At 59.4% G+C, this 171,869-nt stretch carries 153 protein-coding genes, 2 tRNA genes and 4 pseudogenes (1 of these 159 running past the window's edge); 82 read left to right on the top strand and 77 right to left on the bottom strand.

Annotation, left to right across the window (positions count from 1 at the left end; all coding sequences use genetic code 11):
• Positions 1 to 365 carry the final stretch of an ATP-binding protein gene (locus tag AC1D19_RS15965; RefSeq protein WP_414876977.1) on the top strand. 949 nt of this gene lie to the left of the window's left edge, so 365 of the gene's 1,314 nt are visible here — the last part of the coding sequence; its start codon lies off the left edge, out of view; its stop codon occupies positions 363 to 365.
• Between the two features lie 103 nt (positions 366 to 468).
• On the opposite strand, the gene rimK is transcribed toward AC1D19_RS15965, so the two are convergent.
• Entirely contained in the window at positions 469 to 1,374 is a 906-nt protein-coding gene (gene rimK / locus AC1D19_RS15970; RefSeq protein WP_007972871.1) for a 30S ribosomal protein S6--L-glutamate ligase, read from the bottom strand.
• Positions 1,371 to 1,850 carry a retropepsin-like aspartic endopeptidase RimB gene (rimB, locus tag AC1D19_RS15975; RefSeq protein ID WP_477753119.1) on the bottom strand — a complete coding sequence of 160 codons (480 nt, stop codon included), beginning with the start codon at positions 1,848 to 1,850 and terminating at the stop codon, positions 1,371 to 1,373. Before rimB ends, rimK begins: the two co-directional genes overlap by 4 nt.
• Before the next feature lie 216 nt (positions 1,851 to 2,066).
• Here rimB and AC1D19_RS15980 point away from each other — a divergent pair, with 216 nt between their 5' ends.
• From AC1D19_RS15980 to AC1D19_RS15990, 3 genes are all read left to right on the top strand, one after another.
• A complete protein-coding gene (locus AC1D19_RS15980; RefSeq protein WP_108216131.1) occupies positions 2,067 to 2,471 on the top strand; it encodes an RNA-binding S4 domain-containing protein in 405 nt (134 codons plus the stop codon).
• Between the two features lie 228 nt (positions 2,472 to 2,699).
• A complete protein-coding gene (hslO, locus tag AC1D19_RS15985) occupies positions 2,700 to 3,602 on the top strand; it encodes an Hsp33 family molecular chaperone HslO (protein ID WP_477763767.1) in 903 nt (300 codons plus the stop codon).
• 180 nt (positions 3,603 to 3,782) lie between these two features.
• A complete protein-coding gene (locus AC1D19_RS15990; RefSeq protein ID WP_056726915.1) occupies positions 3,783 to 5,324 on the top strand; it encodes a phosphoenolpyruvate carboxykinase in 1,542 nt (513 codons plus the stop codon).
• Positions 5,325 to 5,423: 99 nt separating this feature from the next.
• Here the strand turns inward: AC1D19_RS15990 and AC1D19_RS15995 are convergent, their stop codons facing one another.
• The 7 genes and pseudogenes from AC1D19_RS15995 to AC1D19_RS16025 all read right to left on the bottom strand — a co-directional run bounded on the left by AC1D19_RS15995 (position 5,424) and on the right by AC1D19_RS16025 (position 13,357).
• Complete coding sequence (locus tag AC1D19_RS15995) at positions 5,424 to 5,777, bottom strand: DUF1493 family protein (protein WP_477763768.1); 354 nt, start codon at positions 5,775 to 5,777, stop codon at positions 5,424 to 5,426.
• Positions 5,774 to 5,914 (bottom strand): annotated as a pseudogene (locus AC1D19_RS16000) (type II toxin-antitoxin system HipA family toxin); the annotation flags it as partial. The gene AC1D19_RS15995 and the pseudogene AC1D19_RS16000, both read right to left, overlap by 4 nt.
• Before the next feature lie 137 nt (positions 5,915 to 6,051).
• The gene (locus AC1D19_RS16005) at positions 6,052 to 7,338 is read right to left on the bottom strand and encodes an OprD family porin (RefSeq protein WP_477763769.1); all 1,287 of its coding nucleotides are present in this window, start codon (positions 7,336 to 7,338) and stop codon (positions 6,052 to 6,054) included.
• Positions 7,339 to 7,599: 261 nt separating this feature from the next.
• Positions 7,600 to 8,271: a DsbA family protein gene (locus AC1D19_RS16010; RefSeq protein WP_477763770.1), complete on the bottom strand. Its 672-nt coding sequence runs from the start codon at positions 8,269 to 8,271 to the stop codon at positions 7,600 to 7,602.
• 336 nt (positions 8,272 to 8,607) lie between these two features.
• Positions 8,608 to 8,820 (bottom strand): hypothetical protein, encoded by a 213-nt coding sequence (locus tag AC1D19_RS16015; protein WP_477753836.1) that lies wholly within the window; start codon positions 8,818 to 8,820, stop codon positions 8,608 to 8,610.
• 242 nt (positions 8,821 to 9,062) lie between these two features.
• Positions 9,063 to 10,169 carry an agmatine deiminase gene (aguA, locus tag AC1D19_RS16020; RefSeq protein ID WP_477763771.1) on the bottom strand — a complete coding sequence of 369 codons (1,107 nt, stop codon included), beginning with the start codon at positions 10,167 to 10,169 and terminating at the stop codon, positions 9,063 to 9,065.
• A gap of 275 nt (positions 10,170 to 10,444) precedes the next feature.
• Complete coding sequence (locus AC1D19_RS16025) at positions 10,445 to 13,357, bottom strand: aminotransferase (RefSeq protein ID WP_477763772.1); 2,913 nt, start codon at positions 13,355 to 13,357, stop codon at positions 10,445 to 10,447.
• 175 nt (positions 13,358 to 13,532) lie between these two features.
• On the opposite strand from AC1D19_RS16025, the gene rfbC reads away from it, so the two are divergent.
• The 4 genes from rfbC (at position 13,533) to AC1D19_RS16045 (ending at position 17,868) form a co-directional block, all read left to right on the top strand.
• Positions 13,533 to 14,078 carry a dTDP-4-dehydrorhamnose 3,5-epimerase gene (rfbC, locus tag AC1D19_RS16030; RefSeq protein ID WP_320401895.1) on the top strand — a complete coding sequence of 182 codons (546 nt, stop codon included), beginning with the start codon at positions 13,533 to 13,535 and terminating at the stop codon, positions 14,076 to 14,078.
• A 93-nt stretch (positions 14,079 to 14,171) separates the two neighbouring features.
• Entirely contained in the window at positions 14,172 to 15,980 is a 1,809-nt protein-coding gene (locus tag AC1D19_RS16035) for a sensor histidine kinase (protein WP_477763773.1), read from the top strand.
• Positions 15,977 to 17,371, top strand: a complete 1,395-nt coding sequence (locus AC1D19_RS16040) for a sigma-54-dependent transcriptional regulator (RefSeq protein ID WP_477759702.1) — start codon at positions 15,977 to 15,979, stop codon at positions 17,369 to 17,371. Before AC1D19_RS16035 ends, AC1D19_RS16040 begins: the two co-directional genes overlap by 4 nt.
• 41 nt (positions 17,372 to 17,412) lie before the next feature.
• Positions 17,413 to 17,868, top strand: a complete 456-nt coding sequence (locus AC1D19_RS16045; RefSeq protein WP_477753842.1) for a YiiD C-terminal domain-containing protein — start codon at positions 17,413 to 17,415, stop codon at positions 17,866 to 17,868.
• 101 nt (positions 17,869 to 17,969) lie between these two features.
• Here the strand turns inward: AC1D19_RS16045 and cysQ are convergent, their stop codons facing one another.
• Both cysQ and nudE read right to left on the bottom strand, forming a co-directional pair.
• Positions 17,970 to 18,797 (bottom strand): 3'(2'),5'-bisphosphate nucleotidase CysQ, encoded by an 828-nt coding sequence (gene cysQ / locus AC1D19_RS16050; RefSeq protein ID WP_477763774.1) that lies wholly within the window; start codon positions 18,795 to 18,797, stop codon positions 17,970 to 17,972.
• Positions 18,794 to 19,360: an ADP compounds hydrolase NudE gene (gene nudE / locus AC1D19_RS16055; protein WP_477753844.1), complete on the bottom strand. Its 567-nt coding sequence runs from the start codon at positions 19,358 to 19,360 to the stop codon at positions 18,794 to 18,796. Before nudE ends, cysQ begins: the two co-directional genes overlap by 4 nt.
• 88 nt (positions 19,361 to 19,448) lie before the next feature.
• On the opposite strand from nudE, the gene yrfG reads away from it, so the two are divergent.
• The gene (gene yrfG / locus AC1D19_RS16060) at positions 19,449 to 20,111 is read left to right on the top strand and encodes a GMP/IMP nucleotidase (RefSeq protein WP_150755608.1); all 663 of its coding nucleotides are present in this window, start codon (positions 19,449 to 19,451) and stop codon (positions 20,109 to 20,111) included.
• Positions 20,112 to 20,154: 43 nt separating this feature from the next.
• Here yrfG and lysM read toward each other — a convergent pair whose 3' ends face one another.
• Entirely contained in the window at positions 20,155 to 20,595 is a 441-nt protein-coding gene (gene lysM, locus AC1D19_RS16065) for a peptidoglycan-binding protein LysM (protein WP_046040810.1), read from the bottom strand.
• A gap of 128 nt (positions 20,596 to 20,723) precedes the next feature.
• On the opposite strand from lysM, the gene AC1D19_RS16070 reads away from it, so the two are divergent.
• From AC1D19_RS16070 to AC1D19_RS16085, 4 genes are all read left to right on the top strand, one after another.
• Positions 20,724 to 21,611, top strand: coding sequence for a LysR family transcriptional regulator (locus tag AC1D19_RS16070; RefSeq protein WP_414876990.1), 888 nt, complete (start codon positions 20,724 to 20,726; stop codon positions 21,609 to 21,611).
• Positions 21,612 to 21,703: 92 nt separating this feature from the next.
• Positions 21,704 to 22,543: a formate dehydrogenase accessory sulfurtransferase FdhD gene (gene fdhD / locus AC1D19_RS16075; protein WP_218429609.1), complete on the top strand. Its 840-nt coding sequence runs from the start codon at positions 21,704 to 21,706 to the stop codon at positions 22,541 to 22,543.
• Positions 22,540 to 24,888, top strand: a complete 2,349-nt coding sequence (locus AC1D19_RS16080) for an FdhF/YdeP family oxidoreductase (RefSeq protein ID WP_477763775.1) — start codon at positions 22,540 to 22,542, stop codon at positions 24,886 to 24,888. Before fdhD ends, AC1D19_RS16080 begins: the two co-directional genes overlap by 4 nt.
• Before the next feature lie 305 nt (positions 24,889 to 25,193).
• Positions 25,194 to 25,682, top strand: coding sequence for a glycine zipper domain-containing protein (locus AC1D19_RS16085; protein ID WP_108216151.1), 489 nt, complete (start codon positions 25,194 to 25,196; stop codon positions 25,680 to 25,682).
• Positions 25,683 to 25,749: 67 nt separating this feature from the next.
• Here AC1D19_RS16085 and AC1D19_RS16090 read toward each other — a convergent pair whose 3' ends face one another.
• From AC1D19_RS16090 to AC1D19_RS16100, 3 genes are all read right to left on the bottom strand, one after another.
• Entirely contained in the window at positions 25,750 to 26,184 is a 435-nt protein-coding gene (locus tag AC1D19_RS16090) for an acyl-CoA thioesterase (protein WP_477763776.1), read from the bottom strand.
• A 79-nt stretch (positions 26,185 to 26,263) separates the two neighbouring features.
• The gene (locus AC1D19_RS16095; protein WP_477763777.1) at positions 26,264 to 27,490 is read right to left on the bottom strand and encodes a 3-hydroxyacyl-CoA dehydrogenase; all 1,227 of its coding nucleotides are present in this window, start codon (positions 27,488 to 27,490) and stop codon (positions 26,264 to 26,266) included.
• Between the two features lie 230 nt (positions 27,491 to 27,720).
• On the bottom strand, positions 27,721 to 29,655 hold the full coding sequence (locus AC1D19_RS16100; protein WP_477763778.1) for a RecQ family ATP-dependent DNA helicase: 1,935 nt from the start codon (positions 29,653 to 29,655) through the stop codon (positions 27,721 to 27,723).
• A 269-nt stretch (positions 29,656 to 29,924) separates the two neighbouring features.
• Between AC1D19_RS16100 and AC1D19_RS16105 the strand changes: the two genes are divergently transcribed.
• The 8 genes from AC1D19_RS16105 (at position 29,925) to AC1D19_RS16140 (ending at position 37,157) form a co-directional block, all read left to right on the top strand.
• Positions 29,925 to 30,989 carry a S8 family peptidase gene (locus AC1D19_RS16105; protein ID WP_477763833.1) on the top strand — a complete coding sequence of 355 codons (1,065 nt, stop codon included), beginning with the start codon at positions 29,925 to 29,927 and terminating at the stop codon, positions 30,987 to 30,989.
• A gap of 252 nt (positions 30,990 to 31,241) precedes the next feature.
• Positions 31,242 to 31,532 carry a hypothetical protein gene (locus tag AC1D19_RS16110; protein ID WP_477763779.1) on the top strand — a complete coding sequence of 97 codons (291 nt, stop codon included), beginning with the start codon at positions 31,242 to 31,244 and terminating at the stop codon, positions 31,530 to 31,532.
• Positions 31,533 to 31,775: 243 nt separating this feature from the next.
• Complete coding sequence (locus AC1D19_RS16115) at positions 31,776 to 31,997, top strand: tautomerase family protein (RefSeq protein WP_007972813.1); 222 nt, start codon at positions 31,776 to 31,778, stop codon at positions 31,995 to 31,997.
• Entirely contained in the window at positions 31,994 to 32,650 is a 657-nt protein-coding gene (locus tag AC1D19_RS16120; protein WP_477763780.1) for a DsbA family oxidoreductase, read from the top strand. Before AC1D19_RS16115 ends, AC1D19_RS16120 begins: the two co-directional genes overlap by 4 nt.
• Before the next feature lie 43 nt (positions 32,651 to 32,693).
• Positions 32,694 to 33,404, top strand: a complete 711-nt coding sequence (locus tag AC1D19_RS16125) for an SDR family NAD(P)-dependent oxidoreductase (protein ID WP_477763781.1) — start codon at positions 32,694 to 32,696, stop codon at positions 33,402 to 33,404.
• 387 nt (positions 33,405 to 33,791) lie between these two features.
• Positions 33,792 to 34,790, top strand: coding sequence for an ABC-three component system protein (locus tag AC1D19_RS16130; RefSeq protein ID WP_177009287.1), 999 nt, complete (start codon positions 33,792 to 33,794; stop codon positions 34,788 to 34,790).
• Positions 34,778 to 35,287, top strand: a complete 510-nt coding sequence (locus AC1D19_RS16135; RefSeq protein ID WP_177009286.1) for an ABC-three component system middle component 2 — start codon at positions 34,778 to 34,780, stop codon at positions 35,285 to 35,287. Before AC1D19_RS16130 ends, AC1D19_RS16135 begins: the two co-directional genes overlap by 13 nt.
• Positions 35,277 to 37,157, top strand: coding sequence for a hypothetical protein (locus tag AC1D19_RS16140; protein ID WP_477763782.1), 1,881 nt, complete (start codon positions 35,277 to 35,279; stop codon positions 37,155 to 37,157). Before AC1D19_RS16135 ends, AC1D19_RS16140 begins: the two co-directional genes overlap by 11 nt.
• A 92-nt stretch (positions 37,158 to 37,249) precedes the next feature.
• On the opposite strand, the gene AC1D19_RS16145 is transcribed toward AC1D19_RS16140, so the two are convergent.
• From AC1D19_RS16145 to AC1D19_RS16200, 12 genes are all read right to left on the bottom strand, one after another.
• On the bottom strand, positions 37,250 to 37,990 hold the full coding sequence (locus AC1D19_RS16145; protein ID WP_150776905.1) for a hypothetical protein: 741 nt from the start codon (positions 37,988 to 37,990) through the stop codon (positions 37,250 to 37,252).
• On the bottom strand, positions 37,991 to 39,082 hold the full coding sequence (locus tag AC1D19_RS16150) for an ATP-binding protein (RefSeq protein WP_191626729.1): 1,092 nt from the start codon (positions 39,080 to 39,082) through the stop codon (positions 37,991 to 37,993). It abuts the gene before it with no gap.
• A gap of 441 nt (positions 39,083 to 39,523) precedes the next feature.
• Positions 39,524 to 40,501 carry an integrase domain-containing protein gene (locus AC1D19_RS16155; RefSeq protein ID WP_150776907.1) on the bottom strand — a complete coding sequence of 326 codons (978 nt, stop codon included), beginning with the start codon at positions 40,499 to 40,501 and terminating at the stop codon, positions 39,524 to 39,526.
• An 894-nt stretch (positions 40,502 to 41,395) separates the two neighbouring features.
• Positions 41,396 to 41,725 carry a hypothetical protein gene (locus AC1D19_RS16160; RefSeq protein ID WP_072434748.1) on the bottom strand — a complete coding sequence of 110 codons (330 nt, stop codon included), beginning with the start codon at positions 41,723 to 41,725 and terminating at the stop codon, positions 41,396 to 41,398.
• A gap of 1 nt (position 41,726) precedes the next feature.
• Positions 41,727 to 43,061 carry a tyrosine-type recombinase/integrase gene (locus AC1D19_RS16165; RefSeq protein ID WP_477763783.1) on the bottom strand — a complete coding sequence of 445 codons (1,335 nt, stop codon included), beginning with the start codon at positions 43,059 to 43,061 and terminating at the stop codon, positions 41,727 to 41,729.
• A 172-nt stretch (positions 43,062 to 43,233) separates the two neighbouring features.
• A tRNA-Thr gene (locus AC1D19_RS16170) sits at positions 43,234 to 43,309 on the bottom strand.
• Positions 43,310 to 43,387: 78 nt separating this feature from the next.
• Positions 43,388 to 44,212, bottom strand: a complete 825-nt coding sequence (locus AC1D19_RS16175) for an FkbM family methyltransferase (RefSeq protein WP_477763784.1) — start codon at positions 44,210 to 44,212, stop codon at positions 43,388 to 43,390.
• A gap of 344 nt (positions 44,213 to 44,556) precedes the next feature.
• Entirely contained in the window at positions 44,557 to 45,786 is a 1,230-nt protein-coding gene (locus AC1D19_RS16180; protein ID WP_477763785.1) for a methyltransferase, read from the bottom strand.
• On the bottom strand, positions 45,767 to 46,456 hold the full coding sequence (locus tag AC1D19_RS16185) for an ABC transporter permease (RefSeq protein ID WP_477763786.1): 690 nt from the start codon (positions 46,454 to 46,456) through the stop codon (positions 45,767 to 45,769). The genes AC1D19_RS16180 and AC1D19_RS16185 overlap by 20 nt, the downstream gene beginning before the upstream one ends.
• Entirely contained in the window at positions 46,453 to 47,148 is a 696-nt protein-coding gene (locus AC1D19_RS16190; RefSeq protein ID WP_008046524.1) for an ABC transporter permease, read from the bottom strand. The genes AC1D19_RS16185 and AC1D19_RS16190 overlap by 4 nt, the downstream gene beginning before the upstream one ends.
• Before the next feature lie 71 nt (positions 47,149 to 47,219).
• A complete protein-coding gene (locus AC1D19_RS16195; RefSeq protein ID WP_477763787.1) occupies positions 47,220 to 47,966 on the bottom strand; it encodes an ABC transporter substrate-binding protein in 747 nt (248 codons plus the stop codon).
• 13 nt (positions 47,967 to 47,979) lie between these two features.
• Positions 47,980 to 48,753, bottom strand: a complete 774-nt coding sequence (locus AC1D19_RS16200) for an ABC transporter ATP-binding protein (protein WP_007972784.1) — start codon at positions 48,751 to 48,753, stop codon at positions 47,980 to 47,982.
• Between the two features lie 564 nt (positions 48,754 to 49,317).
• Here AC1D19_RS16200 and gabP point away from each other — a divergent pair.
• The gene (gene gabP, locus AC1D19_RS16205; RefSeq protein WP_477752658.1) at positions 49,318 to 50,709 is read left to right on the top strand and encodes a GABA permease; all 1,392 of its coding nucleotides are present in this window, start codon (positions 49,318 to 49,320) and stop codon (positions 50,707 to 50,709) included.
• Positions 50,710 to 50,786: 77 nt separating this feature from the next.
• Here gabP and vapC read toward each other — a convergent pair whose 3' ends face one another.
• The 6 genes from vapC to AC1D19_RS16235 all read right to left on the bottom strand — a co-directional run bounded on the left by vapC (position 50,787) and on the right by AC1D19_RS16235 (position 54,606).
• The gene (gene vapC, locus AC1D19_RS16210; protein ID WP_477763788.1) at positions 50,787 to 51,194 is read right to left on the bottom strand and encodes a type II toxin-antitoxin system tRNA(fMet)-specific endonuclease VapC; all 408 of its coding nucleotides are present in this window, start codon (positions 51,192 to 51,194) and stop codon (positions 50,787 to 50,789) included.
• On the bottom strand, positions 51,194 to 51,424 hold the full coding sequence (gene vapB, locus AC1D19_RS16215; RefSeq protein WP_223544571.1) for a type II toxin-antitoxin system VapB family antitoxin: 231 nt from the start codon (positions 51,422 to 51,424) through the stop codon (positions 51,194 to 51,196). Before vapB ends, vapC begins: the two co-directional genes overlap by 1 nt.
• Positions 51,425 to 51,592: 168 nt before the next feature.
• Positions 51,593 to 52,045: a hypothetical protein gene (locus AC1D19_RS16220; protein ID WP_477763789.1), complete on the bottom strand. Its 453-nt coding sequence runs from the start codon at positions 52,043 to 52,045 to the stop codon at positions 51,593 to 51,595.
• A 6-nt stretch (positions 52,046 to 52,051) separates the two neighbouring features.
• Positions 52,052 to 52,468 carry a hypothetical protein gene (locus AC1D19_RS16225; protein WP_477752655.1) on the bottom strand — a complete coding sequence of 139 codons (417 nt, stop codon included), beginning with the start codon at positions 52,466 to 52,468 and terminating at the stop codon, positions 52,052 to 52,054.
• A 36-nt stretch (positions 52,469 to 52,504) separates the two neighbouring features.
• Positions 52,505 to 53,479: an alpha/beta hydrolase family protein gene (locus tag AC1D19_RS16230; protein ID WP_477763790.1), complete on the bottom strand. Its 975-nt coding sequence runs from the start codon at positions 53,477 to 53,479 to the stop codon at positions 52,505 to 52,507.
• A 68-nt stretch (positions 53,480 to 53,547) separates the two neighbouring features.
• Positions 53,548 to 54,606, bottom strand: a complete 1,059-nt coding sequence (locus tag AC1D19_RS16235) for a PDDEXK nuclease domain-containing protein (protein WP_477763791.1) — start codon at positions 54,604 to 54,606, stop codon at positions 53,548 to 53,550.
• Between the two features lie 253 nt (positions 54,607 to 54,859).
• On the opposite strand from AC1D19_RS16235, the gene AC1D19_RS16240 reads away from it, so the two are divergent.
• Positions 54,860 to 55,309, top strand: a complete 450-nt coding sequence (locus AC1D19_RS16240; RefSeq protein WP_477763792.1) for a carboxypeptidase regulatory-like domain-containing protein — start codon at positions 54,860 to 54,862, stop codon at positions 55,307 to 55,309.
• Between the two features lie 29 nt (positions 55,310 to 55,338).
• On the opposite strand, the gene AC1D19_RS16245 is transcribed toward AC1D19_RS16240, so the two are convergent.
• The 6 genes from AC1D19_RS16245 to panM all read right to left on the bottom strand — a co-directional run bounded on the left by AC1D19_RS16245 (position 55,339) and on the right by panM (position 60,786).
• Positions 55,339 to 56,145 (bottom strand): TSUP family transporter, encoded by an 807-nt coding sequence (locus AC1D19_RS16245; protein WP_477763793.1) that lies wholly within the window; start codon positions 56,143 to 56,145, stop codon positions 55,339 to 55,341.
• Positions 56,146 to 56,559: 414 nt separating this feature from the next.
• Positions 56,560 to 56,635: transfer RNA gene (locus AC1D19_RS16250), tRNA-Phe, on the bottom strand.
• A 103-nt stretch (positions 56,636 to 56,738) separates the two neighbouring features.
• Positions 56,739 to 57,011, bottom strand: coding sequence for an oxidative damage protection protein (locus AC1D19_RS16255; protein WP_007989188.1), 273 nt, complete (start codon positions 57,009 to 57,011; stop codon positions 56,739 to 56,741).
• Positions 57,008 to 58,075, bottom strand: a complete 1,068-nt coding sequence (gene mutY / locus AC1D19_RS16260) for an A/G-specific adenine glycosylase (RefSeq protein ID WP_477763794.1) — start codon at positions 58,073 to 58,075, stop codon at positions 57,008 to 57,010. Before mutY ends, AC1D19_RS16255 begins: the two co-directional genes overlap by 4 nt.
• Positions 58,072 to 60,303, bottom strand: coding sequence for an AsmA family protein (locus AC1D19_RS16265; protein ID WP_477763795.1), 2,232 nt, complete (start codon positions 60,301 to 60,303; stop codon positions 58,072 to 58,074). The genes mutY and AC1D19_RS16265 overlap by 4 nt, the downstream gene beginning before the upstream one ends.
• A gap of 78 nt (positions 60,304 to 60,381) precedes the next feature.
• Positions 60,382 to 60,786, bottom strand: a complete 405-nt coding sequence (panM, locus tag AC1D19_RS16270) for an aspartate 1-decarboxylase autocleavage activator PanM (protein ID WP_008002903.1) — start codon at positions 60,784 to 60,786, stop codon at positions 60,382 to 60,384.
• 232 nt (positions 60,787 to 61,018) lie between these two features.
• On the opposite strand from panM, the gene AC1D19_RS16275 reads away from it, so the two are divergent.
• From AC1D19_RS16275 to AC1D19_RS16305, 7 genes are all read left to right on the top strand, one after another.
• Positions 61,019 to 62,683, top strand: coding sequence for an OFA family MFS transporter (locus AC1D19_RS16275; protein ID WP_477752645.1), 1,665 nt, complete (start codon positions 61,019 to 61,021; stop codon positions 62,681 to 62,683).
• Between the two features lie 248 nt (positions 62,684 to 62,931).
• Positions 62,932 to 63,525, top strand: a complete 594-nt coding sequence (gene hisB / locus AC1D19_RS16280) for an imidazoleglycerol-phosphate dehydratase HisB (RefSeq protein ID WP_003218037.1) — start codon at positions 62,932 to 62,934, stop codon at positions 63,523 to 63,525.
• Positions 63,525 to 64,163: an imidazole glycerol phosphate synthase subunit HisH gene (gene hisH / locus AC1D19_RS16285; protein WP_057712412.1), complete on the top strand. Its 639-nt coding sequence runs from the start codon at positions 63,525 to 63,527 to the stop codon at positions 64,161 to 64,163. Before hisB ends, hisH begins: the two co-directional genes overlap by 1 nt.
• Positions 64,164 to 64,421, top strand: a complete 258-nt coding sequence (locus AC1D19_RS16290) for a DUF2164 domain-containing protein (protein WP_093227621.1) — start codon at positions 64,164 to 64,166, stop codon at positions 64,419 to 64,421.
• A 42-nt stretch (positions 64,422 to 64,463) separates the two neighbouring features.
• A complete protein-coding gene (gene hisA, locus AC1D19_RS16295) occupies positions 64,464 to 65,201 on the top strand; it encodes a 1-(5-phosphoribosyl)-5-[(5-phosphoribosylamino)methylideneamino]imidazole-4-carboxamide isomerase (RefSeq protein WP_020795736.1) in 738 nt (245 codons plus the stop codon).
• A gap of 10 nt (positions 65,202 to 65,211) precedes the next feature.
• Complete coding sequence (gene hisF / locus AC1D19_RS16300) at positions 65,212 to 65,982, top strand: imidazole glycerol phosphate synthase subunit HisF (RefSeq protein WP_110659523.1); 771 nt, start codon at positions 65,212 to 65,214, stop codon at positions 65,980 to 65,982.
• A gap of 72 nt (positions 65,983 to 66,054) precedes the next feature.
• On the top strand, positions 66,055 to 66,810 hold the full coding sequence (locus AC1D19_RS16305; RefSeq protein WP_477763796.1) for a substrate-binding periplasmic protein: 756 nt from the start codon (positions 66,055 to 66,057) through the stop codon (positions 66,808 to 66,810).
• Positions 66,811 to 66,927: 117 nt separating this feature from the next.
• On the opposite strand, the gene AC1D19_RS16310 is transcribed toward AC1D19_RS16305, so the two are convergent.
• The 4 genes from AC1D19_RS16310 to gpmI form a co-directional block, all read right to left on the bottom strand.
• Positions 66,928 to 67,704, bottom strand: coding sequence for a divergent polysaccharide deacetylase family protein (locus AC1D19_RS16310; RefSeq protein WP_477763797.1), 777 nt, complete (start codon positions 67,702 to 67,704; stop codon positions 66,928 to 66,930).
• Position 67,705: 1 nt separating this feature from the next.
• The gene (locus tag AC1D19_RS16315) at positions 67,706 to 69,025 is read right to left on the bottom strand and encodes a S41 family peptidase (RefSeq protein ID WP_477752642.1); all 1,320 of its coding nucleotides are present in this window, start codon (positions 69,023 to 69,025) and stop codon (positions 67,706 to 67,708) included.
• 298 nt (positions 69,026 to 69,323) lie between these two features.
• Positions 69,324 to 70,619 carry a murein hydrolase activator EnvC family protein gene (locus AC1D19_RS16320; RefSeq protein ID WP_477752641.1) on the bottom strand — a complete coding sequence of 432 codons (1,296 nt, stop codon included), beginning with the start codon at positions 70,617 to 70,619 and terminating at the stop codon, positions 69,324 to 69,326.
• 241 nt (positions 70,620 to 70,860) lie between these two features.
• Positions 70,861 to 72,390 (bottom strand): 2,3-bisphosphoglycerate-independent phosphoglycerate mutase, encoded by a 1,530-nt coding sequence (gene gpmI, locus AC1D19_RS16325; protein WP_477763798.1) that lies wholly within the window; start codon positions 72,388 to 72,390, stop codon positions 70,861 to 70,863.
• A gap of 152 nt (positions 72,391 to 72,542) precedes the next feature.
• Here gpmI and AC1D19_RS16330 point away from each other — a divergent pair, with 152 nt between their 5' ends.
• The 3 genes from AC1D19_RS16330 to secB are packed head-to-tail and all read left to right on the top strand — an operon-like array spanning position 72,543 to position 73,754.
• Positions 72,543 to 72,956 (top strand): rhodanese-like domain-containing protein, encoded by a 414-nt coding sequence (locus AC1D19_RS16330; RefSeq protein ID WP_007989216.1) that lies wholly within the window; start codon positions 72,543 to 72,545, stop codon positions 72,954 to 72,956.
• 1 nt (position 72,957) lies between these two features.
• The gene (gene grxC, locus AC1D19_RS16335; RefSeq protein WP_008047737.1) at positions 72,958 to 73,212 is read left to right on the top strand and encodes a glutaredoxin 3; all 255 of its coding nucleotides are present in this window, start codon (positions 72,958 to 72,960) and stop codon (positions 73,210 to 73,212) included.
• A 56-nt stretch (positions 73,213 to 73,268) separates the two neighbouring features.
• Positions 73,269 to 73,754, top strand: a complete 486-nt coding sequence (gene secB, locus AC1D19_RS16340; protein ID WP_477763799.1) for a protein-export chaperone SecB — start codon at positions 73,269 to 73,271, stop codon at positions 73,752 to 73,754.
• Positions 73,755 to 73,889: 135 nt separating this feature from the next.
• Here secB and trmL read toward each other — a convergent pair whose 3' ends face one another.
• The gene (gene trmL, locus AC1D19_RS16345) at positions 73,890 to 74,345 is read right to left on the bottom strand and encodes a tRNA (uridine(34)/cytosine(34)/5-carboxymethylaminomethyluridine(34)-2'-O)-methyltransferase TrmL (RefSeq protein WP_090452600.1); all 456 of its coding nucleotides are present in this window, start codon (positions 74,343 to 74,345) and stop codon (positions 73,890 to 73,892) included.
• Here trmL and AC1D19_RS16350 point away from each other — a divergent pair.
• Positions 74,344 to 74,784, top strand: coding sequence for a hypothetical protein (locus AC1D19_RS16350; RefSeq protein WP_477752637.1), 441 nt, complete (start codon positions 74,344 to 74,346; stop codon positions 74,782 to 74,784). The two genes, trmL and AC1D19_RS16350, sit on opposite strands and share 2 nt — an antisense overlap.
• A 552-nt stretch (positions 74,785 to 75,336) precedes the next feature.
• Here AC1D19_RS16350 and ntrC read toward each other — a convergent pair.
• Both ntrC and glnL read right to left on the bottom strand, forming a co-directional pair.
• Complete coding sequence (gene ntrC, locus AC1D19_RS16355; RefSeq protein WP_056852210.1) at positions 75,337 to 76,773, bottom strand: nitrogen regulation protein NR(I); 1,437 nt, start codon at positions 76,771 to 76,773, stop codon at positions 75,337 to 75,339.
• On the bottom strand, positions 76,770 to 77,855 hold the full coding sequence (gene glnL / locus AC1D19_RS16360) for a nitrogen regulation protein NR(II) (RefSeq protein ID WP_057712404.1): 1,086 nt from the start codon (positions 77,853 to 77,855) through the stop codon (positions 76,770 to 76,772). Before glnL ends, ntrC begins: the two co-directional genes overlap by 4 nt.
• Positions 77,856 to 77,878: 23 nt before the next feature.
• Here glnL and AC1D19_RS16365 point away from each other — a divergent pair, with 23 nt between their 5' ends.
• The gene (locus tag AC1D19_RS16365; RefSeq protein WP_477752636.1) at positions 77,879 to 78,037 is read left to right on the top strand and encodes a hypothetical protein; all 159 of its coding nucleotides are present in this window, start codon (positions 77,879 to 77,881) and stop codon (positions 78,035 to 78,037) included.
• Positions 78,038 to 78,085: 48 nt separating this feature from the next.
• Here the strand turns inward: AC1D19_RS16365 and AC1D19_RS16370 are convergent, their stop codons facing one another.
• The 3 genes from AC1D19_RS16370 to glnA all read right to left on the bottom strand — a co-directional run bounded on the left by AC1D19_RS16370 (position 78,086) and on the right by glnA (position 80,923).
• Positions 78,086 to 78,706, bottom strand: a complete 621-nt coding sequence (locus AC1D19_RS16370; RefSeq protein WP_477763800.1) for a DUF4124 domain-containing protein — start codon at positions 78,704 to 78,706, stop codon at positions 78,086 to 78,088.
• Complete coding sequence (locus AC1D19_RS16375) at positions 78,703 to 79,218, bottom strand: DUF4124 domain-containing protein (protein WP_477763801.1); 516 nt, start codon at positions 79,216 to 79,218, stop codon at positions 78,703 to 78,705. Before AC1D19_RS16375 ends, AC1D19_RS16370 begins: the two co-directional genes overlap by 4 nt.
• Before the next feature lie 298 nt (positions 79,219 to 79,516).
• On the bottom strand, positions 79,517 to 80,923 hold the full coding sequence (gene glnA / locus AC1D19_RS16380) for a type I glutamate--ammonia ligase (RefSeq protein ID WP_008002929.1): 1,407 nt from the start codon (positions 80,921 to 80,923) through the stop codon (positions 79,517 to 79,519).
• 328 nt (positions 80,924 to 81,251) lie between these two features.
• Between glnA and thiI the strand changes: the two genes are divergently transcribed.
• Together thiI and typA are read left to right on the top strand one after the other, a co-directional pair.
• A complete protein-coding gene (thiI, locus tag AC1D19_RS16385) occupies positions 81,252 to 82,706 on the top strand; it encodes a tRNA uracil 4-sulfurtransferase ThiI (RefSeq protein ID WP_477752634.1) in 1,455 nt (484 codons plus the stop codon).
• Positions 82,707 to 82,845: 139 nt separating this feature from the next.
• Positions 82,846 to 84,666, top strand: coding sequence for a translational GTPase TypA (typA, locus tag AC1D19_RS16390; RefSeq protein WP_477752633.1), 1,821 nt, complete (start codon positions 82,846 to 82,848; stop codon positions 84,664 to 84,666).
• Between the two features lie 159 nt (positions 84,667 to 84,825).
• Here the strand turns inward: typA and AC1D19_RS16395 are convergent, their stop codons facing one another.
• Positions 84,826 to 85,266: a YkgJ family cysteine cluster protein gene (locus tag AC1D19_RS16395; RefSeq protein WP_477763802.1), complete on the bottom strand. Its 441-nt coding sequence runs from the start codon at positions 85,264 to 85,266 to the stop codon at positions 84,826 to 84,828.
• 254 nt (positions 85,267 to 85,520) lie between these two features.
• Between AC1D19_RS16395 and AC1D19_RS16400 the strand changes: the two genes are divergently transcribed.
• From AC1D19_RS16400 to AC1D19_RS16420, 5 genes are all read left to right on the top strand, one after another.
• Complete coding sequence (locus AC1D19_RS16400; protein ID WP_477763803.1) at positions 85,521 to 87,971, top strand: glycogen/starch/alpha-glucan phosphorylase; 2,451 nt, start codon at positions 85,521 to 85,523, stop codon at positions 87,969 to 87,971.
• Positions 87,972 to 88,142: 171 nt separating this feature from the next.
• Complete coding sequence (locus tag AC1D19_RS16405; protein ID WP_477763804.1) at positions 88,143 to 91,334, top strand: DUF2339 domain-containing protein; 3,192 nt, start codon at positions 88,143 to 88,145, stop codon at positions 91,332 to 91,334.
• A complete protein-coding gene (locus tag AC1D19_RS16410; RefSeq protein ID WP_477763805.1) occupies positions 91,331 to 92,704 on the top strand; it encodes a DUF3999 domain-containing protein in 1,374 nt (457 codons plus the stop codon). The genes AC1D19_RS16405 and AC1D19_RS16410 overlap by 4 nt, the downstream gene beginning before the upstream one ends.
• Positions 92,705 to 92,978: 274 nt before the next feature.
• Positions 92,979 to 93,989, top strand: a complete 1,011-nt coding sequence (locus tag AC1D19_RS16415; RefSeq protein WP_015093094.1) for a class 1 fructose-bisphosphatase — start codon at positions 92,979 to 92,981, stop codon at positions 93,987 to 93,989.
• Positions 93,990 to 93,992: 3 nt separating this feature from the next.
• Positions 93,993 to 94,595, top strand: a complete 603-nt coding sequence (locus tag AC1D19_RS16420; RefSeq protein ID WP_477763806.1) for a DUF924 family protein — start codon at positions 93,993 to 93,995, stop codon at positions 94,593 to 94,595.
• A gap of 116 nt (positions 94,596 to 94,711) precedes the next feature.
• On the opposite strand, the gene AC1D19_RS16425 is transcribed toward AC1D19_RS16420, so the two are convergent.
• Positions 94,712 to 95,476 carry a methyl-accepting chemotaxis protein gene (locus AC1D19_RS16425; protein ID WP_477763834.1) on the bottom strand — a complete coding sequence of 255 codons (765 nt, stop codon included), beginning with the start codon at positions 95,474 to 95,476 and terminating at the stop codon, positions 94,712 to 94,714.
• Between the two features lie 93 nt (positions 95,477 to 95,569).
• Positions 95,570 to 96,604 (bottom strand): annotated as a pseudogene (locus AC1D19_RS16430) (HAMP domain-containing protein); the annotation flags it as partial.
• A gap of 282 nt (positions 96,605 to 96,886) precedes the next feature.
• Between AC1D19_RS16430 and AC1D19_RS16435 the strand changes: the two are divergent.
• Positions 96,887 to 97,141 (top strand): hypothetical protein, encoded by a 255-nt coding sequence (locus AC1D19_RS16435; RefSeq protein WP_007975531.1) that lies wholly within the window; start codon positions 96,887 to 96,889, stop codon positions 97,139 to 97,141.
• A 30-nt stretch (positions 97,142 to 97,171) separates the two neighbouring features.
• The gene (locus tag AC1D19_RS16440; protein ID WP_477752627.1) at positions 97,172 to 97,741 is read left to right on the top strand and encodes a lipocalin family protein; all 570 of its coding nucleotides are present in this window, start codon (positions 97,172 to 97,174) and stop codon (positions 97,739 to 97,741) included.
• 106 nt (positions 97,742 to 97,847) lie between these two features.
• Here the strand turns inward: AC1D19_RS16440 and AC1D19_RS16445 are convergent, their stop codons facing one another.
• Entirely contained in the window at positions 97,848 to 99,212 is a 1,365-nt protein-coding gene (locus tag AC1D19_RS16445; protein WP_477763807.1) for a formimidoylglutamate deiminase, read from the bottom strand.
• Between the two features lie 146 nt (positions 99,213 to 99,358).
• On the opposite strand from AC1D19_RS16445, the gene hutC reads away from it, so the two are divergent.
• The 18 genes from hutC (at position 99,359) to mdoH (ending at position 122,513) form a co-directional block, all read left to right on the top strand.
• Entirely contained in the window at positions 99,359 to 100,069 is a 711-nt protein-coding gene (gene hutC, locus AC1D19_RS16450) for a histidine utilization repressor (RefSeq protein ID WP_173677901.1), read from the top strand.
• A gap of 10 nt (positions 100,070 to 100,079) precedes the next feature.
• Positions 100,080 to 100,649 (top strand): HutD/Ves family protein, encoded by a 570-nt coding sequence (locus AC1D19_RS16455; protein WP_477763808.1) that lies wholly within the window; start codon positions 100,080 to 100,082, stop codon positions 100,647 to 100,649.
• Between the two features lie 444 nt (positions 100,650 to 101,093).
• The gene (gene hutU, locus AC1D19_RS16460) at positions 101,094 to 102,776 is read left to right on the top strand and encodes a urocanate hydratase (protein WP_223457541.1); all 1,683 of its coding nucleotides are present in this window, start codon (positions 101,094 to 101,096) and stop codon (positions 102,774 to 102,776) included.
• A 176-nt stretch (positions 102,777 to 102,952) separates the two neighbouring features.
• Positions 102,953 to 104,425, top strand: coding sequence for a purine-cytosine permease family protein (locus AC1D19_RS16465; protein ID WP_477752624.1), 1,473 nt, complete (start codon positions 102,953 to 102,955; stop codon positions 104,423 to 104,425).
• 69 nt (positions 104,426 to 104,494) lie between these two features.
• Positions 104,495 to 105,463, top strand: a complete 969-nt coding sequence (locus AC1D19_RS16470; protein ID WP_477752623.1) for an ABC transporter substrate-binding protein — start codon at positions 104,495 to 104,497, stop codon at positions 105,461 to 105,463.
• A 70-nt stretch (positions 105,464 to 105,533) separates the two neighbouring features.
• Positions 105,534 to 106,385, top strand: coding sequence for an ABC transporter permease (locus AC1D19_RS16475; RefSeq protein WP_046039591.1), 852 nt, complete (start codon positions 105,534 to 105,536; stop codon positions 106,383 to 106,385).
• Positions 106,382 to 107,212 carry a quaternary amine ABC transporter ATP-binding protein gene (locus AC1D19_RS16480; protein ID WP_007975542.1) on the top strand — a complete coding sequence of 277 codons (831 nt, stop codon included), beginning with the start codon at positions 106,382 to 106,384 and terminating at the stop codon, positions 107,210 to 107,212. Before AC1D19_RS16475 ends, AC1D19_RS16480 begins: the two co-directional genes overlap by 4 nt.
• Positions 107,213 to 107,353: 141 nt before the next feature.
• On the top strand, positions 107,354 to 108,877 hold the full coding sequence (gene hutH / locus AC1D19_RS16485; RefSeq protein WP_477763809.1) for a histidine ammonia-lyase: 1,524 nt from the start codon (positions 107,354 to 107,356) through the stop codon (positions 108,875 to 108,877).
• A gap of 118 nt (positions 108,878 to 108,995) precedes the next feature.
• Entirely contained in the window at positions 108,996 to 110,528 is a 1,533-nt protein-coding gene (hutH, locus tag AC1D19_RS16490) for a histidine ammonia-lyase (protein WP_477752202.1), read from the top strand.
• Between the two features lie 109 nt (positions 110,529 to 110,637).
• A complete protein-coding gene (locus tag AC1D19_RS16495) occupies positions 110,638 to 112,047 on the top strand; it encodes an amino acid permease (RefSeq protein ID WP_477752201.1) in 1,410 nt (469 codons plus the stop codon).
• Between the two features lie 17 nt (positions 112,048 to 112,064).
• Positions 112,065 to 113,270, top strand: a complete 1,206-nt coding sequence (gene hutI, locus AC1D19_RS16500) for an imidazolonepropionase (RefSeq protein WP_477752200.1) — start codon at positions 112,065 to 112,067, stop codon at positions 113,268 to 113,270.
• 10 nt (positions 113,271 to 113,280) lie between these two features.
• Positions 113,281 to 114,084, top strand: a complete 804-nt coding sequence (hutG, locus tag AC1D19_RS16505; protein WP_477763810.1) for an N-formylglutamate deformylase — start codon at positions 113,281 to 113,283, stop codon at positions 114,082 to 114,084.
• A gap of 211 nt (positions 114,085 to 114,295) precedes the next feature.
• On the top strand, positions 114,296 to 115,252 hold the full coding sequence (locus AC1D19_RS16510) for a choline ABC transporter substrate-binding protein (protein WP_477763811.1): 957 nt from the start codon (positions 114,296 to 114,298) through the stop codon (positions 115,250 to 115,252).
• A gap of 146 nt (positions 115,253 to 115,398) precedes the next feature.
• On the top strand, positions 115,399 to 116,304 hold the full coding sequence (locus tag AC1D19_RS16515; protein ID WP_477763812.1) for an alpha/beta hydrolase: 906 nt from the start codon (positions 115,399 to 115,401) through the stop codon (positions 116,302 to 116,304).
• 104 nt (positions 116,305 to 116,408) lie between these two features.
• Positions 116,409 to 117,380 carry a prolyl aminopeptidase gene (pip, locus tag AC1D19_RS16520; RefSeq protein WP_477752196.1) on the top strand — a complete coding sequence of 324 codons (972 nt, stop codon included), beginning with the start codon at positions 116,409 to 116,411 and terminating at the stop codon, positions 117,378 to 117,380.
• On the top strand, positions 117,377 to 117,814 hold the full coding sequence (dtd, locus tag AC1D19_RS16525) for a D-aminoacyl-tRNA deacylase (protein ID WP_477752195.1): 438 nt from the start codon (positions 117,377 to 117,379) through the stop codon (positions 117,812 to 117,814). The genes pip and dtd overlap by 4 nt, the downstream gene beginning before the upstream one ends.
• Before the next feature lie 321 nt (positions 117,815 to 118,135).
• Positions 118,136 to 119,950: a glucan biosynthesis protein gene (locus AC1D19_RS16530; protein ID WP_477763813.1), complete on the top strand. Its 1,815-nt coding sequence runs from the start codon at positions 118,136 to 118,138 to the stop codon at positions 119,948 to 119,950.
• The gene (gene mdoH / locus AC1D19_RS16535; RefSeq protein ID WP_477752193.1) at positions 119,943 to 122,513 is read left to right on the top strand and encodes a glucans biosynthesis glucosyltransferase MdoH; all 2,571 of its coding nucleotides are present in this window, start codon (positions 119,943 to 119,945) and stop codon (positions 122,511 to 122,513) included. The genes AC1D19_RS16530 and mdoH overlap by 8 nt, the downstream gene beginning before the upstream one ends.
• A 160-nt stretch (positions 122,514 to 122,673) precedes the next feature.
• Here mdoH and AC1D19_RS16540 read toward each other — a convergent pair whose 3' ends face one another.
• The 11 genes and pseudogenes from AC1D19_RS16540 to ubiE all read right to left on the bottom strand — a co-directional run bounded on the left by AC1D19_RS16540 (position 122,674) and on the right by ubiE (position 130,771).
• Positions 122,674 to 123,546: a methyl-accepting chemotaxis protein gene (locus AC1D19_RS16540; RefSeq protein ID WP_477763835.1), complete on the bottom strand. Its 873-nt coding sequence runs from the start codon at positions 123,544 to 123,546 to the stop codon at positions 122,674 to 122,676.
• Positions 123,529 to 124,590 (bottom strand): annotated as a pseudogene (locus tag AC1D19_RS16545) (methyl-accepting chemotaxis protein); the annotation flags it as partial. The gene AC1D19_RS16540 and the pseudogene AC1D19_RS16545, both read right to left, overlap by 18 nt.
• Positions 124,591 to 124,712: 122 nt before the next feature.
• On the bottom strand, positions 124,713 to 125,420 hold the full coding sequence (locus tag AC1D19_RS16550) for a 16S rRNA (uracil(1498)-N(3))-methyltransferase (protein WP_477763814.1): 708 nt from the start codon (positions 125,418 to 125,420) through the stop codon (positions 124,713 to 124,715).
• Positions 125,417 to 126,211: a twin-arginine translocase subunit TatC gene (gene tatC, locus AC1D19_RS16555; RefSeq protein WP_477759706.1), complete on the bottom strand. Its 795-nt coding sequence runs from the start codon at positions 126,209 to 126,211 to the stop codon at positions 125,417 to 125,419. The genes AC1D19_RS16550 and tatC overlap by 4 nt, the downstream gene beginning before the upstream one ends.
• A complete protein-coding gene (tatB, locus tag AC1D19_RS16560) occupies positions 126,208 to 126,660 on the bottom strand; it encodes a Sec-independent protein translocase protein TatB (RefSeq protein ID WP_477763815.1) in 453 nt (150 codons plus the stop codon). Before tatB ends, tatC begins: the two co-directional genes overlap by 4 nt.
• Positions 126,661 to 126,670: 10 nt before the next feature.
• A complete protein-coding gene (locus AC1D19_RS16565) occupies positions 126,671 to 126,943 on the bottom strand; it encodes a twin-arginine translocase TatA/TatE family subunit (protein ID WP_108216223.1) in 273 nt (90 codons plus the stop codon).
• A gap of 25 nt (positions 126,944 to 126,968) precedes the next feature.
• The gene (locus tag AC1D19_RS16570) at positions 126,969 to 127,301 is read right to left on the bottom strand and encodes a phosphoribosyl-ATP diphosphatase (RefSeq protein WP_008047820.1); all 333 of its coding nucleotides are present in this window, start codon (positions 127,299 to 127,301) and stop codon (positions 126,969 to 126,971) included.
• Positions 127,294 to 127,695 (bottom strand): phosphoribosyl-AMP cyclohydrolase, encoded by a 402-nt coding sequence (gene hisI / locus AC1D19_RS16575; RefSeq protein WP_477752189.1) that lies wholly within the window; start codon positions 127,693 to 127,695, stop codon positions 127,294 to 127,296. The genes AC1D19_RS16570 and hisI overlap by 8 nt, the downstream gene beginning before the upstream one ends.
• Positions 127,696 to 127,776: 81 nt before the next feature.
• Positions 127,777 to 129,381 carry a ubiquinone biosynthesis regulatory protein kinase UbiB gene (gene ubiB / locus AC1D19_RS16580; protein WP_477752188.1) on the bottom strand — a complete coding sequence of 535 codons (1,605 nt, stop codon included), beginning with the start codon at positions 129,379 to 129,381 and terminating at the stop codon, positions 127,777 to 127,779.
• Positions 129,378 to 130,001, bottom strand: a complete 624-nt coding sequence (locus AC1D19_RS16585) for a ubiquinone biosynthesis accessory factor UbiJ (protein WP_477763816.1) — start codon at positions 129,999 to 130,001, stop codon at positions 129,378 to 129,380. The genes ubiB and AC1D19_RS16585 overlap by 4 nt, the downstream gene beginning before the upstream one ends.
• Entirely contained in the window at positions 130,001 to 130,771 is a 771-nt protein-coding gene (gene ubiE / locus AC1D19_RS16590) for a bifunctional demethylmenaquinone methyltransferase/2-methoxy-6-polyprenyl-1,4-benzoquinol methylase UbiE (RefSeq protein ID WP_007989286.1), read from the bottom strand. Before ubiE ends, AC1D19_RS16585 begins: the two co-directional genes overlap by 1 nt.
• 155 nt (positions 130,772 to 130,926) lie before the next feature.
• On the opposite strand from ubiE, the gene AC1D19_RS16595 reads away from it, so the two are divergent.
• The 3 genes from AC1D19_RS16595 to AC1D19_RS16605 all read left to right on the top strand — a co-directional run bounded on the left by AC1D19_RS16595 (position 130,927) and on the right by AC1D19_RS16605 (position 132,709).
• Positions 130,927 to 131,202, top strand: a complete 276-nt coding sequence (locus tag AC1D19_RS16595; RefSeq protein WP_015093124.1) for a polyhydroxyalkanoic acid system family protein — start codon at positions 130,927 to 130,929, stop codon at positions 131,200 to 131,202.
• 252 nt (positions 131,203 to 131,454) lie between these two features.
• Entirely contained in the window at positions 131,455 to 131,877 is a 423-nt protein-coding gene (locus tag AC1D19_RS16600) for a phasin family protein (RefSeq protein WP_477752186.1), read from the top strand.
• 10 nt (positions 131,878 to 131,887) lie between these two features.
• A complete protein-coding gene (locus AC1D19_RS16605) occupies positions 131,888 to 132,709 on the top strand; it encodes a phasin family protein (protein WP_477763817.1) in 822 nt (273 codons plus the stop codon).
• A 91-nt stretch (positions 132,710 to 132,800) separates the two neighbouring features.
• Here AC1D19_RS16605 and AC1D19_RS16610 read toward each other — a convergent pair whose 3' ends face one another.
• From AC1D19_RS16610 to AC1D19_RS16655, 10 genes are all read right to left on the bottom strand, one after another.
• Positions 132,801 to 133,418 carry a TetR/AcrR family transcriptional regulator gene (locus AC1D19_RS16610; protein ID WP_477763818.1) on the bottom strand — a complete coding sequence of 206 codons (618 nt, stop codon included), beginning with the start codon at positions 133,416 to 133,418 and terminating at the stop codon, positions 132,801 to 132,803.
• A 59-nt stretch (positions 133,419 to 133,477) separates the two neighbouring features.
• The gene (gene phaC / locus AC1D19_RS16615; RefSeq protein ID WP_477763819.1) at positions 133,478 to 135,160 is read right to left on the bottom strand and encodes a class II poly(R)-hydroxyalkanoic acid synthase; all 1,683 of its coding nucleotides are present in this window, start codon (positions 135,158 to 135,160) and stop codon (positions 133,478 to 133,480) included.
• A 115-nt stretch (positions 135,161 to 135,275) separates the two neighbouring features.
• On the bottom strand, positions 135,276 to 136,130 hold the full coding sequence (phaZ, locus tag AC1D19_RS16620; RefSeq protein WP_347910147.1) for a poly(3-hydroxyalkanoate) depolymerase: 855 nt from the start codon (positions 136,128 to 136,130) through the stop codon (positions 135,276 to 135,278).
• Positions 136,131 to 136,268: 138 nt separating this feature from the next.
• Complete coding sequence (gene phaC, locus AC1D19_RS16625; protein WP_477763820.1) at positions 136,269 to 137,948, bottom strand: class II poly(R)-hydroxyalkanoic acid synthase; 1,680 nt, start codon at positions 137,946 to 137,948, stop codon at positions 136,269 to 136,271.
• Positions 137,949 to 138,207: 259 nt separating this feature from the next.
• Complete coding sequence (locus tag AC1D19_RS16630) at positions 138,208 to 138,585, bottom strand: gamma-butyrobetaine hydroxylase family protein (protein ID WP_477752181.1); 378 nt, start codon at positions 138,583 to 138,585, stop codon at positions 138,208 to 138,210.
• A 143-nt stretch (positions 138,586 to 138,728) separates the two neighbouring features.
• On the bottom strand, positions 138,729 to 140,066 hold the full coding sequence (gene hslU, locus AC1D19_RS16635; protein ID WP_477763821.1) for an HslU--HslV peptidase ATPase subunit: 1,338 nt from the start codon (positions 140,064 to 140,066) through the stop codon (positions 138,729 to 138,731).
• Between the two features lie 55 nt (positions 140,067 to 140,121).
• Entirely contained in the window at positions 140,122 to 140,652 is a 531-nt protein-coding gene (gene hslV / locus AC1D19_RS16640; protein ID WP_046031180.1) for an ATP-dependent protease subunit HslV, read from the bottom strand.
• Between the two features lie 232 nt (positions 140,653 to 140,884).
• Positions 140,885 to 141,598 (bottom strand): SPOR domain-containing protein, encoded by a 714-nt coding sequence (locus tag AC1D19_RS16645; protein WP_218429685.1) that lies wholly within the window; start codon positions 141,596 to 141,598, stop codon positions 140,885 to 140,887.
• A 1-nt stretch (position 141,599) separates the two neighbouring features.
• Positions 141,600 to 143,336: an arginine--tRNA ligase gene (argS, locus tag AC1D19_RS16650; protein ID WP_477763822.1), complete on the bottom strand. Its 1,737-nt coding sequence runs from the start codon at positions 143,334 to 143,336 to the stop codon at positions 141,600 to 141,602.
• Between the two features lie 209 nt (positions 143,337 to 143,545).
• Positions 143,546 to 145,765, bottom strand: a complete 2,220-nt coding sequence (locus tag AC1D19_RS16655) for a primosomal protein N' (RefSeq protein WP_477752178.1) — start codon at positions 145,763 to 145,765, stop codon at positions 143,546 to 143,548.
• A 287-nt stretch (positions 145,766 to 146,052) separates the two neighbouring features.
• On the opposite strand from AC1D19_RS16655, the gene rpmE reads away from it, so the two are divergent.
• From rpmE to AC1D19_RS16670, 3 genes are all read left to right on the top strand, one after another.
• Entirely contained in the window at positions 146,053 to 146,271 is a 219-nt protein-coding gene (rpmE, locus tag AC1D19_RS16660; RefSeq protein ID WP_007975586.1) for a 50S ribosomal protein L31, read from the top strand.
• Positions 146,272 to 146,306: 35 nt separating this feature from the next.
• On the top strand, positions 146,307 to 147,095 hold the full coding sequence (locus AC1D19_RS16665) for a thermonuclease family protein (RefSeq protein ID WP_477763823.1): 789 nt from the start codon (positions 146,307 to 146,309) through the stop codon (positions 147,093 to 147,095).
• A gap of 182 nt (positions 147,096 to 147,277) precedes the next feature.
• Entirely contained in the window at positions 147,278 to 148,546 is a 1,269-nt protein-coding gene (locus tag AC1D19_RS16670) for a malic enzyme-like NAD(P)-binding protein (protein WP_053153375.1), read from the top strand.
• Positions 148,547 to 148,784: 238 nt separating this feature from the next.
• Here the strand turns inward: AC1D19_RS16670 and AC1D19_RS16675 are convergent, their stop codons facing one another.
• On the bottom strand, positions 148,785 to 151,226 hold the full coding sequence (locus AC1D19_RS16675) for a penicillin-binding protein 1A (protein WP_477763836.1): 2,442 nt from the start codon (positions 151,224 to 151,226) through the stop codon (positions 148,785 to 148,787).
• 216 nt (positions 151,227 to 151,442) lie between these two features.
• Here AC1D19_RS16675 and AC1D19_RS16680 point away from each other — a divergent pair, with 216 nt between their 5' ends.
• From AC1D19_RS16680 to hemE, 11 genes are all read left to right on the top strand, one after another.
• A complete protein-coding gene (locus tag AC1D19_RS16680) occupies positions 151,443 to 152,507 on the top strand; it encodes a pilus assembly protein PilM (protein WP_477752176.1) in 1,065 nt (354 codons plus the stop codon).
• Positions 152,507 to 153,073 (top strand): PilN domain-containing protein, encoded by a 567-nt coding sequence (locus AC1D19_RS16685; protein ID WP_477752175.1) that lies wholly within the window; start codon positions 152,507 to 152,509, stop codon positions 153,071 to 153,073. Before AC1D19_RS16680 ends, AC1D19_RS16685 begins: the two co-directional genes overlap by 1 nt.
• Positions 153,070 to 153,693 carry a type IV pilus inner membrane component PilO gene (locus AC1D19_RS16690; RefSeq protein ID WP_477763824.1) on the top strand — a complete coding sequence of 208 codons (624 nt, stop codon included), beginning with the start codon at positions 153,070 to 153,072 and terminating at the stop codon, positions 153,691 to 153,693. Before AC1D19_RS16685 ends, AC1D19_RS16690 begins: the two co-directional genes overlap by 4 nt.
• Positions 153,690 to 154,217 carry a pilus assembly protein PilP gene (locus tag AC1D19_RS16695; RefSeq protein ID WP_477752173.1) on the top strand — a complete coding sequence of 176 codons (528 nt, stop codon included), beginning with the start codon at positions 153,690 to 153,692 and terminating at the stop codon, positions 154,215 to 154,217. The genes AC1D19_RS16690 and AC1D19_RS16695 overlap by 4 nt, the downstream gene beginning before the upstream one ends.
• Positions 154,218 to 154,230: 13 nt before the next feature.
• Positions 154,231 to 156,303: a type IV pilus secretin PilQ gene (locus AC1D19_RS16700; RefSeq protein ID WP_477763825.1), complete on the top strand. Its 2,073-nt coding sequence runs from the start codon at positions 154,231 to 154,233 to the stop codon at positions 156,301 to 156,303.
• A 4-nt stretch (positions 156,304 to 156,307) separates the two neighbouring features.
• On the top strand, positions 156,308 to 156,826 hold the full coding sequence (gene aroK, locus AC1D19_RS16705; protein ID WP_015093141.1) for a shikimate kinase AroK: 519 nt from the start codon (positions 156,308 to 156,310) through the stop codon (positions 156,824 to 156,826).
• Positions 156,827 to 156,976: 150 nt separating this feature from the next.
• Positions 156,977 to 158,077, top strand: a complete 1,101-nt coding sequence (gene aroB / locus AC1D19_RS16710; RefSeq protein WP_007975598.1) for a 3-dehydroquinate synthase — start codon at positions 156,977 to 156,979, stop codon at positions 158,075 to 158,077.
• A 10-nt stretch (positions 158,078 to 158,087) separates the two neighbouring features.
• Positions 158,088 to 159,680 carry an AAA family ATPase gene (locus AC1D19_RS16715; protein WP_477763826.1) on the top strand — a complete coding sequence of 531 codons (1,593 nt, stop codon included), beginning with the start codon at positions 158,088 to 158,090 and terminating at the stop codon, positions 159,678 to 159,680.
• A 351-nt stretch (positions 159,681 to 160,031) separates the two neighbouring features.
• Positions 160,032 to 164,477 carry a glutamate synthase large subunit gene (gene gltB / locus AC1D19_RS16720; protein ID WP_477763827.1) on the top strand — a complete coding sequence of 1,482 codons (4,446 nt, stop codon included), beginning with the start codon at positions 160,032 to 160,034 and terminating at the stop codon, positions 164,475 to 164,477.
• Between the two features lie 32 nt (positions 164,478 to 164,509).
• The gene (locus AC1D19_RS16725) at positions 164,510 to 165,928 is read left to right on the top strand and encodes an FAD-dependent oxidoreductase (protein ID WP_477752169.1); all 1,419 of its coding nucleotides are present in this window, start codon (positions 164,510 to 164,512) and stop codon (positions 165,926 to 165,928) included.
• A gap of 253 nt (positions 165,929 to 166,181) precedes the next feature.
• Complete coding sequence (gene hemE / locus AC1D19_RS16730; protein ID WP_477763828.1) at positions 166,182 to 167,249, top strand: uroporphyrinogen decarboxylase; 1,068 nt, start codon at positions 166,182 to 166,184, stop codon at positions 167,247 to 167,249.
• A gap of 61 nt (positions 167,250 to 167,310) precedes the next feature.
• Here the strand turns inward: hemE and AC1D19_RS16735 are convergent, their stop codons facing one another.
• The gene (locus AC1D19_RS16735; RefSeq protein ID WP_477763829.1) at positions 167,311 to 168,585 is read right to left on the bottom strand and encodes an MFS transporter; all 1,275 of its coding nucleotides are present in this window, start codon (positions 168,583 to 168,585) and stop codon (positions 167,311 to 167,313) included.
• 119 nt (positions 168,586 to 168,704) lie between these two features.
• On the opposite strand from AC1D19_RS16735, the gene AC1D19_RS16740 reads away from it, so the two are divergent.
• The 3 genes from AC1D19_RS16740 (at position 168,705) to AC1D19_RS16750 (ending at position 170,666) form a co-directional block, all read left to right on the top strand.
• The gene (locus AC1D19_RS16740; protein WP_477763830.1) at positions 168,705 to 169,607 is read left to right on the top strand and encodes a LysR family transcriptional regulator; all 903 of its coding nucleotides are present in this window, start codon (positions 168,705 to 168,707) and stop codon (positions 169,605 to 169,607) included.
• A gap of 137 nt (positions 169,608 to 169,744) precedes the next feature.
• Positions 169,745 to 170,032: an addiction module antidote protein gene (locus tag AC1D19_RS16745; protein ID WP_477763831.1), complete on the top strand. Its 288-nt coding sequence runs from the start codon at positions 169,745 to 169,747 to the stop codon at positions 170,030 to 170,032.
• 190 nt (positions 170,033 to 170,222) lie between these two features.
• Positions 170,223 to 170,666 (top strand): DUF2846 domain-containing protein, encoded by a 444-nt coding sequence (locus AC1D19_RS16750; protein ID WP_429489064.1) that lies wholly within the window; start codon positions 170,223 to 170,225, stop codon positions 170,664 to 170,666.
• 306 nt (positions 170,667 to 170,972) lie between these two features.
• On the opposite strand, the pseudogene AC1D19_RS16755 reads toward AC1D19_RS16750, so the two are convergent.
• Positions 170,973 to 171,791 (bottom strand): annotated as a pseudogene (locus AC1D19_RS16755) (IS110 family RNA-guided transposase); the annotation flags it as partial.
• Positions 171,792 to 171,869: the final 78 nt, after the last annotated feature.

Here is a 171,869-nt window from a genome sequence, read left to right on the forward strand (position 1 = left end):
CGCTGCGTCGGGTATCGATGAAGCGGCTGCTGAACAACCTGATCGGTAATGCTCTGCATCACGCCGGCAGCGGGGTGGAAGTGGCGGCATATGTGTCCGGGGATACCAGTGCGCCGTATGTGGTCCTGAGTGTCATGGACCGTGGCGCGGGGATCGATCCGTCAGAGCTGGAGGCGATTTTCAACCCGTTCACCCGCGGCGATCGTGCCCGCGGCGGCAAGGGCACCGGGTTGGGATTGGCAATCGTGAAGCGGATCGCTTCGATGCATGGCGGGAATGTCGAACTACGCAATCGCTCGGGTGGTGGGCTGGAAGCGCGGGTGCGGTTGCCGTTGGGGTTGATGTTGCCGCGGGATGCGGTTTAACGGCTGAAAAGATCGCAGCCTCGCTTCGCTCGACAGCTCCTACAGAAAAATGCGATCCCCCGTAGGAGCTGTCGAGCGAAGCGAGGCTGCGATCTTTTCAGGCTCAACCCTTACCTTTGGTCCGCGTCATATTCGGCCCACCATTCTTCTCCAGATGCTCAATGATGATCCCCGCCACATTCTTCCCGGTGGTGGTCTCGATCCCTTCAAGCCCCGGCGACGAGTTCACTTCCATCACCAGCGGCCCGTGATTGGAGCGCAGGATATCCACTCCCGCCACCGCCAGCCCCATGACCTTCGCCGCACGCAACGCTGTCATGCGCTCTTCGGGTGTGATCTTGATCAGGCTCGCGCTGCCACCGCGATGCAGGTTGGAGCGAAACTCGCCGGGTTTGGCCTGGCGCTTCATCGCCGCAATCACCTTGTCACCGACGACGAAGCAGCGAATATCCGCCCCGCCAGCCTCCTTGATGTACTCCTGAACCATGATGTTCTGCTTGAGGCCCATGAATGCCTCGATCACCGATTCTGCGGCCGTGGCGGTTTCGCACAGCACCACGCCGATGCCCTGGGTACCTTCCAGCACCTTGATCACCAACGGCGCGCCGTTGACCATTTCGATCAGGTCGGGAATGTCATCGGGGGAGTGGGCAAAGCCGGTCACCGGCAAACCGATCCCGCGACGAGACAGCAATTGCAGCGAACGCAGCTTGTCCCGCGAACGGGCAATGGCCACCGATTCGTTGAGTGGAAATACCCCCATCATTTCGAACTGGCGCAGCACTGCGCAGCCATAAAAGGTCACGGACGCACCGATCCGTGGAATCACCGCATCGAAACCCTCCAGCGGTTTGCCGCGGTAGTGGATCTGCGGCTTGTGGCTGGCGATGTTCATGTAGGCGCGCAAGGTGTCGACCACCACCATTTCATGGCCACGCTCGGTACCGGCTTCGACCAGACGACGGGTGGAATACAGACGCGGGTTCCGCGACAGCACAGCGATCTTCATGCAACACCTGTGGAGGAGGTAGATACCGGGAACACCGGCTTGTCTTGTACATACTTGATGCCCGGATTGACCACCAACTGGCCGTGGATCAGGGCTTTTGAGCCGAGCAGCAGGCGATAGCGCATGGACTTGCGGCAGGCGAGCGTGAACTCGACCCGCCAGACCCGATCACCAAGGGCCAGTGTGGTGCTGATCACGTATCGCACCTGCGCGTGACCGTTTGAGCTTTTAATGGTTTTCCTTGTCACCAGCGGTGCTTCGCAGCGACGGTGACGCAACTGCACCACCGTGCCCAGGTGTGCCGTGAAACGCACCCACTGCTCGCCGTCGCGCTCGAACGGCTCGATTTCGGTGGCGTGGAGGCTTGAGGTGCTGGCGCCGGTATCGATTTTTGCCCGAAGGCCGGCGACTCCCAAATCAGGGAGCGCCACCCACTCGCGCAGACCGATAACGGTCAAATGGTCAAATGTCTTCAATATTGCTCAACCGGTAGAAGCCGCGGTGGCCGCAGGCGACCGAATTCGCGGTATTCACGCAGAATAATGATTAAAAGGCGACAGATATCTACGGCCCGGATTTCCTGCCCCGCAAGGAGGTTATGGAATGTCAGCATTGTAGTCCGGGACGGAGTAATTCTTGGTACGACAGAAACGGTAGTACAGTTCACCAATATTTCAGAATGAGGAAATTCCATGGCACAAAAAAACGAAGAGGACGACAAAGTCCGCCTCGATAAATGGTTGTGGGCTGCGCGTTTTTACAAAACCCGGGCCTTGGCCAAAGCGGCGATTGAAAGCGGCAAGGTGCATTGCCGGGGTGAGCGCTGCAAGCCCGGCAAGGAGCCACGTATCGGCGATGAATTCGTGATTCGTACCGGTTTCGACGAGCGCACGGTGGTGGTCCAGGCGCTGTCGATCGTTCGCCGTGGCGCGCCGGAAGCGCAGATGCTGTACGCCGAAACCGAAGCCAGCATCGCCAAGCGCGAAAACGCCGCCGCCGAGCGTAAAGCAGGCGCTCTGGGCGTGAGCACCGATGGCAAACCGAGCAAGAAACAGCGGCGGGATCTGTTCAAGTTTCGTGGCAGCAGCAACGAATGATTGACCGGGTCCGTCGATCACTCATACAGGCAAAGACTTGTAATTGTGCTTGCGCGTAGCCATATGGGGTAATTCGCCTACCCTGCATGAGCCATTGGCAGTGCCATTCGTCGTAAAGCGCACGCAGTCGCCGGCCTGTAAGCCATAACCAGACAGCAAGACGCTATGGCCAAGGCGTAACCTCGAATTCTGTAATCACTTTTGTCACCACTTCAGATACCCAGACTTATGACCGACCTATCGGATAACGACTTCACCCAACGCTTCATCTTCGATGACAGCGACACCCGTGGCGAGCTGGTCTCTTTGGAGCTCAGCTACGCCGAAGTCCTGGCCAAACACGCCTACCCGCAGCCGGTCGCGCAACTGCTCGGCGAGCTGATGGCGGCTGCAGCGTTGCTGGTCGGCGCGTTGAAGTTCGATGGCTTGCTGATCCTGCAGGCCCGCTCCGAAGGTCCGATCCCGCTGCTGATGATCGAGTGCTCCAGCGAGCGCGATATTCGTGGCCTGGCCCGTTACGAAGCGGACCGCATTGCCCCCGACGCTACCCTGGCCGACTTGATGCCGGATGGCTCGCTGACATTGACCGTCGACCCGAAACAGGGCCAACGCTACCAGGGCGTCGTCGATCTGGATGGCGAAACGTTGTCCGACTGCTTTACCAACTACTTCGTCATGTCGCAGCAGATTGGCACGCGTATCAAGCTCTGCGCCGATGGCCGCCGCGCCCGTGGCCTGTTGCTGCAGCAACTGCCCGCCGACCGCCTTAAAGACGAAGAGGAACGCGCTGCCAGCTGGCAGCACCTCACCGCATTGGCCACCACTCTGACCGCCGATGAACTGCTGGGCCTGGACAACGAAACCGTGCTCCATCGTCTCTACCACGAAGAGCAGGTGCGTCTGTTCGATGTGCAGAAGTTGCGCTTCCGCTGCAGCTGCTCCCGCGAACGTTCAGCCAATGCGCTGGTCAGTCTGGGTATGGAAGACGCGCAGCAATTGGTGGTCGAACACGGTGGCAACATCGAAATCGATTGCCAGTTCTGCAACCAGCGCTACCTGTTCGATGCCGCCGACGTGACTCAATTGTTCGCCGGTGCGGGTATCGAGACGCCGTCAGATACCCGTCACTAAAACGATTCAGCGCAGGTAAATTCACTGGCTGCCGCCGGATTAATGCCGTTACGACAGGAGGGGCCTACTCTTTTTGGGCTTTTCTGGCATAATCCGGCCCACTTTTTTCGCGGTAGTAGTGCACGACTTTCTACTACAAAAACGTTTGGAGCACTCGGCCACTGGCCGACGGGGAACCTCATGACGCAAGCCAACAATGCCGTGTACACCGATCTGAGTGTTGATGATCTGGTTAAAGAAGCCCTCAACCGCGGTGAAGGCGAGCTTGCCGATACCGGCGCACTGGTTGTTCGTACCGGTCACCGTACCGGCCGTTCGCCAGTCGATCGTTTCATCGTTGAAGAGCCAAGCACCCAGGCCGCCATCGCCTGGGGCCCGATCAACCGCAAGTTCCCGGCCGACAAGTTCGACGCCCTGTGGGCTCGCGTTGAGGCATTCAATAACGCGCAAGAGCATTTCGTTTCCCACGTGCATGTAGGTGCGGCTTCCGAGCACTATCTGGCCGTGAAGATGACCACCCAGACTGCCTGGCAGAACCTGTTCGGCCGTTGCCTGTTCATCAACCCGGCTCAGTACAACCCGGCGGGTCGTGACGAGTGGCAGGTCCTCAACGTTGCCAACTTCGAGTGCGTGCCAGAGCGTGACGGCACCAACTCCGACGGCTGTGTGATCCTCAACTTCGCACAGAAGAAAGTGCTGATCGCCGGCATGCGTTACGCCGGTGAAATGAAGAAAGCCATGTTCTCGGTGCAGAACTTCCTGCTGCCGGCTGCCGACGTACTGCCAATGCACTGCGCCGCCAACATCGGCGAAGAGGGCGACGTGACCCTGTTCTTCGGTCTGTCCGGCACTGGTAAAACCACCCTGTCCGCCGACGAAAGCCGTTACCTGATCGGTGACGACGAGCACGGCTGGGGCGAAGGCGTTGTGTTCAACATCGAAGGCGGTTGCTATGCCAAGTGCATCGACCTGTCCGAGAAGAACGAGCCGGTTATCTGGAAAGCCATCAAGCACGGCGCGGTATTGGAAAACGTCGTCATCGATGACGCCAAGCACGCCGACTACGCCGATGTCAGCCTGACCCAGAACAGCCGTGCCGCCTACCCGCTGGAGCACGTTGCCAAGCGTTCCGAGAAGAACCTCGGTGGCGAGCCGAACGCTGTGATCTTCCTGACCTGCGACCTGACCGGCGTGCTGCCGCCAGTGTCGATCCTCAACGAAGAACAAGCGGCTTACCACTTCCTGTCCGGTTACACCGCACTGGTCGGTTCGACCGAAATGGGTTCGGGCAGCGGCATCAAGTCGACCTTCTCCACCTGCTTCGGCGCACCGTTCTTCCCGCGTCCGGCCGGTGAATACGCTGAGCTGCTGATCAAGCGCATCCGCGGCTTCGGCTCCAAGGTCTACCTGGTCAACACCGGCTGGACCGGCGGTGGCTACGGCGTCGGCAAGCGCTTCAACATCCCGACCACCCGCGCCGTGATCGCAGCGATCCAGAGCGGCGCGCTGATCGGTACCGAGACCGAGCACCTGGACACCATCAACCTCGACGTGCCAGTGGCCGTACCGGGCGTTGAGACTGGCCTGCTGAACCCACGCAACACCTGGGCCGACAAAGCCGCCTACGACGAAGCCGCCAAAGCATTGGCCGGCCTGTTCATCGAGAACTTCAAGAAGTTCGAAGTGAGCGACGCGATCAAGGCTGCTGGTCCTAAGTTGTAAGTGTTGGATTGAGCTAACGAAGAAGCCGCCCCTCGGGGCGGCTTTTTTTTTGTGCGCAAAATTCAGTTTTTCGCGGGCAAGTCAGAATGCGTCGGGCCGTTACAGGCCCTCGAGCTCATCCGTGTCCCAGCGTTGGGCCTTGATGGCCCGGTAGAGCATGCCGATGGTCAAAGGCACCTTCTCGCCGCGACCCTTGGATTTTCGCTTTAGATTCACGTCAAAGCCGTCGGGCTGGAAATAGCGATAGCTGTCGAAATCTACGAAATCGATGGCGAAGTGGTCTTCCAGGGTTTCGATCAAATGCCGGGCGTCTGCACCGTTGCAGCCCAGGTCGAAGTTGATCGAGGTGGCGAGGCTGATGGTTTTGCGCTCGGGGAAGCCGAGTTCTTCATGCAGCAGTTGCATGAGTTGCTGCATCAAGTGGTCGTCGGGGAGGTTGGGGGCGAGGTTCATTGCGTAGGCTCCGCTAATCGAAATGCAGGCGCCATATTATCCTGCTCACGTTTCGATAGCCCCAAAGCCCCCGCTAGTGTTGGCCATTGGCTGACAACTTCTTTGAAGCTGTCGATGATGTTTTCTGCATCCGCACGACCGAAAACGAGAAAAGCCCTGCAAGCGCAAACCTGCAGGGCTTCTCGGTTAGGCTGAGCATCACATTAAGCCCCCGAACCAGTCGGGGCTTCTTCATTCTCAGCCTTGCATCAGGCCTCGACACCACAACCGATCATCAAAAGATATTGATCGGGTAATCCACGAACACACGCACTTCGTTGCCGCTGACGTTGTACTCGCTCGATTTCTGCGACACGCGCAGGACCGAGCTGCGCAGTTTCACGCTGAGGTCTTTGGCCGGGCCGCTTTGGACGACGTATTTGATCTGGTTGAAGATCTCGCGCTCGGTGCCGCCTTCGCTGGTGGAAGTGGTGATGTTGTCGCCGCGCACGTAGGCCACGTTGTAGCTCAGGCCCGGTGCACCGAAGGTGCTGAAGTCCAGGCCGTAGCCCACCTGCCAGCTGCGTTCGTCTTCGGCATTGAAGTCGGACCAGTAGGAGTTCGCCAGGTAGATGGTGTTGCCACCGTCGCCGACGCGACCCTGGTCTTTCTGGTAGCCGCCGTAGGCGTAGCCCAGGTTGCTGTCGCCGGTGCTGCGCTGATGCGCGAGGGTGAACGAGTGCGGGCCGGTGATGAAGGTGGCCGCCAGGCTCCAGATCTTGTTGTCGTCGCCGGTGATAGCGTTTTCGCGAACGTAGGAATCTTCCAGCTTGGTGCGGTAGCCGTTGAAGTCCAGGGTCAGGGACTGATCCTTGTCGATCGGGAACACGTAGTTGGCGCTCACGTATTGTTTCTTCAGCACGTCTTCGACGTCGGAAGCGTACAGCGCGGCCTTGAATTGCTCGGTGAACTGGTAGCTACCGCCCAATACGTTGATCGACTTCAAGCCACCGCTGTCACGGCCTTCAGCGCTTTTGCGCGATTCGGCGGTGAAGCGACCGGCGTCCAGTTGCAGGCTTTTGATCTCTTTGGAGGTGATCAAGGTGCCGGAGTAGCTTTCCGGCAGCAGGCGTGAGTTGTCGTAGTTCAGCACCGGCAGGGCCGGCATCTGGTCGCCGTAGGTCAGGGTGGTGCTGGACAGGCGGAACTTGATCGCTGCGCCGCCCTTGGACAGGTCGTTAGCCGGCTGGCCGCTGTCGCCCTTTTTGAAGAAGTCGATGCCTTGCGCGCCGCTACGGTCTTCGCTGCGTTCCAGGTTCAGTGCGTACAGCCCGAAAGCGTCCACACCCACACCCACGGTGCCTTGGGTGAAGCCGGACGAGAACGTGCCGATAGCCGCCTGGCCCCACTCGGATTTATCCGGGTTGCCGTCTTTGAAGTCACGGTTCATGTAGGCGTTGCGCAGCAGCACTTTGAGGCTGCTGTCTTCAACAAAACCCTTGGATTCGGCCTGGTCGTTCGCCATGGCCTGTGTCGCACTCAACATCCCCAGAGCGATCAGGCTGATTCGCTTGTTCAACATCGTGTTCTTTTCCTTATTTCCGGTTGATACGCGCTGTGTCGAACTCCCGAAACGGCGCTATCGCGCTCTTTTTTCATGACGAAAACAAAAAGGCCCGCCCACGATTTCTCGCGGCGGGCCTTTTTATAATTTTTGATCGTGGCGGTCGGCCACAGGCGTTGGGCCGAATCGTAGCTGCGCCCTCAACGATGTGTCAATTTCATGAATCTTCTAAAAACAGGTGAAAACCGTCTAAGAAATGCCTTTATGCGGCAGGAATATTCAATCACTGCAGCCATCGAGGCCACAGGCTGCTATGGAAATGGATGATCCCTGATCGGGTAGCGACTGACTCAACCACTGCGCAAATGCCTGGGGTTTGCCCAGCCATGGCCCGATATCGATCAGGGTGAATTGGTCATTGTGCTCAAGCGCCAGGGTCGGAAAGCCCTGCCCGCCGACCTTGGCCAAAAGAGCCCGGCTGTTCCTGATATGGCCTTCGGTGTCAGCCGCCCTGAAGGTTTTTTCGAAGGCTTCGCGGTCCAGCCCCATGCCGTGGGCAAGTTCAAACAGTACCGACTCATCGGCGATGCGACGCCCCTCCACGTAGTGAGCACTTTGCAAACGCCCCAACAACTCCAGCCCGCGACCTCCCATTTGCTCGGCCGCCAGCACCGCAGCGATGGGTGGAGCCGAGTCGAACACAGCGCTGTGATCACGCAGCAAACCTTCGAAATAGGCTTCACCGAACGGCTGCCCGCTGTATTCGGCGATACGCCGGTCATGGGGTATGACGTAACTGCGCAGTTGTGGCGAAACCTTTTGCCGATTGGCCCCCGTCATCATGCCGCCGCCGTGGGCAATCACGGGCAGCACAGCCTGGGCGGCCTGCACCAGCGGTTTGGCGCCGTAGCACCAACCGCACAACGGGTCGTAGATGTAGTGGAGGATCATGGCAAGGCTCCGGCAAAAATCGATGCCGGCAGATTAGTCCTGAGTTCATGACTGAAAAACACCGGAACGGCTTTCAGTCTGTTTCAGGAATCGGTCGAATGCTCCCGCAGGAACGAGCTGGGCGCCGCGTAGCCTGGGGGACCGTGACCTGAACACCGCAAAACTTGTAGGAGCTGGCTTGCCAGCGAAGAGGTTTGCACATTCAACATTGATGGTGAATGACAGATGGCCTTCGCTGGCAAGCCAGCTCCTACAGTCGTTCATGCAAAACACGCACAAAAAAAAGCGCTGCCATCCCGGCAGCGCTTTTTCTTGTTCAATCCGTTGTTGTTCTTCTTATCCTTCCATTACATCCCACAACGCATCCAGTTCCGCCTCGCTGAATAAACCAGCAGGGTAACGCTCGATCATCGTCCGGCGCGGATCAGCTTCACTGATCTGACGCATTCCATTGGACTTGAACCAGTGCGCCAGAATCTGGAGCGATTCGCTGTTTACTGCCAGGGGATGCAACGCCTTTTCGCCCATAACATTCACTTCGGCGTTCATTTCAGCGCTCTCTCCCGGTTTGTGAGCGGCTAACTTATCCAAGGTTTATGACAGAACATCGAAGTCCTCCCCACCCCGAGTACAACAGCAGGGATACAAGAGCTGTGCCAAGGTTTCTGAAGTGTGGCCAAGCGGATACAAAAAAGCCCGCAGGCCTGTAGGGCCGCGTGCTCCGTGCAACGCTGGTGGCTAATCGACAGCCTGAGGGAATTCGCAATCAACTCAAGCTGTTACGACCTCACTCACTCCTTGTGCGGTGCGGGTTGTTGCTGGGTAAGGCAGTGAATATTCCCGCCCCCCAGTAACAGTTCGCGACCAGGCACCATCACCACTTCATGCTGTGGGAACAGGTTCTGCAAGATTTCCTTTGCCGGGCCATCCTGCGGGTCGTCAAAGCTCGGCGCGATGATGCCGCCGTTGACGATCAGGAAGTTCACGTAGGAACCGGCCAGACGAACCGTCGGGTTACGCTCCTGAGTACCGTCCACTGGATCGACACCGGCGCACTCTTCTTCAGTCGCAAACAGCGGACCCGGGATCGGCATTTTGTGCACCGTGAACGGGCGACCCTTGGCGTCGGTGCTGCTTTGCAGCACTTTCATCGCCGCCTGGCAGCGCGGGTAGTTAGGGTCCTGTGGATCATCGGTCCAGGCCAACAGCACTTCACCCGGACGCACGTAGCAGCAGAAGTTATCCACATGGCCGTCGGTTTCGTCGTTGAACAAGCCATCCGGTAGCCAGATGATTTTATCCACAGCCAGGTTCGCACTCAGGACCGCTTCGATTTCCGCGCGATTCATGTGCGGGTTGCGATTGCGGTTGAGCAGGCATTCTTCGGTGGTGATCAGCGTGCCTTCACCGTCGACGTGAATCGAGCCGCCTTCCAGCACGAAGCCTTCGGTGCGGTAACGCGGGCTGCGCTCGATCTCGAGGATCTTGCCGCCGACCTGCGAGTCGCGGTTCCACGGCGAATACAGGCCGCCGTCGAAGCCGCCCCAGGCGTTGAAGTCCCAGTTCACGCCACGGACTTCGCCACTGTTATTGATGACGAAGGTCGGACCGGAGTCTCGGACCCAGGCGTCGTCGCTGGACATTTCCACCACACGAATATTCGGTACGTCCAGACGGGCACGGGCGTTTTCGTACTGGCCGGCGGAAACCGCCACGGTCACCGGTTCGAAACGGGCGATGGCCTTGGCCACTGCCACATGCGCGGATTGTGCCGGTTTGCCGCCCAGTCGCCAGTTGTCCGGGCGCTCGGGCCAGATCATCCAGGTCTGGGTTTGGGGTGCCCATTCGGCTGGCATGTAGAAGCCGTCGGCGCGAGGGGTGCTGTTCAACGTGGTCATGGCTCAGGACTCCGGAGTGGCATTGATGCCTGACAGAAATGGAAGCGCATTGGTACACGCCGTGGACTGCGCTACTTTATATCCGATAAATATCGGCTTTTAAAGCAACTTACATCCATAGTTACAAAAACAATCGATAAAAAGCCGATATCAATCGAACTACCACAGCAGTGCCCTGTAGGAGTGAGCCTGCTCGCGATTAGGCCATATCAGTCACCATTTTTTTGACCGGAAGACCGCTATCGCGAGCAGGCTCGCTCCTACAGGGGATGTGTTTACAGGCCTTCTTCGAGCACCTTCGACAGCATGTCCACGAAGAAATCCACGCTCTGGCGCGAAGTGACCATCGGCGGCTTGATCTTGAGGATGTTCAGGTAATCGCCGGTCGGCTGCATGAAGATCCCCAGTTCACGCAAGCGATCGCACAGCGCGGTGGTTTCTTCGGTGGCCGGCTCCAGGGTTTCGCGATTGCGGATCAACTCGACGCCCAGGTAGAAACCGGAACCGTGCACCGCGCCCACTAACGGATGAATATCGATCAACGCTTCGAGGCGCTTCTTGAAGTGCCCGCCGACGACCTGGGCGTTTTCCCAGAGTTTTTCCTCTTCCATTACATCCAGCACCGCCATGCCGACCTGGCAACTGACCGGGCTGCCGCCAGCAGAGGAGAAGAAGTAACCCTCGGCCTCCAGCGCTTCGGCGATTTCCCGACGGGTGATGACCGCGCCCAGTGGCTGACCGTTGCCCATGCCCTTGGCCATGGTGATGATATCCGGCACCACGCCCTGTTCTTCAAAGCCCCAGAAGAAATCGCCCATGCGCCCGTAGCCCACCTGCACTTCGTCGGCGATGCACACGCCGCCCCGCGCCCGGACCATGGCATAGACTTGTTTCAAATAGTCCGGTGGCAGCGAGATGCCGCCGGCATTGCCATACACCGGCTCGCAAATGAAACCGGCCAATTGGCGATTCTGCTCGGCGATTTTCGCCAGGTTGTGTTCGACGCTACGCACATAATCCGGCGCGCTGTCGGGGCCACGGAATTCACCGCGATAGGTGTTTGGCGCGGTCACCGGGTGCACCCAGTCCGGGCGACTGCTCAAGGCCTTGGGGTTGTCGGCGATCGAGGTCGACACCGAGTCGGCCCCCACCGTCCAGCCGTGATAAGCCTCCAGCACGCTGAGCATGTCGCGGCCGCCGCTGTAGGCCCACGCCAGTCGAATCGCCAGGTCGTTGGCCTCGCTACCGCTGTTGACCAGGAACACGCGGTCCATGCCGTCAGGGGACAGCTTCAGCAAACGTTCGGAGAACTCGGCCACGGCCGCGTAGTTGAAGCGCGAGTTGGTGTTGAGCAACGACCACTGGCGACTGGCAACCGCCGCCATGCGCGGGTGACCGTGGCCCAATACCGCAACGTTGTTGAGCATGTCGAGGTAGGAACGACCCTGCATGTCAATCAAATGGTTGCGCCAGCCGCGCTCGATGCGCGGCGGGTCGACGTAATAATGTTTTTGCGTACGGGCGAAACTGGCGTCGCGCCGGGCCAGCAACGTCGCTCCGTCGAGCTCAGCTTCGGCGTCACACGCCAGCCCCAGCAACGCTGCCGGTGATGGACACAACGCTTGCCAGGCTGCCGCGCGCGAAGGCGTACAGAACAACGGCGCATTGATCGACGCGCCACGGCACAACTGCACGATCAATGGCCCGCTGACCGAGCCCAGTACCTGGCCTTTGACCAGTGCTGCGCCGCTGTGCAGCGACGGCGTGACGCCCCAAAGCCGCACACTCAATTGCGGGCCGTCCAGTTGCAGCACGCCCGCCGATGGGTGATGCACTACCCCGGCAAACGGCGCTTCGACCGCCGTGCCCTGAGGCACACGCAACTCGACGTGCAACGGGCAAGTGTCCGGTTCAGCGGCGCTGTCCGGGCGGGTGTGGGACAAGCGGTATTGTCCGTAGCGACTGGCCGCCAGGCCATGCGCCGTAGCGGCTTCATCCAGCAGGCGCTGATCGACACGCTCCTGCTCCCAGTTCCCGGCCTCGAAATGCGGGCTGAGCACACCCAGGTCGATCAGCGCGAACTCACGCCCCACCAGGCTTGGCAACAGCGGCGCGAAGCCTTCGCTGCCGATGGTGGGCAGGTTCTGGCCGACGGCGGTGAGGATCGCCGCTTCCATCAACGCCAATGGTACCGACGTGGCCACACGGAAGATTTCCCATTCATGGACCAGGTTATCGCGGCTGTAGGCATTGCCCGGATCGATGCTGACCTGCTGTTCGCCGCTGAGCACCAACACCGCCGCGCGGGCGACGATCAGCGGCCACAGCGCCAGCAATTCTTCGTGTTGCAACGGATTGACCGCGTGATAGGCCTGTACCGCCGGCAAAATGCAGAACGGATCGCCCTCGCCATGATGCAGCAGCGCGGCGCAGGTCACCGACAGATCGGTAATGCGCCAGGTGCGCACCAGGTCACCGAAATCGATCACGCCCTGCAGCTGCCAATGGCGCTGCGCATCGCGCTGCCACACCACGTTATCGTCGGTGATATCCATGTGAATGGCCTGCACCGGCAGCTTGTCTTGCAGTGGCTGCAAATGCCGCTCGGCTTGCCCGGACGCTTCGACGATCAGTTTGCGCTGGGCCTCATCCTTGATCACCGGCAGCAAATGCGCGATCAGGGCGTGAGCATGGCGGGCGTCCCATTGCAGGGTTCGCACCAGCCCCGGATGGTCGAAATCCGCCAGGGCCAGGTCCATTTCACCGCACAGGCGACCGAAGCCGGACACCACCGTCGGGTTGAAATGGCCGAGGCTCGTCAGCGGCTGGCCTTCGATGTAATCGAGCAGGCGAACGTGGACCGCCTGGCCACCCATGTCCAGAGACAGAAGTTCTGCACCGTTTTTCGCCGGGATAACACGCGGCACATGCACATCGGGGTGCTCCCCCAAGTGCCCGAGCCCGGCGTGCTGTGCTTGAAGCTCAATTACCGAATAGTCGCCACGGCAGATTTTCAGGACGAAACGTCCCTGCTCGCTGTCGACGCGGTAGTTCAGGTCTTGCTGGCTGCCAAGGGCCTGCAACCTGCCGCTGAACCCGTAATGTTCTTCCAGCAGCGCTCGCGCTTGATCCGCAGACACCTGCGGGCTGGGCAAACTGGCGCGATGAATCAACGTGGCGAGCGGCATACAACGACCCCTGAAATTTTATTAGGCGCCTATATCGCCACTGGTTCGGGCGATACGCAACCCCCCGGAAGCGGCATGGGGCATTTGTGGGAGCGGGCTTTGTTCTGGTACTCGCCTCGGTCGGCGCTTTGCGCAAGAATGGCGGCCATTCAACACACACTGCTGGAGAGCCACCATGAATGTAGTGACCACTGATCTGCCCGGTGTTCTGATCCTCGAACCCAAGGTCTTTGGCGACGAACGTGGTTTCTTCTACGAGAGTTTCAACGCCCGGGCCTTCAAAGAGGCCACCGGACTGGACACTGAATTCGTTCAAGACAATCACTCCCGTTCGCAGAAGGGCGTGCTGCGCGGTCTGCATTACCAACTGGAAAATACCCAGGGAAAACTGGTTCGCGTCACGGTCGGTGAAGTGCTGGACGTCGCCGTAGACATCCGTCGCAGCTCACCGCACTTCGGCAAATGGGTCGCAGTGCGACTGTCTTCCGACAACCATCGTCAGCTCTGGGTCCCGGAAGGTTTCGCCCACGGGTTCGTCGTATTGAGCGAGTTTGCCGAGTTCCTTTACAAAACCACCGATTACTACACGCCCTCCGCCGAGCGCAGCATTCGCTGGGACGACCCGGACCTGGCCATCGACTGGCAACTGCAAGGCACGCCGCAGTTGTCGGCGAAAGATCAGGCCGGGGTATTTTTCAAGGACGCTGACGTCTTTGCCTGAAAGGCCGGCTGAAGCTCGCCTATCAAGATGCACCTGACCCAAGGCGGGTAAGCCTAGGCATAATGCGCCTGTACCCACAGGCGCATGCTGCTCATGAAACCGACTCTCCCTCCCAGACCCCGTTGGCGCAGCCTGGCCCTGCTGGCACTGTGCCTGGCGCCGTTGCTGTGGCCGCTGGAACATCTCGCCGAGCGTTACTACCGTAGCGAGCTGGCCAGTCAGAATCGTCAGACCCTCGATCTCTACGTCGCCAACCTGCTGGGTACCCTGCATCGCTATGAAGTGTTGCCACAGATCCTCGGCGACCTGCCGGCCTTGCGCGCCGTGCTCGGTGCGCCGGACGATGGCGTCACCCAAGGCAACGCCAACCACCTGCTGAAAAATATTGCCACCCAGACCGGCGCCGAAGTCATGTACCTGATGGACGCCAATGGCAAGACCCTGGCCGCCTCCAACTGGGACAAGCACGACAGTTTCGTCGGGCGCAATTTTTCCTTCCGTCCGTATTTCAGCGAAGCCATGGCCGGGCGGCTCGGGCGCTTTTTCGGCCTGGGCACCACCTCCGCCAAGCGCGGTTACTTCTTCGCCGCTGGCGTGCGTGATGGCGATAAAATCGTCGGCGTGCTGGTGGTCAAGGTCGACCTCGACCACACCGAAAGCCTCTGGGGCAAAACCCCGGAACAACTGCTGCTGACCGACCACAATGGCGTGGTCATTCTCACCTCGCGACCGGAGTGGCGATTCCGCTCGACCCGCCCGTTGAACGAGGAAGAAAGCAAGGCCATCACCGCGATTCAACCCTATCCAACCCGCGAGCCAAAACCGCTGAAATTCAATCCCAATGCCTGGCTGACCCAGACCCAACAGATCGCCGAAACCGGCTGGGACGTCAGCATCCTCGCCCCGCGCACCTTGATCGACCGTCCGGTGCGCACGGTGGTGGCCATCGGTGGTGCAACCTTGCTGGTGGTGATGTTGCTGCTCGGCCTGATGATGCAGCGCCGCCGCCATTACCTCGAACGCATCGCTTTCGAAGCCAAGGCCCGGCACGAGCTGGAAGGTCGGGTCGCCGAGCGCACCAGCGATCTCGAAGGCCTGAACCGGCGCCTGAAACAGGAAGTGCTGGAGCGCGAACAAGCCCAGCAGGAGCTGGTACGCGCCCAGGATGATCTGGTACAGGCCGGCAAATTGTCGGCACTGGGCACCATGTCGGCGAGCATCAGCCACGAACTCAATCAGCCGCTGGCAGCGATTCGCAGCTACGCGGAAAACGCCGAGGTGCTGCTCGATCACCAGCGCACCGACGATGCCCGCGGCAATCTCAAGCTGATCAGCGAATTGACCGGTCGCATGGCCTCGATCATCGCCCACTTGCGCGCCTTTGCCCGGCGCGACCGGCATGCCCCGGAAAGCGTCGCCCTGCAACCGGCGCTGGACGATGCCCTGGCCTTGTTGGCCAAGCGTCGACGCAGCATGGAAGTCGAGCTGATCCGTGACTTGCCGGCCGCCACCCTGTGGGTTGAGGCCGGGGAAACCCGCCTGCGCCAGGTACTCGGCAATCTGCTGGCCAACGCCCTGGATGCCCTGACGGAAAAAGGCCCGCCACGTAAACTCTGGCTAAGTGCCCAATCCACGGCCGATGGCGTCAACCTGTACATTCGCGACAACGGCCCCGGCTTTTGCATGGAAGCCCTTGGGCGCGCCAGCGAGCCGTTCTACACCACCAAGACCCGAACCCAGGGCCTCGGTTTGGGGCTGGCGATTTGCGAAACCCTGATGCGCGCCTTCGGCGGTGAACTGTCGTTCGCCAATCACAAGGAGGGCGGCGCCCTGATTACCCTGAAGCTGCGCGCAGGCGCACCGGGCGTGAGCCTGCAACCGTCCGAGGACCGAAGTGCATGACCATCGACAACCGCATTCAGGTCGTGTTGATCGACGACGATCCCCACTTGCGCCAGGCCCTGAGCCAAACGCTGGATCTGGCGGGCCTGAAAATCCTGCCGCTGGCCGAAGCCAAGGGCCTGGCCGCGCAACTGGAGCGCGACTGGCCGGGTGTGGTGGTCAGTGATATCCGCATGCCCGGCATGGACGGTCTCGAACTGCTGACCGAACTGCATGCCCAGGACCCTGAGCTACCGGTGCTGCTGATCACCGGCCACGGCGATGTGCCGCTGGCCGTGCAGGCCATGCGCGCCGGGGCCTATGACTTTCTGGAAAAGCCCTTCGCCAGCGACGCCCTGCTCGACAGTGTGCGCCGGGCGTTAGCCCTGCGTCGGCTGGTGCTGGACAACCGCAGCCTGCGGTTGGCCTTGAGCGACCGCAATGAGCTGAGCGCCCGCCTGGTTGGCCACTCACCTTCGATGCTGCGCCTGCGCGAGCAGATCGGTGCCCTGGCGGCGACCAAGGCCGATGTACTGATCCTCGGCGAAACCGGCGCTGGCAAAGAAGTCGTGGCCCGGGCGCTGCACGATTTATCAAGCCGTCGCAACGGTCCGTTCGTGGCGATCAACGCCGGTGCCCTGGCCGAATCAGTGGTCGAAAGCGAGCTGTTCGGCCACGAGCCCGGTGCCTTCACTGGTGCGCAGAAACGTCGCATCGGCAAGTTCGAGTTCGCCAATGGCGGCACGTTGTTCCTCGATGAAATCGAAAGCATGAGCCTGGATGTGCAGGTCAAATTGCTGCGCTTGCTGCAAGAACGGGTAGTCGAACGCCTGGGCGGCAATCAACTGATCCCGCTGGACATCCGCATCATCGCCGCCACCAAGGAAGACCTGCGCCAGGCGGCGGATCAAGGACGTTTCCGTGCCGACTTGTATTACCGCCTGAATGTCGCACCATTGCGGATTCCACCATTGCGCGAACGGGGCGAAGATGCGCTGATGCTGTTTCAGCATTTCGCCGATGAAGCCAGTGCCCGCCACGGCTTGCCACCCCATGAACTGCAACCGGGACAACGTGCCTTGCTGCTGCGCCACACCTGGCCCGGCAACGTGCGCGAGCTGCAAAATGCGGCCGAGCGTTTTGCCCTCGGGTTGGAACTGGCCCTCGACAACAACACGCCGCAAGGCGGCGCTGGCAACAGGGTCGAAGCCGTCAGCGGCGGTTTGAGCGAGCAAGTGGAGAACTTCGAAAAAACCCTCATTGCCGCCGAACTGGCACGCTCGCACAGCTCCGTGCGCAGCGTCGCCGAAGCCCTCGGCATTCCGCGCAAGACCCTGCATGACAAACTGCGCAAGCACGGTCTGAGTTTCGCCGACAGTGGTGCCTCGGCCCACCCTGACGACCTCGACTGAGCTACCGTCCAATCATCCACTTCAAGCAAGAGGCCCCCTGAATGAGCCGCGACAGTCGACAACTGGAATCAGTCCTCCATCACGACATTCCCCTCACCCGGGACATGGGCCTCAAAGTGCTCGACTGGCATGACCAGCAACTGCGCCTGCACTTGCCACTGGAAGCCAACGTCAACCACAAGAGCACCATGTTCGGCGGCAGCCTGTATTGCGGCGCGGTCCTGGCCGGTTGGGGCTGGCTGCATCTGCGCCTCAAGGAAGAAGGCATTACCGACGGGCACATCGTGATTCAGGAAGGGCAGATCAGCTATCCGCTGCCAGTGACGGGCGATGCCAACGCCATTTGCCAGGCACCGGATCCGGTGATCTGGAAGAAATTCCTGACCACGTTCCAGCGATATAGCCGAGCGCGGTTGACGCTGCATACGCGGGTCGTCAATGAAGGCCATGATGAGGATGCGGTGAGGTTTGTCGGGCAGTACGTGCTGCACCGTTAAGCGCCACTACCTCTGTAGGAGCCGGCTTGCTGGCGAATGATGCAATGCGGTGTGCCTGACACACCGCTTCGCTGCGATGCGGCGACCCGACAAGCCAGCTCCTACAGGGTAGCGAGCGCCAGCAGCTTCTCCCGCCAGGCCGCCTTCGCCGGCAAAGCCAGAAAGAATGCGTTCAACAGCGACTCCCGCGCCGGATAGCTGAACGGCTCACCGCTCAACTCCAGCACCTCACCACCCGCGCCCTCCAGCACGCCTTGCGCTGCCGCCGTGTCCCACTGCGAAGTCGGTGCCAGACGTGGATAGCAATCCGCCGCCCCTTCGGCCAGCAGGCAAAACTTCAGCGAACTGCCGATATTGGCCAGTTGCAGCTCGCCAAGGATCGCGCTCAACCCCGCCAGCAAATGCTCCTGCTCCGGGCTCGAATGACGACGGCTGGCCACCACGGTGAACGACTCGCCTGGCGCTAATGCATCACGCACCTTGATCGCCACCGGCGTGCCACCTTTATCGCCGCGCCAGGCACCGAGGCCGGCGCCACCGACATAGAAACGACCGTTGGTCGGCATCGACACCACGCCGAACACCACTCGACCGTTTTCGATCAGGGCGATGTTGACGGTGAACTCTTCGCTGCCGCTGATGAACTCCTTGGTGCCATCCAGTGGATCAACCAGCCACCAGCGCTGCCATCCGGCCCGCACGCTTTGGGGGATGTTGGCGTCCTCTTCGGAGAGCACCGGGATGCTCGGATCGAGCGCCGTCAGCCCGGCCAGAATCAGGTGGTGTGCGGCCAGGTCAGCAGCGGTCACCGGCGAATCATCAGCCTTCGCCGTGACGGCCGTGCCCGTGCGCCAGAACGGCAGGATCGCCTCACCGGCCTGCAAGGCCAGCTCGATGACAGGTGCCATCAACGGATGCGGGAAGTTCATGGCTGGAACGCTCCGCGTTGAGTCAACAGGTCTCGGGCCAGGTACAGCGCCGCCAAGGCACGGCCTTCAGTAAAGTGGGGGTTTTGCGCCAGCGCCGAGAGTTCACGCAGATTGATCTTGTCCACCCGCATCGGCTCGGGCTCGTCGCCTTCCAGACGCTCTTCGTAGAGGTCGGTGGCCAGCACCACCTGAATCTTCTGGCTCATGTAACCGGGGGACAGCGACAGCTCGGTCAGGTGCTCCAGTTGCCGCGCGCCGAAACCAGCCTCTTCCTTGAGTTCGCGCTCGGCTGCTGCCAACACGTCTTCGCCCGGCTCGATCAAACCCTTGGGCAATGACATTTCATATTCATCCGTGCCGCCGCAATACTCCTCGACCAGTACCGCATGCTCGGCATCGAGCATCGCCACGATCATCACCGCGCCGTACCCGGCACCCTTGCCGACCAGGCGTTCATAGGTGCGCTCCACGCCGTTGGAAAAGCGCAACTTCAGCTCTTCCACGCAGAACAATCGACTGGTGGCGACAATTTCGCGGGCGAGTATGGTGGGTTTCTGGCGCATGCAAAGCTCCTTGGCGTGAACGCGCTACTATAACGCGGCTTTCCCGATTGTTTACGCCAGAAATCTTTCTACTGCCCGAGACGTTGCCATGCCTTCATTACCCTGGTCCGACATCGATACCGTTCTGCTGGACATGGACGGCACGCTGCTGGACCTGCATTTCGACAACCACTTCTGGATGGAGCACCTGCCCCAGCGTTACGCCGAACTGCACGGGGTCAGCCGGGCCATGGCCGAGATGGAATTGCAGCCGTTATTCGAACGCAATGCCGGCCAGTTGCAGTGGTACTGCCTGGACTTCTGGAGTGCCGAACTGAAGCTGTCGGTGCGCGACCTGAAACTGGAAACCGCGCACCTGATCGCCCTGCGCCCGGATGCCGACACCTTTCTGGCGGCGATCAAACGGGCCGGCAAGCGCGTGGTGCTGATCACCAATGCCCATCGGGATGCGCTGTCGTTGAAGCTGGAAAAAATCGAGCTGGCGCCGTACTTCGAGCGCTTGATCAGCTCCCATGACTACGGCTTCCCCAAGGAAAACCCGCAGTTCTGGGATGCGTTGCAAGCCGATATCGATTTCGATCCGGCGCGCAGCCTGTTCATCGACGACACCTTGCCGATCCTGCGCAGTGCACGGGACTTTGGCGTGGCGCATTTGCTGGCTGTGCGTGAACCGGATAGCCGCAAGGGGCCGAAGGATACGGCGGAGTTTGCAGCGGTCGGGGATTATCGGGATTTGATTGCGGGGCTTTGATTGACCGTAGGAGCTGCCTGCGGCAGCTCCTACAGGCCTCGCATTACTCGGGAATCCGCAACGACTGTCCCGGATAGATCTTGTCCGGGTGCGACAACATCGGCTTATTGGCTTCGAAAATCTTGTTGTACTTGTTGGCATCGCCGTACACGCGCTTGGAAATCGCGCTGAGGGTGTCGCCCTTCACCACCGTGACAAACACCGCGGCAGCAACAACAGGCCCGGTCACAGTAATCTGATCATCCACGCTGCCAACCCCGGCGATATTGCCCACTGCCAGCAGGATCTTTTCCTTCTCTTCCTGACTCGCCACTTCACCGGTCACCGTGACCTTGTCGCCATCGACCGTCGCCTGCACATTCGGGTTGCCCAGGCCGACCTTGCTGATGTGTTCCTTCAACTGCTCACTGGCGTTGGCGTTGCCTGGCGTCAGCAAATCCAGCAGTTTTTCGCCTGCTTCCTTCACAAAGCTCAAAAGACTCATGGTGCACTCTCCTTGGGTTTGGGGTTCCAGACGCCAAAGCCTAGACCACGACCATCACTTGCGAATCCAGCCCGACCAATGACCCCGCTTGCGATAGAATCGGCCTCTTCCCGCGCCCAGGAGCGAAGATGGACATCAAGCAGCTGAAATTCCTCATCGCGCTCGACGAAACCCGCCATTTCGGCCAGGCCGCCGCGCGCTGCCACATTACTCAACCGACACTATCGATGCGCCTGCGCAGCCTCGAAGAAGAACTCGACCTGCCGCTGGTCAATCGTGGTCAGCGCTTCGAAGGTTTTACGGCACCGGGCGAACGAGTGCTGGCCTGGGCGCGCACGGTGCTGGCGGCGTACGACGGCTTGTATGCCGAGGCGGCCGCCTGTCGCGGCAATCTGGTCGGCACCTTGCGTCTGGGCGTGGTGCCGCTGTCGAGCTTCGATCCGCTGCCGCTGCTTCAACGCCTGCACGGGGAGCATCCGAACCTGCGCTTCGAGCTTTCGGCGCTGAGTTCGGAGCAAATACTCGAACAACTGGCGAACAATCGCCTGGACCTCGGTGTTTCCTACCTGGAGCGCCTGGACACCGAACATTTCGACTCCCTGGCCTTCAGCGAAACCCGCATGGGTCTGCTCTACGACCAACGCTTTTTCAGCTTTGGCGAGGCGCCGCTGAGCTGGGAATCATTGATCGAACTGCCACTGGGCATGCTCTCCAGCGGCATGCACTTTCGCCAATCCATCGACCACAACTTCCACAGCCGCGGCCTCACCCCGCAGCCGCTGTTGCAAACGGATGCCGTGCATCAACTTTTACAAACTGTGCACGGCGGCTTGTGCTGCGCCGTGATGCCGTTGGACGGAGGTCTGGAAGAGCTGACCGATCATCTGCGCCTGCAACCGATCGAAAACGCCCAGACCGTGGGCCGGCTGGGGCTGATCATGCGTCGCAGCGCGCCACGCTCGGCCTTGGCGGAGGCCTGTTTCGCGATTTATCGACAATCGTTGCCCAGTGCTTGATCGACAGTATCTATCGGCACATCAGTACTAACGATTAGACGTGACAAGTTGTCACGCCTAGTCTTAAAGCTGATCAAACCGTCGGTGATGCCATGAATACCAAGCGCCCAGCCTGCGCGGCGCCTGCCCTCGAAACGCCCGCGCCCGCCGCCAGCCAGACGTACAGTTACAGCAACCTTGAAGACACGGAATCGACCAGCACCGCGCTGGCCGAGGAAGTCGCGCTGGCGATTGCCTACAACGGCATCAGCCAGGCCGTCATGCTGGTGACACCCACGGACCTCGAAGACTTCATTGTCGGTTTCAGCCTGGGCAGCGGCATCATCGAGGACGCCACTGATATTTATGACCTGCAACTGACCGGCTCTGGCTCGGCGCAATACGCGCAAGTGACCATCGCCAACCGCGCCTTCTGGAACCTCAAGCAGCAGCGTCGGCAACTGGCCGGCACCAGCGGTTGCGGGCTGTGCGGTGTGGAAGCAGTGGAGCAGGCACTCCCCGAGCTTCAGGTGTTGCCTGGCGCACCCTTGCCGCCTGCCGAATGGCTCGACGGCCTGCGCCAGCGCATCGGCGCGTTCCAGCCCCTTGGCCAGCACAGTGGTGCGGTACATGCCGCGGTGTTCATGAATGATCAGGGCGAGTTGCTGCTGGGTCGCGAAGACATCGGTCGGCACAACGCCCTCGACAAACTGATCGGCGGATTGATCCGTCAAAAGATCCCGACCGCTGGCGGGCTGGCGATTGTCACCAGCCGCTGCAGCCTCGAATTGATCCAGAAAGTCTTGCGCGCCGGCATCCAGACCCTGGTCAGCCTGTCGTCGCCCACGGGCCTTGCCGTGCAATGGGCCCGTCGCCACAACCTCAACCTCATCCATCTGCCACAGAAGAATGCACCGCGGGTCTACAGCCCAACGTTGGAGAAACAAGCGTGAGTCAACACCGTCAAGCCGACCAGACACCTGTCCCTCGCTACAAGCCCTACAAAGGCCCGGCCGGTGGTTGGGGCGCACTGATCAGCGTCGCACAGGCCTGGCTGAGCAGCGACAACGCGCTGAAAAACCTGCGCATGATGCTCAAGACCAACAAGAACGGCGGCTTCGACTGCCCTGGTTGCGCCTGGGGTGATTCTAAAGAAGGCGGCATGGTGATGTTCTGCGAGAACGGCGCCAAGGCGGTGAACTGGGAAGCGACCAAACGCCGGGTCGACGCCAGATTCTTCGCCAAACACAGCGTCACGTCCTTGCTGGAGCAAAGCGACTACTGGCTCGAATATCAGGGCCGCCTGACCGAGCCGATGAGCTACGACGCCGAAACCGACCGCTACAAGCCGATCAGCTGGGACGACGCGTTCGCGCTGATCGCCAAACACCTGAACGGCTTGTCGAGCCCGGATCAGGCAGAGTTCTACACCTCGGGTCGGGCCAGCAACGAAGCGGCTTTTCTCTATCAGCTGTTCGTGCGCGCCTATGGCACCAACAACTTCCCTGATTGCTCGAACATGTGTCACGAGGCCAGCGGTGTCGCGATGTCGCAAAGCGTCGGTGTCGGCAAAGGCACTGTGACCTTCGACGACTTCGAACACGCCGACGCGATTTTCGTCTGGGGCCAGAACCCCGGTACCAACCACCCGCGGATGCTCGAGCCGTTGCGCGAAGCGGTGAAGCGCGGCGCTCAGGTGGTGTGCATCAACCCGCTCAAGGAGCGTGGCCTGGAACGTTTCCAGCACCCGCAGCACGCGATCGAAATGCTCACCAACGGCGACAAGCCAACCAATACCGCATTCTTCCGTCCGGCCCTGGGCGGCGACATGGCGATCATGCGCGGCATGGCGAAATTTCTCTTGCTGTGGGAACGCGACGCACAGAAAACCGGCGCGCCGGCAGTGTTCGACCACGACTTCCTCAATGAACACAGCGCCAATGTGCTGGAGTACCTGGCGACCATCGACGAAACGCCGTGGGAGCAGATCGTCGAGCAGTCGGGCCTGACGCTGATAGAGATCGAACAAGCGGCGCGCATGTACGCCAAGGGCAAGAACGTCATCATGTGCTGGGCCATGGGCATCACCCAGCACCGGCATTCGGTGGCGACCATCCAGGAAATCGCCAACCTGATGCTGCTGCGCGGCAACGTCGGCCGGCCCGGTGCCGGTCTATGTCCGGTGCGTGGTCACAGCAACGTGCAGGGCGACCGCACCATGGGCATCAACGAGTGTCCGCCAGTGGCGTTCCTCGATGCCTTGGAGCGTCGCTTCCAGTTCAAGGTGCCGCGCCACAACGGCCACAACGTGGTCGAGGCGATTCATGCGATGGCTGACGGCCGGGCGAAAGTCTTTATCGGTCTGGGCGGCAACTTCGCCCAAGCCACGCCGGACAGCCCACGCACGTTCCAGGCCCTGCAGAACTGCGACCTGACCGTGCAGATCAGCACCAAGCTCAACCGCAGCCATTTGACCCACGGCAAGGACGCGCTGATCCTGCCGTGCCTGGGCCGCACCGACATCGATATCCAGACCGAAGGCCCGCAAGCGGTGACTGTCGAAGATTCGTTCAGCATGGTCCACGCCTCCAATGGTCAACTGCAGCCGCTGTCGAACCAGATGCGTTCGGAACCGGCGATCCTGGCCGGCATCGCCGCCGCGACCCTGGGCAGCCACCCGGTGGACTGGAATTGGCTGGTGGCCGATTACCGTCGCATCCGTGACCTGATTGCCGAGACCATTCCAGGCTTCAAGGACTTCAACGAGAAGGTCAGGAGTCCGGGCGGTTTCTACCTGGGCAACAGTGCCGGTGCGCGCAAGTGGAACACTGCGTCGGGCCGGGCCAATTTCAAGCCAAACATCCTGCCCGAGGATCTGGTGCACGAACGCACCCGCGCCACCGGGGTGCTGCCGGATCTGATCATGCAATCGATGCGTTCCCACGATCAGTACAACACCACGATCTATGGTCTCAACGACCGTTATCGCGGCGTGAAGGGACAGCGCGATGTGTTGTTCGTCAACGAAGCCGACATCATCCGCCTGGGCTTCAAGCCGGGGCAGAAGGCGGACATCGTTTCGCTTTGGGACGATGGTGTTGAACGTCGGGTGAAAGGCTTCACGCTGCTGGCGTTTGATATCCCGGCCGGGCAAGCGGCGGCCTACTATCCGGAAGTGAACCCGTTGGTGCCGCTGGAAAGCATCGGCGATGGCAGCCATACGCCAACATCGAAGTTTGTGGCGATCCGGTTGGAAGCGGCGAGTGAGACCGGACTGATCATGGCCAGGTCTGCGTAGCGCAGTATCAAAAGATCGCAGCCTGCGGCAGCTCCTACACCGATCTCTGTAGGAGCTGCCGCAGGCTGCGATCTTTTTGACTTTAATGACCCACTCAAAAACATTTCAAGCGCCCACAAAAAAGGCCGTTTCCTCACGAAAACGGCCTTTGCGAAGTAGTAAAAGACCGGCAAAAAAACGTAAAGTTCCGCCCGAAAAACAGTAACTTGCAATATTGTATACAGGTCGTGTTATTCGTCGGATTTCGATTGTCACGCCAATTCCAGAGCCTCAGGATCGCGCCGTCATCCCCTTGAGGTTCCTCCATGAAGTTCTCCTCGATTCTCTTGTTGTCCCTTGGCCTGGTCAGCGGTATCGCGTCTGCTGGCGGCACCACCGAAGCCGGTGTAGGCGGCGCATTGGGCGGGGTTCTAGGCTCGGTCGTCGGTCAGTCGTTAGGCGGCAGTACAGGTTCCACCATCGGCGCAGCCCTGGGTGGCGCGGGTGGTAGCGCCGTCGGCGCAAACAAACACAGCCGTGGCGAAGCAGCCCTTGGCGGTGCGTTAGGCGCGGCAGGCGGTAACGTGGTCGGCCGCAGCATGGGCGGCACGACCGGCAGTCTGATCGGCGCCGCAGCAGGCGGCGGTGCCGGTGGCGCGCTGGGTAACCACATGGGCAAAGATTACGATGATGAAGACGGCGGTCATCGTTCGTATCGCGACCATGACGATCGTCGCTACTACCGTGACGACCATCCGGGCCGCGGCCATGCCTATGGCCATCGCAAGCACCACCACAGGTATTACCGCGACTAAGGCCTCGAGCGCCTCGCTGGTGAGTACATCAAAAATCGCAGCCCCAAGGGCTGCGATTTTTTTTGCCTTACTGAACCACCAGACACTCCAGCGCGCCGCGCAACCCTGCAGGAATCGCTACGGGTTGATTTGACACCCGATCGACAAACACATGTACGAAGCGCCCCGCCGCACAGGCTTCATCTTCCCCTTGCTTGAACACGGCCAGTTCGTATTGCACCGAACTGTTGCCCAGCTTGCCCACCCGCAGACCGATCTCGATGCGGTCCGGGAAGGCAATGGAAGCAAAGTAATCACAGGCCGAGCTCACCACGAACCCCACCACCTCACCGCCATGGATATCCAGGCCGCCGACTTCGATCAGGTAAGTGTTCACCGCCGTATCGAAGAAGCTGTAATAGGTAACGTTGTTGACGTGACCGTAGGCGTCATTGTCGTGCCAGCGGGTGGTGATGGGTTGGAAGTGCGGGTAGTCGGTGCGTTGGATTGCCGGGTTGGACATCAGTGTCAGTTCCTGGAGTGGGTTCTGCAGTCTAAGGTGAAACCGCGTCGCGATCATTCGCGAGCAGGCGCCACATGAATCACTTGTCTGCAAAGCCCTTGCCAGCCGCCGCCAGCTCACCAATCACCCGCGCCGGTTGCCAGTGATCGCCCTGACGCGTCTCAAGGTCCATCAAGCGCCGATGAATGTCCGCCAGCCCCTGCTGATCCGCCCAGGCCATCGGCCCGCCCTTGTCCGCCGGGAATCCGTAACCATTGAGGTAGACCAGATCGATGTCGTGAGCCGACCTGGCAATGCCCTCCTGAAGGATCTTCGCGCCTTCATTGACCAGTGCCAGCAAGCAGCGCTCGAGAATTTCTTCCGGGCTGATCTCGCGGCGCTGGAACCCCAACGCCTCACTGACTTGAAGCACCAGTGCGTCGACCTGCGGATCGTGTTCGGCCTGGCGACTGCCCGGCTCGTAGTGGTAATAGCCATTGCCACTCTTCTGGCCAAAGCGCTCCATTTCGCACAGTCGGTTATCCACCTGAACCTCTGGAGCGTCCTGCCCGACACCGGACAGTTGCCGGGCGCGCCACTGCAGGTCGACACCCACCACGTCGAACATGCGGAACGGCCCCATGGCGAAACCGAACCCTTGCAGCGCTGCGTCCACCTGGTAGGGATAAGCGCCTTCCAGCAGCATTTTTCGCGCTTCGAGCACGTAGGTATTGAGCATGCGGTTGCCAATGAAGCCGTCGCAATTGCCCGCCACCACACTGACCTTGCCCATGCGCTGGCCGAGCGCCAGTGCCGCGTCGAGAACTGCCGGTGCAGTCTGCGCGCCACGGACGATTTCCAGCAGCTTCATGATGTGCGCCGGACTGAAGAAGTGCAGGCCCAGGACCTGCTGCGGGCGACCCGTAATCGCAGCAATGGCGTCGATGTCCAGCGCCGAAGTATTGCTCGCCAGAATCGCTTCAGGTTTGAGCAGGCCATCGAGCTCGCGGAAGATTTTCTGTTTGAGCTCAAGATTTTCGTACACCGCTTCGATGACCAGGTCGACATCGCGGATGGCCGTATAACCCTCTGCCGCCGTAACGCGCGCCACACGGGCATCGGCTTCGCTCTGGTCAATGCGGCCCTGGCGCACGTTGTGGGCATAGGTGTCCGCCACGGTGACCAGCGCCTGCTCCAGCATCTGCGGGTTATTGTCGAGCCACTGCACGGCCACTCCGGCGTTGGCCAGGCACATGACAATGCCACGGCCCATGGTGCCCGCGCCGATGACGGCGGCGCGCTGAATATTCAACGGTGTCTGGCTCATGTTTTGTTCTCTTGTTGGCGATCCGAAGACAGTCATCACCATAGTCAGCCACTGGTTTTTTTTGAAATTTATTCCTGTGATGAGCAACATTCAGCGGATGGATGTAGCCCCGAAGACACCACAGATCCCTGTGGGAGCGAGCCTGCTCGCGATAGCGGTGTGTCAGTCGCCATCACTGTTGAATGTGCCGGCCTCATCGCGAACAGGCTCGCTCCTACACTGACCGTGTTTCAACCAGGCAGATGTTGCTCGGCCCACTCCCGCACCCCGGCATACGGATAATCTTCCAGCGCCGCAAACCCCGAAATCGTCCTTGCCTTGAGCTTGGTGAACAACGGCACACTGATCCCGCACAGAAACCGTGTCACGCGTTCAGCCGAGGGCACGTTGCCCGTGTGCTGCTCGTGCCTGTGGATAAAATCGCCACACAGCGTTTCGAAATTTTTATCCACAAGCGCCGGCAACTCCGGTGGTGCCGGTAGCCGCGCCACCTGTCCATGACACACCGAACAGTGTCCACATTGCTGCGGTGCATTGTGGTCACCGAAATACTCGGCCAGGCGATAACCCAGGCATCGGTCGGTAGCGAACAGATCCAGCATCGCGTGAATCCGCGCGACTTCGGTGTGCTCATGCCGAGTGAAATAGCCGTGCAGCTCCTCGCTCAACGCGACGTTGTCGAACCCGCTTTGCAGCACGCTGTAGACCTCGGTCATCTGCTTGCTTTCGAGCTCCACCCAGCCCTTCTCCTGGAAGTAATCCAGCGCCTTGACCACCCGACTGCGCTCGGCCTGGTGCTGCTCGTACAACGCTTCGAAATTCACCGTGGCCCAGGTCCGGGCGCGGCTGGAAGTCTGGATGATCGCAGCGACAAAATCCCTGCGCTCGCCTTCGAAACGCGCCAATAGCGCCTCGGGCTCCAGCAAATACTTGAAACGGTACTCGGCGTAGTACGCATAGCGCGGGGCGATCAACCCGCGCAACTCGAGTTGCACCAGCAAGGTCTTGAGCGGCAACTGGCGAATATTGCTCTGATCGGCCAACGGTCCCAGCAGAAACTCCCACTGGCCTTCGGGTGCTGCGGCATGCATCTCGTCAAGCACGCAACGGATGCCATCCAGCTCGGGCGTGTCGCCGTAAACGAAATTCTCCAGCACGTTGAGGCTGTCGCGGTTGGCCAACACCAGGCAGTCCGACGGCTGCCCGTCACGCCCGGCGCGGCCGATTTCCTGGCTGTAGTTTTCGATGGATTTTGGCAGGTCGAAATGCACCACGTTGCGGATGTCACTCTTGTCGATGCCCATGCCAAAGGCGATGGTGGCGACGATGCAATTGGACTGCCCGCCCATGAAGCGACGCTGGATCGCTTCCCGTTGCTCATGGGGCAACCCGGCGTGATAAGCCTCGGCCTGAATGCCATTGCGGTTCAGGTGTTCGGCGATGTGCTCGGCGGTTTTTTGCAAGGTGACATAGACGATGCCCGGCTGGTCCGGACGCTGGCTCATCCATTCGACCAGGCGCCTGCGCTTGTCCGCTCCGCGAACAGGCTCCACCAGCAAATTCAGGTTCGAGCGATAGAAACCGGTGGTCACTACATCCTCGGCGGCGATGGCGAATTTCGCCTGCATGTCGACGATCACCTTAGGCGTCGCCGTTGCGGTCAGCAGCAGCACCTGCGAGATGTTGAACTGGCGTTGATAGTCGGGAAGCTTGAGGTAGTCCGGGCGAAAGTTATGACCCCATTCGGAAATGCAATGCGCCTCGTCCACCACCAGTAGCGAGATCGGCACCTGCTGCAGAAAGTGCCGAAAACGTTCGTTTTTCAGGCGCTCCACGGAGATCATCAAAATCTTCAGCTCGCCGGATTTAGCCCGAGCCATGACGTCGCTGGCGTCGTCGCGGCTCTGGGCCGAATCGATACTGCCCGCCGAAATGCCGTGGCGTTGCAGGAACGCCAGTTGATCCTGCATCAACGCCAGCAACGGCGAGACCACTAGCGTCAGGTGCGGCAGCAACAGCGCCGACAATTGGTAGCACAGGGATTTGCCGGAGCCGGTGGGGAAAATCGCCGCCGCCGAGCGCCCGGCCAGCACGGCACTGACGGCCGCCTCCTGACCGGGTCGAAATTGTGGATAACCGAAAACCTGTTCCAGGGTGTTGTGCATAAGCTGTCACTCCGTTGACCACTGCAGAGCCAAAAGACTAGTCGGCGATCGCAGCGAATCGAGAAAAGGTCGGGGCATAAACGATACGGGATGATACAGCGCTCAACGCACCCTGGTGACGCCACAGATTGAAACACACAGAGCACTTTGCCACCTGACGCCCCGTCTCCCCCCACAGGTATGGTTCACCCCCCACACCCGTAACGCTGCGCGAAGTCTTCATGACAACAGGAGGCCTGATGTGCGTGGCCCCTGCCGAAGGACCGACAATGTTTCAACGAACTGTTTTTCCATTTGCTCTGTTGCTGCCAGTGCCGCTGCTGCTCAGTGGATGTCTGACCACGCCCGAAAAGCCCGCAATCAAACCGGGCACATTCGAAACAGCCGAGTATCACGCTCAAAAGGGGTTGGCGGTCATCCAGGCATCACGCCTGTACGCACGTGGCGGCACCGGCCAAGGCGTACCAGTCGCGTTGATTGACTCAGGCCTGAACGCCGAACTGCCAGAATTTCAAGGCAGGGTCCGCGACCCCGGTTTTGACTATGTCGAGAATCGTCCCGGCACCCATGATCGCGTTGGCCACGGCACTCAAATGGCCGGCATTCTGGCCGCCAACAAAGACGACCAGGGTATGCACGGCGTTGCGTTCAACGCTCAACTGATCCCCTACCGTTTCGGTGACGACAACGAACCCTTCTTCTTCGACAGTGAAATTTCCCGCTCCTGGCAAGCCGGGTTCGATCTCGGTGTGCGCATCTTCAACAACTCGTGGGCCAATGCCATTCCAGCAACGGAAATCACCGAAGCACGTTACAAACAGATCATGCCCGAGTCGCTGACGAGCGCGCGAAAACTGGTTCAGCAAGGCGCGGTATTTGTGTTTCCAACCGGTAATGAACTCAAACGAGAGCCTCTTGCAGAGCCGGGTTTGCCCCTTGCCATCCCTGAGTTGGAAAAGGGCTGGATCGCCGTCGTTGCATTGAAAAACGATGGCAGTGCCATCAATGGCAAATCTAACTATTGTGGTGTCGCAGCGGCCTGGTGCATCGCCGTTCCTGGTGGGGACTCAGGCGCAGACCAGGGATTGCTGACCACTGGCAAGGACGGCAAATACGTCCAGACTGCCGGTACATCTCCCGCCGCCGCATTGGTCAGTGGCGCGTTGGCAGCAGTCCAGAGCCTGTACCCCGAAATGAGTGCACAGCAAGTGCGCAACCACTTGCTTGAAACCGCAAACCGGACCGGTCTCTACGCCAACAGTGAAGCCTACGGCCGAGGATTGCTCGACCTTGATGCGGCGTCGCGACGTCCTCCCGCACCGGCAGTCGATTGAGTCCGGCCCATCGAGCACCCTACATATCTTTCTGCGCAGCGTTGTAGGAATCATCTCCTGTAGAAGCATTCTTCGATAAAACCCGGGGGGCGCGTAGGAGCATTCCTCCCCAGGCAGTAAACGCCCTACAGAACCTGTCCATTGCGGCTGTCTTGCTCTGCTTCGCCACACTCTGCATAGTTTTAGCGCGGCTGAAAATACTGTGGCGGCCTGCCGGAGTGACCTCCGATCTCTTACAGGACTGAGACATCAATGCCCTCGCTAAAGACATCTACTGAACGCTATCAGTCGCTTAAATCCAGCTACAGCGAAACCCCGGTGCTGGTCATCGATACCGAGGCCGACCCCGTCGAGATCCTCGACGCCGCCCGACAGCGCATCCGCGCCGCCAGCGACCTGCTCGAAACCCTTTATTGCACGTGTTTCAATCATGCCGAAGCGAGCGACATCCCCAAGATTATCAGCGCCCTGTACCTGTTGACCCAGGATGGTAACGACATGCTCGACATCGCCCGGCAACGCTTGCCGAAACTCAGCGGCTGAAGCTCCACCACAATCCCTTGTTGGCGCATCATTCGCACCGCGGACATTCATGTCCTCGCAGTGCATTGCCATGGCGGCTGTGTGCGGGACGCCTTCGGGCGAGCCGGGCGTTCTACAGCACTAATTACACCACGTAACGAATGAAGTTCCCGCCCCCACCTTTATCCCCTCCCGCCAACCCCCTACATTCACCTCCAACGCCTCTCCCATCATCCCGACGGGAAGGTCACTGGAGTTTCCCTCATGCCTTTCGTAACCGTACGCATCACCCGCGATGGCGTTACCACTGAGCAGAAAGCTCAGGTGATTGCCGAAATCACTGAAACACTGGAACGCGTCCTCAACAAACGCCCTGACCTGACCCACATCGTGATCGAGGAAGTCGACACCGATAACTGGGGTTACGCCGGCATCACCACCACCCAGTACCGCAAGCAACTGGCCGAGGCGGAGGGGAAGTCGTGACGTCCTCCGTCACCATCGATTTCATTTCCGATGTGGTGTGCCCCTGGTGCGCATTGGGGGCGACGGCGCTGGAGCAGGCGATCGAGAACGTGGCCGGGGAAGTCTCGGTCGAGCTGACCTACAAGCCGTTCGAGCTGAACCCGAATATGCCGGCCGAAGGTGAGCAAGCGGTCGAGCACTTGATGCGTAAGTACGGGAGAACCGCCGACGACATCGCCGCCGGTAAGGCCATGCAAATCGCACGCGGCGAGGCCATCGGCTTCAAGTTCGATCTGGAGAAGCGCACGCACTTCTACAACACCTTCGATGCGCACCGTTTGTTGCTGTGGGCGTTGCAGGAAGGCCGGCAAGTCGAGTTGAAGAAGGTGCTGCTACGGGGTTATTTCAGCGAAGGCCAGAACCCGAGTGATCACCAGGCGCTGGTGCGTCTGGCGACTGAAGCGGGGCTGGATGGGGCAAGTGCACAAGAGGTGCTGGCGTCCGGCGCGTTCGCCGATGAGGTGCGAGAGCTTGAAGCGTACTACCGGCAGCACGGCATCAATTCGGTCCCGGCCATGGTGCTGAACGGTCGACACCTGGTGTCCGGTTCGCAATCGGTCGAGTACTACGAACAGATGTTGCGACAAATGGCGAACACCCAGGCTGAAGCCTGATTGCAGATTTCTACCCCACTTTTAATTGTCAGAGGTATTCATCATGAGCAGTTCGAAAAAAGTCATCGTTATCACCGGCGCGTCCCAAGGTCTCGGCGACGGTATGGTCAAAGCCTTCCGTGAACTCGGTTACCGTATCGTCGCCACATCGCGCTCGATCAAGCCGTCCACCGATCCGGACATTCACACAGTGGCCGGTGACATCGGCGAGCCGGAAACCGCCCAACGCGTCATCCGTGAAGCGATTTCCCGTTTCGGTCGCATCGACACCCTGGTCAACAACGCCGGGATCTTCATCGCCAAGCCGTTCACCGCGTACACCGCGGAGGACTACGCCAATGTGTTGTCGGTGAACGTCAATGGCTTCTTCTACATCACCCAACTCGCCATCGCCGAGATGGAAAAGCAAGGCAGCGGCCACGTCGTCAACATCACCACCAGCCTGGTGGACCACGCCATCGACGGCGTGCCATCGGTGCTGGCATCGCTGACCAAGGGCGGCCTCAACGCGGCAACCAAATCCCTGGCCATCGAATACGCCAAGCGCGGGATTCGGGTAAACGCAGTCAGCCCGGGCATCATCAAGACCCCGATGCACGGCGAAGATACCCACGCAGCACTGGGCAATCTGCACCCGGTCGGGCACATGGGCGAGATCGATGATATTGCACAAGCAGTGGTGTATCTGGACGGCGCCAAGTTCGTTACCGGCGAAATCCTGCACGTGGACGGTGGTCAGAGCGCGGGACACTGAAAGCGCTTTTTTAAAGCTCGGAAACAACAAAGCCTCTGCATTTCTGCAGGGGCTTTGTTTTGTATGGTGCGGCACCAGGAGTCGAACTATTTATTTTGTCTAATTAAATCAAACAGATAAAAAATTTTGCATAACACATTATCCCTAATTCTACCCTTAAGGTTGATTAGAGTCTGGCAGACGCTGAGTGGGGGCGAAAATTACGAGTGTCAGAAATTTCTTTCACCCTCCCAATGAGTAAGGAGCGTTGGAACAAATACTTCGGCCGTAGTATCATTTTGCCTTTGTTGGCTAAAATTTGAACAATGCGCTGTATACATGGCCTCGACTGGTGAAATGTTGAGGGGGTATATATGGATTCGACAGTCTGGAAGTTGGGTGTGAGAAATGGAGAATTATACTCGTGCTGTACTCACATTGGATGATACAGAGTTAGAGCTCTTTGTAAGAGACTGGGTTTCAAATAAGTTGGAAACTTATGTGGAAGTATGTCGGTTTTCAGGAGCAAAGGACCTTGGCAGGGATGTTGTAGGGTTTTTGACACCTGAGAAGCATGAAGGAGCCTGGGAAAACTATCAATGCAAGCAGTATGGGAAGCGCCTTCCAACGGATACTGCAATTTGCGAACTTGGAAAAATTTTATATTACTCATGGCAGGGAGACTTCACCCCGCCAACGAAGTATTTCTTCGTGGCCCCCAAAGGCTTGAACAGAAACTTAGAAACATTGATATTTAATCCTAGCAAATTGAAGTCCAAGCTGATTGATGAATGGGATAAATTCTGTCGGTATAAGATAATTGAGAATGGAGATATTCCGCTGACGGATGATTTGCTGGATGTTTTGGAGAGGTTCAATTACTCGAATGTTACGCGTATAGCACTAGAGGATATGCTTTCAGATCCGGCAGCAAAAAAAGTTCTTTATAAATATTTTGGCGCTGATCCTGGGAGTTCACCTAAAGGAATTGTGCCAATAGCTATTTTAGAGTCTGAATCTGAGTATATAAAGCAGCTTGTCGGCGCATACGCTGAGAAGGAATGTGTGGTTTTCAATAATCATGAAGATTTAGAGCTTTATCCTCAGTATCAAAAAAACCTAACGCTACAGCGAGAACGGTTTTTCGATGCGGACGCATTTAAGCGTTACTATCGAGATAATACCGACCCCACTGTTATTGATAGTTTTGAAGAGGACGTTTTTCACGGTGTCGTAGATGTTTTTGAGTCACCACATAAGAGTGGAATGGAAAAAATCCAATCTGTGATGACTCAGGCGGCTGCGACCCAAACTTCAGGGGCCACTGCAAAATACGCGAGAGTGCCAGTGAAGCAAGGTATTTGCCACCACTTCGTAAATGATGGGAAATTCAAATGGATAAGTTGAATGACTCCGGCGCACGTTCTCTATTTAATAGCCCGATTGAAACAGGGGTTAGATCATTAGTTATTTTGAATGCAACCTACCCATCTGCTCATGATATAAATGAGTTGGTTTGGTTTGATCACTTGGTTGTCCATAGTGCTGATGTAGGCGGCCCTCCGAGTATCCATCCTAAACTTCCGCAACGGAGCGGGGAAATCCTAGTGCGTCGGGAACTCGTTCAAAATGGTTTGAATTTAATGCAGAAGTTTGGACTGATCGCAGTCGTTCCATCGACTAGCGGGATATGTTACCAAGCTACAGAGAGTGCTTATCCGCTGGTGCAGTTACTGTCCTCGGAATATTCAAAAAATCTTAAAGATAGGGCGCAATGGCTTGCTGATACGGTGGCGAACTTATCTAAGGTTGACTTAAGAGATATAATAAATTCAAAGATAGGTAATTGGGCAGTTGAGTTTCAGAGCGACCTTTTCATGGAGTTAGATGACAATGGACTATAAAGGAATAATAATCAAAAGTCTGGAATTTGTCGGTGTTCAAGTTGTGCCAGTGAGGCTTAGTTTTGGAGCAGGCCTGAATCTCGTCTACGGAGCTTCCAACACAGGAAAGTCGTTTGCGTTAAAAGCAATAGATTTCATGCTTGGAGGAGGGGATAGCTTACCTGATCTTCCGGAGAGAAGTGATTACGATACAATCTTGATGGGAATAGAGTTACGTGGTGTAGGAAAGTACACAATACTACGTTCGTTATCAGGTGGTGCTTATAAGTTTTTCGACGGACTGCATGATTTTTCGCAGCTTCCGGAAACCTGTAAAGTTCTCCAACCTACTCAGAGAAGTAGAAATAAGGAGAGCCTTCCTGGTTTTCTTTTGGAGTATCTGGAGCTTTCCGGTAAACAGCTGGCAAAAAACCAATCTGGAGAAAAGGAGAACTTGAGTTTTCGAGAGCTTATGCCATATGTCCTAGTGGACGAAACGAGCATTCAAGCTGAGCGATCACCTGTGGAGACTGATCTTGGACCGGTAACAAGGCCGAAGGAGCGTAGCGTCTTTAGAGCATTATTAACCGGTGCTGATGATAAATCAATTATCCCTGTCCTTGATTCGACACGATTCAATGCGTCGAGGTCGACGAAAATTGAAGTAATACAAAGTCTGCTGAAAGATATTGAGTCGCGGCTAGATGCTGATTATCCAGATGTTTCTGACTTATATGCTCAGAAAGACAGGCTTGATGCTAGTTTAGACAAAATCAAGCTTCAGATGCAATCGTATAGGTCACTATCAACAGAGTTGCTTTCAGAAAAAAGAACTCTGTCGCAAACATTATCTCAGTCTTCAGAGCGGGCAGAGGATATCCGCCTGCACCTGCAGAGATTTTATCAGCTGAACAGTATTTATGATTCAGATATAGCTAGGCTGACTTCTATTGAAGAAGCCAGTTTTCTGTTGACGCTAGAGGAAGTAGAGTGTTCTGTTTGTGGTGCTCCTCCCGAAGCGCAAAGTATGAAGACCCAATTGCAGCAAGTGAAAAATGAACAGCAATCGGCATTGATAGAAATTCAGAAAATAAAAACATTGCAATCTGAACTCGAGTCGACTATCGGGGCTCTTCGTGTTGAGTTGTATAGGATAGAAGAAGGTATCCCTACAGTTGAAGAACGAATTATAGAAATAGAGAGAATTCTAGCCGTCCAATTACCTGAGATGGGCGAGCATCAATTGTCACTTAATGAAATCCTCACTAAAAAAGACCAAGTTATGAGAGGGGTTTCATTGTTAGATCAGAAGAGTAGTTACCTTCTAAAAATAAAGGAGTTTGAAGCACTTAAAGCGCCTACTAAAGCGGATCGTCCCAATCTTTCGGTTCCTGGTGATGTCGTTCATGAGTTTTGTAAGGTTATCTCCCTAGTGTTGAAAGAGTGGGGTTTTCCTGGCGAGCACTTGGTTAGCTTCGATAAAGATAAATACGAAATAATAATTGATGGCAAATTGCGAGTGGATAACGGAAAGGGGGTTCGTGCAATCACGCATGCCGCTTTCAAGGTTGCGCTTTTACTGTATTGCAGGGAGCATAATCTTCCACACCCAGGATTTGTGATTCTGGATTCGCCGTTGTTAACCTATCGGGATCCTCTGAAGAACCCAAGTCGTGGAGAGTTAAGTGATGACGAGATTAAACTGGCTAAGACATCTGTAAAGGCAAATTTCTTCGAGCATCTTTCTAGAATAAGCGATTTGGGCCAATTTATAATTTTGGAAAATATTGATCCTCCATATGGTATAGAGGATATTGCTAAAGTAGAAGTTTTCTATGGTAGTTCAGGTGGCGGTCGTTATGGGCTATTTCCTATGCTGCCTCAGACATAAGTTGTACAGTTCTTGTTTTTTATCGTAATGATCTCGGCTGACTACTGGTAAAATTAGTTGCCAGCCGAGTATTTTTATAATGTGTTTTGGTGTTAGGTTTTTAACATAAAATCAGCCAGTCGTTGAGTAAAGCCCTTTGATGTCTCTTCAGTAATTGGTGCGCTACTATTTGAAGGTTCGCTAATCAATATTTCGATATTTCCAATTTCATCGCGCAACTCGCTAATTTTGCTTTGTAATTCGATGTAGTGCGAATTTATTTTTTCGGTTACTAAAGTTTCTGCGTGACGTCTAAATATGTAAAATATGACCAATATCGAAATTATTGTTACTAGAAGAAGTATTATTTCTTTTATATTGTCTTGTTTGGAGTGATCTTCCAGTTCGATGGGGCCCTTCCCTTTGTTATCGATATACTGGATTCTGTAAGAGATAGGAAGTTTGGAGTACATCGTAAATTTTATTTTTGCGTCCTTCGATAGCCTATCTAAGAAGATTTTTATATCGTTTCCGTTCGTTTCTGACTTACTGATTTCTTCATCGCTCGTGACCTCATATTTAGGAGGGGTAGAGTCAAATGAAATTACCAGTTTCATTTTTTCCGAGGCGCTAATGCCGCGGTTGGAAATGGTGATGACTCCTATGTAGCCTTCTTGACCGGTTAGTGAGTTTAAGTTGCTGGAATCTTTGGTTGCGAAAATTTTAGCATCACTATAAAGATTTGATACGCTTTCGCTTAAAGCAAGTCCAAAAAAACCGACGATGAAACTTAGTACCGAGATAACTAACGTGAACTTTTCTCCTAGTGACATCCTGGATGTGATTGAAGGCATTTAAAAGCCCTCCTTGTTTAGATCAATAACTACGTCTGACAGGGAGATATTTTCATTGTATGTGAATTCTATATATTGTAGTTCTGGAGTTCGTGATATTGCCTCGGCAATCGTAGGTCGTATTGTATGGTTAAGGCTTGGAAAAATCCCCGAGCTGGTGTGGTCATTAATTAGAAACATCGGATGGTTATAGGTTTTCTGGTTGTCGCCTGATACGTGTGCAATGGCTAGACTGAGTATTAATTTTGATATGCGTTCCATTCCATGCGAACTTTTTCTTTCTATGATTAATTGTTCTATTGTTGAGAAATCTTGATCGTTGATATCCGCCAAACTCATAAGATTTAAGTAGGAGTGCTCAAATTCAGAAAGTTTTTTAGTTAGTTGGCTGTTTGATTTTGTTTTAAATTCTTCGAGTTTCATGGTGACGTTGAATAAGAGGTCTTCTTTGCTTCTGTGCTCTTCGAAGAAGTTTTGTTTTGTATTTCCAATTATTAATTCAAGGTCGCTTGTGTTTTGGTTTTTGCTGTCTTCAATTAGTTTTTTTGTAAATGCATTTACTGCATTTTCTATCTGTCTGTTTTTTAGAACTTCACTGCCAAGTGTGGTGATGTCTTTTTCTACACTTGCGAGCATTGAAATATTAAATCCACAAATTAAGCGGACGGCATCCCAGTTGGCTTTTCTGTTAATCTGGAAAGCCTCGGGCAGGAAGCAAAAGTCTAATATTTTCAACGATGACTCTAAGGCGCTTTCGTATAGAAAGTTTGGCTCTAAGATCGCATTGAAAAAATTATTTAGCTCTGTGGAAAGTGCCCTGTATCGTTCAACTTTATCATTAGTTGAGATGGTTAATGCCGGGCTATCATTCTCCCGGGAGAAGGTCATGGCTTGATTTTTGACGCTTATTGAGATCTCAACTTGATTGATGTTTTTGTGTTTCAGCTCTTTGGTTAAGCCAAGGACATATCTCATGCAGTTGAATATCGTGGTTTTTCCTGTGTTGCTATTTCCTATTATGTAGTTCGCACCTTCTTTAAATAATATCTCAATGTTATCGATTCTGATTTTTGTGAATTTTATTGGGTTCACCAAGCTCTTCCTTTTTCGAGGTTTGCGATAGTTTTGTAGGTGAGTACTGGTTGTGCCTGGAGTCCGCTCTGCTTATCTCTAATTGGTTCTCGTTGTTTGGTTTGTGCTAACGATTCACGTGTTGAATATTTCTAATGTGGAGCTCTGCATTGACCGTAGGTGGAGATAGTTCTGTTAAAAAGCACCAGTTTTTTCCAAGTCGTTTCGCTATCAGGTTTATTGTTAACTTATACCTATATCGTGTTACCTCCGCTTTGTTTTTTTTGTGGTGCTCAATAAACCACAACAAATGTTTTCGCTTCCAGTTCCATGGGTTGTCAAGATGCCAGCGCTTCGAGATTGCTTCATGGATAAGCTTTGCCTGACGTACATGGCGCTGGCGAGTCGCATTCGATCCGGTAAGCACCCCGGTTAGGAAAATTTCGATGTTGAATGATTTGCTCATACTTGGCCACCGATGTAAGCCGATACCACGTCGATGCGTCCGTGTCCAAGTTCGTAGCTGATTTGTGCTCGAGCCTCTTGATCGACCTGTCGGTTGAACTGGTAGCACCTGCCTCCGGAGATCGGTGCCCGGTGATGTGTGATTTGTTTATAGCGATCGCACGCATAGGCTGCCCGTAACTCGTGGAAGCCTTTGAGGCATTGCTGATGGAGGATGTCTCTTGCGGGGCGGACGACTTGCTGTTGGAAGTCGAGATAGCTTTCGGTTGGCGCAAGCAGGTTGCGGCTATCATTGGGTGAAACCAAGTCTGCGAACCTGATCGCATCTCGGATATGCTCGTCCATCATGATCCAGCGAGGTGCTGTTGCACCGCAGCGGCCACCTTTGGTGCCGTCCTGGATGTTGATCTTGCCGTATTGTTCGGCTTCACGTTTTAAGCGCGGAAGGTCGGCCAAAATGGCCTCGCGCAAGCGCATCCCAGTGGCTCGTGCCAGGTGCACAATCGCTGCGGCGCGTGGATGCTGCTCGCAAAGCGCGTTGAAGATCCGCATTACTTGTTCGCGTTCTTGGCCTTGCGGGGCTGTTGTACGGACCGTAGTGCGCTGCATTCCCAGCGCCTTGCTCGGGCTCGGCACTTTCACATACCGATCACCGCGAAGTGCCGCCATCGTTCGGTTCACGCTGGACAGTCGGTTTTGCGCGGTGGCGATGGCGAGCTCGCCTTGTTCAACTCGGTGACGCAGATGTATCGCGTAGTTCAGCAAGGTCTGCCGATCAATTTTTCGCGCATCGTTAAACCCAGGACCATCCTCCGAGCGACACCAGCGTACAAACGCCTGCCAGCGATCACTGTGCGCTTTGACCGTGCCGTAATGGCCGCCGCCAAAAAGATCACGCAATGCTTGTGTCCCGGCATAGCTCAACTGCCGGCCATATCCAAAATTTCGCCCATCCCGTCTGCCTACCAATGCCATGATCAAACTCCTCTCGAAGCCAAAATCTTTGAAACCTTCCCCACGTCATCCCGCCAAGAATGTTGAGTGTTATCAGGGATCAAGGCCCCTGCGACCTGTGAGGGTTGTCCACTAACGCGGGACTGGCGGCTCTTTACGACCGGGAGCTTGGGCATCTCATGATCTGGCCTCCTGAACACCGTTATCGGTGGGCGGGTGGAGGCTGCGCTGGCTGACGAGGCCGGCGCCGCGAGATCCTGAGTCGGGTGAAGGCAGTGAAGCGATGACCGGGGCATGCCTGACTGTCAGTCAGGTGCAGTCCATTCCCTGGGCTGCAGCACCATCACCTGCATCGCTGTTGCTGGTGACTTCGGTGTTTGTCACGCCGATTGTCACGAGGGGAAATGCCGCAATGCCTTGTACGAGTTGGGCTGCAGCAGCGGTAGGAGCGCCCGTCTCTTTCCGGAAGAAAGAGACGGGCGCAGGTTGGCGCAAGAAAATGGCCAAGCGAATAGGTTGCTGCAGGGCAGCTATGAAAGAGTATGAGTTGCCGCAGTGGGCACACTGATAAAAGTAGGCATCCATCACATCGCTGTGACCGTGCGAGCCGCCGGACGCTAATCGCACTTTGGGAGAACCACCACGGTGTGGCGTAGCCTTAAAGGTTCTGGCTACCTGGGTTGCTGTCGACGACAGCGCTTTGCCCGATCTTTTCTACGCCTGTGGATAATTCGGGTCAAGACTCCAATTTTCGGGAGTTCTGCGGCTGTGGATGAAATTATCCACCGGTGGAAATCAGTGGTTTTCCACAGACAGTTGTGTGGGCTTTAGATTTTTAAGTGAGGTCCATCCAAGCAGGGCGGCTTTGCAGCCCTGTTTGGATGGACCCGCGTGGCAGAGCAGATTGCGAGAGTCTTACGGATGTACGCTTACTTTACTGCGGCACTTTAAAAGCCAAAGCAGTGTTAGCACCGTCGGCCAAAACAACGTGTTGAGAACGTCGTGAGCGCTTGCCTGCCAGCGCCAGTATCCGAAGCTTCCAATATCGTCTCGCCGATCTACCCACTCGCCAGCACACGCAATGATGAAAACAACCAGCCAGCCAAGGTATGGCCTGAATCGTCGGGTGCCGACGATCAACGTTAAATAGATCGCCATGCCCAAATAAATATGCAGCGCGTCTTTTGACAGTCCGGTTGCCGACACAATGGCGAGCTTGATGCTTTGTGCGGTTGAGATATCCATATCAACTCCTCCTCTCTGCGCCAATGCCAGGCTTCGCCTTTATCCGAGTAACGTTATCTCCAATCTGGTTGGCGAATTCGTGTGGAGTGACATGCTCCTGCCGGTTGGCCTCCAGATACCGACTCCACCAGTTCATGATCAGCCTGCGCTCCTCGATGAACTCTGCCTTATGGATGTAAGCGGCGCGGACGTTGTTGCGCTCCTTGTGGCTCATCTGCCGTTCAATGGCTGTCTCCGACCACAATCCTGACTCGATCAGTGCGCTGCAGGCCATCGAACGAAATCCATGCCCGCAGATATCGGTTTTGGTGTCGTATCCCATCGTCCGAAGCGCGTTGTTCACGGTATTTTCGGACATGGGCTTCCAAGGTTTGGCATCCCCTGCGAAGACCAATGCGAATTTGCCTGTGAGTGCATGGATTTTTTCGAGTAGCGCCACTGCTTGCGGCGATAAGGGTACTAAATGGATATCCCCTGCCATCTTCGTACCCCTTGTGGAAAAGGGTACTCCCTCCAACGCGGGTCGAGTGTCCGGTATCTCCCAGGTGCCGCGCTTGAGGTCGAACTCGCTCCAGCGTGCGAAACGCAGCTCGCTGGATCGTACAAACACATGCAGCGACAGCATCACCGTCAGACGGGTAAGTGCCCGGCCTTTATAGGTGTCGATCCGCTCCTGCAGTTCCGGCAGTCGCGATAAGGGTAGAGCGGGGCGATGTACCACCCGCGGGGCTTTGATCGAGCCTTCGAGATCGTAGGCAGGGTTTACGGTGATAAGCCGGAGGCGTTTTGCCTCGCGCATGATGCTCTGCAGGTAGTTTTGTACCCTTAAAGCGACGTCTATCGTTCCGCGCTTCTTGATCGCTTCCAAGGGCTGCATGAGGTCATGGGTGTCGAGGTCGACAATGGCGCGGGCGCCGATCAGCGGGAACACGTGGGTTTTGAGGCGGCTCATCACTGTCTTGGAGTGGCCTGGTGCCCACTTGGCCGACATTTCCGTGTGCCAGTCCAGCGCAACGCTTTCAAAGGTTCTGCCTTTGATTACGGCTTCCGCCTTGGCTTGGTGCTTGGTCTCTATAGGATCAACGCCATCCGCCAGCATTCGCTTAACTTCCAAGCGCTTGCGGCGCGCATCGGCGAGGCCAATGACGGGGTAGTTGCCGAACGAGGTCAGTCCTTCGCGTCCGTCAGGTTTGACGTAACGGAGCCGCCAGCCTTTGCGGCCATTGGGTTGGACTAGGAGGTAGAGGCCATCGCCGTCGAAAAGCTTGTAGGCGCGGTCTGTAGGTTTTGCCAAGCGGCAAGCTGCGTCGGAGAGCGGAGCTGTGGTGCGCGACATAAGGGTACTCCCTTTTATCGAAGTGACCTGTATCCCAAACTCTACCCTTAAAACGGTTGGAATCCACCAGTTTCTGACGGAAACCGATGGAACGCTAAAACGAAAAAACCCGCCAAGAGGCGGGTTTTTCGGGGGTTCCAGAGATTTTGAAAGCCTTCTCTGGAACCTTGTATGGTGCCGGCACCAGGAATCGAACCCGGGACCTACTGATTACAAGTCAGTTGCTCTACCATCTGAGCTATACCGGCGTGTCAGGGCGACGATTATAGCGATTGGTTGGCTTCTGTAAACCCCTGAATTCTGACTATTTTTGTTCGGGCTTCAGGTCAGGCGCGCAGCAGGGTTTTCTTGAGTTTCTGAATGGCTTGCCAGGTTCGACTGTTTTGCATTGCGCGCAGCTGTGCTTCGGCCTGTTCGGCGCGTTGCAGGGCAGCGGCGAGCTGGTGTTCGGTGTCGCCGATGGGGTGGCTGAAGTTGTGGCCTTTGCAGAACTGGAATTCGTCCAGGTTGCACGGCGGGATGTCGAAGGCGGGTTTGAGGTTCAGGTGTTCTTCGGCGAGGTAGTAGGTGTTGATGCCGTCGAACAGGATGGATTGGTAGCCGGCGTCAATGACGAGGTTTTCCCAGGTCTGGTCGCGGGCCCAAGGGGTTTCGATGAGGATCACCCATGGTCGCCATTGGGTGAAGTCCATGCCACGCAGGACGGTTTCTTCGTGGCCTTCGACATCGATTTTGAGGAAGTGAATGGCGCGTCCCCGGGCGTGTTCTTCGCAGATGGAGGTCAGGGTGCGGGATTTGATCGTTTGGCTGCGCACGTCCATGCCGGCGTCTTTGTGCATTTTGGCCATGGCCGGGTCGAGGGTCGAGAGGCCGGTGCCGGCGATGCCGTAGAAGGTCAGGTCGTCAGCACTTTCCCCGGCCGCGCATTGCAGGTTGGTGTCTTTGGGACGTTGCTGGCACAGGGCTTCGTAGTAGTTGGGCATCGGTTCGACGTTGATGCCGGTCCAGCCGTTGTCGTAGAACGCCTTGGTGACCGAATCATGGGTGGGATGGTTTGCCCCGACGTCGATGTAGAAGCCGTTCTCGACGGTTTTGAGGGCGCGCCACAGGCGTATGTCTTCGAAATTCTGTGCGTAAGAAATGAAAGTCACTGGCGCATCCTGTCGGAAGAATGTTCTTGTTCGTGGCCGCGCATGCTGGCGCCCTGGCGTTTGTGTATATCAAGAGAAGTGCAGCGGTGCAATTTCCCCTGTCTGCGATCCGGGATTAGGCATTTATGTCGTTTTGATTAAATGCTTATGCACAATGCCATCGGCAGCGCACTGGGTTTAAGTCGAATTTGTGGATCCGTTCTCATTTGTCCGCAAATGCCTGTTTTTTCGATTTTTTATCCGAGTGTAGAAAAAATGAACAATATGGTTTTAGCCCTGAAACTGGCATGAATATTGGATCCACGATAATTCCATCAACAGAGTTATCCACAGGTCGAATGTGTTTAAGCGCGTTCGGCCAGGAGCAGGAAATTACGCGGCGTGAGCGGGGTTTCGCAGAAGGTGCCGATGCGGACGCTGTAGCCCTGTTCGGCGAGGAAAAGTGCCCGGTCAAGGACCAGCCAAAGTTCCAGTGGACGTCGGAAAAGTCCGCGTAGTAGTTCAAGGTTGCGCACTTCGGCCAGGCGCTGCCAACCGGCGGCTTCGAGGGCTGGCCAATCTTGCGGGACGATTGTGGATAACTCTTTGAGTGCGGCCAGGTGATGGCAGTAATCGGCGAAGGGTTTGTCCAGCCAGGCGCTGGGCAGGGAAGGGGTTGGCAGGTACTCGTCCATGCTGCGCAGTTGCCGTTGCAGCAAGTCGAAGCCCAGACGCCGGGCCATGGAGGTGTCGCGTTGACGTCGCACGCGGGCACCGGCGGTAACGGTTTCGCTCATGGGCAATGCGAGGTCGTCGAGGGAAAGCTGTAAGCCGGAGCCTTTGGCGGCTGAGGAAATCGGCGAGTATTGGGCAAGACCGATCCGGTTGTAGCAGCACGGCGCAATGGCGATTTGTTTGCAGCCTGTTGCGCTGGCGAGTTGAATCAGTCGCACATGCAAATCACCGCAGGCATGAAGCGCGACGGGCGTGTGATACGCACTCAGTAAAGCAGCTGCATCTGCCGCGAGCACATCCTGTTCGATATGCAGTGCGTGCAGGTGATGACGTTGGCTGAGTGCCTGGCCGCTGGTGACCAGTGCCGGGTCGTATTCCAGGCATGTCAGTTGTTGCCCCGCTTGCAGCAGGCGGCGCCCCAGATGTCCCTTGCCCGAGCACCAGTCCAGCCAATGCTGCGGTGCCTCGGAAAACTGTAATCGACTGGCGAAGGCTTCGATCTGTTGCCATTTGCGCCCCGGCACATCGACGTTCAACCGATGGCCGGCCGCTTCAAGCGCGCGTGCGGGCAATTCATCCACGGCACTCAAGGCAACGGACATCGTTGCCAAGCAAGCAAAGGGTTCCGGTGCATTCAGGAGGGCAGGTTGGTTGTGAGCGTTTTCCGCGTCTTCCAGCGTTCGCTCGCGTAGCCATGCGGCTAACTCCGGGTAGGACGCTTCCCAGGGAAGTTGCCGATGAGTGAACGGCCGAGGTTTCCACAGTGCCTGATGCTCTGTCAGAAAAGCATCCAGCGCGGTGAAACGGGCGAGCAGGGCCTCGCCCGTCAACACGCCGGTATCAGCGCCCTTGGCAGGCATCGACGCGCAACCAACGCTCCAGCAGCTTGAAGCCGCGTACCAGCACATACGCCATCACCAGGTAGAACATGCCCGCGGCGAAGAAGATCTCCACCGGCAGGTAGGTCCGGGCAATGATGGTGCGGGCCATGCCAGTCAGTTCCAGCAAGGTCACGGTGCTGGCCAGGGCGCTGGCCTTGAGCATCAGGATCACTTCGTTGCTGTAGGCCGGCAAGCCGATGCGCGCGGCGCGCGGCAGGATGATATAGAGCAGCGCTTTGGGTTTGGACATGCCCAGTGCCCGTGCAGCTTCGATCTCGCCCGGTGGAATCGCCTGGATGGCGCCGCGCAGGATCTCGGCGATGTAGGCCGCTGTGTGCAGGGTCATGGTCGTCGTGGCGCACCAGAACGGATCGCGCAGGTACGGCCACATCGAGCTGTTTCGAATCGCGTCGAACTGCGCCAGGCCGTAGTAGACCAGGAACAGCTGAACCAGCAACGGCGTACCACGGAAAAAGAAGATGTAGCCGTAGGGAAATGCCCGCACCCACCACAGGCGCGACGAACGGGCGATGCCCAGTGGAATGGCCAGTAGCAAACCGGCGATCACGGCGATGGCCACCAGTTCCAGGGTCAGGGTCGCGCCCTGGGCCAGTCTCGGCAGCCACTTGATGATGACTTCCCAGTTCATTGGGTGCTCCTCGCGAAGCCGCGAGCGGCGCGTTTTTCCAGGAAGTGCATGCCGGTCATCGCCAGCACCGTCAGGCCCAGGTACATGAACGCGGCCACCATAAAGAAGGTGAACGGCTGTTTGGAGACGGTCACGCCGATTTGCGCATGACGCATGATTTCTTCCAGGCCGATCACCGACACCAGCGCGGTGTCTTTCATCAGGATCATGAACAGGTTGCCCAGGCCGGGCAGGGCGATGCGCCACATCTGCGGCATGATCAACTTGGTGAAGATGCGCCACTTCGACAGGCCCAGGGCCACGCCGGCTTCACGATGGCCTTTGGGGATGGCGAGGATCGCGCCGCGAAACACTTCCGTGGCGTAGGCGCCGAAGCACAGGCCCAGTGCAATCACGCCGGCGGCGAAAGCGTTGAGTTCGAGGTCGGGGTTGCCGAAGAACTCGCCCAGGGCACGCATCAGGTTGACCGTGCCGAAGTAGATCAACAGCACCCAGAGCAATTCAGGGATGCCGCGAACCAGAGTCGAATAAGTGCCGCCAAGCCATTGCAGCGGCTTGTACGGGGAAGTCTTGGCCAAGGCGCCGAGCAGACCGAGCACTAGCCCCAGGCACAGGGCCGAGAGTGCCAGTTTCACAGTCATCAGCGCGCCAGCGGCGAGCGCCGGGCCGAATCCGTAGAGGTCGATAATCATGGATTTCTTTTCAAGTCGCGGCAGGCAGGCCGAGAACCGGCGCCATCAGGCGCCGGTCAGGCAGGTCAGTATCAATAGATGCTGAACGGGAAGTACTTGTCGTTGATCTTCTTGTAGGTGCCGTCAGCGACGATTTCTTTCAGCGCGGTGTTCAGCTTCTCGCGGATCGGGTCCTTCTTGCGCACGGCAATACCGATCTTGTCGCTTTCTTCCACTGGATCGCCCTTGAACTCATAGCTACGGCCAGCGTCGCTTTTCAGCCATTCGTAGTTGACGTACTTGTCGGCCAGGATGCCGTCCAGGCGGCCGGAAGTCAGGTCGAGATAGGCGTTTTCCTGGGTGTCGTAGAGTTTGACTTCAACGCCCGGCATGTTGTCTTCCATGAAGGTGCCTGCCAGGGTCGAACGCTGGGCGCCGATCACCTTGCCTTTCAAGGAGTCCTTGTCAGTTTTGAAGTCGATGTCTTTCTTGGCGATGAACTGCAGCTTGTTGGAGTAGTACGGGTCGGTGAAGTCCACCGCTTGCTTGCGCTCGTTGGTGATCGACATCGAGGAGATCAGGAAGTCGAACTTCTTGGCGTTCAGGGCCGGGATGATGCCGTCCCAGTCGGAGGTCACGACGGTGCATTCGACTTTCATCTTGGCGCACAGGGCGTCGCCGATCTCTTTGTCGAAGCCGACGACATTGCCACTGGCATCTTTATTGTTGAACGGCGGGTAAGCCGCTTCGATGCCCATCTTCAGGGATTCGGCCATGGCACCGGCGCTGAACGCCAGGGTGACGGCGGCAGCCAGGAAGACCTTTTTGTAGTTCTGCATGTGGGTAGCTCCGTTAGCGGTTGCTGGACATGAATTGTTTGCAGCGCGCCGAAAGCGGGTTTTCAAACACCTGCTGTGGCGATCCTTGCTCTTCTACCAGGCCCTGGTGGAGGAACACCACTTCACTGGAGACCTGACGTGCGAAGCCCATTTCGTGGGTCACGAGCAGCATGGTGCGGCCTTCTTCGGCCAGCGCGCGGATGACATTAAGTACTTCCTGGACCATTTCCGGGTCAAGCGCCGAGGTGGGTTCGTCGAACAGGATGACCTTGGGCTGCATGGCCAGGGTGCGGGCGATGGCCGCCCGTTGTTGCTGGCCACCGGACAGTTGCGCGGGATAGGCATGGCGCTTGTCGGCGATGCCAACCTTGGCCAGCAGGGCTTCGGCCACTTCGATGGCTTCGGCCTTGCTCTGGCCGAGCACGCGGCGCGGGGCTTCGATGATGTTGTCGAGCACGCTCATGTGCGGCCACAGGTTAAAGTTTTGAAACACAAAACCGATTTCGCTGCGCAGGCGGTTGATCTGCTTGCCGTCGGCGGCCACCAGTTCGCCGTTCTTCGCGGCCTTGAGCTTGAGTTCTTCGCCGGCGACCAGGATCTGGCCCTGGTGCGGGTTTTCCAGCAGGTTGATGCACCGCAGGAACGTGGACTTGCCAGAGCCGGAGGAACCCAGGATCGAGATCACATCGCCGTCGCGGGCGGTCAGCGAGATGCCTTTGAGCACCTCCAGCGAACCGTAGCGTTTGTGCAAGTTGCGGATTTCAAGCGCGGGCGTGGCCTCAGCCATGTGCGTTCCTCATATATGTTGCGCTCCTGCTGTTGGCGGCCTTCCTGGCGAGGCGGCCAACCTAGCATAGCGTTTCAATGGCAGCCAACAGCGCTACGGACGGTAAACGGCTGGCGTGTGGCAGGTTGTCGCATCGGTGCAGCAGACTGTCGCCCCATCAACAACCGAACAGCCGTTTGAACCTTGCCTGTCGATAAAAAGCGCGGCGGCTGCCGCAAAAAAAGGCGCGATGTTGCCAGCTTTGACAGGGTGTTGGAAGCGCTATCCGGCCAAATGCACCTCTTGTGCACTTTTAATGTGCGCGGAGCCATTTTCAGGTGTGTTTCCGGTGCGCTGATTCGCCCCACAAAGTGGGTGGCAGGGTAACGCTCTGGCGAAGTGCCATTAAATTCAATGGGTTGCGATGACTGTCCGGTCGAGGCGAGATCGCCGGGTTAGAGGGTTTTGAAATATTTTGGCGCAATTATTGCGTGCAGAATCCAGAACGCCCTGTTGGCTTCTTTTTACGAGAAGGATCGCCGAACGGGATGCACGCATTCGCTTCTCCTTACAAAGGTAGTTTTAATGAGCAGTACCCAAAGCTCTAATGGCCTCGAACAGGGGCTCAAACCGCGCCACGTGACCATGCTGTCGATTGCCGGGGTTATCGGCGCCGGCTTGTTCGTTGGCTCGGGTCACGCCATCGCCGCTGCAGGTCCGGCTGTTCTGTTGGCTTACGCCGCCGCCGGCATGTTGGTGGTGCTGGTGATGCGCATGCTCGGCGAAATGGCCGTTGCCTCGCCGGACACCGGTTCGTTTTCGACTTACGCCGACCGCGCGATCGGTCATTGGGCCGGTTTCACCATCGGCTGGTTGTACTGGTGGTTCTGGGTGCTGGTGATTCCACTGGAAGCCAACGCCGCCGCGACCATCCTGCATGCCTGGTTCCCTGGTGTGGACATCTGGGCCTTCGCCCTGGTCATCACGATGCTGTTGACCGTGACCAACCTCTTCAGCGTAAAAAACTACGGTGAATTCGAGTTCTGGTTTGCCCTGATCAAAGTGTTGGCCATCATCGGTTTCATTGTTCTGGGCCTCATGGCGATCTTCGGCTTCCTGCCGGGCAGCCAGGTCAGCGGCGTTTCCCATCTGTTCGACACCCAGGGCTTCCTGCCAAACGGCATGGGCGCGGTGTTGGGTGCCATCCTGACCACCATGTTCTCCTTCATGGGCACCGAGATCGTGACCATCGCGGCCGCGGAGTCGAAGAACCCTGGCAAGCAAATCTCCAAGGCCACCAACTCGGTGATCTGGCGGATCGGCTTGTTCTACCTCGTGTCGATCTTCATCGTCGTGGCCCTGGTGCCATGGAACGACCCGGTACTGGCCAGCCTCGGTTCCTACCAGACTGTGCTTGAACGCATGGGCATCCCGAATGCCAAGATAATCGTCGACATTGTGGTGTTGGTCGCCGTGACCAGCTGCCTGAACTCGGCGCTCTACACTTCGTCGCGGATGTTGTTCTCCCTGGGCAAGCGCGGCGATGCGCCGGCCATGTCCACCCGCACCAACAAAAGTGGTACGCCTTACTGGGCGGTGATGCTGTCCACTGGTGCCGCGTTCCTGGCAACTTTCGCCAACTACGTGGCCCCGGCGGCGGTGTTCGAATTCCTGCTGGCCAGCTCCGGCGCTATTGCTCTGCTGGTGTACCTGGTGATTGCGATCTCGCAACTGCGCATGCGCAAACAGCGTGTGGCTCGCGGTGAGAAAATCGTCTTCAGCATGTGGCTGTTCCCGGGCCTGACCTACGCGGTGATCGTGTTCATCGTCGCGGCCCTGACCATCATGCTGTTCCAGGAAGCCCATCGTGTGGAAATTCTCGCGACCGGCTTGCTCAGTGCTCTGGTGGTAGCGGCCGGCTTGCTGGTGGCTCGCCGCCGCAACCTGGAAAAACGCGGCGCGGTGGTGCTGAACTGATCCATACCGCGTAATGCAAAACGGCCGCTGTCAGTGATGACGAGCGGCCGTTTTTGTTTCTGTCGATTGTTCTGTGTTCAGTCGACATGAACCCAGTCTTCTACGCGTAACCCTGGAACGCGCTCGAACTCCCGCAGGTTGTTGGTGACCACGATTAACCCGCGTGAGCGTGCGTGCCCGGCAATCATCTGGTCGTACGGGCCTATGGGTGTGCCGGCCTTTGCCAGTTCGGATCGAATCATTCCGGTGTGCGCTGCTGCTTCGTTGTCGAAGGGCAGGACTTCAAGTCGGGCGGCGAAGCCCTCGATGACCGCCAGGTTTTTTTCGGGCGCTGCTGATTTTTCCGCGCCGTAGATCAGTTCCATCAGCGCGACCGCACTGATGCACAGTTGGCCGTGATGACGGTTGAACGCCTCCCGTACCACCTGTGGTTTGTTCTTGATGGTGAAGATGCAGATGTTGGTATCGAGCATGTACTTGATCATCAGAACGACTCACGCTCCTGCTCGGCGGGTTGCTCGCGATCGGTCATGAAGTCTGCCGTGATGCTTTCGCCATCGAACCAACTGTCCCAGGTTTCACCGGCGGGAGTGATGATTCGGCTTCGACCTACGGCGACGACGTCGACTCGTTTCACGTCGCTTGGCATGGCTACAGCTTTCGGCAGGCGAACGGCCTGGCTTCGATTGCTCATGAAAAGGGTTGTCTGTTCCATTTGGACCTCCTGCGCTTTTGCTGGCGCGATGTGTCCAAAGGATAGGTTTTGCGCTGGATATGTCAATGGGATATACGCGGTGCCTGACGGAAGGAAAGCACTCGATTCAGAGCTAAAAAGGCCGCTGTCAGTGATGACGAGCGGCCGTTTTTGTTTGAGTCGTAACCCTTACTCGGCTTTTTCTTCCGGTACTTCCAGCGACTCGCGGTAGACATCCAGTGCAGCGCTGAAATCGGCGATGAACTGCGGCTCGCTCAGCCATGCCTGGGCGGCGTCGCGGTCCATGCCGTCGGCCCACATGCGGTAGTCGATCAGCATGTCGGCGGCCAGGTGGGTGGCGGCCATGCCTTCGTCATCGGCGTTTTCCATGTCCAGCAGTTCTGGATGGTCGATGATGATAAAGGCGAGGTTCGTCAGCAGCACCGAGAGCATTTCGCTGCGGTTGACGGTTTCCGCGTCGCGCATTTTGCTGAACATCGCCAGGGTGTATTCCGGGATCGGTTCGGCGAGGTGGCCAAGGTCATCGTCCAGCGCGGCGGGTTTGCGGCCGTGGATATTGATCTGCTTGGCTTTGGCTTTTGCACGCTTGGCGCGTTTCTGTTGCTTGTTCAGGGAGGCCATGGGAACTCAGTTCGGTTTCTGTTGGGTTTGCGCGGCAATGGCGTCGGACGCCGCCACGTAGTCAGCCTGGAAGGCCGGTGATTCGATCCACGCCAGGGCGCTGGCTTCGTCGGTTTCGGTCGACCATTGGCGATATTCGATCAGAGCAGCGAGGATGAAGTCTGTCGCTGTTTCCTCACCTTCCTGCTCCAGTACCAGTGCGATAAGCGGATGTTCCAGAAAGGCCGCGCACATGGCCTGCTGGCTGATCTTTTGTGCGTCGATCATCTCCTTGAACATGTCGGTCAGGTCCACCGATTCGAAGTCGATGCGATCATCGTTCGGGTCCAGTTCCACCGGCGCGGCAGCCCGCTGGGTGCGGTTCTGCTTGGCCTTGGCCTTGGCGCGGGAGGCGCGTTTTTGCTGCTTGTTGGCGGAGGCCATGGGCGTCGTTCCGTATTCGTTGAAAGGGCAATTGACTTAGCTGCGCGGTACTCGCCGCCCGGGGGTATCGGGGGCCAGTTCGCCGTTTTGCAGCCAGGCCAATGCAATGGGCCATAGTGTGGCTTGGTATGCGCTGCGAAAAAAGGCGAAATGTCCGACTTCTTCTTCGCCGATGTCTTCGGGATGGATGCGCAGGTGAGAGTTTGTGCTGCCGGTGAAGTAGCCGAGCAGGCGATCGATGGCCGGGATCGTGCCGTAAGGGTCGTCACTTATGCTGATGGCCAGGGTTTGCGCGGTGACACCGGCAAAGGGCAGCTGCCCGGCGGTTTTGCTGATTGTGCGGGCGCTGGAGCGTTTCTCGAAACGGGCAGTGGAGAAGCTCCAGTCACGGACCACGCCGGCGGGTGTGTCTTCCATCCATCCGAGGCGTTTGCCCGGAAAGTAGCCGTAGATCATCGTTACCAGTGGCATCAGCACATGCCACTTGGCGAACATGCGCCAGCGATGGGCAGGTGCATAGTCGCGCCAGTAAGCGAATTGCGCACCGACCGTCACCAGGCGCCGGATCAGGTGCCCGGACGCCCCCAGCCCCGCTGCACAGCCGCCAAAGCTGTGGCCGACCACATCGATAGGCTGCCTTGGGAACTCACGCTGTGCGCGCTCGAGCATCGCCTCGAAATCCAGCGCTCCCCAATCGCTCCACGAGGCTTGAAGCCCCTTGAGCGATGCCGGCCGCGACTCGCCGATGCCGCGGTAGTCATAGGTGATGACATCGAAGCCGTGGGCGAACAGGTAGTCGGCAAAACGCGAGTAGTGGCGACAACGGACCGAGGTGGCGGCATTGATGATCACGACCGGACGAGCGGCGTCCCGAGAGGGGTGTCGCCAGGTGAAGCCACCGAGGATGAAACCGTCCGAGGCGGTTTCCTTGAATGGTTTGCCGGGCGTGGTAATCGGCAGCGGCAACTCGATTTGAGTGGGGGCCGGTGGAGGCGTGTCCTGCAAATTCATCGGCATCAGTCCTTTGCGGGTAGCTGCCAACGATAGTCTTGATGCCGTTGATGAACAATCCGTTCGCCTCAACGCGGTTGTTGATCGAGCAGTCGTTCTTCAAGTGCCGCCCATTGCCGATCCAGTTCGTTACGCAGTTCCTCTTCACTCGGCAGGACAAGCTTGTACTTGCTGGCGAGCAGTTGCTCGTTGCCTTCCAGCACTGAGTAACGCACCACGGATTCATCCTTTTGCGCGCAGAGAATGATGCCGACGGTGGGACTGTCTTGCGCGCCACGTTTGAGGTCGTCGTACATGCTCAAGTACATGTCCATCTGCCCCAGATCCTGATGGGTCAGTTCACCGCGCTTGATATCGAAGATGACGAAGCACTTGAGCAAGTAGTTGTAGAACACAAGATCGATGTAGAAGTCTTTGCTGTCGGTACTGATGCGTTGCTGGCGGGCAATGAATGCGAAGCCCTTTCCCGGTTCCAGCAAGAAGCCCTGCAATTGTTCGATCAGCGCTTGTTCGATCTCGCTTTCCTGAAGCTTGCCGGCATTGGGTAAACCAAGAAACTCCAGTACCACCGGATCACGGATGAAATCCCGAGGGCTGGCCTTCATGTTCTGAATGTGGGTGGCGGCCTCCTGCTTGAGACTGCCGCGATCGCGGCTCGCCAGCAGGCGTTCGTAGTACAGCGTATTGATCTGGCGCTCCAGCGCTCGGCTTGACCAGTTTTGGGTGACTGATTCGTTCATGTACCAGAGGCGCGCGCTGTCGTTGTCGACCCGAAGCAAGCGGCGGTAGTGGGTCCAGCTCAATTCGTGACGCAGTGCGTCACGAATTGGAAAGGCTTGATAGAACAGACGCATATACCGAAGGTTGGAAGCGTCAAATCCCTTTCCGAATTCCGCAGTTAGCACTTTGGCCAAGGTCGACAGTAACTCTTTGCCATATCTCGCACGCCGAGCCCCTTCCTGCTCGAACTCGACAATATGTCGCCCGATCTGCCAACAGGTTTGCACTTGAACGGTATCGACCGCCCGAAGCGCCTTCTGACGTGCCTGATGGATCAATTTGCCAAGGCTGCCAAGCAGTGATGCGAGATGTGGGTCGTGAGTGTCGTTGGGTGTGAGGGCCGTCATGAAGTCTTCCGCAGCAGGTTGAACAGCGAAAGAGAATGACAAGTGAGCACCCTTCGAAGATGCCGGGAGTTGCTGAAACACAGGCAGGAAATGCCGGGTTCGCTGGCAGGACGTGTCGGAGGGCAGGTGAGGGCTGCGGAACAAATGGCGTAGTACGTTTCGTACTCAGGCCAAATCAATCTGAACCCCTCCCTCCGGTTGGAAATCCAATGGATGTAAAGATTGGGTTCTGCAGAGCCCGGGAGTCGTCATCATGAAATACCTCCATACACTCCTGTTGCCCCTCACCGCTGTAGGCGTACTGATGTTTCCAGCGATGTCACTTGCCGCCAGCCTTGAGCCCATCGACAGCTCGGGGGTGCAGGTGCAAAGCCATGAGCAAAACGGCATCGCCTACCTGTCCGGTGGTATCGGCGAGGATGAGTCCAAGGCCATCCAGCAGACCACCGGCTATAACCTGCACATGACGTTCTCTGTTGGGACGGAAAATAAATACATTCCTGACGTGAAGGTAGTTATTCAGAAAGCCCCGGGGCAGACCGTGCTGACGCTCAATGACGCCGGTCCGCTGGTTTACGTGAATCTGCCTGCCGGTAAATACACGGTCATTGCGACGCGCAACGGCGAAACACGGCAGGACGTTGTCGATGTTGGCAGTGGTGCAGCCCGTAACCTGGTTTTCCACTGGAATGATGCGAGTTAACGAGAGCTCTAAACCCTGGGTCCTGCGACTCAGGGTTTTTCGTTATTAACACCCGCGTACGCTTGGATGAGTGCAACGCGTAAAGGGTTGGTTTCTACGCTCAGCAGCTTGATGGCCAAGGCGCAGCAGACCACGATCAACATGGGTTTGATCAACCGTGGTCCGACCCGGACAGCGGCCCGTGCACCCAATTGAGCGCCGACGAAGGCTGCCAAAGCCATGGCAATGGCTACCGGCCAGATAATCACACCTTTGGTGATAAAGACCGACAGAGAGCCGAGATTGCATGAGGCGTTGGCAAGTTTGGTAAAGCTCATGGCCCGCATCATGCCCAAGCCGCAGAGCAGTACGAATCCGACGATAAAGAAAGAGCCCACACCAGGGCCAAATATACCGTCGTAGAAGCCAAGAATCGGCGCAACGCTAAACGAAAAAAGCAGAATGCCGATTCTCTTGCGTCGATCTTCATTGGCCAGCTTTGGAGAGAGCGCAAAATAGATGGCTACCAGGATCAGCATGATAGGTACGCAAACTTCCAGATAGCGCTTATCAATAGAGCTGACCAGCAAGGCACCACTGGCGCCGCCAATAAATCCGCAGATAACCAGGAAACGGCCTTCGCGCCACTCGATCATTCCTTTGCGAGCAAAGGTTACAGTTGCCGAAACAGTTGCCGAAGCGGCCTGGAACTTGTTCGTGGCAATCGCACTGATGGGGTCCATCCCAGCCAGAAAAAGTGCAGGCAATGTTATCAGCCCGCCCCCACCTGCAATGGCATCAAAAAAACCGGCGCAGAACGCCACGAGCGCCAATAGGCTAATTACATCCCAAGACATCCCAATCCCTCTTTTACAATTATTGGCAAGTCATCCGTGTGACTGGCCACTCAACAGTCAGGGCGTGTGGCAAACGTCAGCCCTGCAGCCTCAACGGGTCTTCTGAAATAACGATAGGAGACGAAAATTTCGACAGGCCAAAAATGCCCATTCTGTGCAAACCGACGATCAGCGTATGTCATCCAATTCCGTTAAAGCATACGGAACGCTCCGACAAACCAAGAGACTGCCAGGAAGGGCCGATTTCCAATGTCTGAAATTTTTTGTGGACTCAGCCCCGGCAGCCATTACGGGCACTTGCTGGCGTGGCGAGAGGAGGTGGGAATTGTCGCTTCGATGGTGACTGGAGCAGTGCTTCGTCAAATCGCAGGCATAAAAAAACCCTTAATCTTGCGATTCAGGGTTTTCGGTATTTGGTGCCCAGAGACGGAATCGAACCGCCGACACGGGGATTTTCAATCCCCTGCTCTACCGACTGAGCTATCTGGGCAACGGGGCGCATTAAACGGGTTTTTCAGGGGGTCGTCAAGCAAGTTTTCAAAAAAAATTTAATTATTACCGTCGCTTACGTTCCGACCCCCGATAACTCGGGGTTATTCCGACGGCGGCACGTAGCCTTCGGCCTTGGCGTAATCCTCGCCGGAGAAGTACTTGTCCATCTCGCCCTGAAGATATTTGCGGTCTTCGGCGTTCATCATGTTCAGGCGTTTTTCGTTGATCAGCAGGGTCTGGTGTTTCTGCCAGTCGGCCCAGGCCTTTTGCGAGACGTGGTCAAAAATGTCCTGGCCTTTGGCGCCCGGGAACGGAGCGCGTTCCAGGCCTGGCAATTCTTCTTTGTACTTGCGGCACATGATGGTGCGGGTCATGACGACTCTCCTGCGTTCAATACGGCGGCCGCGCGTTCGAGCAAGGTTTTGACCGGGGCGGCAAGGCCCAGGCGCGGCGGGGTGGCGAGGTTATACCAGAGCCAGTCAGCCTCGGCCACGTGATGGCCGGACTCCTGGACCTGAACCAGCCAGGGTTCGATGGATAACTGAAAATGGCTGAAGGTGTGCACCAGGCTCGGCAATGCCTGTTGGGTGCCCAGTTCCAGCGAGTGCTGCGATGCCAGATGCGGCAGGTCGTCGAGGCCGTCGAGTTCCGGCAGGCTCCACAGACCGCCCCACAGGCCCGTGGACGGGCGACGGTAAAGCAGGATCGCGCCCTCGCCGTTGGCGAGCATCGGCATCAATGTGCGTTTCTGCGGGATGGCTTTGCGCGGCTTGGGGATCGGGTAGCGGGTTTCCAGGCCGAGCATGTGCGCCTCACAGCCCTTTTCCAGCGGGCACAGCAGGCAGCTCGGTTTGCTGCGGGTGCAGAGCGTGGCGCCCAGGTCCATCATCGCCTGGGTGTAGGCGTTGACGCGGGTCTGCGGTGTAAAGCGCTCAGCGTTGGCCCAGAGCTGTTTGGCGACCTTCGGCTCGCCGGGGTAGCCCTCTTGTGCGGTAAATCGCGCCAGCACCCGTTTGACGTTGCCGTCGAGGATCGGCGCGCGCAGGCCCATGCTGATGCTGGCAATGGCGCCAGCGGTGGACAGGCCGATCCCCGGCAGATCAGTGAGTTTTTCCACGTCCCGGGGAAATTCGCCGCCGTACTGCTCGACGACGATTTTCGCGGTCTTCTGCAAATTGCGCGCGCGGGTGTAGTAACCCAGGCCCGTCCACAGGTGCAGCACTTCGTCTTCCGGTGCCGCCGCCAGGGCTTCGACCGTTGGCAACGAGGCCATGAAACGGTCGAAGTAGTTCAGCACGGTGCTGACCTGGGTCTGCTGCAACATGATTTCCGAGACCCATACCCGATACGGGTTGATGTCCTGCTGCCAGGGAAAATCGTGACGGCCGTGGCGGTCGAACCAGTCCAGCACCGCCGTTGAAAACTGCTCGGCTCTCATCGCTTGAACAGCTCCTTGAGCGCGTCTTTGAGTTTCGGGTTGACCTTGTCGCCCCATTTCTCGTCGATTTTTTCGCTGATCCTGTCGCCAGCCAGTTTGGCCGCGACCTGGCTCATGCGGTCGTTATCCAAACGGCAAGCCTTGGCGCCCAGCTCCAGCGGGCCGCGGCAGCGCAGTGGCCACTCGATGCCGACAAACTTGTCGCCGACCTGACAGGCCGGGTCCGGCATGGCGCTGGTATCGCCTTCGACGATGATGCCGACGCGGTAGTCCATGCCCAGCACTCGCAGATCGATGTCACCGTCACCGTTGACGGTCATGCCCGGGATGCGCACTTTCAGGTCGGGGTTGCTGGCCACGCCGTTACGCAAGGTCAGGTTGCCCTTGAGCTCCTGGAACGGTGTGTCCTTGCCCCGCGGCTCGCCGCTGAGGGATTTGCGGTTGAGCGTGGCAATGCCTTTGCACAGCTGTTGCTCAAGGTTGGCGTTGAGCAGCACGCCATTGTTGATGACGAAACTGGCGTTGCCGTTGAGGGTTTCGATCAACGCTTTCTGGCTGTTGCCGCTGCCGGTCAGGCTGCTGTTGAGCGTGACCAGGCCTTTGACCGGCGGGTTCTTGCCCTGGCTTTCGAGGATTTTTTCTGCCGGTACCCGGCTGATTTTCGTCTGCAGGTTCAGCGCCGGCACTGGCTGGCGTACATCGAGCGTGCCGGTGGTTTCGAAGTTGCCCTCGTACAGGTCGCCGCGCAGGTTGGCCAGTGTCAGCAGGCCGCCCTGGCCGGTGGCCTTGAGCGCAGCGTTATTGATCGGCAGTTTTTGCAGGGTCAACTGGCCGAAGGTCAGGTCGGCGTCCACATCGAGCTTGCTCAAGCGTTCCACGGGCAACAGGCGTTCGTTGCTCCACGCGTCCTTGGTCGGCGCGGGTGGCAATGGAGTGCTGCCCGCGCCGGCCATGGCATTGGCTTCGGTGCTGGCGACTTCGGCTTGACGCACTTGTGTCGCGCTATTGGCCTCGGCGGATTTCGGTGGCAGGTAACGGTCGACGTTGAAGGTGTCGGCCTTGAGTGCTGCGCGCAACGATTGCTTGGCGAAGTCTTCGACGGCGATACGGCCGCTGAAGGTGCTGTCGTCGACTTTCAGGTTGAGGTCGTCGAGCGCCAGGCTGGTCGGTGTCGCTGCCAATCGGCTGACCAGCTCGACTTTGCTCAGGCTGCCTTCGGCCATGGCCGGGAGCTTCTGGCCGATACTGTCGACGAATTTCGCCAGGTCGAACTGGGCAATCGAGATGCCGCCGCTGACTTGTGGGGTCTTGTCGAGGTCGTTGACCTTCAGTTCACCCAGTGCCCGCAGTTGGTTGGCGGAGATCTTGATACCAGTCCATTCGGCAACGTTGGCGGCCTTGTCCAGCACCAGCTGGCCCTGGGCGGAGAACGTCATGGTCTTGCCCTGCAATGGGTCGCCGGTCACTTCACCGGACAACTTCATGTCTTCGAGTTGATAGCGCTGCAGTGCGCGTGCGATGCGCACCTCACCATTGAGCTCGGTACGCACACGCAATGCCGGCTGGTTGGCTGACAGGAAAGCCGTGAGCTTGAGCGGAATGTTGACGGAGTCGTGAACCGCACCGGTGCTCAACTGAATGCTTTCGGCGCTGAAGCTCTTGCCGGTTCGTTCGTCGGTGTATTCAACCCGTGCGTTGTTCACGGTCAGGCTGTCGATGTCCAGGCGAATCGGTTGCGGCGGTTTTTCCGCCGCGACGCTGGCTTCGGGCGCAGGTTCGCCAGCGGCCGGCGGGGTGCTGGTCGCGTCGGTATTGGCCGGTGCCGGCAGCTTGCCGACGTCTTGCCAATTGCCGTGACCGTCCTTGTCGCGGTTCAGGCGCAGGTTCAGGCCCTCGACGCGCACGTCGCTCATCTGCACTTCACGGCGCAGCAGCGGCAGTACGCGCACCGACAGTCCGAGCATCTGCAAGTCGGCAAACGGCTCGGCAGGCTTGATCAGGGTCGCCACACTGGCGTCGTGCAGCTCCAGGCCCAGCCACGGGAACAGGCTCCAGCCGATATCGCCATTGAGCGTCAGCTCGATGTGGGCCTTGTCGCGGGCAATCTGGCGAATCTCGTCTTTGTAGTCGTTGGGATCGAAGAGGTGGGTCAGGGCAAAGCCCAGCGCCACAATGATCAGCAACAGCCCCAGAAGTACCAGACCCAGGATTTTGCCGAACGCTTTCATGGGCGAGTCCTTGTAATTAGTCGAATTCAAAATTTAGCCGAGGAGTATAGCGCCCCCGAACAGACGACCGGTCAGTGATCACGCCGGCAATACATCCAGCGGCAGTTTCAGCTTGGCGGCCAGTGCCTGTGCCTCCAGATGCCCGGCAGGCGCGAGCAAGCGCAGGGTCATGCCCGATTGCGCGGCCATTTTCTGGGCTTCGGCGACCAGTCGCTCGGCAACACCACGGCGACGGGTAATTTTTCGCACACATATTTGGGACAAGTGCCAGGCGTCTTGGTGCCTTTGCAGGCGGGCCGCGCCCAGCAGGCGATCGTTGAAGCGTCCGGCGATCAGTGTGCCGTCGCGCAAACAGTCTTCGATCAACTGCGCGGCCCCTGAAAAAGGGGCGAACAGCCAGTCCGGGGCGTCGCAGTAGATCTTCTGCAGATCCTGCCGATCCTGGGCAGTGGCTTGGTTTAGCGGCTCGACAATGATCGGCATGGTGATTCCTGTGAGGTCATGAAACGATGGAGATCAGATGACGTACAAAAGGTGATGTCAGTTTGGATTTTCTGTCACTTGCAGATGGTAACCTTTGCCCGTTCGTCCGTCCTTCTGCGACCTGTTGTCGCACAACAAGGTGCTCCACCAAAAAAAACGGTCATGCCTGCGTGCATCAAGGCCGGGAGTGAACCGTGGCTGGCGAACCCTACTGATAATTGGGGGATACACAATGACCACGAGCATCACGGCGGACGGCTTCAGCGCCGACCAGCCTGCGTTCCTGTCCAAGGAACGGATCATCGCCAAGCCCGGTTTCAACCGTTGGCTGGTGCCACCGGCCGCGTTGGCCATCCACCTTTGCATCGGCATGGCCTACGGCTTTTCGGTGTTCTGGTTGCCGCTGTCCAAGGCGCTGGGCATCACCGCTCCAGTGGCCTGCGCACCCGACATGAGTTTTATCGCACAAGTCTTTTCGTCCCAGTGTGACTGGCCGATCTCGATGCTCGGCTGGATCTACACCCTGTTCTTCATCTTCCTGGGATGCTCGGCCGCCATCTGGGGTGGCTGGCTGGAACACGCCGGACCGCGCAAGGCCGGTGTCGTATCGGCACTGTGCTGGTGTGGCGGCCTGCTGATTTCGGCGCTGGGGGTATACACCCACCAGATCTGGCTGATGTGGATCGGCTCCGGGGTCATTGGCGGTATCGGCCTGGGCCTGGGCTACATTTCGCCGGTGTCGACCCTGATCAAATGGTTCCCGGACAAGCGCGGCATGGCGACCGGCATGGCGATCATGGGCTTCGGCGGCGGCGCAATGGTCGGTGCTCCACTGGCAGCGGCGTTGATGGGGCATTTCGCTTCGCCAACCAGCGTCGGCGTGTGGCAGAGCTTCCTGGTGATGGCCGCGATCTACTTCGTGTTCATGATCGGTGGCGCATTGTCCTACCGCGTCCCACCAACCGGCTGGAAGCCTGAAGGCTGGACTGCCCCGGCGAAAAAAGCCTCGAACGCAATGATCACTCATCGTCATGTTCACGTGAATGTGGCCTGGAAGACGCCGCAGTTCCGTCTGGTGTGGTTGGTGCTGTGCCTGAACGTATCGGCCGGTATCGGCATCCTCGGCATGGCATCGCCGCTGTTGCAGGAAGTGTTCGGTGGCAAGTTGCTGGGCAATGACCTGGCATTCGGTCAACTCGATGCTTCACAACTGGCTTCGATTGCCGCCATTGCTGCCGGTTTCACCGGTTTGCTGAGTCTGTTCAACATCGGCGGGCGTTTCTTCTGGGCTTCGTTCTCGGATTACCTGGGCCGCAAAAACACCTACTTCGTGTTCTTTGCCCTGGGTTTTGCCCTGTACGCACTGATTCCGAACCTCGGCCACCTGGGCAACGTCGCGCTGTTCGTGGCCGCGTTCTGCATCATCCTGTCGATGTATGGCGGTGGTTTCGCGACGGTTCCGGCGTATCTGGCGGACCTGTTCGGTACGCAAATGGTCGGTGCGATCCACGGTCGCCTGTTGACCGCATGGGCGGCGGCGGGCGTGTTGGGTCCGGTGCTGGTGAACTACCTGCGTGAGTATCAGCTGAGCATCGGCGTCGAGCGCGCCGCCGCTTACGACATCACCCTGTACATCCTCGCCGGCCTGCTGGTGCTGGGTTTCCTGTGCAACCTGCTGGTGCGTCCGGTGGCGGACAAGTACTTCATGACCGACGCCGAACTGGCCGCCGAACAGGCGCTGGGCCATGACAAAGGTGCCGACAGCAGCACCGTGCTGGAGTGGAAAGCCGCGCCGGGCACCAAGCCGCTGGCGGTTGCGGCGTGGCTGGTGGTGGGCATTCCGTTGGCGTGGGGTGTTTGGGTGACCTTGCAGAAGACGGCAGTGCTGTTCCATTAAGAGCTTCTGTGCCTGACAGGGGTTGTGTCAGGCACATTTTGTTTCAATGCGAAAAGATCGCAGCCTTCGGCAGCTCCTACACCGACCGTAGGAGCTGCCGAAGGCTGCGATCTTTTGCTTGTGCGGACATGTACATCCTGACGACGCGGCGTTCACTCCGTCAGGGATATCACCTCGCGTGTTTCTGTTTGGCGCCCGCACGCCTATAATGGCTGCCTTTTTCGCCCAATGATTTTGCGGAGCTGGTGATGGCCGAACGTAAGGCGTCTGTCGAGCGCGACACTCTGGAAACCCAGATCAAAGCCTCGATCAACCTCGATGGCACCGGAAAGGCCCGATTCGATATCGGTGTTCCTTTTCTTGAGCACATGCTGGACCAGATCGCCCGTCACGGGCTGATCGACCTGGATATTGTCAGCAAGGGCGACCTGCATATCGATGACCACCATACGGTGGAAGACGTCGGTATCACCCTCGGCCAGGCGTTTGCCAAAGCCATCGGCGACAAAAAAGGCATCCGTCGCTACGGCCACGCCTACGTGCCGCTCGATGAAGCGCTGTCGCGCGTGGTGATCGACTTCTCCGGCCGTCCAGGCCTGCAGATGCATGTTCCGTACACCCGCGCCACCGTCGGTGGCTTCGACGTTGACCTGTTCCAGGAATTCTTCCAGGGCTTCGTCAACCATGCTTTGGTCAGCCTGCACATCGACAACCTGCGTGGCACCAACACCCACCACCAGATCGAAACCGTGTTCAAGGCTTTCGGCCGCGCCCTGCGCATGGCCGTCGAGCTCGATGACCGCATGGCCGGGCAAATGCCATCGACCAAGGGCGTCCTGTAATGCAGACAGTCGCGGTTATCGATTACGGCATGGGCAACCTGCACTCGGTGGCCAAGGCCCTCGAGCACGTCGGTGCCGGCAAGGTGCTGATCACCAGCGATGCGAACGTGATTCGCGAAGCCGACCGGGTGGTTTTCCCCGGCGTTGGCGCGATTCGCGACTGCATGGCGGAGATCCGTCGCCTCGGCTTCGATTCGCTGGTACGTGAAGTCAGCCAGGACCGTCCGTTCCTCGGCATCTGCGTGGGCATGCAAGCCTTGCTCGACACCAGCGAAGAGAACGACGGCGTCGACTGCATCGGCCTGTTTCCGGGGGCGGTGAAGTTCTTCGGCAAAGACCTGCATGAAGACGGCGAACACCTGAAAGTCCCGCACATGGGCTGGAACGAAGTGAAGCAGAAGGTCAGTCACCCGCTGTGGCACGACATTCCGGACCTGGCGCGGTTCTACTTCGTGCATAGCTACTACATCGCTGCCGCCAACGCGCGGCAGGTGGTGGGAGGCGGTCACTACGGTGTCGATTTCGCCGCAGCGCTGGCCGAAGGTTCGCGTTTCGCCGTGCAGTTCCACCCGGAGAAAAGCCATACCCATGGCCTGCAGTTGCTGCAGAACTTCGCTGCGTGGGACGGTCGCTGGTAAATGGCAATCAAGAAAAAGCCGCCGATTCTAACCCTCACTCCCGAGCAGGAGAGCGAGGCCAATCGCAAAATCAAGCGTTTCATGGAAGACCGCTTCGAACTCGACCTCGGCTCGTTCGAGGCGGCTGAGATTCTTGAGCTGTTTACCCGTGAAATTGCTCCGCATTATTACAACAGGGCGATTTTCGATGTGCAGGCGCACCTCAAAGAGAGGTTCGAAAGCATCGAAAGCGACCTGTGGGCGCTCGAGAAAAACTGATTTCCGAGCCAAGCTGAACATTCAAATTTGAAGGTTTGCCAGATGCTGATTATTCCCGCTATCGATCTTAAAGACGGTGCCTGTGTTCGTCTGCGCCAGGGCCGCATGGAAGATTCCACGGTGTTCTCCGATGACCCGGTGAGCATGGCTGCCAAGTGGGTGGAGGGCGGTTGCCGCCGTCTGCATCTGGTCGACCTGAACGGCGCGTTCGAAGGCCAGCCGGTCAACGGCGAAGTGGTGACGGCCATTGCCAGGCGCTACCCGAACCTGCCGATCCAGATTGGCGGCGGTATCCGTTCCCTGGAAACCATCGAGCACTACGTGAAAGCCGGCGTGAGCTACGTGATCATCGGCACCAAGGCCGTGAAAGATCCGGCCTTCGTTGCAGAAGCCTGCCGCGCGTTCCCGGGCAAGGTGATCGTCGGCCTGGACGCCAAGGACGGTTTCGTTGCTACCGACGGTTGGGCTGAAATCAGCACCATCCAGGTGATCGACCTGGCCAAGCAGTTCGAAGCCGACGGCGTGTCCGCCATCGTTTATACCGACATTGCCAAAGACGGCATGATGCAGGGCTGCAACGTACCGTTTACCGCCGCACTGGCTGCCGCAACAAAGATCCCGGTGATCGCTTCGGGCGGCATCCACAACCTGGGTGACATCAAGACCCTGCTCGACGCCAAAGCGCCAGGCATCATCGGCGCCATTACCGGCCGTGCGATCTACGAAGGCACCCTCGATGTCGCTGAAGCGCAAGCTTTCTGCGATTCGTACAAAGGCTGAGGAAACGACCATGGCCCTGGCCAAACGCATCATCCCTTGCCTGGACGTGGACAACGGCCGGGTGGTCAAGGGTGTGAAGTTCGAAAACATCCGCGACGCCGGTGACCCGGTGGAAATTGCTCGTCGCTACGACGAGCAGGGCGCCGACGAGATTACCTTTCTCGACATCACCGCCAGCGTCGACGGCCGCGACACCACGCTGCACACCGTCGAACGCATGGCCAGCCAGGTGTTCATCCCACTGACCGTGGGCGGTGGCGTGCGTACCGTGCAGGACATCCGCAACCTGCTCAATGCTGGCGCAGACAAGGTTTCGATCAACACCGCCGCGGTATTCAACCCGGAATTCGTTGGCGAAGCCGCACAGCATTTCGGTTCGCAATGCATAGTGGTAGCCATCGATGCGAAGAAGGTTTCCGCTCCGGGCGAAACTCCGCGCTGGGAAATCTTCACCCATGGCGGTCGCAAGCCAACCGGTCTCGACGCCGTTGAGTGGGCGAAGAAAATGGAAGGCCTGGGTGCCGGTGAGATCCTTCTGACCAGCATGGACCAGGACGGCATGAAAAACGGCTTCGACCTGGGCGTCACCCGCGCCATCAGCGATGCGCTGGGCATTCCGGTGATTGCCTCCGGCGGTGTAGGCAACCTGCAGCACCTGGCCGACGGCATTATCGAAGGCCACGCCAGTGCGGTACTGGCGGCAAGTATTTTCCACTTCGGCGAATACACCGTGCAGGAAGCCAAGGCCTATATGGCCCATCGCGGAATAGTGATGCGCTAAACATACAGGCTAGTGGACATCATGGCGGGCCCAAGGCACTCTTGGGTACGCCATGGATTTCGGTAGCCAGACATGCTTAAACGCTTTCTACTCGTTCTCGCCAGCGCTTCTCTGTTGCTCATTAACGGGGCACATGCTGCAGACCATTCCGATACCGACCTGGTGTTGCTGACGGAAAACTTCCCGCCATACAACATGGCGAAGAACGGCAAGAACTTCGCTCAGGACGAGAACATCAATGGCATCGCCACCGATATCGTCCGCGAGATCTTCAAGCGCGCCGACATTACCTACAGCCTGACGCTACGTTTCCCTTGGGAGCGAATCTACAAACTCACCCTGGAAAAACCCGGTTACGGCGTATTCGTCATGGCGCGGTTACCGGATCGCGAGAAGCTGTTCAAATGGGTCGGTCCGATTGGCCCGGACGACTGGATCATGCTGGCCAAGGCTGACAGCAAGATCACCCTCGAAACCTTGAATGACGCGCGCAAGTACAAGATCGGCGCCTACAAGGGCGACGCCATTGCCGAGACCCTGGCCAAGCAAGGCCTCAACCCGATCGTTGTGCTGCGTGATCAGGACAACGCGAAAAAACTGGTCAACGGCCAGATTGACCTGTGGGCCACCGGTGACCCGGCCGGACGCTATCTGGCGCGCCAGGAAGGGGTTAACGGGTTGAAAACCGTACTGCGTTTCAACAGTGCCGAACTGTACCTGGCACTGAACAAGAATGTGCCGGACGAGACGGTGGCCAAGCTCCAGGCGGCGCTGGACCAGATGCGCAAGGAAGGTCGGGTGGATGAGATCATGGCGCAGTATCTCTAACTGCACACCCCCCTGTAGGAGCTGGCTTGCCAGCGATGGCGGCCGCAAAGGCAATGCAGTATTCAAGACCGCTTCGCCGGCAAGCCGGCTCCTACAGTGATTTGGTCAGTTACAGACTTAGCGGTACACCCCATCCTTGCCATGCGCCGCCGTCGCCCGATTGCCGCGCACACTGATCATCTGCCGGATATCAATCCACTCGATCCCCTGAGCCTTGAGCTTGGGTAATTCGCGTTCCAGCACCGCCAGGGTCTGCGGATACGGATGCCCGATCATCACCGCCGAACCTTGCTTGCGTGCCAGGCTGATAGCCGTCTGTAGCTGAGTGAAGATCACTGCTTCAGTGCGCTCATCGTCCAGAAACACATCCCGCGAAACACTCGCCAGACCGATCTTCTGCGCTTGGGCAGCGGCCACGGTCTGGGCGCTGGTGCGGCTGTCGACGAAGAATTTATGCCGGCGTTGCAAATCGGCCATCAACCACGCCATGGCCGCTGGTTGTGCGGTCATGCGGCTGCCCATGTGGTTGTTGATGCCGCTGGTGTACGGGACCATTTTGAACGCGGCGTTCAGGCGTTTTTCCAGCTCCTCGACGGGCAGCTCGGGATGCCAGGCGAACGGTCCGGTGGCCGGATCCATAGGCATGTGCAGAATGACGATCTTGCCGGCGCGATGGGCTTCGCGGGCGAATTCGGTGGCGTGGGGTGTGTCGGGCATGATTGCCGTGGTCACCGGGCCGGGCAGGGCCAGCACGCGGCGATCCCGGGGCAGGTTCTGCCCCAGGTCATCGATGATCAGACTCAGGTAGGCTTTGTGGGGTGTCGATCCGGCGGGTTCTGCGTTAGCAACACCCGCCAGACAACACAACAGCCCGATCAGCAACCGCAGAAGCATCTCAACGGCCGGATGTGATGCTCAGCCCTTTGAGCAGGCTCAGGGCCTGGGCCAACTGATAGTCGTCGTCCTGCGGCATCGGCTTGCCTTTGCCGCTGGAACCGGTCGGTTTGTCGGCGCCGCCGTTGCCATTGCCCAGGTGGCCCTGCAAGTCGGCTTCCTTGAAGTAGTCGCCGTCTTGCTCGCTGGTGATCTTGGCCTTGCGCACTTCGATGTCCGGGACGATGCCCTGGGCCTGGATGGAGCGGCCGTTCGGTGTGTAATACAACGCCGTGGTGATCTTCAATGCGCGCTCGTTGTTGAGCGGCAGAACCGTCTGTACCGAGCCCTTGCCGAAACTGGTGGTGCCCATCAGCACGGCGCGTTTCTGGTCCTGCAGGGCGCCGGCGACAATTTCCGAAGCCGAAGCGCTGCCGCCGTTGATCAGCACGACCATTGGCACGGCTTCGCTTTCGTCCTTGCCGGTGGCAGAGAAGCGCAGCTCGGAGTTGGCAATACGGCCCTTGGTGTAAACGATCAGGCCCTTGGTGATGAAGTGGTCGACCACTTCGACCGCCGCCTGCAACACCCCGCCCGGGTTGTTGCGCAGGTCGAGAATGATGCCCTTGAGTTTCTTGCCGTTGTCCTTGCGCAGCTTGGCCAGGGCCTTGGAAACCTCTTCGCCGGTCTTGACCTGGAACTGGGTGATGCGGATATAGCCGTAGCCCGATTCCAGCAACTGGCTCTTCACGCTCTTCACCTGAATGACGGCGCGGGTCAGGGTCACGTCGAACGGTGTGCCGCCGTCGCGTACCAGGGTCAGGGTGATTTTCTGGCCGATCTTGCCGCGCATCTTGTCCACGGCTTCGGTCATGCTCTGGCCACGGGTTGGCTGACCGTTGATCTTGACGATGAAGTCACCGGCCTGGATGCCGGCCTTGGAGGCCGGGGTGTCATCGATGGGCGAAACCACCTTGATGAAGCCGTCTTCGGCGCCGACTTCGATACCCAGGCCACCGAATTCCCCGCTGGTGCTTTCCTGCAACTCGGCGAAATCTTCAGGGCCGAGGTAGGCCGAATGCGGATCGAGATTGCTGAGCATGCCCTTGATGGCGTTTTCCAGCAGGGTCTTGTCGTCCACCGGTTCGACATAAGCGGCTTTGATCCGGTCCATCACCTCGGCAAAGGTGCGCAATTCATCCAGCGGCAGTGGCGCCTTGGTGGTCGCAGCAGTGCCCGCAGGCGCAACCGCCGGGGCTGGTTGAGCGGCAAACGCCAGAGGCGCGCCGATCACCAGGGCGATCGTCAGGGCCAGCGAGGTAAGGCGGGACAAATGCAGCATGTCGAACGAACTCCTAATAGGTCGTGGTGACGTTTAATAGCGGATCGCGTTGGAGCTGTGAGCGTGCGATGCAAGGCGTGAGACGCAGGTAAGGGTTGTTTCCTTGCCAAGTCTCACAACGCAGCAGCGCGCGCTCACAGCTCCAACCCGGAGGGCCGTTCCCCGGAAGGCGCAATACGTCGTTATTCGTCGTTCATTTGAAGCAACCAAACCTCACTCCTCATGCCTAGTCTTGCGCCTTCCGGGGAGCGGCGCGAACCGCTATTAAACGTCACCACGACCTACGGTAACTCAACGCCTATCCTTGCGCGTGGCACCATTGCGCTGGGTCACTCGGGTGACCCAGCTGACGAATTGCGAAATACAGCGCTGGTGTGTCCTGCCCGCCACTGTTACCGACAGTGGAAATAGGCTCACCGGCTTTTACAACGTCACCCGCAGACTTGAGCAGCGTCTGGTTGTGACCGTACAGACTCAAATAACCATTGCCGTGGTCGAGAATCACCAGCAACCCGGCGCCACGCAACCAGTCGGCGAACACCACGCGACCACCGTGCACGGCATGTACCGCGCTGCCGGCAGACGCGCCGATCATCACGCCGTCCCACTTGGTCCGGGCATCGTCGCCACGGCTTTCACCGAAACGCGCCAGCAGTCGACCATCGACAGGCCAGGGAAGTTTGCCGCGGGTTGATGCAAACGGGCCGCCAAAGGTCTCGCCGGAACTGGAAACCAGTGCGCCTGGTGTCGATCTGACCGGTTTGCGTGGGGCGTCGTCGCTGGCATCCGCCTGCGCCTGGGCCTCACGTAAACGCTTTTTTTCGGCTTCCTGCTGGGCAATCAGCGCTTTTTGCCGCGCTTCTTCTGCCTCACGGGCCTGGCGGGCAAGAGTTTCTTCAATGGTTTTAAGGACTTTAGACAGGTCTGCCTGATCCTGCTCGCGAGCCGCCAGTTTCTGATCGCGAGCCTTTACGTCGTCATTGAGTTTGGCCAGGACTTGCTGGCGCTCCTGGCGAACTTTCTCGAGTTCGCCACGCCGGGTGTCGAGGCTACTTTGCTGCACCAGCAATTGCGCCTGCTGCATGGTGATATCTTTCTCGACATTGGACAGTTGGCGCAGGGTTTCGTTGAAATTCTTCAGCTGCTCCAGGCGAGCCTGGCTCAGGTAGTCGTAATAGGTAAGGGTGCGGGCGAATCTTTCCGGATTCTGCTGGTTGAGCAGCAGCTTGAGGTATTCCTGGCGACCGTTCTGATAGGCGGCCCGGGCCTGAATGGCGATCAGTCGTTGCTGTTCAATGCGCGCGCTCTGGAGTTTTTTTTTCTCTGCATCGAGGCGCTGTAGCTCGGCTTCGCTTTTCTTCAGCTCTTTTTGCAGGGCTTCGACCTGCTTCTCGAGCTTGCCCATTTCGGTTTCGGTGCCCTTGAGCTCTTTCTGCACACCGGACTTCTCTTCCTGCAGCTTGCCCAGCAGTTTCTTCAACTCGGCAATGTCCTGACGCGTGGCGTCCAACTGTTGTTGGGTGTCTGCGCGCTCGTCAGCAAAGGCCGGTTGGAGCAGGCAAGTCAGAGCTAGGGCTATCAGGACGCGAAGCATAGGGGCGGGCGGCACCAGGGAAAGGGACGGCCTAGTATGCCCGCCATGGGCGGCAAAAAAAATGCCCATTTCTGACTGTGTGATGACTGGATCGAAGTTACCTCTGAAAACACCCCAAAACCACTGTGGGAGCGAGCCTGCTCGCGATGGCGTCCTGACATTCAACGGGTTGGTTGGCTGTCAGATTGCTATCGCGAGCAGGCTCGCTCCCACAGGGTATTGGGGTGTTTGAGCGGTCGGATTACACCAGAATCGAAGTCCCGGTCATTTCCACCGGTTGCTCAAGGCCCAGCAACTTCAGCATGGTCGGCGCCACGTCCGCCAGCACACCGCCTTCGCGGACCTTCAGGTCGCGCTTGCCGACATAGATGAATGGCACCGGCTCGGTGGTGTGCGCAGTGTGCGCCTGGCCAGTGGTCTCATCGGACATTTGCTCGACGTTACCGTGGTCAGCCGTGATCAGCGCTTCGCCACCGACCTTTTCAAGGGCGTCGACGATGCGACCCACGCACAGGTCCAGGCATTCAACGGCTTTGACCGCAGCTTCGAACACGCCGCTGTGGCCGACCATGTCGCCGTTGGCGTAGTTGACCACGATCACGTCGTAACGCTGGTTTTCGATGGCGTCGACGATGCGGTCGGTGACTTCCGGTGCGCTCATTTCCGGTTGCAAGTCATAGGTGGCGACTTTCGGCGACGGAATCAGGATGCGTTCTTCGCCCGGGAACGGTTCTTCGCGGCCGCCGGAGAAAAAGAAGGTCACGTGGGCATATTTTTCGGTTTCGGCGATGCGCAGCTGGGTCTTGCCGTTTTTCGCCAGGTAGTCGCCCAGCACGTTTTCCAGGCTGCCGGCAGCAAAAGCCGACGGCGCAGGAATACTGGCGGCGTATTGGGTCAGCATGACGAAACCGGCCAGTTTCGGCTGGCGGGCACGCTCGAACTCACAGAAGTTGTCTTCGACGAACACGCGGGTCAGTTCGCGGGCGCGGTCGGCGCGGAAGTTCATGAACACCACGGCATCGCCGTCTTCGACTTTCACCGGCTCGCCGATGGAGGTGGCTTTGACGAATTCGTCGCTCTCGCCACGCTCGTAGGCTGCTTGCAGGCCTTCCTGAGCGGTGGCGGCGTTGAATTCGCCCTGGCCATCGACAATCAGGTTGTAGGCCTGGGACACGCGGTCCCAACGGTTGTCGCGGTCCATGGCGTAGTAGCGGCCAATCAGGCTGGCGATCCGGCCTTTGCCCAGGGCCTGGAAAGTCGCGTCGAGCAGTTCGATCGACGACTGCGCGCTTTTTGGCGGAGTATCTCGGCCGTCGAGGAAGGCGTGCAGGTAGATGTTTTGCGCACCGCGCTTGAAGGCCAGTTCGGCCATGGCGATCAGGTGATCCTGGTGGCTATGCACGCCGCCATCGGACAGCAGGCCCATGAAGTGCACGGCTTTGCCGGCGGCGACGGCTTTGTCCACGGCCGCGCAGATGGTCGGATTCTCGAAGAACTCGCCGTCGCGGATCGATTTGGTGACGCGCGTGAAGTCCTGATACACCACGCGACCGGCGCCGAGGTTCATGTGGCCGACTTCGGAGTTGCCCATCTGGCCATCCGGCAGGCCGACGTCCATGCCGCTGCCCGAGATCAGGCCGTTCGGCACGGTGGCCCACAGGCGGTCCAGTACGGGCTTCTTCGCGGCGAAGATGGCGTTGGATTCAGGGCTCTCACTGTGACCGAAGCCGTCGAGAATGATCAGGACCAAAGGTTTAGGCGTGGTAGTCATGGAATCCACTCGTGGCTGAGGTAAAAGGGGTAATGGAAAAGGGAGTGGCAGTTTAAAGCGAAGTTCCGGCCACGTCACCGCCGGACGGGGTTTGGCCCACCATAGTGGCTGTGTATACTGGCCGACATTTTAACGCCCTGGAACCTCCTTCGATGGTTGCTCACCTGATTGAATTCGCCACTAACCACTACATTCTCGTCGGTATCTTTGTCGTATTGCTGGCGTTGCTGATTGCCTATCAAATGCAGGGCGGCGGCCGTAGCCTGAGCACCGGCGAACTGACCGGCCTGGTCAACAAGGACGCCGGCGTTGTGGTCGATATTCGTCCGAGCAAGGATTTCGCCGCCGGTCACATTGTCGGTGCGGTGAACATTCCCCAGGACAAACTGGCCGCCCGCGTTGGCGAACTGGAAAAGCACAAGGCCAAGACCATCATCCTGGTCGACGCCATGGGCCAGACCGCCGGCACCCACGCCCGCGAACTGATGAAATCCGGCTTCACCGCCGCCAAGCTGTCCGGCGGTATCTCCAGCTGGAAAGCCGACAATCTGCCGCTGGTGAAGTGATATGAGTAGCGTCGTCGTCTATTCCAGCGATTACTGCCCTTACTGCTCGCGAGCCAAGTACCTGCTCGAGAACAAAGGTGTGGCCTTCGAAGAGATCAAGGTCGATGGCAAGCCGCAGGTGCGCGCTGCGATGGCCCAGAAGGCCGGGCGTACGTCCGTGCCGCAAATCTGGATCGGCAGCACCCACGTGGGCGGTTGTGATGATTTGTTCGCCCTGGAGCGTGCCGGCAAGCTCGATGCGCTGCTCAGGGCCTGACGGTAATACCCCAAACAAGCAAACCTAAAAGAACCCTGGATCAAGAAGGATCTGCGATGACTGACCAACAGAACACTGCTGCGACCGAAGAAGAAACTGCACCGCAATTCTCCTTGCAGCGCATTTATGTGCGTGACCTGTCCTTCGAAGCTCCGAAAAGCCCGGCGATCTTCCGCCAGCAGTGGGAGCCGAGCGTCGGTCTGGATCTGAACACCCGTCAGAAGACGCTGGAAGCCGACTTCCACGAAGTCGTGCTGACCCTGTCGGTTACCGTGAAAAACGGTGACGAAGTGGCGTTCATCGCTGAAGTGCAACAGGCCGGGATCTTCCTGATCAAGAACCTGGATGACGCTTCGATGAGCCACACCCTGGGTGCGTTCTGCCCGAACATCCTGTTCCCGTACGCTCGTGAAACCCTGGACAGCCTGGTGACCCGCGGTTCGTTCCCGGCACTGATGCTGGCTCCGGTGAACTTCGATGCGCTGTACGCGCAAGAGCTGCAACGCATGCAGGCTGCTGGCGAGACTCCGACCGTTCAATAAAGAAGCTTCGTTTGGCCCATGAAAAAAGCGCCTTTGACGGCGCTTTTTTCATGGGGTAAACGAAACCGTTGCACGGCGATCCGAAATCCCCCTGTAGGAGCTGCCGAAGGCTCGGTCCTACATTGGGTCATGGTGTTATTTGAAGTCGTTCTGACGCCAGGCTTCGTACACGGCCACCGCCACGGTATTGGACAGGTTCAGGCTGCGGCAGCCCTCGCGCATCGGCAGGCGCAGGCGTTGCTCGCCGGGCAGGGCGTCCAGCACCTCGGCGGGCAAGCCCCGGCTTTCCGGACCGAACAGGAACGCATCGCCCGGGGCGAAGCTGGCGTCGTGGAACGGCCGCGAACCCTTGGTGGTGAAAGCGAACAGTCGTGGATGGCCGAGGCTTTCCAGGCAGCTGGCAAGGTCGGCATGGCGTTGCAGGGTGGCATACTCGTGGTAATCGAGGCCGGCCCGGCGCAGGCGCTTGTCGTCCATCTCGAAGCCCAGCGGTTCGATCAAATGCAGGTGGCAGCCACTGTTGGCGCACAGCCTGATAACGTTGCCGGTATTCGGCGGAATTTCTGGTTGGAAAAGGATGACGTGAAACATGCACGGCTCCGAAGGTAAAGATGACGCGCATTCTACGCCGCCAGAAGGCGTGCGTTCGAAACTATTCCTGCGGGTGATGGGCTCGCTGGCGATTGTCGGGGTGATGGTCGGGATGATGATCGGTCGGCTGACCACGCCAGACCCCAGCCAGTTGCAGCAGGTTGAGGTGACGAGCGATGGGCTGGTGGTGTGGTTCAACAACGAACCCAAGACCCACGGCGAGATGGTTGAGGGCAGTGTCGCGCTGCTGTTTGGCGCCGAGGGCAAGGCGCAGAAAGGCCAGCTCAAGCTCGGCGGCAAGGACGTGAACTGGCGGGTACGTTTGAGCGATGGGGGGGTGTTGCTGACACTGGTGGCGGCCCGGCCCCTGCAGGGCGAGTGGGCCGGTAGCGAGGTCGATGACCGCTGGCGGCTGGAGATCCATCTCCGGGAGCAATAAAAGAGGGAATCCCCGGCCTGCCTGTACCAAGGTTCCCGAAACGGGAGGCTCGTCGCGAGTGCGGTTTGAGCCTGGTGTAAAGAAGGAACCCCTGACCTGCCTGTATCAAGGGCCCCAAAACGGCTGGGCTCGTCGCGGATGCGGTGTGAGCCCGGTGTAAAGAGGGGAATCCCCGGCCTGCCTGTACCAAGGTCCCCGAAACCGGGTAGGTGAACTGATTCACTTGAAAGGGTTGTTGCAGGGGGCGTGCCAGGTTTTAACACTTCGGAACAAAAAATTGCTTTGGTGGGCTGAAAGCCCCGGAATTCGGGCCCTTCGTATTTTTTCGAAAGGGGCTCGATTGCGAAAGCAGGCGGGGATTCGAAGCTGACTTTGTGCGCGATTGCGGTTCACAGTGCATTGCGGCGGTGCATGGGACGTGGTTATCGGGCAAAAAAAGATCGCAGCCTTCGGCAGCTCCTACAGGGTCTTGCGTACGCCTGTAGGAGCTGCCGAAGGTTCGGGCCGCGTTCGGACGATCTTTTCGCTTGCGACTAAACTCGAAAGCCAGACTTAGCCCTCATCCCCCTCATCATCATCCCCGCCATCCACCTTCATCCCCAATTCCTTGATCTTGCGGGTCAGGGTGTTGCGCCCCCAGCCCAGCAACACGGCGGCATCGCGGCGGCGGCCGGCGGTGTGCTTGAGGGCGGTCTCGATCATGATCCGCTCGAAGGCCGGCACGGCGCTGTCGAGCAGGCTCGACTGACCACGGGCCAGCGCCTGGTCAGCCCACTGGCGCAGGGCCTGCTCCCAGTTGGTCACGGGCGCCGAATCCTGTGGCAGGCTCAGCAGCTCCGGTGGCAGGTCGCCGATGTGCACTTCGCGACCGGAAGCCATCACCGTGATCCAGCGGCAGGTGTTCTCCAGCTGCCGCACGTTGCCGGGCCACGGCAGGTTCTTCAGGTATTCCTCGGTTTCGCTTTTCAGCAGCTTTGGCTCGACGGCCAGCTCCTGGGCTGCGCGGCTGAGGAAGTGCTTGGCCAGGGTCGGGATGTCTTCGCGACGGTCCGACAGGCGCGGGATGTGGATGCGGATCACGTTGAGGCGATGGAACAAGTCCTCACGGAATTTTCCGGCATGCACCAGGGTTTCCAGATTCTGGTGAGTCGCAGCGATGATGCGCACATCGACCTTCACCGGCACATGACCGCCGACGCGGTAAAACTCGCCATCAGCCAGTACGCGAAGCAAGCGGGTCTGGGTGTCAGCCGGCATGTCGCCGATTTCATCGAGGAACAGCGTGCCGCCGTCAGCCTGTTCGAAGCGCCCGCGCCGCAGGTTGGCCGCGCCGGTGAACGCGCCTTTCTCGTGGCCGAACAGTTCGGATTCCATGAGGTCTTTGGGGATCGCCGCCATGTTCAGCGCGATGAACGGCGACGCTGCCCGCGGGCTGTGACGGTGCAGGGCGTGGGCCACCAGCTCTTTACCGGTACCCGATTCGCCGTTGATCAGTACGGTGATGTTGGAGTGGCTCAAGCGCCCGATGGCGCGAAATACTTCCTGCATCGCCGGCGCTTCGCCGATGATTTCCGGGGTGCGGGTCAGGGTCGGGGCGACTTCCAGGCCTTGTTGTTCCTGGGCGTGCTGGTTGGCGCGTTTGACCAGGGAAACAGCTTCGTCGACGTCGAACGGCTTGGGCAGGTACTCGAAGGCGCCGCCCTGATAGGACGCGACAGCGCTGTCCAGATCGGAGTGAGCGGTCATGATGATCACTGGCAGCCGTGGATGCTGCTCGCGAATCCGCGCCAGAAGGTCCAGGCCGCTGGCGCCGGGCATGCGGATGTCGGAAATGATCACGTCCGGCTGCTGGCGCGCCAGGCGGCTCATCACACCATCGGCGCTGTCGAAGCTTTGCGTGGTCATGCCTTCCTGCTGCAGGGCTTTTTCCAGGACCCAACGGATAGAACGGTCGTCATCGACGATCCACACGGTTTCACTACGGCTCATGTCGATGTGGCTCCTTGTTCCAGTGGCAGAAAGATCGAGAAAGTGGTGTGGCCGGGGTGGCTGTCACATTCGATCAGGCCTTGGTGCTGGCTGATGATGTTCTGGGTAATGGCCAGGCCCAGCCCGGTACCGTCCGGACGACCGCTGACCATGGGAAAAAAGATGGTTTCCTGCAGTTCCGCAGGAATGCCCGGGCCGTTGTCGATGATCTCGATCTTGGTCACCAGGCGATGACGTACATGGCCGATGGTGAACTGGCGCATGGCGCGTGTGCGCAGGCTGATGCGACCCAGGCGCAGTTCGTTCTGGCTGCTGATGGCCTGCATGGCATTGCGCACGATGTTCAGCACGGCCTGAATCATTTGCTCGCGGTCGATCAGGACGTCGGGGATGCTTGGATCGTAATCGCGCACCAAGGTGATGCAGCCCTGGCTTTCGGCCTCCACCAGATGGCAGACACGCTCAAGTACTTCATGGACGTTGCACATGGCCAGCGATGGAAGCTTGTTGGAGCCGAGCATGCGGTCCACCAGGTTACGCAGGCGGTCGGCTTCTTCGATGATGACGTTGGTGTAGTCGCGCAGGCTTTCTTCCGGCAGCTCCCGGGCGAGCAATTGTGCCGCGCCGCGAATCCCGCCCAAGGGGTTCTTGATTTCATGGGCAAGGCCGCGCACCAGCATCTTGCTGGTTTCCTGTTTCGATAGCTGTGCTTCTTCCTTGGTGATCCGCAGCAGGCGGTCACGAGGGTGGACTTCGAGCAGCAGCATCGTGTCGCCGTTGCTCAGAATCGGTGTTACCGCGTAGTCGACGGTCAGGGTCTGGCCGGTGAGGGCGGTGAGCATGGCTTCGCGCTTGGTGAACGGGTGAGCTTGTTCGACGGCCTGGCGCAACGAGTTCAGCGCCTCGGTCGATTCGGTAAACAACTCACTGATGAACTGCCCATGGCTGCGTTGACCGCTGATGGCCAGCAGCATCTCCGCCGCCGGGTTCATGTACTCGAGGCGCAGTTCGGCGTCGAGCAGGATGGTGGCAGTGGTGAGGTTGTCGAGTAGCAAACGGTGGAGTGCGTCGCTAATGGTCATCGGGACCTCTTTTAGGGCAGAGCATGCGCAAGAAAAAAGCGCTGGTACGGGCAAAATGCAAAAACCAAACCAAGGCTCCGAAAAGAAGCGTTCAGCGCCTGAAACGGGCGTTTGACGCTCGTTTGCGTGGCGCTTTGCCAGCTTTGGCGGGTACTTTCGAACCAAAATGGGTTGGGATGTGAGTACGGTGCAAGCAATTGCACCAATATAGTGCGCAAACCTGAACGAAGTTAGAACAGTCGCAAGAATGGATTTTTTTCTTCGGCGGGTTTGTTGTTGAGCTGGCATTCCGGCCGCTGGCCGTAGTCTTCGAGAGTGCAGGGTTTGATCTTGCGCTTCTGGGCGAGAGACGTGCGCTGCATGTGGAAAGGTTGGTTGGCGGTGCGTTCGACGATGCGCCCCTGTTCGTCGAGGATTTCCACCGACAGGGTATGGCTGCCGCGATCGATGTTGCTCAATGGGAACACCGGGCTCAGGCCGGGTTCGGCGGTGGGCTGGCCGTCGAGCAGCAACCGGTAGCTGTGACCGGGTTGCAGGGCGGGTTCGTTGGTGGCGCTGACGATGACTTCGCCGGTATTGCTGCGGATGGTTGCATCGGGTTCCGGGATCAGGATGCGCAGCACCTCATAGTGGAGCAGCGCTTGTACTTCGGGACTGCTCTGGGCAAGCAACGGCGCTGCACTGTTGGGGTTGGCCGCTATTCGATTGCTCATTGTCAGCGGTACACGCTTGGCGTTGCCGGATTTGGGCTGGTCGGTGAAAACCCGATTGCCCTGGGCGTCGACATACATGAAGACCTCTGCCGAGGCGGGCAGGGCGATCAGGCAGGTGATCAGTAGCCACGCCTTCAAGGCTTGTGCACCCGCTGTACAGTGAATGTCTCCGCAGTGCTCTGCTGCACAACGTTTTCCCCGTCGATCACTTGTACGGCGAGACGGTGTTCGCCGCGATCGATGTTCACCAGTTGCAGGATCGGCACATTGCCTGGCTGGCCGTAGGGCTGATCGTCCAGCAGTAGCTGCAACAGGTGGGGGGCTTGCAGGCGCGGCTTGATCAGTACCGTTATGGTGAACGTGCCGTTGTTGGCACGCAGGGCTTCGGTGGTGGGCAGGCCGGTCAGCTCCAGTACTTCATAGGTCTTGTGGGGCGGTTCATTGCGAGCGGCTTCAGCAGCAGGTGCGGCCTCGCCGGGAGGCTGGCGCTCGACGCTGTTGAGGGGCGGCAAGTCGACCGGATGGGCGCTGACGCCGTCAGGCGGTTGATTGCTGTACGCGGTGGCGCCGTTGGCGTCCGTGTACTTGTAGATCTGCGCCGTGGCGGGCAGAACGATCAGCAGCAGGATGAAGAGAAAACCGCGACCCATGGAATTGACCGGAAACGAAAGCATTGGGTTGCAGCATAGGCCAGGCGTAGCGTTTGTCCCAAGCCGTTAACATTTTGGCGTGAATCACCGAGATCTCCTGAGCGCAGAAAACCCCTTGTGGGAGTGGGCTTGCTCGCGAAAGTGGTCTGTCTGATAAGCAGATGTTGAGTGTGCTGATGTCTTCGCGGGCAAACCCGCTCCCACAGGGTTGTTCATCGGCTGGCAAATCGTGGGCAATAAAAAGGCCTCCACGAAGGAGGCCTCTTTTTGTCACGCCGCTTGCGCAGGCGCTACCGGATCAGCAGCTGTAGTACAGCTCGTATTCCAGTGGGTGTACGAAGGTACGTACCTTGATTTCTTCTTCGCTTTTCAGGGCGATGTAAGCGTCGATGAAGTCGTCGCTGAAAACGCCGCCTTTGGTCAGGAACGCACGACCTTTGTCCAGCTCTTCCAGGGCTTCTTTCAGGCTGCCGCAAACTTGTGGGATCTCTTTGGCCTCTTCAGGCGGCAGGTCGTACAGGTTTTTGTCAGCGGCATCGCCAGGGTGGATTTTGTTCTGGATGCCGTCCAGGCCAGCCATCAACAGTGCGGCGAAGCACAGGTACGGGTTGGCAGCCGGATCCGGGAAGCGTGCTTCGATACGGCGGGCTTTCGGGCTCGACACGTAAGGAATACGGATCGAAGCGGAGCGGTTGCGAGCCGAGTAGGCCAGCATCACTGGAGCTTCGAAGCCTGGAACCAGACGCTTGTAGGAGTTGGTCGCCGGGTTGGTGAAGCCGTTCAGGGCCTTACCGTGCTTGATGATGCCGCCGATGAAGTACAGAGCGGTATCGGACAGACCGGCATAGCCTTCGCCTGCGAAGGTGTTCTTGCCATCTTTCCAGATGGACATGTGTACGTGCATACCCGAGCCGTTGTCGCCGTACAGCGGCTTAGGCATGAAGGTAGCGGTACGGCCGTAGGCATCGGCTACGTTGTGCACGACATACTTCAGGGTTTGGGTTTCGTCGGCTTTCTTCACCAGGGTGTTGAACTTGACGCCGATTTCGTTCTGGCCGGCAGTCGCCACTTCGTGGTGGTGAACTTCGACGGTCAGGCCCATTTCTTCCAGTGCGTTGCACATGGAGGTACGGATTTCGTGGTCGTGGTCGAACGGTGGAACCGGGAAGTAGCCGCCTTTGACGCCTGGACGGTGGCCTTTGTTGCCGCCTTCGATGTCCTGGTCGGACATCCACGAACCTTGTTCAGAGTAGATCTTGAACATGGAGCCGGAAATGTCGGACTTGAACTTGACCTGGTCGAAGATGAAGAACTCTGGCTCTGGACCGGCGTACACAGTGTCACCGATAGCGGTGGCTTTCAGGTGCTCTTCGGCGCGCTTGGCGATCGCACGTGGGTCGCGATCGTAGCCTTGCATGCTCGAAGGCTCGATGATGTCGCAGACCAGGATCAGGGTCGGTTCTTCGGTGAACGGATCCAGAACAGCGGTGGAGTCGTCCGGCATCAGAATCATGTCGGAGGCTTCGATGCCTTTCCAGCCAGCGATGGAGGAACCGTCGAACATTTTGCCGACTTCGAAGAAGTCGTCATCCAGCGCATCGCGAGCCGGCATGGTCACGTGGTGCTGAGTGCCTTTGGTGTCCGTGAAGCGCAGATCAATCCACTTGACGTCATGATCTTTGATGAGTTGAACCGACTTCGACATAGTGTCCTCCGGGTGGCTTCGGGCTAGTAATGGATGCCCTTAAATGTGGGTGATGCCGGCGCGAATACTCTGCCAAGGCAACCTGCCTCACAAGGGAGCAAATTGCATGCCAGTGCCCCAGCATGGGTTTTTTGCCCCAATTTCACGCCTGTCAGGCGGAAAAGTACCTTAAAGCGGAAAATCCCGCCCTACAATGTGGCGCTCATTTCAATAAATGACCTGTTTTGGTGCGCACGAAACCTTCTGCACATTAACTGGTTAAACCTTGAGCAATTTCCGCTATAATCCGCGCCCCCCTTTTTCGGCAGGCCCTGCGCGCGCTGTTTCCATGAAATTAATCGTAAAAGTCTTCCCCGAGATCACCATCAAGAGTCGACCTGTCCGGACGAAATTTATCCGCCAGTTGGCCAAAAACATCCGCGCCGTGCTCCGCGATCTGGACCCGGCCGTGGTGGTGAGCGGCGTGTGGGACAATCTCGAGCTGGAAACCCGCGTCACCGACCCGAAAGCCTTGAAAGAGATGGGTGAGCGCCTGACCTGCATGCCGGGCATCGCGCACTTTCTGCAGATCGACGAGTACCCGCTGGGCGACTTCGACGACATCACCGAAAAGTGCAAACACCACTACGGCGATGCGCTGGCCGGGAAGATTTTCTCGGTGCGCTGCAAGCGTGCGGGCAAGCACACGTTCAGCTCGATGGACGTCGAAAAATACGTCGGCAGCAAGCTGCGTCGCGAGTGCGGCGCCGCCGGGATCGACTTGAAAGCGCCGGAAATCGAAGTCCGCATCGAAGTTCGCGACCAACGGTTGTTCGTGATCCACAGCCAGCACAACGGCATCGGCGGATATCCGCTGGGCGCCCTGGAGCAGACGCTGGTGCTGATGTCCGGCGGCTTCGATTCCACCGTGGCGGCCTACCAGATCATGCGCCGTGGCCTGATGGCGCACTTCTGCTTCTTCAATCTGGGCGGACGTGCCCACGAACTGGGCGTCATGGAAGTCGCGCATTTCATCTGGAAGAAGTACGGCAGCTCCCAACGCGTGCTATTTGTCAGTGTGCCGTTCGAGGAAGTGCTGGGCGAAATTCTCGGCAAAGTCGATAACAGTCATATGGGCGTAGTATTGAAGCGTATGATGTTGCGCGCTTCCTCCCAAATTGCCGATCGACTGCACATCGAGGCGCTGGTAACCGGTGAGGCGATCTCCCAGGTGTCGAGCCAGACGTTGCCAAACCTGTCAGTGATCGACTGCGTGACCGACAAGCTGGTGTTGCGTCCGCTGATCGCCAGCCACAAGCAGGACATTATCGACACGGCAATCGAAATCGGTACCGCCGATTTCGCCCGGCACATGCCGGAGTACTGCGGCGTCATCTCGGTCAATCCGAAGACAGCAGCCAAGCGCTATCGCGTCGAGCATGAAGAGAAAGAATTCGATATGGCGGTACTCGAGCGTGCGCTCGAAAACGCCAAGCTGGTGCCGATCGATCGCGTGATCGATGAACTGGGCCAGGACTTGCAGATTGAAGAAGTCAGCGAAGCGCTGGCCGGTCAGATCGTCATCGACATCCGTCACCCGGATGCCGCTGAAGACGACCCGCTGGACCTCGCTGGCATCGAGGTACAAACGATGCCGTTTTATGCAGTGAACGCTCGTTTCAAGGAACTGGACCCTACTCGCCAGTACCTGCTGTATTGCGACAAAGGCGTGATGAGTCGCCTGCATGCTCACCATTTGCTCAGTGAGGGGCATGCCAATGTGCGCGTTTATCGACCGAGCTAAGTGCCCGGGGCTGTTTGCCTGTGGCCTGCGTCACCGGCCCCCCGATGCCACCGTCAAGCTGTAACGGCTTTCACGGACGCTACTGTTAATCGCTGCCAAGACTTGTCAGCACACCGAATCCTCTGATCGAGATACACAAGTGATCGAAAATCTACGCAACATCGCCATCATTGCCCACGTTGACCATGGTAAGACCACCCTGGTAGACAAACTCCTGCGTCAATCCGGCACCCTGGAGCGCAACGAGCTCAACGACGAGCGCGTGATGGACTCCAACGACCAGGAAAAAGAGCGCGGTATTACCATTCTGGCGAAAAACACCGCCATCAACTGGAACGGCTACCACATCAACATCGTGGACACCCCGGGCCACGCCGACTTCGGCGGTGAAGTTGAACGTGTAATGTCGATGGTCGACTCCGTTCTGCTGCTGGTTGACGCTCAAGACGGCCCTATGCCGCAAACCCGTTTCGTGACCAAGAAGGCTTTCGAAGCCGGCCTGCGTCCAATCGTGTGCATCAACAAGGTTGACCGTCCAGGCGCGCGTCCGGACTGGGTTCTGGACCAGATCTTCGACCTGTTCGACAACCTGGGTGCCACCGAAGAACAGCTGGACTTCAAAGTCGTCTACGCCTCGGCCCTGAACGGTATTGCCGGTCTGGAACACACCGACATGGCTGAAGACATGACCCCGCTGTACCAGTCGATCGTCGACAACGTACCAGCACCGAAGGTTGACCGTGATGGTCCGTTCCAGATGCAAATCTCGGCACTGGACTACAACAGCTTCCTGGGTGTTATCGGCGTTGGCCGTATCGCTCGTGGTAGCGTCAAGCCGAACACCCCGGTTGTGGCTATCGGCGCCGACGGCAAGAAGCGCAACGGTCGTATCCTGAAGCTGATGGGTCACCACGGCCTGCACCGTATCGACGTTGAAGAAGCTTTCGCCGGCGACATCGTGTGCGTGAGCGGTATGGACTCGCTGTTCATCTCCGACACCCTGTGCCAGCCGGACAATGTCGAGGCGATGAAGCCTCTGACCGTTGACGAGCCAACCGTTTCCATGACCTTCCAGGTAAACGACTCGCCTTTCTGCGGTAAAGAAGGCAAGTTCGTGACTTCCCGTAACATCAAGGAACGTCTGGACAAAGAGTTGCTGTACAACGTTGCACTGCGCGTTGAAGAAGGCGACTCGGCCGACAAGTTCAAGGTTTCCGGTCGTGGTGAGCTGCACCTTTCGGTACTGATCGAAACCATGCGTCGCGAAGGCTTCGAAATGGGCGTTGGTCGTCCTGAAGTGATCATCCGTCAGGTTGACGGCGTGAAGCAGGAACCGTTCGAAAACGTAACCATCGACACCCCTGAGGAATCCCAGGGCAAGGTTATGGAAGAGATGGGCCTGCGTAAGGGCGACCTGACCAACATGGTGCCGGATGGCAAAGGCCGTGTGCGTCTGGAATACAACATCCCTGCTCGTGGTCTGATCGGTTTCCGTAACCAGTTCCTGACCCTGACCAACGGTGCTGGCATCCTGACCTCGATCTTCGATCGCTACGACACCATGAAGTCCGGCGACATGTCCGGCCGTCAGAACGGTGTTCTGGTATCGGTAGAAACCGGCAAGGCTCTGACCTACTCCCTGGAAACTCTCCAGGCGCGTGGCAAGCTGTTTGTTGAACACGGTCAAGAGATCTACAACGGTCAGATCGTTGGTCTGAACAGCCGTGACAACGACATGGGCGTCAACCCAACCAAAGGCAAGAAGCTCGACAACATGCGTGCTTCGGGTAAAGACGAAACCATCGCTCTGGTTCCACCTGTTCGCTTCACCCTGGAACAGGCTCTGGAATTCATCCAGGACGACGAGCTGTGTGAAGTGACTCCTAAGTCCATCCGTCTTCGCAAGAAGATCCTGGACGAAGGCGAGCGTACCCGCGCTGCCAAGAAAGCCAAGGCATAAGATTTAGCCTTGCTTAACGAAAACGCCCCCGGTCGAAATGCCGGGGGCGTTTTTGTTTGTCTGAAGCCATAAAAAAGATCGCAGCCTTCGGCAGCTCCTACAAAAGCACTGTCGTGCGCATTTCTGTAGGAGCTGCCGAAGGCTGCGATCTTTTCGGGCTTAAAACTTTTCTAAAGTCCGGCGGCTGCTGCTCTCGCGCTCCACTTCCTTGGGCTTGTACGCGCAATACCCCGGCCGCGGGCCGATTTTCGGGTGGTTGCGGCAGGTATCCGGGCGCTTTTCATAAATAGTGCACAGACGGCTCTTACGATCCAGGTACAGGCAATCGTTGTTGCTCATGCGCTGGAGGGTAAAGATTCCTGACTTCTGGTTGAAACGCTCGACCAACCCTTCCTTTTGCAGGCGTTTGGCGATGTTCTTCGGCGGATCGCCCAGCTCGAACTCATCAACCACGCCGATGCGGATCAGGTCCTTGATCTTGACCTCGACGGGCAGGGTGCAGCAGCTGGACATGCACGAGCCGCACATCGGGGCAGAGTACTTGGCCCAGGTATCGAGGCGGTCGATCTCTGCGGCAGCGATCAGGTTCGGCTTCATCATCGTTTGTTACCAGCGTGTGCATCAGGGCGCGCGATCATACCGGGACTGGTGGATTTTTGAACAACCTTTCGCCAGATTTTTTCACTGCCGGCCAATAAGCCGCTAATCCGGCACGGCCCCTGCATTGAATCAGGTATACGACAATGTATTGCCGACCCGATTCGCACTTACAGGAAAAACTGCCGAACCAGAGCCTCTACCGCCTGTCAGACCGTCTAGGCTCAGACAACCCAAGCTCGCTCGAGGTCCTATCGATGACTCAAGAACCACTTGTTCGCGAAGCAGAGGTGGCCGCATTTCGCGACGCCGTCTTGACCAAACTCACTTATGCAGTGGGTAAAGACCCGGATCACGCCTTCGACCATGACTGGTTCGAAGCCATTGCCCTGGCCGCGCGGGACCACATGGTCGAGCACTGGATGGACCATACGCGGCAGATCTACCGCAAAGGTCAGAAGCGCGTTTATTACCTCTCCCTGGAATTTCTCATCGGTCGGCTGCTGTTCGACAGCCTGAGCAACCTCGGCCTGCTCGACGTGGCCCGCGAAGCCCTGACCGAACTCGGTGTCGATCTTGAGCGCATCCGCTTGCTGGAGCCCGATGCGGCCTTGGGCAACGGCGGCCTCGGGCGTCTGGCGGCGTGTTTCCTGGAAAGCATGTCGACCCTCGGTATCGCCGGTCATGGCTACGGCATCCGCTATGAGCACGGGTTGTTCCGCCAGGCGATTGTCGATGGCTGGCAGCAAGAGCAGACCGAACACTGGCTGGATTTCGGCAACCCCTGGGAATTCGAGCGGCCTGAAGTGGTTTATCCGATCGGCTTTGGCGGCAGCGTCGAAACCGTGACCGATGACAGCGGCAAGTCCAGGCAAGTCTGGCACCCGGCGGAAACCGTACGGGCTATTGCCTACGACACGCCGGTGGTCGGCTGGCGCGGGGCGAGCGTCAACACCCTGCGCCTGTGGCGCGCCCGGGCCATGGAAGATCTGCACCTGGAGCGTTTCAACGCCGGCGATCACCTGGGCGCCGTGGCCGAAGTAGCCCGGGCCGAGAGTATCTCCCGCGTGCTCTATCCAGCGGACAGTACCGAAGCCGGCCAGGAACTGCGCTTGCGTCAGGAATACTTCTTTGTCGCCGCGTCCCTGCAGGATTTGCTGCGCCGCCATCGCAACATGCACACCTCGGTACTGACCCTGGGCGATCACGCGGCGATCCAGCTCAATGACACTCACCCCTCGATTGCCGTCGCCGAACTGATGCGCCAGTTGGTGGACGTCTACGACGTGGCGTGGGATGCGGCGTGGCAAGTGACGGTCGACACGCTTTCCTACACCAACCACACCCTGCTGCCCGAAGCGCTGGAAACCTGGTCAGTGGGTTTGATGGAGCGCATGCTGCCACGGCACATGCAGATCATTTACCTGATCAACGCCCAGCACATCGACTCCCTGCGGGCCAAAGGCATCCACGACTTCGACGTGTTGCGCGCGGTATCGCTGATCGAAGAAGACAACGGACGCCGGGTGCGCATGGGCAACCTGGCGTTTCTCGGTTCCCACAGCATCAACGGTGTGTCCGGGTTGCACACGCAACTGATGCGCCAAACGGTGTTCTCCGAACTGCACAAGCTCTACCCGGAGCGGATCAACAACAAAACCAACGGCATCACCTTCCGCCGCTGGCTGTATCAGGCCAACCCCGAGCTGACCTCGATGCTGGTCGATGCCCTCGGGCCGCAAGTGCTGGACAACCCGGAAGAGCGTTTGCTCGCCCTCGAACCGTTCGCCGAGAAAAATGCATTCCGCAAGGCATTTGCCGAGCAACGCCTGCACAGCAAGAAAGCCCTGGCGTACCTGATTCATGAGCGGCTGGGCGTCGCGGTCAACCCGGCAGCGATGTTCGACGTGCAGGTCAAGCGAATCCACGAATACAAACGCCAGTTGCTCAACCTGATGCACACCGTGGCGTTGTACCAGGCGATTCGCGCGGAACCTGAAATCGACTGGGTGCCACGGGTGAAAATCTTTGCCGGCAAGGCCGCCGCGAGTTATCACCAGGCCAAACTGATCATCAAACTGACCAACGACATCGCCCGGGTGGTGAACAACGACCCGACCGTGCGCGGCTTGCTCAAAGTGGTGTTCCTGCCCAACTACAACGTCAGCCTGGCGGAGAGCATCATTCCGGCGGCGGATTTGTCCGAGCAGATCTCCACCGCCGGTTTCGAAGCGTCAGGCACCAGCAACATGAAATTCGGCCTGAACGGCGCGCTGACCATCGGCACCCTGGACGGCGCCAACGTGGAAATGAGCGAGCGCATCGGCACCGAGCACATGTTCATCTTTGGTCTCAGCGCACAGCAGGTCGAGGCGCGCAAACAGAACCATGAGTTCAATGCGGCACCGGATATCGCCGCCTCCCATCGTCTGAACGATGTGCTGCAAGCGATTCGCGGCGGCGTGTTCTCGCCGGATGATCCGTCCCGTTACACCGGCCTGATCGACTCGTTGGTAGATTTCGATCGCTTCCTGGTCTGCGCCGATTTCGACTCGTACTGGAATGCACAGATGCGCGTCGAAGCCCATTGGCACGATTCGAACCAGTGGTGGCGTTCGGCGGTGTTGAACACGGCGCGGATGGGCTGGTTCTCGTCGGACCGGACCATTCGCGAGTACGCCACGGAGATCTGGAAGGCGCTGGAGTAAGTCTTCAGGCAGGTGGATATACTGGCGCGCCGGAAAAGATCGCAGCCTTTGGCAGCTCCTACAGGATCGCGTAGTACCGTGATTATGTAGGAGCTGCCGAAGGCTGCGATCTTTATGGATACGGCTGAGCTAATCTTTCCGGATTGGCCAATGCGCTTAGGGATATCGACCATGCAATGGATTTTCATGCTGATCGGGCTGGTGCTCGGCTGGATACTCGACGAGTCATTCAGTGATGCACTGCTGGGCGCGTTACTCGGATTGGGTGTCGGCCAGGCCGTTCGCATGGCTCGCATGGACGCTCGGGCAGCCGAGCAGCAGCGCTTGCTGGAACAGGCACAGGTTGCGCTGCAAGCGGTCGAGCAACGGCTGGCAGTGCTTGAAGCATCAGGCGTCGAGGCGCCGGAAACCCTTGAACCGCTGGTATCGCCTGAAGCCCTCCTTGATGAAACACCTGCCGTAGCCCCGGAATTGATCTGGGAGCTGCCGCCCGAGCTCGAGCAAATCCCCGCAGCGGCCAGCGAAGTCGCCGATGCCTGGAAGCCCGAGTCGACCGCTCGCGATGCACAATCGACTATCCCCCCGTATGGCCCGAACCTCATCGACCGCGCCATCAGTCGCGCCCGCGCCTGGCTGTTCGGCGGCAATACAGTCTTGCGGGTCGGCGTGGTGTTGCTGTTCCTCGGCCTGGCCTTTCTGCTGCGCTATGCCACTGAAGGCGTGGTGGTGCCGGTTGAGTTGCGCTACGCCGGTGTGGCGGCCGCAGCCTTGGGGTTGCTCGGATTGGGTTGGTGGTTACGAGCGCGCAACAACAGTTACGCATTGATCCTGCAAGGCACCGGGATCGCCGTGTTGTACCTGACAGTGTTTGCCGCGATGCGCCTGCATCCGTTGCTCGATCCCTCGGCGGCGTTTGGCCTGCTGGTGGCGGTGACGATCTGTTCGGCGATTCTCGCCATTACCCAGGACTCCCTGGGGCTGGCCGCCGCTGCCGCACTGGGTGGCTTCGCCGCGCCCATCCTGGCCTCCACCGGCGCCGGCAGCCACGTCGCGCTGTTCAGTTATTTTTCCCTGCTCAACGCCGGCATCCTCGCCATCGCCTGGTTCAAGGCCTGGCGGCTGTTGAATGTCATCGGATTCACCGGCACCTTCGGCATCGGTTTCGCCTGGGGCCTGCGCTCCTACTCGCCGGAGTTGCTGTGGAGCACCGAGCCGTTCCTGATTGTGTTTTTCCTGATGTACCTGGCCATTGGTCTGTTGTACGCCCGGCGCAAGTTGATGGCGATGAGCGATGCACCGGCAGAGGGCAATCGCGAAGCGCTGCTGCAGTGGTCGGCGCGCAAGGGTGACTACGTCGACGGCACACTGCTGTTTGGCCCGCCGCTGGTGGGTTTCGGCTTGCAGTTCGCACTGGTGCAGCATCTGGAATTCGCTGCGGCGTTCAGTGCCTTGACGCTGGGCATGATTTACATGGGACTCGCCCGTTGGCTGATGGCCGGGCGCACGCTGTTGCTGGGGGAAACCTGCCTGGCCTTGGGGGTGATCTTCGCCAGTCTGGCGATTCCACTGGGGCTTGATGCGCGCTGGACGACGGCGGCGTGGGCGGTGGAAGGCGCGGGGATCTTCTGGCTCGGTCTGCGTCAGCAAAGGCCCCTGGCCCGGGCCTTTGCCTTGCTCCTGCAACTGGGGTCGGCGCTGGCGTTTCTCAGCGAGTTGCACAGCAGCGAGAGCAGCCTGCTCGGCGGTGTGCCATTAGGCGCGCTGTTGTTGGGTGTCGCGTTGTTGTTCAGCTTCTACCAGTTACGCAAAGCCTTGCCGGAGCAGATCAGGCCCTGGGAGCTGATAGGCCTGCCAGTCCTGGCTTGCCTCGGGCTGGCGTTTCTCTATTTGCTGGCACCGCTGTTTTTCTTCAGTCACGGCACGGTGATCAGTTGGGCCTTGGCCGGGGGGCTGACGTTGTTGGTTGGCTTGCGCCTGCCATCGCGCACGTTCGTGTTCACCGCGCTCTCTGTGCAACTGTTGGGTGGCGCGCTGTTCCTGGTAACAGGACCGCAGTTCAGTGACGGTCTGCGACCCCTGGCCCATGGCGGGTTCTGGGCGCCGCTGGTGCTGGGGCTGGCCGCGATGTTCGGGGCCTGGCGTTTGCAGATGAGTCGTGTGCGTGGAGCGTTGAAAGGGTTGAGTCTGTTGCGGTTGTCCCAGGCGTTGCTGGTGTGGGGCGCAGGTTGGTGGGCGTTGGCCTGGGTCATCGAGGTGCTGCATTTCGCGTCGTTGCCGATGCAGGCGACTTTTTTGTTGAGCATGGCTGCCGTGAGTGTCGCGCTGTGGACAGCGTTGGCGCTGCGCCTGAGTTGGCCGTCACTGGGCGTGCTCTGCACAGTGTTGATTCCCGCGGCGGCGCTGGTGCTGCTGGCGGCCTGGCACTCGCGTTATCACCCGGCGGCCAACGCCGGCTGGCTGGCGTGGGCCGCCGTGTTCGTCGTGCATTTCATGTCCCTGCGGCGTCTGGCGCCCATGCTGCCGGCGCGCGTGCTGAGTGTCGCCCATGTGCTCGGCTGCTGGCTGTTGATGGGGGTGCTGGCTCTGGAGCTGCGTTACGCTTTGCTGGTGTTGTCCGAGCAATACAACGCCTGGCGCTGGTTGGGCTGGGCGATTCTGCCGAGTCTGTATCTGGTGCTGATGGCGGCACCTCGCGCGTGGCCTTGGCCGGTGTCGACATATTCGAGGGAATACCGTGTATACGCCGCCGCGCCGCTGGCGTTACTGATGCTCGGCTGGTTCTGGCTGGCGAATGTCGCCAGTGACGGCAACGCTGAACCTCTGCCCTACGTGCCATTGATCAACCCGCTGGAGCTCGGCCTGTTGTTCGCGCTGTTCGGCGTCTATGCCTGGTCCCGCAGTGCCATGACACAACTGGCGGTCCGCGAGGATTACGTCGCCATCGCCACGCAAGGGGTCGCAGGTGCCTCGCTGTTCATGTTCTTTACTGCATTGGTAATGCGTACGGCGCACCATTGGAGCGGGGTGCCGTTCGAGCTGGATCTGTTGCTGGCGTCGATGCGTGTACAAGCCGGCCTGTCCATCGTCTGGACCCTGATGGCCCTGAGCTTGATGATCGGCGGCCATTTGCGTCGCCGCCGCGAAGTCTGGCTGATCGGCGCCGCCTTGATCGGCGTGGTCGTGGCCAAGCTGTTCTTTGTCGAATTGAGCAATCGTGGCGGGCTGGCGCGGATCGTGTCGTTTATTGGAGTCGGCGTCTTGCTGCTGGTGGTGGGCTATTTCGCCCCGCTGCCGCCCAAGCGCGCCGACGCTGTGCCGGATACCGGGAAACCGCTCGCGGAATCCGAAGGAGTGTCATCTTGAGTCAGAAGCTGAACCTGGGTTGGCTGGCCGCTGTTGCCATGGGCGTGGTGTTGTCGGCGGTTGCCCAGGAAAAACCGGCGGACTTCACCACCCAAGTGCCTTTGTCGGTGACGGGCGAAGGCCCCTGGTATCGCCTTGAACTGCCCCTGAGCGTGCAACTGAATGCACGGCAGGCCGACCTGAGCGATGTGCGGGTGTTCAACGCCGTCGGTGATGTTCAGGCCTATGCCCTGGTCCGGGAGTCGGCGCAGAGCAGTGAAACGCGCACCTTGACCGAGGTGAAATGGTTTGCGTTGTACAACTCGGTGGACGCCGCTGAAACCGCGCCGAGCGTACGGGTGCAATCGAGCGCCAACGGCACCTTGGTCGAGGTGCAGCCCTCAAGTCAGCTGGAGGCGGGTGAGGAGGAGTTGCGCGGCTGGTTGCTCGACGCTTCCGCGATCAAGGCGCCGTTGCGGCAATTGATTCTCGACTGGACCAGCGAGCGCGACGGCTTCGAGCGTTTCACCCTCGAAGCCAGCGACGATTTACAGCATTGGCAGTTCTGGGGCGAAGGGCAGGTGGCGCGCCTGACCTTTGCCGACGAGCGGGTCGAGCAGCATGAAATCGGCCTGCCGGGCCAGTCGGCGCGCTACTTGCGGTTGCTGTGGATCACTCCGCATTCGGCACCGACGCTGACTTCGGCGCAACTGCAAAGCGCCAGTACCCGCAGCCTGCCGCTGCCGTTGGTCTGGTCCCAGGCGTTGACCGGCAGCAGCACGAAGGCGGGTGAGTACACCTGGCAGTTGCCGATGGGGCTGAATGTCGAGCGAGTGCAGGTCGAGCTGAGCCAGCCCAACAGCCTGGCGCCGGTGAGTCTGGTCGGTCGGCGCGACAGCAGCCTGCCATGGCAGTCGTTGGGCAGCGGTTTGCTCTATCGCCTGACCCAGAACGGTCAGGATGTGGTGCAAAACGAATTGCCGTTGTCAGGGCAAATCGTCCAGCAATTGAAACTGACCGTGGACGAACGCGGCGGCGGCCTGGGTAATCAGGCGCCGACGCTGAAGTTTGCCGTGCGCGCCACGCAACTGGTGTTCCTGGCGCGCGGGCCGGGGCCTTATACGCTGGTTGTGGGGAATACGACGGCGAAGGCGGCGAACTTGCCGCTGTCGATGCTGATTCCGGATTACGGCCCGGCGAAGCTCGCGACCTTGGGCCGGGCCATGGTGGATGTCGGGGCGGTGGTCTCGAATGCATCGACTGAGAAAACGCTGGCTACGACGGACACCCAGTGGAAGAAGTTCGGCTTGTGGGCAGTGTTGTTGCTCAGTGTCTTGTTCCTGGCGGCGATGGCGTTCAGTTTGCTGCGCAAGCCTACTGCCAAATCCTGACAGTGGGTGCTGCGCACCCAATCGCGAGCAGGCTCGCTCCCACATTTTGAACGCGTACCCCTGTAGGAGCGAGCCTGCTCGCGAAAGCGTTCGCCCAGTCACTGAAAATGCCGAAATGACTGCAGTTCTCAGGCCCACACCCAGCCCATTTCCAACTACGCTCATCCCCGCACATGAACTCTCTTCAGCCGATCACGTCTGATAGGAGGAAATGCACCCCGACTCGCGCTAAACTGCGCGGGTTTTTAGCCCCCCCATTCCTCCGGAGCCTTCCATGTCCCGCGTTACCTTGAGTCGCTATTTGATTGAGCAGACCCGCAGCAACAACACTCCTGCCGATCTGCGCTTCCTGATCGAAGTGGTGGCGCGTGCCTGCAAGGAGATCAACCACGCCGTGTCCAAAGGCGCCCTGGGTGGCGTTTTGGGCAGCATGGGCACTGAAAACGTCCAGGGCGAAGTGCAGAAGAAGCTCGACGTGATCTCCAACGAAATCCTGCTCGAAGCCAACGAATGGGGCGGTCACCTGGCCGGTATGGCGTCCGAAGAAATGGACAACGCCTACCAGATCCCGGGCAAATACCCGAAAGGTGCGTACCTGCTGGTATTCGACCCGCTGGACGGTTCGTCGAACATCGACATCAACGCGCCGGTCGGAACCATCTTCTCGGTACTGCGTTGCCCGAACGAATACCTGAGCCAGAACGAACCTTTGAACGAAAAGGCCTTCCTGCAGCCAGGTACCCAGCAAGTGGCCGCCGGTTATGCGATCTATGGTCCACAGACCATGCTGATCCTGACCTTGGGCGATGGCGTGAAAGGTTTCACCCTGGACCGTGAAATGGGCAGCTTCGTACTGACCCACGAAAACATCACCATTCCTGAAGCCACCCAGGAATTTGCCATCAACGCGTCCAACCAGCGTCACTGGGAAGCACCGGTACAGCGCTACGTCGGCGAATTGCTGGCCGGCGATGAAGGCCCGCTGAAAAAGAACTACAACATGCGCTGGGTCGCTGCGATGGTGGCCGACGTGCACCGCATCCTGACCCGCGGCGGTCTGTTCATGTACCCACGCGACAGCCGCGAGCCTTCCAAGCCAGGCAAACTGCGCCTGATGTACGAAGCCAACCCGATGTCGTTCCTGGTGGAACAAGCGGGCGGTGCGTCCACCGACGGCCACCAGCGCATCCTCGACATCCAGCCGGAAGGCCTGCACCAGCGGGTTGCGGTGTTCCTCGGTTCGAAAGAAGAAGTTGCCCGCGTCACGGCTTACCACAAGGAATAAACCATGACTGCGCCTTGGCAGCCGTTGCTTTATTGGTGGTTCGGGAGTTCCGAGTCAGCGAGGAAAGTGGCGGCGCAGAAGGGCAAATTGTGGTTCGGCAAGCGCGACAGCCAGGACCTCGAAGCGCGCGAGCGTTTCGGGGACTGGACCGAGCAGGCACTGGCCGGCGGATTGACCGAGTGGATGCAACATCCCGAAGGTTGGCTGGCCCTGGTGCTGTTGCTCGATCAGATCCCGCGAATGATCTTTCGCGATATTCCCAAAGCCTTTGCAGGCGATCTCCGGGCGCAGAAGCTGGTAGCCCAAGGCATTGCCGCGGATTACGACCGGCAGTTGCAGCCGATTCAGCGGGTGTTCATCTACCTGGTGTTCGAGCATAGCGAAGACCTCGCGGTGCAGAACGAAGGCGTCTCGCGCTACATCGAACTGGTGGCGCAGCAACCGGAAATCGATCGGGCGCTGTTCAGCGATTACCTGGACTATGCCGAGCGGCATCAGAAAGTGATTGCGCAGTTTGGGCGCTTTCCGCATCGCAATGCGGTGTTGGGAAGGGAGTCTACGGCTGAGGAGTTGGCGTTTCTCTCCAAGCCGGGCTCTCGGTTTTAGTTTTTTGTTGTTGCTGATGCCGTCATCGCGAGCAGGCTCGCTCCTACAGGGATCTTCAGTGCGACAAAGATTCCTGTAGGAGCGAGCCTGCTCGCGATGGGGCCTTCAGTACCGCCTCAGATCCTGAAGCTACCAACTAGCTGCTTCAACCGCGCCGCCTGCTGCTCAAGATCAGCACACGCACGCAAGGTCGACTGCAGGTTCTCCACACCTTCCTGGTTCAGCATGTTGATCTCTGTGATGTCGACGTTGATCGACTCCACCACGGCCGTCTGTTCTTCAGTGGCAGTGGCGACCGACTGATTCATGCCATCGATCTCACCGATGCGCTGGGTCACGCTGCCCAGGCGTTCGCCCGCCTGGTTGGCGATGCCGACGCTGCTTTCGCTCTGGCGCTGGCTGTCAGTCATGATGCCCACCGCTGCCCGGGCGCCGACCTGCAGTTCTTCGATCATCGTCTGCACTTGCTGCGCCGAGTCCTGGGTGCGGTGAGCGAGGTTGCGCACCTCATCGGCCACCACGGCAAAACCGCGACCGGCCTCGCCAGCGCGGGCCGCTTCAATGGCGGCGTTGAGCGCCAGCAAGTTGGTTTGCTGGGAGATGCTGGTAATCACTTCCAGGATCTGCCCGATGTTGACCGTATTGCTATTGAGGGTTTCGATGTTGCCGCACGAATCGCTGATCTTGGCCGACAGCTGCTGCATCGCCGCGATGGTTTTATCCACCACCTGTTGGCCGTCTTCGGCCAGGCTGCGGGCATCGCTGGAATGTTGCGAGGCGAGGGCGGCGTTCTGGGCGATCTCCTGGGCGGCGGCACCGAGCTGGTTGATCGCCGCAGCGACGCTGCTGGTGCGCGAGGCTTGCTGGTCGGAGTTGTACATCGACGAGTTCGAGGCGGCGACTACACGCAACGCCACTTCGTTGACCTGGCCGGTGGCCGAGGACACTTCGATGATCGAGGTGTGAATGCGCTCGACGAAGCGGTTGAACGACAGCCCCAGCGCGCCGAATTCGTCATGGCCGTGAATGGTCAGGCGTTTGGTCAGGTCACCTTCGCCTTCGGCGATGTCGTGCATGGCGCGGCCCATGGTCAGCAGCGGCTGCATCAGCAGGCTGATCAGCATGCCCAGCAGCGCAATGATGATCACTATAGCAATCACCATGGCGATGATTGCCGAGGTGCGGAATTCGCTGAGCATCGAGAACGCCGTTTCCTGATCGAGCACCAGTGCCACGTACCAGTTCGCCGATGGCACGCCGTTGACGTGGGTGAAGGAGATGAACTGGCGCTTGCCGTCGATCTCGACTTCTTTCATGCCCGGGCTGACTTTGGGTGTGTCGCTCGGATAGGCCTCGGTCAGGTTCTTGAGCACCAGCTTGCTGTCCGGGTGAATCAGGATCTTGCCGTCGGCACCGACGATGAACGCATGACCGTGACCGCCGAAGTTCAGCGAATTGATGATCGCGCTGACGCTGGACAGGTCGATGTCGGCGCCTGCGACGCCGATCATCTGGCCCTGGTGCTGCACCGGGGTGGCCACGGTGATCACCAGTTTGCCAGAAGACGCGGCAATGTACGGTTCGGTGACGATGGTCTGTTGTGCGCTATTGGCCGCCTTGTACCAGCCGCGGGCGCGAGGGTCGTAGTCCGCCGCACGGTTGCCCGCCGGGACCGAGAACATCACGCCGTCGGCACCACCGAAGTAGCTCAGCTGGAAGTTGCCGGTGTAGGCGGGCAGGTCGATGATTCGTTTCAGGCCAGCGGGAGCATTGCCGTCGGCGTTGATCTGTTGGGCCATCGACTGCAGCAATTGCATGCGGCTTTCCAGCCAGGTCTGGATGTTGCTGGTGGTCAGGCTGCCGAGTTCCTGCATCGAGGCTTCGGTGCTGTTGCGCAAGGTTTGGCGCTGGCGATAGTCGTTGAACAGGATGAAACAAGCGAATGCGACGGCCACCACGAGGGCGGCAGCCAGCAATATCTTGTGGCTGAACTTCATGTTTCTGGTCATGGATGAGCTACCGCAGAGGGGCTGTTCTACAAAATGGGGGAGCAAATGCCACCGACGTGGCTTTGCGTTGCATTTATGTCGACTGAACGGCGCCAAAGATTAGGCGAATTCTCTGAAAAACGACGAAATGCTCGATGAATAAGGAAAGTGGCTGATTTTCGGCAAAAGGTAGACGAGTGGCCCGATAAATAGCCTGCCGGGCACGGAACCTCGCAGGGGTTTTCTCTTCTAAGCTTCAGCTTGGCAGCCATGCCAATCCCCTACGCCCCCCGGAGTTTCACCATGTCGCTGCGTTCCATCGCCCTGCTTTCGTTTTGCGTGTTGCTGGCTGCCTGCAGCAAAGTCAATCAGGAAAACTACTCTAAGCTCTCGGCCGGCATGGCCAAGGCCGATGTGGAGACCCTGTTGGGCAAACCTGCCGATTGTTCAGGTGCGCTCGGCATGTCCAGTTGCACCTGGGGCGACAAGAACAGCTTTATCAGCGTGCAGTTCGCCGGTGACAAAGTGCTGATGTTTTCCGGCCAAGGCCTGAAGTAAACCGGGGCGTTTGCCCGCGGGAGAAAAATAATGAAGCGGTTATTGATCATCCTTTTTGCCGGTCTGTTGTTGGCTGGCTGTGCCACGTCTGGCCCGGACCCATTGGCCCCCAAGACTGTCAAAAGTGTCAATCTCAAGCGCTACCAGGGCACCTGGTACGAGTTGGCGCGCATGCCGATGTACTTCCAGCGCGACTGCGCGCAATCCGAAGCCCATTACACGCTCAAGCCTGACGGTAACGTGGCGGTGTTGAACCGCTGCCTGACGGCGCAGTGGCAATGGGAAGAGGTCAATGGCACGGCTTATCCACAGGTGCCCGGCAAGGGCGACAAGCTGTGGATCGAGTTCGATACCTGGTTCTCCAGGCTGATCCCGGGTACGGCGAAGGGCGAATACTGGGTGCTGTACGTCAGCGATGACTACAAGACCGCCATTGTCGGGGATCCGAGCCGGAAGTATTTGTGGCTGTTGTCGCGCACGCCGACCGTGAATGGTGTGGTGCGTGAGGAACTGCTGAGCAAGGCGCGTCAGCAGGGTTACGACACAACGCGGCTGATCTGGCGTGCGTCGGAACAGCAGATGGCCGAGACGTCCAACTAACAACGCATGACCCTGTAGGAGCGAGCTTGCTCGCGATGGAGTATCAGACACAACGATGTCGACTGACACACCATCGCGAGCAAGCTCGCTCCTACAGGGTTTTGTGTCAGCCTAAAAGTTCGCGCAGGACTTGAGTGAAGGCGCGGCTGCTTTCTTCCTCGTCAGCATGCCGCCCGTCACGCACCACCCACTGGCCGTTCACCAGCACATCCCGCACCTGGCGATCACCGCCGGCAAACAACCAGCGGTTGAGAATCCCGTCGCCGCTGGCCGTTGCCAAATACGGATCGTTGCCATCGAGCACCAGCCAGTCGGCGCGTTTGCCGACTTCCAGCGCGCCAATCGGCTGGCCTAGCGCCTGAGCACCGCCATCCAGCGCCGCATCGAACAACGTGCGGCCAACCATTGGCTGATCCGCGCCATACAAACGATTACGCCGCTGGTCGCGCAGACGCTGGCCGTATTCCAGCCAGCGCAATTCTTCCACCACGCTCAATGACACATGGCTGTCGGAACCAATACCCATGCGGCCGCCCTGGGCGAGGAAATCCACCGCCGGGAAAATCCCGTCGCCCAGGTTGGCTTCGGTGGTCAGGCACAGGCCGGCGATGGCGCGACTCTTGGCCATCGACGTGACTTCTTCCGGGTTGGCGTGGGTCGCGTGGACCAGGCACCAGCGCTGATCGACGTCGACGTTTTCGTACAGCCATTGCAGCGGACGACGACCGCTCCAGGTCAGGCAGTCATCGACTTCCTTCTGCTGCTCGGCGATGTGGATGTGCACCGGGCATTGCTTGTCACTGGCTGCCAGCACTTCGCTGATCTGCTGCGGCGTGACAGCGCGCAGCGAGTGGAAACACAGGCCCAGGGCTTGCGCCGGTTGCTGCGCCAGCACCGGTTGCAGGCGCGATTGCAGCTTGAGGTAGTTTTCGGTGCTGTTGATGAAGCGGCGCTGGCCTTCGTTCGGGGTCTGGCCGCCGAAACCGGAGTGGCTGTAGAGCACCGGCAGCAGGGTCAGGCCGATACCGGCGGAACCCGCGGCCTGGCTGATACGCAGGGCCAGTTCGGCCGGGTCGGCATAAGGTTGGCCGCTAATGTCATGGTGTACGTAATGAAATTCCGCCACCGATGTGTAACCGGCCTTGAGCATTTCGATGTACAGCTGACGAGCGATGACGCCGAGTTGTTCCGGGCTGATTTTTCCGACGAGGCGATACATCAGGTCGCGCCAGGTCCAGAAACTGTCGTTCGGATTGCCCGCCACTTCCGCCAGCCCGGCCATGGCCCGCTGGAAGGCGTGGGAGTGCAGGTTCGGCATGCCAGGCAGCAGCGGACCGCTTAACCGTTCGGCGCCATCTGCGTTGGAATCGGCCTGGATATGGGTCAATACGCCGTCGGCGCTGACCTCAAGACGTACATTGTTGGCCCATCCACTAGGCAGCAGCGCGCGTTCGGCAAAGAAGGCGGACATGGTTCAGCACCCCATCGTGTGTTATTTGTATATACATATACAGACGTTTGCCTGCCCGGTAAACTCCGGCAAGCTAGCGACATCAATCAAATGACCAAGGATTAACCGTGCCGACTCCGCCTCCAGTCTCTCCGTTGGCCGCGAACATGGGCGACAGTCCGGCGCCCTTGTACGCCCGCGTCAAACAAATGATCACCCAGCAAATCGACAGTGGAAACTGGCCGCCGCACTACCGCGTTCCGTCGGAAAGCGAACTGGTCAGCCAGTTGGGCTTCAGCCGCATGACCATCAACCGCGCCCTGCGCGAGATGACCGCCGATGGCCTGCTGGTGCGCATGCAAGGCGTCGGCACATTCGTCGCCGAGCCGAAAAGCCAGTCCGCGCTGTTTGAAGTGCACAACATTGCCGATGAAATTGCCTCTCGCGGTCATCGCCACACCTGCAAGGTCATCACCCTTGAAGAAGAGGCCGCCGGCTCCGAGCGCGCCCTGGCCCTGGACATGCGCGAAGGGCAGAAGGTGTTCCACTCGCTGATCGTGCATTTCGAAAACGATATTCCGGTGCAAATCGAAGACCGTTTCGTCAATGCGCTGGTGGCGCCGGACTACCTCAAGCAGGACTTCACCCTGCAAACGCCCTACGCCTACCTGAACCAGGTCGCGCCGCTGACCGAAGGCGAGCACGTGGTCGAGGCGATCCTGGCCGAGTCGTCCGAATGCAAATTGCTACAGATTGAAAAGGGCGAGCCTTGCCTGCTGATTCGCCGCCGCACCTGGTCCGGTCGTCAGCCAGTGACCGCCGCTCGCTTGATCCACCCCGGTTCCCGTCATCGTCTGGAAGGTCGGTTTCATAAATAGAGAGCCATAAATGAGCAGTCTGAAAGTTTTACGTGCGCTCGATTACCCGCGCATGCCGTGGAAAAACGGCGGCGGCAGCACCGAAGAAATCACCCGCGATGCCGGCACTGGCCTGGATGGGTTTGGCTGGCGCCTGTCGATTGCCGACATTGGCGAGTCGGGTGGGTTTTCCACCTTCGCCGGTTACGAGCGAGTGATCACCGTTTTGCAGGGCGATGGTATGAGCCTGACGGTGGATGGCCAGGACACGCGGCCACTGTTACCGCTGGACCCGTTTGCCTTCAGTGGTGAAAGCAAGGTTTCCTGCACGTTGCTCGGCAGTCCGATTCGCGATTTCAACCTGATTTACGCGCCGCAGCGTTACGGTGCGCGGTTGCAGTGGTTGAGTGGCGAGCAGCGGTTCTTCAGTTCGGCGCGCACGGTGTTGGTGTTCAGCATCGGCGAAGCACTGGAAGTGGTGGTCGGTAACAACGCTTCGCAACTTGGCCGGCATGATTGCCTGCAACTGGACGGTAACACTGGCCTGCTGGAAATCTCCGTTAATAGCCCATGCTGTGTGATTGAGCTGACCGCACGCTGATTCTGAATTTTCAAAAGATCGCAGCCTTCGGCAGCTCCTACATGGGATGCTTTGCACCCTGTAGGAGCTGCCGAAGGCTGCGATCTTTTGCTTTTCAGCGTTCCCGAAAGCGCACCATGTTGTTACCGAACGCCCCAGCGTGGCGCAAAACCACGCTCAAGTAACAAAACCCCCTCGCCACAAAAATCCTCCCGAAAATATTTCATCTTCGCCAGAACCCTTGTTCCAGGCGCTCTCCAGCCGTTTCAGATTTTTTCTTGAATGCTCATCCGGCAAGTTGGCCGCTTGATTGCATATGCTTGTATGTACAAGTAAAGACGTATGCGTATGAGTCACGAGGACTCAACCATCGTCCACTGATTCGCCGGTGTGCACTGATATGCCCATTGGCTTGCTCGCCCACTGCCTGGGTTGGTTTGGATTGATTGCTGAGGAGTCTTTTTCGTGACTGACATTAAACCTACTAAGTTTCGTGACGTTGAAATCCGTGCCGCACGTGGTAACAAGCTGACCGCCAAGAGCTGGCTGACCGAAGCGCCGCTGCGCATGCTGATGAACAACCTCGACCCGGAAGTCGCCGAGAACCCTAAAGAACTGGTGGTTTACGGTGGTATCGGTCGCGCTGCACGTAACTGGGAATGCTACGACAAGATCGTCGAAAGCCTGACCAACCTGAACGACGACGAGACCCTGCTGGTGCAATCCGGCAAGCCGGTCGGCGTGTTCAAGACCCACAGCAATGCCCCGCGCGTACTGATCGCCAACTCCAACCTGGTTCCACACTGGGCGAGCTGGGAACACTTCAACGAACTCGACGCCAAAGGCCTGGCCATGTACGGCCAGATGACTGCCGGCAGCTGGATCTACATCGGCAGCCAGGGCATCGTCCAGGGCACCTACGAAACCTTCGTTGAAGCCGGTCGCCAACACTATAACGATGACCTGAAAGGTCGTTGGGTCCTGACCGCAGGCCTCGGTGGCATGGGTGGCGCTCAGCCTCTGGCCGCGACCCTGGCTGGCGCTTGCTCGCTGAACATCGAATGTCAGCAGGTCAGCATCGATTTCCGTCTGAAAAGCCGCTATGTCGACGAGCAAGCAACCGATCTCGACGACGCGCTGGCCCGCATCGCCAAATACACCGCCGAAGGCAAAGCGATTTCCATTGCCCTGCTGGGTAACGCGGCAGAAATTCTCCCGGAACTGGTCAAGCGCGGCGTGCGCCCGGACATGGTTACCGACCAGACCAGCGCCCACGATCCGCTCAACGGCTACCTGCCGGCCGGCTGGACCTGGGACCAGTACCGCGCTCGCGCCAAGACTGAACCTGCCGCTGTGATCAAGGCCGCCAAGCAATCGATGGCCGTGCACGTCAAAGCGATGTTGGACTTCCAGAAAATGGGCGTACCGACTTTCGACTACGGCAACAACATCCGTCAGATGGCGCAAGAAGAAGGCGTGGAAAACGCATTCGACTTCCCGGGCTTCGTACCAGCCTACATCCGTCCGCTGTTCTGCCGTGGCATCGGCCCGTTCCGTTGGGCTGCACTGTCGGGCAACGCTGAAGACATCTACAAGACCGACGCCAAGGTCAAAGAGCTGATCCCGGACGACGCCCACCTGCACAACTGGCTGGACATGGCCCGTGAGCGCATCAGCTTCCAGGGTCTGCCGGCACGTATCTGCTGGGTTGGCCTGGGCCTGCGCGCCAAGCTGGGTCTGGCGTTCAACGAAATGGTCCGTAGCGGCGAGTTGTCCGCGCCGATCGTGATCGGTCGCGACCACCTGGACTCCGGTTCGGTATCGAGCCCGAACCGCGAAACCGAGTCCATGCAGGACGGTTCCGACGCCGTGTCCGACTGGCCACTGCTCAACGCCCTGCTCAATACCGCGAGCGGCGCGACCTGGGTTTCCCTGCACCACGGCGGCGGCGTCGGCATGGGCTTCTCTCAGCACTCGGGCATGGTGATTGTCTGCGACGGTACTGACGAAGCGGCCGAGCGTATCGCTCGCGTGCTGCACAACGACCCGGCCACCGGTGTCATGCGTCACGCCGATGCCGGTTACCAGATCGCCATCGACTGCGCCAAGGAACAAGGGCTGAACTTGCCGATGATTACCGGCAAATAAAGAAAGCGGGCCTTGGCCCAATGCAAACCTGTAGGAGCTGCCGAAGGCTGCGATCTTTTGGCGTCGTTACTGACGCCGAAGATCAAAAGATCGCAGCTTCGTTTCACTCGACAGCTCCTACACAGCTCCTACACAGATACAACCAACACCGACCAACAATCCACAGAGGTTGAACCATGGCTGTTAACAGCGATCGTGCAGGCAACAAACCGTTGATCGAGAAGCGCTCGATCGACTACATCCCGGAAGCGGAAAGACACGGTCGTCTGTTGAGCCAGTTCACCCTGTGGATGGGTGCCAACCTGCAAATCACCGCGATTGTCACCGGGGCCCTGGCCGTGGTGCTGGGCGGCGATGTGTTCTGGTCGTTGATCGGTCTGTTGATCGGTCAACTACTGGGTGGCGGCGTGATGGCGCTGCATGCCGCGCAAGGGCCCAAGCTCGGCCTGCCGCAGATGATCTCCAGCCGGGTGCAGTTCGGCGTGTACGGCGCGGCGATCCCAATCGTGCTGGTCTGCTTGATGTACCTGGGCTTCACCGCAACGGGAACCGTGTTATCCGGGCAGGCGCTGGGCCAATTGTTTGGCGTCAGCGACACCGTCGGTATCCTCCTTTTCGCCAGTGTCATCGTGCTGGTCACAGTGCTCGGTTATCGGGTGATCCATTGGATCGGCCGTGTTGCCAGTGTCATTGGCGTGATTGCCTTTGTTTATCTGTTCAGCTGTCTGATGAGCCAGGTTGACGTTGGCGCACTGTTGCAAATCCGCCACTTCAGCTGGAGCAGTTTTTTGCTCGCGGTGTCGCTCGCGGCGTCCTGGCAGATCGCCTTCGGCCCTTATGTGGCTGACTATTCTCGCTACCTGCCGAGCAAGATTTCCTCGGTGAAAACTTTTTTTGCCGCAGGCGCAGGTTCGGTTATTGGTGCACAGGTGGCGATGGTCCTCGGCGTGTTCGCTGCCGCTTCGGCCAACGGGCAATACGCCGGCCACGAAGTGGCCTACATCGTTGGTCTTGGCGGTACCGGTGCCACCGCTGCGCTGCTGTACTTCAGCATCGCCTTTGGCAAGGTCACCATCTCCACGCTGAACTCCTACGGCAGTTTCATGTGCATTGCGACCATCATCAGCGGTTTCCGGGGTGACCTGAAGGTAACGCGCTTGCAACGTCTGGTCTTCGTGCTGGTCATCGTCGGTGCTGCGACCCTGATGGCGTTGCTCGGTCAGCACTCGTTCCTCGGTGCGTTCAAGTCCTTCATCCTGTTCTTGCTGGCGTTCTTCACGCCCTGGAGCGCGATCAACCTGGTGGACTACTACTGCATCACCCGCGAGCGCTATGACGTGCCGGCGCTGGCCGACCCGAACGGTCGCTACGGCCGCTGGAACCCACTCGGGATCAGCGTCTATGTCTTCGGTGTGCTGGTGCAACTGCCGTTCATTTCCACCAAGTTCTATACCGGTCCGCTGGTGGCGGCCCTGGGTGATGTGGATATTTCCTGGATCATCGGTCTGGTGCTTCCCGCAGCCCTGTATTACCTGTGCGCAAAAAAATGGCACGGCACAGTGCCCGATCAATTGATCCTGCCGGTCGAGCAGGACAGCGTTGTACAACCTAAAAAAAGCGGGGCCGGTCGCGCTGCGGCGCAGGCCTGATTGGACGTGGACAGGGCTGGATGCCTCTTGACTGCCGTAAGCCAACTCATGATTAGGAGCGTCACAACAATGAAATCGAACAAGACCCTGCTGACCACATTGCTTTCCATGGGCCTGCTGGCCAGCGCCGGCGCCACTCAGGCGGCGGGTTGGTGCGAGTCGGGCAAACCGGTGAAGTTCGCCGGCCTGAACTGGGAAAGCGCCATGCTGCTGACCGACGTGTTGCAAGTCGTGCTGGAGAAAGGCTACGACTGCAAGACCGACAGCCTGCCAGGCAACTCCATCACCATGGAAAACGCCCTGAGCAGCAACGACATTCAAGTGTTCGCCGAAGAGTGGGTCGGCCGCAGCGAAGTCTGGAACAAGGCCGAGAAGGCCGGCAAAGTCGTCGGTGTCGGCGCGCCAGTGGTGGGTGCCGTCGAAGGCTGGTACGTGCCGCGCTACGTGATCGAAGGCGACGCCAAGCGCAAGCTGGAAGCCAAGGCGCCGGACCTGAAAAACATTGCCGACCTGGGCAAGTACTCGGCGATTTTCAAGGATGCCGAAGAGCCATCCAAGGGTCGTTTCTATAACTGCCCGGCCGGTTGGACCTGTGAGCTGGACAACAGCGAAATGCTGAAGAGCTACGGCCTGGAAAGCACCTACACCAACTTCCGCCCAGGCACCGGCCCGGCGCTGGATGCCGCTGTGCTGTCGAGCTACAAGCGTGGCGAGCCGATCCTGTTCTACTACTGGTCGCCAACCCCGCTGATGGGCCAGATCGACGCGGTGAAACTCGAAGAGAAACCAGGCGTGAACAAGACCGTGGATATCAAGGTCGGCCTGTCCAAGACTTTCCACGACGAAGCGCCTGAATTGGTGGCCGTGCTGGAAAAGGTCAACGTGCCAATCGACCTGCTGAACCAGAACCTGGGGCGCATGACCAAAGAGCGGATCGAATCACCAAAACTGGCCAAGATCTTCCTGAAGGAACATCCTGAAGTCTGGCACGCATGGGTGAGCGAAGACGCAGCCAAGAAAATCGACGCGGCCTTGTAGGTTGGGCTTCTCCGACTGTCGGCGACGGCAGTCGGATGCTTGATCGCAACCCCTTGATTGAGAGTCTCTTATGTTTCCCGAAAGCTTTACCTTTTCCATCGCCGACTGGGTCAACGGTTGGGTCGATTCGCTGGTCACCAACTACGGTGACGTGTTCCGGCACATCTCCGACACCCTGTTGTGGGCCATCGTCAATCTCGAAGGCCTGCTGCGCGCTGCACCCTGGTGGCTGATGCTGGCGATCGTGGCTGGTGTGGCCTGGCACGCGACCCGCAAGGTCGTGACCACTGCCGTCATCGTTGGTTTGCTGTTCCTGGTGGGGGCGGTTGGCCTCTGGGACAAGCTGATGCAGACCCTGGCACTGATGATGGTGGCGACGATCATTTCGGTGTTGATCGGCATTCCGCTGGGCATTCTCTCGGCGCGCAGCAACCGCCTGCGTTCGATACTGATGCCATTGCTGGACATCATGCAGACCATGCCGAGCTTCGTGTACCTGATTCCGGTGCTGATGCTGTTCGGCCTGGGCAAGGTCCCGGCGATTTTCGCTACCGTGATCTACGCCGCGCCGCCGCTGATCCGCCTGACCGATCTGGGCATTCGCCAGGTCGACGGCGAAGTGATGGAAGCGATCAACGCCTTCGGTGCCAACCGCTGGCAGCAACTGTTCGGCGTGCAACTGCCGCTGGCCCTGCCGAGCATCATGGCCGGGATCAACCAGACCACCATGATGGCCCTGTCGATGGTGGTGATCGCCTCGATGATCGGTGCCCGTGGTCTGGGTGAAGATGTGCTGGTGGGGATTCAGACCCTCAACGTCGGACGTGGCCTTGAAGCCGGTCTGGCGATCGTGATTCTGGCTGTGGTGATCGACCGCATTACACAGGCGTACGGTCGCGCACGGCATGAGGTGAGCAAATGAACAACGCAACCGTGAGCAAGATCGAAGTCAAAAACGTCTTCAAGATTTTCGGCAACCGTGCCAAGGACGCGCTGGCCATGGTCGGCCAGGGCAAGACCAAGGATCAGGTGCTGGCCGAAACCGGCTGCGTGGTGGGTGTGAACGACCTGTCGCTGAGCATCGGCAGCGGCGAGATCTTCGTGATCATGGGCCTGTCGGGTTCCGGCAAGTCGACCCTGGTCCGCCACTTCAATCGCCTGATCGACCCGACCAGCGGCGCGATCCTGGTGGACGGCGTGGACATCCTGCAATACGACATGGAAGCCCTGCGCGAATTTCGTCGGCGCAAGATCAGCATGGTGTTCCAGAGCTTCGGTCTGTTGCCGCACAAGAGCGTGCTGGACAACGTCGCCTACGGCCTGAAAATCCGCGGCGAAAGCAAAGCCATGTGCGCCGAGCGTGCGCTGCACTGGATCAACACCGTGGGCCTCAAGGGCTACGAAAACAAATATCCGCACCAGCTCTCCGGCGGTATGCGTCAGCGTGTGGGCCTGGCCCGCGCCCTGGCGGCGGACACCGACATCATTCTGATGGACGAAGCCTTCAGCGCCCTCGACCCGCTGATCCGCGCGGAGATGCAGGACCAGTTGCTGGAACTGCAAAAGACCCTGCACAAGACCATCGTCTTTATCACCCACGACCTCGACGAGGCCGTGCGCATCGGCAACCGAATCGCGATCCTCAAGGATGGCCGCCTGATCCAGGTCGGCACGCCGAGAGAGATCCTGCACTCGCCTGCGGATGAATATGTCGACCGCTTTGTACAGCGTCGGGCGGCGGTGGTTTAAAAGAATTGTGGTGGCTGGGCCGGCCCCTTCGCGGGCAAGCCCGCTCCTACAAGGTGCGCGTAACCCCTGTAGGAGCTGGCTTGCCAGCGAAGGGGCCGGTAAAGCTGCATCAATATTCAGGTTGTAAGCACGAGGTTGAAGATGTCCCAGGCTGAAAAAATCGTTATCACCCAAGCGCAGGTAACTTGGCAGGACGTGGTCGCCGTGGCCCGCGATGGCGCACAGCTTGAGCTGTCGGCGCCGATCTGGGCGCGCATCGAAAACGCGCAGGCCATCGTCCAGCGCATCGTCACCAGCGGCGAACGTGCTTATGGCATCAACACCGGCCTGGGCGCGCTGTGCAATGTCTCGCTGCAGGACGAACAACTCAGCCAGTTGTCGCGTAACACCTTGCTCAGCCACGCTTGCGGCGTGGGTGCAGCGCTGAGCAACGAGCAGACCCGCTCGATCATGTGCGCCGCCGTCGTCAACTACAGCCACGGCAAATCCGGCCTGCACCGTCAGGTCGTCGAAGCGCTGCTGGCACTGCTCAACCGTGGCATCACCCCGCAAGTGCCGTCCCAGGGTTCCGTGGGCTACCTGACCCACATGGCCCACATCGGCATCGCGCTGCTGGGCGTCGGCAATGTCAGCTATCGCGGTCAGATCGTTTCCGCGCAGCAAGCACTGGCCGAAGAAGGCCTGCAACCGGTCAAGCTCGGTGCCAAGGACGGTTTGTGCCTGGTCAACGGCACACCGTGCATGACTGGCCTGAGCTGCCTGGCCATTGCCGATGCTACGCGCCTGCTGGAATGGGCCGACGTGATCGGCGCCATGAGCTTCGAAGCCCAACGCGGGCAAATCGACGCTTTCGACGCCGAGATCATCGCGCTCAAGCCGCACCCGGGTATGCAACAGGTCGGAATCAACCTGCGCGCACTGCTCGACGGCAGCGAAGTGATTGCCCAGAGCAAAGGCATTCGTACGCAAGATGCCCTGAGCATCCGCTCGATTCCGCAGGTGCACGGCGCCGCACGCGATCAACTGGTGCATGCGACCAAACAGATCGAAACCGAACTCAACGGCGCCACCGACAACCCGCTGGTGCTGGGCACCGCAGACAAATACCGCGTGGTGTCTCAGGCCAACCCCCATGGCCAGTCCGTGGCAATGGCGGCGGACCTGCTGGCGATTGCCATGGCGGAAATCGGCTCCATCGCCGAGCGTCGCCTGGACCGTTTGATCAACCCGCACGTCAGCGGCCTGCCGGCCTTTCTGGTGGCCAACCCGGGTGTGAACTCCGGGATGATGATCGTGCAATACGTCGCCGCTTCGCTGTGCGCGGAAAACCGTCAACTGGCGCAACCGGCAGTGTTGGATAACTACGTGACGTCGGGCCTGCAGGAAGATCACCTGAGCCTGGGCACCAACGCCGCGCTGAAGCTGCATCGTGCGCTGGAAAACTGCACGCAAATCCTTGCCATCGAGTATTTGCTGGCCGCCCAGGCGTTCGAATTCCTCAAGGAACAACGCTTCGGCGCAGGCACCGATGCGGCCTGGCGCCTGCTGCGTGAACGTGTTCCGGCCTACGATCAGGATCGTTGGTTGGCACCGGACATTGCCGCCGCTGCCAGCGTTTTGAAAGACCCTGTTTTGCTGCAAAAAGTCTTACCGAATTTGAACTGATTTCCCTACAAAACCAGCGTGCCAAGGCGCCACCCCCTCAAAAAGGGGGAAGCGACGGACAACGGACATCTCCGGAGCGTCTGGTTAGTTAATAGCTAACTCTCAAAAGGAGCACAAAATGACTTCTCTAAACCTGATTCCCGGTCAACTGAGCCTGGCCCAACTGCGTGATGTTTATCAGCAGCCGGTAAAAATCACCCTCGACAACAGCGCCTCGGCCCAGATCGAAGCCAGTGTTGCCTGCGTGGAGCAGATCCTCGCCGAGAATCGCACCGCCTACGGCATCAACACCGGTTTCGGCCTGCTGGCGTCGACCCGTATCGCCAGCGAAGACCTGGAAAACCTGCAGCGCTCGCTGGTGCTGTCCCACGCCGCCGGTGTCGGTCAGCCGATCAGCGACGCCCTGGTGCGTTTGATCATGGTGCTCAAGGTCAACAGCCTGAGCCGTGGCTTCTCCGGCATCCGTCGTGTGGTGATCGATGCGCTGATCGCCCTGATCAACGCTGAGGTTTACCCGCATATTCCATTGAAAGGTTCGGTCGGTGCCTCCGGTGACCTGGCGCCTTTGGCGCACATGTCGCTGGTGCTGCTGGGTGAAGGCAAGGCGCGCTACAAAGGCGAGTGGATGGAAGCCACCGAAGCGCTGAAAGTCGCCGGTCTGACTCCGCTGACCCTGGCCGCCAAAGAAGGTTTGGCGCTGCTCAACGGCACTCAAGTCTCCACCGCTTTTGCCCTGCGTGGCCTGTTCGAAGGTGAAGACCTGTTCGCCGGTGCCTTGGCGCTGGGCGGCCTGACCGTTGAAGCGGTGCTGGGTTCGCGCTCGCCGTTCGACGCACGCATCCACGCTGCCCGTGGCCAGAAAGGCCAGATCGACGCCGCGTCCGCTTACCGTGATCTGCTGGGCGAGCGTAGCGAAGTCTCCGACTCCCACGAAAACTGCGAAAAGGTCCAGGATCCATACTCCCTGCGTTGCCAGCCACAAGTCATGGGCGCCTGCCTGACCCAGTTCCGTCAGGCCGCCGAAGTGCTGGCCATCGAAGCCAACGCCGTATCGGACAACCCGTTGGTGTTCGCCGCTGAAGGTGACGTGATATCCGGTGGTAACTTCCACGCCGAGCCGGTGGCCATGGCCGCTGACAACATGGCATTGGCCATCGCTGAAATCGGCTCCCTGAGCGAACGCCGTATCTCGCTGATGATGGACAAGCACATGTCGCAATTGCCGCCGTTCCTGGTGGCCAACGGTGGCGTGAACTCCGGCTTCATGATCGCCCAGGTGACCGCAGCGGCACTGGCCAGCGAGAACAAGGCGTTGTCCCATCCGCATTCGGTGGACAGCCTGCCGACTTCCGCCAACCAGGAAGACCACGTATCGATGGCTCCGGCGGCTGGCAAGCGTCTGTGGGAAATGGCCGAGAACACCCGCGGGATTCTCGCCGTAGAATGGCTGGCGGCGGCTCAGGGTCTGGACCTGCGCAATGGTCTGAAGACCTCGCCAAAACTGGAAAAGGCCCGTGCCATTCTGCGTAACGAAGTGCCGTTCTATGAGAAGGACCGTTTCTTTGCGCCGGATATCAACGCCGCAACCGAGCTGTTGGCCTCGCGTTGCCTGAACGAACTGGTGACGACGAAGCTTTTGCCGAGCCTTTAAGGACCCCTCGCTGGCAAGCCAGCTCCTACAGGGGGGTCGCATGAACCTGTAGGAGCCGGCTTGCCGGCGATTCGATTTTGCGTCGAATAACAATAATTAGGGACGAGAAATGCAACAGCCAGAAAAAGGTTTGAAACGCGGGCTCTCTGCCCGACATATTCGCTTCATGGCACTGGGGTCGGCGATCGGCACCGGGCTGTTTTACGGTTCTGCCTCGGCCATTCAAATGGCCGGGCCTGCGGTATTGCTCGCGTACCTGATCGGTGGCGCGGCGGTGTTCATGGTCATGCGCGCCCTCGGTGAGATGGCGGTGCACAACCCGGTGGCCGGTTCCTTTGGCCAATACGCCAGTACCTATCTTGGGCCGATGGCGGGCTTCATCCTCGGTTGGACCTACGCATTCGAAATGGTCATCGTCGGCATGGCCGATGTCACCGCGTTCGGTATTTACATGGGCTTCTGGTTTCCGGAAGTCGCGCGCTGGATCTGGGTGCTGGGCATCGTCTCGGTGGTCGGCGGCTTGAACCTGTGCAACGTCAAAGTCTTCGGTGAAATGGAGTTCTGGCTGTCGCTGCTCAAGGTCGCGGCCATTGTCGCGATGATCCTGGGTGGCTTCGGCATCATGCTGTTCGGCATCAGCACGGCCCCCGGCGCCCAAGCGACAGATATCAGCAACCTCTGGAGCCATGGCGGTTTCATGCCCAATGGCGTGGGTGGCCTGATCGCCTCGTTCGCGGTGGTGATGTTCGCGTTCGGCGGGATTGAAATCATCGGTGTGACGGCTGGTGAAGCCAAAGACCCGCAGCATGTGCTGCCTCGGGCGATCAATGCCGTGCCGTTGCGCATCCTGCTGTTCTACGTGCTGACCATGTTCGTGCTGATGTCGATCTTTCCATGGCAGCAGATCGGCAGCCAGGGCAGTCCTTTCGTGCAGATTTTCGACAATCTGGGCATCAGCTCGGCGGCGACCATCCTCAATATCGTGGTGATCTCGGCGGCGATCTCGGCCATCAACAGCGATATCTTCGGCGCAGGCCGGATGATGTACGGCCTGGCTCAGCAGGGCCACGCACCCAAGGGCTTCGCGCGTTTGTCACGCAACGGTGTGCCATGGATGACCGTAGTGGTGATGAGCGCCGCGCTGCTGCTGGGCGTGTTGCTGAACTACCTGATTCCGGAAAACGTGTTTCTGCTGATAGCCTCCATCGCGACCTTTGCCACGGTGTGGGTCTGGTTGATGATTTTGTTCACCCAAGTGGCCATGCGTCGTTCCATGAGCAGTGAACAGGTCGCACAGTTGAAGTTCCCGGTACCGTTCTGGCCCTATGCGCCGATGGCGGCGATTGCCTTCATGCTGTTTATCTTCGGCGTGCTGGGCTATTTCCCGGACACCCAGGCGGCTCTGATCGTCGGCGTGGTATGGATTGTATTGCTGGTGCTTGCCTACCTGACCTGGGTGAAGCCTGCGGCGGGGCAGGCGGCACTGGTAGAGCAGGAACCTTCTTTTTCTCATCGATAACCTAACGGAGGCCACGGATGAAAACTCTCTGGCAACACTGCCACGTCGCAACCATGGCGCAAGGCGTCTACTCGATCATCGAGGACGCGGCCATCGTGACGTCAGGTGCGCTCATTGAGTGGGTCGGCCAGCGCGCTGACCTGCCGGCGGGCGAGTACTCGGTGGTCAACGATTTGCAAGGGGCCTGGGTCACACCGGGCCTGATTGACTGCCATACCCATACGGTGTTCGGCGGTAACCGCAGCGGCGAATTCGAGCAGCGTCTGCAAGGCGTCAGCTACGCGGAAATCGCCGCCAGCGGTGGCGGCATCGCCAGCACCGTGCGCGCTACCCGCGCCGCCAGCGAAGATGAACTGTTCGCCAGCGCCGCCAAACGCCTGAAAAGCCTGATGCGCGATGGCGTCACCAGCATCGAAATCAAGTCCGGCTACGGCCTGGACCTGGCCAACGAGCGCAAGATGCTGCGTGTGGCCCGTCGCCTCGGTGCCGAACTGCCGGTCAGCGTGCGCAGCACCTGTCTGGCGGCTCACGCCTTGCCGCCGGAATACGCCGATCGCGCCGACGACTACATCGATCACATCTGCGCCGATATGCTCCCGGCCTTGGCCGCCGAAGGGCTGGTCGACGCGGTGGATGCCTTCTGTGAATACCTGGCGTTCTCGCCTGCGCAGGTGGAGCGTGTATTCATCACCGCCCAGGAACTGGGCTTGCCAGTGAAGCTGCATGCCGAGCAATTGTCGTCGCTGCACGGCTCGAGCCTGGCGGCGCGTTATCACGCGTTGTCCGCCGATCACCTGGAGTTCATGACCGAGGATGACGCCATTGCCATGGCCAAGTCCGGCACGGTTGCGGTGCTGTTGCCCGGCGCCTATTACTTCCTGCGCGAAACCCAATTGCCGCCGATGGATGCCTTGCGCAAGCACGGCGTGAAAATCGCCATCGCCAGCGACCTCAATCCGGGCACCTCGCCGGCACTGTCGTTGCGCCTGATGCTGAACATGGCTTGCACCTGTTTCCGCATGACCCCGGAAGAAGCCTTGGCGGGCGCGACGATTCACGCCGCCACCGCGCTGGGCATGGCTGAAACCCATGGTTCGCTGGAAGCCGGCAAGGTCGCGGATTTCGTCGCCTGGCAAATTGATCGTCCGGCCGACCTCTGTTACTGGCTGGGCGGCGATCTGGAAAAACGCGTCGTGCGCCACGGCGTCGAATCAAGTCTGTAGGAGATCTGTTGTGGATAAGGTTCTGAACTTCAAACAAGGCCGCGTGCCGCTGCTGATCAGCATGCCCCACGCCGGTGTGCGCCTGACTCCGGCAGTCGAGGCCGGGTTGATCCCGCAGGCGAAAAGCCTGCCGGACACCGACTGGCATATCCCGCAGCTGTACGATTTCGCCGCTGAACTGGGCGCCAGTACCCTGGCCGCCGAGTATTCGCGGTTTGTCATTGACCTTAACCGGCCGTCCGACGACAAACCCTTGTACGTGGGCGCGACCACCGGTTTGTATCCGGCCACGCTGTTCGACGGCGTGCCATTGTTCCGCGAAGGGCTGGAGCCTTCGAAACAAGAGCGGGCAACCTATCTTGAGCAAATCTGGACGCCGTATCACAGCACCTTGCAGCAGGAACTGGCGCGATTGAAGGCCGAGTTCGGCTATGCACTGCTGTTCGATGCGCACTCGATCCGCTCGATCATCCCGCACCTGTTCGACGGCAAACTGCCGGACTTCAACCTTGGTACCTTCAATGGCGCCAGTTGCGATCCACAGCTTGCGGCCCAACTGGAAGCGATTTGCGCACGTCACGAAAACTACACCCACGTGCTGAACGGACGCTTCAAGGGTGGCCACATCACCCGCCATTACGGCAACCCGGTCGAGAACATCCACGCCGTGCAGCTGGAGCTGGGGCAGTGCACGTACATGGAAGAGTTCGAGCCGTTCCGTTATCGCCCGGACCTGGCGGAGCCGACGCGGGAGGTGCTCAAGGAGTTGCTGCAAGGGTTGCTGGCCTGGGGGCAGCAGCACTACAAGGGTTGAGAATCAAAAGATCGCAGCCTTCGGCAGCTCCTACATTGTTTTGCGAACACCTGTAGGAGCTGCCGAAGGCTGCGATCTTTTTTTGTCGCCACCGTGCAAAACACGGTCGCCACAGGTCGCTTCTACCGCTCGTCTGCTGCGTAATGTTCTGGCCACGGTGCACAAAGACACCGCCCCGACAATAATCCGCTGCCGCACGAGAATGCTCTCTATGACAAGCCCCAAAGGTCTGTTCACCCGCTGTCTCTCAATCTTCTGCGGCACTGCTCTGTTGAGCGCCGGCGCCATGGCCGCGGACGACGCTTCCTGTAAAACCGTGCGCATGGGCGTGGTCAACTGGACCGACGTGATCGCCACCAGTGGCATGGCCGATGTGCTGCTCAACGGTCTCGGCTACGAAAGCAAGCAAACCAGCGCCGTGCAGCAAATCATCTTCGCCGGCATCCGCGACAGGCGCCTGGACATCTTCCTCGGTTACTGGAAACCGGCGATGGATAAAAACATTGCACCCTTCGTGGCTGCCAATCAGGTCAAGGTCATGGACAAACCGAGCCTGGCCGATGCCCAGGCCACCCTCGCGGTCCCGGACTATGTGGCAGCGGCCGGGCTGAAAACCTTCGCCGACATCGCCAGATTCAAGGATCAGCTCGGCGGCAAGATCTACGGCATCGAGCCGGGCAGCGGCGCGAACACCACGATCAAGACCATGATCGAGACCAATCACTTCGGCCTGAAGGATTTCAAACTGATCGAGTCCGGTGAGGCCGGGATGCTGGCGGCCGTGCAGCGGGCGGTGAATCGCAAGGAGTTCGTGGTGTTTGTCGGCTGGACCCCGCACCCAATGAACATCAACATGAAGATCGACTACCTGACCGGCAGCGAAGACGTCTACGGGCCGAATGAAGGCGCCGCGACGGTCTCCAGCGTGACCGCGCCGGATTACGCCCAGCGTTGCCCGAACGTCAATCGCCTGCTGGAGAACCTCACGTTCAGCGCTGCCCAGGAAAGCCAGTTGATGGTGCCGATCATGGAGCGCCAAACGGCTCAGGATGTCGCGAAAAAATGGCTGCGTGACCATCCGGAGGACTTGCAGCGCTGGCTGGCCGGTGTCAGTAGCTTTGATGGCAAGGATGGCGTAGCCACGGTTCAGGCCAGCCTGAATCACTGACAGCAAACCCCTGTAGGAGCGAGCTTGCTCGCGATAAACCCGAGAACGCCGCGGGGTATCAGGATTCCCGCGTTATCGTTGACGATCATCGCGAGCAAGCTCGCTCCTACAGGGGCCATACATTCCCCTGAACGGGCACCATGTTTATGGCTCCTTACCCGCTTTCCAGGCAAATGACAGCATTCGTCGACAAAACCCTGAGTTTCAACAGCAGCGACAGCAGTATCACCGGGTTGCGCCGGGCTTACAGCGAGATGTGCCGGGCGTTTACCCCGGCGCCCCCCGCCGGGTTGTCTGTGATTGATTTCGAGTTGGCCGGTGTTGCTGTTCGTTCCTATCAACCACCGGCCAGTGGTGCGTCGTGCATCGTTTACCTGCATGGCGGTGGCTGGGTGGTGGGGGACCTCGATTCCCACGACTTCATCTGCGCCGAATTGGCATCGACACTCGGTGTACGGGTGATCGCCGTCGATTACCGCCGGGCACCGGAGTATCCGTTTCCCGCTGCGTTCGATGATTGCCTGAAGGTCTGGCGGGCACTGCGCACCGGGGCGTTTCAACTCGATCCGGAGCGCATGCTGGTGGCCGGCGACAGTGCCGGTGGCAATCTTGCGGCGGCGTTGTGCCTGGCGCTGCGCGATGCCGGCGAGCCGCTGCCGTGCGCGCAGGTTCTGATTTATCCGGGGTTGGGCGGCGATCACCGCCTGCCGTCGCGCAGTGAGTGCATCGACGCGCCGTTACTCAGCAGCAGTGATGTCGATTGCTATCACGCGCTTTACCTGCAAGGCACCCGCCACCCGAACGCCTACGCGATGCCATTGCTCGCCACGGATTTCAGCGGTCTGCCACCGGCATGGATCGCGGTGGCGCAATTCGACCCGTTGCGCGATGACGGCGTGCTGTATGCCGAGCGACTGAAGGCTGCGGGCGTGGCTGCCACGCTGTATGTCGGCGAGGGTTTGGTTCATGGCTGTTTGCGGGCCCGAGGGCAGGCGGACGAGGTCGATGCGCTGTACAAAACCTTGTTCGGATATCTGGCGGCGAAACTCTGACTTCGCACGGGCATGCTCATTGACGTAATTCGGGTTTATGATGCCGGACGGCAGAATAATAGAAGTCCCCCCAGGGATGACCTTGACCCCTTACGGAGTGCGCAATGCAGACTTTGTACCCGCAGATCAAACCCCACGCCCGGCACGATCTGGCCGTCGACGAGACTCACACGCTGTATGTCGACGAAAGCGGTTCACCGGAAGGTTTGCCCGTGGTGTTCATCCATGGTGGTCCCGGTGCCGGATGTGATGCCCAGAGTCGTTGCTTCTTCGATCCCAATCTCTATCGCATTGTCACGTTCGATCAGCGCGGTTGCGGTCGCTCCACCCCCCACGCCAGCCTGGAAAACAACACCACCTGGGATCTGGTCGCCGACCTTGAGCGGATTCGCCAGCACCTGGGCATCGACAAATGGGTGCTGTTTGGCGGCTCATGGGGTTCGACCCTGGCGCTGGCCTACGCACAAACCCATCCTGAACGTGTACACGGTCTGATCCTGCGCGGAATCTTTCTCTGCCGTCCGCAGGAAATCGAATGGTTCTACCAGGCCGGCGCCAGCCGCCTGTTCCCCGATTACTGGCAGGACTACATCGCGCCGATCCCTCTGGACGAGCGCGATGACTTGCTTGCCGCGTTCCACAAGCGTCTGGTCGGCAACGACCAGATTGCCCAGATGCACGCGGCCAAGGCCTGGTCCACCTGGGAGGGCCGCACCGCGACCCTGCGTCCTAACCCGCTGGTGGTCGATCGCTTCTCCGAGCCACAGCGTGCATTGTCGATTGCCCGCATCGAATGCCACTACTTCAGCAACCACGCCTTCCTGGAGCAGAACCAGTTGATCCGCAACATGGGCAAGATCGCCCATTTGCCCGGTGTGATCATCCATGGTCGCTATGACGTGATCTGCCCGCTGGATAACGCCTGGGAACTGCATCAAGCCTGGCCGAACAGCGAACTGCAGGTCATCCGCGACGCCGGTCATGCCGCTTCCGAGCCGGGCATCACTGACGCGCTGGTGCGCGCCGCCAATCTGATGGCCCGGCGACTGCTTGACCTGCCGCCTGAAGAAGCATGAAGGGCCTGTTGCAACGGGTGCGTGGCGCGCGGGTCGAGGTCGCGGGCGAAGTCGTAGGTGCCGTCGATCAGGGATTGCTGGTCCTGGTGGCCGTCGAGCCCGACGACACGCGGGCCAGCGCCGACAAACTTCTCAATAAGCTGCTTAACTATCGGGTGTTCAGTGACGCTGAGGGCAAGATGAATCTGTCCTTGGCGGATGTGGGTGGCGGGCTGCTACTGGTCTCTCAGTTCACTCTGGCTGCCGATACCAAAAGCGGGCTGCGTCCGAGTTTTTCGACCGCGGCCCCTCCGGCGCTGGGCGAGGAGCTATTCGACTATTTATTAAGCAAAGCGAAACAGGTGCATGGCACTGTGGCATCAGGTAGATTCGGCGCGGATATGCAGGTGCACCTGGTCAATGATGGCCCGGTAACCTTCCTGTTACAGGCCTGAAAGCGTTTGAAACAAGTTTTTACGCTCAATTCGACTGAAAACAGGACTTTTTCGCGATAAATACTTTGTTACCCCTGATGCGTTGTAACGCGGCCTACTAGATAATCGCGCGCTACGGGGATCAGCGTTCGTTGGTCCATTTTGACTTAGGTAGAGACTTGTCCGGATCCGATTGGGGAATCATTTCGCCCCAGCGGAGTCGGAACAATGCTCGCCAACTTGGCAAGAGTGGTTTGCAAGGGCGGTTTTTTCATACCGTACACCGAGCAGACCCTTTAACTGGCCGTTGGTTTTTTGATCTGTTTTCGGCGAGGGTTGCTCGTGATTGTTAGTCCCTGTAACGCACCAAAATTGTCTGCCAAACGGCTACGCAGCGCCCTGGTAGCGGGCTCTGCATTGCTCTGCCTGCTCAGCGCCGGCCAGCTTTGGGCATTTAGTCTGGATGATGTATCGGCCAAGGCAAAAGAGCTGGCCGGGCAGAAATACGAAGCGCCGCGCAGTAACCTGCCGAACGAGTTCCGCGACATGAAATTCGCGGACTATCAGAAAATTCGCTTTCTGACGGAAAAAGCCGAGTGGGCTGATCAGAAGACGCCGTTCAAGCTGTCCTTCTATCACCAGGGCATGCATTTCGATACGCCGGTGAAAATCAACGAAATCACCGCGAACACCGTCGAAGAGATCAAATACGACCCGAGTCGCTTCGACTTCGGCGACATGCAGTTCGATCCCAAGGCCACCGAACAACTGGGTTATGCCGGTTTCCGTGTGCTGTACCCGATCAACAAGGCCGACAAGCAAGACGAAATCATGACCATGCTCGGCGCGAGCTACTTCCGCGTCGTCGGCAAGGGTCACGTCTATGGTTTGTCCGCTCGCGGCATGGCACTTGATACCGCATTGCCATCCGGCGAAGAATTCCCGCGTTTCCGCGAGTTCTGGATTCAGCAGCCCAAGCCAGGCGACAAGCACCTGGTGATCTTCGCCCTGCTGGACTCACCTCGTGCCACCGGCGCCTATCGCCTGACCCTGCGTCCGGGCAGCGACACCATCGTCGACGTCAAGGCGCAGATGTTCCTGCGTGACAAGGTCGGCAAACTGGGTATCGCCCCGTTGACCAGCATGTACCTGTTCGGCGCCAACCAGCCGTCGAAGGTACTGAACTACCGTCGCGAACTGCACGACTCCAGCGGTCTGGCGATCCATGCCGGCAACGGCGAGTGGATCTGGCGTCCGCTGAACAACCCGAAACACCTGGCTGTGAGCAACTTCAGCGTGGAAAACCCGCGCGGATTCGGTCTGCTGCAACGTGGCCGCGACTTCAGCCACTACGAAGACCTCGACGATCGTTACGACAAGCGCCCAAGCGCCTGGATCGAGCCGAAGGGTGACTGGGGCAAGGGCACTGTCGACCTGGTCGAGATACCGACCGCCGACGAAACCAACGACAACATCGTAGCCTTCTGGAATCCGGAAAAATTGCCGGAACCTGGCCAGCCGCTCGATGTCGCTTATCGTATGCACTGGACCATGGATGAAGACTCGATTCACGCGCCGGACAGCGCCTGGGTCAAACAGACCCTGCGTTCCACTGGTGACGTCAAACAGTCCAACCTGATTCGTCAGCCGGACGGCAGCGTTGCCTACCTGGTGGACTTCGAAGGCCCATCCCTGGCGGCATTGCCGGCCGATACGGACGTTCGCAGCCAGGTCAGCGTCGGCGACAATGCCGAGCTGGTGGAAAACAGCGTGCGCTATAACCCTGAAACCAAGGGCTGGCGCCTGACCCTGCGGATGAAGATCAAGGACCCGGGCAAGTCCACCGAGATGCGTGCCGCACTGGTACAGAACATCGTGCCGGCGGATCTGGCCAAGACTTCGATTCCAGCGTCGAACTCGTCGGTTGCCAAGGCCGACAAGGTTGCCGCCAAGCAACAAGAGAAAGCGGACAAGGAAGCCAGGCAAGCGGAGGCCAAGCAGGCTGAAGCGAAGCCTGTTGCAGATGCCAAGGACAAGGCCAATAAAGACGCCAAGCAGCCTGCCGCTGCCGACGCGGCCCCAGCCACACCGGAATCGGCCCCGACTGAAGAAGTCCTGACCGAGACCTGGAGCTATCAGTTGCCTGCCGATGAGTAACTCTCAAGTACGGCCAGAAACTCTCTCCGAGTATCTGGCGCATCTGCCGATGACCGACCAGCAGCGCGCGGAACTCGCGGGCTGCCAGTCTTTCAGCGAATTGCACGAACGCCTGTCGTCATCGACGTTCGACGCCCCGACCGAAGCCGCCCAGGCTTCGGTCGGCAAACGCCTGACCCTGAGCACCGCCGAAGAGCTGCAGGACGCGGAAATGCTGGCGCTCGACGCCAACGGCCGGGTTTGCCTCAAGGCGACCCCGCCGATTCGGCGGACCAAGGTCGTGCCGGAGCCGTGGCGCACCAACATTCTGGTGCGTGGCTGGCGTCGGATGACCGGTCGTACCAACCCGCCGGCGCCGCCGAAGGACGAACGTGTCCTGCCGGCGGCGCGCTGGCGTACCGTGGGTTCGATCCGTCGCTACATTCTGTTGCTGCTGATGCTCGGCCAGACCATCGTCGCCGGCTGGTACATGAAAGGCATCATGCCGTACCAGGGCTGGTCGTTCGTCGACCTCAACGAAGTGCTGCACCAACCGCTGCTGCAAACCGCCACGCAAGTGCTGCCGTATGCCTTGCAGACCAGCATCCTGATCCTGTTCGGGATTCTGTTCTGCTGGGTATCGGCCGGTTTCTGGACCGCGCTGATGGGCTTCCTGGAGTTGCTGACCGGCCACGATAAATACCGTATCTCCGGTAAAAGTGCCGGCAACGAGCCGATACCGAAAGATGCGCGCACCGCCCTGGTGATGCCGATCTGCAATGAAGACGTGCCTCGGGTATTCGCCGGTCTGCGGGCGACCTTCGAGTCGGTTGCGGCCACGGGTGACCTGGACCGCTTCGACTTCTTTGTCCTCAGCGACAGTAACGACGCCGATATCTGTGTCGCCGAGCAACAGGCCTGGCTGGATGTCTGTCGTGAAGCCGGGGGCTTCGGCAAGATCTTCTACCGCCGCCGCCGTCGTCGCGTAAAACGTAAAAGCGGCAACCTCGACGACTTCTGCCGTCGTTGGGGCGGTGACTACAAGTACATGGTCGTACTCGATGCCGACTCCGTGATGAGCGGCGAGTGCCTGACCAGTCTGGTGCGCCTGATGGAAGCCACGCCGGACGCCGGGATCATCCAGACCGCGCCACGGGCGTCGGGCATGGACACCCTGTATGCGCGCATGCAGCAGTTCGCCACTCGCGTGTACGGCCCGCTGTTCACCGCCGGCCTGCACTTCTGGCAACTGGGCGAGTCGCACTACTGGGGCCACAACGCGATCATCCGCATGAAGCCGTTCATCGACCACTGCGCCCTGGCGCCGTTGCCGGGTAAAGGCGCGTTCTCCGGCTCGATCCTGTCCCACGACTTCGTTGAAGCCGCGTTGATGCGCCGTGCCGGCTGGGGCGTGTGGATTGCCTACGATCTGCCGGGCAGCTATGAAGAACTGCCGCCAAACCTGCTGGACGAACTCAAGCGTGACCGTCGCTGGTGCCACGGTAACCTTATGAACTTCCGCCTGTTCCTGGTCAAGGGCATGCACCCGGTGCACCGCGCGGTGTTCCTGACCGGCGTGATGTCCTACCTGTCGGCGCCGTTGTGGTTCTTCTTCCTGGTGCTGTCGACCGCGCTGCTGGCGGTCAATACGCTGATGGAGCCGCAGTACTTCCTCGAACCGCGCCAGCTCTATCCGCTGTGGCCACAATGGCACCCGGACAAGGCGATTGCGCTGTTCTCGACCACCATCGTGCTGCTGTTCCTGCCGAAACTGTTGAGCATCATCCTGATCTGGGCCAAGGGTGCGAAAGAGTTCGGCGGCAAGTTCAAGGTGACCCTGTCGATGCTGCTGGAGATGCTGTTCTCCATGCTGCTGGCGCCGGTGCGGATGATCTTCCACACTCGTTTCGTCCTCGCCGCATTCCTCGGCTGGGCCGCGACCTGGAACTCGCCACAACGTGACGACGACTCCACGCCGTGGAGCGAAGCGGTCAAGCGCCACGGCCCGCAGACCTTGCTGGGCTTCTTCTGGGCCATGCTGGTGATCTGGCTGAACCCGAGCTTCCTGTGGTGGCTGGTGCCGATTGTCGGTTCGTTGATGCTGTCGATCCCGGTATCGGTGATCTCCAGTCGCGTCGGTTTGGGCCTGAAGTCCCGTGATGAGAGCCTGTTCCTGATCCCTGAGGAATACAATCCGCCGCAGGCGTTGCTGGCCACCGACCAGTACACCCACGAAAACCGCTGGCATGCGCTGAACGACGGCTTCGTCCGTTCGGTGGTCGATCCACAGCAGAACGCCCTGGCGTGCTCGCTGGCGACCTCCCGTCACCGTCAGGCCGAGCCGATCGAATGGCTGCGGGTCGAGCGGGTGCGACACGCGATGAAGGTTGGACCTGAAGGCCTGACCAACAACGAGCGTGTGCAACTGTTGAGCGACCCGGTGGCCTTGGCTCGCTTGCATGAGCAGGTCTGGAGCGAAGGCCACGCGGAGTGGCTGGGCGCATGGCGCAAATCGGTCAAGGCCGATCCCCACGCGCCGCTGCTGCCGCTCAAACCGATGAGCGAACAGCCTCAGTTGGCATGATGAAAAAACCCGCGAAAGCGGGTTTTTTTTGGGGGGTTCAAAGTTACACCGCGTCGTTCCAATCGCGAGCAGGCTCGCTCCCACAGGGCCGGCGCCTGGCACAGGCGTTGTGTCTGAGCCGGTCAGTGTGGGAGCGAGCCTGCCCGCGATGGGGTTTCACTCATACCTTGAACCTGCCCACGAGCATCTGCAAATGCGTCCCCAACCGCGCCAGCTCAACGCTGGACGCCGCCGTCTCTTCACTTGCCGCCGACGTCTGATCCGACACATCTCGCACATTGAGCACACTGCGGTTGATCTCTTCGGCCACGGCGCTTTGTTGTTCGGCGGCAGCGGCGATCTGCTGGTTCATCGCCTGAATCGCCGAGACGGTGCGGGTGATGCTTTCCAGTGAGCCGCCGGCGCGGCGGGTCAGTTCGACACTGCTGTCAGTCAGGTTGCGGCTGTTGTCCATGATGGTCGCCACTTGTTGCGTGCCGCTTTGCAGGCCGACGATCAGCTCTTCGATCTCTTCGGTGGACTTCTGGGTGCGCTGGGCCAGGCTGCGGACTTCGTCTGCCACCACGGCAAAACCACGCCCGGCTTCACCGGCGCGGGCGGCTTCAATCGCCGCGTTGAGGGCCAGCAGGTTGGTTTGCTGGGCCACGGATTTGATCACGTCGAGCACGCTGCCGATCTTGTCGCTTTCGCGCTTGAGTTCGCCCATGGCCTCGGTGGAGTGACCGACTTGCGCGGCCAGGCGTTCGATCTGGGCGATGGCTTCACCCACCACTTTGTCGCCCTCGCGGGCCTGCTGGTCGGCGGCGACGGCAGCTTCGGAGGCTTCTTCGGCGTTGCGCGCGACTTCCTGCACGGTGGCGGCCATTTCGTTCATGGCGGTGGCGACCTGATCGGTCTCGACCTTCTGGCTGTTGACCCCGGCGCTGGTCTGCTCGGTGACCGCAGACAGTTCTTCGGCGGCGCTGGCGATCTGCGTGACGCCATCGCTGATGCCGCCAATCAGTTCGCGCAGGCCTTGGGTCATGCTCTGCATGGCGCGCTGCAACTGGCCGAGTTCGTCGCGGCGCTGCGACGTCAGGTTGTGGGTCAGGTCGCCACTGGCGACGCGCTCGGCGACGGCCAGGGTCTGGTTCAATGGAATGATGATCTGCCGGGTGATCGCCCAGGCGGCCAGCAGGCCGAAGGCGATGGCCAGTACAGTGGCGAGGGTCAGCATGTTCTTGGCATGGGCGGCGTCGGTGTCACGCACGACGGTTTGCGAGACGGTGAGTTTCTGGCTCATGCCCAACAGGATGTCGCCTTGGGCAGACATGCGTACCAGAGCCTTGGCGCTGGCCACCTGGGAGTCGCGGAACTGGCTGACGGCGGCGCGGTAGGCCTTCAGTGAATCAGTCGCCTGTTGCAGGTTGGCGATGTGTTCTTCAGGCAGTTTGGCCGGCAGGCTCTCGAGGTTCTTCAGGGCGTTGTCGATCGCGTCGAGGGCTGGCTGTTCGGCTTCGCTCTTGCCGCTGTAGGTGTAGCCGCGAACCTGGAAACGCGCCTGCTGGATCAGTTTGCTCAGGTCGATCACGCTATTGAAGGCGGTCACGCTGTCACCTTGCAGCATGGATTTTTCCACTTCGGCGACGCGGGCCACGGCATTGTCGGCGGTGGCGCCGAGTTTGCTGCGGGCGTCTTCACGCTGGGCGCCGGCCTGGTTCATGTCGCTGAAGGCACGGCGGTATTCGGCGACAGCGGCCAGTTGTTGATCGACCATGGCCGTATCAGCCGGTTGCTCGATCAGGCCGCGGGCGGTCTGCAGGCCGCTTTCGAGTTTGCCCAACAGCTCGTTGACGGCGCCGGGGCCTTGTTCGCCGCGACGCATCTCGTAATCCAGGCGAGCAATGCGCAGGTCCTTGGTCAGGTCGTTGAGACTGGCGATGAACCCCAGTTTATCGCCACGGCTGGTCACACCGCTCAGGCCACTCCAGCCCGTGAAGGTGATCAGCAGGGTCAGTAACAGCACAAGGCCGAAGCCGATCCCCAGCTTGCGTTTGACGCTGACGTTTCCCAGATTCTCGGCTAGCCATTGGTACATGCTGAAACTCCCCGGACCACAATTTGGTTTTGTGGGGGGTATATCGGCGGCATGCAGAGATTCTGTAGGAGCTGCCGAAGGCTCGGGCCGCGTTCGGCAGCTCCTACAGAGGGCGCGCAGTGTTAGAAAAGTCGTGCCAGCAGCGCGGTTACGGCGGTTTCGACCCGGAGAATGCGCTCGCCCAGTTGCACCGGTTGCAGGCCAGACTTGCCCAGCAGGTCGATCTCGTAGGGAATCCAGCCACCCTCGGGGCCGATGGCCAGGGTCACCGGTTCGCTGAGTGCGCGAGGGCAGGGCGGGTAATTGCCCGGATGCCCCACCAGGCCGAGGGTGCCCTCGGTAATCGCCGGCAAACGGTCTTCGACGAACGGCTTGAAGCGCTTCTCGATGACGACTTGCGGCAGCACGCTGTCCCGGGCCTGTTCGAGGCCGAGGATCAACTGCTCGCGAATCGCCTCGGGCTCCAGGAACGGGGTCTGCCAGAAGCTCTTCTCGACGCGATAGCTGTTGACCAGCACGATCCGCGGCACACCCATGGCCGCCACGGTCTGGAACACCCTGCGCAGCATCTTGGGGCGTGGCAGGGCCAATACCAGGGTCAATGGCAGCTTGGTTGGTGGTGGCTGGTCGAGGGTGACGCGCAATTCCGCTTCGCCGGTGTCCAGGCGCAGCACTTCGGCCGAGCCCATCAGCCCGCCGATCCGCCCGACACGCATGCTGTCGCCCACTTCGCAGCGGTGGACTTCCTGCATGTGGGTCAACCGGCGATCACGCAGGATCACCCGGTCGGCCGCAATGAAATCGGCTTCTTCGAGCAGCAGCAGGTTCACGGTTGAGTCGCTGGCGGCTGGTCGTTGTTGTCGTCAGCCGGCTGGTCGTCCGGGTGCTCGCCACGCTTGCTGATCAGGCTGCCAAACAGGATGCCGATTTCGAACAGCAACCACATCGGCACGGCTAGCAGGGTCTGCGAGAAGATGTCCGGCGGCGTCAGGATCATGCCGACCACGAAGCAGCCGATGACCACGTACGGGCGGATTTTCTTCAGGTATTTGACGTCGACTACGCCGATCCACACCAGCAGCACCACGGCCACCGGGATTTCGAACGCCACGCCAAAAGCGAAGAACAGCGTCATGACGAAATCGAGGTAGCTGGTGATGTCGGTCATCATTTCCACGCCGGCCGGGGTGGCAGCGGCGAAGAACTTGAAGATCAGCGGGAACACCAGGTAGTAGGCGAACGCCATGCCGGCATAGAACAACACGATGCTGGACATCAGCAACGGCACAGCAATGCGTTTTTCATGCTTGTACAGGCCCGGGGCGATGAAACCCCAGATCTGGTGCAGGATCACCGGGATGGCCAGGAACAGCGAGACCATCATGGTCAGCTTCAGTGGCGTCAGGAACGGCGACGACACGTCGGTGGCAATCATCGTCGCGCCGGCGGGCAGGTACGCGCGCAGCGGAGTGGAGACGAAGGTGTAGATCTGCTGGGTGAAGGCGAACAGCCCGGCAAAGATGATGAAGATCGCCGCTACGCAGCGCAGCAGACGGGTACGCAACTCGGTGAGGTGCGAAACCAGCGGCATGTGCTGGTCGTTTTCAGGGAGATCGCTCATGGGGCTCGCGGCGGCAAAGTGGTGTCGTTAGGCGCCGTCGTTGTCGGCGCAGCGGCTGGAGCAACGGGTTCAACCGGAGTCGCTGCCACAACGGGCGCGGGTTGCGCGGCCGAAACAGCAGGTGCAGGTGTTGTCGCGGCGGCAGCGGCAGGCGAATGAATCGTCTGCTCTCCCACATGCTCCACCGGCGTCGGCTCCTGCTGGGTCGGGGTGAAGATTTTCCGCGCCTCCTGCTCAAGCGACAGGATGTGCTCGTTGTGCAGTTGCCGACGAATCTCGTCGGCACCGATTTCACGTTCAACTTCCTGTTTGATCGCGTTGAAGCTGCGCTTCAGACGCCCGACCCACAGGCCAGCGGTGCGCGCAGCGCCCGGCAAACGCTCGGGGCCCAGCACCAGCAGGGCGACGAGGCCGACGAGCAGCAGTTCAGAGAAGCTGATACCAAACATTAGTCAGTGCTCACACGTCTTTGCGGATCGGCTCTTCGACTTTCTGTGCCTGCACGTCGATGGTGTGCGGCTGGTTCACCGAGGCCTGTGGCTGTACCGGTGGCACCGGTTGGGCCGGGTTCGCATTCGGGTCAGCCGGTTTTTCGTCGTCGTTCATGGCTTTCTTGAAACCCTTGATCGATTCGCCGACGTCAGTGCCGAGGTTTTTCAGTTTCTTGGTGCCGAACACCAGTACCACGACAACCAGGATGACGATCCAGTGTTTCCAGTCAAAAATGCCCATGCTGCTGCTCCTCTCTAATAGTTATTCAGGCGGACGGGCGCGAGGCTTTCTCGGCGTGTCCGGAGAGACCGAAGCGACGGTCCAGTTCATCGAGTACAGCCTGTGGATGCTGCCCCAATTGGGCGAGCATGACCATGCTGTGGAACCACAAATCGGCGGTTTCGTAGATCACATCGCTGCAGTCGCCGCTGATGGCGGCGTCCTTGGCGGCAATGATGGTTTCGACCGACTCTTCGCCGACTTTTTCCAGAATCTTGTTCAAGCCCTTGTGATACAGGCTGGCGACATACGAGCTGTCGGCGGCGGCGCCTTTGCGCTCTTCCAGTACCTCGGCCAGACGGGTCAGTGTGTCACTCATGTGTGTGCCCTGCGCAGTAGATGGCGTGCGGATCTTTGAGCACCGGGTCGACCGTTGTCCAGTCGCCGTTTTCAAAGACGCGGTAGAAGCAGCTCTGGCGGCCGGTATGGCAGGCGATGTCGCCGACCTGCTCAACCATCAGGATGATGACGTCGGCGTCGCAGTCCAGACGCATCTCGTGCAGGGTTTGCACGTGGCCGGACTCTTCGCCCTTGCGCCACAGCTTGCCACGGGAGCGCGACCAGTAGATGGCGCGGTTCTCGGCAGCGGTCAGTTCCAGTGCTTCGCGGTTCATCCAGGCCATCATCAGGACGCGCCCGGTCTTGTGATCCTGGGCAATCGCCGGCACCAGGCCGTCGGCGTCCCACTTGATCTCGTCCAGCCAGTTTTTCATCTTCGACTCCGACAGCGGGCTCGACACTTCAATAGTCGAGCTCAGGCGTTGAAACAGTGTGCCAGTCGTTCAGCCAACTGGCTATCGGCGCACGACCAGATACAAGCCGACCGCCATCATGATGCCGGCCGGCCAGTAAGCCAACTGGTTCAGCGGGCCGCCAGCGGCAAGGATGGCGCCCCCGGCCAGGTGCGCCGTGCCGAGCAGGCGCAGGAACCAGTCATCGCGGCGTCGGTGCCACGCTGGCGGCGGGTCGTAGGCGTGGGGTTGGGACATGCGTTCGAGCAGGTCGCGGGCCATGTTGGCCAGGTGCGGGATCTGTTCGAACTGGCTGTGCACGTTGCCGAGCAGGGCTTTGGGGCTGACTCGCTCGCGCATCCAGCGTTCGAGGAACGGCTGCGCGGTGTTCCACAGGTCGAGGTCCGGGTACAGCTGGCGGCCCAGGCCTTCGATGTTCAACAAGGTTTTTTGCAGCAAGACCAACTGCGGCTGCACTTCCATGTTGAAGCGGCGCGCAGTTTGGAACAGGCGCATCAGCACCTGACCGAAGGAAATATCTTTTAACGGTTTTTCGAAGATCGGCTCGCACACGGTGCGGATCGCTGCTTCGAATTCGTTGAGTTTGGTTTCCGCCGGCACCCAGCCCGAATCGATGTGCAACTGCGCCACGCGACGGTAATCGCGCTTGAAGAAGGCGAACAGGTTGCGCGCCAGGTAATCCTGGTCCTCCGGGGTCAGGCTGCCGACGATGCCGCAGTCGATCGCAATGTACTGCGGGCTCCACGGATTCACGGTGCTGACGAAAATGTTGCCTGGGTGCATGTCGGCGTGGAAGAAGCTGTCACGGAACACCTGGGTGAAGAAAATCTCCACGCCACGCTCGGCGAGCATCTTCATGTCCGTGCGCTGGTCGGCCAGGGTCGCCAGATCGGTAACCTGAATACCGTAGATGCGTTCCATCACCAGCACTTTCGGGCGGCACCAGTCCCAATAGACTTGCGGCACGTACAGCAGCGGCGAACCGTCGAAGTTGCGCTTCAACTGGCTGGCGTTGGCCGCCTCGCGCAGCAGGTCGAGTTCGTCGTAGATGGTTTTTTCGTAATCGCTGACCACGTCCACCGGGTGCAGCAGGCGCGCATCGGCCGAGAGTTTTTCGGCGGCGCGAGCGAGGATGAACAGCCACGCCAGGTCTTGGGCAATCACCGGTTTGAGGCCAGGGCGGATCACCTTGACCACCACTTCTTCACCGGTTTTCAGTTGCGCGGCATGCACCTGCGCCACTGAGGCCGAGGCCAGCGGTTCGACGTCGAAACGGCTGAACACGTCGCTGATTTTCTTGCCCAGCTGTTCTTCGATCAGCTTGATCGACACTTGCGAGTCGAACGGCGGAACGCGGTCCTGCAGCTTCATCAGTTCGTCGGCGATGTCTTCGGGCAACAGGTCGCGGCGGGTGGACAGGATCTGCCCGAACTTGATGAAAATCGGCCCCAGGTCCTGCAACGCCAGGCGCAAGCGCGCGCCACGGCTGAGGTCCAGGGTCTTGCGCGGGAACCAGCGCCACGGCAGGACATAACGCAGCGCCCGCAGGAACCAGGGCAGTGGCAGGGCGAACAGCAGGTCATCGAGGCGGTAGCGGATCACGACGCGCTGGATGCGCAACAAACGGCGGACGGCAAGCAGCTTCATGCGTTATCGCTTGGGTCGAGGGATCGGGAAAGGCGCTCGAAACGCGCCTCGAGACGTTCCAGATCGAGCTTGATCTGGTCCAGCTCACTGAATCGGGCTTCGGCTTCGCGCTGGCCGACGAGGGTGCGCGATTCTTCTGCCAGGTATTCGCCCAGGTTCTGGCCCAGGCTGGCAAAACCTTGCTGATACCAGCGGGCGCGGCTGCGCAGATGACCGCCGAGCAGTTGCGTGGCCACCGGCCCCAGCCAGCGCGAGAGTTCGTACTCCCAGTCCAGCTCCAGGTCCTGGAGGATCACCGCCAGTTCCAGCAGCACGCCGCTGTCGCCGTCGAGTTCGACTTCAGGGGCGTGCAGAACAGAAGTCTTGTCCTTGCTCATGGCCAGTTTCAACAGGCTCGAGGCCGGTGCACGCAAGGTGCAGTCGGCGCCGGTTTCCCACTGGGAAGCGAGCATCAGGCCTTCGTCGCTGGGCAGGATGAACAGTTGCAGCGCCGGGCTGCGACAGTCGACGGCAATCACTCTGCCGCTCAAATGCGCCAGCCGCGGCAGCGCCGTGCTGTCGAGACGCAGCACCCGGTTCAGGCCGAGTTCAACGCTGGCGAGCAGGCCGGCGAGCAGCATCAGGGCTTGATGCCGCGGTGCAGGGCAACGATGCCTGCGGTCATGTTGTGATAGGTCACGCGGTCGAAACCGGCCTCGACCATCATCGACTTCAGGGTTTCCTGGTTCGGGTGCATGCGGATCGATTCGGCCAGGTAGCGATAGCTTTCCGAGTCGTTGGTGATCAGCTTGCCCATCAGCGGCATGAAGGCGAACGAGTAGGCGTCGTAGGCCTTGGACATCAGCGCGTTGGTCGGCTTGGAGAATTCCAGCACCAGCAAACGGCCGCCAGGCTTGAGCACACGCAGCATCGAGCGCAGGGCATCTTCCTTGTGGGTCACGTTGCGCAGGCCGAAGGCGATGGTCACGCAGTCGAAATGGTTGTCCGGGAACGGCAGTTTTTCCGCATCGGCCTGGACGAATTCGACGTTGCCGGCCACACCGAGGTCCAGCAGGCGGTCACGACCGACCTTGAGCATGGATTCGTTGATATCGGCCAACACGACCTGGCCGGTCGGGCCTACCAGATGCGAGAACTTGCGGGTCAGGTCGCCGGTACCGCCGGCGATATCCAGCACGCGGTTGCCGGTGCGCACGCCCGACAGTTCGATCGCGAAACGCTTCCACAGACGGTGCATGCCGCCCGACAGAAGGTCGTTCATCAGGTCATATTTGGCGGCTACCGAGTGGAAAACCTCAGCGACTTTTTCCGCTTTCTGGCTTTCCGGAACGTTTTTGAAGCCGAAGTGAGTGGTGGGTTCGGCATCGCTGCCTTTGCGCTGATCAGTCATATCGCTGTCACCAAAAGAGAATGCGCGACATTCTAATCCCCAAGGCATGCTTTGTCTTGGCAAGGCTGAAGGTAAGATGGGTAACCATCGGGACGTTTTGACACAGCAGGGGTCAAGATGCCTCGGGAAAGCATCCATAAAGCAGGAGTTATTTGATGGCCCGTATTAGTGTTGAACGTGCCCATGGCCTGGGTAAGGAAGCGGCTCGCGAGAAGGCCGACAAGCTGGCGCAGAAACTTTCCGATCAGTATGGCCTGGAGCCGCAGTGGTCCGGCGACACCCTGAATCTCAAGCGCTCGGGTGTGAAGGGCGCGGTGCATGTCAGTGAAGATTCGATCAAGGTCGACGTGGAACTGGGCCTGATGATGTCGGCCATGAGTGGCATGATCAAAGCGGAAATCGAAAAGGCGCTGGATAAAGCGTTGGTCTGATCCCGCCTTCGCACCGAACCGATACCCCTGTAGGAGCGGGCTTGCCCGCGAAGGCGGTAGTTCAGCCACAGACAATATGGTGGATGTACCGGCCCCTTCGCGGGCAAGCCCGCTCCTACAGTTTTTGATGTGGTGTGTTCAAAGGTTCATGTCAGTTGTTAGGGTGCCGTTTCTAATTTTTCTCCCTACTTTGTGCCAGAGCCCGACACTTATCCGGGCAGTTCCTCAAACCTTCTGCGCGTGAGGTGCACCATGGCCAAAGTTATTTTGAAGAAAAAAACCGACCCGTCGACCGGCACGCTGAGCGACGTCAAATCCTATGCCCGCAAGATCTGGCTGGCAGGCCTGGGCGCCTACGCCAAGGTCGGTCAAGAGGGCAGCGAATACTTTCAAGAGTTGATCAAGGCTGGTCAGGTTGTTGAAAAGAAAGGCAAAAAAGTAGTCGCCGAGAAACTGGAAGCGGCCAATGCCGAAATCGATGAAGCCAAGAGTGAAGTCAGCACTTTCAAAGGACGCGTCGAAGTTCAACTCGAGAAGGTCGAGAAGGCGTTCGACACGCGTGTCGCAAGTGCCTTGAATCGTATCGGCATTCCGTCTAAACATGACGTTGAGACACTCTCTGCTAAGCTCGATGAGCTGACGGCATTGCTCGAACGTGTCGCGCGTAAATCTTAAGGAGAACGGGATGGCTGTTAAAAAGAAAACCGAAAAAGAAGGCAGCTCGTGGATCGGGAAGGTTGAAGATTACTCCCGAAAAATCTGGCTGGCTGGTTTAGGCGTGTACTCGAAGATCGACACTGACGGCAGCAAGCTCTTCGATGCATTGGTTAAGGACGGCGAGAAAGCCGAGAAGCTCACCAAGAGCGCTGTTGGCAAGACAGTCGACGCCGCCAAGGACTCTGCTTCCTCGGCCAAGTCGCGCATCAGCGGCGTGAAAGATCGCGCACTGGGCAAGTGGGATGAGCTGGAAGGCGCCTTTGACAAGCGTCTGAACAGCGCCATTTCGCGTCTGGGCGTACCGAGCCGCAACGAAGTGAAGGCACTGCACAGCAAGGTCGAAACACTGACCAAGCAAATCGAAAAACTGACCGGTGCCAAGGTTGCGCCTGTTGCGGCGAAAACCGCGGCGGCCAAACCTGCTGCCAAGCCGGCCGCCAAAACCGCAGCTAAGCCACTGGCAAAAGCAGCGGCTAAACCTGCTGCCAAGCCTGCGGCTAAAACTGCAGCCGCCAAACCGGCCGCCGCAAAAGCCGCTGCCAAACCAGCGGCTAAACCGGCCGCCAAGCCTGCAGCGAAAACTGCAGCGGCCAAACCCGCTGCGGCAAAAAAACCAGCGGTGAAAAAGCCGGCAGCTCCAAAAGCCGCCGCGCCAAAACCAGCAGTGGCAGCTGCCAAACCGGCAACGCCGGCAGCTCTGGTCAGCGCATCGAACTCCGCTGCCGCGCCAACCCCTGCTGTCACCCCGACTGCCGCGCCAGCTCCATCGACGCCAACCAGTCAGTCCTGATTCTCAGGGCTCTAGAAAACGCCCGGCCTGTGAAGGTCGGGCGTTTTTGTTTGTGTATAGAAAAAAGATCGCAGCCTGCGATCTTTTGATCTTAATGCTCTTCCAGGTACTCCATCGCCATCTGCTCAGTCGCGACCTTGATCGGTGGCAGCAAGTGTGGCGCCACCAGCATCATGATCTGGTAAACCACCAGCCGCACCTCGCCTTCGCGATCGAGAATCCGCTGGTAATCCAGTGAGAACAGCAGCGTCAGGGTGATCTGCTCCACCAATTGCCCCAGTGCCTGGGTATCGCTGATCAGCAGTCCTTGTGCCTTCAGTCGCGCCAGCAACGACGCCAGTGTGCGCTTGAGTGCATTGAGCAGGTTGCGAATGCCCTTGGCCAGTTTCGGCAGGCGTCCGGCGAGGTTCGACAGGTCCTGGAAGAGAAACCGGTAGTGGGACAGGCGTTCGACGATCAGGTGCAGGAACAGCCAGTAGTCTTCCGGTGCCAGTTCGACATCGGCCGGTGGGTCGAGCAAGGGGGTCAGTTCGCCCTGAAAGCGCTCGAACAGCCCGAGAATCAACGGTTCCTTGCCGTGGAAGTGGTAGTAGAGGTTGCCCGGGCTGATGCCCATTTCATTGGCAACTTCCATGGTGGAGACATTCGGTTCGCCCTTTTGATTGAACAACTGCAGGGCACATTCGAGGATCCGGTCGCGGGTTTTCATCCAGTCTTCTTAATGATCGGGTCTTGCCACGGCCGGCAGAGGCCGTGGCGCGTTGAACGTCAGCGCACGCGCACATAAGTACCGGGTGCTGCCTCCATCGGTGGATAGTTCTGGTTGCCGAGCGCCATGTGGGTTTCCTTCTGCGCGCCGGAACGTTCCTGAATCCAGCTCAGCCATTGGGTCCACCAACTGCCGTCGACATGCTTGGCGTCGTAGTACCAGGCGCGGGGATCGCTGCTCAGTTTGCCGTTCTCGACGTAGTTGGCTTTCGGGTTGCTCGGCGGGTTGAGGATGCTCTGCACATGTCCGCTGTTGGACAGCACGAAGCGCCGCTCGCCACCCAGCAACAGCGTCGAGCGATACACCGCATCCCACGGTGTGATGTGATCGTTGATGCCAGCGACGCTGAAGCTGTCGACGGTGACCTTCTGCAAATCGATCGGCGTGCCACACACTTCCAGCCCGCCCGGGTGGGTCAGCGGGTTGTGCTTGAAGAAGTCCAGCAGGTCGCCATGCAGGGCGGCCGGCAAACGCGTGTTGTCGTTGTTCCAGTAGAGGATGTCGAACGCCGGTGGCTCCTTGCCCAGCAGGTAGTTGTTGACGAAGTAGCTCCAGATCAGATCATTGGGGCGCATCCAGGCGAAGACCTTGGCCATGTCGCGGCCGTCCAGCACACCTTTCTGATAGGAGCGGCGCTTGGCTGCCTCCAGAGTCTGTTCGTCGGCGAACAGCGAAACGGGGCTGTCCAGCTGGCTGTCGAGCAGGCTCACCAGATAGGTCGCGCTGGACACCCTGCGCAGCTGCCGCTTGGCCTGCAAGTGACCTTGCAACGCGGCAATGGTCAGCCCGCCGGCGCAGGCGCCCATCAGGTTGACCTCGCGTGCGCCGGTGATCGCCCGGCAGACATTCAAGGCCTCTTCCACGGCTTCCACGTAGGTCGAGAGCCCCCATTCGCGGTGACGCACATCCGGATTGCGCCAACTGATCATGAAGGTTTGCAGGCCGTTTTTGAGGGCGTACTGGACGAAGCTGTTGTGCGGGCTCAGGTCGAAAATGTAGTACTTGTTGATTTGCGGCGGTACTACCAGCAGGGGCTTGGAATACTGCTTTTCGCTCATCGGCTTGTACTGGATCAACTCCAGCAGCTCGTTGCGAAACACCACGGCACCGGTAGTGGTGGCGACCGTCTTGCCAACCTCGAACGCTTGCTTGGTGACTTGCCGGGGCAGGCCATCGTTGTGCAGCAGATCGTCCACCAAATGGCTGATGCCACGCACCAGACTGTTGCCGCCGGAGTTGAAAATTTCCTTGATCGCCAGTGGATTGAGCAGGGAGTTGGAGGGCGATACGGCGTCGTTGAGCAAGGCGAAAGCGAAGTGGGCGCGGGCGCGGTCGTCCGGGCTCATGTTGCTCTCGTCGATCCAGCTCTTGACCTGTTTCTGCCAGCTCAAATAGGCCTGCAGGCTGCGGCGATAAAATGGGTTGAGGCTCCACGCCGGGTCGGCGAAGCGAGCGTCCTGCGGGTTGGTCGGGTGCAGGGTTTCACCCAGCAGCACACGGCCAAGCTGACCACCGAGCTTGAGGGCATGTCGGGCGCTGTGCACCGGATTGCGCAAGCCATGGGCGGCCACCCTGCGCAGGGTCGACAACAGATCCCGGCCGCGCAGGCCGGTAATCGCACTCTGTGCATTGATGAACGCGGCGGGAGTCGGTAGGGAATCCCTCGCTGGTTTCTCGCGCATGAGTCAACACTCCTTCGTCTTCAGGCCAAAAACAAATACACCGAACCAGAACACCATAGACGCTGTAACGGGTTGTTGCGCGGCGTGGCGTCCTGCCGACCGCTGAGGCAGTGGTTTAGCCGCCCAATGGCGCCGGACGCGGATGCATCACCGCGCGCTGGCGCTCCTCTTCCAGGAATTTCATGATGATCGGGGCCACCGCTTCGGCCCGGGTAATCAGGAACAAATGCCCGTCATCGATGATGTGCAGCTGGGCGTTGGGAATCCGCCAGGCCAGCAAGCGCATATTGACCAACGGGATCAGTGGGTCATCGTCGCCGGCCAGTACCAGGGTCGGTTGGCGGATCTTGTGCAACCAGTGAATGCTGGTCCAGCCGAGGCCGGCGAACAGCTGCCAGTAGTAACCGAGCTTGCCCGCCGAACGCACCTTGGCCGCATGGCTCGCGGCCAGCGTCGGGTCGCGACGGAACGCGCCGCCGTAGATCATCGGCGCAATGCGGATCACGTGGGATGGCTGGATGTAACGTCGAGGGCTGGCCATCATCCACAGCACTTTCGGCTTGCCCGGCACCATCACCGCACCCGCCGCCGTCGCCGCCAGTACGAGTTTCTTGCAGCGCTCCGGATAGTCGTAGGCGAATTGTTGGGCCAGGGCGCCACCCCAGGACACGCCGATGACGTTGACCTGCCCGTAGTCGAGATAGTCGAGCATCCGCGCCGTGAGTTTCGCCAGCCCCGGAAAACGATACGGCCGGTTCGGCGTCGACGAACCACCGACACCGGGTACGTCGAAGGCGATGACTTCCAGGTCCGGATCCAGCGCCGCGATGAACGGGAACACCAGCTCCAGGTTGGCGCCGATACCGTTGAAAATCAGCAGGGGCGTCAAGTGAGGCTTGCCGGGGCGTACCGCCGTGCGGAGCGTCTGGCCATCCAGATCGACGGTACGGAATATGAAGGGTTGCGGCATGCTTCTGGCCCTGTGGGTCGCTATCTCGAATTCTTCCTCGACCCTCTGTAGGAGCTGCCGCAGGCTGCGATCTTTTGATGTTGAAGAAAAAAGATCGCAGCCTGCGGCAGCTCCTACAGGGATAGCGAGGTGTATCAGTTACCGCTCATGCACATAGGTGCCTGGCGCCGCTTCACCCGCTGGATAGGCCTTGTTGCCCAGTTTCAGCGGAGCCTTTTTCAGGTTGCCCGAACGCTGCGCCTGCCATGCCTGCCAGTGCAGCCACCAGGAGTCGGCATGCTTGGTCGACTCTTCCTGCCAGTCATCGGCATTGACAGGCATTTCGGTGCTGGTCATGTAGCGCGATTTCGGATTGCCCGGCGGGTTCAGAATGCTCTGGATGTGCCCGCTGCTGGACAGCACGAATTCAACGTTGCCGCCGAACAGTTGCGCCGATTTGTAGCAGGAACGCCACGGGGTGATGTGGTCGTTGGTGCCAGCCAGCGAGAAGATGTCGGCGGTGACTTTCTTCAGGTCGATCGGCGTGCCGCACACTTCCAGTGCATCGGCACGGGTCAACGGGTTACTTTTGAACATCTCGATCAGGTCGCCGTGGAACGCGGCGGGTAATCGGGTGGTGTCGTTGTTCCAGAACAGAATGTCGAACACCGGCGGTTCATTGCCCAACAGGTAGTTGTTGACCCAGTAGTTCCAGATCAGGTCGTTGGGGCGCATCCAGGCGAAGATTTTCGCCATGTCGCGGCCTTCGAGGACGCCGGCCTGGTAGGAGTGGCGCTTGGCAGCTTCGAGGGTTTTCTCGTCGACGAACAGGGCCACGTCGCTGTCCAGGGTGGTGTCGAGCACGCTGACCAGCAGGGTCAGGGCATTGACCTTGTTCTCGCCGATTGCCGCGTAGTGGCCCAGCAGCGCGGTGCAGGTGATGCCGCCAGAGCAGGCGCCGAGCATGTTCACGTCTTTGCTGCCGGTAATGGCGGTGACCACATCGACCGCTTCCTTGAGCGCTTCGATATAGGTCGACAGGCCCCACTCACGCTGCTCCTTGGTCGGGTTGCGCCAGCTGACGATGAAGGTCTGCACGTTGTTGCGCAGGCAGAACCGCGCCAGGCTCTTGTCCGGGCTCAGGTCGAACACGTAGAACTTGTTGATCTGCGGCGGTACCACCAGCAGTGGGCGTTCATGCACCTGCTCGGTGATCGGCTTGTACTGGATCAGCTCCAGCACGTCGTTGCGAAAGACCACCGCACCCTCGGTCACGCCAAGGGTCTTGCCGACCTCGAAGGCGCCCATGTTGACCTGGCTCGGCATGCCGCCGTTGTGCACCAGGTCCTTGGCCAGGTGCGAGAGACCATCGAGCAGGCTTTTACCGCCGGTTTCGAAGAAACGCTTGACCGCCGCGGGGTTGGCCGCCGTGTTGGTCGGCGCGAAAGCTTCGGTCATGAGGTTGATCACGAAGTGCCCGCGACTGACATCCTTGGCTGGCAGGTTACTGTCGTCGATCCAGTCGTGGAGTTCCTTGCGCCACGCCAGGTAGGTTTGCAGATAACGTTTGTAGAGCGGGTTCTGGCTCCAGGCCGGATCCGCGAAGCGACGGTCATCGCTGGTCGGTTGCAGCTCGGATTTGCCGAACAGTACGTTCTTGAGTTCAAGACCGAAATGCGCAACATGCTTCGCGCTGTGCACTGGTTGCCTGATGGCCTGCCTGAGTACCATGCGAGCAGATGCCAGTAGATCCTTTCCACGCAGCCCAACGACAGGATTCAGCCCCAAGGTGTTTTCCGAGGCCTGATACTTCAAGTCATCGTTATTCTGTTTACTCATCTACGACGCTCCATTGTCCTGAGACGAGTACCGGGTCCTGCTGTGTAGTCACACAGCCAATGCCAGGTACTACTGCTCGGGGTGACCGTTAATACTGCATTGCTGCTTTTTTAATGCAGAGAGCACTGCAGGGAACTTGCCAGTTCCATTGGTTACCCGAGTTTAATTTTTTTCGCAAGCAGGCCAGTCGGTGGCCCTGAAGCGGAGCATTCAAACAGATGAAATTAGAAAATGCCCTCTAAAGAGCAAGAGGCTCGGATTAGAGCATCAGCTTGACGACGGATTCGTTCGGGTCGCGGGTTTTTCCGGCGGCTTTGAGCTCGGCCAGATAATCTTCCCAGAGTGCGTCATAACGTCGCCCCAGCTCGTAGAGGTATTCCCAGGTGAACAGGCCACTGTCGTGACCGTCATCGAAGGTCAGTTTCAGTGCGTACTGACCGGCCGGTTCTACCTTGGTCAGGCCGACGTTGATCTTGCCAAATTGCAGGATGGGTTTGCCGTGGCCCTGGACCTCGGCGGAAGGCGAGTGCACGCGCAGGAACTCGGCGGGCAGGGTGTATTCCTCGCCGGACGCGTATTTGAGCGTCAGGGTTTTCGAGGCTTTGTGCAGCTTGATGTCGGTGGGGAGTTGGGTCATGGCGGGTCGTCCGTCTATGTGGAACGTTCTGTAGGAGCTGCCGCAGGCTGCGATCTTTTGATCTGGTTTTTGAAGCAAGATCAAAAGATCGCAGCCTGCGGCAGCTCCTACAAGTGTTTCGTTCTCACAGGAGAGTAGGTGACCTACAGGATATAACGGGACAGGTCTTCGTTCTGCGCCAATTCGCCCAAGTGGCTGTTGACGTAGTCGGCGTCGATCTGGATCACCTTGCCGTCATGGACGCTGGCCAGGTCGCCGGCGCTGAACGACACCTCTTCGAGCAGGCGCTCGAGCAGGGTGTGCAGTCGACGGGCACCGATGTTTTCGGTTTTCTCGTTGACCTGCCAGGCGATCTCCGCGATGCGCTTGATGCCGCTCGGCTGGAACTCGATGTCCAGGCCTTCGGTTTTCAGCAGTGCGCAATATTGCTCGGTGAGCGAGGCGTGCGGTTCGCTGAGGATGCGCTCGAAATCTTCCGGGCTCAGGGCCTTGAGTTCAACACGAATCGGCAGACGACCTTGCAGTTCCGGCACCAGGTCGCTTGGCTTGCTCAGGTGGAACGCACCGGAAGCAATGAACAGGATGTGGTCGGTCTTGACCATGCCCAGCTTGGTGTTGACGGTGCAGCCTTCGATCAGCGGCAGCAAGTCACGCTGCACGCCTTCGCGGGACACATCGACGCCGCCGGAATTGCCACGCTTGGCGACCTTGTCGATTTCGTCGATGAACACGATGCCGTGCTGCTCGACCGCTTCCAGGGCCTTGGCCTTCAACTCTTCATCGTTGACCAGGCGGCTGGCTTCTTCGTCGCGCACCATCTTCAGCGCTTCTTTGACCTTGAGCTTGCGGGCTTTCTTCTTGCCTTTGCCCATGTTGGCAAACAGGCTCTGCAACTGGTTGGTCATTTCTTCCATGCCCGGTGGCGCGGAGATGTCGACGCCGGCCATTTCGGCGACTTCGATTTCGATCTCCTTGTCGTCCAGCTGACCTTCGCGCAGGCGCTTGCGGAACAGCTGACGGGTGTTGGAGTCGGCAGTCGGGGCGTCGTCACTACTGAAGCCCATGCGTGCCGGTGGCAGCAGTGCGTCGAGGATGCGCTCTTCAGCAGCGTCTTCGGCGCGGTGGCGAACCTTGACGATTTCCTGCTCGCGCAGCAGCTTGATCGCGGCATCGGCCAGGTCACGAATGATCGATTCGACGTCGCGGCCGACATAGCCGACTTCGGTGAACTTGGTCGCTTCGACCTTGATGAACGGCGCATTGGCCAATTTTGCCAGGCGACGGGCGATCTCGGTTTTACCGACACCGGTCGGGCCGATCATCAGGATGTTCTTTGGCGTGACTTCAACGCGCAGCTCTTCAGGCAGCTGCATGCGGCGCCAGCGGTTGCGCAGGGCAATGGCGACGGCGCGCTTGGCATCGTCCTGGCCGATGATGTGGCGGTTAAGTTCGTGGACGATTTCACGGGGAGTCATGGACATAGTATTTAGCGGACCTCAAGCAAGAATGAGCCGTGGCGCGAAGGCCAACACGGGCTTACTCGGCGCAGTCCTGCTCCTCAATGGTCTGGGTGTGATTGGTGAATACGCAGATGTCGGCGGCGATGCCGAGGGCGGTTTCGACGATTTCCCGGGCCGACAGATCGGTTTTCTTCAGCAGCGCACTGGCAGCGGCCTGGGCGTAACCGCCGCCGGAACCCATGGCGATCAGGCCTTCTTCGGGTTCAACTACATCGCCGTTGCCGGTGATGATCAGGGAGGCGTCTTTGTTGGCGACCGCGAGCATGGCTTCGAGGCGGCTCAGGGAGCGGTCGGTGCGCCATTCCTTGGCGAGTTCGACGGCGGCGCGCACCAGGTGGCCCTGGTGTTTTTCAAGCTGGCCTTCGAAGCGTTCGAAGAGGGTAAAGGCGTCAGCGGTGGCACCGGCAAAACCGGCGATGACCTGGCCGTGGTACAGGCGGCGAACTTTTTTCGCGTTGCCTTTCATCACGGTATTACCAAGGGAAACCTGGCCGTCGCCGCCCATGACGACTTTGCCGTGGCGGCGAACTGAAACGATGGTGGTCAAGGGAAGAGTCTCCACGCTGCGGGGCGAAAATGCCTTATGCCCATTCATATGGGGGTGCTGGAGTGGATTTCAACTGTGGGGCGAGACGAGGGACGAATGGTGTGAATCGAGTTCTGGATATAGTGCCCTTTCAGGCGCATTCGCTGGCAAGCCAGCTCCTACAGGGTTTGTCGAATATTCTGTAGGAGCTGGCTTGCCAGCGAAGAACGATGACGAAGTGGCCCTGACGGGATCAGCGGCTCTGGCGTTGTTGTAACAACAAATTGCTGAAACCGGCACCGGCCAGTTGTTTCTGCGCAGTGGTCAGTTGTTCGCGGTTGCTGAACGGACCGACCAGAACCCGATACCAGGTTTCGTCCTTCACCGTGCCGGACTCAACCGCCACGGCCTGGCCCAGCAGAATGATCTGCGCCCGCACCTTGTCCGCATCAGTCTCTTTGCGGAACGAGCCAGCCTGCAGGAAAAACTTCGTCACAGGCGCAGCCTTGACCGGTGGCGCAGGTGGCGGAGTAATCCCGGCCAAAGCTGCCTGGGCGCGGGCCGTATCGATCTTCGCCGCTTCGGCCGGGGTGACCGGCGTTGTCGGGATGACCGGCACTTGCGGCGTCGGCAGGGTTTTTTCCGGCACGGCATCCGGCGGCACGATGACTTCCGATTCCGGCAGCAAGGTGTAGAAGTCGTACTTCGGCTTCACCGGCTGCGTCGGGCTCGGCGGGGTCTTGTTGGCCTCGGCGATCTTGCTGGCTTTCTGCTGTTGCTGTTGTTCGACCTTTTCACGCTTGACCGTGTCGCTGCCCTTGCCCGGTTCCAGCTTCATCAGAAATACGATGAAGGCGCCGACCGTCAGGCCGATGGCCATCCACAACCAACCCGGGATCGGTTGCTTTGCAGGAGCCTGGTAACGGCTGGCACCACGCTTGGGTGCAGGTTTTTTCTTGGCAGCCAACTTACATACGCTCCAGAGTTTCCAGGCCCAAGAGTTCCAGGCCTTGCTTGAGGGTGCGTCCGGTCAGCGCGGCGAGGCGCAGGCGGCTCTGCATTTGTGTCGGGGTATCGGCGGCGAGGATCGGGCAGTTCTCGTAGAAGCTGGAGAACAGGCCGGCGACGTCGTACAGATAGGTGCAGAGGATGTGCGGGGTGCCTTTTTCGGACACGTTGTTCAGAATTTCACCGAATTGCGCGAGTTTCGCCGCCAGTTCGTGTTCGTGCGCCGCTTCCAGAACGATCTGGCCGTCGACTTCGCTGAAGTCCTTGCCGAGTTTGCGGAACACGCCGGCCACACGGGTGTAGGCGTACAGCAGGTACGGCGCGGTGTTGCCTTCGAAGTTGAGCATCAGGTCGAAGTTGAAGCTGTAGTCACTGGTGCGGTGCTTGGACAGGTCGGCGTATTTCACTGCGCCGATGCCCACGACCTTGGCGATGTTGCGCAACTCGGCTTCGGCAAGTGTAGGGTTCTTGTCCTTGACCAGGGTGTAGGCGCGTTCCTGGGCTTCGGTCAGCAGGTCGATCAGCTTCACGGTGCCGCCATCACGGGTCTTGAACGGACGGCCGTCAGCGCCGTTCATGGTGCCGAAGCCCATGTGTTCCATTTCCATCGGATGGGTCACGAAACCGGCCTTGTGCGCCACGGCGAACACTTGCTGGAAGTGCAGGGCCTGACGCTGGTCGACGAAGTACAGCGCACGATCGGCCTTGAGCTTGCCGCTGCGGTAGCGCACGGCCGCCAGGTCGGTGGTGGCGTAGAGGTAGCCGCCGTCAGCCTTGACGATGATCACCGGCAGAGGGTCGCCATCGGCGTTCTTGAACTCGTCGAGGAACACGCACTGGGCGCCGTTGCTCTCGACCAGCATGCCTGCCGCCTTCAAATCATTGACCACGTTGATCAGGTCGTCGTTGTAGGCGCTTTCGCCCATTACGTCGGCCATGGTCAGTTTGACGTTAAGCAGTTCGTAGATCTTCTGGCAGTGGGACAGCGAGATGTCCTTGAACTTGGTCCACAACGCCAGGCAGTCAGCATCGCCGGCCTGCAACTTGACCACCAGGCCACGGGCGCGGTCGGCGAACTCTGCGGATTCGTCGAAGCGTTGCTTGGCGGCGCGGTAGAAGTTTTCCAGGTCCGACAGTTCGTCGCTGGTGATCGGGTTTTCCTGCAGATACGCCATCAGCATGCCGAACTGGGTGCCCCAGTCGCCGACGTGGTTCTGACGGATCACGGTGTCGCCGAGGAATTCCAGCACGCGGGCCACGCCGTCGCCGATGATGGTCGAGCGCAGGTGGCCGACGTGCATCTCTTTGGCCAGGTTCGGTGCCGACAGGTCGACCACGGTGCGCTGCACCGGGCCGGCCTTGCGCACGCCGATGTGGGCGTCGGCCAGGGCAGCGTCCAGGCGGGTCGCCAGGGCGTCGGTGTTCTGGAAGAAGTTCAGGAAGCCTGGACCTGCGATTTCGGTCTTGGCGACATTTTCGTCAGCCGGCAGCGCGGCGATGATTTTCTCGGCCAGATCGCGGGGCTTCATACCGGCCGGCTTGGCCAGCATCATGGCGATGTTGCTGGCGAAGTCGCCGTTCTTCTTGTCGCGGGAGTTTTCCACCTGGATCGCCGGCGACAGGCCTTCAGGCAACACACCTTCGTTGACGAGTTGGGTGATGGCTTGTTGGATCAGCTGGCGAATGGTGTCTTTCATGGTCTTCTCTTTCGACCGCAGGCGCGGCGGCGCATCATGCGCTGGTGGAAAAACTGGGCATTATCCGTTGCGAAGACGGGCTTGCCAACCTTAGCAGGCAGGATATGGATGTGTGGTGACAAAAGAGGCAAAGATCGCAGCCTTCGGCAACTCCTGCACGGATTGCGCGTTTCTGTAGGAGCTGCCGAAGGCTGCGATCTTTTGAGCGTTTAATACAAATCCACAGGATCAACATCCAAAGACCAACGCACCGCCCGCCCGCTCGGCATCTGCTCCAGCACCAACAGCCAACTGGCCAGCAATCGATGCAACGGCGCCCGGGCCGTAGCCTGCAACAACAGCTGCGCACGATAACGCCCGGCCCGTCGCTCCATTGGCGCCGGCACCGGTCCCAGCAATTCAATGCCGGTCAGACCCTGTTCGGCCAGCAAACGTTCGGCCTCGCTGCAGGCTTCATCCAGGAAGCCTTCGGCCTGACCCGGTTTGTGCGCCTCGGCTCTCAGTAACGCCAAGTGCGCAAACGGCGGCAATCCGGCCGCACGGCGCTCGCTCAAGGCCTGTTCGGCAAAGGCGAAATAGCCTTGCTCGGTCAATTGCACCAGCAGCGGATGGTCGGCCAGGTGCGTCTGGATAATCACTTTGCCCGGCTCTTCGGCGCGACCTGCGCGGCCGGCGACCTGGACGATCAGCTGAGCCATGCGCTCGCTGGCGCGGAAGTCGCCGGAGAACAGGCCACCGTCGGCGTCAAGGATCGACACCAGTGTCACCCGTGGAAAGTGGTGGCCTTTGGCAAGCATTTGCGTGCCGATCAAAATGCATGGCTGACCTTTTTGAATGGTTGCGAACAACTGGTTCATCGCGTCCTTGCGCGATGTGCTGTCGCGGTCGACCCGCAGCACCGGATAGTCCGGGAACAGAATCGCCAGGCGCTCCTCGGCCCGTTCGGTGCCGGCGCCCACGGGGCGCAGATCGACCTTGTTGCACTTCGGGCACTGGCGCGGCACGCGTTCGACGTAGCCGCAATGGTGGCAGCGCAATTCGCCGTGACGCTGATGCACGGTCATCCGCGCATCGCAACGCTGGCATTCGGACATCCAGCCGCAGTCATGGCACAGCAGGGTCGGGGCGAAGCCGCGGCGGTTGAGGAACACCAGTACCTGCTGCCCGGCGGCCAGGGTCTGGCCGATGGCTTGTTGCATCGGCCCGGAAATACCACTGTCCAGCGGGCGGCTTTTGACATCCAGACGCAGGAAGCGCGGCTGTTTGGCGCCGCCGGCTCGCTCGTTCAAGCGCAGCAGCCCGTAGCGGCCGGTGTAGGCATTGTGCAGGCTTTCCAGCGAAGGGGTGGCGGAGCCGAGGACAATCGGGATGTTTTCCTGGCGAGCCCGCACCAATGCCAGATCACGGGCGTGGTAGCGCAAGCCTTCCTGCTGTTTATAGGAACCGTCGTGTTCTTCGTCGATGATGATCAGGCCGGGGTTCTTCATCGGCGTGAACAGGGCCGAGCGGGTGCCGATAATAATGTCGGCCTCACCGTCCCGGGCGGCCAGCCAGGCCTCGAGGCGTTCACGGTCATTGACCGCCGAATGGATCAGCGCGATACGGGCATTGAAACGCTGTTCGAAGCGCGCCAGGGTCTGCGGGCCCAGGTTGATTTCCGGGATCAGCACCAGTGCTTGCTTGCCGGCCTCCAGGGTTTCGCGAATCAACTGTAAATAGACTTCGGTCTTGCCGCTGCCGGTGACGCCGGCCAGCAGGAACGCGTGATAACTGTCGAAGCCGGCGCGAATCGCCTCATAGGCGGCGCGTTGCTCCGGGTTCAGCGGCAGTTCCGGTTGCGCCAGCCAGTGTTCGTGGCGTACGCCCGGGGCGTGGCGGCGGATCTCGACCTGCACCAGCTCCTTGGTCAGCAGCAAATCCAGGCTGTCCTTGCTCAGCATCAGCTTGCTCAGCAACTGATGAGCGACGCCGTGGGGATGCTGGGCCAGCGTGGCCAGAGCTTCGCGCTGGCGCGGGGCGCGGGCGATGCGCGGATCATCGAGGCTGGCGCCCGGCGCGGCGGACCAGAAACGTTCCTGGCGCGTTTCGGCCAGCTCACCCTGGCGCAGCAACACCGGCAGCGCCCAGCTCAAGGTGTCGCCGAGGCTGTGCTGGTAATACTGGGAGGTCCACAAGCACAGCTTGAACAACGCGGGCGGTAGTGGTGGCGTAGCGTCGAGCAGTGCCAGGGCCGGCTTGAGTTTCTCGGCCGGCACTTCGCTGGTGTCGGTGACTTCCACCAGAATCCCGATCATCTCGCGCCGGCCGAACGGTACCCGCAGGCGCATGCCAGGGTGCAACTGGGCGCGCAGGACGCCGGCCGGAGCGCGGTAGTCGAACAGGCGGCGCAGCGGCGAAGGCAGGGCGAGGCGCAGAATGGCGTTGGGCACGCGGGGGGGTCTCGATCAACAAACAATAGGGGGCGTGACATATAACCTGTAGGAGTGAGCCTGCTCGCGATAGCAATCTTGCAGTCAACATAGTGGCGACTGGCAGACCGCTATCGCGAGCAGGCTCACTCCTACAGGGGATCGCGTATTGGGCCGGGAGCCTAGCAGACGACTGGTTTCAGGGACAGCTTGCGTGATCAGGATTGTCTGGTAGAATCCGCGGCCTAATTACGTGCGGTATTCAACAATAGTGTTGGGTGGCGGCACGCTAGCCTGAGGAAGACACCATGAAAGCTGATATCCATCCAGAATACCCGGCAGTTGCTGTTACCTGCAGCTGCGGCAACAAGTTCGAAACCCGTTCGACCTTCGGCAAAGCCCTGGCGATCGACGTTTGCAACGAATGCCACCCGTTCTACACCGGTAAGCAGAAGACTCTGGACACCGGTGGTCGCGTACAGAAGTTCGCCGACCGTTTCGGTGCTTTCGGCGCGAAAAAGGCCTAAGGCCGATCAACTTGGGAAGCCGCTACGGTTTTTCCATGCTGATGAAGAAGGCGTCCCTGGCGGGCGCCTTTTTTATGTCCGCGATTTGGCTGTCTGGCGCCCAGGCCTTTTGCCCGGCGCCAAGCGGCCTGACGCCCGTCGCGGTGCAGCGGGTAGTGGACGGCGACACCCTGCGCCTGAGCGATGGCCGCAGCGTGCGCATGATCGGCTTGAACACGCCGGAGCTGGGCAAAAAAGGCCGTTCCGACGAACCGTTCGCCGTGGCCGCGCGCAAACGCCTCGAAGCCCTGGTGGCGGCGAGTGACGGGCGGGTTGGGTTGGTGCCTGGCAAAGAAAGCAAGGACCATTATGGCCGCACCCTGGCCCATGTCTACGGTGCCGATGGCACCAACCTCGAAGCGCAGATGCTCGCCGAGGGCCTGGGTTTTCTGGTGGCCGTGGCACCGAATGTCGATCTGGTCGCCTGTCAGCAAGCCGCAGAGCGCAACGCTCGACAGGCCGGGCTCGGTGTGTGGCGCCAGTCGCCTGTACTGAAAGCGGAGCAGATCAGCACTTCCGGTTTTGCCGTGCTCAGCGGTCGTGTGAGCAAGGTGCAGCGCAATCGCGGCGGGGTTTGGATCGAGTTACAGGATTCTGTTGTATTACGCGTTGCACCCAATCTGTTGGCGCGTTTCGATGTGATTTCGCTGGAAAGCCTCAAGGGCAAGCAGGTCGAGGCGCGCGGCTGGGTGCTGGATCGCTCGCGCAAAGGCGGTCTCAAGGATGGCCAGGCGCGCTGGATGTTGCCCTTGACCGATCCGGCGATGCTTCAAGCGGCACAGTGATAAAAAATTGTAGACATTTTTTCTGTCGATTGTGAACAGTCTATCCCTTGTGTTCCGTGGCTCTTGGTCCAAAGTCGTAGGGCCGGGCGCTTGACAGGGGTGACCGGTCAGTCTTGTGGGGACTTTGCGAGGCGCGTATCCTCGCTGACCAGTCTGTCCAACAGTAAAAGCGGAATGCCAAAATGTCTGATCTGAAAACTGCCGCTCTCGAATATCACGCCAATCCTCGTCCAGGGAAGCTGAGTGTCGAGCTCACCAAGGCCACTGCTACCGCTCGCGACCTGTCGCTGGCCTACAGCCCGGGCGTAGCCGAACCAGTCCGCGAGATCGCCCGCGATCCTGAACTGGCCTACAAGTACACCGGCAAAGGCAACCTGGTTGCAGTCATTTCCGATGGCACCGCGATTCTCGGCCTGGGTAACCTCGGCCCATTGGCTTCCAAGCCAGTGATGGAAGGTAAAGGCGTACTGTTCAAGCGCTTCGCCGGCATCGACGTTTTCGACATCGAAGTCGACTCCGAAAGCCCGCAAGCCTTCATCGACACCGTCAAGCGCATCTCCATCACCTTCGGTGGCATCAACCTGGAAGACATCAAGGCACCAGAGTGCTTTGAAATCGAACGCGCTCTGATCGAGCAGTGCGATATTCCGGTATTCCACGATGACCAGCACGGCACCGCTATCGTGACCGCCGCTGGCATGATCAACGCCCTGGAAATCGCTGGCAAAACCCTGGCTGATGCCAAGATCGTCTGCCTGGGCGCCGGCGCTGCCGCCATCTCCTGCATGAAATTGCTGGTGAGCATGGGCGCCAACATCGAAAACATCTACATGGTCGACCGTACCGGCGTGATCCACTCCGGCCGTGACGACCTGAACCAGTACAAGGCTGTGTTCGCTCACGCGACCGACAAGCGCACCCTGGCTGACGCCCTGCAAGGCGCTGACGTGTTTGTAGGCCTGTCCGGTCCGAACCTGCTGAGCGCTGAAGGCCTGCTGTCGATGGCGCCTAACCCGATCGTGTTCGCCTGCTCCAACCCTGATCCGGAAATCTCCCCGGAACTGGCGCACGCCACTCGTAACGACGTGATCATGGCTACCGGTCGTTCCGACTACCCGAACCAGGTCAACAACGTACTGGGCTTCCCGTTCATCTTCCGTGGTGCCCTGGACGTTCGCGCCAAGCGCATCAACGAAGAAATGAAAGTGGCTGCGGCCAACGCCCTGCGCGAACTGGCCAAGTTGCCGGTGCCTCAGGAAGTGTGCGACGCCTACGGCGGCATCAAGCTGGAATTCGGTCGTGAGTACATCATTCCGAAGCCAATGGATGCCCGCCTGATCACCCTGATCTCCGATGCCGTGGCCAAAGCCGCGATCGAGACCGGTGTGGCGACCCTGCCGTATCCGAAGAACTACCCGCTGAAAAGCGTGGATGACGTGTTCAACGGCTAAGCCGTTGTAGCGCTTCAACGAAAAGCCCCGGCTTGTGAGAGTCGGGGCTTTTTTGTGCCTGAAGGTTTTGCATTGGCTGTGGGTGCCTCTTCGCTGGCAAGCCAGCTCCTACAAGAACTGCGTGTACCTGTAGGAGCTGGCTTGCCAGCGAAGAGGCCGGGTCAGGCGACACAAAAATCGATGCGCAATAAAAAACCCCGCACTTCTTTCAAGGGCGGGGCTTTTCAAATTGCCGCTATCAGAACAAATCGATCGGCGCCGCTTCATCCGCTGGCAGCGGGCTGCCAGGTGCCAGGCCGTTGCCCAGTTCGTTCCCCGACGGTGGCGTATCTTCGACCTTGAACAGCTCGAAGTAGGCCCCCGGGGTGCCCGGGCTGGCCGCGCGGCCGCTGACCGGATCGACTCGCAGGCTGAGTATGCCTTCCGGCTCCGGCTGCGTATGCGGCGGTTTGCCTTTGAGCGCGGGGCCCATGTAGTTCATCCAGATCGGCAGCGCGACGGTGCCGCCGAATTCCTTGCGGCCCAGGCTTTCCGGTTGATCGAAACCGGTCCACACGGTCGTCACGTAATCGGCGTTGTAACCGGAGAACCAGGCGTCCTTGGATTCGTTGGTCGTGCCGGTCTTGCCGGCAATGTCCGGGCGGCCCAGGGCCAGTGCGCGGCGACCGGTGCCGAGCTTGATCACGTCCTCAAGCATGCTGTTGAGGATGTACGTGGTGCGCCCGTCAATGATGCGTTCAGCCACGGCGGGTGCTTGTGGCGTCGACGTAGTGCCTGGGGCTTCGCTCACCGTTGCGTTGACTGTGAAGGCTTGAGGGGCGGTTGGCGCGGCAATGCCATCGCTGGCAGCACCGCCCTGAGGCACGCTTGGTGGGTTGGCGACGAACAGTGTGTCGCCGTTGCGGCTTTCGATCTTGTCGATGATGTACGGGGTGATCTTGTAGCCGCCGTTGGCGAAGGCGCTCCAGCCGGTGGCGATTTCCATAGGCGTCAGGGTCGCGGTGCCCAGCGCCAGGGAAAGGTTGGGTGGCAGGTCCTGTTTGTTGAAGCCGAAGCGAGTGATGTAATCGATGGTCTTGCCTACGCCCATCGCTTGCAGCAAGCGGATCGACACCAGGTTGCGCGACTTGTACAGCGCTTCGCGCAGGCGAATCGGGCCGAGGAAGGTATTGGTGTCGTTCTTCGGGCGCCAGACCTTGTCCAGGTACTCGTCGACGAACACGATCGGTGCGTCGTTCACCAGGCTGGAGGCGGTGTAGCCGCTATCCAGTGCGGCGGCGTAGACGAACGGCTTGAAGCTCGAACCCGGCTGGCGCTTGGCCTGCAATGCGCGATTGTAGTTGCTCTGTTCGAAGGCGAAACCGCCGACCAGCGAACGAATGGCGCCGTTCTGCGGGTCCAGGGACACCAGCGCGCCCTGGGCCTGAGGGATCTGGCTGAATTTCAACGAATTGTCCGGCTGACGCTGCACGCGAATCAGATCGCCCACTTGAGCCACGTCCGAAGGCTGCTTCGGATTGGCGCCCATGCTGTTGGTATTGAGGAACGGGCGGGCCCATTTCATGGTGTCCCAGCTCACGTGTTCCTGGCCGGTGCGGGTCAGCACTTGCAGGCCGTTCTTGTCGACCAGGGTCACGATGGCCGGTTCCAGGCCGCTGATGGTGCGTTGTTTGGTCAGCTCGGTGGCCCAGGCTTCGCGAGTCTTGCCCGGCAGCCGCGACTCGGGTCCGCGATAGCCGTGGCGCTGATCGTAGGTCATCAGGCCTTCGTGGACCGCGGTGTTGGCCAGCTCCTGGAGGTTGCTCGGCACCGTGGTGGTGACGCGGAAGCCTTCGGTATACGCGTCGCTGCCATAACGCCCAACCATTTCGGCACGGGCCATTTCGGCGATGTACGGGGCATTCACTTCTGGAGTCGGCACGTGATAGCTGGCGTTCAGCGGCTCGTTGACCGCAGTGGTGTAGTCGGCCTCGCTGATTTTTCCGAGCTTGTACATGCGCCCCAGGATCCAGTCGCGACGCTCCTTGCTGCGCGCCGGGTTGGCCAGCGGGTTGAAGCGCGACGGCGCCTTGGGCAGACCGGCGATCATCGCCATCTGCGCCAGGCTGACATCGCGGATCGATTTGCCGTAATAGACCTGCGCCGCCGCCTCGATGCCATAGGCACGGTTACCCAGATAGATTTTGTTGACGTACAGCTCGAGGATCTCGTCCTTGGTCAGCTGCCGTTCGATCTGCAGGGCCAGCAGGATCTCGGTGGTCTTGCGCGAAAAGCTGCGTTCGCTGCTCAGGAAGAAGTTCTTCGCCACCTGCATGGTGATCGTGCTGCCGCCGGACTGGATGTGTCCGCTTTTGACCAACTGGGTCGCGGCACGCATCAGGCTGCTCGGATCGACGCCGTAGTGGTTGGCGAAATTGTCGTCTTCAGCACTTAGTAACGCATTGATGAAATTGGGGGGAATGTCGGCGAAACGGATCGGCGTGCGGCGCATTTCGCCAAATTCTGCGATCAACTTGTTATCGCTGCTGTAGACCCGCAAAGGGATCTGCAACTGGATGCTTCTCAGCGCCTCCACGGACGGCAGCCCGGGACTAAGGTAGAGGTACGCCCCGCTCAGACCCAGAAGGAGTCCGCAGAAAACCGCGACGATGGACCAACCGAAAAACTTCAGCAGACGAATCAAGGCTTTTGGATATCCAGGGCAAAAATGAATTGGGCAACAGGGTTCAGGCTAAATGAGAACGACCCGCGCTTGAGCAAATGCGGAAAAAAACGCTGGGCATTATAAGCATTTTTCTGACCGGGAGCGTGGTTGACGCTGCTGTCAAGACGGGTGGATTGAACGCAATGGATATTGCAGAGTCCGTAACTCACGGAAAGTCATAGGGAATTGGTAGTGCCAGGACTCTTCAACAAAAAATCCAATACGCTCTTGGGAATCGACATCAGCTCCACCGCGGTGAAACTTCTGGAGTTGAGCCGTCAGGGCGAGCGCTACCGGGTCGAAGCCTATGCGGTCGAGCCATTGCCGGTCGGCGCAGTGATCGAAAAGAACATCGCTGAACTCGAAAGCGTGGGGTTGGCCCTCACGCGCGTGCTGATCAGGGCCAGAACCGGCCTCAAGAACGTGGCCGTGGCCGTGGCAGGCTCGGCGGTGATCACCAAGACCATCGAGATGGATGCAGGTCTTTCCGAGGACGAGATGGAAAGCCAGCTGAAGATCGAGGCTGATCAGTACATTCCTTATCCGCTGGACGAAGTCGCGATCGACTTTGAAGTCCAGGGCACCTCCGTGCGCAATCCGGATCGCGTCAACGTGTTGCTAGCCGCTTGCCGCAAGGAAAACGTCGAAGTCCGCGAGGCAGCCCTGACCCTGGCGGGGCTGACCGCCCGCGTGGTCGAGGTCGAGGCCTACGCGCTGGAGCGTTCATTCGAATTGCTGGCCAGCCGTCTCGCGGTTTCCGGGGAGTCTTCGACGGTCGCAGTGGTGGACATCGGCGCCACCATGACCACCCTGAGCGTGCTGCGCAACGGGCGGATTATCTACACCCGCGAACAACTGTTCGGCGGTCGGCAACTGACCGAGGAAATCCAGCGTCGCTATGGCTTGACGCTGGAGCAGGCGGGGCTGGCGCAAAAGAAGGGCGGTCTGCCGGATGACTATGCCGGTGAGGTCTTGCAACCATTTCGAGAGGCGCTGGTGCAGCAGGTGTCGCGCTCGTTGCAATTCTTCTTCGCCTCAGGCCAGTACAGCGTCGTCGACCATGTCCTGTTGGTCGGCGGTACCGCGTCGATCCCGGGGCTGGACCGTTTGATCGAGCAGCAATTGGGCACGCCGACCCAGGTTGCGAATCCTTTTTGCGAAATGACTCTGGGCAGCAAGGTCAATGGTGCTGCTCTGGCGAGTGATGCCCCGGCGTTGATGATCGCCTGTGGTCTGGCCCTCAGGAGCTTCGACTGATGGCACGGATCAACCTTTTACCTTGGCGCGAGGAGCGGCGTGAAGCCCGCCGCAAGCGCTTCCTGCTGGTCCTGGTGGCCGTGATGGTGGGCACGATGGGCGCGGTACTGGTCGCGAACCAGGCCATCAGCGGTGCCATCGACCGGCAAGTCGCCCGTAACGACTACATCGGCAAGCAAGTCGCCGTGGTCGATGAGCGGATCAAACAGATCAATGATCTCAAGGCGCGCCGTCAGCAACTGGTCGAGCGCATGCGCATCATCCAGGACCTGCAGGGCAATCGCCAAATCAGCGGGCGAATATTTGACCAGTTGGCGCGAGCACTGCCTGACGGCGTGTATTTCACCGAAGTGAAAATGACCGCAAAGACCTTGTCCATCACCGGCGCTGCGCAATCCAACAACCGTGTTTCAGAATTGATGCGCAACCTTGAGGCATCAGACTGGTTCGATGCGCCGAGCCTGACCGAAGTCAAGGCCACAGCTGCCGGCCAGGTGGAGCCGGCCAACGTCTTCCAGTTGACCGTTCGCCAGACTCAACCCGCAGCACCGGAGGGGGGCAAATGAGTCCATCCGAATGGTTCGAAGGGCTGCGCAAGATCGACATCAATGAGCTGGATACCAGCAACATGGGTTCCTGGCCGCCGCCGATCAAGTTTCTGGTGGTTGGTTTGCTCGTGCTTCTGGTGCTGGCCTTTGGCTATAACTTTTCCACCCGCGACCTTGTGAGCCAGCTCGATCTCAAGCGCGAGGAAGAGTCGACACTCAAGGAGCAGTTCGCCGACAAAGCCCGCATGGCGGCGAATCTGGATCTCTACACCCGGCAGTTGAAGGAGATGGAGAACGCCTTCGGCGTGCTGTTGCGGCAACTGCCCGGCGACACCGAAGTGCCCGGCTTGCTGGAAGACATCACGCGTACGGGCCTCGGCAGTGGCCTGGAGTTCGAAGAGATCAAGCTGCTGCCGGAGGTCGCCCAGCCGTTCTACATCGAACTGCCGATCCAGATCACGGTCACCGGGGATTACCACGACCTGGCCACCTTCGTCAGTGGTGTGGCCGGATTGCCGCGAATCGTCACCTTGCACGATTTCGACCTTGCCCCCCTCAGCCCCCAGGGTGGTCCGAAACTGCGCTTGAGCATCCTCGCCAAGACCTACCGCTACAACGACAAGGGACAGCATCAATGAGACCGGCGCAGTGTTTTTCGGTAGTGGTGGTGCTGTCTGCCCTGTCCGGTTGTGGCGCAGGCGATGACTACAACGATCTGGACGCGTACATGAACGAAATGCGCCTGCGTGGGCCGGGCAGGATTGAGCCAGCGCCGGTATTCCGGTCTTACCCGACATTCACCTACAACGCGGCGAATCTGCGCAGCCCGTTTTCGCCGCAGATCAGCACTGATCTGGCGGCTCAGCGGCGGGGTTCACGTAACGTCAAACCCGACCCTGGTCGGGTCAAGCAATACCTCGAAGGTTTCAACATCGAGCAGTTTGAGATGGTCGGCACCCTTTCCAATGTAACGGGCTCTTATGCCTTGCTGCGAGGGGCGGGTGGGGTCCATCGGATGAAAGTCGGCGATTACCTGGGGCGTAACGACGGACGGATCGTTGCAATCAATGGCTCGCAAGTCGAAGTGGTTGAAATTGTCCCTGATGGTCAGGGCGCGTGGCTGGAGCGTCCCCGGACCATCCCTTTGAAAGAGCACTCATAGTGGAACTCGAATAATGAACCGGATTTTCTCAACCTTCGGCCTTTCGCTATGGATAGCGCTGTTGTCGCCGATGGTACAAGCGGCCAATCTCAAGACGCTGGATGTCGCTACGCTGCCGGGAGACCGTGTCGAGTTGAAGTTGACGTTCGATGAGCCACCCCCGGTGCCCCACGGCTACACGACGGAATCGCCGGCCCGGATTGCCCTGGATTTGCCGGGTGTCGCCAGTCAGCTGGCCAGCAAGACTCGCGATCTCGGCAGTGGAAATGCCCGTAGTGCAACGGTAGTGGAAGCCCGTGACCGTACACGATTGATCATCAACCTGACTCAGCCGGCCCCGTACGACTCGCGAATTGAAGGCAACAATTTGCTGGTAGTTGTCGGGCAGGGTGTCAAGCCGTCGACATCCAGGCCGGCGGCTACAGCAGCAATGCCAGTTCCGGCACGAGCCGCTGCGCCGGCAGGCAAGGCCATCCGCGGTGTGGATTTCCAGCGGGGAACCCAGGGTGAAGGCAACGTGGTGATCGACTTGTCGGATCCATCGATGGCGCCCGACATACAAGAGCGCGAGGGCAAGATCATCGTCGGATTTGCCAAAACCCGATTGCCCGAGCCGTTGCGCGTGCGTCTGGATGTGAAGGATTTCGCCACGCCAGTGCAGTTCGTCAATGCCAGCGCCAGCGGCGATCGAGCCACCATCAGCATTGAGCCCGGTGGCAGGTTCGATTACTCGACCTATCAGACCGACAGCAAGCTCACGGTCAGCGTTCGCCCGGCGACGGTCGACGACCCGCAAAAGCGCAATGCCGGGCAACACGCCTACAGCGGCGAGAAGCTTTCGCTGAATTTCCAGGACATCGATGTACGTTCGGTGCTGCAACTGATCGCTGATTTCACCAACCTCAATCTGGTGGCCAGCGACACGGTGCAGGGTGGCATCACTTTGCGCTTGCAGAACGTGCCGTGGGACCAGGCGCTGGATCTGGTGCTGAAAACCAAGGGGCTGGATAAGCGCAAGGTCGGCAATGTCCTGCTTGTTGCGCCGGCCGATGAAATTGCTGCTCGTGAGCGCCAGGAGCTGGAATCACAGAAGCAGATTGCCGATCTGGCGCCATTGCGTCGGGAGCTGTTGCAGGTCAACTACGCCAAGGCGGCGGACATCGCCAAGCTCTTCCAGTCGGTGACCAGTGCCGAAGCGAAATCCGACGAACGGGGGTCTATCACCGTCGATGAGCGCACCAACAACATCATTGCCTACCAGACCCAGGACCGGCTTGATGAGTTGCGCAGGATTGTCACGCAACTGGATATCCCTGTGCGTCAAGTCATGATCGAGGCGCGCATTGTCGAAGCCAACGTCGACTATGACAAAAGTCTCGGGGTGCGCTGGGGCGGTTCGATACAGAACAAGGGCAACTGGAACACCTCCGGTGTCAGTAACGGGGTCAATGGGTCGTCAACCATTGGCACGCCCGGCAGTACCAGCACCAATTCACCGTTCGTCGACATGGGCGCGGTCAATAACACCTCGGGAATCGGCATCGCGTTCATCACCGATAACGTCCTGCTGGACCTGGAACTGACAGCCATGGAGAAAACCGGCAACGGGGAAATCGTCTCGCAACCCAAGGTGGTCACGTCAGACAAGGAAACCGCCAAAATCCTCAAAGGCACCGAGATTCCCTATCAGGAAGCCAGTTCCAGTGGCGCGACTTCGGTGTCGTTCAAGGAGGCTTCGCTGTCGCTGGAGGTGACGCCGCAGATCACGCCCGACAACCGGATCATCATGGAGGTCAAGGTGACCAAGGACGAACCGGACTTCCTGAACAAGGTCCAGGATGTGCCGCCCATCAAGAAAAACGAAGTCAACGCCAAGGTCCTGGTCAACGATGGCGAGACCATCGTCATTGGCGGTGTTTTCTCAAATACTCAGAGCAAGGTCGTAGATAAGGTGCCATTTCTTGGCGATGTGCCGTATCTTGGCCGCCTTTTCCGGCGTGATGTGGTTTCGGAGAAAAAATCCGAGCTGTTGGTATTCCTCACTCCGCGTATCATGAATAACCAGGCGATTGCTGTGAGTCATTGATTCTGTGCGAAATTTGATTCTTGTTGGACCGATGGGTGCTGGAAAAAGCACCATCGGCCGGTTGCTGGCCAAAGAGCTGCGCCTGCCATTCAAAGATTCCGATAAGGAAATTGAATTGCGCACGGGCGCCAATATCCCTTGGATCTTCGATAAAGAAGGCGAACCGGGCTTTCGCGATCGCGAGCAGGCAATGATTGCCGAGCTGTGCGATTACGACGGTGTGGTGCTGGCGACAGGCGGGGGCGCGGTCATGCGCGAAGCCAATCGCCGGGCACTGCATGCCGGTGGGCGGGTGGTTTATCTGCATGCGTCTGTCGAACAGCAGGTCGGCCGCACGGCCCGCGACCGCAATCGGCCATTATTGCGTACTGCCGATCCGGCCAAGACCCTTCGGGATCTGTTGGCGATCCGCGATCCGCTTTATCGGGAAATTGCCGACCTGGTGGTCGAAACCGATGAGCGACCGCCACGAATGGTCGTACTCGACATTCTAGAGCGCTTGCAGCAGTTGCCACCCCGTTAAAGCGCCGCGCGAAATGCGCTATCCTCGACGTCGCGCCATGACCGCTCAAGGTTGTGGCGGATGGCTTGCGAACGGCGTCACACCAGCAGAGGCCGTGGATATCCGTAAACTCAGGGCAGGATGCCTGATTCATCTTCACTGTGGGGACACATGCAGACACTCAAGGTCGATCTAGGCGAGCGCAGCTACCCGATTCATATTGGCGAAGGTTTATTGGATCAGCCTGAGCTGCTGGCCCCGCACATTCGCGGACGGCAAGTAGCGATCATCTCCAACGAGACTGTTGCGCCGCTCTATCTCGAGCGTCTGACCCGCAGCCTGGCGCAGTTCTCGGTGATTTCCGTGGTGCTGCCCGACGGCGAGGCCTTCAAGACCTGGGAAACCCTGCAACTGATTTTCGACGGCCTGCTGACCGCCCGGCATGACCGCCGCACCACAGTGATCGCCCTCGGTGGCGGTGTGATCGGTGACATGGCCGGCTTTGCCGCCGCCTGCTACCAGCGCGGCGTCGATTTCATTCAGGTTCCGACCACACTGTTGTCGCAAGTCGACTCTTCGGTGGGCGGCAAGACCGGGATCAACCATCCGCTGGGCAAGAACATGGTCGGCGCCTTCTATCAGCCGAACGTGGTGCTGATCGATACCGCCAGCCTCAATACCCTGCCGGCGCGCGAGCTGTCCGCCGGGTTGGCCGAAGTCATCAAGTACGGGCTGATCTGCGATGAGCCGTTCCTGACCTGGCTCGAAGACAACGTCGACCGTCTGCGCAATCTGGATCAACAAGCCCTGACTTATGCCATCGAGCGCTCCTGCGCGGCCAAGGCAGCGGTGGTCGGTGCCGATGAGAAGGAGACGGGCGTTCGTGCCACGTTGAACCTGGGCCACACTTTTGGCCACGCCATCGAAACCCACATGGGCTATGGTGTATGGCTTCATGGTGAAGCAGTGGCTGCTGGCACCGTAATGGCGCTGGAAATGTCCGCGCGACTGGGCTGGATCAGCGAGCAAGAGCGCGATCGCGGCATTCGCCTGTTCCAGCGTGCGGGGCTGCCGGTCATACCGCCAGAAGAGATGACAGAAGCCGATTTCCTCGAACACATGTCCATTGATAAAAAAGTGATCGACGGTCGTTTGCGCCTGGTGCTACTGCGCCACATGGGTGAAGCGGTGGTGACCGACGATTATCCGAAAGAGGTTCTACAGGCCACGCTGGGGGCAGACTACCGCGCCCTGGCCCAGCTTAAAGGTTAATAAGAACACAATGACTAGTTTGCATGCCGACGAGGCTTTCCTCGGCCATTACCAGTTGAGTCATGACCCTTTTGCTCCTCGGGTGCCTGGCTTCAAGTTTTTCCCGGCCCAGCGCAAACCCGTGCTGGGACAACTGCATCACCTGGCGCGTTACAGCCAGTTACTGCTGGTGGTCACCGGTCCTGAGGGCAGTGGCAAGACCCTGTTGCGCCAGGCCCTGGTCGCCAGTACCAACAAGCAATCGGTACAAAGTCTGGTGGTGTCCGCCCGTGGCGCCGGCGATGCGGCCGGAGTGTTGCGTCAGGTGGCCCAGGCGCTGAACGTTGCCCAGGCTGATGCCGACGCTATTCTGGCCCAGGTGGTGCAGCTTGCACTGACCGGGCAGGAAGTCTATCTGCTGGTCGATGACGCCGAACAACTGGACGAGTCCGCCCTTGAGGCGCTGATGATCCTCGCTGCCGGCGCGCCTGAAGGCCGCCCGCATGTGTTCCTGTTCGGTGAAACCTCGCTGATTGCTCAGCTTGAGGCTTTGCATCTCGAGGAAGAGCGTTTCCACGTCATCGAACTACAGCCCTACACCGAAGAAGAAACTCGCGAATATCTGGAGCAGCGGCTTGAAGGCGCTGGTCGCGGTATCGAACTTTTCACCGCAGATCAGATCTCTGATATTCACGAAAGCTCCGAAGGTTGGCCTGGCAGCATCAATCAGGTCGCCCGCGATGCAATGATCGAAGCCATGATCGCCAGCCGCTCAGCGGTCAAGCGTCCAAAAATGGGGTTCAATATGCCGAAGAAACACGTATTGGCGATTTCCGCCGTGGTCGTGGTCGCGGTAGCTGCCGCCTGGTTGATGCCGGGTCGCAACAAGGCACCGACCACGGGTACACCGGCCAACGAACAGGCGCAACTGCCGCTTGGTCAGGGCCAGCCAACAGCGAATAGTGGCGGTGCTCCAGCCGTCGAATTCGCCGGCAACACGCAGCCGATGCCATTGCCGTTGGTCGGCAATTCGCAGCCAGTCATGCGAGGTCCGCTGGCTGAAGCCGCAGGCGGCATCACCGAAGGCGACGATGGCGTGCCGGTCGAAGGTTCCAGCGCTACGCCGCCGACCGTCACCACAACCGCGCCGCCTGTGGGTGTTCCTGCCGGTCCTGCGCCGACGCCAGCCGCCAAGCCTATCCCTGCGCCGACTCAGGTCGCCAGTGCCAAGCCAGCGCCTGCTCCAGTGGCTAAACCTGCTCCAGCACCGGCCAAGCCAGCCGTTGCTGCTGCGGCCAAGCCTGCAGAGAAACCAGCCCCGGTGGCCAAGGCGGCTGGCGGCACCTGGTACGCAGGGCAAGCACCGGGCAACTACGTGGTGCAGATCCTCGGCACCAGCTCCGAAGCGTCCGCACAAAACTTCGTCAAGGAGCAGGGCGGCGAGTACCGTTACTTCAAGAAAGTCCTCAACGGCAAGCCGCTTTACGTGATCACCTACGGCAACTTCGCCAATCGTGATGCAGCCGTTTCTGCCATCAAGGCCTTGCCAGCGAAGGTTCAGGCTGGTAAACCTTGGCCTCGCACTGTCGCCAGCGTCCAACAGGAACTGGCAACAACTCGCTGAAGATTCGGCGGCCTTACCCAGGCCGCCTCTCCAAGCACCTCAAAATTTCTACAAGTGCGCGCCGTCTCTACAGACTGCGTGCCTTGTGGTGTCTGCGTCACAGTAGTCTTTGAGTCGTTGCGGTCAAAATTAAAAAAAGTTTTGACTAGCACAGCAGATCGCTTTAAACCTTTCACAAATGCGACATAGATTTGCGACATTTCGTCGTCAAATTTGTGAGGCTAAGTGTCGGTGTGTACAATGACCTCCCTTTTGCCCCCGCAAAGCTGGCGTGCGTTCGGCGTGGATGGCAAGTGGTTGAATTGAAAAGAAATTTGCCTCGATCAGAGGCAGCCTGGTGAGAAAGTGTCTATGAAAGCAGGTCTGTACCAACCAGATGAATTCAAGGATAACTGCGGTTTCGGCCTGATAGCCCATATGCAGGGCGAGCCCAGTCATACCCTTTTGCAAACGGCCATCGAGGCCCTGACCTGCATGACCCACCGCGGTGGGATTAATGCCGACGGCAAGACCGGTGACGGTTGCGGTCTGCTGATTCAAAAGCCGGACGTGTTCCTGCGAGCCATCGCCCAGGAAACCTTCGGCGTCGAAATGCCCAAGCAATACGCCGTGGGCATGGTCTTCTTCAACCAGGACCCGGTCAAAGCCGAAGCCGCTCGCGAGAACATGAACCGCGAGATCCTGGCCGCTGGCCTGCAACTGGTCGGCTGGCGCAAAGTGCCGATCGACACCAGCGTTCTCGGCCGCCTGGCCCTTGAGCGCCTGCCGCAGATCGAGCAAGTGTTCATCGGCGGTGAAGGCCTGAGCGATCAGGACATGGCCGTCAAGCTGTTCACCTCCCGTCGTCGCTCGTCCGTGGCCAACGCCGCTGACACCGACCACTACGTCTGCAGCTTTTCGCACAAGACCATCATTTACAAAGGCCTGATGATGCCGGCGGACTTGACCGCCTTCTATCCAGACCTGAGCGATGAGCGCCTGCAAACTTCGATTTGCGTGTTCCACCAGCGCTTCTCCACCAACACCCTGCCGAAATGGCCGCTGGCCCAACCGTTCCGCTTCCTGGCGCACAACGGCGAGATCAACACCATCACCGGCAACCGCAACTGGGCCGTGGCCCGTCGCACCAAGTTCACCAACGATCTGATGGACCTGGAAGAGCTCGGCCCGCTGGTCAACCGCGTCGGTTCCGACTCCTCGAGCATGGACAACATGCTCGAGCTGATGGTCACCGGTGGCATCGACCTGTTCCGTGGCGTGCGGATGATCATTCCGCCTGCGTGGCAGAACGTCGAGACCATGGACCCGGACCTGCGTGCGTTCTACGAATACAACTCGATGCACATGGAACCGTGGGACGGCCCGGCCGGCGTGGTAATGACCGACGGTCGCTACGCGGTGTGCCTGCTCGACCGTAACGGTCTGCGTCCGGCGCGTTGGGTCACCACCAAGAACGGTTTCATCACCCTGGCCTCGGAAATCGGTGTCTGGAACTACCAGCCTGAAGACGTGATCGCCAAGGGCCGTGTGGGCCCGGGCCAGATCTTTGCCGTGGACACCGAAACCGGTCAGATCCTCGACACCGATGCGATCGACAACCGCCTGAAGTCCCGTCATCCGTACAAGCAATGGCTGCGCAAGAATGCCCTGCGCATTCAGGCGACCATGGAAGACAACGACCACGGTTCGGCGTTCTACGACGTCGATCAGCTCAAGCAATACATGAAGATGTACCAGGTCACGTTCGAAGAGCGCGACCAGGTGCTGCGTCCACTGGGCGAACAGGGCTACGAAGCCGTGGGCTCGATGGGCGACGATACGCCGATGGCCGTGCTGTCCCAGCGTGTGCGCACGCCGTACGACTATTTCCGCCAGCAGTTCGCCCAGGTGACCAACCCGCCGATCGACCCGCTGCGTGAAGCCATCGTCATGTCGCTGGAAATCTGCCTCGGTGCCGAGCGCAACATTTTCCAGGAGTCGCCGGAACACGCTTCGCGCGTGATCCTCAGCTCGCCGGTCATTTCCCCGGCCAAGTGGCGCTCGCTGATGAACCTCGATCGTCCGGGCTTCGAGCGCGCGATCATCGATCTGAACTACGACGAAAGCGTCGGCCTGGAAGCTGCGATCCGCAACGTTGCCGATCAGGCTGAAGAAGCCGTACGCTCGGGCCGTACTCAGGTCGTGCTGAGTGACCGTCACATTGCCCCGGGCAAGCTGCCGATCCACGCGTCCCTGGCTACTGGCGCGGTGCACCACCGCCTGACCGAAAAAGGCCTGCGTTGCGACTCCAACATCCTGGTGGAAACCGCGACCGCTCGCGATCCGCATCACTTCGCCGTGTTGATCGGTTTCGGCGCCTCTGCCGTTTACCCGTTCCTGGCCTATGAAGTGCTGGGTGACCTGATCCGTACCGGTGAAGTCCTGGGCGACCTCTACGAGGTGTTCAAGAACTACCGTAAAGGCATCACCAAAGGCTTGCTCAAGATCCTGTCGAAGATGGGCATCTCGACCATCACTTCGTACCGTGGTGCGCAGTTGTTCGAAGCCATCGGCCTGTCCGAGGAAGTCTGCAACCTGAGCTTCCGTGGCGTGCCGAGCCGTATCAAGGGTGCGCGTTTCGTCGACATCGAAGCCGAGCAGAAAGCCTTGGCCACTGAAGCCTGGAGTCCGCGCAAGCCGATCCAGCAAGGTGGCCTGCTGAAGTTCGTCCACGGTGGCGAATATCACGCGTACAACCCGGACGTGGTCAACACACTGCAGGCCGCTGTGCAGCAGGGCGACTACAGCAAGTTCAAGGAATACACGTCGCTGGTGGACAACCGCCCTGTGTCGATGATCCGCGACCTGCTGAAAGTCAAAACACTCGATACTCCATTGGATATGAGCGAAATCGAGCCGCTGGAATCGGTGCTCAAGCGCTTCGACTCCGCCGGCATCTCGCTGGGCGCCCTGTCGCCGGAAGCTCACGAAGCCCTGGCCGAAGCCATGAACCGCCTCGGTGCGCGTTCCAACTCCGGCGAAGGCGGCGAAGACCCGGCGCGCTACGGCACCATCAAGAGCTCGAAAATCAAGCAAGTGGCGACCGGCCGTTTCGGTGTAACCCCGGAATACCTGGTCAACGCTGAAGTGCTACAGATCAAGGTCGCCCAAGGCGCCAAGCCTGGCGAAGGTGGTCAGCTGCCGGGCGGCAAGGTCAACGGTCTGATCGCCAAGCTGCGTTATGCAGTACCGGGCGTCACCCTGATTTCGCCACCGCCGCACCACGACATCTACTCGATCGAAGACTTGTCGCAGCTGATTTTCGACCTGAAACAGGTCAACCCGCAGGCGCTGGTCTCGGTGAAGCTGGTAGCGGAAGCGGGCGTCGGCACCATCGCTGCCGGTGTGGCCAAGGCCTACGCGGACTTGATCACCATCTCCGGCTACGACGGCGGCACCGGTGCATCGCCGCTGACCTCGATCAAATACGCGGGCGCTCCGTGGGAGCTGGGCCTGGCCGAAACCCACCAGACCCTGCGCGGCAACGACCTGCGCGGCAAGGTCCGGGTACAGACCGACGGCGGCCTGAAAACCGGCCTCGACGTAATCAAGGCGGCGATCCTCGGCGCTGAAAGCTTCGGCTTCGGCACCGCGCCAATGATTGCCCTGGGCTGCAAATACCTGCGCATCTGCCACCTGAACAACTGCGCCACCGGCGTCGCGACCCAGAACGAGAAGCTGCGCAAGGATCACTACATCGGTACCGTCGACATGGTGGTGAATTTCTTCACCTACGTCGCCACCGAGACCCGTGAGTGGCTGGCCAAGCTGGGCGTGCGCTCCCTCGAAGAGCTGATCGGCCGTACCGATCTGCTGGAAGTCCTCGAAGGCCAGACCGCCAAGCAACATCACCTGGACCTGACCCCGTTGCTGGGCAGCGACCACGTGCCGGCGGACAAACCGCAGTTCTGTGGCGTGGAGCGCAACCCGCCGTTCGACAAGGGCCTGCTGGCCGAGAAAATGGTCACTATGGCCACCTCGGCGATCAATGACCTGAGCGGCGCCGAGTTCGCCCTGGAAATCTGCAACTGCGACCGTTCCATCGGCGCACGGATCTCCGGCGAAATCGCGCGCAAGCACGGCAACCAGGGCATGGCCAACGCACCGATCACGTTCCGTTTCAAAGGCACGGCCGGGCAGAGTTTCGGCGTGTGGAACGCCGGCGGCCTGAACATGTACCTGGAAGGTGACGCCAACGACTACGTCGGCAAGGGCATGACCGGCGGCAAGCTGGTGATCGTTCCTCCGAAGGGCAGCGTCTACCGGACACAGGACAGTGCCATCATCGGCAACACCTGCCTGTACGGCGCCACCGGCGGCAAGCTGTTCGCCGCCGGCACCGCGGGCGAGCGTTTCGCCGTGCGTAACTCCGGTGCCCACACCGTCGTGGAAGGCACTGGCGATCACTGCTGCGAGTACATGACCGGTGGTTTCGTCTGCGTATTGGGCAAGACCGGTTACAACTTCGGCTCTGGCATGACCGGCGGTTTCGCCTACGTGCTCGACCAGGACAACTCCTTTGTTGACCGGGTCAACCACGAACTGGTGGAAATCCAGCGGATCAGCGGCGAGGCGATGGAAGCCTATCGCAGCCACCTGCAGAACGTGCTGAACGAGTACGTCGCGGAAACCGACAGCGAGTGGGGTCGTGAACTCGCCGAAAACCTCGATGACTACTTGCGCCGTTTCTGGCTGGTCAAGCCCAAGGCTGCCAACCTGAAATCGTTGCTTTCCAGCACCCGTGCCAATCCGCAGTGATATGCGCCTGAAGAGTTTGATGAGGTTTTAAAATGGCTGAACGTCTGAATAATGACTTCCAGTTCATCGAGGTCGGGCGCAAGGATCCGAAGAAGAAACTGTTGCGTCAACGCAAGAAAGAGTTCGTGGAAATCTACGAACCCTTCAAACCCCAGCAGTCGGCCGACCAGGCCCACCGCTGCCTGGGTTGCGGTAACCCGTATTGCGAATGGAAGTGCCCGGTGCACAACTTCATTCCCAACTGGCTGAAACTGGTGGCCGAGGGCAACATCCTCCAGGCCGCCGAGCTGTCGCACCAGACCAACACCCTGCCGGAAGTCTGCGGCCGGGTGTGCCCGCAGGACCGTCTGTGCGAGGGTGCCTGCACCCTCAACGACGGCTTCGGCGCGGTGACCATCGGTTCGGTGGAGAAGTACATCACCGACACCGCGTTCGCCATGGGCTGGCGCCCGGACATGTCCAAGGTCAAGCCAACCGGCAAGCGTGTCGCGATCATCGGTGCCGGGCCTGCTGGCCTGGGCTGTGCCGACGTGCTGGTGCGCGGTGGCGTGACCCCGGTGGTGTTCGACAAGAACCCGGAAATCGGTGGCCTGCTGACCTTCGGCATCCCCGAGTTCAAGCTGGAAAAGACCGTGCTGAGCAATCGTCGCGAAGTCTTCAGCGGCATGGGCATCGAATTCCGCCTCAACACCGAGGTGGGCAAGGACGTGACCATGGAGCAACTGCTCGAAGAATACGATGCGGTATTCATGGGCATGGGCACCTACACCTACATGAAGGGCGGTTTTGCCGGTGAAGACCTGCCGGGCGTGTATGACGCGCTGGACTTCCTGATCGCCAACGTCAACCGTAACCTGGGCTTTGAAAAGTCGCCGGAAGATTTCGTCGACATGAAAGGCAAGAAGGTCGTGGTACTCGGCGGTGGCGACACGGCGATGGACTGCAACCGGACCTCGATCCGCCAAGGCGCCAAGTCAGTGACCTGCGCTTATCGTCGTGACGAAGCGAACATGCCAGGCTCGCGCAAAGAGGTGAAGAACGCCAAGGAAGAAGGCGTGAAATTCCTCTACAACCGCCAGCCGATCGCCATTGTCGGTGAAGACAAGGTCGAAGGCGTGAAGGTGGTCGAGACCCGTCTCGGCGAACCGGACGCCCGTGGCCGTCGCAGCCCCGAACCGATCCCGGGTTCCGAAGAGATCATCCCGGCCGACGCCGTGGTCATCGCCTTCGGTTTCCGCCCGAGCCCGGCGCCATGGTTCGAGCAGTTCAGCATCCAGACCGACAGCCAGGGCCGCGTAGTGGCGCCGGAACAAGGTCAGTACAAGCACCAGACCAGCAACCCGAAAATCTTCGCCGGTGGCGACATGGTGCGCGGTTCCGACCTGGTGGTGACGGCGATCTTCGAAGGCCGTAATGCCGCGGAAGGGATCCTGGATTACCTGGGCGTTTAAAACCCGATTTCGATTTGAAATGGGATCAAATGTGGGAGCGAGCCTGCTCGCGAAAGCGGTCTGTCAGCCAACATCAATGTTGGATGTACCGGCCCCTTCGCGAGCAGGCTCGCTCCCACAGTTGTTTCGCGGTGTTGCTAAACTCCGTATTTCATTGCGACAAATTGACCCGATAGACAAAAGCCTCCGCTCTTGCCGTGCCTTTTGCGCCCGGCTCTGAGAAAATGCCCTCACTTTTTTTCCGGATGCCGACATGACTGCCCTGAAGAACGACCGATTCCTGCGCGCCCTGCTCAAGCAACCCGTAGACGTCACCCCAGTGTGGATGATGCGTCAGGCCGGTCGCTACCTGCCTGAATACCGCGCCAGCCGTGCCAAGGCCGGCGACTTCATGAGCCTGTGCATGAACCCGGCGTTCGCTTGCGAAGTCACGATGCAGCCGCTCGACCGTTATCCACAGCTGGATGCGGCGATCCTCTTTTCCGACATCCTGACCATCCCCGATGCCATGGGCCAGGGCCTGTACTTCGAAACCGGTGAAGGTCCGCGCTTCAGGAAAGTCGTCAGCACCCTGGCCGACATCGAAGCCCTGCCGATTCCTGACCCACAGAAAGACCTGGGCTACGTGATGGACGCGGTCAGCACCATCCGCCGCGAACTGAACGGCCGTGTGCCGTTGATCGGTTTCTCCGGCAGCCCGTGGACCCTGGCGACCTACATGGTCGAAGGCGGCTCGTCGAAAGACTTCCGCAAGACCAAGGCCATGCTCTACGACAACCCGCAAGCCATGCACCTGTTGCTGGACAAGCTCGCACAGTCGGTCACCAGCTACCTCAACGGCCAGATCATGGCCGGTGCACAGGCCGTGCAGATCTTCGACACCTGGGGCGGCAACCTGTCGGCTGCGGCGTACCAGGAGTTCTCCCTGGCCTACATGAAAAAAATCGTCAGCGGCCTGATCCGCGAGCACGAAGGCCGCAAGGTGCCGGTGATCCTGTTCACCAAGAACGGCGGTCTGTGGCTGGAAAGCATCGCCGACGCCGGCGCTGATGCACTGGGCCTGGACTGGACCTGCGACATTGGTGAAGCCCGTCAACGCGTCGGCAACAAAGTCGCCCTGCAAGGCAACATGGACCCGACCGTGCTTTACGCCAAGCCAGAAGCCATCCGCGCTGAAGTCGGCCGGATCCTCGCCAGCTACGGCAAGGGCAGCGGCCACGTGTTCAACCTCGGTCATGGCATCACGCCGGAAGTCGATCCGGAGCATGCTGGTGCATTCCTGCGTGCTGTGCATGAATTGTCGGCGCAGTATCACGAGTGATCGGCAGCCAATTAAAAAACGCCCGGTTTATGCCGGGCGTTGCTCCCACAGGTTTTTGTCTTCAGGCCTTCACATTAACCAGAGGCGGCAACTTCGCCAGCTTCAACGCGATCAGCAGTGCAATCACCAGCAGCGAGCCGATGAACAACCCGATCCCGTTCCACCCGCCCATATGCCAGAACACGCCGCCCGCCGTACCGGCGATGCTCCCCCCGGCGTAGTAGCTGAACAGGTACAAGGACGATGCCTGCCCCTTGGCCCTGGTGGCGCGGCGGCCGATCCAGCTGCTGGCCACCGAGTGGGCGCCAAAGAAGCCGAAGGTGAACACCAGCATGCCGATGATCACCAGCGGCAGCGGCGTGAACATCGTCAAAGCGAGGCCAGCGATCATCAGCGCGATGGTGCTCCAGAGCACTTTGCGGCGACCGAGTTTGTCGGCCAGCGAGCCGATTTTCGCTGAGCTGTAGATGCCCGACAGGTACACCACCGACAGCAACCCGACGAAGGCCTGTTCCATGTGGTACGGCGCGGCCAGCAGGCGATAGCCGATGTAGTTGAACAGCGTGACGAACGCGCCCATCAACACAAAGGCTTCAAGAAACAGCAGCGGCAGGCCGGCGTCGCGAAAGTGCATGGTGAAACCGTCGAGCAGGCTGCGCGGGTGCAGCGAGCGGGCGCGGAAGTTGCGCGATTCCGGGAGGATTTTCCAGAACACCGCCGCGGCAATCAGCGCCAGGCCACCGATCACCAGCATCGCCGTGTGCCAGCTGACGAAGTCGATCAATACTCCGGTGATCAAGCGTCCGCTCATCCCGCCAATCGCGTTGCCACCGATGTACAAACCCATGGCGAGGCCGATGTGCTGTGGGTGGATCTCTTCGCTCAAGTAAGTCATCGCAACCGCAGCCAGACCGCTCAACGACAATCCAATCAGCGCACGCATCAGCAGCACACCGTGCCAGCTCGGCATCATCGCACTGGCCATGGTGCACAGCGCAGCGGCGAACAGTGCTGCCACCATCACCGGTTTACGCCCGATACGGTCGGAAATCGGGCCAGTGATCAGCAGGCCGATGGCAAGCATGCCGGTGGCGATAGACAGGATCAGGCTGCTCTGCGCCGCGTTGATGGAATACTCGTGGGACAGCAGCGGCATCATCGGCTGTACGCAGTAGAGCAGGGCGAAAGTCGCGAAGCCGCCGCAGAACAACGCCAGCACCGTGCGCATGAACGCCGGGGTGCCTTTTTCGATGTGGATTTCCGCCAGCTCAGCGGCGATAGCGTCCGGCGCTGCGGGAGGAACTTCATGGGCGAGTGGGGCGACAGCAGTTTTCACGTTGGACCTCGGAGGACGCAGCCGGTCAGGCAATGAAAAAATCATATAGCTGGCTAATGATTCAATCCAATATATTGTTCGACCTGTTTGATAGCTTTTACGACCTAATGGGGTTTTCCATGGAATTGCGTCACCTGCGCTACTTCATCGCCGTCGCCGAAGAACTGCATTTTGGCCGCGCCGCACAGGTGCTGGGCATCTCCCAGCCGCCGCTGAGCCAGCAAATTCAGGCGCTGGAACAGGAAGTCGGAGCACGGCTGTTCGAACGTACCAATCGTCGGGTCGAGCTGAGCGAGGCCGGTCGGCTGTTTCTGCAAGAGGCGCGGCTGGTGCTGGCGCAGGTCGACAAAGCAGCGGATGTCGCGCGACGGGCGCAGTTGGGTGAGTTGGGTGAGCTGAAAATCGGCTTCACCTCGTCGGCCCCCTTCAACTCGACCATTCCCCAGGCGATTTTCTCTTTCCGCCAGCGCTTCCCGGCGGTCCAACTGAACCTGCGGGAAATGAGCAGCACCCAGGTGGCCGATGCGCTGGTGGACGAGTCGATTGAAGTCGGGATCATGCGGCCGCTCGGGTTGCCGGACTGTCTTAGCGTGGTCGAACTGATGCGTGAACCGCTGGTCGCGGTGCTTAGCTCCAAGCACCCGTTGGTAGAGGGCAGCAAGGAGGGCTTGTTTCTGTCAGCCCTGGCCCTAGAACCTTTCGTGTTTTTTCCACGCAGCTACGGCAGTGGCTTGTACGCCCAACTGCTCAGCCTGGCCCGGGACGCCGGCTTCAGCCCGCACTTCGCCCAAGAGGCCGGAGAGGCGATGACCATCATTGGGCTGGTAGCGGCAGGGCTCGGCATTTCGGTGCTGCCGGCGTCTTATCAGCGGATGCGTATTGACGGTGTGGTCTACCGCCCGCTGCTCGATCCGGCGGCGGTGTCGGCGGTGTGGCTGGTGCAGCGCAAGGATCAGAAGTCGGCGATGGCGCGGGCGTTTGTCGAACTGCTGACGAGGAAGGTTGAGCCGTTGCAGGCGTGACTATTTTTAATGGTTGGCTCTGACTACCAAGCATCGAATGATCAGAAATCCGGATTGAGCGGGTGTAGCTCAAACGCTACACCTCGTGATATCAAACAAGCCAGGCTTATTGCGAAATCCTGGCAGGAGCAAAACCCATGACCGAACAGTTCACTCGCTGGGACTCTGCCGAGTACTTCAAGACCGAAGAGGACATGGCAAATTATCTGGACGCTTGCATGGAAGAGGCGGGGGATGATCCGGCGTTCATCGCCAAAGCTCTCGGGACCATTGCACGTGCCCGCGGCATGACTCAGGTCGCCCGCGATGCGGGGCTTTCTCGAGAAAACCTTTACCGTGCATTGTCGGGTGATGGGAATCCAGAGTTCGGCACCATACTGAAAGTCATCAAGGCTTTGGGACTCAAGTTACATGCCAGTACGTGAGGGATTGAATCAAATACCAAGACGATCAATCTGCGAATGGGCGCCCAAAAGGCGCCTTTTTCATTTCCGTTGGCCACACCAATTGGCATTGGTGAGCGTTTTGTTAGAGTGGATTTTGAGTGGTGGCCTTTAGCCTTGATCTGGTCGGCCGATAATTGTTTCTGCATTCATCAAACTATGGAGAAACAGGATGTTCAAGCAGTTAACCTTCACCGCTTTGCTGGCACTGACCGCTCTGACTGGTGGTTGTGCTTCGGTAAAAATGGCGGATGAAAGCCAGGACGCTCAGGCCAAAACATTCCAGGTGGCCCCGGATAAAGCCCACATCTACGTGTATCGCAACGAAAGCATGGGCGCTGGCGTGAAAATGCCGGTGGCGCTGAACGGCAAGCCTGTAGGCCAGACCGTCGCCAAGTCTTATCTGATGCTTTCGGTCCCGGCCGGTCAGCAGACCTTGGTATCTTCCGCAGAAAACGATTCGGAACTGAAACTCACCGCAGAAGCGGGCAAAAATTACTTTGTCTGGCAGGAAGTGAAAGTGGGTTTCATCAAGGCGCGTAACAGCCTGCAAGTCGTCGACGACCAGACCGGCCGCGCCGGCGTCGCTGAAAGCAAACTGATTCAAGCTCAGTAAGCGTTCCGACAACCCCCGCACACAGCGCGGGGGTTGATTCGCTTTGTCCGAGAGAGCACAAAAAATCTATGGTCGCCCCCATTTTTGCAATACTGATTAACGGGTGGTGTGGTTGGCTTGCTTAAATCTATCCGGCGTCTGTTTGGGGCATGCCCCAGCGCCACGATGAGAATCGCGCCTGACGATCCTAAAAAGCCCATCGGCTTCTTAAAGCCGATTTTTATGCCAGGATCTTCGCCAGGCCGGTAGGCCGTTCACGTCATCTGTTGTTCAGCTATCGCAAAACCTGAAGGGTGAATCGTGGTACTGCAGGTGCTTGTCACCCCGCTTGCTGATCCCGAGCAAATTCGCCTTACCACCCGTACTGTACTGCCTGGGCACCAGTCCCACTGAGGCGGCAAAATCGCGACTGCGTCGGTACTGCTTAGCATCGCCCATCTCCACAGCCAGCAGGCTGGCGGTGATCGGGCCGACACACGGCATGCTCAGTAAACGACTACCTAGATCATCGTCGGCCAGTTGGCTCGCCAGCTCTTTGTCCAGCGCCTTGATTTGCTCATCCAGGTAGACGAAGTGATCGTGCAGACGTTGCAACAACACCGTCAAACGAACGGGAAACTCATGCCCAGCCAAAACAACTGCTAGACGCTTCATGATGGCCAAGCCTCTGGGCAAGCTGACGCCAAACTCCAGTAGAAAACCGTGCATCTGATTAGCCGTTTTTGTGCGGTCATGCACCAACGATTCGCGCATCCGATGCAGAACAGACAGGGTTTGCTGGGACTCGGTCTTAGGCGTCACAAAGCGCATAGATGGACGGGAAGCCGCTTCACAGATCGCTTCAGCATCGACGAAATCATTTTTGTTGCCCTTGACGAAGGGCTTAACGAACTGCGGGGAAATCAGCTTGGCCGTGTGTCCCATTGCCGCTAGCTGACGAGCAACAAAATGCGCCCCCGCACAGGCTTCCATCACCACGATACAACTCGGCACGTTGCCGAAAAGCTGCATCATCTGCGCCCGAGAGAGCTTCTTGCGAAACACCTCGCGGCCTGATTTATCCTGGCCGTGAAGGTGGAAATTATGTTTGCCGAGATCGATACCGATCAGTGCTGACTGGATCATGATGATGGCCTCCGAAAACAAAACACCCTGCGAAAGCGTAGCCCTCGCAGGGTGTGGGGGTGACCATCTCATTAGCCC

The organism is Pseudomonas sp. P1_C12 (genome assembly GCF_056406435.1).

Excerpts from the sequence above, each read along its gene's own strand:
- rimK (WP_007972871.1), bottom strand. The coding sequence starts at position 1,374 with ATGAAGATCGCTGTGCTGTCGCGGAACCCGCGTCTGTATTCCACCCGT.
- AC1D19_RS15980 (WP_108216131.1), top strand. The coding sequence starts at position 2,067 with ATGGCACAAAAAAACGAAGAGGACGACAAAGTCCGCCTCGATAAATGG.
- hslO (WP_477763767.1), top strand. The coding sequence starts at position 2,700 with ATGACCGACCTATCGGATAACGACTTCACCCAACGCTTCATCTTCGAT.
- AC1D19_RS15990 (WP_056726915.1), top strand. The coding sequence starts at position 3,783 with ATGACGCAAGCCAACAATGCCGTGTACACCGATCTGAGTGTTGATGAT.
- AC1D19_RS15995 (WP_477763768.1), bottom strand. The coding sequence starts at position 5,777 with ATGAACCTCGCCCCCAACCTCCCCGACGACCACTTGATGCAGCAACTC.
- AC1D19_RS16005 (WP_477763769.1), bottom strand. The coding sequence starts at position 7,338 with ATGTTGAACAAGCGAATCAGCCTGATCGCTCTGGGGATGTTGAGTGCG.
- AC1D19_RS16010 (WP_477763770.1), bottom strand. The coding sequence starts at position 8,271 with ATGATCCTCCACTACATCTACGACCCGTTGTGCGGTTGGTGCTACGGC.
- AC1D19_RS16015 (WP_477753836.1), bottom strand. The coding sequence starts at position 8,820 with ATGAACGCCGAAGTGAATGTTATGGGCGAAAAGGCGTTGCATCCCCTG.
- aguA (WP_477763771.1), bottom strand. The coding sequence starts at position 10,169 with ATGACCACGTTGAACAGCACCCCTCGCGCCGACGGCTTCTACATGCCA.
- AC1D19_RS16025 (WP_477763772.1), bottom strand. The coding sequence starts at position 13,357 with ATGCCGCTCGCCACGTTGATTCATCGCGCCAGTTTGCCCAGCCCGCAG.
- rfbC (WP_320401895.1), top strand. The coding sequence starts at position 13,533 with ATGAATGTAGTGACCACTGATCTGCCCGGTGTTCTGATCCTCGAACCC.
- AC1D19_RS16035 (WP_477763773.1), top strand. The coding sequence starts at position 14,172 with ATGAAACCGACTCTCCCTCCCAGACCCCGTTGGCGCAGCCTGGCCCTG.
- AC1D19_RS16040 (WP_477759702.1), top strand. The coding sequence starts at position 15,977 with ATGACCATCGACAACCGCATTCAGGTCGTGTTGATCGACGACGATCCC.
- AC1D19_RS16045 (WP_477753842.1), top strand. The coding sequence starts at position 17,413 with ATGAGCCGCGACAGTCGACAACTGGAATCAGTCCTCCATCACGACATT.
- cysQ (WP_477763774.1), bottom strand. The coding sequence starts at position 18,797 with ATGAACTTCCCGCATCCGTTGATGGCACCTGTCATCGAGCTGGCCTTG.
- nudE (WP_477753844.1), bottom strand. The coding sequence starts at position 19,360 with ATGCGCCAGAAACCCACCATACTCGCCCGCGAAATTGTCGCCACCAGT.
- yrfG (WP_150755608.1), top strand. The coding sequence starts at position 19,449 with ATGCCTTCATTACCCTGGTCCGACATCGATACCGTTCTGCTGGACATG.
- lysM (WP_046040810.1), bottom strand. The coding sequence starts at position 20,595 with ATGAGTCTTTTGAGCTTTGTGAAGGAAGCAGGCGAAAAACTGCTGGAT.
- AC1D19_RS16070 (WP_414876990.1), top strand. The coding sequence starts at position 20,724 with ATGGACATCAAGCAGCTGAAATTCCTCATCGCGCTCGACGAAACCCGC.
- fdhD (WP_218429609.1), top strand. The coding sequence starts at position 21,704 with ATGAATACCAAGCGCCCAGCCTGCGCGGCGCCTGCCCTCGAAACGCCC.
- AC1D19_RS16085 (WP_108216151.1), top strand. The coding sequence starts at position 25,194 with ATGAAGTTCTCCTCGATTCTCTTGTTGTCCCTTGGCCTGGTCAGCGGT.
- AC1D19_RS16090 (WP_477763776.1), bottom strand. The coding sequence starts at position 26,184 with ATGTCCAACCCGGCAATCCAACGCACCGACTACCCGCACTTCCAACCC.
- AC1D19_RS16095 (WP_477763777.1), bottom strand. The coding sequence starts at position 27,490 with ATGAGCCAGACACCGTTGAATATTCAGCGCGCCGCCGTCATCGGCGCG.
- AC1D19_RS16100 (WP_477763778.1), bottom strand. The coding sequence starts at position 29,655 with ATGCACAACACCCTGGAACAGGTTTTCGGTTATCCACAATTTCGACCC.
- AC1D19_RS16105 (WP_477763833.1), top strand. The coding sequence starts at position 29,925 with ATGTTTCAACGAACTGTTTTTCCATTTGCTCTGTTGCTGCCAGTGCCG.
- AC1D19_RS16110 (WP_477763779.1), top strand. The coding sequence starts at position 31,242 with ATGCCCTCGCTAAAGACATCTACTGAACGCTATCAGTCGCTTAAATCC.
- AC1D19_RS16115 (WP_007972813.1), top strand. The coding sequence starts at position 31,776 with ATGCCTTTCGTAACCGTACGCATCACCCGCGATGGCGTTACCACTGAG.
- AC1D19_RS16125 (WP_477763781.1), top strand. The coding sequence starts at position 32,694 with ATGAGCAGTTCGAAAAAAGTCATCGTTATCACCGGCGCGTCCCAAGGT.
- AC1D19_RS16130 (WP_177009287.1), top strand. The coding sequence starts at position 33,792 with ATGGAGAATTATACTCGTGCTGTACTCACATTGGATGATACAGAGTTA.
- AC1D19_RS16135 (WP_177009286.1), top strand. The coding sequence starts at position 34,778 with ATGGATAAGTTGAATGACTCCGGCGCACGTTCTCTATTTAATAGCCCG.
- AC1D19_RS16140 (WP_477763782.1), top strand. The coding sequence starts at position 35,277 with ATGGACTATAAAGGAATAATAATCAAAAGTCTGGAATTTGTCGGTGTT.
- AC1D19_RS16145 (WP_150776905.1), bottom strand. The coding sequence starts at position 37,990 with ATGCCTTCAATCACATCCAGGATGTCACTAGGAGAAAAGTTCACGTTA.
- AC1D19_RS16155 (WP_150776907.1), bottom strand. The coding sequence starts at position 40,501 with ATGGCATTGGTAGGCAGACGGGATGGGCGAAATTTTGGATATGGCCGG.
- AC1D19_RS16160 (WP_072434748.1), bottom strand. The coding sequence starts at position 41,725 with ATGGATATCTCAACCGCACAAAGCATCAAGCTCGCCATTGTGTCGGCA.
- AC1D19_RS16165 (WP_477763783.1), bottom strand. The coding sequence starts at position 43,061 with ATGTCGCGCACCACAGCTCCGCTCTCCGACGCAGCTTGCCGCTTGGCA.
- AC1D19_RS16180 (WP_477763785.1), bottom strand. The coding sequence starts at position 45,786 with ATGCCTGCCAAGGGCGCTGATACCGGCGTGTTGACGGGCGAGGCCCTG.
- AC1D19_RS16185 (WP_477763786.1), bottom strand. The coding sequence starts at position 46,456 with ATGAACTGGGAAGTCATCATCAAGTGGCTGCCGAGACTGGCCCAGGGC.
- AC1D19_RS16190 (WP_008046524.1), bottom strand. The coding sequence starts at position 47,148 with ATGATTATCGACCTCTACGGATTCGGCCCGGCGCTCGCCGCTGGCGCG.
- AC1D19_RS16195 (WP_477763787.1), bottom strand. The coding sequence starts at position 47,966 with ATGCAGAACTACAAAAAGGTCTTCCTGGCTGCCGCCGTCACCCTGGCG.
- AC1D19_RS16200 (WP_007972784.1), bottom strand. The coding sequence starts at position 48,753 with ATGGCTGAGGCCACGCCCGCGCTTGAAATCCGCAACTTGCACAAACGC.
- gabP (WP_477752658.1), top strand. The coding sequence starts at position 49,318 with ATGAGCAGTACCCAAAGCTCTAATGGCCTCGAACAGGGGCTCAAACCG.
- vapC (WP_477763788.1), bottom strand. The coding sequence starts at position 51,194 with ATGATCAAGTACATGCTCGATACCAACATCTGCATCTTCACCATCAAG.
- vapB (WP_223544571.1), bottom strand. The coding sequence starts at position 51,424 with ATGGAACAGACAACCCTTTTCATGAGCAATCGAAGCCAGGCCGTTCGC.
- AC1D19_RS16220 (WP_477763789.1), bottom strand. The coding sequence starts at position 52,045 with ATGGCCTCCCTGAACAAGCAACAGAAACGCGCCAAGCGTGCAAAAGCC.
- AC1D19_RS16225 (WP_477752655.1), bottom strand. The coding sequence starts at position 52,468 with ATGGCCTCCGCCAACAAGCAGCAAAAACGCGCCTCCCGCGCCAAGGCC.
- AC1D19_RS16230 (WP_477763790.1), bottom strand. The coding sequence starts at position 53,479 with ATGAATTTGCAGGACACGCCTCCACCGGCCCCCACTCAAATCGAGTTG.
- AC1D19_RS16235 (WP_477763791.1), bottom strand. The coding sequence starts at position 54,606 with ATGACGGCCCTCACACCCAACGACACTCACGACCCACATCTCGCATCA.
- AC1D19_RS16240 (WP_477763792.1), top strand. The coding sequence starts at position 54,860 with ATGAAATACCTCCATACACTCCTGTTGCCCCTCACCGCTGTAGGCGTA.
- AC1D19_RS16245 (WP_477763793.1), bottom strand. The coding sequence starts at position 56,145 with ATGTCTTGGGATGTAATTAGCCTATTGGCGCTCGTGGCGTTCTGCGCC.
- AC1D19_RS16255 (WP_007989188.1), bottom strand. The coding sequence starts at position 57,011 with ATGACCCGCACCATCATGTGCCGCAAGTACAAAGAAGAATTGCCAGGC.
- mutY (WP_477763794.1), bottom strand. The coding sequence starts at position 58,075 with ATGAGAGCCGAGCAGTTTTCAACGGCGGTGCTGGACTGGTTCGACCGC.
- AC1D19_RS16265 (WP_477763795.1), bottom strand. The coding sequence starts at position 60,303 with ATGAAAGCGTTCGGCAAAATCCTGGGTCTGGTACTTCTGGGGCTGTTG.
- panM (WP_008002903.1), bottom strand. The coding sequence starts at position 60,786 with ATGCCGATCATTGTCGAGCCGCTAAACCAAGCCACTGCCCAGGATCGG.
- AC1D19_RS16275 (WP_477752645.1), top strand. The coding sequence starts at position 61,019 with ATGACCACGAGCATCACGGCGGACGGCTTCAGCGCCGACCAGCCTGCG.
- hisB (WP_003218037.1), top strand. The coding sequence starts at position 62,932 with ATGGCCGAACGTAAGGCGTCTGTCGAGCGCGACACTCTGGAAACCCAG.
- hisH (WP_057712412.1), top strand. The coding sequence starts at position 63,525 with ATGCAGACAGTCGCGGTTATCGATTACGGCATGGGCAACCTGCACTCG.
- AC1D19_RS16290 (WP_093227621.1), top strand. The coding sequence starts at position 64,164 with ATGGCAATCAAGAAAAAGCCGCCGATTCTAACCCTCACTCCCGAGCAG.
- hisA (WP_020795736.1), top strand. The coding sequence starts at position 64,464 with ATGCTGATTATTCCCGCTATCGATCTTAAAGACGGTGCCTGTGTTCGT.
- hisF (WP_110659523.1), top strand. The coding sequence starts at position 65,212 with ATGGCCCTGGCCAAACGCATCATCCCTTGCCTGGACGTGGACAACGGC.
- AC1D19_RS16305 (WP_477763796.1), top strand. The coding sequence starts at position 66,055 with ATGCTTAAACGCTTTCTACTCGTTCTCGCCAGCGCTTCTCTGTTGCTC.
- AC1D19_RS16310 (WP_477763797.1), bottom strand. The coding sequence starts at position 67,704 with ATGCTTCTGCGGTTGCTGATCGGGCTGTTGTGTTGTCTGGCGGGTGTT.
- AC1D19_RS16315 (WP_477752642.1), bottom strand. The coding sequence starts at position 69,025 with ATGCTGCATTTGTCCCGCCTTACCTCGCTGGCCCTGACGATCGCCCTG.
- AC1D19_RS16320 (WP_477752641.1), bottom strand. The coding sequence starts at position 70,619 with ATGCTTCGCGTCCTGATAGCCCTAGCTCTGACTTGCCTGCTCCAACCG.
- gpmI (WP_477763798.1), bottom strand. The coding sequence starts at position 72,390 with ATGACTACCACGCCTAAACCTTTGGTCCTGATCATTCTCGACGGCTTC.
- AC1D19_RS16330 (WP_007989216.1), top strand. The coding sequence starts at position 72,543 with ATGGTTGCTCACCTGATTGAATTCGCCACTAACCACTACATTCTCGTC.
- grxC (WP_008047737.1), top strand. The coding sequence starts at position 72,958 with ATGAGTAGCGTCGTCGTCTATTCCAGCGATTACTGCCCTTACTGCTCG.
- secB (WP_477763799.1), top strand. The coding sequence starts at position 73,269 with ATGACTGACCAACAGAACACTGCTGCGACCGAAGAAGAAACTGCACCG.
- AC1D19_RS16350 (WP_477752637.1), top strand. The coding sequence starts at position 74,344 with ATGCACGGCTCCGAAGGTAAAGATGACGCGCATTCTACGCCGCCAGAA.
- trmL (WP_090452600.1), bottom strand. The coding sequence starts at position 74,345 with ATGTTTCACGTCATCCTTTTCCAACCAGAAATTCCGCCGAATACCGGC.
- ntrC (WP_056852210.1), bottom strand. The coding sequence starts at position 76,773 with ATGAGCCGTAGTGAAACCGTGTGGATCGTCGATGACGACCGTTCTATC.
- glnL (WP_057712404.1), bottom strand. The coding sequence starts at position 77,855 with ATGACCATTAGCGACGCACTCCACCGTTTGCTACTCGACAACCTCACC.
- AC1D19_RS16365 (WP_477752636.1), top strand. The coding sequence starts at position 77,879 with ATGCGCAAGAAAAAAGCGCTGGTACGGGCAAAATGCAAAAACCAAACC.
- AC1D19_RS16375 (WP_477763801.1), bottom strand. The coding sequence starts at position 79,218 with ATGGGTCGCGGTTTTCTCTTCATCCTGCTGCTGATCGTTCTGCCCGCC.
- glnA (WP_008002929.1), bottom strand. The coding sequence starts at position 80,923 with ATGTCGAAGTCGGTTCAACTCATCAAAGATCATGACGTCAAGTGGATT.
- thiI (WP_477752634.1), top strand. The coding sequence starts at position 81,252 with ATGAAATTAATCGTAAAAGTCTTCCCCGAGATCACCATCAAGAGTCGA.
- AC1D19_RS16395 (WP_477763802.1), bottom strand. The coding sequence starts at position 85,266 with ATGATGAAGCCGAACCTGATCGCTGCCGCAGAGATCGACCGCCTCGAT.
- AC1D19_RS16400 (WP_477763803.1), top strand. The coding sequence starts at position 85,521 with ATGACTCAAGAACCACTTGTTCGCGAAGCAGAGGTGGCCGCATTTCGC.
- AC1D19_RS16405 (WP_477763804.1), top strand. The coding sequence starts at position 88,143 with ATGCAATGGATTTTCATGCTGATCGGGCTGGTGCTCGGCTGGATACTC.
- AC1D19_RS16415 (WP_015093094.1), top strand. The coding sequence starts at position 92,979 with ATGTCCCGCGTTACCTTGAGTCGCTATTTGATTGAGCAGACCCGCAGC.
- AC1D19_RS16420 (WP_477763806.1), top strand. The coding sequence starts at position 93,993 with ATGACTGCGCCTTGGCAGCCGTTGCTTTATTGGTGGTTCGGGAGTTCC.
- AC1D19_RS16425 (WP_477763834.1), bottom strand. The coding sequence starts at position 95,476 with ATGTACAACTCCGACCAGCAAGCCTCGCGCACCAGCAGCGTCGCTGCG.
- AC1D19_RS16435 (WP_007975531.1), top strand. The coding sequence starts at position 96,887 with ATGTCGCTGCGTTCCATCGCCCTGCTTTCGTTTTGCGTGTTGCTGGCT.
- AC1D19_RS16440 (WP_477752627.1), top strand. The coding sequence starts at position 97,172 with ATGAAGCGGTTATTGATCATCCTTTTTGCCGGTCTGTTGTTGGCTGGC.
- AC1D19_RS16445 (WP_477763807.1), bottom strand. The coding sequence starts at position 99,212 with ATGTCCGCCTTCTTTGCCGAACGCGCGCTGCTGCCTAGTGGATGGGCC.
- hutC (WP_173677901.1), top strand. The coding sequence starts at position 99,359 with ATGGGCGACAGTCCGGCGCCCTTGTACGCCCGCGTCAAACAAATGATC.
- AC1D19_RS16455 (WP_477763808.1), top strand. The coding sequence starts at position 100,080 with ATGAGCAGTCTGAAAGTTTTACGTGCGCTCGATTACCCGCGCATGCCG.
- AC1D19_RS16465 (WP_477752624.1), top strand. The coding sequence starts at position 102,953 with ATGGCTGTTAACAGCGATCGTGCAGGCAACAAACCGTTGATCGAGAAG.
- AC1D19_RS16470 (WP_477752623.1), top strand. The coding sequence starts at position 104,495 with ATGAAATCGAACAAGACCCTGCTGACCACATTGCTTTCCATGGGCCTG.
- AC1D19_RS16475 (WP_046039591.1), top strand. The coding sequence starts at position 105,534 with ATGTTTCCCGAAAGCTTTACCTTTTCCATCGCCGACTGGGTCAACGGT.
- AC1D19_RS16480 (WP_007975542.1), top strand. The coding sequence starts at position 106,382 with ATGAACAACGCAACCGTGAGCAAGATCGAAGTCAAAAACGTCTTCAAG.
- hutH (WP_477763809.1), top strand. The coding sequence starts at position 107,354 with ATGTCCCAGGCTGAAAAAATCGTTATCACCCAAGCGCAGGTAACTTGG.
- hutH (WP_477752202.1), top strand. The coding sequence starts at position 108,996 with ATGACTTCTCTAAACCTGATTCCCGGTCAACTGAGCCTGGCCCAACTG.
- AC1D19_RS16495 (WP_477752201.1), top strand. The coding sequence starts at position 110,638 with ATGCAACAGCCAGAAAAAGGTTTGAAACGCGGGCTCTCTGCCCGACAT.
- hutI (WP_477752200.1), top strand. The coding sequence starts at position 112,065 with ATGAAAACTCTCTGGCAACACTGCCACGTCGCAACCATGGCGCAAGGC.
- AC1D19_RS16510 (WP_477763811.1), top strand. The coding sequence starts at position 114,296 with ATGACAAGCCCCAAAGGTCTGTTCACCCGCTGTCTCTCAATCTTCTGC.
- AC1D19_RS16515 (WP_477763812.1), top strand. The coding sequence starts at position 115,399 with ATGGCTCCTTACCCGCTTTCCAGGCAAATGACAGCATTCGTCGACAAA.
- pip (WP_477752196.1), top strand. The coding sequence starts at position 116,409 with ATGCAGACTTTGTACCCGCAGATCAAACCCCACGCCCGGCACGATCTG.
- dtd (WP_477752195.1), top strand. The coding sequence starts at position 117,377 with ATGAAGGGCCTGTTGCAACGGGTGCGTGGCGCGCGGGTCGAGGTCGCG.
- mdoH (WP_477752193.1), top strand. The coding sequence starts at position 119,943 with ATGAGTAACTCTCAAGTACGGCCAGAAACTCTCTCCGAGTATCTGGCG.
- AC1D19_RS16540 (WP_477763835.1), bottom strand. The coding sequence starts at position 123,546 with ATGCAGAGCATGACCCAAGGCCTGCGCGAACTGATTGGCGGCATCAGC.
- tatC (WP_477759706.1), bottom strand. The coding sequence starts at position 126,211 with ATGAGCGATCTCCCTGAAAACGACCAGCACATGCCGCTGGTTTCGCAC.
- tatB (WP_477763815.1), bottom strand. The coding sequence starts at position 126,660 with ATGTTTGGTATCAGCTTCTCTGAACTGCTGCTCGTCGGCCTCGTCGCC.
- AC1D19_RS16565 (WP_108216223.1), bottom strand. The coding sequence starts at position 126,943 with ATGGGCATTTTTGACTGGAAACACTGGATCGTCATCCTGGTTGTCGTG.
- AC1D19_RS16570 (WP_008047820.1), bottom strand. The coding sequence starts at position 127,301 with ATGAGTGACACACTGACCCGTCTGGCCGAGGTACTGGAAGAGCGCAAA.
- hisI (WP_477752189.1), bottom strand. The coding sequence starts at position 127,695 with ATGAAAAACTGGCTGGACGAGATCAAGTGGGACGCCGACGGCCTGGTG.
- ubiB (WP_477752188.1), bottom strand. The coding sequence starts at position 129,381 with ATGAAGCTGCTTGCCGTCCGCCGTTTGTTGCGCATCCAGCGCGTCGTG.
- AC1D19_RS16585 (WP_477763816.1), bottom strand. The coding sequence starts at position 130,001 with ATGCTGCTCGCCGGCCTGCTCGCCAGCGTTGAACTCGGCCTGAACCGG.
- ubiE (WP_007989286.1), bottom strand. The coding sequence starts at position 130,771 with ATGACTGATCAGCGCAAAGGCAGCGATGCCGAACCCACCACTCACTTC.
- AC1D19_RS16595 (WP_015093124.1), top strand. The coding sequence starts at position 130,927 with ATGGCCCGTATTAGTGTTGAACGTGCCCATGGCCTGGGTAAGGAAGCG.
- AC1D19_RS16600 (WP_477752186.1), top strand. The coding sequence starts at position 131,455 with ATGGCCAAAGTTATTTTGAAGAAAAAAACCGACCCGTCGACCGGCACG.
- AC1D19_RS16605 (WP_477763817.1), top strand. The coding sequence starts at position 131,888 with ATGGCTGTTAAAAAGAAAACCGAAAAAGAAGGCAGCTCGTGGATCGGG.
- AC1D19_RS16610 (WP_477763818.1), bottom strand. The coding sequence starts at position 133,418 with ATGAAAACCCGCGACCGGATCCTCGAATGTGCCCTGCAGTTGTTCAAT.
- phaC (WP_477763819.1), bottom strand. The coding sequence starts at position 135,160 with ATGCGCGAGAAACCAGCGAGGGATTCCCTACCGACTCCCGCCGCGTTC.
- phaZ (WP_347910147.1), bottom strand. The coding sequence starts at position 136,130 with ATGCCGCAACCCTTCATATTCCGTACCGTCGATCTGGATGGCCAGACG.
- phaC (WP_477763820.1), bottom strand. The coding sequence starts at position 137,948 with ATGAGTAAACAGAATAACGATGACTTGAAGTATCAGGCCTCGGAAAAC.
- AC1D19_RS16630 (WP_477752181.1), bottom strand. The coding sequence starts at position 138,585 with ATGACCCAACTCCCCACCGACATCAAGCTGCACAAAGCCTCGAAAACC.
- hslU (WP_477763821.1), bottom strand. The coding sequence starts at position 140,066 with ATGTCCATGACTCCCCGTGAAATCGTCCACGAACTTAACCGCCACATC.
- argS (WP_477763822.1), bottom strand. The coding sequence starts at position 143,336 with ATGAAAGACACCATTCGCCAGCTGATCCAACAAGCCATCACCCAACTC.
- rpmE (WP_007975586.1), top strand. The coding sequence starts at position 146,053 with ATGAAAGCTGATATCCATCCAGAATACCCGGCAGTTGCTGTTACCTGC.
- AC1D19_RS16665 (WP_477763823.1), top strand. The coding sequence starts at position 146,307 with ATGCTGATGAAGAAGGCGTCCCTGGCGGGCGCCTTTTTTATGTCCGCG.
- AC1D19_RS16670 (WP_053153375.1), top strand. The coding sequence starts at position 147,278 with ATGTCTGATCTGAAAACTGCCGCTCTCGAATATCACGCCAATCCTCGT.
- AC1D19_RS16685 (WP_477752175.1), top strand. The coding sequence starts at position 152,507 with ATGGCACGGATCAACCTTTTACCTTGGCGCGAGGAGCGGCGTGAAGCC.
- AC1D19_RS16690 (WP_477763824.1), top strand. The coding sequence starts at position 153,070 with ATGAGTCCATCCGAATGGTTCGAAGGGCTGCGCAAGATCGACATCAAT.
- AC1D19_RS16695 (WP_477752173.1), top strand. The coding sequence starts at position 153,690 with ATGAGACCGGCGCAGTGTTTTTCGGTAGTGGTGGTGCTGTCTGCCCTG.
- AC1D19_RS16700 (WP_477763825.1), top strand. The coding sequence starts at position 154,231 with ATGAACCGGATTTTCTCAACCTTCGGCCTTTCGCTATGGATAGCGCTG.
- aroB (WP_007975598.1), top strand. The coding sequence starts at position 156,977 with ATGCAGACACTCAAGGTCGATCTAGGCGAGCGCAGCTACCCGATTCAT.
- AC1D19_RS16715 (WP_477763826.1), top strand. The coding sequence starts at position 158,088 with ATGACTAGTTTGCATGCCGACGAGGCTTTCCTCGGCCATTACCAGTTG.
- gltB (WP_477763827.1), top strand. The coding sequence starts at position 160,032 with ATGAAAGCAGGTCTGTACCAACCAGATGAATTCAAGGATAACTGCGGT.
- AC1D19_RS16725 (WP_477752169.1), top strand. The coding sequence starts at position 164,510 with ATGGCTGAACGTCTGAATAATGACTTCCAGTTCATCGAGGTCGGGCGC.
- hemE (WP_477763828.1), top strand. The coding sequence starts at position 166,182 with ATGACTGCCCTGAAGAACGACCGATTCCTGCGCGCCCTGCTCAAGCAA.
- AC1D19_RS16740 (WP_477763830.1), top strand. The coding sequence starts at position 168,705 with ATGGAATTGCGTCACCTGCGCTACTTCATCGCCGTCGCCGAAGAACTG.
- AC1D19_RS16745 (WP_477763831.1), top strand. The coding sequence starts at position 169,745 with ATGACCGAACAGTTCACTCGCTGGGACTCTGCCGAGTACTTCAAGACC.
- AC1D19_RS16750 (WP_429489064.1), top strand. The coding sequence starts at position 170,223 with ATGTTCAAGCAGTTAACCTTCACCGCTTTGCTGGCACTGACCGCTCTG.